This window comes from Kitasatospora sp. NPDC029312 (assembly GCF_055569215.1).
This window is the reverse complement of sequence record NZ_JBVHXY010000006.1, coordinates 36,694-232,755: the sequence shown is the minus strand read 5'-3', so window position 1 is coordinate 232,755 and position 196,062 is coordinate 36,694. Positions and strand designations below refer to the sequence as shown.

159 protein-coding genes, 2 tRNA genes and 7 pseudogenes are annotated in these 196,062 nt (G+C 71.6%); 79 read left to right on the top strand and 89 right to left on the bottom strand.

Going from position 1 to position 196,062, the window contains the following annotated elements; all coding sequences use genetic code 11:
• Positions 1-204: pseudogene (locus ACZ4WV_RS08245) on the top strand (nucleotidyltransferase domain-containing protein); the annotation flags it as partial.
• On the opposite strand, the gene ACZ4WV_RS08240 reads toward ACZ4WV_RS08245, so the two are convergent.
• On the bottom strand, positions 130-873 hold the full coding sequence (locus tag ACZ4WV_RS08240; protein ID WP_228920838.1) for a nucleotidyltransferase domain-containing protein: 744 nt from the start codon (positions 871-873) through the stop codon (positions 130-132). The pseudogene ACZ4WV_RS08245 and the gene ACZ4WV_RS08240 sit on opposite strands and share 75 nt — an antisense overlap.
• 156 nt (positions 874-1,029) lie before the next feature.
• Here ACZ4WV_RS08240 and aroH point away from each other — a divergent pair, with 156 nt between their 5' ends.
• The 4 genes from aroH to der all read left to right on the top strand — a co-directional run bounded on the left by aroH (position 1,030) and on the right by der (position 5,097).
• Entirely contained in the window at positions 1,030-1,392 is a 363-nt protein-coding gene (gene aroH / locus ACZ4WV_RS08235) for a chorismate mutase (RefSeq protein ID WP_465744050.1), read from the top strand.
• On the top strand, positions 1,389-2,474 hold the full coding sequence (locus ACZ4WV_RS08230) for a prephenate dehydrogenase (RefSeq protein ID WP_465744048.1): 1,086 nt from the start codon (positions 1,389-1,391) through the stop codon (positions 2,472-2,474). Before aroH ends, ACZ4WV_RS08230 begins: the two co-directional genes overlap by 4 nt.
• 190 nt (positions 2,475-2,664) lie before the next feature.
• Positions 2,665-3,402 carry a (d)CMP kinase gene (gene cmk / locus ACZ4WV_RS08225; protein WP_465744046.1) on the top strand — a complete coding sequence of 246 codons (738 nt, stop codon included), beginning with the start codon at positions 2,665-2,667 and terminating at the stop codon, positions 3,400-3,402.
• A 240-nt stretch (positions 3,403-3,642) separates the two neighbouring features.
• On the top strand, positions 3,643-5,097 hold the full coding sequence (gene der, locus ACZ4WV_RS08220) for a ribosome biogenesis GTPase Der (RefSeq protein ID WP_465744044.1): 1,455 nt from the start codon (positions 3,643-3,645) through the stop codon (positions 5,095-5,097).
• Between the two features lie 129 nt (positions 5,098-5,226).
• On the opposite strand, the gene ACZ4WV_RS08215 is transcribed toward der, so the two are convergent.
• Positions 5,227-5,871 (bottom strand): hypothetical protein, encoded by a 645-nt coding sequence (locus tag ACZ4WV_RS08215; RefSeq protein WP_465744042.1) that lies wholly within the window; start codon positions 5,869-5,871, stop codon positions 5,227-5,229.
• Between the two features lie 258 nt (positions 5,872-6,129).
• On the bottom strand, positions 6,130-6,987 hold the full coding sequence (locus ACZ4WV_RS08210; protein WP_465744040.1) for a hypothetical protein: 858 nt from the start codon (positions 6,985-6,987) through the stop codon (positions 6,130-6,132).
• A gap of 592 nt (positions 6,988-7,579) precedes the next feature.
• Here ACZ4WV_RS08210 and ACZ4WV_RS08205 point away from each other — a divergent pair.
• The 7 genes from ACZ4WV_RS08205 (at position 7,580) to ACZ4WV_RS08175 (ending at position 13,578) form a co-directional block, all read left to right on the top strand.
• A complete protein-coding gene (locus ACZ4WV_RS08205) occupies positions 7,580-8,350 on the top strand; it encodes a transglycosylase family protein (protein WP_465744038.1) in 771 nt (256 codons plus the stop codon).
• 271 nt (positions 8,351-8,621) lie between these two features.
• The gene (locus ACZ4WV_RS08200; RefSeq protein ID WP_465744036.1) at positions 8,622-9,068 is read left to right on the top strand and encodes a transglycosylase family protein; all 447 of its coding nucleotides are present in this window, start codon (positions 8,622-8,624) and stop codon (positions 9,066-9,068) included.
• The gene (locus tag ACZ4WV_RS08195; protein ID WP_465744068.1) at positions 9,046-9,735 is read left to right on the top strand and encodes an alpha-ketoglutarate-dependent dioxygenase AlkB family protein; all 690 of its coding nucleotides are present in this window, start codon (positions 9,046-9,048) and stop codon (positions 9,733-9,735) included. Before ACZ4WV_RS08200 ends, ACZ4WV_RS08195 begins: the two co-directional genes overlap by 23 nt.
• Positions 9,736-9,980: 245 nt before the next feature.
• Positions 9,981-10,841, top strand: a complete 861-nt coding sequence (gene tesB, locus ACZ4WV_RS08190; protein ID WP_465744034.1) for an acyl-CoA thioesterase II — start codon at positions 9,981-9,983, stop codon at positions 10,839-10,841.
• Positions 10,842-11,044: 203 nt separating this feature from the next.
• Positions 11,045-11,836: a DUF1684 domain-containing protein gene (locus ACZ4WV_RS08185; protein WP_465744032.1), complete on the top strand. Its 792-nt coding sequence runs from the start codon at positions 11,045-11,047 to the stop codon at positions 11,834-11,836.
• Between the two features lie 332 nt (positions 11,837-12,168).
• Positions 12,169-13,365 carry an MFS transporter gene (locus tag ACZ4WV_RS08180; protein ID WP_465744066.1) on the top strand — a complete coding sequence of 399 codons (1,197 nt, stop codon included), beginning with the start codon at positions 12,169-12,171 and terminating at the stop codon, positions 13,363-13,365.
• A 139-nt stretch (positions 13,366-13,504) separates the two neighbouring features.
• Positions 13,505-13,578 (top strand) — tRNA-Pro (locus ACZ4WV_RS08175).
• Between the two features lie 389 nt (positions 13,579-13,967).
• Here the strand turns inward: ACZ4WV_RS08175 and ACZ4WV_RS08170 are convergent.
• Entirely contained in the window at positions 13,968-15,218 is a 1,251-nt protein-coding gene (locus ACZ4WV_RS08170; RefSeq protein WP_465744030.1) for a tyrosine-type recombinase/integrase, read from the bottom strand.
• A 774-nt stretch (positions 15,219-15,992) separates the two neighbouring features.
• A complete protein-coding gene (locus ACZ4WV_RS08165; protein WP_465744028.1) occupies positions 15,993-16,904 on the bottom strand; it encodes a hypothetical protein in 912 nt (303 codons plus the stop codon).
• 544 nt (positions 16,905-17,448) lie between these two features.
• Between ACZ4WV_RS08165 and ACZ4WV_RS08160 the strand changes: the two genes are divergently transcribed.
• On the top strand, positions 17,449-18,306 hold the full coding sequence (locus ACZ4WV_RS08160; protein WP_465744026.1) for a methyltransferase domain-containing protein: 858 nt from the start codon (positions 17,449-17,451) through the stop codon (positions 18,304-18,306).
• Between the two features lie 8 nt (positions 18,307-18,314).
• Here the strand turns inward: ACZ4WV_RS08160 and ACZ4WV_RS08155 are convergent, their stop codons facing one another.
• From ACZ4WV_RS08155 to ACZ4WV_RS08120, 8 genes are read right to left on the bottom strand one after another with little or no spacing between them, the layout of a single operon-like run.
• Positions 18,315-18,848: an adenylyl-sulfate kinase gene (locus tag ACZ4WV_RS08155; protein ID WP_465744024.1), complete on the bottom strand. Its 534-nt coding sequence runs from the start codon at positions 18,846-18,848 to the stop codon at positions 18,315-18,317.
• Positions 18,845-19,579, bottom strand: coding sequence for a sulfotransferase family protein (locus tag ACZ4WV_RS08150; protein ID WP_465744022.1), 735 nt, complete (start codon positions 19,577-19,579; stop codon positions 18,845-18,847). Before ACZ4WV_RS08150 ends, ACZ4WV_RS08155 begins: the two co-directional genes overlap by 4 nt.
• Complete coding sequence (locus ACZ4WV_RS08145; RefSeq protein WP_465744020.1) at positions 19,572-20,369, bottom strand: hypothetical protein; 798 nt, start codon at positions 20,367-20,369, stop codon at positions 19,572-19,574. Before ACZ4WV_RS08145 ends, ACZ4WV_RS08150 begins: the two co-directional genes overlap by 8 nt.
• Before the next feature lie 5 nt (positions 20,370-20,374).
• Positions 20,375-22,027 carry a pyridoxal phosphate-dependent decarboxylase family protein gene (locus ACZ4WV_RS08140; RefSeq protein WP_465744018.1) on the bottom strand — a complete coding sequence of 551 codons (1,653 nt, stop codon included), beginning with the start codon at positions 22,025-22,027 and terminating at the stop codon, positions 20,375-20,377.
• The gene (locus tag ACZ4WV_RS08135) at positions 22,020-23,066 is read right to left on the bottom strand and encodes a radical SAM/SPASM domain-containing protein (protein WP_465744016.1); all 1,047 of its coding nucleotides are present in this window, start codon (positions 23,064-23,066) and stop codon (positions 22,020-22,022) included. Before ACZ4WV_RS08135 ends, ACZ4WV_RS08140 begins: the two co-directional genes overlap by 8 nt.
• Positions 23,063-24,262 (bottom strand): glycosyltransferase, encoded by a 1,200-nt coding sequence (locus tag ACZ4WV_RS08130; RefSeq protein ID WP_465744014.1) that lies wholly within the window; start codon positions 24,260-24,262, stop codon positions 23,063-23,065. The genes ACZ4WV_RS08135 and ACZ4WV_RS08130 overlap by 4 nt, the downstream gene beginning before the upstream one ends.
• 11 nt (positions 24,263-24,273) lie before the next feature.
• Positions 24,274-26,286: a radical SAM protein gene (locus ACZ4WV_RS08125; protein ID WP_465744012.1), complete on the bottom strand. Its 2,013-nt coding sequence runs from the start codon at positions 26,284-26,286 to the stop codon at positions 24,274-24,276.
• Positions 26,287-26,332: 46 nt separating this feature from the next.
• The gene (locus tag ACZ4WV_RS08120) at positions 26,333-28,132 is read right to left on the bottom strand and encodes a hypothetical protein (protein WP_465744010.1); all 1,800 of its coding nucleotides are present in this window, start codon (positions 28,130-28,132) and stop codon (positions 26,333-26,335) included.
• Between the two features lie 340 nt (positions 28,133-28,472).
• On the opposite strand from ACZ4WV_RS08120, the gene argS (ACZ4WV_RS08115) reads away from it, so the two are divergent.
• A complete protein-coding gene (argS, locus tag ACZ4WV_RS08115) occupies positions 28,473-30,233 on the top strand; it encodes an arginine--tRNA ligase (RefSeq protein ID WP_465744008.1) in 1,761 nt (586 codons plus the stop codon).
• A gap of 88 nt (positions 30,234-30,321) precedes the next feature.
• Here the strand turns inward: argS (ACZ4WV_RS08115) and ACZ4WV_RS08110 are convergent, their stop codons facing one another.
• Both ACZ4WV_RS08110 and ACZ4WV_RS08105 read right to left on the bottom strand, forming a co-directional pair.
• Positions 30,322-30,936: an RDD family protein gene (locus ACZ4WV_RS08110; protein WP_465744006.1), complete on the bottom strand. Its 615-nt coding sequence runs from the start codon at positions 30,934-30,936 to the stop codon at positions 30,322-30,324.
• A 98-nt stretch (positions 30,937-31,034) separates the two neighbouring features.
• Positions 31,035-31,346, bottom strand: coding sequence for a hypothetical protein (locus ACZ4WV_RS08105; protein WP_465744004.1), 312 nt, complete (start codon positions 31,344-31,346; stop codon positions 31,035-31,037).
• A gap of 121 nt (positions 31,347-31,467) precedes the next feature.
• On the opposite strand from ACZ4WV_RS08105, the pseudogene argS (ACZ4WV_RS08100) reads away from it, so the two are divergent.
• Positions 31,468-32,009 (top strand): annotated as a pseudogene (gene argS, locus ACZ4WV_RS08100) (arginine--tRNA ligase domain-containing protein); the annotation flags it as partial.
• A 114-nt stretch (positions 32,010-32,123) separates the two neighbouring features.
• Here the strand turns inward: argS (ACZ4WV_RS08100) and ACZ4WV_RS08095 are convergent.
• Complete coding sequence (locus tag ACZ4WV_RS08095; RefSeq protein WP_465744003.1) at positions 32,124-33,146, bottom strand: outer membrane protein assembly factor BamB family protein; 1,023 nt, start codon at positions 33,144-33,146, stop codon at positions 32,124-32,126.
• A gap of 522 nt (positions 33,147-33,668) precedes the next feature.
• On the opposite strand from ACZ4WV_RS08095, the gene pglW reads away from it, so the two are divergent.
• The 10 genes from pglW to ACZ4WV_RS08045 all read left to right on the top strand — a co-directional run bounded on the left by pglW (position 33,669) and on the right by ACZ4WV_RS08045 (position 60,408).
• A complete protein-coding gene (gene pglW, locus ACZ4WV_RS08090; RefSeq protein WP_465744001.1) occupies positions 33,669-38,108 on the top strand; it encodes a BREX system serine/threonine kinase PglW in 4,440 nt (1,479 codons plus the stop codon).
• A gap of 141 nt (positions 38,109-38,249) precedes the next feature.
• Positions 38,250-41,927 (top strand): BREX-2 system adenine-specific DNA-methyltransferase PglX, encoded by a 3,678-nt coding sequence (gene pglX / locus ACZ4WV_RS08085; protein ID WP_465743999.1) that lies wholly within the window; start codon positions 38,250-38,252, stop codon positions 41,925-41,927.
• 63 nt (positions 41,928-41,990) lie between these two features.
• On the top strand, positions 41,991-45,929 hold the full coding sequence (locus ACZ4WV_RS08080; RefSeq protein ID WP_465743997.1) for a DUF6079 family protein: 3,939 nt from the start codon (positions 41,991-41,993) through the stop codon (positions 45,927-45,929).
• Positions 45,929-48,703: a BREX-2 system phosphatase PglZ gene (pglZ, locus tag ACZ4WV_RS08075; protein ID WP_465743996.1), complete on the top strand. Its 2,775-nt coding sequence runs from the start codon at positions 45,929-45,931 to the stop codon at positions 48,701-48,703. Before ACZ4WV_RS08080 ends, pglZ begins: the two co-directional genes overlap by 1 nt.
• Positions 48,703-50,049, top strand: a complete 1,347-nt coding sequence (gene brxD / locus ACZ4WV_RS08070) for a BREX system ATP-binding protein BrxD (RefSeq protein WP_465743995.1) — start codon at positions 48,703-48,705, stop codon at positions 50,047-50,049. The genes pglZ and brxD overlap by 1 nt, the downstream gene beginning before the upstream one ends.
• Positions 50,046-52,214, top strand: coding sequence for a DEAD/DEAH box helicase (locus ACZ4WV_RS08065; protein WP_465743994.1), 2,169 nt, complete (start codon positions 50,046-50,048; stop codon positions 52,212-52,214). Before brxD ends, ACZ4WV_RS08065 begins: the two co-directional genes overlap by 4 nt.
• Before the next feature lie 217 nt (positions 52,215-52,431).
• Entirely contained in the window at positions 52,432-53,976 is a 1,545-nt protein-coding gene (locus tag ACZ4WV_RS08060) for a hypothetical protein (RefSeq protein WP_465743992.1), read from the top strand.
• Positions 53,973-54,785 carry a hypothetical protein gene (locus ACZ4WV_RS08055; RefSeq protein WP_465743990.1) on the top strand — a complete coding sequence of 271 codons (813 nt, stop codon included), beginning with the start codon at positions 53,973-53,975 and terminating at the stop codon, positions 54,783-54,785. Before ACZ4WV_RS08060 ends, ACZ4WV_RS08055 begins: the two co-directional genes overlap by 4 nt.
• A 17-nt stretch (positions 54,786-54,802) precedes the next feature.
• On the top strand, positions 54,803-59,263 hold the full coding sequence (locus ACZ4WV_RS08050) for a coiled-coil domain-containing protein (RefSeq protein ID WP_465743988.1): 4,461 nt from the start codon (positions 54,803-54,805) through the stop codon (positions 59,261-59,263).
• Positions 59,260-60,408, top strand: a complete 1,149-nt coding sequence (locus tag ACZ4WV_RS08045; RefSeq protein ID WP_465743986.1) for a Wadjet anti-phage system protein JetD domain-containing protein — start codon at positions 59,260-59,262, stop codon at positions 60,406-60,408. Before ACZ4WV_RS08050 ends, ACZ4WV_RS08045 begins: the two co-directional genes overlap by 4 nt.
• Here ACZ4WV_RS08045 and ACZ4WV_RS08040 read toward each other — a convergent pair.
• Positions 60,398-60,646, bottom strand: coding sequence for a hypothetical protein (locus ACZ4WV_RS08040; RefSeq protein ID WP_465743984.1), 249 nt, complete (start codon positions 60,644-60,646; stop codon positions 60,398-60,400). The genes ACZ4WV_RS08045 and ACZ4WV_RS08040 overlap by 11 nt on opposite strands.
• 77 nt (positions 60,647-60,723) lie before the next feature.
• Positions 60,724-61,491 (bottom strand): PIN domain-containing protein, encoded by a 768-nt coding sequence (locus ACZ4WV_RS08035; protein WP_465743982.1) that lies wholly within the window; start codon positions 61,489-61,491, stop codon positions 60,724-60,726.
• A 273-nt stretch (positions 61,492-61,764) separates the two neighbouring features.
• On the opposite strand from ACZ4WV_RS08035, the gene ACZ4WV_RS08030 reads away from it, so the two are divergent.
• A complete protein-coding gene (locus tag ACZ4WV_RS08030; protein ID WP_465743980.1) occupies positions 61,765-61,896 on the top strand; it encodes a hypothetical protein in 132 nt (43 codons plus the stop codon).
• 81 nt (positions 61,897-61,977) lie between these two features.
• Here the strand turns inward: ACZ4WV_RS08030 and ACZ4WV_RS08025 are convergent, their stop codons facing one another.
• From ACZ4WV_RS08025 to ACZ4WV_RS08005, 5 genes are all read right to left on the bottom strand, one after another.
• Positions 61,978-63,111, bottom strand: coding sequence for a hypothetical protein (locus ACZ4WV_RS08025; protein ID WP_465743979.1), 1,134 nt, complete (start codon positions 63,109-63,111; stop codon positions 61,978-61,980).
• Positions 63,112-63,375: 264 nt separating this feature from the next.
• A complete protein-coding gene (locus ACZ4WV_RS08020; RefSeq protein WP_465743977.1) occupies positions 63,376-63,612 on the bottom strand; it encodes a hypothetical protein in 237 nt (78 codons plus the stop codon).
• A gap of 186 nt (positions 63,613-63,798) precedes the next feature.
• Positions 63,799-64,170 (bottom strand): hypothetical protein, encoded by a 372-nt coding sequence (locus ACZ4WV_RS08015; protein WP_465743975.1) that lies wholly within the window; start codon positions 64,168-64,170, stop codon positions 63,799-63,801.
• A 369-nt stretch (positions 64,171-64,539) separates the two neighbouring features.
• A complete protein-coding gene (locus ACZ4WV_RS08010) occupies positions 64,540-64,956 on the bottom strand; it encodes a hypothetical protein (protein WP_465743973.1) in 417 nt (138 codons plus the stop codon).
• Positions 64,957-65,212: 256 nt separating this feature from the next.
• Entirely contained in the window at positions 65,213-65,635 is a 423-nt protein-coding gene (locus tag ACZ4WV_RS08005) for a hypothetical protein (RefSeq protein WP_465743971.1), read from the bottom strand.
• A 90-nt stretch (positions 65,636-65,725) separates the two neighbouring features.
• Between ACZ4WV_RS08005 and ACZ4WV_RS08000 the strand changes: the two genes are divergently transcribed.
• The 6 genes from ACZ4WV_RS08000 (at position 65,726) to ACZ4WV_RS07975 (ending at position 72,352) form a co-directional block, all read left to right on the top strand.
• Positions 65,726-66,826, top strand: a complete 1,101-nt coding sequence (locus ACZ4WV_RS08000) for an LLM class flavin-dependent oxidoreductase (RefSeq protein WP_465744064.1) — start codon at positions 65,726-65,728, stop codon at positions 66,824-66,826.
• A gap of 14 nt (positions 66,827-66,840) precedes the next feature.
• The gene (locus ACZ4WV_RS07995; protein ID WP_465743969.1) at positions 66,841-67,497 is read left to right on the top strand and encodes an FMN reductase; all 657 of its coding nucleotides are present in this window, start codon (positions 66,841-66,843) and stop codon (positions 67,495-67,497) included.
• Between the two features lie 494 nt (positions 67,498-67,991).
• The gene (locus ACZ4WV_RS07990) at positions 67,992-69,224 is read left to right on the top strand and encodes a PucR family transcriptional regulator (RefSeq protein ID WP_465743967.1); all 1,233 of its coding nucleotides are present in this window, start codon (positions 67,992-67,994) and stop codon (positions 69,222-69,224) included.
• A gap of 916 nt (positions 69,225-70,140) precedes the next feature.
• A complete protein-coding gene (locus ACZ4WV_RS07985) occupies positions 70,141-71,010 on the top strand; it encodes a helix-turn-helix domain-containing protein (RefSeq protein ID WP_465743965.1) in 870 nt (289 codons plus the stop codon).
• Positions 71,011-71,053: 43 nt separating this feature from the next.
• Entirely contained in the window at positions 71,054-71,776 is a 723-nt protein-coding gene (locus ACZ4WV_RS07980) for an alpha/beta fold hydrolase (RefSeq protein ID WP_465743963.1), read from the top strand.
• 84 nt (positions 71,777-71,860) lie between these two features.
• Entirely contained in the window at positions 71,861-72,352 is a 492-nt protein-coding gene (locus tag ACZ4WV_RS07975; RefSeq protein ID WP_465743961.1) for an SsgA family sporulation/cell division regulator, read from the top strand.
• A gap of 147 nt (positions 72,353-72,499) precedes the next feature.
• Here ACZ4WV_RS07975 and ACZ4WV_RS07970 read toward each other — a convergent pair whose 3' ends face one another.
• Positions 72,500-73,333, bottom strand: coding sequence for a ribosome-inactivating family protein (locus ACZ4WV_RS07970; protein WP_465743960.1), 834 nt, complete (start codon positions 73,331-73,333; stop codon positions 72,500-72,502).
• Between the two features lie 606 nt (positions 73,334-73,939).
• Here ACZ4WV_RS07970 and ACZ4WV_RS07965 point away from each other — a divergent pair.
• Entirely contained in the window at positions 73,940-74,776 is an 837-nt protein-coding gene (locus ACZ4WV_RS07965; RefSeq protein ID WP_465743958.1) for an alpha/beta fold hydrolase, read from the top strand.
• 247 nt (positions 74,777-75,023) lie between these two features.
• On the opposite strand, the gene ACZ4WV_RS07960 is transcribed toward ACZ4WV_RS07965, so the two are convergent.
• Entirely contained in the window at positions 75,024-75,845 is an 822-nt protein-coding gene (locus ACZ4WV_RS07960) for an alpha/beta fold hydrolase (RefSeq protein ID WP_465743956.1), read from the bottom strand.
• Positions 75,846-76,379: 534 nt separating this feature from the next.
• On the opposite strand from ACZ4WV_RS07960, the gene ACZ4WV_RS07955 reads away from it, so the two are divergent.
• Positions 76,380-77,354: an SMP-30/gluconolactonase/LRE family protein gene (locus ACZ4WV_RS07955; protein ID WP_465743954.1), complete on the top strand. Its 975-nt coding sequence runs from the start codon at positions 76,380-76,382 to the stop codon at positions 77,352-77,354.
• Positions 77,355-77,661: 307 nt separating this feature from the next.
• On the opposite strand, the gene ACZ4WV_RS07950 is transcribed toward ACZ4WV_RS07955, so the two are convergent.
• From ACZ4WV_RS07950 to ACZ4WV_RS07920, 7 genes are all read right to left on the bottom strand, one after another.
• On the bottom strand, positions 77,662-77,967 hold the full coding sequence (locus tag ACZ4WV_RS07950; protein ID WP_465743952.1) for a GNAT family N-acetyltransferase: 306 nt from the start codon (positions 77,965-77,967) through the stop codon (positions 77,662-77,664).
• A gap of 48 nt (positions 77,968-78,015) precedes the next feature.
• On the bottom strand, positions 78,016-78,894 hold the full coding sequence (locus ACZ4WV_RS07945) for an alpha/beta fold hydrolase (RefSeq protein WP_465743950.1): 879 nt from the start codon (positions 78,892-78,894) through the stop codon (positions 78,016-78,018).
• A gap of 149 nt (positions 78,895-79,043) precedes the next feature.
• Positions 79,044-80,663: an ATP-binding cassette domain-containing protein gene (locus ACZ4WV_RS07940; RefSeq protein WP_465743948.1), complete on the bottom strand. Its 1,620-nt coding sequence runs from the start codon at positions 80,661-80,663 to the stop codon at positions 79,044-79,046.
• On the bottom strand, positions 80,660-82,426 hold the full coding sequence (locus ACZ4WV_RS07935) for an ATP-binding cassette domain-containing protein (protein ID WP_465743946.1): 1,767 nt from the start codon (positions 82,424-82,426) through the stop codon (positions 80,660-80,662). Before ACZ4WV_RS07935 ends, ACZ4WV_RS07940 begins: the two co-directional genes overlap by 4 nt.
• Entirely contained in the window at positions 82,423-83,730 is a 1,308-nt protein-coding gene (locus ACZ4WV_RS07930) for a cytochrome d ubiquinol oxidase subunit II (protein WP_465743944.1), read from the bottom strand. Before ACZ4WV_RS07930 ends, ACZ4WV_RS07935 begins: the two co-directional genes overlap by 4 nt.
• On the bottom strand, positions 83,723-85,117 hold the full coding sequence (locus ACZ4WV_RS07925; RefSeq protein ID WP_465743942.1) for a cytochrome ubiquinol oxidase subunit I: 1,395 nt from the start codon (positions 85,115-85,117) through the stop codon (positions 83,723-83,725). The genes ACZ4WV_RS07930 and ACZ4WV_RS07925 overlap by 8 nt, the downstream gene beginning before the upstream one ends.
• Before the next feature lie 49 nt (positions 85,118-85,166).
• Entirely contained in the window at positions 85,167-85,751 is a 585-nt protein-coding gene (locus ACZ4WV_RS07920) for a Dps family protein (protein WP_465743941.1), read from the bottom strand.
• A 330-nt stretch (positions 85,752-86,081) separates the two neighbouring features.
• On the opposite strand from ACZ4WV_RS07920, the gene ACZ4WV_RS07915 reads away from it, so the two are divergent.
• The 5 genes from ACZ4WV_RS07915 (at position 86,082) to ACZ4WV_RS07895 (ending at position 90,979) form a co-directional block, all read left to right on the top strand.
• On the top strand, positions 86,082-87,956 hold the full coding sequence (locus ACZ4WV_RS07915; protein ID WP_465744062.1) for an amidohydrolase: 1,875 nt from the start codon (positions 86,082-86,084) through the stop codon (positions 87,954-87,956).
• Between the two features lie 86 nt (positions 87,957-88,042).
• Positions 88,043-88,705 (top strand): hydrolase, encoded by a 663-nt coding sequence (locus ACZ4WV_RS07910; RefSeq protein ID WP_465743939.1) that lies wholly within the window; start codon positions 88,043-88,045, stop codon positions 88,703-88,705.
• 38 nt (positions 88,706-88,743) lie between these two features.
• The gene (locus ACZ4WV_RS07905) at positions 88,744-89,268 is read left to right on the top strand and encodes a DoxX family protein (RefSeq protein ID WP_465744060.1); all 525 of its coding nucleotides are present in this window, start codon (positions 88,744-88,746) and stop codon (positions 89,266-89,268) included.
• A complete protein-coding gene (locus ACZ4WV_RS07900) occupies positions 89,249-89,974 on the top strand; it encodes a YoaK family protein (RefSeq protein ID WP_465743937.1) in 726 nt (241 codons plus the stop codon). Before ACZ4WV_RS07905 ends, ACZ4WV_RS07900 begins: the two co-directional genes overlap by 20 nt.
• An 81-nt stretch (positions 89,975-90,055) precedes the next feature.
• Positions 90,056-90,979: a VOC family protein gene (locus tag ACZ4WV_RS07895; protein ID WP_465743935.1), complete on the top strand. Its 924-nt coding sequence runs from the start codon at positions 90,056-90,058 to the stop codon at positions 90,977-90,979.
• Between the two features lie 106 nt (positions 90,980-91,085).
• Here ACZ4WV_RS07895 and ACZ4WV_RS07890 read toward each other — a convergent pair whose 3' ends face one another.
• The 8 genes and pseudogenes from ACZ4WV_RS07890 to ACZ4WV_RS07855 form a co-directional block, all read right to left on the bottom strand.
• Positions 91,086-92,141: a helix-turn-helix domain-containing protein gene (locus tag ACZ4WV_RS07890; protein ID WP_465743933.1), complete on the bottom strand. Its 1,056-nt coding sequence runs from the start codon at positions 92,139-92,141 to the stop codon at positions 91,086-91,088.
• Between the two features lie 103 nt (positions 92,142-92,244).
• Complete coding sequence (locus tag ACZ4WV_RS07885) at positions 92,245-93,237, bottom strand: alpha/beta hydrolase (protein ID WP_465743931.1); 993 nt, start codon at positions 93,235-93,237, stop codon at positions 92,245-92,247.
• Between the two features lie 199 nt (positions 93,238-93,436).
• The gene (locus tag ACZ4WV_RS07880) at positions 93,437-94,411 is read right to left on the bottom strand and encodes an AraC-like ligand-binding domain-containing protein (RefSeq protein ID WP_465743930.1); all 975 of its coding nucleotides are present in this window, start codon (positions 94,409-94,411) and stop codon (positions 93,437-93,439) included.
• 152 nt (positions 94,412-94,563) lie between these two features.
• A complete protein-coding gene (locus ACZ4WV_RS07875; RefSeq protein WP_465743928.1) occupies positions 94,564-97,290 on the bottom strand; it encodes an AAA family ATPase in 2,727 nt (908 codons plus the stop codon).
• A gap of 562 nt (positions 97,291-97,852) precedes the next feature.
• Positions 97,853-98,106: pseudogene (locus ACZ4WV_RS07870) on the bottom strand (alpha/beta fold hydrolase); the annotation flags it as partial.
• A gap of 271 nt (positions 98,107-98,377) precedes the next feature.
• Positions 98,378-99,112, bottom strand: coding sequence for a site-specific integrase (locus tag ACZ4WV_RS07865; protein ID WP_465743926.1), 735 nt, complete (start codon positions 99,110-99,112; stop codon positions 98,378-98,380).
• Between the two features lie 101 nt (positions 99,113-99,213).
• A pseudogene (locus ACZ4WV_RS07860) lies at positions 99,214-99,627 on the bottom strand (N-terminal phage integrase SAM-like domain-containing protein); the annotation flags it as partial.
• Positions 99,628-100,598: 971 nt separating this feature from the next.
• Positions 100,599-101,003 carry a tyrosine-type recombinase/integrase gene (locus ACZ4WV_RS07855; protein WP_465744058.1) on the bottom strand — a complete coding sequence of 135 codons (405 nt, stop codon included), beginning with the start codon at positions 101,001-101,003 and terminating at the stop codon, positions 100,599-100,601.
• Between ACZ4WV_RS07855 and ACZ4WV_RS07850 the strand changes: the two genes are divergently transcribed.
• Complete coding sequence (locus ACZ4WV_RS07850; RefSeq protein ID WP_465743924.1) at positions 100,980-101,765, top strand: CU044_5270 family protein; 786 nt, start codon at positions 100,980-100,982, stop codon at positions 101,763-101,765. The genes ACZ4WV_RS07855 and ACZ4WV_RS07850 overlap by 24 nt on opposite strands.
• 1,268 nt (positions 101,766-103,033) lie before the next feature.
• On the opposite strand, the gene ACZ4WV_RS07845 is transcribed toward ACZ4WV_RS07850, so the two are convergent.
• Both ACZ4WV_RS07845 and ACZ4WV_RS07840 read right to left on the bottom strand, forming a co-directional pair.
• Complete coding sequence (locus ACZ4WV_RS07845; protein WP_465743922.1) at positions 103,034-103,438, bottom strand: MarR family winged helix-turn-helix transcriptional regulator; 405 nt, start codon at positions 103,436-103,438, stop codon at positions 103,034-103,036.
• 13 nt (positions 103,439-103,451) lie between these two features.
• Positions 103,452-104,297: an SDR family oxidoreductase gene (locus tag ACZ4WV_RS07840; protein ID WP_465743920.1), complete on the bottom strand. Its 846-nt coding sequence runs from the start codon at positions 104,295-104,297 to the stop codon at positions 103,452-103,454.
• 140 nt (positions 104,298-104,437) lie between these two features.
• On the opposite strand from ACZ4WV_RS07840, the gene ACZ4WV_RS07835 reads away from it, so the two are divergent.
• Positions 104,438-104,935: a MarR family winged helix-turn-helix transcriptional regulator gene (locus tag ACZ4WV_RS07835; RefSeq protein WP_465743919.1), complete on the top strand. Its 498-nt coding sequence runs from the start codon at positions 104,438-104,440 to the stop codon at positions 104,933-104,935.
• A gap of 209 nt (positions 104,936-105,144) precedes the next feature.
• Positions 105,145-105,252, top strand: a pseudogene (locus ACZ4WV_RS07830) (MerR family transcriptional regulator); the annotation flags it as partial.
• A 30-nt stretch (positions 105,253-105,282) separates the two neighbouring features.
• Here ACZ4WV_RS07830 and ACZ4WV_RS07825 read toward each other — a convergent pair.
• From ACZ4WV_RS07825 to ACZ4WV_RS07810, 4 genes and pseudogenes are all read right to left on the bottom strand, one after another.
• Complete coding sequence (locus ACZ4WV_RS07825) at positions 105,283-105,447, bottom strand: hypothetical protein (RefSeq protein WP_465743917.1); 165 nt, start codon at positions 105,445-105,447, stop codon at positions 105,283-105,285.
• A complete protein-coding gene (locus ACZ4WV_RS07820) occupies positions 105,444-105,884 on the bottom strand; it encodes a DEAD/DEAH box helicase family protein (RefSeq protein ID WP_465743915.1) in 441 nt (146 codons plus the stop codon). Before ACZ4WV_RS07820 ends, ACZ4WV_RS07825 begins: the two co-directional genes overlap by 4 nt.
• Positions 105,842-106,824: pseudogene (locus ACZ4WV_RS07815) on the bottom strand (glycoside hydrolase family 15 protein); the annotation flags it as partial. The pseudogene ACZ4WV_RS07815 and the gene ACZ4WV_RS07820, both read right to left, overlap by 43 nt.
• A gap of 368 nt (positions 106,825-107,192) precedes the next feature.
• Positions 107,193-108,647 (bottom strand): amidase, encoded by a 1,455-nt coding sequence (locus tag ACZ4WV_RS07810; RefSeq protein WP_465743913.1) that lies wholly within the window; start codon positions 108,645-108,647, stop codon positions 107,193-107,195.
• Between the two features lie 137 nt (positions 108,648-108,784).
• On the opposite strand from ACZ4WV_RS07810, the gene ACZ4WV_RS07805 reads away from it, so the two are divergent.
• The gene (locus tag ACZ4WV_RS07805; RefSeq protein ID WP_465743911.1) at positions 108,785-109,003 is read left to right on the top strand and encodes a hypothetical protein; all 219 of its coding nucleotides are present in this window, start codon (positions 108,785-108,787) and stop codon (positions 109,001-109,003) included.
• Between the two features lie 384 nt (positions 109,004-109,387).
• On the opposite strand, the gene ACZ4WV_RS07800 is transcribed toward ACZ4WV_RS07805, so the two are convergent.
• Entirely contained in the window at positions 109,388-110,236 is an 849-nt protein-coding gene (locus tag ACZ4WV_RS07800) for a helix-turn-helix domain-containing protein (protein WP_465743909.1), read from the bottom strand.
• Between the two features lie 139 nt (positions 110,237-110,375).
• On the opposite strand from ACZ4WV_RS07800, the gene ACZ4WV_RS07795 reads away from it, so the two are divergent.
• The 3 genes from ACZ4WV_RS07795 to ACZ4WV_RS07785 all read left to right on the top strand — a co-directional run bounded on the left by ACZ4WV_RS07795 (position 110,376) and on the right by ACZ4WV_RS07785 (position 112,453).
• Entirely contained in the window at positions 110,376-110,642 is a 267-nt protein-coding gene (locus ACZ4WV_RS07795; protein ID WP_465743907.1) for an Atu4866 domain-containing protein, read from the top strand.
• Positions 110,643-110,750: 108 nt separating this feature from the next.
• The gene (locus ACZ4WV_RS07790; RefSeq protein ID WP_465743905.1) at positions 110,751-111,509 is read left to right on the top strand and encodes an SDR family NAD(P)-dependent oxidoreductase; all 759 of its coding nucleotides are present in this window, start codon (positions 110,751-110,753) and stop codon (positions 111,507-111,509) included.
• Between the two features lie 167 nt (positions 111,510-111,676).
• Positions 111,677-112,453, top strand: a complete 777-nt coding sequence (locus tag ACZ4WV_RS07785) for an SDR family NAD(P)-dependent oxidoreductase (RefSeq protein WP_465743903.1) — start codon at positions 111,677-111,679, stop codon at positions 112,451-112,453.
• Between the two features lie 21 nt (positions 112,454-112,474).
• On the opposite strand, the pseudogene ACZ4WV_RS07780 reads toward ACZ4WV_RS07785, so the two are convergent.
• The 6 genes and pseudogenes from ACZ4WV_RS07780 to ACZ4WV_RS07755 form a co-directional block, all read right to left on the bottom strand.
• Positions 112,475-112,977 (bottom strand): annotated as a pseudogene (locus ACZ4WV_RS07780) (IS5 family transposase); the annotation flags it as partial.
• Between the two features lie 7 nt (positions 112,978-112,984).
• On the bottom strand, positions 112,985-113,416 hold the full coding sequence (locus ACZ4WV_RS07775; RefSeq protein ID WP_465743902.1) for an SDR family oxidoreductase: 432 nt from the start codon (positions 113,414-113,416) through the stop codon (positions 112,985-112,987).
• Positions 113,417-113,760: 344 nt separating this feature from the next.
• A tRNA-Met gene (locus ACZ4WV_RS07770) sits at positions 113,761-113,837 on the bottom strand.
• A 206-nt stretch (positions 113,838-114,043) separates the two neighbouring features.
• Positions 114,044-114,754, bottom strand: coding sequence for a histone deacetylase (locus tag ACZ4WV_RS07765; protein ID WP_465743900.1), 711 nt, complete (start codon positions 114,752-114,754; stop codon positions 114,044-114,046).
• A gap of 189 nt (positions 114,755-114,943) precedes the next feature.
• Positions 114,944-116,320: a UDP-glucose dehydrogenase family protein gene (locus ACZ4WV_RS07760; protein WP_465743898.1), complete on the bottom strand. Its 1,377-nt coding sequence runs from the start codon at positions 116,318-116,320 to the stop codon at positions 114,944-114,946.
• Between the two features lie 400 nt (positions 116,321-116,720).
• The gene (locus ACZ4WV_RS07755) at positions 116,721-117,572 is read right to left on the bottom strand and encodes a ribosome-inactivating family protein (RefSeq protein ID WP_465743896.1); all 852 of its coding nucleotides are present in this window, start codon (positions 117,570-117,572) and stop codon (positions 116,721-116,723) included.
• A 146-nt stretch (positions 117,573-117,718) separates the two neighbouring features.
• Here ACZ4WV_RS07755 and ACZ4WV_RS07750 point away from each other — a divergent pair, with 146 nt between their 5' ends.
• Both ACZ4WV_RS07750 and ACZ4WV_RS07745 read left to right on the top strand, forming a co-directional pair.
• Positions 117,719-117,886 carry a hypothetical protein gene (locus ACZ4WV_RS07750; protein ID WP_465743894.1) on the top strand — a complete coding sequence of 56 codons (168 nt, stop codon included), beginning with the start codon at positions 117,719-117,721 and terminating at the stop codon, positions 117,884-117,886.
• Positions 117,887-118,148: 262 nt separating this feature from the next.
• On the top strand, positions 118,149-118,799 hold the full coding sequence (locus tag ACZ4WV_RS07745) for a DUF4232 domain-containing protein (protein WP_465743892.1): 651 nt from the start codon (positions 118,149-118,151) through the stop codon (positions 118,797-118,799).
• A gap of 62 nt (positions 118,800-118,861) precedes the next feature.
• On the opposite strand, the gene ACZ4WV_RS07740 is transcribed toward ACZ4WV_RS07745, so the two are convergent.
• The 4 genes from ACZ4WV_RS07740 to ACZ4WV_RS07725 form a co-directional block, all read right to left on the bottom strand.
• Entirely contained in the window at positions 118,862-119,248 is a 387-nt protein-coding gene (locus tag ACZ4WV_RS07740) for a DUF397 domain-containing protein (protein ID WP_465744056.1), read from the bottom strand.
• A 419-nt stretch (positions 119,249-119,667) separates the two neighbouring features.
• Positions 119,668-120,048: a CBS domain-containing protein gene (locus tag ACZ4WV_RS07735; RefSeq protein ID WP_465743889.1), complete on the bottom strand. Its 381-nt coding sequence runs from the start codon at positions 120,046-120,048 to the stop codon at positions 119,668-119,670.
• Positions 120,049-120,243: 195 nt separating this feature from the next.
• Positions 120,244-121,797, bottom strand: coding sequence for a DEAD/DEAH box helicase (locus tag ACZ4WV_RS07730; RefSeq protein ID WP_465743887.1), 1,554 nt, complete (start codon positions 121,795-121,797; stop codon positions 120,244-120,246).
• A 340-nt stretch (positions 121,798-122,137) separates the two neighbouring features.
• A complete protein-coding gene (locus ACZ4WV_RS07725; protein WP_030918248.1) occupies positions 122,138-122,341 on the bottom strand; it encodes a cold-shock protein in 204 nt (67 codons plus the stop codon).
• Positions 122,342-122,842: 501 nt separating this feature from the next.
• Here ACZ4WV_RS07725 and ACZ4WV_RS07720 point away from each other — a divergent pair.
• Positions 122,843-123,070, top strand: a complete 228-nt coding sequence (locus tag ACZ4WV_RS07720) for a hypothetical protein (protein WP_465743885.1) — start codon at positions 122,843-122,845, stop codon at positions 123,068-123,070.
• A 62-nt stretch (positions 123,071-123,132) separates the two neighbouring features.
• Here ACZ4WV_RS07720 and ACZ4WV_RS07715 read toward each other — a convergent pair whose 3' ends face one another.
• The 7 genes from ACZ4WV_RS07715 to ACZ4WV_RS07685 all read right to left on the bottom strand — a co-directional run bounded on the left by ACZ4WV_RS07715 (position 123,133) and on the right by ACZ4WV_RS07685 (position 130,210).
• The gene (locus ACZ4WV_RS07715) at positions 123,133-123,423 is read right to left on the bottom strand and encodes a hypothetical protein (protein WP_465743883.1); all 291 of its coding nucleotides are present in this window, start codon (positions 123,421-123,423) and stop codon (positions 123,133-123,135) included.
• A gap of 140 nt (positions 123,424-123,563) precedes the next feature.
• Positions 123,564-124,286, bottom strand: a complete 723-nt coding sequence (locus tag ACZ4WV_RS07710) for a hypothetical protein (RefSeq protein ID WP_465743881.1) — start codon at positions 124,284-124,286, stop codon at positions 123,564-123,566.
• 244 nt (positions 124,287-124,530) lie between these two features.
• Positions 124,531-125,097 (bottom strand): GNAT family N-acetyltransferase, encoded by a 567-nt coding sequence (locus tag ACZ4WV_RS07705; protein ID WP_465743879.1) that lies wholly within the window; start codon positions 125,095-125,097, stop codon positions 124,531-124,533.
• Positions 125,087-127,168 carry a penicillin acylase family protein gene (locus tag ACZ4WV_RS07700; protein WP_465743877.1) on the bottom strand — a complete coding sequence of 694 codons (2,082 nt, stop codon included), beginning with the start codon at positions 127,166-127,168 and terminating at the stop codon, positions 125,087-125,089. The genes ACZ4WV_RS07705 and ACZ4WV_RS07700 overlap by 11 nt, the downstream gene beginning before the upstream one ends.
• A gap of 2 nt (positions 127,169-127,170) precedes the next feature.
• Positions 127,171-128,037, bottom strand: a complete 867-nt coding sequence (locus tag ACZ4WV_RS07695) for an ABC transporter ATP-binding protein (RefSeq protein ID WP_465743875.1) — start codon at positions 128,035-128,037, stop codon at positions 127,171-127,173.
• 38 nt (positions 128,038-128,075) lie between these two features.
• Positions 128,076-129,107, bottom strand: coding sequence for a FecCD family ABC transporter permease (locus ACZ4WV_RS07690; protein WP_465743873.1), 1,032 nt, complete (start codon positions 129,105-129,107; stop codon positions 128,076-128,078).
• Positions 129,104-130,210 (bottom strand): FecCD family ABC transporter permease, encoded by a 1,107-nt coding sequence (locus ACZ4WV_RS07685; protein ID WP_465743871.1) that lies wholly within the window; start codon positions 130,208-130,210, stop codon positions 129,104-129,106. Before ACZ4WV_RS07685 ends, ACZ4WV_RS07690 begins: the two co-directional genes overlap by 4 nt.
• A 175-nt stretch (positions 130,211-130,385) precedes the next feature.
• On the opposite strand from ACZ4WV_RS07685, the gene ACZ4WV_RS07680 reads away from it, so the two are divergent.
• The 7 genes from ACZ4WV_RS07680 to ACZ4WV_RS07650 all read left to right on the top strand — a co-directional run bounded on the left by ACZ4WV_RS07680 (position 130,386) and on the right by ACZ4WV_RS07650 (position 139,469).
• Positions 130,386-131,435 (top strand): ABC transporter substrate-binding protein, encoded by a 1,050-nt coding sequence (locus tag ACZ4WV_RS07680; protein ID WP_465743869.1) that lies wholly within the window; start codon positions 130,386-130,388, stop codon positions 131,433-131,435.
• A 7-nt stretch (positions 131,436-131,442) separates the two neighbouring features.
• Positions 131,443-132,483, top strand: a complete 1,041-nt coding sequence (locus ACZ4WV_RS07675; protein ID WP_465743867.1) for a siderophore-interacting protein — start codon at positions 131,443-131,445, stop codon at positions 132,481-132,483.
• Positions 132,484-132,629: 146 nt separating this feature from the next.
• Positions 132,630-134,204, top strand: a complete 1,575-nt coding sequence (locus tag ACZ4WV_RS07670) for a pyridoxal phosphate-dependent decarboxylase family protein (protein WP_465743865.1) — start codon at positions 132,630-132,632, stop codon at positions 134,202-134,204.
• A 57-nt stretch (positions 134,205-134,261) separates the two neighbouring features.
• Complete coding sequence (locus ACZ4WV_RS07665; protein ID WP_465743863.1) at positions 134,262-135,554, top strand: lysine N(6)-hydroxylase/L-ornithine N(5)-oxygenase family protein; 1,293 nt, start codon at positions 134,262-134,264, stop codon at positions 135,552-135,554.
• Positions 135,551-136,135, top strand: coding sequence for a GNAT family N-acetyltransferase (locus ACZ4WV_RS07660; RefSeq protein ID WP_465743861.1), 585 nt, complete (start codon positions 135,551-135,553; stop codon positions 136,133-136,135). The genes ACZ4WV_RS07665 and ACZ4WV_RS07660 overlap by 4 nt, the downstream gene beginning before the upstream one ends.
• Complete coding sequence (locus ACZ4WV_RS07655; protein WP_465743859.1) at positions 136,132-137,964, top strand: IucA/IucC family protein; 1,833 nt, start codon at positions 136,132-136,134, stop codon at positions 137,962-137,964. Before ACZ4WV_RS07660 ends, ACZ4WV_RS07655 begins: the two co-directional genes overlap by 4 nt.
• On the top strand, positions 137,961-139,469 hold the full coding sequence (locus ACZ4WV_RS07650; protein WP_465744054.1) for an MFS transporter: 1,509 nt from the start codon (positions 137,961-137,963) through the stop codon (positions 139,467-139,469). The genes ACZ4WV_RS07655 and ACZ4WV_RS07650 overlap by 4 nt, the downstream gene beginning before the upstream one ends.
• 53 nt (positions 139,470-139,522) lie before the next feature.
• On the opposite strand, the gene ACZ4WV_RS07645 is transcribed toward ACZ4WV_RS07650, so the two are convergent.
• The gene (locus ACZ4WV_RS07645) at positions 139,523-139,924 is read right to left on the bottom strand and encodes a VOC family protein (protein ID WP_465743857.1); all 402 of its coding nucleotides are present in this window, start codon (positions 139,922-139,924) and stop codon (positions 139,523-139,525) included.
• On the opposite strand from ACZ4WV_RS07645, the gene ACZ4WV_RS07640 reads away from it, so the two are divergent.
• Positions 139,923-140,360, top strand: coding sequence for a DUF6059 family protein (locus tag ACZ4WV_RS07640; protein WP_465744052.1), 438 nt, complete (start codon positions 139,923-139,925; stop codon positions 140,358-140,360). The two genes, ACZ4WV_RS07645 and ACZ4WV_RS07640, sit on opposite strands and share 2 nt — an antisense overlap.
• A gap of 15 nt (positions 140,361-140,375) precedes the next feature.
• Here ACZ4WV_RS07640 and ACZ4WV_RS07635 read toward each other — a convergent pair whose 3' ends face one another.
• Together ACZ4WV_RS07635 and ACZ4WV_RS07630 are read right to left on the bottom strand one after the other, a co-directional pair.
• The gene (locus ACZ4WV_RS07635) at positions 140,376-141,728 is read right to left on the bottom strand and encodes a cation:proton antiporter (RefSeq protein ID WP_465743855.1); all 1,353 of its coding nucleotides are present in this window, start codon (positions 141,726-141,728) and stop codon (positions 140,376-140,378) included.
• A 97-nt stretch (positions 141,729-141,825) separates the two neighbouring features.
• On the bottom strand, positions 141,826-143,070 hold the full coding sequence (locus ACZ4WV_RS07630; protein WP_465743854.1) for an FAD-dependent oxidoreductase: 1,245 nt from the start codon (positions 143,068-143,070) through the stop codon (positions 141,826-141,828).
• Between the two features lie 294 nt (positions 143,071-143,364).
• Here ACZ4WV_RS07630 and ACZ4WV_RS07625 point away from each other — a divergent pair, with 294 nt between their 5' ends.
• From ACZ4WV_RS07625 to asnB, 4 genes are all read left to right on the top strand, one after another.
• The gene (locus ACZ4WV_RS07625; protein WP_465743852.1) at positions 143,365-144,645 is read left to right on the top strand and encodes a beta-ketoacyl-[acyl-carrier-protein] synthase family protein; all 1,281 of its coding nucleotides are present in this window, start codon (positions 143,365-143,367) and stop codon (positions 144,643-144,645) included.
• Positions 144,642-145,847 (top strand): ketosynthase chain-length factor, encoded by a 1,206-nt coding sequence (locus tag ACZ4WV_RS07620; RefSeq protein ID WP_465743850.1) that lies wholly within the window; start codon positions 144,642-144,644, stop codon positions 145,845-145,847. Before ACZ4WV_RS07625 ends, ACZ4WV_RS07620 begins: the two co-directional genes overlap by 4 nt.
• Before the next feature lie 61 nt (positions 145,848-145,908).
• Positions 145,909-146,163 (top strand): acyl carrier protein, encoded by a 255-nt coding sequence (locus ACZ4WV_RS07615; RefSeq protein ID WP_465743848.1) that lies wholly within the window; start codon positions 145,909-145,911, stop codon positions 146,161-146,163.
• Between the two features lie 2 nt (positions 146,164-146,165).
• Positions 146,166-147,995 carry an asparagine synthase (glutamine-hydrolyzing) gene (asnB, locus tag ACZ4WV_RS07610; protein WP_465743846.1) on the top strand — a complete coding sequence of 610 codons (1,830 nt, stop codon included), beginning with the start codon at positions 146,166-146,168 and terminating at the stop codon, positions 147,993-147,995.
• On the opposite strand, the gene ACZ4WV_RS07605 is transcribed toward asnB, so the two are convergent.
• Complete coding sequence (locus tag ACZ4WV_RS07605) at positions 147,979-148,476, bottom strand: MarR family winged helix-turn-helix transcriptional regulator (RefSeq protein WP_465743844.1); 498 nt, start codon at positions 148,474-148,476, stop codon at positions 147,979-147,981. The genes asnB and ACZ4WV_RS07605 overlap by 17 nt on opposite strands.
• 172 nt (positions 148,477-148,648) lie before the next feature.
• Between ACZ4WV_RS07605 and tcr3 the strand changes: the two genes are divergently transcribed.
• Positions 148,649-150,184: a tetracycline efflux MFS transporter Tcr3 gene (tcr3, locus tag ACZ4WV_RS07600; protein ID WP_465743842.1), complete on the top strand. Its 1,536-nt coding sequence runs from the start codon at positions 148,649-148,651 to the stop codon at positions 150,182-150,184.
• A gap of 242 nt (positions 150,185-150,426) precedes the next feature.
• Entirely contained in the window at positions 150,427-151,002 is a 576-nt protein-coding gene (gene ctcQ / locus ACZ4WV_RS07595; RefSeq protein ID WP_465743840.1) for a flavin reductase CtcQ, read from the top strand.
• Positions 151,003-151,083: 81 nt separating this feature from the next.
• Here ctcQ and ACZ4WV_RS07590 read toward each other — a convergent pair whose 3' ends face one another.
• From ACZ4WV_RS07590 to ACZ4WV_RS07580, 3 genes are all read right to left on the bottom strand, one after another.
• The gene (locus tag ACZ4WV_RS07590) at positions 151,084-152,760 is read right to left on the bottom strand and encodes an NAD(P)/FAD-dependent oxidoreductase (protein WP_465743838.1); all 1,677 of its coding nucleotides are present in this window, start codon (positions 152,758-152,760) and stop codon (positions 151,084-151,086) included.
• 17 nt (positions 152,761-152,777) lie between these two features.
• Entirely contained in the window at positions 152,778-153,815 is a 1,038-nt protein-coding gene (locus ACZ4WV_RS07585; RefSeq protein ID WP_465743836.1) for a methyltransferase, read from the bottom strand.
• 106 nt (positions 153,816-153,921) lie between these two features.
• Positions 153,922-155,397: an FAD-dependent monooxygenase gene (locus ACZ4WV_RS07580; protein ID WP_465743834.1), complete on the bottom strand. Its 1,476-nt coding sequence runs from the start codon at positions 155,395-155,397 to the stop codon at positions 153,922-153,924.
• A 161-nt stretch (positions 155,398-155,558) separates the two neighbouring features.
• On the opposite strand from ACZ4WV_RS07580, the gene ACZ4WV_RS07575 reads away from it, so the two are divergent.
• Complete coding sequence (locus ACZ4WV_RS07575; protein WP_465743832.1) at positions 155,559-155,981, top strand: PPOX class F420-dependent oxidoreductase; 423 nt, start codon at positions 155,559-155,561, stop codon at positions 155,979-155,981.
• Positions 155,978-157,069 carry a succinyldiaminopimelate transaminase gene (dapC, locus tag ACZ4WV_RS07570; RefSeq protein WP_465743830.1) on the top strand — a complete coding sequence of 364 codons (1,092 nt, stop codon included), beginning with the start codon at positions 155,978-155,980 and terminating at the stop codon, positions 157,067-157,069. Before ACZ4WV_RS07575 ends, dapC begins: the two co-directional genes overlap by 4 nt.
• 168 nt (positions 157,070-157,237) lie before the next feature.
• On the opposite strand, the gene ACZ4WV_RS07565 is transcribed toward dapC, so the two are convergent.
• The 4 genes from ACZ4WV_RS07565 to ACZ4WV_RS07550 form a co-directional block, all read right to left on the bottom strand.
• The gene (locus ACZ4WV_RS07565) at positions 157,238-158,278 is read right to left on the bottom strand and encodes a methyltransferase (RefSeq protein ID WP_465743828.1); all 1,041 of its coding nucleotides are present in this window, start codon (positions 158,276-158,278) and stop codon (positions 157,238-157,240) included.
• A 25-nt stretch (positions 158,279-158,303) separates the two neighbouring features.
• The gene (locus ACZ4WV_RS07560; protein WP_465743826.1) at positions 158,304-158,594 is read right to left on the bottom strand and encodes an antibiotic biosynthesis monooxygenase family protein; all 291 of its coding nucleotides are present in this window, start codon (positions 158,592-158,594) and stop codon (positions 158,304-158,306) included.
• Positions 158,595-158,740: 146 nt separating this feature from the next.
• Entirely contained in the window at positions 158,741-160,294 is a 1,554-nt protein-coding gene (locus tag ACZ4WV_RS07555; RefSeq protein ID WP_465743825.1) for a class I adenylate-forming enzyme family protein, read from the bottom strand.
• 12 nt (positions 160,295-160,306) lie between these two features.
• A complete protein-coding gene (locus ACZ4WV_RS07550) occupies positions 160,307-160,723 on the bottom strand; it encodes a nuclear transport factor 2 family protein (RefSeq protein WP_465743824.1) in 417 nt (138 codons plus the stop codon).
• A gap of 184 nt (positions 160,724-160,907) precedes the next feature.
• Between ACZ4WV_RS07550 and ACZ4WV_RS07545 the strand changes: the two genes are divergently transcribed.
• Genes ACZ4WV_RS07545 through ACZ4WV_RS07530 form a run of 4 tightly spaced genes read left to right on the top strand, consistent with a single transcriptional unit; the run spans position 160,908 to position 165,054 of the window.
• The gene (locus ACZ4WV_RS07545) at positions 160,908-161,696 is read left to right on the top strand and encodes an SDR family NAD(P)-dependent oxidoreductase (RefSeq protein ID WP_465743822.1); all 789 of its coding nucleotides are present in this window, start codon (positions 160,908-160,910) and stop codon (positions 161,694-161,696) included.
• A gap of 44 nt (positions 161,697-161,740) precedes the next feature.
• On the top strand, positions 161,741-162,679 hold the full coding sequence (locus ACZ4WV_RS07540; protein WP_465743820.1) for an aromatase/cyclase: 939 nt from the start codon (positions 161,741-161,743) through the stop codon (positions 162,677-162,679).
• Entirely contained in the window at positions 162,672-164,297 is a 1,626-nt protein-coding gene (locus tag ACZ4WV_RS07535) for an FAD-dependent oxidoreductase (RefSeq protein WP_465743818.1), read from the top strand. The genes ACZ4WV_RS07540 and ACZ4WV_RS07535 overlap by 8 nt, the downstream gene beginning before the upstream one ends.
• Positions 164,284-165,054 (top strand): cyclase family protein, encoded by a 771-nt coding sequence (locus ACZ4WV_RS07530; RefSeq protein WP_465743816.1) that lies wholly within the window; start codon positions 164,284-164,286, stop codon positions 165,052-165,054. The genes ACZ4WV_RS07535 and ACZ4WV_RS07530 overlap by 14 nt, the downstream gene beginning before the upstream one ends.
• A gap of 158 nt (positions 165,055-165,212) precedes the next feature.
• Here ACZ4WV_RS07530 and ACZ4WV_RS07525 read toward each other — a convergent pair whose 3' ends face one another.
• On the bottom strand, positions 165,213-167,207 hold the full coding sequence (locus ACZ4WV_RS07525; protein WP_465743814.1) for a GTP-binding protein: 1,995 nt from the start codon (positions 167,205-167,207) through the stop codon (positions 165,213-165,215).
• A 336-nt stretch (positions 167,208-167,543) separates the two neighbouring features.
• Here ACZ4WV_RS07525 and ACZ4WV_RS07520 point away from each other — a divergent pair, with 336 nt between their 5' ends.
• Positions 167,544-168,353 carry an AfsR/SARP family transcriptional regulator gene (locus ACZ4WV_RS07520; RefSeq protein WP_465743812.1) on the top strand — a complete coding sequence of 270 codons (810 nt, stop codon included), beginning with the start codon at positions 167,544-167,546 and terminating at the stop codon, positions 168,351-168,353.
• A 90-nt stretch (positions 168,354-168,443) separates the two neighbouring features.
• Here the strand turns inward: ACZ4WV_RS07520 and ACZ4WV_RS07515 are convergent, their stop codons facing one another.
• The 4 genes from ACZ4WV_RS07515 to ACZ4WV_RS07500 form a co-directional block, all read right to left on the bottom strand.
• Positions 168,444-169,103 carry a response regulator transcription factor gene (locus ACZ4WV_RS07515; protein ID WP_465743810.1) on the bottom strand — a complete coding sequence of 220 codons (660 nt, stop codon included), beginning with the start codon at positions 169,101-169,103 and terminating at the stop codon, positions 168,444-168,446.
• A 1,190-nt stretch (positions 169,104-170,293) separates the two neighbouring features.
• A complete protein-coding gene (locus ACZ4WV_RS07510) occupies positions 170,294-171,535 on the bottom strand; it encodes a pyridoxal phosphate-dependent aminotransferase (RefSeq protein WP_465743808.1) in 1,242 nt (413 codons plus the stop codon).
• Positions 171,532-172,323, bottom strand: coding sequence for a class I SAM-dependent methyltransferase (locus ACZ4WV_RS07505; RefSeq protein ID WP_465743806.1), 792 nt, complete (start codon positions 172,321-172,323; stop codon positions 171,532-171,534). Before ACZ4WV_RS07505 ends, ACZ4WV_RS07510 begins: the two co-directional genes overlap by 4 nt.
• Positions 172,324-172,369: 46 nt before the next feature.
• The gene (locus ACZ4WV_RS07500) at positions 172,370-173,629 is read right to left on the bottom strand and encodes an MFS transporter (RefSeq protein WP_465743804.1); all 1,260 of its coding nucleotides are present in this window, start codon (positions 173,627-173,629) and stop codon (positions 172,370-172,372) included.
• Between the two features lie 175 nt (positions 173,630-173,804).
• Between ACZ4WV_RS07500 and ACZ4WV_RS07495 the strand changes: the two genes are divergently transcribed.
• A complete protein-coding gene (locus ACZ4WV_RS07495) occupies positions 173,805-175,061 on the top strand; it encodes an ATP-grasp domain-containing protein (protein WP_465743802.1) in 1,257 nt (418 codons plus the stop codon).
• Between the two features lie 80 nt (positions 175,062-175,141).
• Here the strand turns inward: ACZ4WV_RS07495 and acnA are convergent, their stop codons facing one another.
• The 9 genes from acnA to ACZ4WV_RS07450 form a co-directional block, all read right to left on the bottom strand.
• Positions 175,142-177,898 carry an aconitate hydratase AcnA gene (gene acnA / locus ACZ4WV_RS07490; protein WP_465743800.1) on the bottom strand — a complete coding sequence of 919 codons (2,757 nt, stop codon included), beginning with the start codon at positions 177,896-177,898 and terminating at the stop codon, positions 175,142-175,144.
• A 137-nt stretch (positions 177,899-178,035) separates the two neighbouring features.
• A complete protein-coding gene (locus ACZ4WV_RS07485; protein WP_465743798.1) occupies positions 178,036-179,607 on the bottom strand; it encodes an amino acid adenylation domain-containing protein in 1,572 nt (523 codons plus the stop codon).
• A 44-nt stretch (positions 179,608-179,651) separates the two neighbouring features.
• Positions 179,652-181,385, bottom strand: a complete 1,734-nt coding sequence (locus ACZ4WV_RS07480; RefSeq protein WP_465743796.1) for an asparagine synthetase B family protein — start codon at positions 181,383-181,385, stop codon at positions 179,652-179,654.
• A 21-nt stretch (positions 181,386-181,406) separates the two neighbouring features.
• Positions 181,407-182,201, bottom strand: coding sequence for a methyltransferase domain-containing protein (locus ACZ4WV_RS07475; protein WP_465743794.1), 795 nt, complete (start codon positions 182,199-182,201; stop codon positions 181,407-181,409).
• Positions 182,198-183,580 carry a hypothetical protein gene (locus ACZ4WV_RS07470; RefSeq protein WP_465743792.1) on the bottom strand — a complete coding sequence of 461 codons (1,383 nt, stop codon included), beginning with the start codon at positions 183,578-183,580 and terminating at the stop codon, positions 182,198-182,200. Before ACZ4WV_RS07470 ends, ACZ4WV_RS07475 begins: the two co-directional genes overlap by 4 nt.
• Before the next feature lie 32 nt (positions 183,581-183,612).
• Positions 183,613-184,344, bottom strand: a complete 732-nt coding sequence (locus ACZ4WV_RS07465; RefSeq protein WP_465743790.1) for a phytanoyl-CoA dioxygenase family protein — start codon at positions 184,342-184,344, stop codon at positions 183,613-183,615.
• A 29-nt stretch (positions 184,345-184,373) separates the two neighbouring features.
• Positions 184,374-185,990, bottom strand: coding sequence for a condensation domain-containing protein (locus ACZ4WV_RS07460; protein ID WP_465743788.1), 1,617 nt, complete (start codon positions 185,988-185,990; stop codon positions 184,374-184,376).
• Between the two features lie 2 nt (positions 185,991-185,992).
• A complete protein-coding gene (locus ACZ4WV_RS07455; protein ID WP_465743786.1) occupies positions 185,993-186,757 on the bottom strand; it encodes an alpha/beta fold hydrolase in 765 nt (254 codons plus the stop codon).
• Entirely contained in the window at positions 186,754-187,728 is a 975-nt protein-coding gene (locus ACZ4WV_RS07450; protein WP_465743784.1) for a TauD/TfdA family dioxygenase, read from the bottom strand. Before ACZ4WV_RS07450 ends, ACZ4WV_RS07455 begins: the two co-directional genes overlap by 4 nt.
• Before the next feature lie 587 nt (positions 187,729-188,315).
• Between ACZ4WV_RS07450 and metK the strand changes: the two genes are divergently transcribed.
• The 8 genes from metK to ssuE all read left to right on the top strand — a co-directional run bounded on the left by metK (position 188,316) and on the right by ssuE (position 195,936).
• The gene (gene metK / locus ACZ4WV_RS07445) at positions 188,316-189,509 is read left to right on the top strand and encodes a methionine adenosyltransferase (protein ID WP_465743782.1); all 1,194 of its coding nucleotides are present in this window, start codon (positions 188,316-188,318) and stop codon (positions 189,507-189,509) included.
• Positions 189,506-191,092, top strand: coding sequence for an S-methyl-5-thioribose-1-phosphate isomerase (mtnA, locus tag ACZ4WV_RS07440; protein ID WP_465743780.1), 1,587 nt, complete (start codon positions 189,506-189,508; stop codon positions 191,090-191,092). Before metK ends, mtnA begins: the two co-directional genes overlap by 4 nt.
• The gene (gene mtnB, locus ACZ4WV_RS07435; protein ID WP_465743778.1) at positions 191,089-191,841 is read left to right on the top strand and encodes a methylthioribulose 1-phosphate dehydratase; all 753 of its coding nucleotides are present in this window, start codon (positions 191,089-191,091) and stop codon (positions 191,839-191,841) included. The genes mtnA and mtnB overlap by 4 nt, the downstream gene beginning before the upstream one ends.
• Positions 191,838-192,416, top strand: coding sequence for a 1,2-dihydroxy-3-keto-5-methylthiopentene dioxygenase (locus ACZ4WV_RS07430; RefSeq protein WP_465743776.1), 579 nt, complete (start codon positions 191,838-191,840; stop codon positions 192,414-192,416). Before mtnB ends, ACZ4WV_RS07430 begins: the two co-directional genes overlap by 4 nt.
• Complete coding sequence (gene mtnC / locus ACZ4WV_RS07425; protein WP_465743774.1) at positions 192,413-193,153, top strand: acireductone synthase; 741 nt, start codon at positions 192,413-192,415, stop codon at positions 193,151-193,153. Before ACZ4WV_RS07430 ends, mtnC begins: the two co-directional genes overlap by 4 nt.
• A gap of 27 nt (positions 193,154-193,180) precedes the next feature.
• Positions 193,181-193,996 (top strand): S-methyl-5'-thioadenosine phosphorylase, encoded by an 816-nt coding sequence (locus ACZ4WV_RS07420; protein WP_465743772.1) that lies wholly within the window; start codon positions 193,181-193,183, stop codon positions 193,994-193,996.
• Positions 193,997-194,065: 69 nt separating this feature from the next.
• Positions 194,066-195,319: an MFS transporter gene (locus ACZ4WV_RS07415; RefSeq protein WP_465743770.1), complete on the top strand. Its 1,254-nt coding sequence runs from the start codon at positions 194,066-194,068 to the stop codon at positions 195,317-195,319.
• Positions 195,320-195,372: 53 nt separating this feature from the next.
• Complete coding sequence (ssuE, locus tag ACZ4WV_RS07410) at positions 195,373-195,936, top strand: NADPH-dependent FMN reductase (protein ID WP_465743768.1); 564 nt, start codon at positions 195,373-195,375, stop codon at positions 195,934-195,936.
• The last annotated feature ends 126 nt before the right edge of the window (positions 195,937-196,062 follow it).

Sequence of the window (196,062 nt, the reverse complement as noted above, 5' to 3'; positions counted from 1 at the left end):
CCGGCGTACCTGCCGGAGCTGATCGACGCCAAGGCGGAGCGGGAGCACGGGGGCGCCGACGTCGACCACGACCGGGTGCGGGACGACGTGGAGCGGCTGCACGAGGTGCTGGACGCGGCACAGGCCGCGTCAGGCCTGCCCGACGCGCCCGGGGGACACGACGCCCTGCACGACCTTCTCGTCCGGGTACGGCTGGAGGGCTGACGCGCGACGGGTGCGGACCAGGAAGTCCTCCACGCGGCGCCGGTCGGGCTCCTCCGGGAGCGGGCTGCGCGCCGCCGCCTCCTCGGCCTCCCGTGCCAGGCGGTTCATGCGGGTCTCCACCTCGGCCCACGGCACCTCGCCGCGCTTCACCTCCAGCAGCTCCTCGCGCCGGTCGCCCACGTCGATCGTGAGGGCGCCCGTGCGCAGCAGGTCGCGGGCGGTGATCAGCAGGCGGAGCAGGTGCATGGCGTGCTTCCAGCGCGGGGCGCCGTGGGTGCGGACGTCGGCGTCCAGCTTGCGGCGCTGGCCGTGGGCGTACCGGACGAACGTCTCGTGGACCCTTCTGGAGAGGAACGCATCGCGGAGCACCAGCAGCTCGTGGCCGGTGGCGTCCGCGTACTCGACCAGCGGCGAGTGCAGGCATTCCAGGATGCTGGGATTGCCGCGCAGCGCCAGCGCGCAGAAGCGCTCCAGCTCCCAGCTGAACTGCTCCTCCGCCGGCCCCTCGACGTGCGTCGGCGGCTTCTCGAAGCGCCAGAACAGGGGAGTGGGCGCCAGGAACACGCCCCGGCGGTCGGTGTCGCTGCCCTCCGTGGCGAGACCGAAGGCACGGGAGCCCATGACACAGGCGTAGATCGTGTGGTCCGTGACCAGGCTCTCGGGGCGCATGCCCGGGAGCGTACGCGGCGGCTCACGCCCGGCGAACCGCATTTCCGTCCACCGTCCGGCCGTCTCAGCGGGCGGTCGCCCCGCGCCGGTCCGGCCCTCGGCTGACTACGCTGGACGACCGAACAGCCTTTACGCACGTCAGCAAGGAGCATCGTCGTGGCGGTACGAGCGGTCCGGGGGGCCGTCCAGTTGGAGCGGGACGAGGCCGGACACATGGCGGAGCGGGTAGGAGCCCTGCTCACCGCGGTACTGGAGCGCAACGGACTGCACACCGACGACCTGATCAGCATCTGGTTCACCGCCACCCCCGACCTGCACAGCGACTTCCCGGCCGCCGCCGCCCGCAAGCTGGGCATCGTGGACGTGCCGCTGATCTGCGCCCAGGAACTCGACATCGAGGGCGCCATGCCCCGCGTCGTCCGCCTCCTCGCGCACATCGAGTCCGACCGGCCCCGCTCCGACGTCGCCCACGTCTACCTCGGCGCCGCGGCCGCCCTGCGCAAGGACATCGCCCAGTGAGAACCGCCCTCGTCGTCGGCACCGGACTGATCGGCACCTCCGCCGCCCTGGCCCTGTCCGCGCGCGGGCTGACCGTCCACCTGGAGGACGCCGACCCGGACGCCGCCCGCACCGCCGAGTCGCTCGGCGCGGGCACCATCGAACCGCCCGAGGGCCCGGTGGACCTGGCGATCATCGCCGTCCCGCCCGCGCTGGTCGGCAAGGTGCTCGCGGACTGCCAGCGCCGCAACCTGGCGCACTGGTACACCGACGTGGCCAGCGTGAAGGCCGGCCCGGGCAGCGAGATCGCGGCGCTCGGCTGCGACACCGTCCACTACATCGGCAGCCACCCGATGGCCGGCCGGGAGCGCTCCGGCCCGCTGGCCGCCCGCGCCGACCTGTTCGAGGGCCGGCCCTGGGTGCTCACCCCGACCGCCGACACCGACACCGACACGCTCAACGCCGCGCTGGAGCTGGTGGCGCTCTGCGGCGCGATGCCGATCGTGATGGACGCGGCCCAGCACGACCGGGCCGTCGCCCTGGTCTCGCACGCCCCGCAGCTGGTGTCCTCGCTGGTCGCGGCCCGGCTCGAGCACGCCGACGAGACCGCCATAAGGCTCTCCGGCCAGGGCGTGCGCGACGTGACCAGGATCGCCGCCTCCAACCCGGCGATGTGGGTCGACATCCTGTCCGCCAACGCGGGCGCGGTCGCCGACGTCCTGGCGGAGGTCGCCAACGACCTCGGGGAGACCGTCACCGCGCTGCGCGCGCTCGCGGCGGCCGAGGAGGGCGAGCGCCGGGCCGGTGCCGAGGGCATCGAGGCGGTCATGCGGCGCGGCAACACCGGCCAGGCGCGCATCCCCGGCAAGCACGGCGCGCCGCCCACCCGGTACGAGACGGTCTCGGTGGTACTCGGCGACCAGCCGGGTGAGCTGGGCCGGCTGTTCGGCGAGGTCGGCGACGCCGGGGTGAACATCGAGGACGTCGTCATCGAGCACTCGGACGGGAAGCAGGTCGGCTTCGTACAGCTGGCGGTGGCGCCGGCGGCGGTCAAGCGGCTCACGGCGGCGCTGCGCTCGAGCGGGTGGAGCGTGCGGGACTGACGGGTGCCGGGGTGCCGGGTGCCGGGGTGACGGGCGCCGAGCGCCGAAGCGCCGGGGCTGACGGGTACCGAGGCTTCGGGCGGGGTGCGGAACAAGGGCGAAACAGGGGCGGGTGGGGTGCGGGCGGCGGTCCATTAACCTTGAGGGAGACGAACTCCCCCGGCCGTCCGCCCCGAAGGCGCCGGCTTCCATGCTCAGAGAGAGGTTCGCCCCCGTGGACACTGCCGACCGAGCGCACGCCCCGGTCGTCGTCGCCATCGACGGACCCTCCGGCTCCGGCAAGTCGACCGTCTCGCGGGCGGTCGCCGCCCGGCTGGGCCTGAGCTTCCTGGACACCGGCGCCATGTACCGGGCGATGACCTGGTGGATGCTGGCCAACGACGTCGATGTCGACGACGCAGATGCGGTGGCCGTCGCGTGCGGCAAGCCGGTGATCGTGTCCGGTACGGACGCCGACGGCCCCACCATCACGGTGGACGGCCAGGACGTCTCCGTCCCGATCCGCGGCCCCGAGGTGACGGCCAAGGTCAGCGCCGTGGCCGCGGTGCCGGCGGTGCGGGCCCGGCTGGTCGATCTGCAGCGCGGCTGCGCCGAGGTCGCCGAGCGCGGCATCGTCGCCGAGGGCCGGGACATGGGAACCGTGGTGTTCCCGGCGGCCACCGTCAAGGTCTTCCTGACCGCTTCCGAGCAGGCCAGGGCCGAGCGACGGGCGGCCGAGCTGCGCGCCAAGGGCGTCGACGAGGCGACCATCACCGCGATGGCCGCCGACCTCGCCCGGCGCGACGCCGCCGACTCCTCGCGCGAGACGGCGCCGCTGACCCAGGCCGCCGACGCGGTGCTGGTGGACACCAGCCGGCTCACGCTGGAGCAGGTGATCGACCGGATCGCCGCACTGGTGGAGCAGCGGGCGGGGCTGTCGTCGGTCTGACCGCTGAGAGTCCGATCGCTGAGAGTCCGATCACTGAGAGACTGACCGCTGGAGGTCGGGCCGCTGAAGGCCGGGCTCTTGTGGGTCGGGTCATCCGGCTACCGGTCGGATCATCCGACCACTGAACGATCCGCGGGCCGCCGAGGTGCCGCGGAGGAAACCATCGCGCTGCCCCGAGTGGGGCAGGTACGCACGGCACGCCCCTGGGAAGGGCCGGGCCGGGAAACGGAACAGACGAACATGACCGCAGAGCACTCCGCCACCGGACACGGTGAGCTGGACGCCGCCGACTACGCCGAATTCATGGCCCTCGCCGCCGAGGAGGGCTTCGACATCGACGGCTTCGACGACGTCGACGGCGCCGAGCACGTCCGGCTGCCCGTGCTGGCCGTCGTCGGCCGCCCGAACGTCGGCAAGTCGACCCTGGTGAACCGCATCATCGGCCGCCGCGAGGCCGTCGTCGAGGACAAGCCGGGCGTCACCCGCGACCGGGTCACCTACGAGGCCAGCTGGAACGGCCGCCGCTTCAAGGTCGTCGACACCGGCGGCTGGGAGATCGACGTCCTCGGCATCGACGCCATGGTGGCCGCGCAGGCCGAGCTGGGCATCGAGCAGGCCGACGCGGTGCTGTTCGTCGTGGACGCGACGGTCGGCGCCACCGACACCGACGAAGCCCTGATCAAGCTCATCCGCCGGGCGGGCAAGCCGACCGTCCTGTGCGCCAACAAGGTCGACGGCCCGTCCACCGAGGCCGAGGCCGCCTACCTGTGGTCGCTGGGCCTGGGCGAGCCGTACCCCGTCTCCGCCCTGCACGGCCGCGGCTCCGGTGACCTGCTGGACGCCGTCATGGCCGCACTGCCCGAGGCCCCGCCGCAGACCTTCGGCGACGCCGCCCCCGGCGGCCCGCGCCGCGTCGCGCTGATCGGCCGGCCCAACGTCGGCAAGTCCAGCCTGCTGAACAAGGTCGCCGGCGAGGAGCGCGTCGTCGTCAACGAGCTGGCCGGCACCACCCGCGACCCGGTCGACGAGATGATCGAACTCGGCGGCAAGACCTGGAAGTTCGTGGACACCGCCGGCATCCGCCGCCGGGTCCACCTCACCGCCGGCGCCGATTTCTACGCCTCGCTGCGCACCTCCTCCGCGCTGGAGAAGGCCGAGGTCGCGGTCGTCCTGATCGACGCCAGCGAGACCCTCGCCGAGCAGGACACCCGGATCATCTCGATGGCCGTCGAGGCCGGGCGCGCCGTCGTCATCGCCTACAACAAGTGGGACCAGCTCGACGAGGAGCGCCGCTACTACCTGGAGCGCGAGATCGAGCGCGACCTCGTCCAGGTGCAGTGGGCCCCGCGCGTCAACGTCTCGGCCAAGACCGGCCGGCACATGGAGAAGCTCGTCCCGGCGATCGAGACCGCGCTGGAGGGCTGGGAGACCCGCATCCCGACCGCGCGACTGAACGCCTTCCTCGGCGAGCTGGTGGCCGCCCACCCGCACCCGATCCGGGGTGGCAAGCAGCCGCGCATCCTGTTCGGCACCCAGGCGGGCATCCGTCCGCCGCGCTTCGTGCTGTTCGCCTCGGGCTTCCTGGAGGCGGGCTACCGGCGCTTCATCGAGCGCCGGCTGCGCGAGGAGTTCGGGTTCGTGGGGACGCCGATCTCGATCTCGGTGCGGGTGCGGGAGAAGCGCAAGAGGAAGTAGGGCGTCGTCGACGTGCCGTTGGGGCGCGTCGTGGACCGGAAGGGCTCCGTCACCGTGGTGGCGGGGCCCTTCCGCTTGTCGGGCCGGCGGGGGTGCGGCGGGCGCTGAAGGGGGTGGGGCTGGGCGTCGTCAGTGGTGGTCGCCGACGCGGCCCGGGGGGAGGGAGAGCATGTGGCGGTGGCGGCCGCCGGTGGGAGGGGCGGCGGCGAGGCCGGTGGCCGTACCGAGCGTCGGCGACGGGACCGGCGGCGGTGCGGGCACACCGTGCGGGGCCGGGCCGAGGTAGCCGGCCGCGACCCAGCCCTGGCCGTTCGGGAAGTGGGCGCCGGGCGGTGCCGACTGGGCGGTGTGCGCCGTATGGGCTGCGTGGGCCGTCTGGGCTGCGTGGGCCGTATGGCCCGTGTGGCCGGAGCCGTCGCCGGTGGTCGGCGCGGGGTGGTGGTGGTGTTGCTGCTGGGCCGGCATGAACTGGGGGAGTCCGGACGGCTGGCCCGCGTAGGTGTGGAAGGACTGCTGCTGGGGCGGGTAGGAGCGCTGCTCGCCGAGGAACGGGTAGCCGTCGCGGACCGCGAACCCGGTGAAGGCCATGTCCTCCTCGCCGGAGCGGTCGCCCGGCAGGGCGCGGAACAGCCGTCGGTACTCGGAGTACAGCTCGTCGTAGATCGGGGTCGTCGAGTGGGGGTGCTCCGCGTCGTACGACGGGCGCATGCCCGGGATCGAGCGGGGAGCGGTGGCGGACCGGCCGGCGGGCGCGGAGACGTCGTAGCTGTACACGTAGGGGCCAACGAGTGAGAGGCGGTGGGGATGCGGGGGTGTTCGGCGTACGGGGTGGGTGGTTCCGGGCGATGCGGGGCGGTGCGCGGCGGCTGCGGGTCACGGGGGCGCACGGTAGGGCGCGGGAAGGACCGGGCGGGGGGCGTGAGTGAGCCGAGGCAGGGGTGAGCCGGGGCGTGGGCGCCGGGGTGCCGGAAGACGGCCGCTGCCCGTGGTGGGGCGGCGGCGGCCATCCTTCCGGCACCCCGGCGCGGTCGATCAGGTGCCGGCGAGCGGGAGCGAGGCGGCGACCACCTGGCCCAGCGCCACCGCCCGCTCCAGGGCCTGGCGCAGCAGGTCCTCACGGGGCTGGCGGCCGACCATGCCGGCCGGGACGGCGTACATGGTCACCTCGGCGAGCTGGCTGGCCGCCATCCGCCAGGCGTCGGTGACCTGGAGCGGCTGGTGGGCCTGCCACCAGCCGGTGCTGCCGCCGGCCGCGGCGGGCTGGAGGATCGCGTGCAGCTTGCCCATGGCGACCAGCACGGACCAGCCGGGCAGCTGGTCCGGGGTTTCGTCGAGGTCGCTGATCCGCTGGAACCCGGCGTCCTGGAGGAGGTCGAGGAACTCGTCCTCGCCGGAGGTGCTGCCGGGGCGGCCGACGGGGCCGGTGGGCTCGACCACCAGTGAGGCGTGGCCGACCTTGCCGTGCAGGACGAGCCCGCAGGTGATGCCGAGGATGGCGGCCTGACCGGGAGCGGTCGGCTGGGGCAGGGCGTCGACGGGGGCCGCCGGGCCGGGGACGGCGAAGTCCGGCAGGGTGAGGTTCGGTACGACGAGGTCCGGGGCGGCTGCGGGCTGGGTCTGGCTGATGCTGCGGACCGCGCCGGCCAGTTGCTCCTCGGAGACCGGGACCACCTGGGAGGGGATGCAGCGGGCGTGGGCGAAGGCGAGCACGGCCGTCTCGTCGCCGACGAACAGCACCGTGCTGGTGGGGTCCGCGTGGGTGTCGCCAGGGGTGCGGCAGGAGGTGCATTCGTAACTGTCGGGGGCGCGGTCGCCGCCCAGCAGGCGGTCGGCCTCATCGTCGCCGATCTCGGACCGGACCTCGTCGCTGACGTCGAGCATGCGCGGCACAGGGTCTCCTCGGATGGGTGCGGTGGTGGTGTTGGGGCGGACACGGAGAGGTCGCCATGCCCAACGGACCCTTGTGTCTGGCGTCACGGGTGGCCGTACAGGCTGACGGGAATTGCCCCGGATCCGACCGCATGGCGTGTTCTCCTGGTCGCAATCTGTCGATGTCGGTGCCGGGACTGCCGGAATGGAGCGGTGAGGTGAGTCACGCCGCCTCGGTGTTTGATCTAGGAATCAACGGCTAAAGCAGACATTTCGGACGGAATTGCCAGGTCATTACCGCCGGTAACCCCAGGCTGAGCTGGGCAGACCGGTGGAGTTTTGGTTTCCTCACCGCCCGGCTCGTAGCTTCTTCGACGGCGCAACGAGCGCCACCCGGGTTCACCCCCGACGCACCGCCCCCCGGCTCCGGCAGGGCGCGGCAGGTGCCCGCCGACGCGATCGCTCGAACAGGTCGCCGGTGAGTGGCTGGGTGGCCGGGGCGGCAGCGGCACGTCCGACACGTGCACGGCCGCCCTACGGACGCGGCAAGCGAACGCGGCCCTCTCGAGGGTCTGGTTCCGCATGCCCGCCCGGGGCTGTCGAGAGGAACCCCATGACTTTCCGTCACGAGAACGCCGCTGCCACCCCCTCCACCGCCACCAAGCGCAACCGCGTGCGGATGGCCGTCGTGGCGGGCGCCGCTGTCGCGGCCCTGCCGGTGGCCGGCCTCGTCACGGCCACCTCGGCCTCCGCCGCCTCCGTCTCCACCTGGGACGCCGTCGCCCAGTGCGAGAGCGGTGGCAACTGGGCCATCAACACCGGCAACGGCTTCTACGGCGGTCTGCAGTTCACCTCCAGCACCTGGGCCGCTTACGGCGGCACCGCCTACGCCGCGCAGGCCAACCTCGCCACCAAGGCGCAGCAGATCGCCGTCGCCGAGAAGGTCCTCGCCTCGCAGGGCCCCGGCGCCTGGCCGGTCTGCTCCGTCAAGGCGGGTCTGACCAAGGGCGGCGCCCCGGCCGCCGTCGACACCTCGGCGGGCTCCGCTGCCGCTGCCGCCAAGCCGGCGCAGGCCGCCCCGGCGCCGAAGGCCGCTGCGCCCAAGGCCGCCGCTCCCAAGGCCGCCGCCGCGCCGAAGACCACCGCCCCTAAGGCGGAGGCCGCGCCGAAGGCCGCCGAGCCCAAGAAGGAGGCCGCCAAGTCCTGGACCGGCTCCAACGACGCCAAGCCGGCCAAGGGCAGCTACACCGTCAAGGCCGGTGACACCCTGAGCGCCATCGCCGCTGCGCAGGGCCTGGACTGGCACGACCTGTACAAGAACAACGCCAAGGTCATCGGTGGCAACCCGGACTTGATCTTCCCGGGTCAGACGCTGAGCATCTGAAGTCCCGCTGGGTCACTCCGGGGCTCTCCGAGCCCTTCCGAGTTCCTCTGAGAGTCGTTGAGTCCCTCGGGCTGAGTCCCTCGGGCTGAGTCCTCGGGACGACCGACGTCGTTCGGGCCTCGACGGCCGCTTCTCCGCTGTGCGGGGGAGCGGCCGGCGGCGTTCCCGGTGTGTCGGGCCCGCCGGGGACGCGGGCCGTCTAGGGTCGGCTGCCATGCCGCATTCGTATGACTGGCGTCGTGGGTGGGCCGTAGTGGGAGCGGGGGCCGCCGTGGCGGTGCTGGCGGTGCTGGCGGTGCTGGCGTCGGTGGCGTCGGGTGGTGGGAGGGCTGGTGCGGCGGTGCGGGCCGCAGGGGAGGTACGGGTCGCCGACCTGGTGTGGGACGCGCTCGCCGAGTGCGAGAGCGGCGGCGACTGGCGGGCGGACACCGGCAACGGCTTCTACGGCGGGCTGCAGATCCGCCCGTCCACCTGGGAGGAGGCCGGCGGCCTGCACTTCGCCGACCGGCCGGACCACGCGAGCCGGCGGGAGCAGACGACGGTGGGGGAGGAGATCGTGCGGCGGCAGGGGTGGGAGGCCTGGCCGTCCTGCGCGCGGAAGTTGGGGCTGATCGGCGGGGGTGAAGGGGGCGGGTCGGGCGTGGTGCAGGCTCGGCCTGCGCTCCGGCCGGGCGGTGCGGGAGGATGGTGGGGTGATCCAGGGCGAGCTCTTCGGTGACGTGCCCGGGGGCTCGGCCGCCCGGGAGCGCCGCGAACCCGCGCCCGGGGCCGTACTCCTGCCCGGCTGGCTGGACCCGGACGCCCAGCTGCGTCTGGTCGCCGCCTGCCGGGAGTGGGCGCGCCCGCCGGCCGGGCTCCACACGGTGCGGATGCCGACGGGCGGGGAGATGTCGGTGCGGATGGTCAGCCTCGGCTGGCACTGGTACCCGTACGGGTACGCGCGGACCGCCGAGGACGGCGCGCCGGTCAAGGCGTTCCCGCCGTCGCTCCGGGAGCTGGCCCGGCGGGCGGTGGCCGACGCGTACGGCGAGCGCGCCGGCGAGATCGCGGGCGCGGCCGCGTACGAGCCGGACACCGCGATCGTCAACCACTACCCGCACGGCGCGAAGATGGGCCTCCACCAGGACCGCGACGAGCGGACGGGCGCGCCGGTGGTCTCCCTCTCGCTCGGCGACAGCTGTGTGTTCCGGCTCGGGAACACCGAGACCAGGACCAGGCCGTGGACGGACTTCGAGCTGCACAGCGGGGACCTGCTGGTGTTCGGCGGGCCGGTCCGCTTCGCGTACCACGGGGTGGTGCGGACGCTGCCGGGGACGGCGGACCCGGCGCTGGGGCTGGTCGGGCGGCTGAACATCACGGTGCGGGAGTCGGGGTTGGCGGGGTAGGCGTGGAGGCCTGGGCGGGGGCCTGGGGGCCCCGGGCTCCGGGCTCTGGGCTCCGGGCGCTGGGCGCTGGGCGCTGGGGGAGCCTGGGCGGGGCGGGCTTCCGGGGAGTCCGTCAGCCGTGCGTTCGATCGATTGCTCGTTCGAGTGAATTGGTACGCCCGCCCCGGTGAGCGGGAATGACCCGGGGCGCCGGAGAATTCGATTGAGCTGGAGGACTGATCGAAGTCCAGAGATGGAGCGCGCGCATGGGTACCCCCGTCGACGACCTTGTGGATCTGCTCGACCTGGAGCAGATCGAGCTGAACATCTTCCGCGGGCGCAGCCCCGAGGAGGCGCTTCAGCGCACCTTCGGAGGCCAGGTCGCCGGACAGGCGCTGGTCGCGGCGGGGCGGACGGTGGAGGACGAGCGCCCGGTGCACTCGCTGCACGCGTACTTCCTGCGCCCCGGGGTGCCCGGCGTGCCGATCGTCTACCAGGTCGACCGGATCCGAGACGGCCGCTCCTTCACCACTCGCCGGGTGCTCGCCATCCAGGGGGGCCGGTCGATCTTCGCGCTCACCGCCGATTTCCACCGGCCGGAGGAGGGCGGCATCGAGCACCAGTACCCGATGCCGGAGGTCCCCGCCCCCGAGGAGCTGCCCAGCGCCCTGGAGGAGGTCGGCTCCAGACTCGGCGAACTGCCCCCGTTCATCAGCCGCCGACAGCCCTTCGACATCCGCTACGTCGACCGGCTGCGCTGGAGCAAGGAGGAGCTGGCCGGCGTCGAGGCACGCAGCGGCGTGTGGCTGCGCACCAACGGCCCGCTGCCGGACGATCCGCTGATCCACGTCTGCGCCCTCACCTACGCCAGCGACATGACGCTGCTCGACGCCGTCCGCGCCCCCGTCGAGCCGCTGTGGGGCACTCGGCACTTCGACATGGCCTCACTGGACCACGCTATGTGGTTCCACCAGTCCTTCCGGGCCGACGACTGGCTGCTCTACCAGCAGGAGTCCCCGATAGCCCACGGTGCGCGCGGCCTGGCGCGCGGGCAGATCTTCGACCGGAGCGGGCAACTGGTGGTGTCGGTGGTGCAGGAGGGTCTGTTCCGGCCGCTGAAGGGCTGAGCCGGCCGAGCCGCCCGTGTTGCCACCGCATTGCGGTGTCCTTGCGGTCGCCTGGCGGTCTCCTTGCGGTATCGGCGGCTTGCCGGGATCGGGGAATGATCCGTCCGGGTGGGGGGTGTTGAGGAGGATGGCGTTGTGGAGGATGACCGAGACGGACGGTTCGAACGGCGGCCGTCCGCACACCTGACCGGGAGGGTCGATCGATGACGGAGACGGCTGCGGAGGACTGGAAGCACTGGAGCGACGGGCGGGCGGCATCGGTGAGCGCGCCGCACGGCCAGCTCGCGCTCACCGGCACCCACTGGCTGACGCCAGAGCCGGCCGAGCTCCCCGGGCTGCCCGGGCAGTGGTGGGCCGACGCCGAGGGCGTTCGGGTACGGGCTGCGGCGGCCGACGGCATCACCGTCGCGGGCGCCGCCGGCCCGGTGGACGGCGAGGTACTGCTGCGACCGGACACCGACCCGGCCGCCGACACCGCCGTCCTCGGCGACCTGCTGCTCGTCCCCATCGAGCGGGAAGGCGAACTCGCCCTGCGGGTCTTCGACCCGGCCGCACCCCGCCGGACCGCCTTCGTGGGCATCTCCGCCTACCCGTACGCGCCCGAGTGGGCCGTACCCGCCGTCTTCACGCCCTTCGACAGCGAGGCCCAGTCGTCGGTCGTCGTGCCGAACGCGGACGGCAAGGACCGCCCGCTGGCCGTCACCGGGAAGGTCGAGTTCACGGTGGCCGGCGAGCACCGCACGCTGACCGTCAGCCGCTCCGGCAACCGCCTCAGCGGCGTCATCGCGGACGCGACCAGCGGCATCGACACCTACCGCTTCCGCTTCATCACCCTGCCCGCGCCGGACGACCACGGCCGTACCGTCCTGGACTTCAACCGGGCCTACCTGCCGCCCTGCGCCTTCGCGGACCACTTCATCTGTCCGTTCCCGCCGCCGGGCAACCGGCTGGACTTCGCGGTGGAGGCGGGGGAGAAGCAGGTGCTGACCCGCTAGCCCGGTCCGGTCCGTCTGATGCCGGCCGGGTGTCCGGTGTTCGCCCTGTCCGGTGTTCGCTCTTCCGGTGTGCGCGCTGTCCGCCCCCGGTGCGGAGTGGATGAGGGGCAGGGCGGAGCATGGGGGCTGTGTCGACCAATCATCCTGCCAATCCAGCCGCCGACCCCGCCCCGCCCTCCGACCCCGCCCCGCCCTCCGATCCCGCTCCGCCCTCCGATACCGTCCCCCCCTCCGCGTCCTCCGATGCCGCTCCAGTCGTCGGAGGACCGCTCGCCGAGGTCGTCGCAGCGTCCGCGCCCTGGTACCGCCGGGCCTTCGCCGATCTCAGTCCGCTGCGCGAGAACCCCGACTACCGCCGGGTCTGGTTCGGGCAGGTGGTCTCCTCCATAGGCCAGCAGATGACGGCCGTGGCCGTCTCCGTCCAGATCTACGACATGACCGGGTCCGCCTTCGCGACCGGTCTGGTGGGCCTGTTCTCCTTCTTCCCCCTGGTCGCCTTCGGCCTGTACGGCGGAGCGATCGCCGACACCGTCGACCGGCGCAAGCTGGGCCTGATCGGCTCGGCCGGACTCGCCGTGGTCTCCGCCGTCCTCGCCGCCCAGGCCCTCGCCGGGCTCGGCGTGGTCGCCGTCCTCTACGCCGCGGTCGCTGTCCAGGCCGGGTTCTTCGCCCTCAGCTCACCCGCCCGCTCGGCGATGATCCCCCGGCTGGTCCCCAGCCACCAGCTCCCGGCGGCCAACGCCCTGGCCACCGTCAGCATGAACCTCGGCCTCACCGTCGGCCCGATGCTCGGCGGCGTCCTGATCGGCGCCTACGGCGTCCAGGCCGCCTACCTGGTCGACACTGTCGCCTTCGCCGGCACCCTCTACGCGATGTGGCGCCTGCCCGCCATGCGCCCGCTCGGCGAACGCAAGGGCCGCGCCTCCGTCCTCGACGGACTGCGCTTCCTGCGTGAGCAGCCCAACCTGCGCACCAGCTTCCTCGCCGACCTGGCCGCGATGATCTTCGGCCTGCCGCGCGCCCTCTTCCCGGCGATCGCTGTCACCTTCTACGGCGGCGACGCCCGCACCGTCGGCCTGCTGGTCGCCGCCCCCGCCGTCGGCGCCCTCCTCGGCGCGCTCTTCTCCGGCTGGGTCAACCGGGTCCACCGCCAGGGCGCCGCCGTCCTCGCCGCCGTCTCCGCCTGGGGCCTCGCCATCGCCGCCTTCGGCGCACTCCACAACCTCTGGCTCGGCCTCCTGCTCCTCGCGGTGGCCGGCTGCGCGGACACCATCAGCATGATCTTCCGCAACACCATGATGCAGGTCGCCGCCCCCGACGAGATGCGCGGCCGCCTCCAGGGCATCTTCACCGTCGTCGTCGCCGGCGGCCCCCGCCTCGGCGACTTCGAGTCCGGCGCCGTCGCCGCCCTCACCAACCCCGCCACCTCCGTGATCACCGGCGGCCTCGCCTGCGTCGCCGCCGTCCTCCTCCTCGCCGCCCGCCGCCCCGCCTTCCTCACCTACGACGCCCGCCACCCCACCCCCTGACCCACACCCCACCCCCGAACCCTGCAGCGAGCACCCCCCGACGTGCTGTATTGTTTTCCACGTCGCCGGGACAACCGGAGACAAGGTTGAGAAGCCACCCGGCAGAGCCCCCCAGGCCCCGCCGCACGGCACGAGACCACGGGACGTGGCGCAGCTTGGTAGCGCACTTGACTGGGGGTCAAGGGGTCGCAGGTTCAAATCCTGTCGTCCCGACCGGCATTTTCGCAGGTCGGAGGCCGTTCTTATCGAAATGATAGGAATGGCCTTTTCCTTTGGTGGTCGCAATGTGGTCGTGAACGCTCGTTCACATCGCCTCGCTGGGCACGTTTCCGCAGGCCTGGCCCCTCCGGCCTGGCCGTGACGGGGCATTTGTTCATTCATCTGGGAGTCCGCGTGCCGTCGATCGCGGACTGGTTGCGTCTTCGGCGCGGAAATGGGCCAGGATTCCCGGGAGATAGGCATGCCGACAGAACCCGGCGTCATCTGCTCCGACGGGCCGCACGTTTATCGGGTGTCAGCTATGCGCCAGGGAATCCGGTTGCTTGTCGGCTCTGGTGGCCGGAGTGGCCAGGAGAGCCGAGCCGGCTTCAGCGGTGGGGCCGTCAGGCCGCGTGGCTGAACAGCAGGTTCGGCAAGCCGGCGCCGTGGGCGGGGGCGTCGAGGCCGGACTGGGTGCGGGCTTCGACGAGGTAGGGCCTTGCCTCGATGGTGTTCACGGCGGCCCTGGCTACGTCCCAGGTCAGGTGGCTGTAGATGTTCGCGGTGGTCGACAGGGTGGAGTGCCGCAGGGTTTTGGAGATGACGGCCATGGAGACGTTGCCCTCCAGGGCGAGGGTGGCGGCGAGGTGGCGCAGGTCGTGGATGGTGACGTGGGGCAGTCCGGCCTGTTCGCGCAGCTCGTGGAAGCGCCGGCGGACAGCGGCCGGGTGGAGGGGCTGGCCGTCGGGGCCCTGGAAGACGCGGCCGTTGATGCTGGCGGTGCTCCGGTCCATGGCGCGCTGGAGGGCGGCGGCGACGCGCTCGGACAGGGGCACCCAGTTGCGGCTCTTCCTGGTCTTCGGCGGGGTCAGGACGAGTTCGTGGTTGTCGACCGCGGACAGGGTGTGGCGGATGTACATGACGCGGTCGTCGAGCCGCACGCACGGGCGCTGGAGACCGAGTGCCTCGCCCTTGCGCAGGCCGGTGCCGATGATGACCTCGAACAGGTCGGCGAAGGCGGGGTCGACATTTCGGCAGTGACTCAGGAAGGCGACGGCCTGCTCCGCGGTCCAGGGCACGCGTTCGTCGGGGCGGGGCCGGCGCATGGGCAGGGGCTGGGCGGCGTTGAAGGGCAGGCGGTGGGTGCGCACGGCCGTGCCCAGGGCACTGGAGAGGGTGGCGAGGCAGTGGTAGACGGCCTGGCGTCCGCGGCCGGCTTCGAGCTGCTCGTGCGTGTAGGCGGAGATGTGGTCGTGGGCGAGCTCCTCCAGGCGCAGCTTGCCGAAGACGGGTATCAACTCGCAGAGCACGTAGGTGCGGTAGCGGGCGTAGGTGGTGGGCTTGAGCAGGAATTCCATGCCCTTGAGCCACTTGGTGAGGTAGGCGGCGACCGTCTCGTGCGGGTCGGCGTCGAACCCCAGCTTGCGGCCTTGGAGGAAGCGCCGCAGCGCCGTCTCGGCGTACCACTCGTCCTCGAAGCCGCCGCGACGTATCGTGCGCCGGCGGCCCGTGAGGGAGGGGATGTCGACGGCGAACGTCCATGTACCGTGCCCCTCCTCGGCCAGGCGCGGACACGCTGCGCCGAGCTGGCGCCGGTCGGCGTCTCGGCACCCGCATCGGCGGTAGACCCGGCCTGGCCGTCCTGACTTGCGCACTTCCTGTTCCTCCAGCGGTCATTGGCTCTTGATCGGCTCGCGGAGGCTACCGGCGCAACGGGCCGGAGGGTCGTCTGCGACCACCATGCGATCACCAACGCCGAATCAGACCCCTGACTTGCGGCTCGCGGTGAGGACCCGCACGTGGGCGGGCCAATGAACGGGAGACGGTCTCGCCATTTCGGACGGACGGCGTGAGTACCCGGAAAATAGTACCGTGCGTAACCATCGGCCCTGCCTGGGACCGCTTCAGGCCCGAAGCGGGGGGCGTGCGAGTAGGAGGCCGGGGTGACCTTGCTATTGACGGAGGCCTATGTAGGTGATAAAGGAAGCTCGCTCTCTGGCGCATGTTCGGCCTGAAGGCCGAGCGTCCCGTGGCCTCAGTTTGGTTACAGAATGTCACTGAAATGCGGCTCGGATGGGCGGGTCACCGCTGGCTCCAGACCGAGGTGGGTGGGCGTTCCGATGCCGGGGGCCTCGCGCTGGCCGGCCCGTGTGCGGAGTGTCCTTGGGGATGTAGTGGGCGCGCCCGAGGTGCTACTCGTGCGGTCGAGTCGGACGGTCAGATGAGCCGGTCGCGGTTGGCGGTTGCGGCTCCGCGGACGAGGCGGGCGAATCGGCTGCGGTCGATGCCGGGCTGTCCGGTGTGCTCGTCGCCGAAGCCGTCCTCGTCGTCGGCTTCGTCGTATTCCTTGTGGAGGAGCCAGCAGCCGTGGATGCCGGCGAGGAGGTCTTCGAGGAGGTCGGGGGCGGGGCGTTGGGGGTCGAGCGGGGTCAGGCGCAGGCCGGTGTCCTCAGGGTCGGTGTCCGGGCCGGTGTGCTGGGCGAGGTCGTCGTCGATGTCTTCGAGTTGTTCGCGTAGGCCGGCGGGGTCGGGGAGGAGGCCGTCGGCGATGTGGATGCGTGGCGTACGAGGCCGGTGACCGCGTCGTAGGGGGAGATGCCGTCCTCGATGGGGCCGAGGACGAGGGTGGGGGTTTCGTGGGGGAGAGCTTCGATGTTGTCGGCTTCGAAGAGCAGAGCGGTGGGGGAGTGCCCGGTGGCTTCGGCGGTGACCTTGGCGGCGGCTGCGAGCCAGTGGGCTGCGGCGACGGCGGCGGCGGTGGGATCGATGTCGGTGAACAGTGCCGCGGGGCCGAAGGGATCCTGTTCGAGGAGTCGGTCGGCGGCGGCGACCTGGACGGGGGAGGCGCCTTCGCGGCTGAGGAGAACGGCCTGGCGGGCGCGGCCGGTGAGGTCGCCGAGTTCGGCGTTCTCCACGGCCGCGAGCTCGGTGCCGACCTCGGCGAGGACGGCTTTCGTGAGGTCCGCGTTGCCGAGGACGTGCAGGGCGCGGCCGGCGCGGTGCGCGGATTCGACCAGGGGGCTGTATTCGACGTCGAGCACGCCGTCCTCGGGGAGGTTGGGCCGGGCGATGGCGCCGGAGACCTCGCCGAAGGACTCGCGTTCCTCCGTGCGACGCCAGCCCTCGGAGTTGGGCTCCACGGACGCGGCGGCGCTGGCCGGGTGAGTGTAGGTGCGCCACGCGGCCTCAGACAGGTGGGTGAGGGCGCGGGCCAGCCGCAACAGCGCGGCGGCGTCCGTGCCGGTCGGGAGGGCGGCGATGCGGGTGGCGAGGTCGCCCTCGCCGGTTCCCCAGGTCGCAATCAACTCGTGCCGTTCGGGGTCGATGCTGTAGCGGGTCATGAAGCCGCACCTCCGGTGATCTGCTCGGCAACGCCGCCGGGCGTCGAGCCATTCTGACGCACCGCCAGAGAGCGCCGGACCGTGCAACCGACGGGCACAGACCGCTGCGAGAGAACGAAGCCCCCCTCAGCGGCAGCGGCGCTTGAACCCCAGGTTGCGGGCTCCTCGACGGGTTCGGATGAGACCAGCGGTGCGGGGGAATCACGGAGACTGGCGTGCTCGAGGGATCACCGAATGGGAGGTCCCCGGCCGGGGCAATGGGCAGGCTCGGCCTTCTTGTGCCGGGACTCGTCGGCTACACCTGGCGGCGTTCTCGGTCGGCTCCAGGACGCTGCGGCTGCGAACGGCCGAGCGGCTGGGGGCTGGGTGTTTTCCGCTTGCTGGGACGCGCGGCTGGAGTGGGCGGTGGCTCCACGGGGCGATCCATGAGTGGCCGGCTCCCTTCTCGGGATGAGACATCTCGAAGCATGTCATATGGTGCAAATCTGAACTATTGATGCCGCCATCTCGGGCTCTGGCGCGGACAGGGGAGGAGGGCAGCGCCGTGTCCGACAGTGCTGAGCCGATCCATGCGCGCCTCGCGGAGCTTGCCGACCCCCAGGATCCCGACCAGGTTGTTGTTGATCTTGGCTGTGGTGCGGGACCGACGTTGCAGGCTGTCAGCCGGATAGCGCCGCAGGCTTCGCTCGTAGGGATCGACCGTTCGGCGGAGTCGTTGCGCCAGGTCCACGCGGCTCTGGCAGGCCACAAGGGGGCGACGGCGACGATCGTTGCGGATCTGCGCGACCCTCTTCCATGCTCCGACGACAGCGTGGACGTCGTCCTGTCGTACAACACCATCGAGTGCCTGCCGGACCCGCTGGAGATGCTGGCCGAGGTGGCGCGAGTCCTTCGCCCTGGCGGGCGGGCGGTCATTGCGCACGTCGACTTCGACTCGATGGTGATCGCGGGCGCGGACGCCGATCTCGACCGGCGGGTATGTCACGCGTTTGCGGATGACGCGCAGAGCTGGATGGATCACGCGGACGGCAGGATCGGCCGCAAGCTCGGGCTGCTGCTTGCCCGTAGCCCGCTGGACCTCGTCGGCGTCGAGCCGTTGCTGGCGTGGTCGACCGCGTTCTCGGGGCATGCGAAGGATCGGGTTGACCAGATCCGGAAGGCTTTGCTGTCCGCCGCCAGGCACGGCCGTGGCGCGGTCGCTCCTGAAGAGGTCGAGGCTTGGTACACCTCGGTGTGCGATGCGGACCAGCTGGGCGGCTTCTTCTTTTCCGAGCTCGCGTTCATCGCGGTGGCGGAGAAGGCGAGGAGCGGTCGCAGCGGGCACGGGGCCGGCTCGCACGACGGCCGGCAGGTCGCACCCGTGAGAGCCGGCGCGATGCCGCATCTCCCGACTGCTGCTTGACCCGGCGTCTATGGGGACGCGGCGTTCGCGAGGGCGGTGGCGGCGAAGGTACACAGGGCTTTCACGGTGGTACTGAGCGGCGCCGTAGTGTCCAGCGAGAGCGAGGGCTGTTCGGGAGCGGACCAGGACAGCTCCGGCGCGTCCGGTGCGGGTTTGGTCCGGTAGGCGCGGACGGTGCGGAGGGCGTCGCGGGCGTGGCGCACCGGTTCGGGTGCATGGACGTGGATGAGGTGGAGGCGTTCTCCGAGGAGGTCTGCGGCGAGCTTGCGCTCCGCCTCGGTGGAGGTCACCAGGGTGACGATGCCGACCTGGTGCCGGTTGGCGGCGTGCGCGAGGGCGTGGATCGTGGCGATGCGGTCGGAGGGTGACCAGCCGAGATCTCGCAGGACGCCGGTGGCGCGTTCGACGTCCGCGTCGTAGAGCCCGCATTCGGCGCCGTGCTCGGCGCGGAGGTAGTCGAGGAGGTGGCGGGCGAGGGTGGGCTTGCCGGAGGCCGGCAGGCCGAGGAGCCAGAAGACGGCTGACGATCTCGGCTGGTTCACGGGGCGTAGCCCCACTTCTGGCACCAGGAACTGAGCAGCGGCGGGACGTCTGGGTCAGCGGGCGGCAAGGTGGCGGCCTGGATACGGCCGGACGCGATCTGGGGGGACCAGTCACCGATGCCGTAGACGAACGGGCCGTGGTCGTGACGGCCGTAGTCGAGCATGCTCGGATCCCAGGGGATGCCGATGTGCTCGCACAGGGCCTTGCAGGTGGCTTCCGGATCGGCGGTGAGCTGCTCGTACGTGACGTGGACGGCGCCCGGCAGGTTGGCGGCGGCCTCGTCGAGGGCGGCGGCGAACTTGTCCACGGTCACGGCCGCTTCGGCGAGGTCGTCGGCGTCGCCGGCGCGGCGGATGGAGTCGGCGATGGCGACCGGGTGGCGGCGCAGGACGATGTAGCGGGCCTGGGGCCAGCAGGCTGCGAGGCGCTGCCAGATGAACACATTGCCCGGGGACTTTTCGACGAGCACGCTCTTGCCGGCCTCGGTGAGCCGGCGGTGCAGCAGGCGGTCCCAGAGCAGGTGCTCGAGGTCAGTGTGGTCGAGGCCGAGGGTGCGCATGGACAGGTCGGTGAACTCGTCGTCGACGGCCACGGTGTAGCCGGCGAGGTGGAGTTCGTGCGGTGCGTGGACGTCGGGGTGGGAACCGAGCAGGCAGCGCAGCAGAGTCGATCCGGAGCGGATCGGGGAGAGGAGGAACACGGGCGAGGGGACAAGGCGGTGGTCAGGCACCGAGTTCCTCCTTGACGGCGTGCTCGCGTTCGGCGAAGACATGCAGGCGGGTGGCGATGTCGCGGCGGTAGTGGGCGGTACCGGGGGCGGTCTTCTCATCGCAGTGGAAGACCCGGAGAGGGAGGCGGTGCAGGTAGCCGATGCCGGGGCCGGAGGGCTGGGCGAAGGTGTGGGACAGCCAGTCCTCGTAGTTCATCCAGCGCTGGCCGTCGTCGTGGAACCGGTCGCCGGGGATGCCGCCGGCCGCGGTCATGACGGGGCGGGCCCGCTCGGTGTCGTAGATCAGGAAGTGCGAGGAGACGCGGTTGACGGAGCGGGCCCGGTCGCTCAGCGGCGGGCCGACCTCTTCCAGCTTCCACTGCCAGCAGTCGTGGTCGTCGATGCGCTGGGCGAGCGCGAGCTGCGGGCACTGGTCGAAGGTTTCGGTGATCTCGGCGAGGACATCGGTGGCACTCGGGTCGCGGAAGGCGACGACGTCGCCTTCGATGGTGATCAGGAAGCGGCTCTTGTCGCTGACGAAATGGGTGTGGATGTTGTTCGCCTGGTCACCGGAGGCCCGGTGGCGGGTGCGCCAGCGCAGCCGTACCTCGTCGAACCCCCATGTGCTGTGGGCGAGTTCGAGGATCTCGTCGGCCGGGGCGCTTTCCGCGCCGTCCACGACGAGCACCAGGTCGTACGGGTGGCGGGTGCCGCGGGTCAGGGCGTCCAAGGTGGTGGGGACGGTGCGGCGCAAGAGTTCGACGTCGCTGTGGACGAGGTAGGCGATCGTGAACGTGGGTGGATAGGTCACGGGGGTCACCATCCCGCCGGTCCGGTCACGTCCGGCTCCCGGGGGCTGTCGGCCGGGCTCGCGGACGCCAGTAGGGCGAGGAGGTCTTCCAACATGCGGCCGGCAAGGTCGCGGGCGGCTTCGGTGATGTCTCGCTCGATTCCGTGCTCGACCTGGTCGGGGATGTGCGGGTGGCCCACGCACATCCCCATGACCTGGTACTTGGCGGGGCTGCCGAGTCCGATGCGGTCGGCGAGGTCCTGCAGTGCGAACAGGTCGAAGACGACCGTGCCGGCGCGGTACAGGCGGTCGGCGAAGGCGGCGGTGTAGTGGGAGATGAGGTCGCGCACCGCGGTGTGGTGCGCGGTCGGCAGCTTGGTCTGTTCGAGGGCTTCGGCGACCGGGGTGGGGAGGAAGACGAAGGCGCACCGGTAGAAGTCGGAGGTGCCGAGCATCCGGAAGCAGCCGGTGCGCTCGAGCAGGTCGACCATCTTCTGGAAGGTGGCCTGACGGTTTTCGACGAGCCGGCCGATGCCGTTGACGCCTTGATGCTTCATCAGTGCCCAGAGCTTGAGAGATTCGAAGCCGCGGGAGCCGTAGAACGGGGTGATCAGTCCGAGGTCGATGCAGCCGGGGTCGTCGGCGCGGTCCGGGTAGCGGGCGAAGCGGCCGAGCGCGGCGGGGTCGCGGAAGAGTACGTAGCTGGAGGGGTAGCTGACGAACAGGCCCTTGTGCGGGTCGAGGGCGACGGAGTCGGCGTGCTCGATGCCGGCGAGCTGGACCTTGAGCTTCTCGGAGAACAGCAGGCTGCCGCCGTGGCAGGCGTCCACGTGGAACCACACGCTGTGCTGGGCGCTGAGCTCGGCGAGGGCTTGCAGGTCGTCGATGCCGGTGGTGCGGCAGTTGCCGGCGACGCCGACGACCATGAAGATCCGCTTGCCGGGTGGCGGCGAGGCCAGCAGGCTGGCGACGGAGGCGGGGTCGCTGGTGAAGTCCAGGGTGGCGTCCGCCCATAGCAGTCCTTCGGCGCCGAGGCCGAGGGCTTGGGCGGCGGCGAGGTAGGAGAAGTGCTCGACTCCGCCGGCCAGCAGGATCACCGGCTGCTCGGGCAGGGCGCGCAGGCCGGTGGTGCGGGTCTCGGGGTAGGTGTGGGCGAGGGCGGTGGCGATGGCGATGTGGTTGCTCATGTTGCCGCCGGAGGTCCACATGCCGCCGAGCGAGGCGAGTCCCTGGTAGTCGGCCAGAGGCGTGACGGGGTAGCCGATGAGTTCGCGGAGCCAGGTGATCAGCTGGGCCTCGATCACGCTGGCGGCGGGAGCGCTGCGGTCGTAGGCGATCAGGTTCTGGTTGAGGAAGGACGCGACGATGTCGGCCGCGAGGGCGGCGATGCTGTCGCCGGTGTCGGGGAACGCGAGATAGCGCGGGTCTGCCTGGGAGATCGACCACTGGGAGATCTCGGTCAGGGCCTCCAGTAGCTGCTCGTCGTTCTCGCCGTCCTCGGGTAGCGCGCCGGCGAAGCGGGCGATGAGCTCGCTGACCGTCGCGTGCCGCAGGACCAGGCTGTCGCGCAGGGCTCCGGAAGCGAAGTCGAGGCCGAGGTCGACCGCCCGGTGCAGGAGCCGCCGACTGTCCTCGGCCGGACGGTTGCCCAGGAGGGCGGGCGGATGGGTGTCAGACACGTCCGAACTCCCTTCGGTACACGCAGTCTTCGCATGAGGACCAGGTAGGGCTCTGGAAGAGGAAGGAGTCCCGCAGAGCCCTGTACGGCTTCGAGGTCCAGATCTCGGCCATCGGCGCCTGGTGGATGTTGCCGAGCGCGTTCTGGGGTGAGGACTCCATGTGGATGCAGCACGGCGTGACGTCGCCGTCCTTGGTGATGTAGCTGGCGTCCCACGGCCAAGGGCACACGGCCTTCGCGGCGGCCGGGGAGGCCAGCCGGGAGTAGTCGAAGATCGACAGCTGCAGCCCCAGTTCGTCGGCGCGGGCGAGGCCGGCTTCCAGGTGCGGCACGACCTGCGCGGGTGGGGCGGTGAACAGGGACTCGGTATTGAGGGTCTTGTCCTCGCCCCAGTGGTGCAGGCTCTCCACACTGATTCGTGTGACACCGTGGTCCCCGACGAACTCGACGATCGCGGTAAACTGGTCGAGGTTCGCGGTGGAGAGCGTCACCGCGGCCGACAGCGCGGTGTCGCGCTGTCGCGTCATCTCTGCAGCCTCGCGCAGTGCGGTGGAGAGCTGGGATCGGCGCAGGCCGGAGCGCATCCGCCCGAGCGTGTCATCGTCGGCGCCGTCGACGCTGATGGCGAGCAGGCCCAGTCCGGCGTCGAGGACCGGCTGGAGACGACGGCGCACGAGCAGGCCGTTGGTGTTCGTCGAGGTGAACACGGACCGGTCGGTGCACGCCTGGACGTAGGCGGCGAAGTCGCGGACGATCAGCGCCTCACCGGCGCCGACGAAGGAGACGTGGCCGAGATCGGGCAACTGCTCGAGCAGCGCGACGAAGGCGTCCAGCGGCAGGTGCCCGCCGCTGCTGTCGTGCACCGCCCGCACGCATCCGGCGCAGGCGAGGTTGCACAGGTCGGTGAGTTCCACCTGAAGGTACTGGGGAGTTGGCGTCGGCCGGCCCGGTTCGAGCCCGTAGCGGTCGAAGTCGTCGGTGACGAGGAACTTCCGGAAGCGCTCCGGCACCACGATCGGAGGCACCTGCTGGGGAATCACCTGGTCACCTCCTTCCTGTAGACGGAGACCATCTCGTCGACGAACGCCTCGAACTCGGCTGCCCGGCGGTAGAACGACGGCACCCGCGGCTCCCGGTGTCCGGCCGCTGCATCGATCGCCTGCGTCCACGAAGCCGGGTCGGCGTACTGCTCGACGAGGTGGACGTCTTCGTCGTCCGCGAGGTGGCGCATCGACGGCACCGCCGAGGACCACACCGGCACGGCCAGGGCCCGGGCCTCGTGCGCCACGATGGGATGGTTCTCCCACCACTGGGAGGGCACCAGTAACGCCCGGGCACCGGCCAGCACCGGCCCGACATCGGAGCGGGAGAGCGGAGGAAGCCAGCGCACCCGCCGATCGGCCGCAGCCTTGGCCCGCATCCGCTCCTCGTACGCGGCGTCGTCTGGCACCGTTGCGACCAGCAACGGCAGCTCAACCGGGGTGTCCGCGAAGGCATCGAGAAGGACGTGGAGGCCCTTCTCGGGTGAGCACCGGCCCGCGAACAGCAGGTACTCGCCGACATCACCGCTCTCGGCCAGTGGCCGCCAGGTGGAGGGCAGCCCGTAGCAGGCCCGGTCCCGGACCACCTTGTCGAGCGCGACGCCGGCCTTCGCGAGCTCCACAGCCTGGTGCGGGGTCTGCGTCCACAGCGCCCGCACCCGCCCGTTCAGCCACGCGACGTTGCGCGCCCGCCACGACTCCACATCCCCCACCGCCGCGGCAGGCGCAGCCAGGCATCCCAAGCAGCCGGTCGAGGGCGCGGTACTGGCGCACTGGTCACCGGTGGAGCGCACGAGGAGCTGGTGGTCGGGACAGACGGCGGTGTAGTCGGTCAGCGTCGCGACGACCGGCACGTTCCGCAGTGGCGCGGTGTCGAGGAACGCCAGGCCGATGCGGCTGAAGTGCAGGACGTGGACGAAGTCGACGGCAGGTCGCGAGGCGAGCAACTGCTCGATGCGCGCTGCCTGCTGAGCCTCCTGGATGGGCCAGCCGACCGGGTAGTTGCGTGCGAAGGCCGCGGGCACGCTGAGGTACTCGGCTGCGGTGCGTCGCTGTGGCGACGGCGGGTCGCCGGCCGCCAGCCACGCGACGTCCAAGCCTCGCGCGATCAGGGCCCGGGCGAGATCGTCGGCCAGGATCTCCGTCCCGCCGGCCTCCTCGCCCGCGAACCGGTGGGTGACCAGAAGAATGCGCATCTCGCCTCCCGTCAGCAGGTGTTGCCCTGGAGCCCGGCCCAGCGACCGAGCGGCGTGAGCTCAACGGGCATAGGGCCGTTGACTCCCGCCGAGGCCGGTCGCCCGGGTGCCTCCGGGCCGGACAAGCGAAGCGGACCCTTCGCGTTGAGGTCCAGGGCCGCGAACGGCTCGTGCAGCGTCAAGGCCGTCCACCCGCCGTCCGTGAAGTCCGTGAACACGTTCACACCAAGCCCCTCGCCGGAACCGACCGGTTCGGGAAGCGGTAGCAGGAGCTCCAGGTGATCGGCCTCCCAGGAGAGGCGGACATCGTGGGCGTCCTCCCAGACGGGAGCGGGATGCGGAACACGGCGGAATCGGGCGGTGGGGGCTGCGAGCCACCAGACGCCGTCGCGGGTGCACCGCAGGTACCGCTCGCCGGGCCATTGCCCGGCGGCGAGATCATGCAAGGTGAACACTCCCTCGCCCAACGGCTGCAGGCGGACGCGGACCGCCTGGACGGCGCCGGGCGTATCGCCCAAGTCCAGCCGCACCGCGAGCCCTTCGGCGCGGCGGGCGAGCGTGACGGCGAGTCCCGCAGGGTTGGCCAGTCCGCCTCGCACCCGGCCCAGACCGGCGAGCGGGATGGGCACCCGCTGATCGTCGACCGCGGCATCGAGGCGGGCCGCGGGCAGGTAGGCGGCTTCGGGGGTGGAGGCGAGCGCCTCGGCGGTGAGTCCGTACGGAGAGGGCAGCGCGTCCAGCACCTCGGGGTACTGCTCGCGCAGGGCGACGACGAGGCGGATTGCCAGGTCGGTGATGAACCGGATCAGGTCGCACTTCACGCCGTCGGGCTTGGTGATGTCGCCGTTCGCGAGGACTGCCTGGTAGTAGCAGCCGCCGCCGCACACGTACCGCGACGGGCAGGAAGAGCACTCGTCCCGCTCGTCGACGACCAGGTCGAGGTACTTGCGGCGCTCGGAGTCCTCGACACCAGTGGAGGCATGGCCGATGTGCCAACCGGACTTGCCGATGAAGTGCGCGCACGGGTAGAGGTTGCCGTTGGTGTCCAGGTAGGTGCCGCTCTTGCCGGCCCCGCACCGATAGACCTGCGCCGCGCGGTCCTTCACCCGGTAGAAGAACCGCATGAAGAAGTCCTCGGAGTTCAGCGCGAGCAGCCGGGCGAGGATGCCTTCGGGCGGCTGGGCGAGGATGTGCTCGACGAGGTCGGCGTAACCCTGGCGAAAGGCCGGCAGCGTCTCGGCGTTGAGCGCGTAGTCCTTGTCATGGGTGGCGTTGACCGGCTTCATGTAGATGTTGCGGGCACCGACGTCCTCAAAGAGGTGGCGGAAGATCGCCACGAAGTCGGTGCAGTAGGCGGTGAGGACCGCCGAGACCCCCATGTCGGGGTGGCGGGCCAGCACCTGGTCGAGCACGGAACGCACGTGGTCGTACGTTCCGCCTCGCCCACTGGTGTAGAAGCGCACCCGGTCGTGGACGTCCCTGGGCCCGTCCAGGCTGATGTCCTGGGGCGGGCCGAGCTGGTCGGCGAGCTTGGTCGTCATCGACAGCGTGGCGTTGGTGACCATGGGCCCGGCCCAGACCACCGTGACGGGGGAGTCGGCGAGGTTGTCGGCGACCAGGTCCTGGACCGTGTCGTGCATGTGGCGCACGAGCATGGTCTCGCCGGCCAGGCCGAAGTCGATCCGGGTGTAGCGCGCGTCCTCCTCGACCAGCCGCTCGCGGTGGGTGCGAAGGCCCTGCACCACCGTTTCCAGCGGGATGGTGACGGGCTTGCCGTCGGCGTGCACTCGGTCCCGGAACGAGCAGTACGTGCATCCCATGTTGCAGACGTCGGTCAGCGACAGCTGGGCCTGCGGGTACGCCTCCCGGTAGGAGGTGATCTGGTGGACCGGCTCCAGGCCGCCGCACGGACACGCCTGGCCAGGAGGGGTGATCTGGCCCCCGCGGACATGGAAGGTGTAGCCGTCCGCGAAGGAGACATGCGAAGCATCGCTGGTGGACAGGGGAATCGCGTCGCTGATCACGGTTGACCTCTCGGGTTGAGATGGCGCGGATCGGGGCGGAACGGGATTACAGGGTGCGCGGGCCAGGCACACCGAGACGGCCCCGCAGTACGTCCAGCCGGTCGGCCAGCTGCTCCACCTCGACGTCCAGGCCGGGTGCCGGCGGCGCGGGATCGGCTGCCTCCCGCAGGGCGAACGCCCGGCGCACCAGGGCTTCCACCTTGGCGGCCTCGTCGCCCGAAACGAGCTCGTGCAGGAGTGACAGCTGGGAGACCAGCTTCACCGGAGGCGGCGCCGCTGCGGCACGGCTGAAGACGAGCCGGGCCAGCAGCGCCCGGGCCTCGAACCACAGGTACTTGGCGGTGAGTTCGCGGCCCAGCTGCTCATACTCGCTCGGCCGACCGATGACGGCGGTGGACGGGGCAGCGATGGCGGTGGCGACCCAGCCGGGGCCGTGACGGTCCATGCCGGGCCGGCGCAGTTCGAACCACTCGTGGAGATCGCGGCTCAACATCCCGTCCGCGCTGACGACATCCCGTTCGGTCGGCCGGGCGGCGGAGCCCTCGGCCGCAAGACCCAGGCAGGCGAGCGCCTCGATCACAAGATCCTCGAGCGCCCGATGCCCGTTCGGGTGGTCGGGTGAGCTCAGCTCGAAGTCGACGTCGCTGTCACGTCCGAGGACTCCCTGCGCGCACGAGCCGCGCAAGATGAGCTCCAACTCCTCCAGTCCCAGGACGGCTTGAGCGGTCCGGGCAATGCGGGCGGTGACTTCCTCGGCGACCTCGGCGCGCTCACGCGCCGCGTCCCACCCGCCGAAGCCCCGCAGCTCCTCCAGACGTACGACCAGCTGTTCGAGCGATTGGTGGTCGGTGGCCAACTGGAGCTCGGCCGTGGAGAACAGGGCGAGAACCCACGGCCGGCGTAACCGCTCCAGGCCACGGCCGCTGTTGGCACGGGCGCTTTCGGTGAGGGCATCCAGGCGGTGAAGGAGGTCCGCATAGGCGTCCTCACCCTGGTCTGCTCGCAGCCGTGCAGTCAGCACGGTGTGGAAGACGCCGAGACCGGGCGGCAGGACGTCCTCGGCGAGATGACCCAGGCGGGCGGCACTCGCGGACTTCGGCCTTACGGTGGGCAGTTCGCTCGCGAGCGTCAACTCGATGCCGCGGCGACGCACCTCCCGCGCGGCCAGTCCGGCCGGCAGCCAGGCGGCGAGTACGGCCTCGAACCCGTCCAGCGTCGGCTCTTCGTCGCCCTCCGCCGTGATGCGCTTTCTGAGCCCCAGATCACGTCCGGCCAAGTCGGACCACGCGATGTCCCACTTCATCACGGTCAGCGCACCGGGGGCGGCGGTGCCCGCCGGAACAAGCAACGCGTCCTCCCAGTCGATCAGAACCGTCCGGCCGCTCCGCCGGAACATGTTCCGCGGAATGCACCCGGACGCCTCCACGCCGCACCCCAGCACCGCCAGGAGGAAATCCTCGATCTCCTTTGCCAACAAGCCGGCCAGGCCGTCCGTCGAGGCGGAGAGCGGTCGACCGAGGTAGGGCGACACCAGAGCCGCCGTACCGTCGTCCAGGGGAACCAGGTTGGGCACGCACACCTCGATGCGCCCGAACCCGTCCACCGCGAGCGCCCCCAGACGCCGCGCCGCCTCCGCAGCGAGGGCGCGCTCCGCGTGACCCGCCGCCCACGACCGACGCTTGGCCACAAGGTCTCGGCCGTCATGGCGCAGCCGCCGCACCGCACCGGTGACGTCACCGAACCCCGGATCGTCGAGCGCATGCACTGCGCCGTCGCCGGCGAACACCGCCCGGATCGCCGCAGCGATGCCCAGCGAACCATCCGCACCCCCAGATAGCCTGCTCACCCCACTCCCTCCCGAGTGCCGCACGGCAGGCTTGCCACCGTAGTCGTTCCATCACGATGTGTTCGATCGAATTTGCGGATTCGGCTCAAGGGGATGCGGAGTGCCTGCTTCCTCGCGAGGTGGAGGAACTCGCGGGGATTGCTGATGATCACTCAGGATGATCTATACCCAAGGGCCTTGAGTGGACCGGGTTTGCTCTGCGGCGCCCTTAATCGGGCCGTCGGCTGTGCGGGGCATGGGATACTCGGCAGACGGCGTCGACCGCTCGACGGAGCGGCGCCTTGCGACTCCCGCGGCCCGTCCGCGGATCCGCCCTCTCACAGAAGTGGTCCTTCGATCTATGCCTACGGTCCTCTCCATCGCCGACGCGCTGCGCGAGCGCTTCGCACAGGCGATCTCCACTGCGTTCCCCGACGCCGCGGACAGCGACCCCCAGCTGCGACGAAGCGACCGCGCCGACTTCCAGGCCAACGGCATCATGAGCCTGGCCAAGCCGCTGCGGGCCAACCCCCGCGAGGTGGCCGCGCGCGTTCTCGAGAACCTCGGCTCTGACCAGGTGATCGCGAACCTGGAGGTCTCCGGGCCCGGCTTCATCAACGTCACCGTCACCGACGCCGCCATCCTCGAGCGCCTGGCCGCCCGCGCGGCCGACGCCCGACTCGGTGTCGGCAGCAACGCCGAGGCCGGCGTCACGGTGATCGACTACAGCCAGCCGAACATCGCCAAGGAGATGCACGTCGGCCACCTGCGCTCCACGATCATCGGGGACGCCCTCGTGCGCGCCCTCGAGTTCACCGGCGAGAAGGTCATCCGGCGCAACCACCTCGGGGACTGGGGCACCCAGTTCGGCATGCTCATCCAGTACCTCATCGAGCACCCCGCCGAGCTCGACGAAGGCACCGAGCCGGACGACTCCGGGCCTTCGATGTCCCGGCTCAACCGCCTCTACAAGGCGTCTCGCGCCAAGTTCGACAGCGACGCCGACTTCGCCGACCGGGCCCGCCGGCGCGTCGTCGAGCTGCAGGCCGGCCACGTCGAGACCGTCGCGTCCTGGCAGGGCATGGTCGACGAGTCGAAGGTCTACTTCGAAGCCGTCTACGCCCGCCTCGGCGTCCTCCTCGAAGACGCCGACGCCATCGGCGAGAGCTACTACAACCCCATGCTCGCCGACGTGTGCGCCGACCTCGAAGCCTCCGGCGTCGCCGTCCTCTCTGACGGAGCCCTGTGCGTCTTCTTCGACGACATCAAGGGCCCCAACGGAGAACCGACCCCGCTCATCGTCCAGAAGAGCGACGGCGGCTACGGCTACGCCACCACCGACCTCGCCGCCATCCGCGACCGAGTCGGCATGCTCGGCGCCGACCAGCTCCTCTACGTCGTCGACAGCCGCCAGGCCCTGCACTTCCAGATGGTCTTCGAGACCGCCCGCCGCGCCGGCTGGCTCCCCGACAACGTCCGCGCCCTGCACCTCGGCTTCGGCACCGTCCTCGGCAAGGACGGCAAGCCCTTCAAGACCCGCTCCGGCGAGACCGTCCGCCTCATGGACCTTCTCGACGAAGCCGTGGACCGGGCCCGCACCGTCGTCGCCGAGAAGAGCCCCCAGCTCGCCACCGAGGAACTCGAAGACCGGGCCAAGCAGGTCGGCATCGGCGCAGTGAAGTACGCCGACCTCTCGACCTCCCGCACCCGCGACTACATCTTCGACGCCGACCGCATGGTCTCCCTCAACGGCGACACCGGCACCTACCTCCAGTACGCCTACGCCCGCATCCAGTCCATCCTGCGCAAGGCCCCCGAAGGCGTCACCCCGACCGTCCACCAGGATCTGGCCCTGGATCCGGCCGAACGCGCCCTCGGACTCCTCCTCGACGAATTCGGCGCCACCGTCGACCTCGTCGCCGAGACCTTCGAGCCCCACCGCCTCTGCGCCTACCTGCACAGCCTCGCGGCGGCATACACCACCTTCTACGAGCACTGCCCCGTCCTCAAAGCCCCCAGCCGCGAGGTCATGGAGACCCGCCTGCTGCTCTGCCAACTCACCGGCCAGACCCTCCGCCAAGGCATGGACCTCCTCGGCATCGGAACGCCAGAGCGGCTGTAATTTCATCGCAGTGCCGTGGGCCCGGTTGAAAGCAGCATGTGCGGGCTGGATCGGGCCTGCGGGCTTTCTCATACCCGAGGGATCAGCCTCATTTCGTCTCGTTGGAGAGCGCGATTGAGTTAATGAGATCCATTCGAACCACTACTGTACGACTGATCGTGTCGGCCCAGGTTTGCTTTCGGACATGGATAACCGGTCGGGCATATCCAATGAATCCGGGCAGTATATCTAGCGCGTGCAGTAGTCCCCGCAGAATGCTTCGAGGCGCCCCGACAGGGGCGCCCGTGTCCTCGTCTACCGTGACAATCCCTACTAGGCGCTGCCCGAGCGACTGGCCTGTCTGACCTCGAACGATCCATTGGCCAACAAGCCAGCCAGCGCCAACGAGCCAGTAGATGCTGGTGAAGAGGCCTCGGATGTCGACGCCTGAAAGGAAGGCGACTGCCTGTAATACGGCGAAAGCTGGTTGGGCAACATACAGCAGAGCTGTGTATGCCATCATCAGGCCTCCTGCGATGCCTACCTCCACGGCGGTCGCGGTAGCCCGGGCTGGCCAGTCGGCCAAACCAGGTATTGGCTGCTGACGCGGACGCCTTTGGCGTTGCGGTGGGATAGTAGGTCGTTGATGGTGGAGGCCGGGTTCCCACCAGGCTCCAGAGGAGTGGTCTTGCCAACCCGATTGATCATGGGAGCGAGAATCCATGCGCCCATTATGCGAAGTTCTAGCGGCCCGTGGGGAGATTTGTGGCGTCGGAGCCCTGGGCGGCTTCCGATGTAGTCCTGACCGCGTACCACAATTCGTCACAGGCCGTTGGCGGCCGCGTGGCGCAGCGCGAACCCGGCCGAGGCGAGCGTCTTCCCGCCGCCGGTCGGCACTTGGAGCACGTACATGCCGGGCCCGTTCGGGGCGGCAGCCACCGTCTGCTCATAGCTACGTCGGCGGATGTCGTCGACCGGCGACGGCGGGCGCGCTGCCAAAGCTCGTTGACGGCGTTCCTCAAACAGGTCGGCGAGAGCGGCCATGTCGGCGCCCTCGCAGAGCGCTGGAGGCCGGTCGGCGAAGTGCGCGCTGGTGTCGAGGAAGTCGGCGTCCACCACGCAGCTGAATAGCATCCGCAGGAGCAGGTCCCGCGCGGGCGCGGCGTCCGGGGCGGCTGGGCCCGTGAGCCACCGCGGCAGCGGAACCCGGCCGGCAGGCCTGATCTCCGGAACGACTGCAGCGACGAAAGCGATCGCCTCCGACCGGGCCCGGACCGTCGTTGCCGAGAAGAGCCCCCAGCTCGCCAGCGAGGAACTCGAAGACCGGGCAAAGCAGGTCGGCATCGGCGCGGTCAAGTACGCTGACCTGTCGACCTCCCGCACCCGCGACTACATCTTCGACGCAGACCGCATGGTCTCCCTCAATGGCGACACCGGCACCTACCTCCAGTACGCATACGCCTGCATCCAGTCCATCCTGCGCAAGGCCCCCGACGGCGCCACCCCGACCGCCCACCAGGACTTGGCCCTGGAGCCGGCCGAACGCGCCCTCGGACTCCTCCTCGACGAGTTCGGCGCCACCATCGACCTCGTCGCCGAGACCTTCGAACCCCACCGCCTCTGCGCCTACCTGCACAGCCTCGCGGCGGCGTACACCACCTTCTACGAGCACTGCCCCGTCCTCAAAGCCCCCAGCCGCGAGGTCATGGAGACCGGCTGCTGCTCTGCCAGCTCACCGGCCAGACCCTCCGCCAGGGAATGGACCTCCTCGGCATCGGGACACCCGAGCGGCTGTAGCTGACGAAAGCCTTCGAGTGGGCTGGCCGTGATCGGCTCACTCGAAGGCTCTTCGTCCAGTGGCGGCCGCGGTCCGCTTGCATGGAGTCGGCGGCCTGCTGGGACTGCGTACCGCTACCCCGTGGAGCGCATCAGGCTCATGCTGTGGCCTCGGTCCTCGATGCCGACGTAGGCGTTGACGAGGAAGGGAGCCAGCTTCGGGGTTGCCCGGTCGGCACCGGTGCGGGCGTCGAGGATGACATTTCCGTTGGGCGTCCGGCCGTATACCGCTCCATGCCACACGGCGGTGACCTCCGGCACGAGTCGTCCTCCCGGCGTCTCTGTGATCGACCAGAGCCATTTCATTGACGTCGCGTCCACAGCCGCGATCGAGTGCGTCTGGCCGAACAGCTGGTCGTTGCAGAGGATGACGGACGTTCCGTCGAAGTCACAGTGCCAGGGGTGCACATACGCCCCTGGCCCCGGGTGGGCGCGGACCGCTCCGGTACGGGCGTCAACGATGACGAACCCGTCGGAAGCCGACATCGCGAGCAGGCCGGGGCCGGCGGAGGAGGCGACGGCATGGCTTTCCGTGTGGACCGCCGACCACCGGGGACTGCCGTCTGACGCGCTATAGCCTGCGAGTTGACGCTCGCCGTACGTTGGAGCCTCGGCACCGGCCACGATGCCGTCGACAAGCTGCATCGCGTGGAAATCCGCCCTGGTCCATCGAAGCTGCCCGGATCCCGCGTCGACCACATAGGTCGTCTCGTCGTCGGACACGACCACGCTCTGGTCGTCCACGGCCACCACCTGGGCCGCCCTGATGCCGTCGGCGAGCAGCGAATCGTCGTGACTCAGAGCCTCCTTGTCCAGAGGCGTTATCACGAGATCGACCTGAGCGGTCCAGACGGTCTTGCCCGTCGTGGAGTCGGCGGCCAGTACCTCGATCACGTTTCGGCCCCTGCCGGTACCCGTGCCCGGGATGAAACGGGAGAACGCCACGAGTACGGCGTCAACGCCGTGGAAGTGGGCGGGCAGTGGCGCGGCCCTCTCGGACCCGAAGCCGCTCTCCGTGGCGGGGATGGTGCTGCTCGCGCTCCAGAGCGTGTTCCTGGTGACGGCGTCGACGGCTTTCATGCCGTCCTCGGTGGTCACGAAGGCGGTCGTGTCCTTCAGCGAAATTGCCGGCCGTTGCCGTGTGGGGCTTGATGTCGAGGGCTGGACGCCCTCGTCGAGTGCGTCCCCCGTGCCGTTGCCGTCGCCAAAGTCGAATGACGTCGGCGGGTCGTATGCCTGGAGATGCCGGGCAGCCGGAGGAACCCCATCCGCAGGCAGGGGAGTTGAACCGCTACAGCCCGACACCGGGCCACCCAACGTCACCGCCAGGGCGACAGCACCAGCCCAGCGCCGATGCCGAGAGCGAGCCGCGCAGATCATTATTCCCCCTTTGCTTGATCACCGAAGCAGTGCAGACTGTACCTGACAGTGATCGACCGGTTCCGGAGTGCCGCCCTGGAAGGATCCACGGCACGGCGCAGCGAGAGCCGAGGGACCGGTTGATCACGGGAAGGACTACACGCCTCCACCTGTCGGCCCCGACCGATAGGGTCAAGGCCGTGGAGGAAGGCCGTGGTTCGTCCGCGGCCGAAGGTTGGGGAGGGTGCAGGGGTGTCGGCAGTGGGCAAGGACGGCAACTCGGGGGCGCGCCGGCCGAAGCCTGCACCGCCGCGCGTGCAGCGCTGGTTCCAGGAGCGGCCCTCCCCGTTCCCGCACGAGCAGGAAGCGCTCGACCACGTCAAGGCGTTGATGCCACAGGCGGAGCCCTTCCGGTCCTGGGCGACCTTCTCGTTCACGGCCTCCTCGGGGCGCGTCAACGAGTGCGACCTGTTCATCCTCGTGCCGCGCGGCCTCTTCCTCGTGGAGCTCAAAGCGCACCCTGGGCGACTCGTCAACAACGGGAGCACCTGGAACTTCCACGGCCCCGACCGACTCCGCACGATCGACAACCCGCTACACCTGACCGACCTCAAGTCCAAGGAACTGCGGAGCAAGCTCTCCTGGGCCGCCGGGAAGTTCCACACCGGCGTGCGCATCCCGTTCATCTCCCCGGCGGTGTTCCTGTCCGCCCCGAGCCTGCGATCCGAACTCGACGCCGGCCAGCAGACCAACGTCTACGGCCGTGACGACGGCGCCAGCGGCCTGCTCCGCATCTGGCAGGACTTCCTCGGTCTGCCGCCGCAGCGAGACTCCGAGGCCGCCCGGCGCGAGCGATTCGAGCTGGCGCGGGCCCTGCCCGACCTCATGAAGAGGATCGGCGTCAAGGCATCCACCGCCCACCTGAACTTCGGTGACGGCTGGAACCTCGCCGGGCGTCCCCTAGATGGTGGCCCCACCTGGGAGGACCGCCTTGCCATCCGAGAGCAGCCCATCCGCGAGGAAGGCCGCGTCCGCGTCTACCTGGTGAGCCTCCAAGCGACCGCGGAGACCCGAAACTCGGTCGAACGAGCAGCTCGGCGCGAGTACCAGGTCCTCCAGGGCATCAGCCACCGCGGCATCGCCCAGGCTCGGGAGTTCCGCGACCACCAGGGTGGCCCGGCGATCCTCTTCAACCACCGCGCCGCCGACCTGCGCCTGGACGCCTACCTGGCCACCTACGGCGCTTCGTTGACCCACGAGACCCGGCTGGAGCTGGTACGCCAGATCGCCGACGCGCTGCGCTACGCTCACCAGCGCTCGCTCTATCACCGCGCGCTTGCGGCCCGATCGGTGTACGTGTCCAGCAAGTCCGACGGGTCCAACCCGGTCGTGCGCATCATCGACTGGCAGGTCGCCGCCCGCGACTTCGACAGCACCTCGCACACCTCCCTCGGCACCCCCAGCGCCGGCGGCGACCACGTTGAGAACGCCGCACAGGTCTACCTGGCGCCGGAGTTCGAGATGGAGTTCGCCGACCCGGTCGACCTGGACATCTTCGGCCTCGGCGCCCTCGCGCACCTCATCCTGGTCGGCGAACCGCCGGCCGAGCGGCGCAGCGCCATGATCGAGCGGCTGACGAACGACGGTGGACTGCGTCCGTCCGCCGTGTCGGACGCCGTGTCAGAAGAACTCGACGGCTTGGTGTTCCAGGCGACCCGGGCGGATGTGGCCGAACGGCTCGACTCGGTGGACCGGTTCCTGAACGAGCTCGACCGAATCGAGCAGGCAGCCGCCGCGGAAGTATCGGCACCGGTCGGAGTGGACCCGCTCGCGGCGATGGCAGGGCAGAGTGTCGATGCCGAGTGGACTGTCGAGAAGGTCCTCGGCACTGGCGCCACCGCCAGGGCCTTGCTCGTGCGGCGCGAGGTGGAAGACCTCGGGGGCGCGATCCGGGTCGATCGGCGCGTGCTCAAGGTTGCCTTGGACGAGACCCGCGACGACCGCCTGGAATCCGAGGCGGACGTGCTGGCCAGAGTCGGCGGTGGCGCCGTTGTGCGGCTGCTCGATGGTCCGCGCAAGATCCACAACCGGACGGTGCTGGACCTCGAGTACGCCGGCGAGCGCTCACTCGGTGCCCGACTGCGTGGGGACGGGCGCCTGACCTACCACGAGCTGGAGCGCTTCAGCAGCGACCTCTTCACCGCCCTCGACCAGCTGGCCGGCAAAGGCGTGTGGCACCGCGACCTCAAGCCGGACAACTTCGGTGTGCTCCAGCGGGCCGACCGATCCTGGCAGCTGGTGCTCTTCGACTTCTCCCTAGCGGAGGCACCGGAACGGGACGTGAAGGCCGGCACGCGCGGCTACCTCGACCCGTTCCTCGACACACCGCGCCGGCCGGTCTTCGACAACCACGCCGAGTACTACGCCGCAGCCGTCACCCTGCACGAGATGGCGTCCGGCGAGCGCCCCCGCTGGGGCGACGAGATGACCGATCCCCGCACCACCGACGACGAGTACCCGGTGATCGCGGAGGACGTCTTCGAGCCCGCGCTGAAGGAAGGACTGAAGGCGTTCTTCCGGCGGGCACTCCACCGGGACGCCGACCGCCGCTTCGACACCCTGCGGCAGATGCACGAAGCCTGGCAGGCCGTGTTCTCCAAGGCCGATGCGGTGGCTCCGGACGACGAGGACGACGAGACGGAGGATCTGGAAGCCGCCCGCGACCGAGTCGCCGCGCAGGCCGAAACGGACACCCTGCTCAAGGACGCCGGCCTCTCGCCGCGCGCACAGTCAGTGGCCAACTCGTTCGGTGCGACCACCGTGGGCGAGCTCCTCAACGTGCCGCTGCACCAGATTGCCCGTGCCCGCGGTGCCGGTGCGGTGATCCGCAAGGAACTCAACCGACGGCACAAGCAGTGGACGACGAAGCTCCGAAAGGCCGCCGCGCCCGCCTCGAAGCCGGCAGGGGGCTCGGGGAGCGCGACTGAGGCCCCGCAGGTGGACCTGGCAGAGCTGCCAGCGGACATTGCAGCCCGTGCCAGCATCGACGAGCTCGCTGCTCACCTCGACCCTGGCTCGGCCAGCAAGGGCTCGCGCAAGCGCGACATCATCCGGCTCACGCTCGGCCTGCCCAGCGCAGACGGAGCGCTCTCCCCGTTGCCGGTCTGGTGCTCCCAGACAGATATCGCCAAGGCGCTGCCCACCTCGCAGGCGACCGTCTCGCGGAGCCATGTGGCCGCGATCCAGTCCTGGGCGGCGGATCCTGTGCTGGCGACGCTGCGGGAGGAGATCGTTGCCTTCGTCACCGGAGCGGGACGCGTTGTCACCGCGCAGGAAGCGGCGACCGACCTGCGGATCCGCAAGGGCGTGCGGGAAGAGAACCCGCAGCGTGCGGAGGCGCTCGCGCTCGCCGTGGTCCGCGCGGCTGTCGAGGCGGAAGCCTGGCCGCAGGACAAGGACGACGACCGTCAGCCGCGGCTCGCCGTGCTTCGGCGCAGTGGCCGGGTCTTCATCGCGTGCGAGTCCCTGACGGGGACCAACGACCCCAGCGCGCCTGAGCTCGCCGACTACGCGCGGTCGCTCGGACAGCAGGCCGATCGGCTCGCGCAGACCGAACCGCTGCCGGACCGTGCCGTCGTGATCCGCGACCTGCGATCCGTGCCGGTACCGTCGGGCATGACTCCTCTATCGGACGGGCGCATGGTGGCGCTGGCGTCGGCCGCCGCTCAGGACGCCCTGTACTCCCCGCGCCTGGAGCTCTACCCGAGGGGCCTTGGCCTCGCGCAGGCGATCCGAATCTCGCAGGCCGCCGCCGGCGTCCGGCGCGACCGGGGCGCGACTGCGGAGGAACTCCTCGCCAAGGTGCGGCTGCGCTTTCCTGATCTGGATCTGGGTGAGCCGACTGCGGTCGAGCTGGAAGAGGCTCTGGCCGAAGCGATGAAGCAGGCGCTTCAGCATGCCGGATTCGTCCTCGAATACGACCGGGAGACCAAGCGTTTCCGCGCCCCGGTTCCGGAGGGCGTTCGCTCGATGACCGCCTCGGCGACTGCGACCACACTGTTCCCGAGCGCGGCAGGCGTGGCCGCAGCATCGGCGGCGGCCGGACGAGACCCGAAGGTACTCCTCGGGGCGAAGCTGGAGGACGCCCTGCGCCGCGGAGGCTTTCTCGCTCTGACTCTTCGAGGCAAGCACCTTCCCGGAGCAGCAGACCTCATTGCACAGGCGTATGGCGTGGAGCCGGTCTCGCTGGGCGGGCTGTTCCTTCGGGAGTTCCGTGCCCTTGCGACCCAGTACGGCACCGAGTGGGAACGCGTCCTGACCATCGACACCAAGTTCACCGAGTCCGGCGAACTGCCGCGAGGGCTTGCGTCGTACGTCAAGGGCGCATGGTCCCGAGTGGGTGAGCACCTGCGTGAGCGAGTCGAGACAGCTGGGTCGACGGACGTGCTCTTCCTCCACGATGCGGGTCTGGTTGCCCGATACCAGGACGCCGGCGGGCGGGAACTGCTGGTCACCCTGCAGAACGCGGCCCGCCGGGAGGTCGACGCCCCGCACGGGCTGTGGCTGCTCTGCCCGCAGGAGGCGCCGCACGAGACCCCACAACTGGACGGAATGATCGTCGAGGTGCTCGGCGAGGCCGAGCGGGCCGTGCTGATCAAGGACTTCCTAAACGAGCTCCGAGCGCGGAGTGCCGCCGCCTGAGGATATGCGCCTCTGCGGCTGGCTCGGTGTTCGGAACAGTCGATTGTTCGGATGCGCCGAACTGGCAAAATGGGGAACCGCACGGTCCGCCTGGACCGACGGATGGACGGACAAGGGACGGGCGCTGTGGCGGGTCGGGGAGTGGACCAGAACGAGCTGCTGAAGGACCTGCGCAAGCAGGCGGCAGTTCTGGAGGACGACCTGCGCGAGCGTAGCCAGGACGTACCCGAGTTCGCGGCGACGCTCGACAGCGAGTACCAGCGTGCTCGGGCGGCCGAGCGCACGGCCGCGACGTACGAGAGCTGGCGCGAGGAGCGGATCACCCAGGCTGCCGTCGCCTGGGTGCTCGGCACGGTCTTCGTCCGCTTCTGTGAGGACAACGGGCTCATCGAATGGCCCTGGATCGCTGGCCCCGGCGAACGGCTGGCGATCGCAGAGGAGCGCCACGAGGCGTACTTCCGGGAGAACCCCGAGCAGAACGACCGAGACTGGCTCGTCGCCGCATTCGATCACCTCGCAGCCGCAAACGAGACGGCAGGCGGGCTCTTCGACCGCAACCACAATCCGCTTTGGGGGCTCACACCGAGCTATGAGGCGGCGCGGACCCTGCTGGCGTTCTGGCGGCGCCGCAGAGAGGACGGGGAAGCAGTCCACCTGTTCGAGAGCGAGGACTGGGACACCCGGTTCCTCGGTGACCTGTACCAGAACCTCAGTGAGCACGCGCGGAAGACGTACGCGTTGCTGCAGACGCCCGAGTTCGTGGAGGAGTTCATCCTCGACCTCACGCTGGAGCCAGCAGTGGAGGAATTCGGGCTCTGGCCCGAGCTGACCATTCGTGAGAGCGAGTCGCGTGTTGTTGAGCGGCGGGGGCTACGGACGATCGATCCGGCGTGCGGTAGCGGACACTTCCTGCTGGGAATCTTCCAGCGACTGCTGGTGAGGTACCGGGAAGAGGCGGGGCCAGGCGTCGACGACTGGACGAACGTGCGGGCTGCACTTGAGGCAGTGCACGGGTGCGACAAGAACCCATTCGCAGTGAGCATCGCCCGGTTCCGGTTGTTGGTTGCGGCATTGAAGGAAGCCGGTGTCGGGCGCCTGGACCAGGCACCGAAGTTCCCGATCAACGTCGCGGTCGGCGACTCCCTGCTGCACGGACGGGGTGTCGGCAAGCGCAAGCAGAAGGGCAAGTCAGAGGACGACCTGTTCTCGGCCATGGGAGTGGCTGAGGACGGAGTCGAAGAGACGTCGGAGGGGGCGTTCGCGTACTCGACGGAAGACGTGAACGAGTTCGTACGTAGCTGTGACCTGCTGGGAAAACACTCATACCATGTGGTGGTGGCGAATCCGCCGTATATCACTGTGAAGGATAAGCAGGAGAACGAGAACTATAGGAGCGTATACGATGCCTGCTCGGGCACGTATGCGCTTTCGGTGCCGTTCACGCAGCGGATCTTCGAGCTTGCGACGCGGGAGCAGCAAGGATTTACTGGGCAAATTACCGCTAACTCTTTCATGAAGCGGGAATTCGGGAAGAGGCTCATTGAGGACTTCTTCCGAACGGTGAAGCTGACGCATGTCATCGACACGTCGGGTGCGTTTATTCCTGGGCATGGTACGCCCACGGTGATTCTCGCTGGGCGGAACACCGAGCGAGGCTGGGCTGACCCGATCCGTGCCGTCTTGGGCGTCCGCGGGGAGCCGGGTCAGCCGGAGATCGCAGCAGAGGGGGTCGTCTGGCGCGCAATTGCGGAGCAAGTGGCGAAGCCGAGAAGCGAGTCGGCGTGGGTTTCAGTCGCCGACGTAGCGCGGGGGGAGCTTTCTAAGCATCCGTGGTCGCTTAGCGGGGGAGGGGCGGCTGACCTGTTGGCCCAAGTCGCTAAGAATCGAATGCCGCTCGCTAAGAAGATCGAACTGCCAATAGGGCGCGCAATCCGTGTTGTTGCTGATGAAGCCTTTGCTAGGCCGCTGCGCGCGACTCTCCGAACTCGAGCCAACCAGCGCGCAATCGTTCCGCTAGCAGTTGGCGAGCAGGTCAGGGATTGGGCAGGTGAGTTCACTGAGGGCATCTGGTATCCCTATCATCCGAGCGTTGGCGATGGTGCGGAACTGAGCGATGAATTGTGGCCGTGGCGCACACTGTTGTCGGCGCGCAAGACGTTTCAGGGCGATATGGCGGCGGCTGGCTTGCGGTGGTGGGACTATATGCAGCACACGTCCTCTGCCTATCGAACGCCGCTGTCGATTACATTTGGTGAGGTGGCGACGCATAATCACTTCGCTCTTGACCGTGGGGGAAGCGTATTCAAGCAGACTGCGCCGGTGATCAAGTTGCCGGAAGGGGCCACAGAAGAGGAACACTTGGCGCTGCTTGGGCTGCTGAACTCGTCCATTTCCTGCTTCTGGTTGAAGCAGGTATGCCAAGGGAAGGGTGGCAGCGGTCTGGGCCGCGGGGTGCAGGATGAGGCGTGGGAGGAGCGCTATCAGTTCAATAGCACCAAGCTCCAGCAATTCCCTGTTCCTGCGAGTCTGCCCGTCGCGCTTGGTCGTGCGCTCGATGCCCTGGCGCAGGTGCTCGCCGCAAATGAGCCCGCTGCCGTCTCATCTGCGTCAGCTGTGCCCACCCGCGCTGCCCTCGACGCTGCGCGAGCTGCTCACTCGTCCACTCGTCGTCGGATGATCGCGTTGCAGGAGGAACTGGACTGGCACGTGTATGGGTCATACGGTCTGCTCACCGAAATCGAGGTCGCAGCCCTCATTGCCTCCGATCTCGACTCTGTCCCAGAGATTTCGCTTGGCGAGCGCGCGTTCGAGATCGTTCTTGCGCGGAGGGTGGCTGCCGGTGAGGCGGACACTGTGTGGTTTAGGCGGCACGGCTCAACTCCAATTGAGGAGATCCCGACACACTGGCCTGGTTGGTATCGCGAGGTTGTTCAACGCCGGATCGACAGCATTGAGAAGCGTCGTGACATCGCCCTGATCGAGCGACCGGAGTGCAAGCGCCGTTGGTCTTCTCTCGCGTGGGAGAAGAAGGAGGCTGAGGCTCTTCGCACTTGGCTGTTGGACCGCTGTGAGCGCGCGGACCTGTGGTTTCACACCCGTGATGGCATGCGCCAACCTCGCACCCTTACGCCGGCGCAACTCGCGGACCTCTTCACCCACGACGCTGATGTCCAGGCCGTCGCCGAGCTTTACGCGGCAGATCACCTCGGCAAGCCGGACCTTAGGCTCTCCGACGTGTTGCGCGAGGTCGTCGCCGACGAGCACGTCCCCTACCTCTCCGCTTTGCGCTACAAGGACTCCGGCCTGCGTAAGCGTGAGCAATGGGAGAAGGTGTGGGAACAGCAGCGCAAGGAAGACCGGACGGGGGAGCAACTGGACATTGCCGTGCCGCCGAAGTACTCCGGTGCGGACTTCCAGAAGCAGTCGTACTGGTCGAACCGGGGCAAGCTCGACGTGCCGAAGGAGCGGTTCATCTCGTATCCAGACGCCGGGCCGGAGGCTGACCCCAAGTTGGTTCTCGGATGGGCCGGTTGGGACCACCGCGATCAGGCTCAAGCCATCATCAACCTGGTGGCTGACCGCGTGGAAAGGGACAACTGGCAGGGTGAGCAGCTGACTCCGCTTCTCGCGGGGATGCTGGAGCTGCTGCCCTGGCTGAAGCAGTGGCACGGCGAGTTCGATCACGAGTGGGACGGCAATCCCGCAACCGATTGCCAGGAGTGGTTGGAGGCCCAGCAACGCGAGCACGGCATCACGACAGATGCGCTGCTCTTCTGGCGTCCCTCCGCGCCCAAGCGCGGCAGGGCCGCGGCCAAGTAACGTGCAGCCATTGCACGATCGAACCGACATGAACCTCCACGACGAAGGGAACCGCGACCCGCGATGTCCAGCACCGAGCTCTTCCTCCGGGACGTCCTGGACATCCCCGACGCGGTCCTCGCCGGCAAGTTCAAGGTCGAGCTGTCCGGCGGGTTCGAGAACACCCAGCGTCTGGTCGACGAGTACGTCGTTACCGATCAGCTGAAGAAAGCCTTCGGCAAGGCGCTCACGCTCGTCCGCAGCTCCGTCAGCGACGGTTCGTCGAACGCCGCGTACCTGCACGGATCGTTCGGCTCCGGTAAGAGCCACTTCATGTCCGTGCTCCACGCAGTGCTTAACAATGAGCCGGCCGCCCGATCCAAGCCGCGGCTGCAGGAGGTCATCGCGGAGCACGACGACTGGCTGCGTGACCGCCGATTCCTTATGGTCCCGTACCACCTCGTCGGCGCCGTCGACTTGGACTCCGCACTGCTCGGCGGCTACGTCCGCGCAATCCGCCGCATAGACCCGAACGCGCCGACGCCGCCGGTCTACCGGGCCGACGCGATGCTGGACGACGCCCGCTACAACCGCAGCATCGAGGGCGACGACCTGTTCATCCGCAAGCTCGGGGACCGCGCTGTCAGCGGCAGCACGGCCCACCCCGGCGATGCCGATGAGGACGACCTGGTGCCGCTGGAGGAAGCCGCGGCCCCCTCCACCGGCTGGACCAGCGCGGACCTGGATCGCGCGTTTGCGGCCCCACAGGGCGACCCACTGCGTGAGGCACTGGTCTCCGCGCTGCTCAGTGGTCCGATGAAGTCTTATGCTCGCGGCGCCAGCGGTGACGCGAACGCCTTCATCCCGCTCGAGGACGGCTTGTCCGTCATCAGCCGGCACGCTAAGTCGCTCGGCTACGACGGCATCGTGCTGTTCCTCGACGAGCTGATCCTCTGGCTCCAGGCCAGGATGAGCGACCAGGACTTCGTGAAGACCGAGGTCGGCAAACTCGTCAAGATCATCGAGTCGGGGGTGGCGGACCGGCCGGTACCGATCGTCTCCTTCATCTCTCGGCAGAGGAACCTCTCGCAGCTCGTCGGCGAAGACGTCACGGGCGCCGAGGTCAAGAACCTGGAGTCCCAGGTCGGTTACCTCGCCGAGCGCTTCGACGTGATCAACCTGGAGGACCGGAACCTCCCGGCGATCATCAAGGAGCGCGTGCTCAAGCCCCGCTCCCCGGAGGCCCGGGCCGCCCTGGACACGGCCTTTGCCGACTTCGAGCAGGCGAACGCGCGGGTCAAGGACGCGCTGCTCGACTCGCAGGGCGCGACTCAGGCGGACTGGTCGGACTTCCGCGACGTGTATCCACTGACACCGGCCCTGCTGAATGTCCTGGTTGCGCTGTCGGGTGCGCTCCAGCGTGAGCGGACCGGTCTGAAGCTGCTCCAGGAGTTGCTGTGGCGGCGCCGGGGGGACATGAAGGTCGGCCAGATCATCCCGCTGGGCGACCTGTGGGACGTCCTCTCCGGAGGCATGGGTGACGCGTTCACGGAGAAGCTCCGCAAGGAGGGCGAGCAGGCCAACCGGTTCTACGAGAAGGTCCGCCTCTGGATGGTGGAGCGCTACCAGGGCGAGGAGAGCGCCGATTTCCGGGCCACCGACCGGCTCGTCAAGACACTCCTGCTGGCCTACCTGACCCCCGAGGTCCCGGCTCTGGCCCGGCTGACCGCGCGCCGACTTGCGGACCTCAACCACGGTTCCGTCAAGCGCACCCGGACGATCACCGACGACAAGGTGGCCCTGGCGCGCCTGGAGGAGCTGCAGGGCGAGTTCGGCGGGGAGCTGCGTTCGGACGGCGGCAACGACCCGGTGTTCGCCCTGCACCTGTCCGACCTTGACGTCGAGCCGCTGCTGGACGCCGTCGGCGAGGTCGACCGGGTGAGCGCACGGCGCGTCTGGATCAAGGAGACCCTCTGGAACGCGCTGGACATCAAGGACACCGAGGGGTTCGTCTGCGAGCGCGAGATCGTGTGGCGCGGCACCAAGCGCACCGCCGAGTTCGTCTTCGGCAACGTCCGTGATGCCCAGGAGATCCCGGACGACCACTTCATCCCCTCGGTGGACGGCCGGGTTCGCTTCGTCATCGACTACCCGTTCGACGTCGCCGGCCAGTACCCGAGCAACGACGCCGCGCGGGTCCGTCAGCTGCTGCGGGACGAGCGGCACCACCAGCCCACCGTGGTGTGGCTGCCGGCGCACCTCTCGCGTCAGCGTGCCGGCCAGCTCGGGCGCCTTCTGAAGATCAACTACGTGCTGGAGCGGGAGCGCCTCGACGACCTCGCGGTCAACTACTCCGCCGAGGACCGCATCCGTATGCGCCACCAGCTCCAGGCGCAGCGGGACAACCTCACCTCCCAGCTCACCGTCACGCTGGGCCAGCTGTACGGCATCAGCCGCCTGGACGAGGCCAACGCAGGTGCACCGGTGGGGGAGGACGGTCACCTGCTGTCGATGCTGCCTGGCCACCGGCCCCGGCTGGAGGCCGCCGCCGGCTTCAAGGGCAACATGCTCCGGATCGCCGACGGTGTCTTCCAGGAGCTGTACCCGAAGCACCCTAACTTCGACCCGTCCGGCAACCGCAAGGCGATCACCCCGGCCGAGCTGAAGACTGTGCTCGGCTGGATCACCAAGGCCATGGAGGACGGCTCCGGGCGCGTGGAACTCGACCGCGGGCAGATGGCCGTCGTCAAGAAGATCGTGCACCCGCTGGAGCTCGGGGAGGTCCACGACGGTCCGCTGACCCTGAGCACCGAGTGGCGCCGGCGGATCGACCAGTACGCCGCCCAGCAGCAGGTCACCGGCGACTACAAGGTAGAGGACATCCGCCAGTGGATCGCCAAGCTCGGGTGGACCGGGCTGGACAAGCAGGTCAGCAGTCTGCTGATCGCCACCTACGCGCTGCTGGCCGACCGTTCCTGGGTCTACAACGGTAAGGCCGAGCCGGCGGCGCCGCCCCTGCAGTCGATCGGGGCCGGCCACGTTCTGCGGGCTCAGGAGAAGCCCAGCGAGGCCGAGTTCGCCACCGCGCGGGAGCGTGCGGCGGCGCTGTTCGGCGTCTCGGGAGTGCCGCCGGTGCTGTTCGCCCGCAACGTCGCGAAGCTCGCGGCAGCGGTGCGTGCGAAGGCCGAGGCAGTGGAGCCAGCCGTCGAAGGGGTGCGCAGCTCCCTCGGAAAGCCGCAGCACGCTACCGCGCTGGGCCTTGCCGATTCGCGTGCGCCCCGCCTGCTGGCGGCCCGGCATGCCGTGGACCTCGTCCAGCGGCTGACGCGGCACCAGGACGACACCCCGCTGGTCAAGGAACTCGCCGCAGTCGCGTACGACATCACCGATCAGGAGCTGGGTGCCGCAGTCGGCTCGGCGGAGACCGTCCTCAAGGCGCTCGACCGTACGCAGTGGGATCTGCTGGAGAGCGTGCGCGAGTACACCGGACGGACCGACGGGATCGGCGACCGCGCACAGCGACTGATCGCCGAGGTGGAACATGCCGCTCACGAGGACGAGTTTGCTCGCCAGCTCGCACCCGTCCTGGACAAGATCCAGCCGCAGTCCCTGGCACTGATCAGGGACGCGGCCCGGCTGGCCGCTGTCGCCGCACCGGCGGCACCCCCCGCAGCGCCAGCGTCGTCGCCCACGCAGGGGGAGCCGCCGACCGAGGCCGGCCAGGTCAGCTTGACCTTCCACGGCCAGCCGCCCCTGCCCACCGCACCCACCGAGCCGAGCACGCCTGCCGCTCCCGCTGGAACCACCTCCGGGGCTGGTCCTGCGGCAGCCGGGCCGCGCCGCTCCACCCGCAGGGTGGCAGCCCGCGCCGGGGAGACCGCGTTCGAACGAGCGTTGGCGGACCTGCTCGGCGAGATCCGGGAGTTCGCCGCCACCAACCCCGATACGGAGATCGAGATCGGGTGGAAGCCCGCGGACGAGCCCGGAGCGGGCGGTAGCGTGAGCGAAGGGGCGGCGCAGTGATGTCGGCCCAGCCACCTCTGGTCAACCGCCGGGTCATCGAGGCGCTTCTGCGTCTGGAGCTTCCCAACGAGCCGGACCGCCGACTCGTCCTGGTCCACGGCCGGTACGAGACCGGCGCGGCTGCCGAGTTCACCGCCTCCCTGGCTGAGGACAAGCGCCGGATCGAGGTCGTGGAGCAGCACTCCGTCCTCGGTATCTCCGACGCCTGGCATCGCCACCAAGAAGAAGCCACGGGCCCGGGTTCGGTGCTTGTGGTCACCACCACGGTCGAGGATGAGCAGCTCGGCTGGGACGTGCTCGGCCACGCCCTGCGCCGCCAGGTCCTCAGTGTCGACCGGGCGGAGATCGTCCGGCTGCGATTCGGCGCCACCGGTCTCGACCCGCGTATCCGCGCGGAATCCTGGCTGGTGAACGCCCTCCTCGAAGCAGAGCCCCACGGCGGTTGGCCGCGGCTCGGCTCCGTGCTCACGCTGGATGCGGCGATGCGCGCACTCGTCGAGGCCAGGCTGTCGATCAGCCAGGCATCGCCCGACGCGGCCGGCACCCGCGGAGATGGCCGCCGCGACACCCCGCTGGACGCCGACACCCTGCTGGCCTGGTCCCGCAGCCCCTTCGGGCCCGCCGCCTACGCGGCACTGGCCAAGGACGAGCAGCAGGGTATCCGGGACTGGCTGACCAAGGTCGCCGGCAACGCGGCGTCATTGCTGCTGGACCTGTGCGCCGCCGGCCGAGGCCAGGAAGCCATGGCCCTCGGGGTCGTCGGCTCCGTGGTCGCCGGTCCTGCTCCATCGGCCGAGACCGGCCTCGCGCTCGGTGGGCTGTTCGGCACCATCCGGCCCAAGCCCGCCGACCTGCGTCCCTTCGCCCTCGCGGTCGAGGGAACACTGATCCGCTGGCTGCTACAGGCCGAGCAGGCAGGACCAGAACAGCACGCGGCCCACAACCGGGCCCGGGAAGTCCTCGAGCAGGCGGACCGGCAGGCCCAGGAGGCTGGCCTGACCGAAGCCCTTGCTGGGAATGCGTACCTGCCCTCCGGGTTCCAGGCTCGCCTCAACGCACTCGCGGCTGTCCTCGACCCCTCCGGCCCCCGCACACGCAACGTTGTTGCGGCCGAGGCAGCCCTTGAGGAACTGCGCCGCCACCACCTCGCGGGCTTGCTGCGCCCGCGTGTCCGCACGGCCGAGGCCGCGGTGCGTCTGGCTCGCTGGCTGGCCGGCCCGCAGCCGACCATCGCCTCCGTAGCGGACGCGGTCGAGCAGCACCTCGCCGACTGGGGCTGGGTGGATGCCGCCCTCACCGTCTTGTGGGCCGGCGACGCCGATGCCCAGGAACCGGTCAGTGCCGCTTACCACAGCGTCTACCACGCTGCTCGTGGGCGGCGTGCCGTCATCGACGAGTTCTTCGCCCGGTACTTGCGTGAATGGACACATACCGCGGCCGGCCAAACGCCGGCCGGGGCGCTCCTGGTCGAGAACGTGCTCGACACCATCGCCGTCAAGCTCGCCGGAAAGTCGGGCCGGGCCCCGCTGATCCTGCTGGTCGACGGCATGAGCAGCGAAGTCGCGGTCGGCTTCGGCGAAGAACTCGCTCGCCGCGGCTGGCTGGAGACCGGCCCAGCCCGGGGCCGCCGCACGGCCGCAGTTGCCGCGATCCCCTCACTCACCCGCATCAGCCGGGCCTCGCTCCTCACCGGCAGCCTCACCCAGGGCGGCCAATCGGTGGAGAAGCCCGGCTTCGAGGCGTTCTGGTCCCGGCAGCGCCGTTCGGCCGCCTTGTTCCACAAGGCGGACATAGGAGGTGCAGCCGGCCAGCGGCTCTCCGACACGCTGCAGCGCGAGCTGGCAGGCGAGGCGGTCGTCGGAGTCGTGCTGAACACGGTCGACGACTCACTCGACCACGCGGCCCAGGGCGACCGCACCCGGTGGCGCCTGGCCGACGTGACCTACCTGGAGGAACTCCTCGCCGCCGCACGGCTCTACAGTCGGCCCGTCGTCATCGTCTCTGACCACGGCCACGTCCTTGAACGAGGCGAAGGACTCGACGCCCCGGCAGCCGCCGGGAGCGTGGGTGCCGCGCGCTGGCGCCTCGGCGAACCGGGATCCGGCGAGGTCCTGCTCACCGGGCCGCGCGTGCTCGAAGGCGATGGCCGCATCGTCGCGCCGTGGCGCGAGGACATCCGGTACACGCCCCGCAAGGCGGGCTACCACGGCGGCGCCTCCCTCTCCGAGATGACCGTTCCGGTCCTGACGCTGCTGCCCGTGGACGCTGACCCGCCCAAGGACTGGCACCTCCTCGCACCGGAGGACGTCACCCCGTACTGGTGGAGCGCAGGCAACCCCACCCGCGATGCGGCACGTGCCGCCGAGCAGACCAACACGTCGTCGACCTCGGCCAAGTCCACGGACGGCCAGGAACCTGCGGAGGAGACGCGCGAAGCCGCCGAGACGAGCGCGCCGGCACACGGCCCCTCCTTCGGGACGAAGCTGGTGGCGTCCGAGACCTTCCGTTTCCAGCGGAGGTTTGTCCGCAAGCCGCCCGAGCCCGAGGTCATGGCTGCCGTCGTCGACGCCCTTGTGGCAGCGGACGGCGTCCTGTCCCTGACCGCGGTGGCGGCGGCAGCGGGCAAGGCCGGCCGCAACGCCGACGGCTTCGCCGCAACACTGCAACGACTCATGAACGTAGAGGGCTACCCCGTGCTGGAGTTCAGCGACAACGGAAGCAGGCTGCGGCTCAACGTGCCGCTCGCCCGTGAACAGTTCCAGGTGGACAGCTGATGAGCACTACCCAGCCTTCCTCCGGGGGTCAGGCGGCTTCCGTGAGCGCGGCCCGTCGCCGCGACGTGGTCGATGCTCTGCGTCGCGGCACGGTGCCCCAGTTCGGGCTCGATCTCTTCGCCGTCGGCCTCGAACGCTTCGAGCGCGCCCTCGACGACGACCTGACCGTCGTCACCCGAGGCGGCGCCGCGTTCCATGCCGTCCGCGGTGACTACGGCTCCGGCAAGACCTTCTTCGCCCGCTGGCTGGCCGAGCGGGCCAAGCGCATGGGCCTGGCCACAGCCGAGATCCAGATCTCCGAGACCGAGACCCCGCTCCATCGGCTGGAGACGGTCTACCGGCGCCTGACCGAACGCCTGTCCACCGCGAGCCACGCCCCGAGCGCCCTGCGCGCCATCGTCGATTCCTGGTTCTACACCCTGGAAGAGGAGCTCCTCGACGCCGGAGACGTACCGGAGGACGACACCGAAGCCCTCGGCAAGGCCGTCGACGCGCTCATGGAGTCCCGCCTCGCCGACGTCGCCCGCACCACCCCCGCGTTCGCAGCGGCCCTGCGCGGCTACCGCCACGCCAAGGCCGCAGGCGACGCTGCAACGGCCGAGGCGCTCATCGCCTGGCTCGGAGGCCAGAAGTCCGTGGCAGCCGGCGCCCGCAGGACGGCAGGCGTTCGCGGAGACCTGGACCACTTCGCCGCCCTCGGCTTCCTCCAGGGCCTGCTGACCGTCCTGCGGGACTGCGGACACCCCGGCCTGCTGCTCGTCCTCGACGAGATCGAGACCCTCCAACGCGTGCGAGGCGACGTCCGGGAGAAGGGCCTCAACGCCCTGCGGCAGCTGCTGGACGAGATCGACGCCGGCCGCTTCCCGGGCCTGTTCCTGGTGATCACCGGCACGCCCGCGTTCTACGACGGACAGCAGGGCGTGCAACGGCTTCCCCCGCTGGCTCAGCGCCTGGCCACCGACTTCACGACCGACCCGCGCTTCGACTCACCCCGCGCGGTCCAGCTCCGCCTTGCCGGCTTCGACCTGGAGCGGCTCGGTGAACTCGGCCGCAGCGTCCGGGACCTCTACGCCGGAGCTGCCCGCAACCCGGACCGGGTCGCCGAACTCGTCGACAACGCCTACATCGCCGAACTCGCCACCGCCGTCACCGGAGGACTCGGCGGCCAGGTCGGCATCGCCCCGCGCGTCTTCCTGCGCAAACTCGTCGCCGACGTCCTCGACCGGGTCGACGAGTTCGACGACTTCGACCCGCGTCGGCACTACGCCCTTACCCTCTCCTCGGCCGAGCTGAGCGAAGCCGAACGCAGCGCTGCTTCCGCGGGCGACATCGAGCTCGACCTATGAGCGACTCCCACACACCTTCCGAACCAGGGGCCGGGACGGCCGCGCTGTCCCGGCTCCAGCCCGCTCTCGTCCACCACATCGTCAACTCCCTAGGCTGGCGTGAACTCCGCCCCCTCCAGCAGGAGGCCATCACCCCATTGCTCGACGGCTCGGACGCCGTTCTGCTCGCCCCCACCGCCGGCGGCAAGACCGAAGCCGCGTCGTTCCCCCTGCTGTCCGCCATGGAACAGCAGCGATGGACCGGCCTGTCGGTGCTCTACGTGTGCCCGCTCAAGGCCCTGCTGAACAACCTCCTGCCCCGCCTCGAAACGTACGCCGGATGGCTCGGACGGCGCGCAGCGCTCTGGCACGGCGACATCCCCCCGACCGCACGCCGACGCATCCTCACCGACCCGCCGGACATCCTGCTCACCACGCCCGAGTCGATCGAGGCCATGCTGGTGAGCACCAAGGTCGACCAGCACCGCCTCTTCGCCGACCTGCGGACCATCGTCGTCGACGAGGTCCACGCCTTCGCCGGCGACGACCGCGGCTGGCACCTGCTCGCCGTGCTCGAACGTCTCCAGCACCTGGCCGGACGGCCCATCCAACGCGTCGGCCTGTCCGCCACGGTCGGCAACCCGGGCAACCTCCTCCACTGGCTGCAAGGCTCGGGCCGCGGTCGGCGCCCCGCCCAGGTCGTCGCCCCCGGTGTCGATCTCGCCCCACGGGCCGTCGCCGACGCCACAACGGTGACACCACCAGGAGACATCGAACTCGACTACGTCGGATCAACCGCCAACGCGGCCAAGGTCATCGCCACCCTCCACCGAGGCGAGAAGCGGCTGGTCTTCTGCGACTCCCGGCAGCTCGTCGAAGAACTCGGTGCCGCACTCCGCGCCGCAGGCGTCACCACCTTCCTCTCCCACGCCTCCCTCTCACTGGACGAACGGCGCCGCGCTGAAGCCGCGTTCGCCGAGGCCCGCGACTGCGTCATCGTCTCCACCAGCACCCTCGAACTCGGCATCGACGTCGGCGACTTGGACCGCGTCATCCAGATCGACGCCCCCACCACCGTCGCCTCCTTCCTCCAACGCATCGGCCGCACCGGACGCCGTGCAGGCTCCACCCGCAACTGCCTCTTCCTCGCCCGCAGCCACGAGGCACTGCTGGGCGCCTCGGCCCTCCTCGTCCTGTGGGGCCGCGGTTACATCGAGCCGGTCACTGCCCCACCTGAGCCCCGGCACATCGTCGCCCAGCAACTCCTGGCCCTCAGCCTGCAAGAGCACAAGATCGCCCAAGGACTCTGGAACCAGGGCTGGAACGGCCTGCCGCCGTTCGACCGCAGCGCCGAACCCATCCTGCGGCACCTGGTGAATGACGGCTTCCTCGACCGGGACGGCGAGCTGCTGTTCATCGGCCCGGCCGCCGAGGAGAAGTTCGGCCGCCGCCACTTCATGGGCATCACCGCCGTCTTCACCGCACCACCCGAATTCACCGTCCTCGCCGGCCGCCAGGAGATCGGCCGCACCGACCCCATGCTCCTCACCGAGAAGATCGACGGTCCCCGGGTCCTCCTGCTCGGCGGGCGAAGCTGGAAAGTCACCTGGATCGACTGGACCAGGCGCCGCTGCTACGTCGAACCCTCGGACCTCGCCGGCCGCGCCCGCTGGTTCGGCACCGGCTACAGCGGCACCTCCTACGCCCTCAACCAGGCCGCACGCGACGTCCTGCTTGGCGCCGACCCGCCGGTCAAACTCACCCGCCGAGCCACCCAGCAACTCGCCCACGTCCGCGAGCAGAACGTCGACACAGTCCACCCCGGCGGCACCGTCATCACCCGAGCCGGCGACGACATTCGCTGGTGGACCTGGGCTGGCTACCGCGCCAACGCCACCCTCACCGCCACCCTCGCCGGCCTCACCGACGAACGCCAGCGCTTCTCCGACGAATACCTACGTCTACGCACCGACCTCAGCCCGCAGATGTGGAAGGCCGGTACGGCCGATGCGGTCTCACGCCTGTGCCTGCCCGACATCGACGTGAAAGCCATGCGCGGCCTGAAATTCCACGAGGCACTCCCCGAGCGGCTGGCCATGGCCACACTCGCCACCAGGATGGCGGACCTCGAATCGGCGAAAACCATCCTGTCCGAACCGGTCAGGTTCTCGCTCAAAGCAGAGTGAACCCGGCCGTTCCACCAGCGCCGCGACGTGTAGGGCGCCGACCGGCCCATTCGGATTGTGGGACCGCTCCCGGTCGACTTCTACTGGCTTGGGCACCGACCGGCAGGAGGATTTAGCTTCCGAAAATAATCGCTTGACAGTTCGAACGTGACGTGTTGTCAGACCCTCGCTCTAGCTTGGCCCTCGTGTCGGCCATCTACGGAAGGGGACCCTGCCAGTGTTCTTCGAGGAACCGACTGCGGCCTACGAGAGCCTGACTGCGCGGATGAAGGCACTGGCGGTGGTTCGCCCGATCGTTGGCCTCGACTCCAGCAAGGCAAAGACTGAGAGGGGTTGGCACGGCTACCGGCTCGCAGAACTGGCTTTGGCGGCTGTCGACTTCGTCGCCCTGAGCAGTGACATGGGAACGATGGTTCGCCAGGATGCCGTGGCCAAGGAAGTCGCGGGGTACGCGGCCCTTCAGGTGCCCGAAGGGACAGAGAGCGAGCGCGAGGCCATTGGCACGTGGATCATCGAGCGACTGATCAACGTCGAGGAACGCGACCGTGCGTTCCGACAGCCCGTCGGTACCCTCAACGAAGAAGGCTTCTCCGTAAGGGACTTCCCGTTCCAGATCCTCAGAGAGGTACCCGACGAGGTCGGGCGTGCCGCACTGGTGGTGACCGAGGCCGCGATCAATGTCCTGCTTCACGCGATTGACATCGACGTCGCATCGGCGCAGATCGCGGCCGAGGCCCGACTGACCGCGATGCTGAAGCGGGCCCGCATCGAGGACGCGTTGCAGGCGGCACTGCACGCCCGCCGGCAGAGCTTGCGCTACGCGAAGCAGCTCACCGACTGGAGGGCCGCGATGCAGCGCAGCGTACGCGCCATCAGCTGGACGGACCAGGTCGACGAGGAGGTCGAACTCGCCCTCGACCACGTCAAGGCGCGCTCCGACGCCGAGACTGCCATGCAGCAGCGGGTGGGCGAGCTGCTCGAAATCACCGAGGACGAGCGGAAGCGCCAGCAGCTGCTCGACCTGGGCAATGTGCTCGCCGACTGCCTCAATCGCCACGCGGGGCTCACCGTCTTGCTGATGCAGCTCGGCCCGGAGTTCCGCCGGCAGCAGGACCGGCAGGTGTTCGTCTTGCCCGCGCTGCACACACGGGTCCACCTCGAGGACCAACTTCTGCGGCCAGTCCTGGAGCTGCCGATAGACAGCGCGGACGGGCCGCTGGCGGCCTTCACCCACGCGGCATTCGGCCCTAGACGCCCGCACGTGCTCTACCTACCCGACTTCTTCGCTGCACTGTGCCGGGTCACCGAGAACCAACCGTTGGAGCCAGCTGTCGTCCAAACCGATCACGAATGGGACGAATCCGCCAACGAACCTCTGTTCACCGCAGAACAGGAGCAGGACACGGCGGACATCCTCGCCGGCGTCCCGGCGGCGGGGGTGCGCCTGTCCGCGCTCCTGAACCACGCACGGCTCAACCCGCCAGGCGTGAGCCAGCGGTGGGGAACCGATCATCTGGTCGCGCTACGTGTCCAGGAACTCTTCCGCAACGTCCCCGTGTCCCAGCTGGCCGAAGGGAAGCAAACGATTGTCGCGATCGACGACGGCACGGAGCTGGATGACCCGCGGTTCGGAGGATCCGACTTCCTCGTGCTGAGCGTGCAGGCCGAACCGGTCAACACCACGGGAGGCTCGCCTGCCGCCAGCCCCATCCCGTCGCCCCGCCACCCCGGCGCCCCTGCACTCGCGAAGGAACAGGCATGACGAACGACGACGTGGCGGACGCCACCCGCATGATTGCCATGGCCCTGGGCCGCGGCAGGATGCCAGCACGATCGAGCGAGTACGCAAGACTCGTCCAGCGCTACCACCGAGAGCCTGACTATGCCCACACGGTGCACATGGCAGCGAAGGGCTTCGATCTGACGGTCCTGGGAGTCGACCACCGCTCAGGACTCATCCTGGGCACCGCCACGGAGAGCTCACTGTCCTTGTCGGTCACCGAGCTGGTGCCCGCTCCCCAGGACCGGCCGCTGTACCTGCTCGCCCAACTCGCCATCGCCACTCTCGCGTTCCCCCGACCGCAAGACTTGGACGACGACGAGTTCGTGGGCCGCGTCACCGCCAGCGCCGTCGACGACTACGTGCGCGAACATGCTCTGGCGATCGAGCAGCGCATCACCGCGGCTGGTGAGGACCAGGACCCGCCGACCGGCCAGCCGGGGCTGGAAGCGCTATGGCGTGCGTACCTGCGGCGCAGCGCCACTGGCAGGACCAAGGGCGACAACACGCCGTTCGCAGCCAGCCGCAGGATCGTCGAGCGAGCACTGAAGCACTTGGTCGAGTACGGCTTCATGCACAAGGTGCCAGGCGACGGCGAGGGCACATACGTCACGCACGTGAAATACCGCGTGCAGATCCGCGAGCTCGCGGCCGGCGAGATGCTTGGAGAACTCGCGGCTCTGGGCATCTCCCGCCTGCCGAGCGGAGACCTCGGCCGCACAACCGACGAGCCGGCCCCGCCAACACCCGGCGCCCCCGGCCCCACGCTCACCGCACCTCTCGCCGACTGACCGTAGGGGAGTCCACTGTGTACGAGTTGAACCGCGTCCTGCTGCGAAACTTCGGCCCCCGCGACGCCCGGTATGAGTGGGTCGACCTCGACCTGTCCGGTGTCGGAGAGCCGGTGTCGACCGGCGCTCTGGTTCCCGGCATCGGCCACGTTCCGCGTCGGCCCTCGCCCGCGAGCCTGGTGATGCTGGAGAACGGGGGCGGCAAGGGCGTCCTCCTCACCGCGATCATGTGTACGACCATCCCTTACCGCCACAAGGATCTCGAGGCGCTTCGCAAGTTCGTCGTCTCGCCCGTCCAGCCGTCGCACATCGTGATGGAGTGGGTGGATGCGCGCACCGGCCAGCTCCTGGTCACCGGTCAGGTCCTCGCACCGGCAGCAGACAAGAACCTCAGCAGGCTCTTCTACAGTTTCCACCCCGGAGCGGCCCTCACCGCCGATCGCCTGCCTTTCCACAACGGCGGCATCTGGCTCTCTTACGACGACTTCTGCACCGAGCTGCGGGACATCAGGGCCCGCAATGAAGGACTGGGCCTGCGGGAGGAAGCCGGCCAGAAGGAGTGGGAGGCCCATCAGAGCAGCCTCGGCCTCGAACCGGACCTGTTCAACGTCCAGCGCGCGATGAACGCCACCGAGAGCGGTGCCGCCAACGCGTTCACCACGACCTCGTCCGGTGCCTTCGTGGAGTGGCTCCTCAAGAAGGCATCCGATGCTTCCGATTACGATGCGGTCGGCAAAATGTTCACCGGGTACGCGGGGTCAGTGTCGCAGTACCAGCTCTGGCAGAAGGAGCGCGCGTTCGCCCTCGAGATGCAGCGCCAGTGCCAACAGGTCGCCGACGCGCACACAACACAGCTCGCGCAGGCAGCACAGGCATCACAAGCCTCGAAGAACCTCGTTGTCTTGGCTTCGACACTCCTGGCCAGGGACAGGCAATTGGCATGTGAGGTTGAGCTGTGCGGCGCCGCCTATGAGCAGGCGGACGTCGAGCACCGGAAGAGGATGCGCGCACAGGATGCCGCTGACCGCGCGCTGCGACACGTCGAATGGCACAGCCTTCGGCTGGATCTGGCTGATCTGGAAGCCAAACGGGCGGATGCCGAGGCGAGGAGACTTGAAGTTGAACAAGAACGCGATGGCTGGGCCCATGTACCACTGGCCCTGGACCTGGCGACTGCTCGCCATGCCTTCGACAGCACCCAGCTCGACCTCACCCGGGCCGAAGGGGCCATCGCGCCCTATGCGACAGCCGCCGATGACGCCGCAGCCCGGCTGAGGATCGGCCTGCGGCTGGCAGAAGAGGACGTCCGTAAGAAGATCCACGACTTGCAGGAGGCTACGCGCGCCAGCGGGATTGAGGTCAGCGCGTGGCGCGCCCGCATGGGCGAGCTTCGCAAGCTCGACGGTGTCGCGGAGAGCGAGACGGCGAACCTTAGCTCCTTCGTCGCCCAATTCGACGCTGACCTCCAGCGGTCGCGCGATTCGCGGGACGTGCTGGCCGGAGAGACGGCGGCCGACGCAGCTGCCCGCTCCCGTGCGGCGGAAAGGGACCTTGAGGAACAGGCCGACGATGCGAAAGCAGCCGTCGACGATGCGAGGACGAGCGCTTCCCGTGCCCGGGCGGAGCTCTCCACGGCCGATGCTGCCGCGTCTGCGGCCAGCAATGCCGCAGACAATGCGAGCACTGTGATCGACAGGCTCCGGATCCGGGCGCGGCACATCCAGCACGATCCCCTCAGTTCGGAGCTGCTGGAGACACAACCCGACGCGACCGGCGGTGATGCCTTGACCTGGATCTCCGCCGGCGCAGGGCCGCTGCACGAACTAGCCAGCCGCCGCCACGCAGCTCTGGAAGGAGTGCTTACCGCTCAACGGCGCAGGCTGGACCGAGATCAGGAGTACCTGACTGCCCTGGACACCAGCGCCGGGCTGCTGCCCGCGCGCGCTCACGTCCGCCAGGTCTGCGCCGCCCTGCTTGGGCACGGAGTCGTTGCCCATCCCGGATGGATCTGGATGCGCGACAACCTGCCGACCGACCTCCACGCCCGGGCCGTGTCCGATCACCCTGACCTGGTGGACGGAGTGATCGTCACTGATGATTCTGCCCTGGAGAAGGCGCACCAGGTCCTGGAAGAGCTGCGCCCACTGCCCGCAGCGGCTGTGGCCATCGGAACCGGTAGCCGCTTCGCCAACATGGTCCCCAGCGACCAGGCGGGGCGCACCGTGGTGGAGCCCACACCTGCCATGCACGACGAACTGGCCGCGGCACGCGAGCGGGAGATCGTCGAGACTCGTATCCGGGAGACCTCCGAGGAAATCCAGCGCCAGGAGGCACGTCGAAAGGCCACGGCACGCCTCCTTGCCGCCCTGGACCACTGGCAGGACGAGCTCGGAGACCTTCCCCTCGACGTACGCCTTGAGGAACTGAGGAGCCTTCAGGCTGCCGCCGAGGTCGCCAGGGAAGCAGCCGACGCGGCCTCCGAACGAGCACAAGCATTCGAACTGGCCCTCGGCGAAGCCGAGTCGCAGCGCGAGACCGCCCTCGCCCGGTGGACAGCCCAGCGACGGACGGCAGACGACCTGGAGCGGCTGGCCGGCCGCGAGGCCGAGGCCGGCCATGCTGCTGACCGGATCGCCGAACTCGAACGCCAGACCACGATGCGGCTCGTCGAGTTCGGCGAGCTGGAAGCAGCCTGCTCCGCAGCGGAGGACGAGAGCCTTCGCCGTGCCCGCCTCATCGAGAACCACGAGCAAGAGGCGGCCGGACACAGCCGGGAGCGGGAGATGACCACGGCCACCGACGAGGCCGAACGCCGCCAGGCAGAGGCTGGCCCGCTCGACCCCCTGCCCGTGCTGCGACAGCAGTACAAGCAGGCCGCCTCCGACCTACGCGCCCGTGAGGTCGGTGAGGACCTTCGCGAGCGCGCGCGGACTGCGGAGGCCGACCTCCGGACCTGCCAGGCTCTCTGGAAGAAGGTCCCGCCCCCTGTACAGGATCGAGCACTGGTCCTTGCTCAGGACGCACGTGCTGACGATGCCATCCAGCGAGACGCCCTCGTGCGCAGTCTGACCGAGCAGGGCACGCGGCTGCAGACCGACGAAACCCACATCAATTCTCGGCGCGCCCGCGTCCAAGTACGGCTCGAGCAAGCCCGACCGGCAGAAGGCCAAGCCTGGCTGGAGGAAGGGGCCGCGCAGGAGTGGACCCCGTACGACCGGGCCCAGGCCCAGAAACTGCTGGAGATGGCCGGAGACTTGAAGACCGGCGCGGACCGGGCAGCGCGTACGGCCGGGGAGTCCTTCTCTGCTGCGGGCCGCGCCAAGCAGCAGGCTGAGCGGAGCCGCACCACGCTCGCCCCGGTCCTTGCACTCTTCGAGGCGGCGATCAAAGGCATGTCCATTGATCAGGAGGCCGCGCCCTATCCTGGATCACTCGAAGGCGCCGAGTCCAAAGCCCGAGAGGCTGTGAGCCTCCACACGACGACCCACAAGCAGAAGACCACTGCCGACCGAGCTGTCGAACGAGCCGTAGCCGATTTGAAGGACGCCGTCTCCAACGTCGCGTACCACGACCTCGACATTCCCCTGCGCACACAGATTTCTGCCCTCGACGGACGACAGATCCCTCCCATGGCCGCCGATTGGGTAACCGCTCTCACTGAACGCGCCGCTGTCCTGGCCTCTCAGCTGAACGGAGTCGAGCAAGTGCGCGACACCTTGGTCCTCCAACTGGCAGGTCGTGTCTCCGAAGAGCTCAAGAAGCTCGACCGCGCCAGTACCTTCTCCGTCTTCCCCGACGAAGCCGGCCCGTGGTCAAACCAGCGTTTCCTGACGATCAAGTACCAGCCTCCGGAGCAGCCCCTGCTCCATGGACTGATTCGCGAAGCGGTCCAGACCATGGCCACTGCCCCCAACGCCGTCGGGCTCAAGGGAATCGATGTCGTCATGCGCTGCCTTCACAGCGCCGTCCCACGAGGCTTCACCGCCAAGGTGATCAAACCAACTGCCTCGCGCACCCTCGAGCATGTGCTCGTGGAAGACATGAAAACGATCTTCTCGGGCGGCCAAGAACTCACCGGAGCCATCCTTCTGTACTGCGCGCTGGCCGCCCTGCGAACCTCACCAGGTCCGCGCAGTCGCACTCGGCACGGCGGTCTCCTCATGCTGGACAACCCCATCGGCCGCGCCAACGCCGACTACCTTGTGCAGATCCAGCAGGAGATGGCCACAGCACTCGGCATTCAGCTGCTCTACACCACCGGGCTCAGCGACGACAACGCCACCCTGCGATTCCCCCTGCGCATCCAACTGCGCAACGATGCGGAAGCCCGAAGCGGGCTGTCCCTCGTCCGCGTCGACGAGCACGTGCGCGCATCCCTGATCCCCAGGCCACGGGTCACACCCGACCCCGAGGCCCCCGAGCCCGCTGGCTATCTGAGCACCGCCCGGCTCTACACCAAGACCGAGGCCGGCCAATGAAGACGCCACACGACAACCCGGTGCCACCGTTGTCCCCAGCCGCTACCCGGCTCAATGACACCCTGCATGCCAGGACCCCCGGCGGCGGCACGCTCTCTCGCACAGCCCTGACGGAGGTATTCGCCTCTGCTCTGCCAGGTCTGTCCCACAGCGGCAACAGCCGCCGCAGCCTCGCCACCCTGCTCATCGAGCTTGCCGACGCGCAACTCCTCACCCTGCCCTCCAACCCGGCGAAATGGGACGCCGGGCGCCCCCCGCTACCCGACGCCGTCCGCATCGTCCGCTCCCACCCGATCCCCTCAGCACCCCGAGAAACACGGTCATGGAGACCGGAGCTCAGCTGGGTATCGACTGCGCGCATCACCACTGCACAGACGAACATCCTGACCGCGATCAACCGGTGGTTTCGGGACACGAGTAGCACGGCACAGGCTCGCCGTCCGCTATCCTTGCGCGAACGATCCCACGAGATCTTCAACGATGAGAAGCGCCTTGACAGCCTGATCAGCGGAGCGCTCTTCGGCCCGGGCCGACTCGACCTGGACCAGCTCGCAACCTACCGGGAACCCCCACCGCTCGCCTACCGACACCTCGGAGACGGCGACACCATACTTGTGATCGAGAACAGCGATACCTTCGCCACCCTGCGCCATCTGCTCCAACGCGACCCCGGCCGCATCGGGTACATCGCATTCGGCGCCGGCCGCGCCTTCGAAGCGACCATTGCCAGCATCGCCGAACTCCCCCAGATCCACCGCATCCTCTACTACGGAGATCTCGACGCGGACGGCCTATCCATCCCGGCCAGGGCCTCCATTACCGCAACGCTCTTGGGCCTACCGCCCGTTGAACCAGCGGAAGGCTGCTACCGGCTCCTCCTCACCCGCCCTCGCAACACAGCACTCAAGATCGATCCGAACCGCGCCAGGCTGCTGGTGGAGTGGCTACCGCCTGCCCTACAAGATCAAGCCCTCGTGATGCTCACGGCAGGTGACCGCGTCGCCCAGGAAGCCGCAAACCAGAACCATCACCTCGAAGACACTCATTGGCTCACCATCCGGGAGATGGCACCAAGGACCTCCCGTCCACACTCCGAGCCTTCCCCACAAGACGCGGGCGGCAACAGCGCTTCGATCATGTCCTGAGGCGCCGCACGGTCTCGTCGAGGACGTCCGGCTCGGGGCCGCCCCACTGGCCGAAGGTGGCCTCGACCAGCTCGACGTCGGGCGGATTCCTCAGTCGCACCGCACGGTCTTCCGGCTCGGTCATCGCCTGCTCGTGCTGCTGTACCGTGCCGGCCAGCCGATGCCCATGCTCTGTCAGCTCGATCGGGAACATGCCGTCCGCCCCGGGCGAGTGGCTCACATGGTCGTCGCTGGTCATATCAAGGGCAGTCATCCCTGTGGGCTCTCTCGCCTGGTTGGGCCGCACAGGATGACACAGGCCGCGAGACCGCGTCTCTACGCGTCCTCCGGCGTGCTCAGCTTCTCGACGTCGAGCCCGGCGTGCCTCGCTCGGCTCGACTGGCCGACGTCGTATGTGAACAGCTTCATCCGGCCGCCGACGACCGGGCTCACGGCCAGCGCCCGGTCCACGATCTCGTCGTCGGCGATCGGAAGGCGGGTGTGCGTCGGCGGGTCGAACAGGATCTCAGCGGCCACACCGGGCCCATCGTCGCCCTCGCGGAGGATCGTGTAGTGCCGATCCCCCTTCGGGAAGAGGCCGTCGATCACCTTCAGGGCGCGACGAGCCCGATGGCGCACGTGCTTGTTCGTGGACTCCTTGAGGCGGTCCAGCTCATCGATGACGACGATGGGCACCATGAGGTGAACGGTGCTGAACTCCACACCCACCAGAGCGGCCCAGTCGATGTACTCAAGCTCCTGCGGGTGCTCGATGAACATGCTGGTGTCGAACACCACTGTCAGGGCCGCCTGAGGCCCTCGATTGATGGCCTCTTGAAGCCCGCGTACGGTTTCCTCGAACGCGGTCTGCCGCTGCCGCAACTCCAGCCGGACGAGGCTGTTGGTGAACCTTTCCATGGCGCCCGAGCCGAAGTCGGCAGCTCCGGCGAGCAGATGCTCGTAGCGGCGGGTGAAGACGAGGCGCTCGATCTCCCGCTCGCTCAGCTGGTTGGTCAGCCGCTCGACCGCGTTGTTCGCCCACTCCAGGTACGCCAGTACGAGCTCGCCTGCACCTAGCGGGGAGCCGGTGTAGAGGTTGCTCACCTCCGTCTCCACGTCTCGCAGCGCTTGAAGGACGTTCTCCCGGTTCGCTCCCGGGTGAAGGGCGAGGTACATCCGGCGATCCTTGCAGCACTCGAACCGGATCGCACCCCGTTCCGCGATCGATATGGCAGAGACCTGGCCGTCCCCTGGAGCAGTCGGGGCGGGCGGTTCCTGAGGGGTTCGGTAGCGCCCCGGCGCCAGGTCGCCGACCAGGCTTCTCTCGATCGTGTGTCACCCCTACATCGCTGTTCGCTCGTGGTCAACGAACAACCGATGGCCGTCGTCGTCCAGGCCACGCTGCACCAGGCCCTCGACCCCGCCGCCGAGATCCTCTTCGACAACGAGCCCCGGCTCCTCGCCCACCTGCGCGTACCCAGGCTCCGAACGGCCCTGCTTATCCGGTAGGACACCGCAGTCTGCCTGTCCACCCACCGGAAGGACAGCCGCGGCGCACGCGCACCCCCCGAGGGCGGTTGACCCGGTGCGTCAGTCGGTTGCTTGCTGCCGTCGGAGGAGGACGGTGGTGAGTTCGACCGTGGCGAGGTACCACCAGAAGATCCAGTCGAGGAAGGCCGGGTCGTAGTCCTCCAGTTGGCTGGCGTCGCGGTGGCGGATCTCGAAGCGGTTGGCGATCTGGAACAGGGCGCCGTCGTCGGGCTTGCCGAGCTCGGCGCGGATCAGGTCGCGTCGTTCCTCGAGAATTCCGGCGAGGGCGATGATCGCGGAGCGTTTCTCTTCGATGGCCGCGTTGCGGCCGCGGTAGAGCGCGATGGCGTGCGCGGTGCGCTGCTGGATGTCGGGGTCGGTGACGGTCAATGCCCGGTGGACGAGGTTGGCACGGGCGTCGTCGGTCACGGCGACGAGTCGGCCCTGGTCCTCGCCTTCGTCCGCGAGGCGGTAGTGGATTCCGGCGCCGACCAGGAGCTGGTTCACCCGCCACCGGTAGAAGACCCGGGCGGGGCCGGTGTGAAACTCTCGGTGGTGCCAACCGCACTGATTGAAGCTGTGGTAGTTGCGCTCTCGCGGGCGGGAGACGAGGTCGTGGAGCACCTCGACCAGACCGAAGAACGTGTCCTCGTCCCACTCCGCAGGCTTGAGGGGCCACAGATTCCCGATTCCCAGGTGGAGCTCCAGGACGTCAGAGGGATCGGGCAGCACCTCGTCGGCATCGACACACTCCTCGCCGAAGTGCTCGACCAGGTAGCCCCTGCCCTCTAACTCCGCTACCAGTCGGGCGAAGCCGAGTCGCACCGCGTCCGGGCGCACGGTAGGTACCAAGCCGGAGACCGCTTTGCGCTGTGGCCAGTAGGGGCGCGGCTCGGTGAACTGCCGGATCTCCGCAGCGCGGCTGATCAATTCGCTGAACCAGGCGCGCTGCGTCAGGACCGGCTCCTGACCCAAGGAAGGAGAATCCACTTGGCCCCATGGGTCGTCGCTCCTCGGCGCTACGGCCGGCAGGTCGTCGAAGTCCAAACAGGCGCTCGCCCCCTGGAACGCCTCGGTGAGCAGCCACTGCGCCCTGGAGGTCCAATCCCGCCGTCCGGGCGCCGCGATGTGCTTTCCCTCGGCGATGAAGAGGTCGGCGGGCCATACCAGTTCGTAACTGCTGAGATCTATCACAGGGAACCCTCCGCGCCGAGTCCGCCGGTCAAGCGATCTACGTACCGGCTGCACCGGGAGGATACCGGCGGGCCCGGACAGAGCGGCGGGAATTCCCCGGCTCACGGCTGGCACTTGCCGCCGGGATTGCACCCTAGGCCGGCGGCGATCACGATGCTGACGGCGGTGTGGCGCAGGTCGTGCAGGCCGATCTTGGGGAGGTCGAGTTCGGCGGTGCGTTTGCGGAGCTGGTCGAGGACTCACTGCGGGCGCAGGGGCGTGCTGTCAGGGCGGGCGAAGACCGGTGCGGGCGTCGAGTTCGTCGGGGAAGCCGGCGCGGCGGATGGTGCGACGGTGGCCGTCGACGGGCGGGGTGTCGACGGCGAACGCCCAGAAGCCGTGGCGGGGGTCCGTTGCGAGACGGGGGCATGTGGTGCCGAGCTGGCGGCGGTGGCCGTCGCGGCAGCCGCAGCGCCGGTAGACGCGGCCACGGTCGTATCCCGGATTCGGTGAGCAGCGCATGATGATCGCCTCGAAGGGGTCGGGCGGACGGAGTCTTCTACCTCCTAGCCTGCGCCCGCGAGGCGACCACTTTGCGACCACCAGGCCACGAAAATACGGGCTGACCTGTGGTTCTCCCTTGGCCAGCGGAAAGGGGAAACCACAGGTCACCTGGTTGGGCTGTCTATCGCGCCTTGGGGCGCCCGGTCAGACGAGGCGGTCGCGGTTCGCGGCGGCGGACTGGCGGACGAGCTGGGCGAAGCGTGCACGGCTGCGGCGCGGGTGCTCCTCGGCCTGTTCGTCGTCCCAGTCCTCGGCGTCGCCGAGGTCTTCGTCGGTGTCGAGTTCGTCGTACTCGCTGTGGAGGAGCCAGCAGCCATGGATGCCGGTGAGGAGGTCTTCGAGGAGGTCGCGGGCGGGGCGCCTGGGGTCGAGCGGGGTGAGGCGCAGGGCGATGTCTTCGAGGTCGGGATCGTCGTCGCCGGTGTACCCGGCGATGGTCTCCTCGAGGTCCTCTAGGTCCTCGAGCTGTTCGCGCAGGGCGTCGGGGTCCGGGAGGAGTCCGTCGGCGATGTGCATGGCGTGGCGGACGAGTCCGGTGACGGCGTCGCGCGGGGTGGCGCCGTCGTCGATGAGGCCGAGGACGAGGGTGGGGGTCTCGTGGGGAAGGGCCTCGATGTTGTCGGCCTCCTGGACGACATGGACGGGGTCGTGTCCGGAAGCCTCGGCGGTGACTTCGGCCGCGGCGGCGAGCCAGTGAGCCGCGGCGACGGCGGCCGCGGTGGGGTCGATGGCGGAGAAGAGCTCCGCCGACCCGAAGGGGTTCTGCTGGAGGAGGTGGTCGGCGGCGGCGACCTGGACGGGGGAGGCGTCCTCGCGGCTGAGGAGGACGGCCTGCTGGGCGCGGCCGGTCAGGTCGCCGAGTTCGGCGTTCTCGACGGCGGCGAGCTAGGTGGCGGTCTCAGCGAGCGCAGCCTTCGTGAGTTCGGGGTCGTCGAGGTCGTGGAGGGCGCGTCCGACGCGGTTGGCGGATTCCAGGAGGCGGCTGTAGGAGACGATCATCGAGCCGCCGGTGGGCAGGTTCGGCTTGGTGATCGCGTCTGCGACGTCGCTGAAGTGCTTGCGCTCCTCCTCGCGGCGCCAGCCCTCGGTGTTGGGCTCCAGGGAGCCGGCGGCGCTGGCGGGATGGGTGTAGGTGCGCCAGGCGGCGGCGGAGAGTTGGGTGAGGGCGCGGGCCAGACCCAGAAGGTCGGAGGTGCCGGCCTCGGTGGGGAGGGAGGCGACGCGGGTGGCGAGGTCGCCTTCACCGCATCCCCAGGTGGCGATCAGCTCGTGCCGGTCGGGGTCGACGCTGTAACGGGTCAAGGCGCTCTGCCTCCGTGGTCTCTTTGCGGACCGCTCTGAGCGGTGGGACCAAGTCTGGCGCATCGTCAGGACAGTGGAGACCGCATCGCTGCGCGGAGCGATGCGCAGGAATGCGGGTCCTCAGGTGCGCAGGGCGTCGTGATGGCCTGTCCAGGGTCGCCGGGGGGCGGGTGTGCCGGCAGAGCGTGCGGGGCGGGGCGCACGGCCAGATCGACAGGCAACCTCCGGAAGGTGCCTCTTCCTCACGGAGTGAGCGTCAGGCCGGACACCGCTCGGCGGCGAGCAGTACGGCGCCGGTGACTGCGGTGGTGCGGCCGGGGTCGTTGTCGGCGCCGGCATGGTCGAGGGCGCCCTGGTTGATGGCCAGGTCGGCGTCGAGGGCGTGGCTGAGGAGGTTGAAGTCGGCGTTCGACTGTCGGGGGGCGATGCCGGTGTTGAACGTGACGGCTTCCTTGAGGTGTCCCTGGTCGCGAAGCATGCGGGTCTTGCGGTCGTCGAGCTGGTACTCCAGGAACGCGGTCAGGGCTCGTTTTGCGGCGTCCTGTTCGCCGGGAAGGGATGTTGCGCAGTCCGGTGCCGCGAGGAAGCCGTTGAAGGGGACGGCGCTGTGGTCGGCGCGGTGGGCGTCCAGCCGCGGAGGTCGACCGCGGGGCGGCGAGGGCGCTCCAGGACACGGCATCGTGCGCGCAGCACAAAGCCGGGCCTGCCAAGGCTACCTAGGGTCACCGTAACCAGGTTCCCTGACCCAGGAGTTGAAATGAGTTCAGGCATGCAGTTCGGGATCTTCTCGGTCGGTGATCTCACCCAGGACCCCACCGCCGGCACTGCGCCCACTGAGCACGAGCGCATAAAGGCTATCGTGACCATCGCCCGCCATGCCGAGGAGGCCGGACTCGACGTCTTCGCCACCGGCGAGCACCACAACCCGCCGTTCGTGCCGTCCTCACCCACCACCATGCTCGGCTGGATCGCGGCGAAGACCGAGAAGCTCATCCTGTCCACCGCCACGACCCTCATCACCACCAACGACCCGGTGAAGATCGCCGAGGACTACGCGATGCTCCAGCATCTCGCGGACGGCCGGGTGGACCTGATGATGGGACGGGGCAACACCGGGCCGGTCTACCCGTGGTTCGGGCAGGACATCCGCGACAGCGTCGCCCTCGCTGTGGAGAACTACGCACTGCTGCGCAGGCTCTGGGACGAGGAGGTCGTCGACTGGGAGGGCAAGTTCCGCACTCCGCTGCGGTCCTTCACCGCCACTCCGCGCCCGCTCGACGGGGTCGCACCGTTCGTCTGGCACGGCTCCATCCGCTCGCCCGAGATCGCGGAGCAGGCCGCCTTCTTCGGCGACGGTTTCTTCCACAACCACATCTTCTGGCCCAAGGAGCACACCCGCCGGATGGTGGCCCTCTACCGCAGGCGCTTCGCCCACCACGGGCACGGTACCGAGGAGCAGGCCATCGTCGGACTCGGCGGCCAGGTGTTCATGCGGCGCAACTCCCAGGACGCGGTCCGCGAGTTCCGGCCCTACTTCGACAACGCCCCCGTCTACGGACACGGCCCCTCGCTGGAGGAGTTCACCCGGGAGACCCCGCTCACCGTCGGCTCTCCGCAGCAGGTGATCGAGCGCACCCTGTCCTCCCGCGAGTACGTCGGCGACTACCAGCGCCAGCTCTTCCTGATGGACCACGCCGGTCTGCCGCTGAAGACCGTGCTGGAACAGATCGACCTACTGGGCGAGGAGGTCGTGCCCGTACTGCGCAAGGAGTTCGCCGTCGGCCGGCCCGCGACCGTGCCCGACGCCCCCACCCACGCGACCCTGGTCGCCGCGCGCGACGCCAAGGCCGCCGCCGAACACCGTCCCTGACCGGAGGTCGTCCCATGTCCACCACCACCGCGCCGAACCCGCTGCGCCTGGCCGTCGTCACCGCCGGTCTGAGCCAGCCGTCCTCCACCCGCCTGCTCGCGGACCGGCTGGCCGAGGCCACGAGCCGCCGGACTGCCGACCACGGCCGGTCGGCCGAGCCGTACACCGTCGAACTCCGGGAGGTGGCCGTCGACATCGCCCACAACCTGCTCACCGGCTTCCCTGCCGGAAGGCTGCGCGAGGCCGTCGACGCCGTTACTTCGGCGGACGGCGTCATCGCCGTCACGCCGGTCTTCACCGCGTCCTACAGCGGCCTGTTCAAGTCCTTCTTCGACGTCCTGGACAACCAGGCGCTGAACGGCAAGCCCGTCCTCATCGCGGCCACCGGCGGTACCGCCCGTCACTCGCTGGCCCTGGAGCACGCGGTGCGACCGCTGTTCGCCTATCTGCACGCCGTCGTGGTACCCACCGCGGTCTACGCCGCCTCCGAGGACTGGGGCTCGACCGGATCCCCCGGAACGGCGGACCTGGCCCGCCGCATCGACCGGGCCGGCGCCGAGCTGGCGGCTCTGACGGCCGGGCGCCCGGACAGTCAACGCCCGTCCGACACCGGAGACGAGGAGGGCCTCGCCCCCTTCACCGAACTGCTGGACACGGCACGGCGTCACTGAAGGGAGTGACTTCCGGGCGCCGGCGGTCGGCGGCGCCGGCGGCCGGCCACTCCGCGGGAGCCCGCCGGTGAGTACGCGTCGCCACCGGGAGACGCACAGCCTTGACGGCCATCACCGGCGGGTGCCGTCCCACCCGGCCGCCGGACGGGCCTTTGCCGTCGCCCCGGCGGCCGGGCCGACCGTCTGGTCGAACGTCCATCCGTCGGCACCACCGTGGGTGCCGGACGGGCTGTCGCCCGCGAGGGCACGCGCTTGAGGGGGATGTCGGGCGCAGGTTTCGCCTTCCCGCGCATTGCCGCGGCGGTCCCCATGGGTGGGGTGGTCAGTTCCGGCAGTCAAATGACTTAAGCAGGTCGAGTGCACTCCCAGGCAAGATCATTCTTGATCGGCAGGTCTTGCACGTGCCCGCTGACCCGCCGTCCTACGGCGGTGTTCCGCGCGGGCGCCCGGCCGCGGTCGCGGCACTGTACGGACGGGCAGCGGGGAGTTTCATCGTGGCGGGTTCCATCCAGCGGGCACGCGGTGCCAGTGAAGCTCTGCAGGCGCTCGTCGACGCGCTCGCGGCTGAGCTGGGGCGGTCGGTGGTGCTCGACGACGCCCTGGTCCGGGTGATCTGCACGAGCCGTCACTACGGGGACGAGGACCCGGTGCGCATCCGCACCCTGTTGCAGGGCCTGGCGGACGCCGAGGTCATCCGGTACGTCCTGGGGCAGGGCGTGATGCAGTGGCCCCGGCCCGGATACCTGGCGGGCCGGGACGACCTCGGCCTGCTGCAGCGCTACTGCGTGCCGCTGAGGGAGCGCGGTCACCTTCTGGGCGTCCTCATGGTAGTCACCCCGGACGAGCAGCTGACCGAGGCCGAGACCGCGGCGATCGAGCGGGCCACCCGCGGCGTGGCGGCGCAGTTGTACGACGAGCAGACGTCCGCGGACGAGACCTCGGCGGGCCAGGGCCGGCTACTGGAGGGGCTGCTGGACACCGACGTCGTGGCGCGAAGCACCGCCCGGGGGCTGCTGCTGGACCAGGGTCTCCTCCCCGACCGGGCGCACTGGGTGGTCAGCACCGTTCTGGTGGCAGCGCATTCAACGCCCCCCGGGCAGGTGACGGTGGCGCTGCGGGGCGCCCTGGAGGCGCACGTGCAAACGCGCACCGCGCGCGGCCTGATGGCCACCGGGGGCGACCGGGCCGTCCTGCTCCAGGGCTTCGAGCGCGAGCCGCGTCCGGATGACCTCGCCGCCCAGTCCCGTCGCATCCTCGGGGCACTGGAGACCTTCCTGGGGGAGAAGGTCCGCGCCGCGGTCGGCATCGGCGGGCGCCGGACCGGACTCGCGGACGCATGGGTCTCCGCTGAGCAGTCGCGGGTCGCCGCCCGGGCGGCGAGGCGGCTGCCGCACCTGGAGCGGGTGGGTGACTGGGAGGCCCTGGGCGAGTTCGCCGTCCTGATGCAGCTGCCCGAGCACGCGCTCACCGAGACCCTCGTCCCCCAGCCGCTGCGACGGCTGCTGGACGGTCCCGCCACCCAGCGGCTGGAGGAGACGCTGCTCTGCTTCCTGGAGAACGGTGGGTCGGCACCCAAGACCGCCGAGGCCCTGAACCTGCACCGGACCTCCCTCTACTACCGGCTGCGGCAGATCCAGGAGATCACCGGACTGGACCTGGACAGCGGGGCCAACCGGCTGCTGCTCCACCTGGGCCTGAGGATCCGCGAGCTGGTGGCCGGGTCGTAGCCGCTGCTCACGCCCTGATGCGTACGCTCTGAGCTGCGGCAGTCCCTCCGGATCAAGCTTTGCTACAGAGCGAGGAAGCCGGCCCGCACAATCCCTACGGCGGTCGGTGGTGCCACCGGGGGCGTCGGCGTCAGACTTCTTCCAGTGGCGCACCAGGGCCGCGGGCCGCCTGACACCGTACCCCCGAGGCGGCCCGATCAGAGGAAGAAGGAGCCGTGCACGAGTTGGTCACCGAGGACGGGGCGCGAACGGCGTTCCGCGACAACGGTGGGGAGAGACGCCCCTGGGCGTGCTCCACGGTCGGGGGCGGGACACCGGAGGTGTTCCGCCGGCAGCGGAACGCGACCGGGCCGGCCGCCGGGTGGGTACGGTGGACTTCCGTGGCCGGGACGGACGGGCCCAGGTGCGGCGATCGCGTCGACCGGACGTCCCGCGAGGCGTCCGCTCCGGCCAGCCCCCTGGACCGGATGCCTTCGACGCGCTCGCCCAGTCGGAGATCCCCGTGCCGGTTGAACGTCAGGGCGCCTGGAAGCAAGGTGAGCTGCGGAGCTGACGTTCGTCACCGAGACGACCGGGGCCATGCCCGCCCAGGTCGCGGTACCGCCGCAGTTTGACCACTGCGCGCAGGACCGCCGCGACCTCCTACCGCGGATCGAGGCTCCCTCACCGGTGTTCGGCTGCGACGGAAAGCCATGTCGCGCCCCGGCCCCAGCGGTTCCTCGCCGAGCAGATCCCTGCCGAGGTCGCAGGCCCGCAGTTCCCCTTCCTCCTCCTTGAGAACCTCGCCGCTTCCAACGCTGCCGTGTTCCGCTGCTGAGTCCGCTGAACTCGCAGCCGCACACCTCCATGCCGCCATGCCCCCATGCCCCGCGTTTCCCGGATTGGAATTCCCGTGATCCAGTCGGACACCACAGTCATGTCCGAAACAGCCCCGGCCGCCGCCCGCTCCGACTCCCGGACCGGCGGCGGCCCGGAGCGCATCGACCTTCTCCCGCCGCCCCCAGGGGCCGGGCCCGACGAGTACCTGCACGTAGGCGTGTACCGGCGGGGAGACGCGATCGTCCGGCGCCAGGGCGTCGACATCCCGCTGGAGCCGGGCGACCTGCTCATCAGCAGCGCTCCTCAGCCCCCGAATCTCCTGCACGCCGGGTCCAGTGTCTTCCTCTGGTTCCGCGTGCCCCGCTTCTACCTCGCCCTCACCTCCGGCGAGCACGGCCACGTCCACGGGCTCCTCGCCCGAGGCAGTGCCGGGATCGGCTCGCTGGCCTCCCGGTTCCTGCTGGAGCTCGCCACCGGGGACGGCGACGCCGACCGGCCGCGAGACGCGCTCATGACCTCGCGTCACCAGCTGGCCCGCAACGCGGCGGACCTGCTGTCTCTTCTCGTCACGGATCTCCTGGAAGAGGAGAACGCACCCTTGACCGCCGTCAGCGCCGAGCTGCTGTCCCGGATCCGCCGCCACATCGATGCGAACCTGATGGACCCCGACATGTCACCTGAGAGCATCGCCCGTGCCCACCACATCTCCGTGCGGTACCTGCACAAGCTATTCCAGAAACAGGGCATGACGGTCGGCCACTGGGTGCGCCGGCGGCGGCTGGAGGAGTGCCGCCGGGAGCTCGCCCGTACCCCGAACCGCACCAGCACCGTCGCCGCAGTCGCCCACCGCTGGGGCTTCGTCAGCGCCGCCCACTTCAGCCGGGTGTTCCGGGCCGCCTTCGGCGTCTCGCCGAGCCAGTGGCAGGCCCATGCCTCGGGCCCGAGCACCCGGGACCACACGCCGTGACCGCGGACCGGTCGGACGCCGCCCCACCTGGAAAGGCCCCCTGATGCCCACTGCCCCGAGCGTCGTCCTCGTCCACGGCGGATTCGCCGACACCAGCAGCTGGATAGGCGTCGTCGCCGAACTCCAGCGCCATCGGATCCCGGTCCTCGCCGCCGCGACGCCGCTGCGGGGCCTGGCCCAGGACGCGGCCTACCTCACGGCTCTGCTGGACCGGATCGACGGACCGGTGGTCCTGGTCGGCCACGCCTACGGAGGGGCCGTGATCACCGCGGCCGGGGTGGCGCCCAAGGTCGTCGGCCTGGTCTACGTATCCTCCTACCTCCCCGACGCGGGGGAGAGTCACGCGGACCTCCAGAGCCGCTTCACACCCGCCCCGATCCTCGCCTGCCTCCAACGCTCGACCTGCGACCCCGTCGCCGGAGGCCCGGGTACGGAGCTCACCGTCCGCGCCGACGCCTACCCGGAGGTCTTCGCCGCCGACCTCGCACCGGACCTCGCCGAGGTCCTCGCCGCGATCCAGCGTCCGATCGCCGAGAGCACCCTCACCGACTCCGCCCCGGCGGCAGCCTGGCGCACCAAGCCCGCCTGGGCCCTGGTCACCGGCTCCGACCGGGCACTGCCCCCCGAGATCCAGCGATTCACCGCCCACCGCGCCGGAGCGACCGTGCAGGAGGCCGCGACGGCCTCCCACGCGGTGACCCTCTCCCAGCCGGGCCTCGTGGCCGACCTGATCATCCAGGCCGTCCAGGCCCTGAGCCCCGCGTGACCGTACGGCCGTCCGCCGTCCGCCGTCCGCCGTCCGCCGGCCGCCGGCCCCGGACACCGCCACACCGACCAACGAAGGAATCCGATGTCATCGCGTCCCACAGCCACCAGCCCGTCCAGCTCGTTCAGCTGGTTCGGCTCGCCCGACCGGCGGGCGCAGTCGCGGCCCGACGCCACCGAGCTCGAACTCGGGGGCCGGCTCGTCGTCAGCGCCGACTTCTCGATCCCCCTCAGGGTCCGCTGGCGCTACAGCAGGGCGGATCCCCTCGCCGTCTCGCTGGACGTGGTCACGGGGGTGGGGCCCGATGTGCGGTGGGCCTTCGCACGCGACCTCCTGTGGGACGGCCTGCGCGCCCCCGCCGGCCTCGGTGATGTGCGGATCTGGCCGCCCTGCCCCTGCCACGGCCGGCCTGATCTGCGGATCCTGCTGCGGGGAAAGAACGGCTCCGCGCTCGTGGACGTCCCCGCCAAGCCGGTCCGCACCTGGCTCGGTAAGGAGTGTTTCGCACTGGTACCGCTCGAGACCGAGGCGGAACACATCGACTGGCAAACGGAGATGGGGCACGTGATGAGCTGAGCCGTCCGCGGCCCCGCTGCGCACGGCCCCGGTTGCGGAGCGGGGCCGCGACGCACCAGTACCGTACGGACGGGCGCAGCCGCCAACGGGAGTGCGGCGAACGCCCCCGTACGCGGGGGGCGTTCGCCGGACAGGACCCGAGGGCCGTCAGAACCTCGCCTGGGAGCCGTTGAGTTCGACGAATTGGAGGACGGCCAGCAGCTCGCTGATGGTGCGCACGACGTGGTCCAGGACGGTGATCTGCCGGCTGTCGTGCCGGACGCCCACTGCGTTCGCGAACTCCGAGATCTGGCCCCACTGGTTCTCCAGGTCGGCGTACTGACCGCCCAGGGGAGTGTGGGTCCAGTCGCGGATGTTGCTGCGGATGTTGTCGAAGATCGGGGCGAACCGTGAGGCCTCGGAGAAGACCTGGATCGCGACCAGCAGGGCGCGGCCGACGCCGTCGTTGTACTCGTGCGCCTGACGCAGCGTCTGCATGGCGTTGTAGATCGTCTCGGGTTCGAGGACCAGGTTCTGCCGGTTGTTGCCGCCGGGCAGGGCGGTGTAGTTCCCGGTGTTCGGCATGATGCGGGCGTGCTGGATGCCGAGTGCGTACTGGAACTCCTGCGTGCGGCCGTCGGAGAACACGAAGTGCTCGTTGGCGGTCGGGGAGTAGAAGCCGGCCACGTAGAGGTTGTCCGACCACAGGTAGACGGACGTGAGCTGGTGATCGCCGTCCATCACCCGGACCTCGACCAGGCGCCGCTCGCTGGTGGTCTGCCGCAGCCGCGGGATGTTGGTCTCATGTCCGTAGGTGTTGCGGTGGATGAAATCGATGATGTTCCAGTAGTTCTGGGCGTGCTGCGCACCCCGGCTGGTGATGTTCGAGACGTTCCAGTCGACCCGCCGGTCGTCGGCGGCGTGGGCCGTGCCGCTCAGCGCGGTGGCCAGGCCCGCGGCAAGGGCCAGCGAGAGCAGCGCGGACCAGATCTTCTTCAGCATGTTTCCAGTTCCTGGACGATCGCCAGTTCTTCTCTGGCGGTTGTGTTCCGGACAGTAGGACGCGGTGCGGCGTCCGGCTTCTCCCGCAGCGCACGGCCGATGACCGCTGCGTGCACGGGACGAGGGAAGCACCGGAAGAGCGTGCACGGAGCGGGGCCGTGGCGGGCTCCGGGTGAGGGGACGGGCGCCGGACGGCTGTCATCCGAGGAGTGTTGAGACTTTTGCGTTCACCGTCATCGCGTTGTATGAATTGGCCCGGAGACGGATGATCACGGACGAACGGATGCCGTCCGGCAGCTCCTCCCCCCCCCGAGGTGACGCCCCACCGCGCGGCGCACCCGGAACTGCCGGAACTGCCGGAACTCCCGGAACTGCTGGAACTCCTGGGAACCGGCGTGCTGCCCGACCTCCCCCACACCATGGTGACCATCGTGTCCGCGACCACCTCGAGCGGGGTGCCGGGCCAGGTCGAGATCGCGCTCCGGCCCGTGCGAGTGCACCGGAGCCGCTCCTGCGCGCCGGCACGGGCCGGGGCGCCGCGGTCGCCGTCGACGGGGGGCGGCGCTCCTTCTCCAGACCGACGACCGCGAGGGAAAGAGGAAGACCGTGGAGAGCTTCACCACCGGGGACGGGGTCCGTCTCGCCTACCGCGACAGCGGTGGCGAAGGGACGCCCCTGGTCATGCTGCACGGCTGGGGGCAGACCCAGGAGATGTTCCGCCATCAGTTCGAGGCGCTGTCCGTCGGGCGGCGCGTCGTGACGGTGGACCTGCGCGGCCACGGCCGCTCGGCCAAGCCGCACCACGGGTACCGCATCGCCCGGCTCTCCCGCGACGTCCTCGACCTGGTCGAGCACCTCGGGCTCACCGCCTTCGACGCTCTCGGGTGGTCCATGGGCGCCTCGGTGTGGTGGAGCTTCATCGACCAGTACGGCACCGGCCGGATCCGCCGGCTGGTCATCGTGGACCAGCCGGCGGCGGTGGCCGCGGTGCCCTGGATGACCCAGGCCGAACAGCAGGAGTCCGGCGCGATCTTCGACGTCGCGGGGCTGCTGGACCTCGGTGCCGCCCTCGCCGGGCCCGACGGACGGCAGGCGCGGCGGGACTTCGTGCGCTCGATGTTCACCGGTGCCTCTGATCCCGACCTGCTCGCCTTCGTCGCCGACGAGATCGAGTCCACACCGGCGTACGCGGGCGTTCCGCTGCTCTTCGACCACTGCGCGCAGGACTGGCGCGACGTGCTCCCCCGCATCGACGTACCCGCACTGGTCATCGGCTGCGAGGGCAGTCACGTCGACCCGGCCTCGCAGGGGTTCATCGCCGAGCGGATTCCCGGTGCCGAACTGCACGTCTTCCCACGGGGCACGGCCAGTTCACACTTCCCGTTCCTGGAGAACCCCGGCGAGTTCAACAGCGTCCTGGAGAAGTTCCTGACCCGCACCTGACCCTTCATCCGGGGATGCGGCGGTCCGGGCCCCGAGTCCCGGGCCCTGATCGCGAGCGAGCCCCGGCAGATGGTGTCGAAGGACCCACCTGCCGGGGCTCGCGCTCTCCGGGGTTCGCAGGCCGGATGTCCCCGGGCCGGCGACGCTCACGAAGTCACGTGGTCAGCCGGGTCCTGCTGGCCGGTCTTCTCCCCGTGCGGCCCGGACCACGCGGGTGCGCGGGTGCGGGCCACACCCGGCCACAGCCTCAGGCGCCGAGGAACTCGATCAGGTCCTTGGTGAACGCGGCCTCGTACGCGCCGACCAGGCCGTGCGGGGCGCCGGGGTAGACCTTGAGGATGCCCTGGGAGAGAAGCTCGGCGCTCTTCTCCGCGGACGCGGCGATCGGGACGATCTGGTCGTCGTCGCCGTGGGCGACCAGGACCGGGATGTCGATCTTCTTGAGGTCCTCGGTGAAGTCGGTCTCGGAGAACGCCTCGATGCAGTCGAGGGCGCCCTTGAGGCCGGCTTGCATGCCCTGGAGCCAGAACTCGCGGCGCTTGCCGTCGGAGACCTCGGCGCCGGGCCGGTTGAAGCCGAAGAAGGACTCGCTGAGGTCGTAGTAGAACTGCGACCGGTCGGCCGCGACGCCGGCCCGGATGCCGTCGAAGGCCTCGATCGGGGTGCCCTCGGGGTTGGTCTCGGTCCGGAGCATCAGCGGCGGCACGGCGCCGAGCAGGACGGCCTTGCGCACCCGGTCGCTGCCGTGGCGGCCGAGGTAGCGGGCGACCTCGCCGCCGCCGGTCGAGTGGCCGACCAGGACGGCGTTGGTGAGGTCGAGCTGCTCCAGCAGCTCGGCCAGGTCGTCCGCGTACTGGTCCATGTGGTTGCCGTCCCAGGTCTGCTCGGACCGGCCGTGCCCGCGCCGGTCGTGGGCGATGACCCGGTAGCCGGCGTCGGCGACGGCGACGGCGAGGCTGTCCCACGCGTCGGCGTTCAGTGGCCAGCCGTGCGAGAGGACGACCGGACGGCCGGTGCCCCAGTCCTTGTAGAACTTCTGCGAACCGTCGGTCAGGGTGATGAACGGCATGATGTGCCTTTCCAGTTGCTGGGATCGACCGGCCCGTCGGGCAGGCCGGTGGTGGGTGGAGCGCGGGTGGCGCTCCGGGCAGGGCCGGGGACTCGGGCGGTGTGCGCGGGGTGCCCCGGTCACTGCCGGGGGCCGTCGAGGATCTCGGGGCCGAACCGGACGAGCACGTGGTCGCCGGTCGTCGATCGGGCGGAGGAGCGTCAGCGCATCGGGATTCGCTCAGGAGTCCTGCCGAAGCCCGGGTTGCGCGGCCGCAGCTTCCCCCGACCGCCGAGACCGAAGCTATCCGCATATCCAGTAGGCGACTTGACTCGCGACGAAGGGTCGTTGCCTCAGGGTGTACACCGGCCGCTCGGCGCGGTGGATGCCGCGGCGGCATCGTGGCACCGTGCCCGGGCGCCCGCGGACCAGCGGCAGGGCACGGACGAACAACACGCCGCCGCCGTGGACCGTAGCGTCCCCTCCGGGTCGGCGGTACTTCGCCCGCAGGGAACCGCCGGCGGCTTCCGTCCACGAAAGAAAGAGCGAACCCCCATGCCAAACTTCCTGACAGGTACGCGCACCGGCCTCGCGGTCTCGGTCGTCGCGGCAGCCCTCGCCGTCACCGTGGCCGGCCCCGCGATCACCGCGACGGCCGCCCCGGGACCGGACGTTCGGTTCGTCGCACACCTGGACATCGCCGACGGGCAGCGACCGGAGAACATCACCCTGGAGCCCGGCGGCAGCGCCGTCGTCACCTTCGCCTTCAGCCGCCAGATCGCCCGCATCGGGCAGGACGGCACGGTGCGCGTTCTCGCGACCATGCCCGAGCCCCCGGCCGGCTCCACTACCCCGGCACTGTCGTCACCGTTCCTGGGCGGAGTCGTCCGCGCCCACGACGGGACCCTGTACTTCCTCTACGCCACCGGCAGCAGCGACCTGACCGGCCTCTGGCGCCTGCGGCCCGGCGGCACGCCGCAGCGCATCGCCGCCCTCCCCGCCGACGGCCTGCCCAACGGGCTGACGCTCGACCCGGACGAACACCACCTCTACGTGGCCGACTCGGTCCTCGGCACGGTCTGGCGCGTGCCGAGCGGCGGAGGCACGCCCACCCGCTGGGCCACCGCGCCGGAACTGGCCGCCGTCAAGTTCCTCGGGGCCAACGGCATCAAGGTCCACGGCGGCGCGGTCTGGGTCTCCAACCTGGACCAGGGGACCGTGCTGCGCATCCCGGTCACCCGGCGAGGCACCGCTGGCGCCGTCCAGACCAGGGCCACCGGCCTGGTCGACATCGACGACTTCGCGTTCACCGGCCGCGGCGACACACTGCTGGCCGCGATCAACGCGGACAACGAGGTCGCCCTGGTCAGGCCGGACGGCAGCCACACCATCGTGCTGACCGGCGCCGACGGGCTGGAGAACCCGACGTCGCTCGCCGTACGGGGCACCACCGCCTACATCGCCAGTGGCGCCTACTTCACCAACCACGACCCCAACCTCCTGGCCGTCCGGATCCCCGACGGCAGGTAGGGCCGCCGGTACCGGCCGGTGCCGCTCCTCCGGGAACGGCACCGGACCTCCCGCTGCCGGGCGGCATCGGCGGTCGAGGGGAGACGGGTGGTCGGGGGGAGACGGGTGGTCGCGGAAGTGACCGCGAGCAGGGGGTGGCCGTAGCCGTCGAGGAGGAAGCTCGTCCTCCGCACCCGGAGTTCCGGCCGCGGTCGTCACGATAGTCACGACCGCGGAGCGCACATGGCCTGTCAGCGCACCCCGTGTGGTCCGCCAGTGCGTGGGGACCGCCGGCCGCGATGTCGGCGGCCGGCGGTCGGAGCGGCGGTCAGAAGCCGAAGCGGGTGCGCTGTGCCTCGGGGACCAGGTCGACGTACTCCGGGTGCTTGCCGATCCAGGCGCGGATGAACGGGCAGTAGGGGAGGACCGCGAGCCCCTGCTCCCGGACGGTGTCCAGGGCGGCGCGGGCCAGGGTGCCGGCGAGGCCGCGCCCGGCGAACTCCGGGTCGATCTCGGTGTGGATGAAGGCGATCTCGTTCTCGTACCGGTGGTACTCGGCGAAGCCGGCGAGCGCACCGTCGTCGGTGATCTCGAATCGCGACCGGTCGGGGTTGTTCGCGACGGTGGTCGTCATCGTTCCTCCTGATGGGGCTGCGGGCGGTGGCCCGGCCCGAGATTTAATTTAGCATTCAACTAGATGGTGATCAAGTGCCTCGCGCTCGGGCCGTCGGACGGCGATGAAGGCGAGCAGTTCCTTGTTGACCTCGTCGGCGTGCGTCCAGATGAGGCTGTGCGGGGCGCCCTTCAGCACCACCAGGCGGGCGCCCCCGATGCTCCGGGAGAGAGGGAGCGCGGTCGAGCGCAGCGGCAGCGTGCGGTCGGCGTCGCCGTGGACGACCAGGACGGGGACGTCGATCCGGGCTAGGTCCGCGCGGAGGTCGGTGAGTTGGGCCGGGGGGCGGTCCAGGGGCGCCCCGGCGGAAGCCGAGACGCCGATGTTCCAGCTGTACTGGACCACCTGGTCGCTGACCCGCTCGCCGCCGAGCACGTCCACGTCGTAGAAGTCGGCGAGGAAGCCCGCGACGAAGGCGGGGCGGTCTGCGCGGATGGCGCCCTGGACCTCCCCGAGGACGATGCCGTCCACGCCGTCGGGGTCGGCGTCGGTCCGGATCGGGAACGGTGGCACCGCACCCAGCAGCACGGCCCCGGAGATCCGTTCCGACCCGTAGCCGCCGAGGTAGCGGACGACCTCCCCGGTGCCCATGGAGAAGCCGACCAGGATCACGTTCCGCAGGTCGAGGCGGCTGAGCACGGCGTGCAGGTCGGCCGTGAAGGTGTCGTAGTCGTAGCCGGACGCCGGCTTGTCGGAGGCGCCGAAGCCGCGGCGGTCATAGGTGATCACCCGGTGGCCGGCGGCGAGCAGCGCGGCTTCCTGCTTCTCCCAGGAGGCCCCGTTGAGCGGCCAGCCGTGGACGAGCACCACGGGCCGGCCGGAGCCGTGGTCCTCGTAGTACAGGTCGATGGTGCCGGCATTCTCTTCGCCGACCGTGATGAAGGGCATGCTGACCGTCCTCGTGGTGCAGGCCGAACAGCGGTGGCTGAAAGGCTGGTTGGTCTTGATGTCGGTCAATCCGGTGTACCGCCCGGTCCTCAAGCGCTTGGTCCTCAAGTGCTTGGTCCTCAACTGCTTGGTCCTCAACCGCCCAGTTCTCAACTGCCCAGCGCGAGCACGGTGTCCACGGGGAACGGCAGCAGGTCGTGATGCTGGTCCGGCAGGGCTATGACGAGCGCACAGCGCGGCAGCGCCGCGCGGATCCCGCTCAGCAGCCGCACTGCCGTGGGCCGGTCGAGCCCGGCGACGGGCTCGTCGAGGAGGAGCACCGCAGGGTTGCGCAGCACGGCACGGGCGATGCCGAGTCGGCGCCGCTGCCCTTGCGACAGCGCGCTGCCCAACGGCCCGGTGGGTGTGTCGAGTTCGAGGTCCGCCAAGGCCGCGACGGCGAGCGCCGTACGAAGTGTGGCGTCATCGGCGGTGGGGGCGGCCTGGCGGAGGTTGTCGGCGACGGTGCTGTCCGCCAGCCAGTCCTCGGCTTCGACGAGGGTGAGGGTGGTGGCGACCGCCGCCGCGGGGAGCGCGTGCACGGGGGAGTCGCCGAGGAGTACGACACCGGGGGAGGGGCTGTCGATCCGTCCGGCGAGCATGTTGAGCAGGGTGCTCTTGCCGCTCCCGTTGGGCCCGGTGACCAGGGTGGCGCTGCCCGGTGGGAGGGTGGTCGACCACCGGGCCGCTCCGGGGCCCAGCGGGAGCTCGCGTACGGTCAGCGGCGCGTCCCGGTGGGAGGCGGCGGCCGCTCCGGAGGGCAGTGCGCGGGCGCCCGCGAGCAGGTCGGTCAGCCGCAGCGCGGAGTGCGCGGCCGAGCCGTGGTCGCGCAGGATCTGCGGCAGGGCCTCGACGAGTTCGTAGCCGGCGGCGACCAGCAGCGTCTCGCCGATGGCCGCGGCGACCGGCTGGACCGTCGAGCGGCCGGCGAGCGCGAGCAGCAGGACGGCGACCTGGCCGACCGCGGCGAGCAGCCGGAGCAGCAGTCGGCCGCCGCGCAGGGTGGCGAGTGACGCGGCGTCGGCTCGGTGGGCGAGCTCCACCCGCTGGGCGACCTGGTCGCGGGCCAGGTCCACGACGTCCAGGCAGTGCAGTTCGGCGAGCGCCGCTCGCGCGCTGAGCAGGGCGGATCGGGCGGCGGCCCGTTCGCTGACGGCCTCGGCGCGGTGGGCGAGGGCCCGGCGGTTGGTGCGCACGGCTACGGTGAGGGCCAGTCCGAGCAGCAGCGCCTCCGTAGCCCCGGCCGTCGGATCGGCCACGCAGATCAGTGCCACCACGGCCAGGGCCGTCACGCCGAGACCGGTCAGCGGAGCGAGGGAGCGGGCCGGCAGGGCGCCCACGGCGGCCACGTCGTCGGTGAGCCGGGCCAGCAGCGCCCCGTCCCGCCGGTCCCGCAGCTGCCGGGGCGGGAGCGCGGCGGTGGCGCGCACCATCCGGGTCCGGAGCGCGACGGTGGCGCCGAGCAGGGCGCGGTGGCTGGTGAGCCGTTCGGTGTAGCGCAGCCCGGTCCGGCCGAGGGCCAGCGCCCGGACGGTGCCCGAGGGGTACATCCAGGACCAGGTGGTGTTCGCCTGGAGCGTGACCAGGGCGCAGGAGGTGAGGAACCAACCGGACAGACCGAGCAGCCCGGCGGCGGCCACTTCGGCACCGGCGGCCAGCAGCGCCCCGAGCAGGAGGTCGCGGCGGCCGCGGCGGTCGGCCGAGCTCCACAGCAGGGTGACAGGGTTCATGCGGTCGCTCCGTGGACGCGGCCCCGGTCGACGCGGATGACCTCGTCGGCGATCCGTAGCAGTTCCGGGCTGTGGGTGGCGAGCAGAACGGTCCGGTCACGCGCCAGCGTGCGTACGGCGGCCATGACGCGCCGTTCGGCCTCCGGATCGAGGTGGGCCGTCGGTTCGTCCAGACAGAGCACGGGCGCGGCCCGCAGCAGGGCGCGGACGAAGACCAACTGCTGGATCTGGCCCGAGGAGAGCCCGCTACCGCGCTCGCCGACGACCGTGTCGAGACCGTGGGGCAGTGCCGCCAGCAGCCCGGCGAGGTCGAGCGCAGTGAAGGCCGCCGCGAGGGCGGCGTCGTCCGCGTCCGGACGGGCCAGCAGCAGGTTGTCCCGCACCGTGCCCGGCAGCAGGTAACAGGGCTGGCCGATCCAGGACACGGCGCGGGGGTCGGCGGACCGCGTCGTCCCGTCGGCCTGATGGGTACTCGATCCGGAGTCGGCTGCCAGCAGCCCGGCCGCGACGGCGAGCAGCGTCGACTTTCCCGCGCCGCTGGCACCGGTGACGGCCACCAGCCGGCCCGGGTGCGCGGTCAGCGTGACGTCGTCGAGCGCGGGCCGGTCGCGATCGGCGAAGGTGACGCCGACTCCGCGCAGCCGCACGCCGGTCGGCGCGTCGGCGGGTCCGGGCGGCCGGCTGCCCGGACCGGGCCGCTCGGCTTCGGACGCTTCCAGCAGGCCGTTGACGAGGTCGGCGGCGGCGGACGCCTCGGCCCGCGCGTGGTAGCCGCGCGCCAGTTCCCGTACCGGCGCGAAGTAGGCCGGAGTGAGGGTCAGCACGAAGAGCGCCGTGCCCAGCCCCATGGCCGAGGGCACGCCGGGCACGTGCAGATAGTCGGGCAGCATCAGGCCGCAGTAGGTGGCGACCACGGCGAGGGTTCCGGTGACCAGCAGTTCCACCCAGGCGGTGGAGAGGAACGCCACCCGCAGTACCGCCTGGGTGCGCGCGGCCAGTTCGCGGTCGTCCGCCGCCACGGTGCGGGCGGCCTGCTCGTCGGCGCCCAGGCCGACCAGCGTCGGCAGCCCGCGCAACTGGTCCAGCAGCCGGGCGCTGAGCGCCCGGGCGGCGGTCAGCTGGGACTGGACGGCGGCGCGCGTGCCCATGCCGATGACCTTGAGATTGGCCGGCAGCAGTGGGGTCGCCACCACCAGCAGCATGGCGACCAGCCAGCTGCCGGAGGCGATCGCCGCCAGCACGATGCCGCCGGCGATCAGCATGGTCCGGCGCGCCGGGACGTAGCCGGTCAGCCAGTCGGTGAGACGGTCCACCTCCTCGTCGAGCGCCTGGACGAAGGCGGCGTCGGCGGTCCGCGGCTCCGTGGCGGCCCTCGGCCGCCGCCAGGCGGGCAGGGCGGCGGTCAGCAGTCGGGTGCGCAGCTCGTGCCGGACGGCGGCGGCCGCGTCGTCCGCGGCCCGGTCGCCCGCCGCGAGCAGCAGGGCCCGCAGGACGATTCCGGCCCCGACCAGGCAGGCGGCGGGCAGGACCGACACCGGGGTGACCGCCGCCTGCTGGCCCCGCAGGGCCAGTCGGGCCGCCCAGCCGAGCCCGGCCGCCCACCCGACGGTGCCGAGGACGGCGAGTCCGCGCAGGGTGCCGGCGCGGCGGAAGGCCGGTGCCTGGGCGTACGCCCAGGCACGCAGCCGCTCCAACGCCCGCTGCTGCTCCCGCCGCACCTCGTCGTCGGCCAGCCGCGCCAGCAACGCGGCGGTGTCGCTCATCGCCGCACCGCCGGATCGAGGTCGAACTCGCCCGCCGCGGCGGCCCGCCGGTCGCCGACCAGCCAGGCGGTCAGTGAGACGAGGCCGAACAGGACGAGGGCGACCGGGGCGATCCATTCGCCCTTGCCCCCGAACACGTCCTGCGCCACCGCGGCCGTGCCGACACCGAGCACGGTGAACCCGCCCCGCCGGGCGACCGTGCGCAGGATCCCCTCCGGCGCGCCATCGGTGCTCGGCGCTTCGGTGCTCGGCGCCGCGCGGTGGGTCGCCGAAGCCGTCTCCGGGGGCCGCCGGGGTTCGTCGGAAAGGGCGAGCGCGGCCGGTGACGGCGCCCGGTACTTCCCGCGAAACACCCACCAGGCGTAGATGTTGTAGGCCAGCACGACCGGCATGCAGCCCCCGACGCCGATCAGCAGGAACACCTGGGAACCGGTGGGGCTGGCGGCGTCGTGCACGGTCAGCGCGGGCGGCACCACGACCGGTACGGTCGCGGCCACCAGGGCCAGGAGTCCGGCCACCTGGGCGCCGAGCACCGCGATGAACGGGCGGGCGTCGGGTGCCCGCCCGAAGCCGTACCAGGCGACGGCGCCGCAGCCGGCGGCCGTGGCCACCGCGAGGCCGAACAGGGCGGCGCGCAGCGGCTGTTCGAAGTGGAACTGCTGGGGGTCGGCCACCGTCAGGCCGAAGCCCAGGACCAGGGCGGCGGCGATCGTCGCCGAGAGCAGCGGGCGCCCGAGCCGGGCGGCCCGGCGGCGGACGGCGCCCTCCGTCTTGGCGTGCAGCCAGGCGGCGCCGGCCAGCAGGTACAGCGCGGTCAGGCCGAGTGCGCACAGCACGCTGTAGGGGTTGAGCCAGCGCAGTGCACCGCCGTCGTAGACGCCGTGGTGCTGGGGCAGCCCGGTGAGGACGGTGCCGACCACGAGCCCCTGGCAGATCGTCACCACCAGGGAGGAGATGCCGAACAGTCGCCCCCAGCCGCGCCGGTAGTGCGGTGCGGCGCTCTGCAGCTCCAGCCCCAGCCCGCGCAGCACGAAGCCCAGCAGCATCACGGTCAGCGGGAGGTAGAGCCCGGGCAGCACGGTGGCGTAGACCCCGGGCAGCGCGGCCCACAGGGTGACCGCGGCGAGGATGAGCCAGCTCTCGTTGGCGTCCCAGGCCGTCGCGACCAGTTCGGTGTACTCCTTGCGCCGCCGGTCGTCGCGGTCGAAGAGGCCGAGGATCCCGATCCCGAGGTCGTAGCCGTCCAGGACGACGTACGCGCCGAGCGCGAAGAGGACCAGTGCGTAGGAAGCGTACTCAGCCATGGGCGGCCTCCGGTCGTGCCGGGCGGCCCGGCGCGGGCCGGGACGGGGGGACGGGGGACGGCGCGGACGCGTCGACGGCCTCCGGCCCGGCCTTCACGGTCCGCGCGATGTAGCGGACCCAGACCGCGACCAGCACGGCGTAGACCGCGACGAAGCCGGCCAGGCTGAGGGCCGCCTCGGTGGTGGACAGTTGGGAGACGGCGTCGGAGGTGCGGATCTTGCCGTAGACCACCCACGGCTGCCGTCCTGTTTCCGCGGTGATCCATCCGCCGGTGATCGCGATCAGGCCGGCGGGTGTCATCCACACCATCAGCTTGTGGAACCGCCGGGCGGTGAACAGCCGGCCGCGCAGGCGCAGCACCAGACCGGCGAAGGCCATCGCGAACATCGTGAGCGCGGTGAAGTACATCGCGCGGAACCCGTAGAAGGTGCTCCACATGTTCGGGCGCTGGTCCGGCGGGGTCTGGAGCAGACCGGGCACGTGGGCCTGACCGGTCAGGTCCTTGCCGATCACCGCGCCCAGGTGCGGGATCCCGATCTGCAGGCTGTTCCGGCCCTGGTCGGTGTCGGGGACGACGAGCAGGTTGTAGCCGTCGTTGTCGGTCTTCCAGTTGCCCTCGAAGGCCTCCAGCTTGGCGGGTTGGTGCTGCCCCATGAACGCCGCGGTCTCGTCGCCCGCGTACAGCTGGACGGGCATCAGCACGGCCAGCACCCCGAGCGCAATGGAGAGTGTGCGGCGGGCGAAGGCGAGCGAGCGCCGCCGCACCAGGTACCAGGCGGCGATGCCGCCGACGAACCAGGCGGCACTGATCAGCACCGCGAGCAGCATGTGCGGGAACCGGTAGGTGAACGCCGGGTTGAGCAGCACCTGTTGCCAGTCATGGGCCTGGAACTGGCCGGCCACCTCGGTGTAGCCGGCCGGGTCCTGCATCCAGCTGTTCGCGGAGAGGATCCACGTGGTGGACAGCAGCGTGCCGAGGGCGACCATCCAGGAGGCGAGGGCCATGGTGCGGGGGCGCACCCGTCCCTCGCCGTAGAGCATGATCCCGATGAAGCCTGCCTCCAGGAAGAAGGCCGTGATCACCTCCATCCCGATGGTGACGCCGAGGATCGGGCCCACCGCATGGGCGTAGCTGCCCCAGTTCAGGCCGAACTCGAAGGTCATCACCGTGCCGGCCACCACGCCGAGACCGAAACCGACCGCGAAGATCTTCCGCCAGAAGCGGAACATCTGCAGGTAGAGCGGGTTCCGGGTGCGCAGGTAGGCCGTGTACACGACGGCGAGCAGGATCGACAGCCCGACGGTGAGGGCGGGAAAGGTCATGTGGAAGACGGCGGTGAGGGCGAACTGCCAGCGGGACAGTTCCACCGTCGCGGACGACGCCATGGCGACTCCGGTCATCGCAGCGTGACGGGACGCGGGTGGGCCGGGCGGATCACAGTCGCACCAGCGGGGTGTCCACCAGGTGCTCCGCGAGGAACCACACCTGCGCCTCACCGGTGCGGACGACCTGCGACACCAGCAGGTCGTTCGTACCGTCGTCGCCGAGCGCCGCCACCCGGCCCGCGGCGTCTCGGGCGTCGACGAGGATCCCCTCGTGCGCCGACAGCAGCCGTGACAGCATCGCCGGCACCTCCTCGACGCCGTCCGGCGGGCGCGGGACGGAGGTGAGCTCCGCGACGTGCCGCGGGTCGCCGACGGCCACCCCGCCCAGGCCCTGTATCCGCTCGGCGAGCGCGTCCACCAGCGCCAGCTGCTCGTCCGCGTGCTTGTCCAGCAGCAGGTGGAGTTGGTAGAAGGTCGCGCCGCGCACGAGCCAGTGGTGCTTCTTGTAGAGGGAGTACAGGATCCGGGTGTCCGCGAGCACCTGGTTCAGCCGCTGGCAGGCGTACAGGCGGGTGTCGCGGGTCAGGCCGAGCGGCAGTTGGCTGACGGTGCCGAACTCCTGGATCTCCTTGCCCTTCTGGTGCAGCAGCGGCTGGCTGCTGCCGGTGGTGCGGGGGTGGTCGGACCGGCTCATCGGAGCTCCCGGGTGGGTCGTCTGTGGATGGGTGATCCCCACGCTAGGGGCGCCTCCGGAGCGGGCTTGTTCCGAAGTGCACCGGTTGTTGCCACCGAGCGCCCAGGTGCCCGGGCCGGTGGCGACGACGGCGCCGTCCCGGCAGTGCGCTGACGGACCGGGGGCAGTGCGCTGTGGGCCAACTCCGGTGCGGGCGACGGTCCTAACGTTCTGTCACGTGTTCGAAGCCGATCTCCGGTCAGCCGGCGGGTCCGGCTCGGACGCTCCCCGTCGCCGCCGGCCCTGTGCGGCGATCCGAACGTGTCACAGGAGGCTGGAGAGGTGCCTGCAATGCCTGTCGGCGGGCTGGTCCCGCGCGCTGTCGAGGACGCCGCCGACGTCGTCGTCCGCAACGCGAAGATCCACACCGGGGACGCCCGCCGCCCCCAGGCCGGCGCCCTCGCCATCCGCGACGGCCTGATCACGGCCGTCGGGGACGACGCGGACATCGCCCCGCTCATCGGACCGTCCACCACCGTGGTCGACGCCGTCGGCCGGCGGGTGGTGCCCGGCCTCAACGACGCCCACTTGCACGTGATCCGGGGCGGTCTCAACTACGTCCTGGAGCTGCGCTGGGACGGCGTGACCTCGCTGCGCCAGGCCCTGGCGATGCTGCGGGAGCAGGTCGCCCGCACCCCCAAGGGGCAGTGGGTGCGGGTCGTCGGCGGCTGGTCGGCGGAGCAGTTCGCCGAGCGGCGGCTCCCGACGCCCGCCGAACTGAACGAGGCCGCGCCGGACACCCCGGTGTTCGTCCTGCACCTCTACCAGTCCGCGATCCTCAACCGCGCGGCGCTGAAGGCCGCCGGGTACACCCGGGACACCCCCGACCCGAAGGGCGGCCGGATCGTCCGGGGCCGCGGCGGCGAGCCCAACGGCATGCTGCTGGCCGCGCCCAGCGCGCTGGTCCTCTACTCCACGCTCGCCAAGGCCCCGGGGCTGGACGCCGAGGACCGCCGGACGTCCACCCGGCACTTCCTGCGCGAGCTGAACCGCTTCGGGCTGACCTCCGCGATCGACGCCGCCGGCGGGTTCCAGAACTTCCCCGAGAACTACGCCACGGTGACCGAACTCGCCCGGGACGGCCTGCTGTCCCTGCGTATCGCCTACCACCTGTTCCCGCAGACCGCGGGCCAGGAGCTCGACGACCTCACCCGCTGGATCGAGACGGTCCGCCCCGGGGACGGCGACGAGTGGCTGCGGCTGAACGGCGCCGGCGAGAACCTCACCTGGGCCGCCGCCGACTTCGAGAACTTCGCCGAACCGAGGCCGGAACTCGGCTCCTATGAAGGCGAGTTCGAGAAGGCCGTCCGGCTGCTCATGGAGAACGGCTGGGGCTTCAGGCTCCACGCGACCTACGACGAGACGATCCGGCGCGACCTCGCGGTGTTCGAGAAGCTCGCCGCCGAAGGGCTCTTCCCCGCCGGGAACCGGTGGCTCTTCGACCACGCGGAGACCGTCTCGCCCGACAGCCTCGACCGGATCGCGGCCCTCGGCGGCTCGCTCTCCGTGCAGAACCGGCTCTCCTTCCAGGGCGAGGCGTTCACCCGCCGGTACGGCTTCGGCGCCGCCGCCGAGGCGCCGCCGATCCGCGCGATGCTGGACCGCGGACTGACCGTCGCGGCCGGCACCGACGCCACCCGGGTGTCCTCCTACAACCCGTGGGTCGCCCTGCACTGGCTGGTCTCCGGCCGTACGGTCGGCGGCCTGGCGATCCGGCCGCCGCACAACCGGGTGGACCGGGCGACCGCGCTCGCGATGTACACCACGGCGGGCGCGGCGCTCACCGGCGAGCAGGACGTCAAGGGCGTGCTGCGGCCCGGCTGTTACGGCGACCTCGCGGTCCTGTCCGACGACTACTTCACGGTGCCCGAGCACGAGATCCCGCACATCGAGTCCCTGCTCACCGTGGTCGGCGGCCGGATCGTCCACGCCGCGGCCGAGTACGAGTCCATGGACGAGGAACTCCCGGCGGTCAGCCCGCACTGGAGCCCGGTCGCCCACTTCGGCGGATACCAGCCGCGCCGGGACCGGGGCGGCGCGGGCGCCCGCCAGGCCGAGCTGCTCGGCGAGGTCGTCGCCGAGTCGGAGCTGCACCGCCGCTGGCGCGCCGAGCGCGGCCTGGCGGCGGAGCACGCCCAGCCGTTCGACCCCTGCTTCCTCCTCTGACCCGGCCCACCCGCTCCTTCCCCCCCCCAGATTTCCTCCGCGCACTACCGCGCGAAGGACCCACCGAAACCGAAAGGACCATCGTCATGGTCGACTTCACCCAGGTCAGTGCCACCCCGAGCCCGGACCTGCTCACCCCGGACAACTCCGTGGTGCTGTTCGTGGACCACCAGCCGCAGATGTTCTTCGGCACCGGCAGCGGCGACCGCACCGCGATCATCAACGCCACCGTAGGCCTCGCCAAGGCCGCCCGGGCCTTCGACGTCCCCACCGTGCTGACCACCGTCGCCGCCGAGTCCTTCTCCGGCCCGCTGCTGCCGCAGCTCGCCGCGGTCTTCCCCAAGGCCGAGATCCTCGACCGCACCTCGATGAACGCCTGGGAGGACGAGGCGGTCGTCGAGGCGGTCAAGGCCACCGGCCGCGGCAAGGTCGTCATAGCTGGCCTGTGGACCGAGGTCTGCCTGGTCCTGCCCGTGCTGTCGATGATCGACCAGGGCTACGAGGTCTACGTCGTCACCGACGCCTCCGGCGGCGTCTCCCCGCAGGCCCACGAGCACGCCATCCAGCGGATGGTGCAGGCCGGCGCCGTGCCGGTCACCTGGGTGCAGGTGCTGCTGGAGCTCCAGCGCGACTGGGCCCGGACGGAGACCTACGGCGCCGTCATGGAGATCGTCAAGGAGCACGCCGGCGCGTACGGCCTCGGCGTCGTCTACGCGCAGTCCCTCATCGGCGAGCACGCCGCGGGCTGACGGGACTTCGGGAACACAGGGACCAGGAACAGGACATGATGGATACCGGACTGCTGATCCTCCGGGTGGTGGTGGGCCTGCTCATCGCCGGACACGGGATACAGAAGGTGAGCCACCGCCTGGGCGGCAACGGCCTGACGGGCGGGACGGCGGAGTTCCGACACGACGGGTTCCGCGGCGGGACGCTCACCGCCCTCGCCGCGGGCGCCGGCCAGATCGGTGCGGGCCTGTTCCTGGCCCTGGGCGCCCTCACACCGCTGGCGGCCATGGTCGCCATGGGCGTGATGACGGTGGCGCTCACGGTCAAGCTCCCGCACGGGCTCTGGGTGCAGAACGACGGCTACGAATACCCGCTCGTCCTGATCGTCGTCACCGGCTCGCTCGCCCTCACCGGCCCGGGACGCTGGTCCGCCGACCACGCCGCCGGCCTCACCTCCTGGCCGCTCTTGCTCTCGATCGCGTGCGTCGTGCTCGGCCCGGCCAGCGGACTGCTCACCCGCGCGGTCCTGCACCGACCGTCGGCACCCGGGGAGGCGACGGCCGGTGCGCGCCCTACTGACTGACGCCCTGCGGACCCTCGCCCCGCCGCGCACCGACCGGCACGGCCCGCTGCCGCCCCTGCTGCTCCTGCTGACCGTGGCTACCGGCGTGATCGACGCCGTGAGCTACCTCGGCCTCGGCCACGTGTTCGTGGCGAACATGACCGGCAACGTGGTCTTCCTCGGGTTCGCCCTCGCGGGCGCCCCGGGCCTGTCCGCCACGGCCTCGCTCGTCTCACTGGGCGCGTTCCTGACCGGAGCACTCGCCGGCGGACGGCTCGGCAGCCGGACACCGGCCCACCGAGGACGCCTGCTGGCCCTGGCCACCGGCATCCAGACGGTCCTCACAGCCGCGGCCGCCGTCACCGACGCCGTCACCGACGGCAGTGGCCGCTACGCCCTGATCGTCCTCCTGGGCCTGGGCATGGGCCTGCAGAACGCGGTGGCCCGCCGGCTCGGCGTGCCGGACCTGACCACCACCGTCCTCACCCTCACCCTGACCGGCCTCGCCGCCGACTCCACCGCGGCCGGCGGCACCGCACCCCGCCCCGGGCGCCGGATCCTCTCCGCACTCGCGATGCTGCTCGGCGGCCTCGCAGGCGCGGCGCTGATCCTGCACGGACAGCCCGTCACCGCCCTCGCCCTGGCCGCACTGCTGCTCCTGGCTACCGCGCTGACCGCCCACCGGGTCTCGGTGCCCGACGCCCACTGGGCCCCGCCAGTGGCCTGACACCCACCTCATTTGACGACCCTCACGCGCCCGGCCCCGCCCAGCGGGCGCCGGGCGCGGCGACGACCGGAAGGTCACAGGATGAAACGACACTTCGTCCGACGCGTGGTCCCGCTGGTGGTGGCGATCGCCGCACTGACCGCGATCCCCGCCGCCTCGGCGACCCAGAGCACCCCGGAGCAACAGCGGGGCTCACACGGGCAGTTCGCCGTCGGCCCGCAGTACGACACCACCCACGTTTACGTCGCGCCCGGCACCGAGCAGGCCTTCGCGGCCAGTTGGGTCTCCACCTTCGGCGGAACCACGATCGGGCCGAACGCCACCCAGGTGACCCCGACGCCCAGCCGAACGCTCTCCGAGCTGGTGCTGTCACCGGTCGGCACGCTGTCGGTGTTCGATTACACCACCCCCGTCCCGTACCCCTTCGGCACCGAACGCACCGGTTGGCTGGTGACCGACCTCGACCAGGCGGTCCGGGGCGCCCGGGCCGACGGCGCGGCCGTGACGGTCGCCCCGTTCGCCGACCCGATCGGCCGGGACGCCGTCGTCCAGTTCCCCGGCGGTATCAGCGCCCAGCTCTACGTGCACACCACCCCGCCGTCCTATCCCGACCTGGCGAGCGTGCCGGACAACCGGCTCTACCTGTCGCCGGACGCGGTCGGCAAGTTCCTGCGGAGCTACCTCTCCTTCACCGGGGGCCGCATCGTCTCCGACGACCGGAAGGCCGACGGCGCCGCGATCGGTCTGCCCGGCACGACCTACCGGCTCATGCGTCTCAGCTCCGGGTTCGGCACCACGACGGTCACCGTGACGGACGGCCACCTGCCCCACCCCTTCGGCCGGGAGCTCACCGGATACGGAGTGCCCGACCTCGGCGCCACCCTGGACCGGGCGAAGGCCGCCGGCGCGTCGGTGCTGTGGGGGCCGGTCACGGCGGGCGGCCGGGACAGCGCGCTGGTGCAGTTCCCGGGCGGCTACATCGCGGAGATCCACACCGACCGGTGACCGCGGATTGTCGGTGACTGGCGACTGGTGACTGCTCACCGGTTGCCGGGCGTCATGAGTCCGTGGGGCCGTCGGGCAGTGTGGTGCCCGACGGCCCCGCGACGGGTCACCTCGCGACGCCGAAACCGGACGGCGAGACGACGAGCGGGCCCGGCGTGGCGACCGGCCGCAGCAGCCGCGTGGTGCCCGGTGCCGTGCCCGATGCGGAGCCCGTTCGGACGCCCGCACGCCACTCGCGGGGGGAGACGCCGTACGCGGCCCGGAACGCCCGGCTGAAGTGGCTGGCGCTCACGAATCCCCAGCGGCCCGCGACCGCCGCCATGGTCGCCCGGCCCGCAGCGGGGCGGGCGAGCTCGCGGCGGCACATGTCGAGGCGCTGGCGCTGGATCCAGCGGGCCGCCGTCACCCCCTCGTGGCGGAAGAGCTTGTGCAGGTACCGCACGGACACGTGGTGGGCGGCCGCGATCCCTTCCGGCGAGAGGTCCGGGTCCCCCAGGTGGCGCAGGATGTGGTCCTTCACCCGGGCCAGCATGGCCAGCGCCGTCTCGGGAGCCTCAGGGACGAACCGGCCGCGGCGCTCGTGCGCGAGCACGGCGAGCAGGTCGAGCGCCGTGGTGGCGAGCCAGGACGCCAGCTGCGGCTCCATCGAGTCGGCCGACCGGGAGAGGCACTCCAGGTAGGCGGCCACCAGGCGGGCGGTGCCCCCGGTGGCGTCGAAGGCCGTCGCGGTGAGCACCCGCAGGTCCTCCTCGCGGACGCCCACCGCCGACCGCGGCCAGTGGAAGGCGGTGAAGAGGCCAGGCTCCGGCAGCTCCTTGGCGAACGGCCGCCCGGCGTCGGAGATCGCGAAGGTGCCCGGCCGCAGTGCCACCTGGCGGCCGTCCTGGTCCAGCCGGGCGGTACCGCGGTGCTGGAGCGCCAGCGTGAGGTGGTCCTCCCCGCCGCGGGCGATCAGCGCCGCGCTGCGCTCCACGCGCTGGGGGCCCGCCTGGACGAGGGAGACCTGTACGGCGCCCAGGCGGTGGCTGGTGATCGTCGCGGGGGCGGGCACGCTTTCGAGCAGCGCCACGTCGAGCGGGACGAAGGTGTGGGACAGGGCCTCGTGCCAGAACTCGGCGCGGTCGGCGGACGGCACCGCCGCGGTGTCGAGAACGACGGACATCAGTACTCCTCGGACGGCTTCCGGCCGGACCGGCGGGTCCGGCGCCACGGTGTCGGGCGGGTGGGCGCGGGAGCCCCTCCCGGTGGGACGGCTCCGGCGGGGCTCACCAGGAGCGGCGGTGCAGCGCGACGTGGACGGTGTCGACGGCCTGGATCAGCGCGGCCCGGGCGGTGCCGGTCGGGGCCGTCCCGTCGAGCAGCAGGAAGCCGTGCACGGCGCCCTGGTAACGCATCGCCACCACCGGCACCCCCGCGGCGCGGAGCCTGCCCGCGTAGGCCTCGCCCTCGTCCCGCAGCACGTCGGCCTCGGCGGTGACGACGAGCGCCGGGGGCAGGCCGGTGAGCTGCTCCGGCGAGGCCCGCAGGGGCGAGGCGGTCGCCTCCCTCCGCCGCTGCGGCTCGGGCAGGTAGTCGTCCCAGAAGCGGCGCATGTGCTCGCGGTGCAGGAAGTACCCCGTCGCGAACCGACGGTAGGAGGGGGTGTCGAAGTCCGCGTCGGTCACCGGGTACAGCAGCACCTGGTGCACCAGTCCCACGTCTCCGCGCTCGCGGGCCAGCAGCGTCAGGGCCGCCACCAGGTTGGCCCCCGCGGAGTCGCCCACGGCGGCCATCCGCCGCCCCTCCAGTCCGATCTCGTGGCCGTGCGCGCGGATCCAGCGGGCCACCGCGTAGCACTGCTCGACGGCGACCGGGTAACGAGCCGCAGGCGCCCTGGCGTAGTCGACGTACACCACGGCGGCGTCGGTGCCCAGCGCGAACTCCCGGACCAGTCGGCCGTAGCAGGCGGCGTCGCCCAGCGACCAGCCGAGGCCGGGGACGAAGAGCACGACGGGGCTCGGCTCGGCGGCGTCGACGGGTCTGGTCACCTGGACGCGCACCCGCCCGGTCGGCCCACAGGGCAGGGTGAACCACTGCGCCGTGGTGCCGTACGGGTCGTCCGGGGCGTCGGCCCGTTCTCCCTCCGGCATGTCCTCAGGGCTGAGGAGGGAGAGGTCTGGCAGTTCCGCCGCAGGCCGACCGGCCTGGGCGTCCAGGAACTCCTGGAGCGCCCGGTCGAGCACCGGTCGCCGGTCCGGCAGGGGGTTGATGTCGGGCAAGTCTTCGCTCCTGGCTTCGGTTCGATGGGCGCTGCGGCGCCCGGGTGCGCCCTGACCGGAACCGGTGTGCGTCGGGCCGGACGTCGAGCGCACCTCCCCGTGGTACGCCCACATCACTCGACCGTACTGCCGGGCCGGCGGCCTCGGTGGCCTGACCGCGCACGGAGATCCGTCCGTCGGTCTGCGGTCCGGCGGGCCGTCAGCCGCCGTCGTCGGTGCGCAGCGCGCGCCACTCGCGCGGCGGGACGCCGTACGCGGCTCGGAAGGCCCGGCTGAAGTGGGCCGGGTTGACGAAGCCCCACCGCTGCGCGACGGCCGACACCGTCGGCGCGGTGCGGCCGCGCCGGGCCAGCTCGCGGGCGCAGGCCTCCAGGCGGCGCTGCTGGATGAACCGGCTCACCGTCACTCCTTCGCCCTCGAAGATCCGGTGCAGGTACCGCACGGAGATGTGGTGGGCCTGCGCGATCCGTTCGGGCGTCAGCTCCGGATCGCCGAGGTGGTGGTCGATGTACTCCCGCGCCCGCCGGACCAGGTGCGCGTTCGGGCCCTCGTCCGTCCCATCCGCCGCCCCGGAGCGGGTGAGTTGGGCGACGAGCGCGCTGAGCAGGTCGGCGACGGTGCCGGCCAGCCGATCGCCGACCGGGGCGGAGTAGGAGTGCGCGGAGGCGGCGAGGCCGCCGAGGAACGACTGGAGCACCGGTCCACACCCCTCCCCGGGGCCGACGGCCGTCGCCGACACGTGCCGCAGGTCGCGCTCCGGCACTCCCAGCAGGCGGCGCGGCAGGTGGAACACGTGGGTGCGGAAGCGCTCCGGGTAGTCCACCGCGTACGGGCGCGCCGTGTCGTACAGGACGAGCCCGCCCGGCGGCACCTCCGCCCGGCGCCCGTCCTGTTCCAGTAGGGCCCGGCCCGACACCTGCACGCCCACACCGATCTGCGGCTCGCTGTGCGGCGTGCGCGAGATCAGCGCCGCAGTGCGGGAGAGCCGGGCCGCGTCGGCCTCCAGGGTGGAGATCCGCACGTACCCGAGGCGGTGAGACTCCAGGAGCCCGTCGAACGGCTGCCCGGTGTGCGGGCGCACCTCCACGGGCACCAGCGACCGCGACACCGCTCCGCTCCAGAAGGCCGCCTTGTCACGGTCCGCGACCGACGCCGTCGTCATCCGCAAGCTCATCTGACCGCCCTTCCGCCGGAGTCCTGCGCGCTCTCAGCGTGGCCCGCGGGCGCGGCGGGCCGGTAGGTCATCTGACTGTCGTCCTGGGACGGTGCGCCGGGAAGCCCGGCGGGGTGGCCGGGGCGAGCCGGTCGGGCAGGCGTTTCCCCGGGTCAGCCGCCGTCGAGGGCATGGGCGAGCGAGGCCCGCGTGGTGATGCCGAGTTTGGGGAAGATCTTGTAGAGGTGGGCCCCGACGGTACGGGGCGATAGCTGGAGCTGCCGGCCGATCTCCTTGTTGGTCAGCCCGGTCGCGGCCAGCCGGGCTATGCGCAGCTCCTGGCCGGTCAGCCCGGACGGGCCCGTGGCCGGTCCGTCCTGCGGCAGCGCCACGGAGTCTCCGGCGGCCCGCAGCTCCTCCTCGCACTGCGCCGCCCAGGGGGTGGCCCGCAGCCTGCGGAACACGTGGTGGGCCGCGCGCAACGTCTCCCTGGCCCCGGGCCGGTGGCGGCGGCGCAGCCACGCGCCGTGGGCGAGCCTCAGTCGGGCGAGGTCGAACGCCCACTGCTCGGCGCCCGGCACGGCGTACGCGGCGCGATAGGCGGCGTCGACCTCGTCGTCGTCCGCGGCCAGGGCGGTGGCGGCCGCGTACAGGAAGGCGTGGCGTCCGGAGACCTCGGCGGAGCGGGCCGCGGTTCCGGCTGCGAGGTGGTCCCGGGCCTCCTGGTGCCGTCCGGTGTGCACGGCGGCCGTCACCAGGTCGAGGAGCAGCGTGTGGTGCCAGGGCCGGCCGCCGGTCAGGCGTCCGGGCGGGGTGAGTTCGCAGAAGTGCGCGTACGCCTCCTCGTAGCGCCGGTGGGCGAGCGCGGCCAGGCCGCGCAGGTGGGTCAGGCGGTCCAGGACGTACCGCATCCGGGCGCGGGTGGCGATCGGCCGGATGGTCCGCTCGATCTCCCGCAGGCCGTCCTCGTCGCCCCGGCCGGCCAGGAAGTGGGCGTAGTACTGGCGGAACATCAGGCCGTTGGTGTGGTATCCGAGCTCGTCCGCCATCTCGGCCTCGCGTAGGCAGACGGCCGCCCGGTCCCAGTGGCCTAGCAGGTAGTCCTGGTGGGCCCTGGCCTTCGCGATCGAGCCCTGGGTGGCGTAGGTGTGCAGCCCGGAGAAACGCTGCCAGAGGTCACCGTCGGGGCAGTCGAGCGCCGAGGAGGTCCACAGCAGGAGCCAGGCGGCGCCGGCCTCCTGCTCCTCGGTCATGCCGTCGGCCATCGCCAGCAGGGCGGTGACCAGGTCCGGGCCCGGCTCGGTCCAGGCCCGCAGGCACAGCCGGCCCACCTCGGAGACGTGCTCCCGGTGCCGTTCCAGGGCGCGCCAGGCCCAGGGGTCGTCCGTGTACGTGGCGGCCAGGAGGAGCTTGAACCAGGCCTGTTCGATCAGCCCGCCGAAGGTGTCGGCGCCCGGCGCGGTCAGCGCGTCGAGGGCCGCGGGCAGCAGCGCGGCGGAGGACTCGAAGTCGACGTGGTGGCTCTGGTCGGCGTAGACCACCGCGTACGAGAACAGCGGGGAGATGTCCGTCGGGACGGTGCTGCTCTTCAGCTCCTCCACCAGGGCGGCGGTGTGGCGCAGTTGCCCGCCGTGGGCCGCCATCACCGCGGCCCGGGTGAGCCTGCGGACGCGGTCGCAGGAGCTGGGGCTGAGCACGGCGGCGCGTTCCAGCACAAGCGCGCCCTCCGCCGCGCCGCCTCGGTGGGCGAGGTCGTGGCTGGCCTGCTCGAGGCGGTGTGCGAGGTCCTCGTCGGGCAGCAGCGCGGCGGCGGCCTCGTGGGCCAGCCGCCGGGGGTCGCCGGGTGCGAGGGCGTCGGACAGTGCGCGGTGGGCCTCCCGGCGCGCGGTGTCGGAGGCGGCGGAGACGACGGCGGTGCGGACCAGGGGGTGCCGGAACACGAGCTGCCCGGCCGGGTCGAGCCGGGCCAGGCCGTCCGCCTCGATCCGTTCCAGGATCTCCCGGGCGTTCTCGTCCGCGAGGGCGCGCAGCCACTCGGCACTGCCGGAGTCCGGGCTGGCGGCCAGGGCGCCGAGCAGGAGGAGGCGGCCGACCTCCGGCGCCACCGTCCCCAGCCGTTCGGCGAACATCCGCTCCAGCTTCCGGCCCAGTGGCAGCCGCTCGGGCAGCGGAGCGGCTCCCCGCTGCTGGGCGGCGGCCAGCTGGCGTGGCAGTTCCACCAGCGCCAGCGGGTTCCCGGCGGCCTCGGTCAGCACGCGTTCTCTGGCGGGCGCCGCGAGTTCCGGGTAGTAGGTGCCCAGCAGCCGAGCCGCGTCCTCCCTGGGCAGGGCCGGGACCTCCACGGCCTCGGCCGACCAGGTCTGGGCGGCCGGTCCGTCCGGGCGGCTGGCGCCGACGATCACCGCCGGCAGCTCGGCGCACCGCCGGTGCAGGAAGGCGAAGACGGTCGCGCTGGAAGAGTCCGTCCAGTGCAGGTCGTCCAGGAGCAGCAGCACGGGCGCGGTCCGGACCGCCTCCTCCAGCAGGGCCAGCGCGGCGGCGCCGACCGCGAAGCCGTTCGGTGTCCCGGAGCGGACGCCGAAAGCGCTCTCCAGAGACTCCCGTTGATGGGCGGACAGGGCGGCGGAACGCTGGAGCGGCGACCAGAAGGCCTGGTGGAGGGCGCCGAACGCGAGGTCCGTCTCCGCCTCCGTGCCGACCGCGCGCAGGACGGTGAACCCGCGCTCGCGGGCCATCCGCTCCACCCAGGCCACCAGCGTGCTCTTGCCGACGCCGGCGTCGCCGCGCAGCAGGACGGTGGACCCACTCGCGCCGTCCACGGCCTGGACCAGCGCCGCGGTCAGCAGCTCCGTCTCCCACTGCCGCCCGACCAGGGCCGGAACCCGCCCGTCTTGCACCACTCTTGCCCCCGGGGCCGGTCCGTTCACTCCCAACCGCCCGAGTTTACTGCCCGTCGGATCCTCCCGGCGCGAGGGTGGGAGCGCCCGACAGTCGGTGTACGACGCACCCGGCGCCGGAGCCGGAGCCGGGCGGCGGCCTCCTGCCCGGACCCGGTGACGTTCGAGGAACCCCGCAGAAGGCTGCTCCACACCGCCGAGGCCAGGGCCTCCGTGAGGTCGGCTCAAGCCGCCAGCCACAGTCCGTGCCCGGGAGATCGGACCCAGCGGGCCGAGGCCGCTGGGATGCGGGTTCTGCAGACCGTGGGCGGGCAGTACCGGGCGCAGGCCGGTTACGGCTGGCGAGGCCCGGCCGGCGCCCTGGCCCTGTCGACGGAGACGCCGGGGTCGACGCCAGCAGGTACGAGTTCACCCTCGGCATCACGTGGAACGGCGCCCGTAGCGGGCTGATCCCCGACCACTCGATCGTCGTCAAGGAGATCCGGTAGCAGCCGCGCGGGCGCGGTGCGCCGGGGACGCCACGCGAGCCGTCTCCGCACCGGCTCCGGGCAACGCGACGCCCCGGCTACTTCGCGAGGAAGGCCAGCAGCGCCTGGTTCACCTCCTCGACGGGGCTCACAGCCGGCCGTGCGGCGCGCCCTCGATCTCCGCGTACTCGGCGGAGGGCAGCGCGCGGTGGAACGGCCAGCCGGTGCTATCGACGGGCAGTATGCGGTCACCCGTCCCGTGCAGGATCAGGGCCGGTACGTCGATGCGCGAGATGTCGGCCCGGAAATCGGTGTACCAGGTGGACGGCGCGGCCGCGGCGGCGCAGGAGCCCCTGGATCTGTCCACGAGAACCGGCTCTGGTTCACCATCTGCGGTCGGTCGCGGTGAGTGATCGGGGATCAGCGTCGCGCCTTGTTCCCTGTCACGGAGCGGTCCGGCCGACATCGCCGAGCACATGGGAGGGCAGCCCGGTGCGCAGAAGGTCGAAGGAGTCCAGAACACTGCCGTCGGCGGCCGGGTCGGGCCACCGGCCCGCCCTCCCGGAGACCGCGGTCAGGCGCAGCTGCGCCTGACCGGCGAAGGTCTCGGGTCGTGGCTGCCGCTACGCCGCGAGCGGCAGGTCGTCGTCGCCTCGGGGGACGGCTCGGAGCCGGTCTGTCTGGGCTTGGTCGAGTGCTCGGGCGAGGGCGTTGACGGCCTGGTCGGCGGAGTCCTTGAAGAGGTGGCCGTAGAGGTTGATCGTGGTCGCGAGGGTGGCGTGGCGCAGGGTCTTGGAGACGATTGCGATGGGGATGCCTTCGGCGATCATGATGCTGGCCGCGGTGTGGCGCAGGTCGTGCAGTCCGATCCGGGGGAGTCCGAGTTCGGCGGTGCGTTTGCGGAGCTGGTCGAGGACCCATTGGGGCCGCAGGGGTGATCCGTCCGTGTGGGCGAAGACCAGGCCCTCCAGTCGGCTCTCGGGGTGGGCGGTCATCTGGAGGTCGGCCTGGCGGTGGAGGGCGGTCATGACTCTGGGGGAGAGGCTGATCCAGGCGCGGCTGGCCTCGGTCTTGGGCTGGTTGAAGTGGAGGTCGCCGTTGTCCACGGCGGACAGGGTCCAGCGGACGAACAGCTTGCGGTCCATGAGGTGGACGTCCGACCAGTGCAGGGCGAGGACCTCACCGCGGCGCATGCCGGTGCCGAGCAGGACCTCGAACAGGTCGGCCAGCTGGTCGGCGTATTGCTCGGCGTTGTGCCGCAGAACGCCGCGGCTTCCTTCGGGGTCCAGCAGGTGCGCTCCTCGGCGCGGGGCTTGCGCGGCACGCAGTGCTCGGCCGGGTTGAACTTCAGCCGCCACGACCGCACCGCGTGGTTCAGCGCGTTGCGCAGCGTCGAGACGACCCGGTATAGCGTGACCCGGCCCCGGCCGGCCTTGCGCTGCGCGGCCATCCAGTCCTCGATCTGCTTCGGCCGCAGGTCCAGCAGCCGGCACCGCCCGAACGCAGGGATCAGGTCCCGCTCCACGTAGGCCTTGTAGCCGGCGTAGGTGTTCGCGGTGAGTTCTTCCTTCCGCGTGGCCAGCCACTCCCGCAGGTAGTCCGCCACGGTGGTGCGACGCTCCTCGTACGCCCCGCTCAGCTCACCCTCCAGCACCGCCGTCAGCTCCTGCGCCGCCTCGGCCTCGGCCGCGAACCCGCCACGACGCCGGGTGCGCCGTCTGCCGTCCTGCGGCGCCAGATCGACGCAGTACGTCCACGACCCGTGCTCCGCCTCCTCCAGCAACCGCACACACCACGCACCCAACTGCCGCCCGCCCTCGTCCCGGCACCCACACCGCCGGTACACCCTGCCCCGCTGCGCACGCTGTCCCATGAACTTCCCCTTCTCCCAGACTGGATGGTGAATCTGGGGCAAGAGTGGCTGCTGTGTCGGGTGTGGCGGCAGAGCGCGTTGGGCGGTGCGCGAAGCACTCAGAACCGGATGGCGAGGACACGCACGAGACGACACACCGTCCGGAAGATCACTATCCGTATCCAGTGGGTAGTCGACCCTGATCCGACCGGACCGCCTCGTCTGGCCAGGGGCAATGCACGACGGGCTGCCGCGGTCGGCAGAAGAGTTCTGCTGAGGGGTCGACAGATGGCTGTCACTCGCGGTGACGAAGGCGGGGCCGGGAGCCTGGGGACCATTTGGGGACCAGTTTGGGATCACGCCTGATGGGCGCCCATGAGTGCCCGTGGGCGCTTACGGACATCTATGTACGAACTTGAACCCGGCTGGGCATCGGCCAGGTTCGGGCTCTGTCACCTTGAACTTTCACCGAGCGCCTCAACTTCCCGTTTCTTCAAGTGAGTTGAGCAGAGAAAAAGCCGAGGCCTTGAGGCCTCGGCTGCCGACACTAGTTGAACCCCTGGGGGTCAAGGGGTCGCAGGTTCAAATCCTGTCGTCCCGACCAGCGTTTACGCAGGTCGGAAGCCACTTCTATCAAAACGATAGGAGTGGCTTTTTCCTTTGGTGGTCGCAATGTGGTCGTGAACGCTCGTTCACACCACTTCGCTGAGCGCGTTTCCGCAGGCCTGGCCCCTCCGACCTGGTCGTGACGGGGCATTGATTCATTCATCTGGGAATCCGCGTGCCGTCGATCGCGGGCTGGTCGCCTCTTCGGCGCGGAAATGGGCCAGAATTCGCGGGAAATGGGCATGCCGACAGAACCTGCGGCGTCATCTGTTTCGACGGGCCGCACGGTTATCGGGTGTCAGCTATGAGCCGGGAGTTCCGGTTGCTTGTCGGTCCTGGTGGTCGGAGCGGCCAGGAGCGCCGAGCCGCCTGCAGCGGTGGGGCCGTCAGGCCGCGTGCCCGAACGGCGGGTTCGGCAAGCCGACGTCGTGGGCGGGGGCGTCCGGGTCGTGCCGGGTGCGGGCTTCGACGAGGTGGAGCCTGGCTTCGATGGTGTTCACGGCGGCTCTGGCGACGTCCCGGGTCAGGTGGCTGTAGATGTTCGCGGTGGTCGACAGCGTGGAGTGCCGCAGGGTCTTGGAGTTGACGGCCATGGAGACGTCCTCCAAGGCGAGGGTGGCGGCGAGGTGTCGCAGGTCGTGGATGGTCACGTGGGGCAGCGCGGCCTGTTCGCGCAGCTCGTGGAAGCGCCGGCGGACAGCGGCCGGGTGGAGGGGCTGGCCGTCGGGGCCCTGGAAGACGTGGCTTCGTCGGCGCCACCGTCGTCCATGCCCCTGCCGGAGCCGACCGATCCCGCTGAACGGCTCAGCCGCGCCGCGAAGGCCAGCGCCGGCCGTCCGGCTCCCGGGGCCGGGAACGCGCAGTTCGTGTACTCGCGGGAGATCCTGGACGGCGCCCGCGAGTCCAGGCACGAGCGCTCCTCGTGGTTCTCGGTCGACGGCAAATCCGACGGTCTGATCGTGGACCCGACCATGGGCGACGGACGCACCACCTGGCCCGCCCCGTTGTCGGACCGGCCCGGGGGCCACCTGACGGCCGGCTTCGACGACCCGACCTACGCGTTCGTCTCCCAACTGCCCCCCGACCCGCAGCAGCTCCTCCAGCAGTTGCTCTCCGCCGACCGATCCAAGGCGGTGGCGGGGACGCCGATGACGCCGAAGCTGCGCAACCAGATCGCCTTCGGGGACATCCAGATGATCTTCCAGAACGTCTCCGCGCCGCCCGCCGTCGCGGGCGCGCTCATGCAGGTGGCCGCGAGGATCCCGGGCACCGCTGTGGTCGCGGACGAGGTCGACGCGACCGGCCGGCACGGCGTCGCGGTGGTCGGCACCAACGGCACCATGCGGGTGTCCCTGATCTTCGCCAAGGACACCGGCGAGTTCCTCGGCCTACGCGAAGTCCTGTTCTCGGACCTCCCGCCCGGCGGCCCCGACGGCCTCCCGCCCACCGGCACCCCGTCGCCGGGTTTGGGAGATGGCAAGGGGTATGAGTACGCCACGGCCGTTCTCGCCTCCGGCATCTCCGACCGCCCCGGCGATGAACCCAAGGGCTGACCCTCGCGCCAGTGCCCTGGGGGACGGATCGAAGCGCTCCCCAGGGCAGGGCCAAGGCACCCGGAAGACCTACGGAGCAACCACAGCGGCCGGACCACCACCTGCGAGGAGTGCCACCGGGCTGCTACGGCCACCACCTGCCACCGGCGACGACCCGGCGATCCGGGAGCCCCGGCAACGTGGTGACAACCGGCTCCCACAGCACCCCGCCGACGCCGCCCGGATCCTCACCGACGCCCACCGCCTGCGCACCGCCGGCACCGAAACGGCCGAAGCCCGGGTCAGAGAACACCTGGCCGCCGCCCGCTGGGCTCCCGGCCGCTGGCAGGCCGTCCTCAACAGCACGCGCAGCAGCTCGCCGGCGATGCGCCGCCTGGTCCAGGAGGCCGATGCCCTCCCGCGTCCCGCCCCGAAACCGCGGAAGCCGCAGCCCCCGAACCGGCCCACCCACCACGCAGCCTCCACCTGGCGCCACGTCCCGCAACTCCTGCCCGCATGCTGTCACTCGTGTCGAACACCGAACCCCCCGAAGGTCGCTCGTCCGTCCCGGCCTCGCCCGTCGGCACCGTTCGCGCGCATCCACGTTACGCAGACCCGGCACCCGTCAGCGGCCGGGCGTTGCGCTCGGCCGGGTGCCGGTCAGGTCTCTCATCAGCGGTCACACGGTGCTCCGAGCCCGGTGACACCACCCCCTGGGTCATGCGATCGACAGGGGGCAACAGTCATGCCGGACCCGGAGGCCAGGAGCCCCGTTTCAGGGCCACGAAAAAGGTAACGGGGCAGGCCTCCGGGCCCTACTGGCGGCCAAGACCGCCGTCCGCCCCGCGCCTGAACGGCGTGCCGATCCGCACCTGAGTGGTGCGATCCACACCTGGGGGCGGCGGGCTGGAGCCCCGACAGCATTTCCGCAAGCAAGGCATAGCGCCACGGTCTCTGCGCACAGGGCAGGCTGGTGAGCGTTCCAGTGGGGCGGAGGGCGGGTTCCGGGAGATCTCAGCGAGCCGACTACAGCTGCCAGGCGGCCCCGCATTGAGCCTGCGTACAGGCCCGCTGCCGCCCGGCCTGCGGGAGGAGGCCGTCTTCACGGCCCCTCCTGCTCGGCCGGAGCCGTCGGATGGGACCTTCTCGTCGGCATGTCGTGCCAGCCGCTCGTGGACCTGCCGGTGACGGGTGCCCGCGCCATCCGCCGGGAGCGGTACGGCGCCGGTCGGCGAGGCTCGCGACCATTTCCGGCGCCGGCGCCGGCGCCGGCGGCTTCGGAGTTCGGATCAGTGGGTTTCGAGGTTGACGGTCATCCGTTCGAGGACGCTGACCGCCGCGTGGTACTCCGCGACGGTGATGCCAGTGGTGGACAGCTCACGGAAGGCGCCCACGCGCTCCTCGACAGTGGCGAGGCGCTGTCGGCCGTCGGGTGTGAGGGCGAGCCGGTCGGGTGTCGGGCGGGTCACCCAGCCGTCCGTGAGGACGGTGTCGATGGCGGCGGTCAGTGTGCGGGCGTCGGCGTTGGCCGCGAGGACGGAGTGGATGTCGCTCTCGCCGACGTCCGGGGCGTCGCGGACGACGTTGAGGACCTGCCAGGCGGTGCGGGTGAGGCCGAACTCGGCGAGCAGGCCGTTCATGTACTGCGTGAGGGCTCGGTCGGTGCGGTTGAGCCAGTAGCCGATGGGCTTCATGGTGATGCTCCCTTCAGCGCGCGACGAAGGCGGCGGAGTTCTCGGACGCCCACTGCCTGAAGCTGCGGGAGGGTTGGCCGAGCAGGGTTTCGGTGGTGTGCGCGATGGTGGCGGGACCGGCGGTCGCGGCGGCCCAGAGGGCGAGCAGGGAGCCGACCATCGGAGCCGGCATGAACCGTCCCATCTGCCGCTCGGCTTCCTCGTGGCTGATCGTCTCGACGGGGATGTCGCGGCCGAGGATGTCGGACAGGATGGCGAGCTGCTCGCGGAAGGTGAGCGACTGTGCTCCGGTCAGCGTGACGGCGCGGCCTTTGAGGGAGGTTCCGGTGAGCGCCTCGACCGCGATGTCGGCGATGTCGTCCGGGTGGATGGGCGCGGTGTGCGCGTGCGGGTAGGCGAGTTCGACTGGCAGGTTCCGGCTGATCGGGTGCGCCCAGCCCAGGGCATTGCTGGCGAAGGCGTCCGGGCGCAGGAGGGTGACGCAGGGCGGGCCGGCGGTGGTGAGGGCGCGCTCGACCCGGAGGCTGTGCGAGGCCAGCGGGTCGGTCTCGGCGTCGGTACCCAGGACGGACGCGGAGGAGAGCAGGACGATGTGCTCGACGCCGGCGGTGCGGGCGGTTTCGAGGAAGGCGTCGATGCCCTCGGGCTCGGGGTAGAGGAAGACCTGGTGCACGCCGTCGAGCGCGGCCGGGAAGGTGCCGGGCCGGTCGAGTACCAGCTCGGTGATCTCGACGTTCGCGGGGGCGGTCAGCTCGCCTGGGTTGGCGCTGGCGGCGCGGACCGGCAGGCCTGCGGCGTGCAGGCGGCTGGTGACGGCTCGGCCGACCTTGCCGCGGGCGCCGGTGATGAGGATGCTCATTGGTGTTCCCCCTGGGGTTGATGGGCTGTGAGAGCTGTGCTCATCGAGCCATCGCCGCTCAAGCACATATGCATGCTGTCATGCACATAATTTCATGTCAACACATGTTTTCCCAGTGTCATGGACTTAGACTGGGACACATGACGACGAACGGGCCGCAGACGGCCGAGGACCTGCTGAACGCTGTCGGCCCAGCGTTCTCGAAGCTGCGCCGCACCTCGCTGCTGGAGGTCGCGAACCCCATCTCGGCCAAGGACCTGAGTCGGACACTGGTCCTGAACATCGTTCAGGAGCACACGCGTGACTGCGCATCGGAGATCACCGTAGGCGCGGTGGCCGAGCTACTGGGGGTGGACCCGTCAGTGGCCAGTCGGATGGTCAGCGACAACATCAAGGCCGGTTACCTGATCCGGACCGCCTCGCAGCATGATGGCCGCCGCACGGTCCTGCGGCTCAGTCCGGAGGGCGCCGAACTCATGAGTCGCCTCAGGAGCCACCAACGCGAGGCGTTCGACTACATCACCGCCGACTGGGCCGACCAGGATCGCCTGGAATTCGCCCGCCTCATGCTCAAGTACGTCGACTCGCTGGCCCGGCTCCGAGACCGCCGCCCGGCAGACGACGCAAAGCGCCCCTGAGCCGAGGCGAGACGAGACCTTGCGCGCGAAACGATCACCAGCTGCCGGACAACTCGCTGACTCATCGACACCGTCCCGACCGAGGAACCGCACGCTGAGGTGGACTTGCAGCGGCAGGTAGCGCGCCGAGTCACACGTGACCTTCGAGTCGGGTCGAAGGTCTATGCTCGGCGGCGTGACGAGCTACCGCGTCTCGGGCTCGCCGAACGCTGCGGCCGGTTCCGGCGACGACACTGCGCTTCTACGAGTGCGCCGGACTACTGAAGGCCGAACGGGCGCGGCCGGGTACCGGCTGGCTGTACGGCCAGGAGGCGGTGGAGCGGCTGGAGCGCAGCCCCTCCGCGAAGCTACTGGCTGAGGTCCCTGAGCGTGGCCGTCATGGACACACGGCGCCGGGCCGGGACGAGCCCGTCGTCGTGGATCTGCGCCCAGCTGTTGCCGTCCGCGCGGTGGAGTCCGTCGGTGATGACGAGATCCCAGGTGCTGGCCCTGACACGATGGGCGGCGATCACGGCGTGCAGGCTCTGGTAGGTGCACACAGCGGTGAGCCGTCGCCCTGCTGCCATGCGGTCGGCCAGTTCAACGGGGTCGCTGACGACGCGGGCGCGGACGCCGCTGGTGTCGTGAACCGGTCGACTATGCCTGGTTCGGAGCAGACTGCGAGGACCTCGCCGAGGGCATCGGGGCCGAAGGCCCACAGCCACTGGTCGAGGGTCTGGGCGACCAGATCCAGCGTCGGTACGGCAATCAGCACGCTGCCGGTGCGCGGGTTCACCACCTCCTGGGAGATGGCGCCGGCGGTCACAGTCTTGCCGGAGCCGCAGGCCATCAGGATGACGATCCGTGAGACCTCGGCCAGCTTCTTGCAGGCGTTGTCCACGGCCTCGTCCTGCTCCGGCCACAGCGTCAGACCGGCGAAGGCGTGGCGATTGGCGAGGAGGGAAAACATGGCAGTCCTGCGGTAGGGATTTGGGCGGTGTGGAACGGCCAGGGCAGCGCCGTGCGCCGGGAATGCGGGTAGGTGGCCAGGCGGACGGCCGCGTCCGCCATGCTCCAGTGGGAGAATCCCTGGGGGTAGTTCCCGAGCTGCCGTCCGGCGCGCGGGTCATACTCCTCGGCGAGGAGCCCGAGACTGCTGCTCAGGGTGAGCAGCCGGTCGAACAGCTCGCGGGCTTCGACAGGCCGGCCGATGACGGCAAGACTCTCGGCCAGCCAGAACGAGCAGGCCAGGAAGGTGCCCTCGTGGCCGGCGAGCCCGTCCACGTTGCCGCCGGGGTCTTCGCGGGTGGCGTAGCGCAGCACCGGTCCGTGCTCGGTGAGTTCACGCTGGACGGCTTCGACGGTGCGGATGAGGCGTTTGTCGTCCGGCGGGAGGAAGCCGACGAGCGGCAGGAGCAGCAGGGAGGCGTCAAGGGTCCGGCCGCCGTAGAACTGGGTGAAGGTGCCGCGCTCGGGGTCGAGGCCGTGAGTGCAGACGTCGGTGTGGATCTCCTCGCGCAGGCGGGCGAGGCGGACGAGGACGGCGGGATCGGCGGTGCTCCGGCGTTCCAGCAGCCGCAGTTGTCGACCAGCCATCTGCGCCACTGGCGGGCCTCGTCGAGGAAGCCGAGCCGCACCAGGGCGGGGATGGTCAGTGCGCTGTCGCGGAGCCAGACGTACCGGTAGTCCCAGTTCCATTCGCCGCCGATCTGCTCGGGCAGGGAGGTGGTGGGCGCGGCGACGACGCCGCCGCCGGGGTGGCAGAGCGCCTTGAGGGTGAGGGCGGAGCGCAGCGCGGCCTTGTGGCCCGGGCCGCGGTAGGTGCAGCCGGCCGCCCACTGCTCCCAGAACTCGGTGGTGGCGTCGAGCTCGGCGAAGGCGTCGGGCGGGATGGGAGAGCGGTGGTGGGAGGGCTGGCCGGGCCGTCGTGGAGCCCTCCCCGGACGGCAGCAACCGCCCGGGAACGGAGGTGGCCTCCGCCCCTTCCCAGGCGGAGGCCACCTCCGTTCCCCGACAGCGCTTTCCGTCCTCACCTGCGAGAACACCATCTCCTGGCGCGAGCCGACATCAAAGACCAAACGCCAGATTCCGGGATGAAACACCAGGATAAAACGACCTCTAACCTCGGGCAGGCGGCGTTGCAGGAAGGGTGGGATCACCCCGCTCGACGGTCGCGGTTCCAACTGGCAGCGCTGGCAGGCCGTCGCGGCAACATCGGTGTCCCCGGCCGTTGGCACCCCCGGTCGCCTGCCTGGTCAGGTCTGCGGTCAGCCGCCGGTCAGCGGATGAGTGGCGGGCGTCGGTTGCGGACCGGGCTGACTGATTCGAGGGCGGCGCCGAGGCGTAGCACGGTGCCTTCGTCGTACCAGCGGGAGACGAGTTGGATGCCGATGGGAAGGCCGGTGGAGGTGGCGTTGAAGGGGAGGGAAAGGGCGGGCAGGCCGGTGAGGTTGAACGGGACGGTGGCGCGCATGATGCCGCGCGCGGGAACGGTCACCCCGTCGATCTCGAAGGTGGAGCGGGCGAATGGCGGGGCGGGGATGGGGCAGACCGGGCACAGGAGGGCGTCGTACCGCTCGAAGTAGCCGGCGAAGAGGGAACTGAGCGCGTCGACCTGGTGTTGTGCGTGGATGTAGTCGGCCACCGGCACCTGGGGCGCGCCAAGCGTACGGCGGATCGCCCAGTGCAGTTCGGACTCATGGCCGACGACGATCCGCCGGAGGTAGGGAATGACCTCCGCGGTGAACAACACGGCACTCAACTCCGTCGCGTCGATGGCCTCCAGAGCCGTGAGCGGGGCCGGTTCGACGGTGCAGCCCAGTTCCCGCAGTGCTTCGGCGGCGGCTGTGACGGCGGTTGTCACCTCGCGGTCGACCGGGCCGAACACGGGGTCGCAGGCCCAGCCCACCCGCAGCCCGGCGAGTGACGAAGGGCCGTCGGCGGTGGCGTTCAGCGGTGGTGAATGCCGTACGTGGCCGTCGACGCCGTCCGGTCCGCAGAGCACTTTGAGAGCCGTGGCGATGTCCCGTACGGTGCGGGCCATCGGTCCGACGTGCCAGTAGCGGCTGGGGACTTCGGGCCAGTGGCCGGTGACGGGGATCCGTCCGCGGGTTGCCTTCAGGGCGGCGATCCCGGTGTCGTGGGCGGGGCCGCGCACCGAGATGGCCACGTCGCTGCCCAGGCCCAGGGGCGACATCCCGGCGGCGATCGCCGCCGATTCGCCGCCGCTCGACCCGCCGGGGGTCCGTTCAAGGTGCCAGGGGTTGCGGGTGAGGCCGAAGAGCGCGTTGTCGGTCTCGGTCCAGTAGGAGAACTCCGGGAGGTTGGTCTTGGCCAGCGGTATCCCGCCGGCTGCCCGCAGTCTTGCCACCGATGTGGCGTCAGTTTTGGGAAGACGGTCCCGGAAGAGCGCCGAGCCTCGGGTGGTGATGGCTCCCGCGACGTCCAGTGAGTCCTTGACGGTGAACGGGACGCCATGCAGCGGTCCGACGTGCTCTCCGGCCGCCACGGCGGCGTCCGCGTCCCGGGCCGCCGCGAGCCCCTGCTCGGCGAGTAGAGTCACCACCGCGTTGAGCTTTGGGTCGACCGCCTCGATTCGTTCCAGGTGCGATCGCATGACCTCCACCGCGGACACCCGTCGCGTGCGGACCAGCGCCGCCAGCGCGGTCGCGTCCAGATAGTAGAGCTCGTCCCCGCCCATCGCACACCTCTTCCAACCCTCGTGGAACGCCATCCTGCAACTGTCTCCGCCGCTGCCGGAGGCTGTCACGCGCGGTACCGGACGGTGAGCGCCGCCGACGAGCGGGTACAGGCGTCGAGAGAGGCGCCGACGAGCGTCCGGTGCCCGCCTTCGAGCAGACGAGGTGTCCCATGTCCGAGTCCAAGCACGAGCCGGTGGCGACATTCTGCGGGAACTGCAACTGCGGCTGCCCGCAGTTGTTCGTCGACCATGATGCGCCGCAGGAGCGCCGGATCCGGATCACCGACGACTTCGGCCAGCAGATTCAGATGAGCGCCGAGCAGTTCCGGGACCTGATCGCCCAGGCCAGGTCCGGCTCCCTCGACCAGGCCGCATCCGTCGTGGGCTGACCGCCGCCGCGCCCCACCCGGGACGCAGGCGCGCCGATCACCGCGCCTCGGCGCGGGCTGCGAAGCCAACTCCCTGCTGGGCACTCGTCCGATCGCCGCGCGGCCGGTCGGGGCTGCGGAGCGTCCGTCTTGGGGTTGACGTCAGAACAGGGTGTCCTGCGGCGCGGCCGTCACCTGTGTGGTTCGCACGATGCGCCCCGGGGCGGTGGCGATCTTCTGCTCGTCACGCATCCGGGTGAGGGCAGGTCGGTCAGCTGGTCCGCGTACTGCTCGGCACAGTGGCGCAGGAAGGCGGCTGTCTCGTCGGGGGTCCAACAGGTGCGCTCTGCGGGCGAAGCCGACCGGGGCACCGTCGCCGTCGATCTGCGGTGTTCTGTCGGTTGATCAGCGGTGGGACCGGGGATCGGGCTGACGCCGGGTGGCATGGATGGAACCGAGCAGATTGAGGGACTGGGCGCTGGGGCTGCCTGGTTCCGCGTGGTAGATGACGAGCTGCTGTCCGGGGGCGTCGCGTACGTCGAAAGCCTGGTAGGGGAGGGTGAGGGGGCCGACGTCCGGATGGAGGAATCGTTTGGCGTCCTGGGTTTTGCCGCGCACGATGTGGGCGTTCCACAGGCGGGCGAAGTCCGCGCTGTGCTCAGTGAGGGTGCGGACGAGGTCGCGCAGCCGTGGGTTGTCCGGGTCGAATCCGGTTGCCTCGCGAAGGTTGGCGACGGTGGCCTGTGCTGCCCGGTCCCAGTCCGCGTAGAAGGTGCGGCCCGCGGGGTCGAGGAAAGTCATGCGGGCCAAGTTGTCCGCCAGCTCGAACGGGGCGTAGAGGGCCTCGGCCAGGGCGTTGACGGCGAGGAGGTCCAGCGTCCGGCTCATGACGAACGCCGGAGTGTTCGGGTAGCCGTCCATCAGCTGTCGCAGCGCCGGGCTGACCCGCTCGGCGGCGTGGACGGTGGGCCGGTCGTTCGGCGTGGCCCCGGCCAGTCGGTACAAGTGCGCGCGGGCGTCCACGTCGAGCCGCAGCGCGCGGCTGAGCGCGTCGAGCACCTGGGGTGAGGGGTTGCGCTCGCGGCCTTGTTCCAGGCGGGTGTAGTAGTCGGCGTTCACTCCCGCCAGGACGGCGACCTCCTCGCGGCGCAGTCCGGCGACTCTGCGGGCCCCATAGCTGGCCATGCCGACGTCCTCCGGCCGCAGGCCGGCACGGCGTGTGCGCAGGAAGTCTCCCAGGTGGTTGTCGTCCATGGGTTCAGGCTAGGTGGCGGCCCGGTGCGCTGCCTGGGTGTGCCGCACCCAGGCAGCACACGTCCTGGTTGATGGCCGCCGACCTGCCCAGACTCGGTGGAGCGGGAAGAACCGCGCTGTTCGAGGAGAGGAGTGGGCCATGGCCGGGACCGTTGGGGGCGAGAACGTCGACGTGGTCGGGATGTGGGTGACCGCGGATGGTCACATCCGTCAGGAGCTGCTGCCGGACGGCCGGTACGACGAAGCCCGCGGCTCGCGGGCCAGCGCGTACACCGGCCGGCACACGGTGACCGGCAGCCACCTGGACTACGTCGACGACACCGGCTTCACCGCCACGGGCGACATCCGGGACGGAGTGCTCTACCACGAACACCTCGTGCTCTACCGGGAACAGACGTCGTCGTAGACCAGGCCGGGGCCCGGCCCCCTCACGGGGGGCGAATTCGCCGTCGGCGGACCACGAAGTCCCGACACGGCAGTCAGTCAGCATCACCGAGAATCAAGGATCGTATCGATGACAGGACACCGACTTGACGGCAAGGTCGCACTGATCACGGGCGCGTCCGGCGGCCTCGGAACGGCGACCGCCGAACTCTTCGCCCGCGAAGGTGCCCGGCTGGTGATCACCGATGTCGCCGAAGGCCCCCTACGGGACCTGTCCCAACGGATCGGGGCACGCGGCGCGGAGGTCGTCGCTGCCCGCCTCGATGTCTCCTCCGCGCGGGAGTGGGACGAAGTGATCACCCTCGTACGCGACCGGTTCGGCACGCTGGACGTGCTCGTGAACCTCGCCGGCATCCTGGACTGGCCGGGCATCGAGGACACCCGGGAAGAGACGTGGGACCGCGTCATCGACGTGAACCAGAAAGGCACCTGGCTTGGCATGAAGGCCGCGATGCCGCTGCTGCGTGCCAGCGGCAACGCGTCGGTGATCAACACGTCGTCCGTACTCGGCCTGATAGGAAGCGGTGCAGCTGCGGCCTACCAGGCGTCCAAGGGAGCCGTGCGCCTGCTGACCAAGACCGCCGCGGTGGAGTACGCCCGGCAGGGAGTACGGATCAACTCGGTGCACCCCGGGGTGATCGCCACACCGATGATCCAGGAACTCCTGGACGACCAGGGCGACCAGCAGCCGGACATCCAACGCACCCCCATGCGCCGAGCCGGACGCGCCGACGAGATCGCACCCGCGATCCTCTTCCTGGCCTGCGACGACTCCTCGTTCGTCACCGGCTCGGAGCTGGTGGTCGACGGCGGGCTCACCGCGCACTGAACAGCCCGGCCGGGCGACGTCCACGACGGCCTGCCGTGAACGCAGCGCCCCCCGTGAGCGCCTCAACGGCTCGGCCCGCCCGGCCCGTTCACCGCGCCACCGCACGGCGCTTCAGGTGCCCTGCACCGGCGCCCGCCCTCACACTCACCTTCCCCACGGAGCGCACCATGACACCTGCAACTGCGTCCGCCGAAGTACCCGAATCCGCCGAGTTCGCTGGGAAGAACGCCCTCGTCACCGGGGCCGCGCGCGGGGTGGGCAAAGAGACCGTGGCGCTCCTCCACGCCCGCGGTGCCCGCGTCGTCGCCGTCGACCTACGCCCCGATGTCACGACTCTGGCGGACGAATTTCCCGGGGTACTCGCGATACTCGGCGACATCACGCAGGAAGAGACCGCCGCCCGCGCGGTGCGATCGGCCCTGGACACCTTCGGAGGACTGGACGTCCTGGTGAACAACGCCGGACGCACCCTGAACAAGCCCATCACCGAAACCACCGCCGAGGACTGGGACGCCGTGATGGCGGTCAACGCCCGCGGCGCCTTCTTCTGCGCCCGCGAAGCCTTCCGGGCCATGAAGAGCCGCGGCGGCGGCGCCATCGTCAGTACCGGCTCTTACACCTGCACCGTCGGCCTGCCCGAAGGCGCCGCCTACAGCGCGTCCAAGGGCGCTCTGGCCCAGCTGACCAAGGTGCTCGCCCTTGAGGGCGGGCCACTGGGCATCCGCGCCAACCTCGTTGCCGCAGGGGTCATCGAGACCGACTTCCTCGACACGATCCGGTCCGACAGCCGTGCGTACCTGGCGTCCTTCGCCGACGCGCAGCCCCTGGGCCGAGTCGCCCAGCCCGAGGAGATCGCGGAGGTCCTGTGCTTCCTCGCCTCGCCACGCTCGAGCTTCATCACCGGAGCGGTGGTTGCCGCTGACGGCGGCTTCACCGCGGTCTAAGGCATGTCTGACAAATGACCATCTGGCTGGCTCGCGGAGCCAGAGGATCAGGGAGGCCAGGACGACTCCGGCGCGGTAACGGTCGGCGAGCTCGTCGAATCTGGTCGCGATCGCCCGGAACCGCTCAAGGCGGGGCGAAGCATCGTTCGACCATGTTCCGGTTACGGTAGATCTCCTTGTCGAACGCCGGCGGGCGGCCGCCGAGGCGCCCGCGGCGTCGGCGGTTGCCGGCCTGGTCACGGCGTTCGGGGATCGTGGCCGCGACGCCCTGGCGCCGCAGCAGGTGGTGGATCGCCCTGCTCGAGTATGACCTTATCCGCGTAGGATGTCTTGTCACCCAGCACGCGATCCGGTGTCGTGCGCGGGCGGCCTGTGGCGGAACGCGGGATGCGGATGCCGTCGAGGACCTGGCCGAACGCGGTGGCGTCGTTGACGTTGCCGGGTGTGAGCACGATCGACAGCGGCAGGCTGCGACCGTTGACGGCGAGGTGGGCCTTGGTGGTCAGCCCGCCTCGGTACCTGCCCTCAAGGTCAGGGGGATAGGAGGTCGCGCATGCGGGTCCGTTCGGCCCGGGAAACCGCGGCGGGGCGTCCGGCCGTCATACCACCGTCGACTGCGAGATCCTGCCCGGTGACCAGGCGGCTGGCGTCGCCGGCGAGCCACAGTACTGCCGCGGCGATGTCGTCGGTTCGGACGGTGCCGGGGAGCGGTTGGCTGGAGTCCAGCAGTGGCTTGAACGCTTCGGCCACTGACGTGGCCGTGGCGTCAGCAGCCGATGCCTCGGCTCCGGAACCCTTGGCGAAGATGCCCGTCGGCACGAAACCGGGGGACACGCTGTTCACGCGGACCTCGTGCTCACCCAGGTCCACTGCCGCGCACCGGGTGAGGTGGAGCGCCGCGGCCTTGGCGGTCGAATAGTCCAGGCCGGACCAGCCGGCGATCTTCCCCGCCAGGCTCGCCACGTTGATGATGCGAGGGGTCAACCGAACCGATAAGGCCGGGCTTCGGCGTGTTCACACAGGGCCGATGCGCTGTTTCAGACGCGCGATGGGCTGCTCGGGCCGGTGACGCCCACAGGTGTGTCGGCCGGCCCTGCGCCGGTCATTGGCGGTTCCGAGTCCTGGTCCGCAAGGAACTCGCCTGAATACGCCTGCCCTGCTGACGGGGCCGGTAGAAGCAGCGGTTCGCACCCGCCAGTCGGAGCATCGTCACGGCCGACCTCGGGAGCCGAGCATGGCACAGGGAGCGGCAGTACAGCGGAGAAGCCGAGGGGCGGACGCGCAACGCGTCCGCCCCTCGGCATTCGTGGTAGCGGGGACAGGATTTGAACCTGCGACCTCTGGGTTATGAGCCCAGCGAGCTACCGAGCTGCTCCACCCCGCGTCGGTGAGTGCGACTCTACGGCATCAGCCGTTGATCACAAACTCGGCGTCTGAGTGGCAGTCCGGGGAAGACGCGGGGCGCGCACCGGCCGCGCGCGTGCGGACGGCTTGCCCACACCCGGGGCTGCCGCGCCTTCGGCCGAAAAACCGGCGGAAGGACGCGGAGTCCACGGCGCCGGGCGGTCGATACAGAGGGCGTTGGAGCTGTCACGGCAGTACCGGTGCGGGGTGCAGGGCCTGCAGCACGGTGTCCGCGGTCCAGCGGCCGGTGGCGCCGGGCCGGGTGGCGAGGTAGGCGCAGGCCTGCTCCAGGCTCCAGCCGTGGGCCTCGACCAGGCCGGCGGCGAAGTTGGCGAGGTAGGCCGCGCAGGGCGCGTTGAGATCGGCGTCGGCGAGCGGCCAGGGGGCGGTGAAGGTGAACACCGGGACGCCGTCGATCGCGCCCGGGCACACCAGTGTCTCGTAGCGGCCGGGGCCGAGCCGGTCGTGGCCGAGCGCCAGGGCGCGGGTGAGGTCGAGATCGGTACCTGGGTGCCGGTGCATCTCCTGGGCGGCGATGTCGGCGAACTGGCCGGCGGTGACGAGGTAGGCGCGTGCGGGCATCTCGCCGTCGGCGGCCGGGTCGTAGAAGCCCATGCCGCCAGTCCACACCTTCGACTCCAGGGCGAAGTACAGCACGCCGGGCAGCAGCACCGGCAGCGTCCGTGCGGGCAGCCGGCGGTCGCGGCAGCCCGGATAGGTGCGGGCGCGGCCGGGCGGCCGGCCGCCGACAATGTAGTGAGCAAGCCGGTCGGCGTGCATGTTCGACCCGTACGCCGCGTACCACAGCTTCCTGCCGAGGAGCGGCGTCTCCGACAGCGGCTCCGCACGGCGGGCCTGCAGCACGGAGGGGGCAGCCGCGGTGGTGATCTCCTTCATATCGCGGAAGTCAGCCGCCGTTTGACGCATCGTTGCGTCGATTCGGCGACTGCGGCCGCTCCGGGGCCGCAGGTGAGTCGAACGCTGAAACCCGCCGCCGGGCTGCGCACCGCTGACACCGACGGGCACCCTGCCGTCGGCCACCCCGGCGTCGAGATCCCCGGCCGGCCCCGCCGGGAGACCACGGCCCTACTCAACGCCATGGTCGGGAGGTTCGAGGAGCAGATCGGTGGAGGGACGCGCCGGCGACATCTCGGGGTGGCCAGGACTGGTGGGATGTCTGGTGCCGATGCTTCGGTAGATCAGCGGCAAACCAGTCAATCGTTCGAGCGGGAGGCAGTTCTTCGCGTCGATGACGACCGGGTTGGGGGTGAGCAGGGTAATGAGTTCCGACCAGTCGGCTTCGATGGTCTGGGGCCATTCGGTGAGGACGACGGCAGCCTGAGCACCCTGGAGCGCGGTGCGCAGGTCGGTGCAGGGGCGGGTGCCGGGAAAGAGGTGGCCGAGTTGCTCTTGGCTCATGGCTGGATCCCAGACGCTGACGTCGGCAGTGATCTCCTGTAGTGAAGGGATGACGGTTCGGCTGGGGGCTGCCCGCAGATCGTCGCTCCACGGCTCGTAGCGCACTCCGAGGACGGCGATGCGGCTGTGCGGGAGCATGTCGCCGAGTTCGGCGCGCAGCAGGTCGCTGACGACCCCGATCTGGTCATGGTTGACCTTGATGGCAGCGTTCAACAGGGGGGTGGGCCGGCCGCGGTCGCCGGCCCAGCGGGCCAGGGCGGCGGTGTCCTTGGGCAAGCAGGAGTCACCGAAACCGACTCCGGGCTGCAGGAAGGCGTGCCCGATGCGCGGATCGAGGCCGACGGCCTGCAGTACCCGGTCGATGTCCAGCTCGGCGGTGTCGCACAGGCGGGCGATCTCGTTGGCGAAGCTGATCTTGGTGGCGAGGAAGACGTTGGCTGCGTACTTCGCCATCTCCGCGGTGGCCGGCGTAGTCACCACCCAGGGGCAGTCAAGGCCTGCGAACAGTTCCCGTAGGGCGGGAAGGACGGCGGCCGACCGATGGCCCACCACCAAGCGGGACGGAGCTGCCCAGTCGTCCAGGGCGCTGCCTTGGTTGAGGAACTCGGGGTTGTAGGCGTAGCGGTCGCCCAGGTGCGGATGCGCGCGAAGCAGCCGGTCGCTGGTGCCGGGCAGCACCGTCGACTTCAGCACGATCAGCGGTCCCGGCGCCAACCCCGCCGCTTCCGCGACCGCTGCCTCGACCTGGGAGAGATCAGCGGAGCCGTCGGCCGCAGGCGGGCTGCCCACGGTGATCAGAACAACATCGAAAGGATCCCTACGGTGCGCATCCGCCAGGTGGGAGGCGAAAGCCAGCCGCCGTGTCCGCAGAGCGAGAGACAGCTCGTCCGGCAGCCCGGGCTCATAAACCGGGCTGCGCCCCTCTTCCAGCACCCGCAGGCGCTCCGGATCCTGTTCGATTCCAGTGACCTGATGCCCCTGCCGGGCCAACGCAACCACACCAGTGATGCCGACGTATCCCAGCCCGACGACCGCCACCTTCATACGCGATGCTCCTGCCGCTCGACACTTCTCCCCGGGGGGCGCGGTTGTGTCTTCCAGCCTGGGCGCTTCGAGTCGTTCACGGCCACTGGCCGAAGGCATTAGGGGGACGCTGGGAGGTGGGCGCGGGAACCAGGCCTCTCGCAGACGGCAGCTATCCGGATGGGCGGGAGCGTGTGGACGTGTCGGTTGGTCGGTCCGCGTTGTTGCACCTGGGGTGGGCTCCTTCTTTTCTGGCGTCCGGCGTGGCCGGCGCGTGCCCGCTCAAAGGTGGGCTGGGGGGCGGTTCCATGGTCCACCTCGACAGGCCGGGGTCGGTGACCGTGCAAGGGACGGCGGAGGCCCGGCGCCGTGGTGGTGCCGGGCCTCCGGGAATGTCAGGTCGCCAATTTCCTGCGGGGGATCAGAGTTGGGCGACGGAGCCCATCACCTCGACGAAGGAGAGCCGGGTGCGCAGGTCGTTGAAGTTGCGGACGGTGTTGCCGAAGAGGTTGAGGTAGGAGGAACCGTTGCGGCGGACGTCGTGGGCGAACCGGGAGATCTCGTCCCACTGGTTCTCCAGCCCGGCGAGGTCCCGGCCGAGCGGGGTCTCGTTGTGGTTGTAGATGTTGTTGTAGACCTGGGAGAAGATCGGGCCGAAGCGGGCCGCCTCGGAGAACGCCTGGATCATGAGCAGCAGGGACGCGCCGACGCTGTTGTTGTAGCCGGTGGCGTGGCCGAGCACGTAGGCCGCGTTGTAGAGGGTGGCCGGGGTGATCCGGAGGTTCTCCCGGTTGTTGCCGCCGGGCAGGCTGGTGTAGTTCCCGGTCCGGACCAGGCTGCGGGTGCCGACGCCGAGCGAGGCCCCCATGTCGCGACCGTCGGCGAAGGAGAAGTGGTGCCGGCCGGAGGCGGCGTCGCCGCCGTACGGGGCGTAGAAGCCGGCCAGGTAGAGGTTGTCGGCCCAGAAGTAGAGGGAGACGAGCTCGTTGCCGCCGGTGTCGCGGATGCGGATCTGGACGATCCGGGAGGGGTCGGTCGTGGTCTGCATGACCGCGTTCTCGTGGGTGGCGTTCCCGTAGGAGTTCTGGTGCAGGCCGTCGACCGCGTGGTAGTACCGCGCGGCGTGCTCCTGGCCGCCGTCGGTGACCCGGGAGATGTCCCAGTCGACGATCCGGTAGTTGGTGGCCGACGCGGTACCGCTGAGACCGGTCACCAGCCCGAGGGCCAGGGCGACGCAGATCAGCGCGGAGTGCAGCTTCTTCAGCGGGTTCACAGGATTCAGGGGTTCCCGTCAGGTGGATCGGGGCCTGGTAACGGCCCGTTCGGTGAGGTCGGCTCAGCCTAGGAGCCCGATCCATACCCCCTCGTTCCGATAGCGCACACGTCATCACCTGTGCGCGCACGGCCAGGGCCCCGGCCGTGCGCGTGTTCTACGAGGACACCCCGGACTTCTACCGGTACCTCAGCAGCCGCCTCGCGTATCTGGAGGGCATCCGGGGCTACGAGATCAGTGTCCGGGCCCGCCGCCTCAAGCACGCTGCCTCCCTCATCCACCACGGCCGGCTCGTCCACCCGGCCCTCGCTTGACGCGGACGCATCCCGGGTCAAGATCCGCTCGGTCACGGGTCTGTCCCAGCGGGCGGCGGCCGCGTCGGGGCAGCGGGAGTGCGGCGAGAACCGGTGCCGCCTGGGCTCGGGGCCGTATGGCGGGGATAAGGAGCCCGTCGTACGCGCTCCTTCGTGTAACAGCACTGTCCTGACCGGAGGTTGGGCGAAACGGTTCGCCCGGTGCGGTTGTCCTGCTCACCAGAAACCCGGCCACTGCCACCCCGAACCTGAGGAAGAAACGATGCGCGTTCACAAGCTGACCCTCGCCACCCTGCTCGTTGCCGCCGGTCTCTCCCTCACGGCCTGTCAGAACGACGACCTCGACGGCCCAACGGCGGCGAGCACGCCGACCGCCACCACCGCGCCCACCAAGGCGGCCCCGGGCGGCAACTCGGCCCCGGCCCCGGTGAGCTCGGCTCCCGGCGGGAAGGCCACGACCGGCGGGACCGGTTCCACCGACACCGGCAAGGGCGGCAAGTGCCGGACCGACGACCTCACGATCACGGCCGCCGACCGCACCATCGACGGCGATGCCCAGCGCACGGTGGTGGTCGAGCTGAAGAACCACAGCGGCCACGACTGCTCGATCAGCGGGTACGCCGGTGTCGACCTGAAGACCAACGCGGGCTCGATGTCGGCGGAGCGCTCCGGCGAGCCGGCCGTCCCGGGCGTCCTCAAGAACGGGAAGTCGACCTTCTTCGGCATCAGCTACCCGGCCCACAACACGGGTGGCACCGGCCTGCGTCTCACCGGCCTCGTGGTGACCCCGCCGGACGAGACCAAGTCCGTCACCCTCCAGTGGCCGGGCGCCGGCTCACTGCCCGCCACCGACGCCCCCGGCACCCCGGTGAAGATCGGCCCGATCGGCAGCGCCGGCCAGGGCGGCCAGTGATCGGCGCGTGCCGTGTCAGCTCACCGACCCGCCGCCGGAGGGGCGGTGTCGGGAAGCCCGGGTCAGACCGCGGCGGTGGCGGCGAGCGATACGAATGCCTTCCGCGCGGCGGGCTCGAAGGCCGGCTGGGGGCCGCTCTTGTCCTTGGAGTCACGGACGAGGACGGCGGCGGTCGTCTCGGCGACCTCGACGCAGGCTGTCCCCTCGTTACCGCTGTAGCTGGTCTTTGCCGGGGGCCGGGGCCGTCCTGTACGGGCCCCGGACGGGCCTTCCCCGGCCTGCTGGCCCTTGTCCGACGCCCGGAGACTGCGCCGGTCCTGGCTCGGTCCGGCGGGGGTTCGTCGGTGGCCGGTCGTTGGTGGGCGCCCTGGCCGCCGGTTCCGCTCGCGTCGCTCCGCCTGGGCCGCGCCGTTCTGGTCCGGGCCCGCGCCGGCATCAAGACACCTCAGGGATCCAAGGCGTCAAGCCGATGCGGTGAGCGGCTATGTAGCCTGTCGTCCCGTTCGGACAGATCGGGGGCTGGGAAGTGGACGCCGGACAAGGGCATGCGGGGGTTGAGCTCTCCGAGGGGCCCTGGCGGGACTGGGACGTTGTGGCCTGGGACCGCGGGCAGTTCCGACTCGCTGCGGGACCACGACCTCACCTATCACCACGATCTGGAGGTGGTGTTCGGCGACCCGCTCTTCGTCAGTTGCCCGGCGGCGTTCCGAGATCCTCTTTTCCGCGCACCCACGTGCGAGGAACTGGCGACAGTCACGGATCTCCTTGGTGAAAGGCCGCCCGTACTGGTCGCCTTCGAGGCGGACGCTGGCGGGACGGGTAGCCGGTTCCGGTTCGCACCGCGACGTCCTGGTCCCGGGGCGGGGTCCTAGAAGCTGAGCAGGCCGATGACGTGGCCGTCGTGGTCCACGACAGGCCACGCGTCCAGGCTGCGGGAGCGCATGGCGGCGGCCGCGGTGGCGGCGGGCATGCCGATGGTGGCGAACGGCGCGCGGTCGAAGATGATGTCGCGCACCGGGGTGCGCTCGGTGTACCAGGACCGGGCCTGGAACGGTGCCAGGTGCAGGCGGGTCAGCAGCCCGGTGCAGCGGCCGTCCTCGTCGCGGACCAGCAGGTGGTCGGCGCCGGAGCTCTGCAGGATGTCCATCGCCGTGTCGACCATGACATCGTCGCTGATCTGCAGCTCCGGGTGTCGCATGAGGTCGCCGACCGTGGCGGTGGTCGCGGGGTGTTCGAGGGTGATGGTCATGGGCTGACTCCTTCGTCTCTTCCGCCGGGTGCGGCGGTGATCGGGGCACGGGCGGTGGGACGCGGGTGGGGGTCCGCCGCAGCGGGGCGCGGTGCTGCTGACGGACTGCGGGTGCGGCCGTCGCGGGAAACCGCTGCCGCCGAGGCGGCGAACCGCCCGGGCCCGGCGCGCACCGCGCACAGGGCCCGGCGGGTGCTACGCGGCGAGGGCGACGCGCTGGGGCGCGCGGCGACGGTCGGAGGAGCGCCGGTTGTGGCGGCCGGAGGCGGCCCGGGTGTCGCCGGCGGTGGAGGCGGGGCGGCTGCGGCGGCCGCGGCTGGTGGACGGGCTGCGGCGCGGCCGCTCGACGACGGGGTCGGCGATCACGGTGGGGATGCCGGTGGGCACGCGGGCGCCGGTGATGCGGGCCAGGTCCTCGTCGCCGGCGCTGACCCTGGTGGTGACGGGGGTGATGGCGGCTGTGGTCATCATGCGGGCCATCTCGCGGCGCTGGTTGGGCAGCACGAGGGTGACGACGGTGCCGGACTCGCCGGCCCGGGCGGTGCGCCCACCCCGGTGCAGGTAGTCCTTGTGGTCGCCCGGCGGGTCCAGGTTGACGACCAGGTCCAGACCGTCGACGTGGATGCCCCGGGCGGCGACGTTGGTCGCGATCAACGCGGTGACCTGGCCGGTGCGGAACTGCTCCAGGGTGCGGGTGCGCTGGGGCTGCGACTTGCCGCCGTGCAGCGCCGCGGCCTTCACCCCGTTCGCGAGCAGTTCGTCGACCAGGCGGTCCGCGCCGTGCTTGGTGTCGATGAACATGATCACCCCGCCGTCGCGGGACGCGATGTGGGCGATCGTGGCGCTCTTGTCGAAACTCTGCACGTGCAGCACGTGGTGCTCCATGGTGCTGACCGCTCCCGCGGAGGGGTCGACGGAGTGCGTGACCGGGTCCTTGAGGAAGCGCCGCACCAGGCGGTCGACGTTGCGGTCCAGGGTCGCGGAGAACAGCATCGTCTGGCAGCCTTCGGCGACCTGCTCAAGGAGTTCGGTGACCTGCGGAAGGAAGCCCATGTCGGCCATCTGGTCGGCCTCGTCGAGCACCGTGATGCCGACGCCGTCCAGTTGGCAGTCGCCGCGCTGGATCAGGTCCTTGAGCCGGCCGGGGGTGGCCACCACGACGTCCGCCCCGCGGTTCAGCACCTGAGCCTGGCGACCGATCGACATGCCGCCCACCACGGTCGCCATCCGCAGGCGCACCGCGTGGGCGTAGGGGGTGAGGGCCTCGGTGACCTGCTGCGCGAGCTCACGCGTGGGGACCAGCACCAGCGCCAGCGGGCGGCGCGGCTCGGCCTTCCGCCCGGCGGTGCGGGCCAGGACGGCCAGGCCGAACGCGATGGTCTTGCCGGAGCCGGTGCGGCCTCGTCCGAGGACGTCGCGGCCGGCCAGCGAGTTCGGCAGCGTCGCGGCCTGGATCGGGAACGGCGAGGTGACGCCCTGGCGGGTCAGCACCGACAGCAGTGCCCTCGGCATGTCCAGCTCGTCGAACGCTTCGACGGCCGGCAGTGCCGGGGTGGTGCTCACCGGCATCGCGAACTCCCCCTGCGGGGAGGCCGCCTGACGCGCGCCCCGACCCGCGGATTGCCGACCGCCGGCAGGCCGGCCGCCGTAGAAGGAGCTGCCGCCGGAGCGGGAGGACGCGGAGGAGCGGGAGGATGCCGAGGAGCGAGAGTTGGCGTTTCGGTACGAGGAGCGACTGGAGGGGTTCATGGGCAACCTTCCTGGGGCGGCACGTCGCGCGGCGGCTCCGCGGCGCGGGGCGCCGGCAGGAGATCGCAAGTCAACGGGCCGAAGTGCGGGGAGCGGGGCGTGGACGGTGAAACCGTGCGGCACGTCACCTCAGGCCGGAGATCCTCGAACTGTGGGATGTCACGGCAGGGCGCCGATCCGGACGCGACGCTGTGCGTCTCGCGTGGGGATGGCCGCCGGTGGCGGAGCCAGGGGCCTGAACGGCCGGGGATGTGCGTCGTGGCGCAATGCCGAGGGGCCCGCACCGTGCATGTACGCGGTGCGGGCCCCTCGCTGCTAGGCGGGTGCCTTGACAGATGAACTACAGCGGACGAATGTTCTCGGCCTGCGGGCCCTTCTGGCCCTGCGTGACGTCGAACTCGACCTTCTGGCCCTCGAGCAGCTCACGGAAGCCGTTGGCGTTGATGTTCGAGTAGTGGGCGAAGACGTCGGGGCCGCCACCCTCCTGCTCGATGAAGCCGAAGCCCTTTTCCGCGTTGAACCACTTCACAGTGCCATTAGCCATAAAGAAATCTCCTTCAAGGGGCTGTCCGAAGCACGCACAGCGCGGGCTCCGAGTCGCCGCGATGAGCACCCACCCGGAAAAGAGCCGGGAAACGAAAATGCGCCTGCGGAACATCAGCAGGCGCACACAAAGTTCATGGGAACCACTACTGCAACTAAGGAGACTCTAGCAGACCGCGGCCTGCCGTGGTGGATATTTCGCTCCCGGTTCCGCGGGAGCCTCCCCCAGGGGCGCCGGACCCGAGCCGACAGGGCCCATCAACCGGCCTGGTGGCCAAGCTGGTTGAAGGTACACCGCACCCCATCGGCGCCAAGATCTCCCCGGGAGGGCGTTCTCGCGACCGGGGTGTCTCGGCGGCTTCGACAGCCTCCTCGAACGCGACTTATCAAGCCCACCGCACATTCCAGGGGAGGGCCGGACGGCGTACACGGCACTCCAGCCCCGAAAACGTATGCGCCGGAAAGACCCCGCGCCCGCGTTTTCTGGCGCATACTAGGGGAAATGACGAAATCTGCAGCAGTCCGCCGCCACCTGCCCACCAGCCCCTTCAAGGTCCGAGTGGAGGCGCCGCGCAAGCACTTCAGCGTCGGCGACCGGGTCTGCCACGACAGGTACGGCCTCGGCCGGGCCATCGGCGTCGAGGGTGACAGCGACATCGCGGTCCTCGTCGACTTCGGATCACGGCAGGAACGCATCACCCAGCCGTACACCGCGATGTTCAAGCTCTGAGCGATTCACGGGAAGGCTGTGCGACCTGTGTTCGGGCAGGCGGTCCGGATCGGTCCGACAGGCTAGTCCACGCGTCGCAGCCAGTGGGCCGCGATGTGGCCCAGGAGCAGATAGACAACGGCGGGAATGCCGTAGTTGAGCAGGGTTCGCAGCCATCCCTGGGAGGGGATGAACAGGTCGTGGGCCCACGTAGACAGCCAGTCGGCCGCCGCGTGGACCCAACGCGCCAGGTCGTTCGAAGGATTGGCGTTCAGCACGTACAGGACGATCCACAGTCCCAGGATGCCTGCGACGATGTCGGCGAGCACCACGACCGCGCGGGCCGTGTCCGCCCCTCGGTATCTGACATTCATGCCTGACGTGTAACCGGTATCGGCGCGAGCAAACCGATGGGGACGTCAAGCAGATTGCGCTGCAACGGAGTTGACCGAGGTGTGTCGAAGGGTTGGTGACACGGTCCGGTGCCGACCGGGGCGTCGGCCGGGCTTGGGGCTCAGAAGGCCACGTTGACGCAGGCCAGCTTGGCGCCCGCCTTGCCGGCCGAGCCAGCGGCGGTCTCCGTCTTCATCGCGTGCAGGACGACCGACTTGGGTGCCCGGCCGTCGGAGAAGTCCCAGGGCTGCTTCGTCCAGACCACCGCGTGGCCCTGCGCGTCGGTCTGGAAGTCGAGCCAGATCTCGTTGGTGGGGTTGGCGAACTGCGGGTCGGTCGAGGCGCCCTTCGGGTCGGGGTTGTGTTCGAAGTGCCCGCCGGCCGCGTCGCCGGTGGCGCCGCAGGCGTTGACGTGCGCGTGCGAGCCGTAGACCGTGTTCGGCAGCAGGCCACCGACCTCCATCTTCACCAGCGTGGCCCCACCGGTGGCGAGGACCTGCACGGTGGCCTTCGCCCCCGCCGGGACCTTCGCCGCGTCGTAGGTGGCCGCCGCCGGGCTCGCCGCGAAGTCGCCGAAGGCGGCGACGGTCTTGTGGGCGGCCGTCAGGTCGGCCTTGGTGTCGCCGTCGGTCATCGCACCGTGCAGCGCCATCCCGGGGGCCATCTGGCCGTCGGCGGACATGTCCATGGCCATGCTCGAGTGCGCCGAGGCGGTCGACGGCGAAGCCGGGACGGCAACGCTGGAACCGCCGGCCGCCGGGGAGGCCGAGGGGGAACTGCAGGCGGCGAGCAGCGGCGCGGCCGCGAGAACGGCGGCGGCGAGAACGATGGCACGGCTCTTCACGATCAGGTGACCTCACGTTTCGGTACGGGGAGCGGCGCGCAACGCATCGGCGCTGCCGCCGACCAGGCACACGCACCGCCGACGTCCCGGGTTCACCACCGATTACCGCCCGGACCGTGACCGGCTGCTGCGCCTGCTCGCCGATCGCGCTGGCGCGAGGCTGACAGTCCTGTTACCGGAACAAGGCCGCGCGCCGTGTGGCGTGGGGTTGCGGTGGCGTTGGCCGAGGGGGCGGGGGTGCTGGTCACGGGGTGGTGGGGCGGGGGAGCGTGAGGATGCGGGCGCGCTTCTGGGGGAGGGCGACTTCCGGGCCGAGGTGGAAGCCGCTGCGGAGGAGGCGGGCGATCGACTTGTGGTTGTGGGTGTCCGGTTCGGCGATGATGCGGCGGACCGAGGGGTCGGCCAGGAGGAAGTCGAGGAAGACGCCGACCAGGGTTTGGGTGTAGCCGGGGCGGGGGGCGCCCTGGGCGGGGCCGATCAGGAGGTGGATGCCGAGGTCGCCTTCCTGGACCGGGTAGTGGTCGCCGAGTGGGTCGTGCTGGGGCTGGTAGGTCTGGAGGAGTGCGGCCGGCCGGTCGTCGTGCAGGACCAGGTAGGCGTGGTGGGTGGTCAGGGAGTCGACGAAGGCGTAGACGTCCTCGACCTGGCGGCGAGTGTGGCCGACCATGCCCCAGAACCGGGCGCGGTCCTCGGTCACCCAGCCGTGCACCACCTCGGCGTCGCCGGCCGGGTCCAGCGGGCGGATCCGTACGGTGCCGAAGCCGGGGACCGTCCGTTCGTGGCCGGCGGTGGCGGGCTGGTCAGTCCTCATGGCTCTCCTTCGTGAGCTTGGCCCAGTCGGTGGTGACGGGGGCCAGTTCGCCGCTCAGCCAGAGCGGCAGTTGGTCGCGCCGGTGGCGCCCTGGACGGCCGTCGGCGCCGAGCGGGACGACCCAGCCGCTGTCCTCGCGCCGGGCCAGGTCCCAGACGAAGCGGGCGGCCGAGGCGCGGCTGCTGAGGTCGGAGATGCCGGGGACGCTGGAGGTGGACAGCACGCAGTCGTGGTCGCCCGCGAGTGCGGGCCACGGCTCGGGCTCCTCGGCGGGCAGTGCCTGCCAGGGGGCCAGGCGGTGTCGCTCGCCCCAGGTCTGCGCGGACGGTTCGCCCGCGGCGAGTTCCTCGACCGCGGCGGTGAGCAGCGCCGTGGGGTCGGTCTCGGGCAGGAGGTCGGTGGTGAGCAGGTGCTCGAGGGAGTAGCCGATCCGTGCGGTGAGCGAGAGCCAGGGGGCGAAGATCGCGGGCCGTCCGGAGGGCTCGGCGAGGGCGGCCACTTCGGGCGCGGCGGCGTAGCCGCGGACCAGGGCCGAGCGCAGCGCGGCGAAGCGGGCGGCCGGTACCGAGTCGGCCGCCATCCGCCGGTCCCAGGCGAGCAGTTCGGCGCGCAGCCGGTCGGCGGCGGGGCTGAGGTCGGTCAGGCGGGCCAGCAGGTCGAGCAGTGGTGCGGCGGAAGCCAGGTGGGTGTCCAGGTGGACGGTGGTCTGCTGCGAGCCGGTCCACGCGGTGGAGCCGGCCAGCAGCTCGGCGATCCGGTCGGCCCGGTGCGGGGCGGAGAACTCGATGCCCAGCGGCTCGGCCAGCGCGCGCTGGTTGGCCATCACGGCGTAGCCGACCACCTCGGCCCGGGGCAGCGGGTCGTGCCAGCCCCGCCAGTCGTGCTCGGACTCCCAGGCGGGGACGGGTCCGATCCGGTTCCGCGGGTGGCGCAGCGGGACGGCGCCCGCCACCCGGTGCAGCAGGCCGCCCTCGGTGTCGGCGGCCTGCACCACGTTGACCGGTTCGGCCCAGTGGTCGAAGGCCCGGTCCACGTCGGCCACGGTCCGGGCGCGCAGCAGTGCGGGCAGCGCCTCGAAGCCCAGCTCCTCGCGTACCCGGGGCGGGTAGCGCAGGCTCAGCGCCTCGTCGGGGCCGTCGGGGCCGTCCAGGCTGTACGGGCTGTCCGGGCCGCCGATCACCACCGGGCCGCGGTCGGTCTCCACGATCTCGACGGTGACCGGCGGGCCGCCCGCCACCTCGATGGTCTCGGTGTGCGCGGCGGCCGGGCGCCAGCCGTCCGGGCCGAGCGCCTCGACGCCGTCGCGGGTGCGGCGCAGGCGCTCGCGGTAGAGGTCCTGGTAGTCCGCCATGGCGTTGGTGATCGCCCAGGCCACGCCGCCGGTGTGCCCGAAGTGTCCGATGCCGGGGACGCCGGGGACAGCGAGGCCGACCACGTCGAACTCGGGGCAGGCGAGGTGGATCTGCTGGTAGATCCCCGGGGCCTCGATGAAGCGGTGCGGGTCGCCCGCGATCAGCGCGGCGCCGGTCGCGGTGCGCTCGGGGGCCAGCAGCCAGCCGTTGCTGCCGGAGGAGGTGTGGCCGTCGGTGGAGAAGAGGAGGCCGGCGCGGTCGCCGAGCAGGTCGGCGGCCCGTTCGCGCCACAGCTTGCTCGGGAAGCCGGCGAAGAGGATGTGGTGGGAGAGCCACAGGGTGAGCGGAGTCCAGTCCTCCCACCGGCCGGGGGTCAGTCCGGTGGTGGCGAACTCCGGTGCCAGTGCGGCGCCGTGGGCCAGGCCGTCGTTGACCCCGGCGACGTAGCGGCGGACCCAGGCCGCGGTGTCGCTGTCGAGCCGGGCGAAGCAGCGCCGTGCGGTGTCGGCGAGGCGGACCTGCCGGGCGAAGCGGTCCCAGTCCAGGCTGTCGGTGCCGAGGAAGGCGGCCGAGGTGCCCTGGGCGCGGTGGCGTTCGACCTCCAGTTGCCAAGCCCGGTCGGTGGCGGCGTTGCGTCCCTGGGCGTGGGCGAGCTCGAGCGGGTCGCCGGCCCGCAGGTGCGGGATGCCCCAGTCGTCGCGGAAGACCTCGACGGCCATGGTCAGTTCACCTCGGCGGCGGCGGCGACGGGAGGGACGGGCGGGGCGGTGCGGGCCGCCCGGTCGGGGCCCGGGCGGCGCGGTGCGGCGGGGACCACGAGCGGGGTTCCGGTCTCCGGGTCCTCGATGACGCGGCAGGGCAGCCGGAAGACCTCCCGAACCAGTTCGGCGGTGACGATCTCGCCCGGGGCGCCGGCGGCGACCACCTCGCCGTCGCGCATCGCGATCAGGTGGGTGGCGTAGCGGGCCGCCTGGTTGAGGTCGTGCAGGACGGCGACGAGGGTGCGGCCCTCCTCCTGGTGCAGCCGGGCGCACAGGTCGAGGACCTCGACCTGGTGGGCGATGTCCAGGTAGGTGGTGGGTTCGTCCAGCAGCAGGAGTGGTGTCTCCTGGGCGAGGGCCATCGCGATCCACACCCGCTGGCGCTGGCCGCCGGAGAGTTCGTCGACCATCCGATCGGCGAGTTCGCCGACGCCGGTGGCCACCATGGAATCCCGTACCACCCGCTCGTCCTGCTCCGACCACTGGCGCAGCAGTCCCTGGTGGGGGTAGCGGCCGCGGGCCACCAGCTCGCTGACGGTGATGCCCTCGGGGGCGATCGAGGACTGCGGCAGCAGGCCCAGGGTGCGGGCCACCCGGCGGCCTGGCAGGCCGGCGATGTCCCGGCCGTCCAGCAGCACCCGGCCCGCGGTCGGCTTCAGGGTGCGGGAGAGGGCGCGCAGCAGGGTGGACTTGCCGCAGGCGTTGGGGCCGACGATCACCGTGAAGGAGTTGTCCGGGATCGCCACGGTCAGTCGCTCGGCGATGGTCCGCTTCTCGTAGGCGAGGGTGAGCTCGCGGCCGGCCAGCCGCGGTCCGTCCTGAGTCATGCCTGTCTCTCCGTTCAGCCGCTTCGTGGGGTGTGCGCTCATATCCGGCCCGCCCGGCGCTCGGCGGCCAGCAGCCAGACCAGGTAGCCGCCGCCGAGGACGCCGGTCACCACGCCGACGGGCAGCTGGTGGCCGGCGATCAGCCGCTGCCCCGCCCAGTCGGCGGTGACCAGCAGGGCGGCGCCGGTGAACATCGAGGGCAGCAGGTTCGGGCCGGGGGCGCGGGTCAGCCGCTTGGCCAGCTGCGGCGCGGTCAGCGCCACGAAGGAGACCGGTCCGGCGGCGGCGGACGCCAGCGAGGTCAGCAGGACGGCCGCGGCCAGCAGGCCGAGGCGCAGCGGCTCGACCCGTACGCCCAGTGCGGCGGCGGTGTCGTCGCCGAGTTCCAGGGTCCGCAGGGCCCGGCCGCAGCCAAGCAGCACCAGTGGTGCGAGCACGGCCAGGGCGACCGCCAGCGGCGCGGCTTCCCGCCAGCCCCGCCCGTCCAGACTGCCCGTCAGCCACAGGACGGCGCGGGCGGCGTCCATCAGCTGGGCCCGGGTCAGGAGGTAGCCGTTGACGCCGGTGAGGATCGCGGTGACGCCGATCCCGACCAGCACCAGCCGGCCGCTGTGCAGGCCGTGCCGCCAGGAGAGGGCGCAGACCGCCGCGCCGGTGACCAGGCCGCCGGCGAGCGCTCCTCCGGCCAGTGCCACGCTGCTGCCGCCGGCCACCACCACCAGGAGCGCGCCGGCCGCCGCGCCCTGGGTGAAGCCGAGGACGTCGGGGCTGCCCAGCGGATTGCGCACCAGCGACTGGAAGAGCGCGCCGGCCAGGGCCAGCGCGCTGCCGACCAGCAGGGCGGTGACCACCCGGGGCAGCCGCAGCTGGTTGACGATGAAGTCCTGGGCGGGGGTGCCGCCGCCGGTCAGCGCGCGCAGCACCTCGGCCGGGCTGAGGGGGTAGTCGCCGCTGCCGAGCGCGAGGACCGCGACCAGCAGGGCCAGCAGCGCGCAACCCGCGCCGGCGGCCAGCGCGCGCGGACGGTAGGTCAGCGACCAGCCGCCGCTGCCGAAGCGGATCGTGCTCATGCCCGGGCCACCTTTCCGCGGCGTGCGAAGTAGAGGAAGAACGGTCCGCCGAGTACGGCCGTGACCACGCCGACCAGGAGCTCACCGGGGCGGGCCAGGACCCTGCCGAGCACGTCGGCGCCGAGCAGCAGGACAGGGGCGAGCACCGCGCAGTAGGGGAGGAGCCAGCGCAGGTCCGGTCCGGTCAGCGCGCGCACCAGGTGCGGGACCATCAGCCCGACGAAGACGATCGGGCCGCAGGCCGCGGTGGCCGCGCCGCAGAGCAGGGTGACCGCCAGGATGGCGGCGGCGCGCACGAGTGCGGGCCGGCTGCCGAGGGCCCGGGCCGTGTCGTCGCCGAGCGCGAGGGCGTTCAGCGGTCGGGCCAGCAACAGGGCGAGCACGAGGCCGACGCCGATGAAGGGCAGCACCTTGGCGACCGTCTCGGGCCGGGCGTCGGCGAGCGAGCCGACCGTCCAGAACCGCATGCGTTCCAGTGACTTGGTGTCCAGCAGCATGACGGCGCTGACATAGGAGTAGAGCGTGGCGTTGAGCGCGGCGCCGGCCAGCGCGAGCCGGGCGGGGGTGGCGCCGCGGCCGCCGCCGACCGCGTAGACCAGGACGGAGACGACGGCGGTGCCGGCGAGGGCGAACCAGACGTAGCCGTCGAAGGTGGCCACTCCCAGCAGGGAGCCGGCGGTGACGGCGGCGGCGGACGCGCCGGCGTTGATGCCGAGCAGTCCGGGGTCGGCGAGCGGGTTGCGCGTCACCGCCTGCATCACGCCGCCGGCCAGGCCGAGGGCGGTGCCGACCAGCAGGCCCAGCAGGGTGCGCGGCAGGCGCATCCGGTGGACGACGGCGTAGTCGGGTGAGGTGGGGTCGAGCAGCCCGTGCCAGACCTGTCCGGGCGCCAGCGCCTTGGCGCCGACGCCGATGCTCAGCGCGAGGACGGCGAGCAGGACCAGGAGGGCGGCCAGGAGGCCGCCGGTGCGCAGGGCGGTGCGGGCTGCCGGTCGGCGGCCGGAGTCCGGGGCATGCCGGGGGTCGGCGATCGGGGCGGCGTCGGGACCTGGCCCGGCGCCGGGGACATCTCCCTTGATCTGCGGTGACGTTGGGACGGGCACGGCTGGGCTCCGGGCTCGGCGGTGGAATCCGGGAGCGGACCGGTGGGCCTCTCCGGGACAGGAACTTAGGTTAGGTTAACCTATGTTGCACTCCGGCCCGGTGCCGCCGTCCGCCGGCTCCACGGCCCCGTCACCAGCCCTCACCGGCCCCCTTGTCATCGTGGGAGAGACCGACATGCACTTCAGAACCGCCAGTCAGCTGTCCCGTCGCGGCCTGCTCGCCGCCGGTGGTGCCACCGCCGTCGGTGCCCTGCTGACCGCCTGCGGAAGCGGTGGTTCGAAAACCGGCGCCCCGGACACCGTGCCCGGTGGCGGCTCCCGGAACGGCCCCTGGTCCTTCACCGACGACCAGCCGAAGGCGCTCACCGCCGCGAAGACCCCCCGGCGGATCGTCGCGTTCACCGGCACCGCGGCCGCCCTGGTCGACTTCGGCCTGGACGGGCAGATCGTCGGCGTCTTCGGCGAGACCAAGTCCGCGGACGGCACGGCGGACCCGCAGGCCGGCGACCTGAACGTCGACAAGGTCGAGATCCTGGGCAACGTCTGGGGCGAGTTCAACATCGAGAAGTACGCGGCCCTCCAGCCGGACCTGCTGGTGACCCACATGTACGACCCGGGGGCCTTCTGGTACGTACCGGACGAGAGCAAGGACAAGATCTTCCAGGTCAACCCGACCGTCGCGGCGATCACCGTGGCCCGGGTGCCGATGACCCAGCCGATCGAGCACTACGCCAAGCTCGCCGAATCGCTGGGCGCCGACCTGACGGCCAAGAAGGTCACCGACGCCAAGGCCCGCTTCGAAGCGGCCGCCGAGAGCGTGCGGCAGGCCGCCAAGGCGGCCGGCGGCGTCAACGTGCTGGCCTGCTCCGGCAGCGCCGACCTGTTCTACGTCTCCAACCCGGGGATCAGCGCCGATCTGATGTACTTCGCCCAGCTCGGCGTGGACATCATCGTCCCGGACAAGCCGGACGCGAGCGGCTACTTCGAGAGCCTGAGCTGGGAGACCGCCGGCAAGTACCAGGCCGACCTGCTCCTGCTCGACGACCGCAGCAGCGCCCTCCAGCCCAAGGACCTGGCCGGCAAGCCGGCCTGGGCCCAGCTGGCCGCCGTGAAGGCCGGCCAGATCACGCCGTGGAGCTCGGTGCCGCGCTTCTCCTACGCCGGGGCCGCCCCGCTGCTGGAGCGGCTGGCCAAGGCCATCCAGTCCGCCAAGAAGGTCAGCTGATCGCCTGATGGCCACCGAATCCACCGCCGGTTCCGCCACCGAATCCGCCCTCGGTCCCGTCACCGGTCCTGTCATCGGTCCCGCCGATGCCGTCACCGGTCCCGCCGCCGGCGCTGCGGCGGAGGGCGCCGTCGTGGCCGCGGACGACCCGGGGATCGTGGCCGGGCAGTTCCGGTTCTTCGACGCCCGGGTCGTGCGGACCCGCCGGCTCGGCCCCACGCTGACCCGAATCACCTTCGGCGGCGAGCAGTTGGCCGGCTTCGCCTCCGGTGGGCGGGACCAGAGCTTCTCGCTCTTCCTCCCGCAGCCGGGGCAGCCGGCCCCGCTGCTGCCGGACCGGACCGGCGACGGCTGGTACCGGCGGTGGCGGGCCGTGCCGCCCGAGCGACGGGCGGTGCTGCGCTCCTACACCATCCGTGCCCAGCGCACCGGACCCGTCGAGGTGGACGTGGACTTCGCACTGCACGGGACCGGGCCGGAGGATCCGGCCGGGCCCGCCGGGCCGGCCTCCCGGTGGGCCGCGCAGGCATCGCCGGGCGACCGGGTGGTGCTGCTCGGCCCGGCGGTGGCGGACAACCGCAGCGTGGGCTTCCGGCCGCCACCCGGTACCGACTGGGTGCTGCTGGCGGCGGACGAGACCGCGCTGCCCGCCCTGGGCGGCATCCTGGACTGGCTGCCGGCCGGAACCAGGGCGAGGGCCTGGATCGAGGTCCCGCACGCGCAGGACATCCAGGACCTGGCGAGCGCGGGCGAGGTGGAGATCACCTGGCTGGTCTGCGGCCCGGGCGGTTCGGCGGGCGACGGCGCGCTGACCGAGGCGGTGCGCGCCGCCGAATTGCCCCAGGGGGTGCCCTACGCCTGGATCGCGGGCGAGTCCGGCGTGGTCAAGGCACTGCGTCGGCATCTCGTCAGGGAGCGCCGATTCGACCGCAGAAGGGTCGAGTTCTCCGGCTACTGGCGCCGTGGTACCTCCGAGGAACAGTTGCGCTCCGAGGGCTCGGAAGGCTCCAGCAGCTCCAGCGGCTCCGAGGGCTCGGACGACCGCTGACGCGGAGGGAGCCCGACCATCGGATGAGGCCCGTCCCCAAGCCTGGGGGCGGGCCTTCGTTCTGCCCAAAACTTAGGTTAGGCTAACCTTACTTTCCAGCTTTCCCTGTGCCTCCCCCATCTCCCCGCGACCGCTGAGGACTGACCATGACCTTCCATCGACCCATCGTTGATGCCCCGTCGGCCGGCACCACGACGACGGTGGAAGGCGCCAGAAGGCACCTGTTCAACGACCGGAACCTGGCCGACTACCGCAGCTCGCTGGCCGCCGGCGTGGAGCGGGTGGCCGACCGGATCGCCCGGGCCGACCGCCCCTTCAGCGGAACGACCCCGCAGCGGCTGGCCCCCGAGATAGCCGGCATCGACCTCGACCGCCCGCTGGAGGACCCCGCCGCCGCGCTGGACGAACTGGAGGACGTGTACTTGCGGGACGCCGTCTACTTCCACCACCCGCGCTACCTGGCCCACCTCAACTGCCCCGTGGTCATCCCGGCGCTGCTCGGCGAGGCGGTGCTCAGCGCCGTCAACTCCTCGCTCGACACCTGGGACCAGAGCGCGGGCGGCACCTTGATCGAGCGCCGTCTGATCGACTGGACGGCCGGCCGGATCGGCTTCGGGGTGGACGCCGACGGCGTCTTCACCAGCGGCGGAAGCCAGTCCAACCTCCAGGCCCTGCTGCTGGCCCGCGAGGAGGCCTGCGCCACCGCCGCGCCCGCCACCGCCGCGCCCGCCGCCGACGTGCCTGCCGCCCGCCACGAACTGCTGCCGAAGCTGCGCATCCTCGCCTCCGAGGCCGGCCACTTCAGCGTGCAGAAGTCCGCCGAGCTGCTCGGCCTCGGCATGGACGCGGTGATCACCGTGGCGACCGACCGCAGCCGGCGGATGGAGCCCGCCGCCCTCGCCCGCGAGCTGGAGCGCTGCCGCCGCGAAGGCCTGCTGGTGATGGCCGTGGTCGCCACCGCCGGCACCACCGACTTCGGCACCATCGACCCGCTGCCGGCCGTGGCCGACCTCTGCGAACGGGCCGGTGTCTGGCTCCACGTGGACGCCGCCTACGGCTGCGGCCTGCTGGTGTCGCCGACCCGCCGACGGCTGCTCGACGGCATCGAGCGGGCCCGCTCGGTGACCGTCGACTACCACAAGTCCTTCTTCCAGCCCGTCAGTTCGAGCGCGCTGATCGTCCGGGACAGCGTGCTGCTGCGGCACGCCACGTACCACGCGGACTACCTCAACCCGGCCCGGATGGTCGAGCAGCGGATCCCCAACCAGGTGGACAAGTCGCTCCAGACCACCCGCCGGTTCGACGCCCTCAAGCTCTGGCTGACCCTGCGCATCGCGGGCGCGGACGCCATCGGCGAACTCTTCGACGAGGTGGTGGACCGCGCGGCGGCCGCCCACGACCTGCTCACCGCCGACCCGCGGTTCGAGGTGGTCACCCGCTCGCAGCTGTCCACCGTGGTCTTCCGCTACCTGCCGGCCGACGGCCCCGACCCCGACCCGGCCGACCAGGCCTACCTGGCCGACCAGGCCAACCTGTACGCCCGCGAGGCGCTCGCGGCCTCCGGTGAGGCCGTGGTCGCCGGCACCAAGGTCAACGGCCACCACTACCTCAAGTTCACCCTCCTCAACCCCGAGACCACGCTCGCCGACATCGCGCACGTGCTCGACCTGCTGGCCCGTCACGCGCAGCACCGCCTGCGTGAGCTGACCGCCGCCGCCTGAGACCACCCCGCCCAGGCCACCTCCACCTTCGTTCCACCCCTGCCACGGGAGACGCGCATGTCCGCCCACGACTTCATCGCGATCGGGCTCGGCCCGTACAACCTCGGTCTCGCCTGCCTGACCGCTCCGATCGAGGACCTCGACGGCCTGTTCCTGGAGAGCAAGCCGGACTTCGACTGGCACCCCGGCATGCTGCTGGAGTTCGCCACCCTGCAGACGCCGTTCATGGCCGACCTGGTCACCCTCGCCGACCCGACCTCGCCGTACTCCTTCCTCAACTACCTGAAGGAGAAGGGCAGGCTGTACCCGTTCTACGTCCGCGAGTCGTTCTACCCGGTGCGCAGCGAGTACAACGAGTACTGCCGCTGGGCCGCCGGCAAGCTGCGCACCATCCGCTTCGGCCAGCAGGTCACTCTGGTCGAGTACGACGAGGCGGACGGCCTGTACACGGTCACCGCCATCGCCGACGGCGAGACGGTCCGCCACCGGGCCCGGCACCTGGTGCTCGGCACCGGCACCCCGCCGCACCTGCCCGAGCCGTGCCGGGAGCTGGGCGGCGACCTGGTGCACAACTCCGCCTACCTGGCCGGCAAGGCCGCGCTCCAGGCCAAGGAGAGCATCACGGTCGTCGGCAGCGGCCAGAGCGCCGCCGAGATCTACTACGACCTGCTGGCCGACATCGGGGTGCACGGCTACCGGCTGAACTGGGTCACCCGCTCGCCCCGGTTCTTCCCGCTGGAGTACACCAAGCTCACGCTGGAGATGACCTCACCGGAGTACGTGGACTACTTCCACGCGCTGCCCGAGGAGACCCGCTACCGCCTGGAGGCCGAGCAGAAGAGCCTCTTCAAGGGCATCGACGCCGACCTGATCAACGGCATCTACGACCTGCTGTACCAGAAGAGCGTCCGGGGCCCGGTGCCCACCCGGATGTTCACCAACACCACGCTGCAGGGCGCCGCTTGGGACCAGAGCGCCGGACGGTACACGCTCGACCTCCACCACGCCGAGCAGCAGCGGGACTTCACCCTCACTACCGAGGGCCTGGTGCTCGCCACGGGTTACGCGTACCGCACCCCGGACTTCCTGGCCCCGGTCCGTGACCGGATCCGCTGGGACGGGCGGGGCCGGTTCGACGTGGCCCGCAACTACAGCATCGACACCACTGGGCGCGGGATCTTCCTGCAGAACGGCGGCACCCACACCCACAGCATCACCTCCCCCGACCTCGGCATGGGCCCGTACCGCAACTCGTGGATCGTCCGCGAGCTGACCGGCCGCGAGGTCTACCCGATCGAGAAGGCCATCGCCTTTCAGGACTTCGGTGCCCCCGAGGGCCTCGTCGCATGAGTGAGTACCGCATGAGCACCCTGTTCTCCCACACCGACCCGCGGCTCGGCGAGTTCGCCGTCCGCCCGCTCGACCTGGAGGCCGACGCCGAACTGGTGCACGGCTGGGTCACCCACCCCAAGGCGCCGTTCTGGATGATGCAGGGCCTCTCGGTGTCCGAGGTGGTCGACGAGTACCGCAGGATCGCCGAGAACCCGCACCACGACGCCTTCATCGGCCTCTGGGAGCGCCGCCCGGCGTTCCTGGTCGAGCGCTACGACCCGGCCCGGGTGGAACTGGTCGGCCTGTACGACCCGCTGCCCGGCGACGTCGGCCTGCACTTCCTCTGCGCGCCCACCGACACCCCGGTGCACGGCTTCACCCGGGCCGTGATCACCGCCGTGATGGCGTTCGTGCTCGACGACCCGGCCGCCCGCCGGGTCGTCGTCGAACCCGATCTGCGCAACACCGCGGTGCACGCGCTGAACGCGGCCGTCGGCTTCGTACCGGCGGGGCCGATCAGCAAGCCCGAGAAGGAGGCGCTGCTCAGCTTCTGCACCCGCGGGCAGTTCGCCGACGCCACCCGAGGAGAGAGCGCGTGAACCCCGCGGCCGACGGATTCGTCTCCCACCTGCGCCCGGACACCTGGGCCACCGCCAACCGGCTGCTGGTCCGCAAGGCGCTGGCCGAGTTCGCCCACGAGCGGCTGCTGACCCCCGAGCGGCTCGCCGACGGCCGTTACGCGGTGCGCAGCGACGACGGCCTGGTCGAGTACCGGTTCACCGCCCGGCTGCTCTCGCTCGACCACTGGCAGATCGACGCCGACTCGATCACCCGCCACGCGGGCGGCGAGCAACTGCCGCTGGACGCGGTCGACTTCTGCATCGAGCTGCGGGAGAGCCTGGGCCTGTCCGAGCAGGTCCTGCCGGTCTACCTGGAGGAGATCAGCTCCACCCTGGCCGGCAGCGCCTACAAGCTCGACAGGCCCGAGGTCACCTCGGCCGAACTGGCCAAGGCCGACTTCCAGGCCATCGAGACCGGCATGACCGAGGGCCACCCCGGCTTCGTCGCCAACAACGGCCGGATCGGCTTCGACGGCGAGGAGTTCCACCGCTACGCCCCCGAAGCGGCGCACCCGGTGCACCTGGTGTGGCTGGCCGCCCAGCGCGCCCACTCGACGTTCACCTCCTGCGCCGACATCGACTACGAGGGGCTGATCGACCAGGAACTGAGCCGGGCCGAGCAGGAACGGTTCGCCGCGGTGCTGACCGGGCTCGGCCTGGACCCGGCCGACTACCACCTCCTCCCGGTGCACCCCTGGCAGTGGACCAACAAGCTCGCGGTCACCTTCGCCGGGGAACTCGCCCAGCAGCGCCTGGTCCTCCTCGGCGAGGGCGACGACGCCCATCTCGCCCAGCAGTCCATCCGGACGTTCTTCAACCTCAGCGACCCGTCCAAGCACTACGTCAAGACGGCGATCTCCGTCCTCAACATGGGCTTCATGCGCGGCCTCTCCGCCTCCTACATGGCGGCCACCCCGGCCATCAACGACTGGCTGGCCCGGCTCATCGCCGCGGACGAGGTGCTGCGCGGCACCGGCCTGACGATCATCCGCGAGCACGCGGCGATCGGCTACCACCACCGCCAGTACGAGGCCGCCACCGAACGCCACTCCCCGTACCGGAAGATGCTGGCCGCGCTCTGGCGGGAAAGCCCCGTGCCCTCGCTCGCCCCCGGCGAGCGGCTGGCCACCATGGCCTCGCTGCTGCACACCGACCGGGCGGGCCACTCACTGGCAGCGGCACTGATCGAGCAGTCCGGCTCGGACCCCACGCACTGGCTGCGCCGCTACCTGGACGCCTACCTCACCCCGCTGCTGCACAGCTTCTACGCCTACGACCTGGCCTTCATGCCCCACGGTGAGAACGTCATCCTGGTGCTGGACGCGGCCGGGAACGTCCAGCGGGCGATCTTCAAGGACATCGCCGAGGAGATCGTGGTGATGGACCCGCACGCGCCCCTGTCACCGGAGGTCCAGCGGGTCAGGGCCGACATCCCCGACCACATGAAGCTGCTGTCGATCTTCACGGACGTCTTCGACTGCTTCTTCCGCTACCTGGCCGCCACCCTGGACGAGGCGGGCGCGGTGGCCGAGGAGGACTTCTGGCGGACCGTCGCCGAATGCGTCGCCGACTACCGGGCCCGGGTTCCACACCTGGCCGAGAAGTTCGAGCGGTTCGACCCGTTCGCCGAGCGGTTCCCGCTCTCCTGCCTGAACCGGCTGCAACTGCGCGACAACCGGCAGATGGTCGACCTGGCCGACCCCGCCGCGGCCCTGCAACTGGTCGGCGACCTGACCAACCCGATCGCGGCGTACGCGCCGTGCGGGCCGTACACGTCGCACGCGCCGTACGCGCCGACCAGCTCGTGACGGTCGACACCGCCGAACCGCAGCGGGTCGGGAACGAGCACGGCCCGCTGCGCGCCCGATGGCTGGTCCTCGCCGTGGTCTGCCTGGCCCAGCTCGCCGTGGTGCTCGACAACACCGTGCTGAACGTGGCGATCCCCTCGCTCAGCCGAGCCCTGGACGCGGACACCGCCGACATCCAGTGGGTGGTCACCTCCTACTCGCTCGTCCAGGCCGGACTGCTGCTGGCGGCCGGCGCCGCCGCCGACAGGTACGGGCGTCGCCGGCTGCTGCTCGCCGGGCTCGCGGTCTTCGGCGCCGGCTCGCTGGCGGCCGGACTGGCCCAGTCCACCGCCCAGCTGATCGCCGCCCGGGCCGGTATGGGCGTGGGCGGCGCACTGCTGCTCACCACCACGCTGGCCGTGGTGATGCAGGTCTTCGACGCGGATGAACGGACCAGGGCGATCGCCATCTGGGCCGCCGTCAGCGCGCTCGGCTTCGCCGCCGGGCCGCCGATCGGCGGCCTGCTGCTGGCCCACTTCTGGTGGGGCGCGCTCTTCCTGGTCAACCTGCCGGTGGTGCTGGCCGGACTGGTCGCCGTCCGCATCCTGGTGCCCGAGACCCGGACGCCCGGCCGGGGCCGGCCCGACCTGCCCGGCGCACTGCTCTCCACCGCCGGCATGGCCGCCGCCGTCCACGCGATCACCGCGGGCCCCACCCACGGCTGGGCCTCCGCCCGGGTCCTGCTGCCCGCAGCACTGTCCCTGGCCCTCCTGGCGGGATTCGCCCGCTGGGAGCAGTGCGTCCGGCACCCGATGCTGGACCCGTCGTTCTTCCGCGACCGGAGGTTCGTCGGCGCCGTCACCGGCGTCCTGCTGATCACCTTCGGCAGCGCCGGAGGGCTCTTCCTGCTCACCCAGCAGCTGCAGTTCGTCCGCGGCTACAGCCCGCTGGAGGCCGGGCTGCGGATGGCGCCGTTCGCCCTCACCGTCGTGCTGCTCAACGTCACCGGCCTGGCCGCCCGGCTGCTGACCAGGCTCGGCCGCCCGCTCTCCATCGCCCTCGGCATGGCCACCCTCGCCGCGGGCTTCGGCGCGGTCGCCGTCCGCACCGACGGCGAGTACGCCCTGCCGGCCGGCCTGCTGCTGATGGGCGCGGGCTGCGCGCTGGCCAACCCGGCCATCGTGGAGGCGGTCCTCAGCTCCATCCCGCAGCAGAAGGCCGGGGTGGGCGCCGGGATCGACGGTGCGATGGCCGAGCTCGGCTCCAGCCTCGGCGTCGCCGTCCTGGGAGCCGTACTGAACGCCCGCCTCGCCGCACTGCTGCCGGCCGCCCTGGCCGGCGCGGGCTCGCTGCCGGAGGCGCTAGCCACAGCCCGGACCGCGGCGGACCGGGACGCCGCCGTCGCCGCTTTCGCGCAGGCGGGTGAAAGCGCCCAACTGGCGGGCGCCGGCACGGTGCTGGTCGGCGGACTGGTGGCGGCCCTGCTACTGCGGTGGGCAGACCGGCGGGCCGACCAGCGGGCCTGAGCGCCGGGACGCCGGTGGGCCCGGGCACTGCTGGGGCCCGCCGGTGCCGGCCGTCACTGACCCCAGGCGCGGGAGCAGAGCACCAGGCGGTAGCCGTCCGGGTCGGATATCGTCACGCCGTACTCGTCCCAGTACGGGTTGTGGGGCTTGACCCGGGTGCCGCCGGCCGCTTCCAGCCGGGCGACCAGGGCGTCGTCCACCGGCGCACCGAGGTAGACGACGAACAGGTCGTCCACCGTGGGGGTGGGCTCCAGCGGACGCTCCGGGTCGTGGGTCAGCTCGAAGTGCCAGGAGCCGCCGGGCAGGCCGACCATCAGCAGATCGTGCTCGCCGGACACCCGCTCGGTGGTGCGCCACAGCACCTCGAGGCCGAGGCCGCCGACGTAGAACCTCTCGGCCGCCGCGAGGTCGTGCGAGGGGCGGGCGATCCGGACGTGCATCGTGGAGTCGATCATGCGGCCGACCCTAGCCGATGCCTCTGACACCGGCTCAACGGCCGGGGTCCAAAGGCCTGTGGACGGGCCACGGCCGGTGGGTACCACCCCCACGGGTGCCGGCGGGCGGCTTGAACGGCGCTTCAGGAGTGGGCGCCATGCTCGGGGGATGCGTGATGCGAGCGGATGGTGCCGCCGCCTGCTGGGCCGGCTGCTGTGGGGACTGTCGGTGCTGGGCCAGGCGGCGGGTTATGCGGCGCCGGTGGCGGAGCCGGTGGGGTATCCGGCCGAGGACGGTAACGGTAGGAGGGGGGAAGCGGCGGTGGGCGACGGACCGGCGGCCGGGCATCCGGAGCGCCTGCGCCCTGACGTGCCGCTCAGCCCGGTCGAGCGGGGGCTACGGCGGCAGCTCCGCGGGGTCGCCGATTGGGAGCAGCCACCCCGGGACCGGGGGTGAGGCCCGGGGCGGGCGTCAGGACGGCCTACGGGAGGCCCCCGTGGGTTCCGCCGACGGGGCCGGGAGGACGGCCGATGCCTCAGGGTCCACCGTGGTACGGGCCGCGGTGCGCGTCAGCAGCGGCCCGGTCATCAGGGTGGTGACCAGTGCCATGACCACCATGGCACTGAACATCCGGGTATCGATCACCCCGAGCCGGTGGCCCACGTTCAGGATGACCAGCTCGGTGAGGCCCCGGGCGTTGAGCAGGATGCCGAGTACGGCGGCCTCGCGCCGGGTCGAGCCGGTGAGCCGGGCGGCGGCGACGGCGCCGAGGAACTTGCCGGCGCAGGCCGTCACCAGCACCGCCGCCACGACCACCAGACCGCGCGGGCCGAGGCCGGTGAGGTCGACGGCGACCCCGGTCACGGCGAAGAAGGCCGGCAGCAGCAGGAGGCCCGCCTGCTCGATGCGCTCCGGGACCTCGGGCGCGATCGCCTCGACCCGGTCCCGCGGCACCGCCGCGCCGAACATGAACGCCCCGAAGACGGCGTCCAGCCCGATCCGGCTGGTGACCCAGGCGGTGAGCAGGGTGCCGGCGACCAGGACGGCATGGATCCACGGTTCGTCGAGGGGGCGGCGGCGCCGCGGGGCGAGCAGCCTGACGAGGACCGGGCGGACGACGCCGGCGAGCACCAGCACCACCACCGTCGAGCCGAGCGCCAGCCGCCCGAGCGACCAGAGGCTCTGGGACCGCACCACGGCCACCACCACGGCCAGCGCGCACCAGGCGAGGAAGTCCTGGAACGCGGCGCAGGCCAACGACAGGCGGCCGAGCGGGTCGTGCTCCATCCGCCGCTCGGCGATGATCCGGGCGAGGACGGGGAAGGCGGTGATGGACATCGCCGCGCCGAGGAACAGCGCCGGACCGAGCCGGCCGTCCGAGGCCAGCTGGGCTGTGTCGAACCAGGGGTAGAGGGCCAGCGCCAGCCCGAAGCCGAGCCCGAACGGCAGGGCCACCGAGCTGAGCGACACCGCCGTCACCCGGCGCCCGATCCCGCGCAGGTGGCCGAGGTCGAACCGGAGGCCGACGGTGAACATGAAGAGGACCAGGCCCAGTTGGGACAGCACCCGCAGGTACGACTGGACCTCGGCCGGAAACAGGGCGGCGTCCAGCCGGCCGGGCAGCAGCCCGAGCAGGCTGGGCCCGAGGGCGACCCCGCCGATGATCTCGCCCATGACGGCCGGCTGACGCAGCCGCAGGGCGATCCGTCCGCCGACGAAGGCGGTGCCGAGGATGACGGCGAGGGCGAGAAGCACCCCGCCCGCCGTCGCCGACTCGCCCGTGGAGGCGGTCAACCCGGCGGCGTGATGCGTGGATCCGGTCATCGGTCGCACAGTGCTCGGCCCTTTCGCCGGGCGTGCCCGTGCGCACCCGGTCCAATCGGGTACGGGGAGGGTCCGGTCGGGTACGGGATGCGGCCGGTCACCGCTCGGCCCCGGCGAACAGGTCGGTCCGGAGCCGGACCGGGGCGGTGCCGAAGGCGATCCGGCGCAGCAGGGCGCCGTAGAGCGGGGTCCTGGACATCAGCGCCGCCGCCCGCGGGCGGAGCGTCGAGGAGAACCGGCCGGTGGAGAGCATCATGCGGCTCTGGACCCGCTGGATCCGGGTGATCCGCTCCACCTCGGGCCGGCGCAGCTGTGCGTAGCGGCTCAGCCGGGCGGCGCCCGTATCGCCGGCCCGGACCGCCTCGACCAGGACGGGGTGGGCCGCGACGGCGTCCCGGATCGCCAGGTTGATCCCCTGGGCGCCGATCGGGCTGTGGGTGTGGGCGCTGTCGCCGATCAGCAGCAGGCCGTCGCGCACCCACCGGTCGGCGGTGCCGGAGAAGACGTCCAGCAGGGAAAGATCGGCGAAGCCGGTGATCTCCGCCCGGATCCGCTCCGCGTACTCCGGTGCGGCGCGGCACAGTTGCTCGACGATGTGGCCGATGCCGCGGTCGGCCAGCGGGCGGAACCCGCCGTGCGGGAGGGTCCAGCCGCACTGGAGCGAGTCCGGCACCGAGCGGTAGCTCAGCACCGGGTTGCCGCCGGCCCGGAAGACCCGAACGTCGCACGGCCGCCGGGGGCCCGGGCGGGGCGGTGCGGTCAGCCGGAACCAGAGGACGTCCTGGCTGAACAGCTCCTGGCGCCGGTAGCCGATCCCGGCGAGGGTGCGGACCTTGGAGAACCGGCCGTCCGCGGCGACCACGCAGCTCGCCCGCACCACTTGTGCGGGCGCTCCGGGCGAACCGCCGGCGACGACCCCGCGGACGACGCCGCCCTCCTCGACCAGCGCGGTCGCCTTGACGCCCGCCAGCTGACGGAAGCCGTCGTACCGTTCGCAGGCGGCCAGCAGCTCGGTCAGCAGGTGCCGTTGCGGCAGGCTCAGCAGGCAGTTGTACGGTCCGGGCAGGCGCCGGTAGTCGCCGTCGATGAGGGTCCTTCCGTGCTCCTCCAGCAGGAAGCGGTCGTGCTCGACGGCGCCGCGCTCCCGGGCCGGACCGAGCACGCCCAGTTCGTCCAGCAGGGCCTGGCCGCCGGGCTGGAGGATCTCCCCGCGGTAGGTCCGGTCCATCGAGCGGCTGCGTTCCAGCACGGTGACCCGGATGCCGGAGCGGGCCAGCAGCAGGGCGAGGGTCAGACCGGCCGGGCCGCCGCCGACCACGCAGATGTCGGTATCGGTGTCCATGGGGCCAGACGCTAGGCAGCGCCGCTCAACGCCCGTTCGTGCCGCTCTCCCGCGCGGTGTTCGCCGGGCCGCGGACCAGGCGGGTGGCTTCGACGGGTGGACGGGCGCTCGAAACCTGCGCGAACGCGTGCCAGGACGATCTGATCCGGCTCACGTCCCGGCCAGCGGCAGGGCGCGCGGGCCGGGCGGACCGGGCGGGCCGGACGGACCGGACGGACGGACAGGACAGGACGGGACAGGAGGTCGTCGGCATGTGGGCGGAGACGGACAGGGCGCCGAACAGGGGGAGTGGCGATGGCGGTTGACGACGGAGGGCGGCGCGTGGTGGTGACCGGGATCGGCGTGGTGGCGCCGGGCGAGGTGGGTACCAAGGCGTTCTGGGACCTGCTCACGGCGGGCCGGACCGCGACCCGGACCATCTCGACCTTCGACCCGGCGCCGTTCCGGTCCCGGGTCGCCGCCGAATGCGACTTCGACCCGAAAGCCTGCGGGCTGACGGAGCGGCAGATCCGGCAGTGGGACCGGACCGCGCAGTTCGCGGTGGTCGCGGCGCGCGAGGCGCTGGCCGACTCGGGGGTGCCGGGGGTCAACGACCCGGTCCGCACCGGGGTGATGGCCGGCACGGCGTGCGGGATGACGATCAGCCTGGACCGGGAGTTCGCCGTGGTCAGCGACGAGGGCCGCAAGCGGCTGGTCGACGACGCGCACGGCGTGCCCTACCTCTACGACTACTTCGTGCCGTCCTCCATGGCGACCGAACTGGCCTGGCTGGTGGAGGCCGAGGGCCCGGTGGGCGTGGTCTCGACCGGCTGCACCTCCGGAATCGACGTGATCGCGCACGCCTGCGACCTGATCCGCGACGACGCGGCGGACGTGATGCTGGCCGGTGCCTCCGACGCGGCGATCTCCCCGATCACGGTGGCCTGCTTCGACGCGATCAAGGCCACCACGCCGCGCAACGACGAGCCGGAGAGCGCCTCTCGGCCGTTCGACCTCACCCGCAACGGCTTCGCCCTCGGCGAGGGCGCCGCGATGTTCGTCCTGGAGGAGCGCCAACACGCGCTCCGGCGCGGTGCGCACGTCTACGCCGAGGTCACCGGCTACGCCGGGCGCTGCAACGCGTACAGCATGACCGGTCTGCGGGGGGACGGGAACGAGATGGCCGAGGCGATCCGGGTCGCGCTCGACCGGAGCCGGATGAACCCCGAGGACATCGGCTACGTCAACGCGCACGGCTCGGCGACCAAGCAGAACGACCGGCACGAGACCGCCGCGTTCAAGCAGAGCCTGGGCGACCACGCCTACCGGGTGCCGATCAGCTCGATCAAGTCGATGATCGGGCACTCGCTGGGCGCCGTGTGCGCGCTGGAGTTCGCCGCCAGCGCGCTGGCGATCGAGCACTCGGTGGTGCCGCCCACGGCGAATCTGCACGTGCCCGACCCCGAGTGCGACCTGGACTACGTGCCGTTGACGGCGCGGGAGCAGCGGGTGCCCACGGTGCTCAGCGTGGCCAGCGGCTTCGGCGGGTTCCAGAGCGCGATCGTGCTCGCCGAACCGGAGTGGAGCAGGGCATGACCGACGTGGTGGTGACCGGAATCGGCGTGGTGGCGCCGAACGGCTGGGGCGTGGCCGAGTACTGGGAGGCCACCCTGGCCGGCCGCTCCGGTCTCGGGCCGCTCACCCGCTTCGACTCCGCCGGGTACCGGGCGCACGTGGCCGGGGAGGTGAACTTCACGCCGGAGGACCACCTGCCGGGCCGGCTGCTGCCGCAGACCGACCACATGACCCGGCTGGCCCTGGTGGCCGCGGAGGAGGCGCTGGCCGACGCCGGGGCGGACCCGGCGGCGATGCCGGACTTCTCCGCCGGGGTGGTCACCGCGGCCTCCGCGGGCGGCTTCGAGTTCGGCCAGAAGGAACTGCAGGCGCTGTGGAGCAAGGGCCCGGCCTACGTCAGCGCCTACCAGTCCTTCGCGTGGTTCTACCCGGTCAACACCGGGCAGATCTCGATCCGGCACGGCATGCGCGGGCCCGGTTCGGCCCTGGTGGCCGAGCAGGCGGGCGGCCTGGACGCGCTGGCCAAGGCGCGCCGGCACGTGCGCGAGGGCACCGCGCTGATGCTGGCCGGCGCGGTGGACGGCTCGCTCTGCCCGTGGTCGTGGCTCTGCCTCACCCGCAGCGGCACGGTGAGCCCGCGGCGGGATCCGCGCCGAGCGTTCCTGCCGTTCGACACCGACGCCTCCGGCGGGGTACCGGGCGAGGGCGGCGCGCTGCTCGTCCTGGAGGCCCCGGAGCGGGCGGCCGAGCGCGGGCGCCGCCGCCACTACGGCCGGATCGCGGGCTACGCGGCCACCTTCGACCCGCGGCCGGGCTCCGGCCGTCCGCCCGGGCTGCGGCGGGCGATCGAGACGGCACTCACCGACGCCGGGCTCGGCCCGTCCGACATCGACGTGGTCTTCGCCGACGCGAGCGGGGTGGCCGAGCAGGACCGGGCGGAGGCCGAGGTGCTGAGCGCGGTGTTCGGCCCGCGCCGCGTCCCGGTGACGGCGCCCAAGACGATGACCGGCCGTCTGCTGGCGGGCGGCGCCCCGCTGGACGTGGCGGCGGCGCTGCTGGCCCTGCGGGACGCGGTGATCCCGCCGTCCGTCCACATCGGCCGGCCGGCCCACCCGGACCTCGACCTGGTACGGGACCGGCCGCGACCGGCCCGGCTGGCCAGTGCGCTGGTCCTCGCCCGAGGCCACGGCGGCTTCAACAGCGCGCTGGTGCTCACCGGCTGACGAGCGGCCGCGCGCCGTACACCCGGCCACCCACCCGACCCGACCAACGTGAGGAATCGCCATGACCGAGTTCACCCTCGACGACCTCGTCGCCGTGCTCAAGGAGGCCGCCGGTGCCGACGAGAGCCTCGACCTCGACGACATCCTGGACGTGCCCTTCAGCGACCTGGGCTACGACTCGCTGGCCCTGTTCAACACCGTCAACACCATCGAGCGGGACCGGGGCATCACCCTCTCGGACGAGACCGTGGTCGAGGCGACCACCCCGCGTCTGCTCCTGGACACGATCAACCTCGGCCTCGCCAAGGCTCGTTGACCATGTGCGGAATCGTGGGGGCGGTCGATTTCGACACCTCGCCGGAGCACAGCCGGGACCTGCTCCAGGCGATGACGGACACCATGGCCTGCCGCGGGCCGGACGCCGAGGGCCTGTGGTTCGGGCCGTCGGTCGGCCTCGGCCACCGGCGGCTGGCGGTGATCGACCCGGAGCACGGGCAGCAGCCGATGACGGCCCGGCACCTCGGCCGCAGCGCGGCGATCACGTTCAGCGGGGAGATCTACAACTTCCGCGAGCTGCGCGCCGAACTCACGGCGCACGGGCACCGGTTCCGGACCGCCTGCGACACCGAGGTGGTGCTGCGCGGCTACCTCCAGTGGGGCGCCGCCGTGGTGGAGCGACTGAACGGGATGTTCGCCTTCGGCATCTGGGACGCACAGGCCGAGGAACTGCTGCTGGTCCGGGACCGGATGGGCGTCAAGCCGCTCTACTACTGGCCGACTCGCGGCGGCGTCCGGTTCGGCTCGGAGCCGAAGGCGGTCCTCGCCGACCGCGCGCTGCCCCGCCGGGTCGGCGCGGAGGGGCTGTGCGAGGTACTGGACATGGTGCGGACGCCGGAGGCGGCGGTCTTCTCCGGGCTGTCCGAGGTCCGTCCCGGCCAGCTGGTCCGGGTGGGCCGCGGCGGGGTGCGCCGGCACACCTACTGGCGGCTGGAGGTCCGGGAGCACACCGACGACCTGCCGACGACCATCGGCACCGTCCGCGAGCTGCTGGCCGACACCGTCAGCCGACAGCTGGTCTCGGACGTGCCGCTCGGCACGCTGCTCTCCGGCGGCCTGGACTCCTCGGCGGTGACCGCGCTGGCCGCCCGCAGCGGGCCGGTGCGCTCGTTCTCGGTGGACTTCCGGGGCGCGGCCGACGGCTTCGCCTCCGACGCCGTCCGGCCGGAGGCGGACGCACCGTACGTGCGCGAGCTCGCCCGGCACGTCGGCGCGGAGCACGTCGAGGTGCTGCTGGACAGCCCCGGGCTGACCGATCCCGCGGTGCGGGCCGCGGTGCTGCGGGCCACCGACCTGCCGCCCGCGTACTGGGGTGACATGTGGCCCTCGCTGTACCTGTTCTTCCGCGCCGTACGGGAGCGGGTGACGGTGGCGCTGTCCGGCGAGGCCGCCGACGAACTGTTCGGCGGCTACCGGTGGTTCCGCAATCCGCTGGCGCTGCGCGCCGGGACCTTCCCGTGGCTCACCGCCGGATCGGCGCGCTACTTCGGCGGGCGCTCGCTGCTGCGGCCGGACCTGCTGGACAAGCTCGACCTGGACGGGTACCGGGCCGCCCGGTACGCCGAGGCGCTGGCCGAAGTCCCCGTCCTGCCGGGGGAGTCGGCCCCCGAGCGGCGGATGCGCGAGATCGGCTACCTCAACCTGACCCGGTTCGTGCAGACGCTGCTCGACCGGAAGGACCGGATGAGCATGGCGGTCGGCCTGGAGGTGCGGGTGCCGTTCTGCGACCACCGGCTGGTGGAGTACGTATTCAACGTCCCCTGGGCGATGAAGAGTTTCGACGGCCGGGAGAAGAGTCTGCTGCGCGCGGCGGTGGCCGACCTGCTGCCGCGCTCGGTGGTCGAGCGGGTGAAGACCCCGTACCCGGCCACCCAGGACCCGGGCTACGAGGACGTGCTGCGGGCCGGACTCGCGCGGGTGCTGGGCGATGGCGACGCCCCGGTGCTGCCGCTGCTCGACCTCGACCGGGCGCGGGCCGCGGCCGGCCGTCCGACCGGCCCGGTGAGCCGCCCCTACGACCGGGGCAGCCTGGAGCTGGTGCTGTGGCTCAACTCCTGGCTCGCCGAGTACGAGGTCACGCTGGATCTGTGACCCCGGCGGCGCCCGCGCCGCCGGTCGCCGACGGCGGCGGCCCGTCGGCCAGGACCGCCCGGAGGCCACGCAGCAGCCGCAGCGTGGCCTTCAGGTCGTCCGGGTCCAGTTCGCCGGCGAGGTGCTCCATCCACTGCCGCTCGGCGGGCTCGATCCGGGCGAGCGCGTCAGCCCCCTTGGCGGTCAGGGCGACTAGTGGGGCGCGCCGGTCGGCTGGATTGGGGGAGGTGCTGACCAGGCCCTCCTCGACCAGTTTGACCACGGTCTGCTGGACGGCCTGCCGGCGCAGTCCGCGCTCGCGCGCCAGGCGTGCGGCGCTCTGCGGCCCGTCGTGCAGCAGGCCGAGGATCTGCCACCGCGCGGAGGTGAGCCCGAAGCGGGCGGATAGCGCGTCGCCCGCGCGCAGCAGGGCGCCGTTGACGGCGAACAGTTCCGTGGTGATGTCGCTCAAGGTCTCGGCCGCGGGGGAGAGGTCGGTCATGGAGGGCAGCCTAACCGCAGCCCGACCGGGATTTCGGCAAGAACTTGTCATTCCGCCCGCAGACCCACTACTCTCAACTCGACAAGACCTTGTCAATTCGAGGGTAGCGCCGGATGTGCGCCGCCGGCCGGACCACCCGGCCGGCCGACCGGAACCGCTGGGAGAAACAGGAATGGCAAACGCCGCCTCGCAGACCGACGAGGCCGCCCCGGACCAGGTCGGCGGCCCCGCCGGCTTCACGCACCGCCAGATCATCACGGCGCTGTCCGGCCTGCTGCTGGCCGTGCTGCTCGCCGCGCTCGACCAGACCATCGTCTCCACCGCGCTGCGCACGATCGGCGACCAGCTGCACGGACAGACCGTCCAGGCCTGGGTGATCACCGGCTACCTGGTCAGCTCCACGATCGCGATGCCGTTCTACGGCAAGCTGTCCGACATCTACGGCCGCAAGCCGCTCTACCTCGCGGCGATCGTGGTCTTCATCGTCGGTTCGGCGGCCTGCGCGCTGGCGAACTCGATGGAGACGCTGGCCGTCGCCCGGGTCGTCCAGGGTTTCGGCGGTGCCGGGCTGATGTCGCTGCCCACGGCGGTCATCGCCGACCTCGCCCCGGTGCGCGAGCGCGGCCGCTACTTCTCCTACCTGATGATGGCCTGGGTCGCGGCCAGCGTGCTCGGTCCCCTGGTCGGCGGCCTGTTCGCGGGCGCCGGCGAGATCCTCGGGGTGACCGGCTGGCGCTGGGCGTTCCTGATCAACGTGCCGCTGGGCCTGGTGGCGCTGCTCAGCGTGCGCAAGGCGCTGAACCTGCCGCACCAGCGGGTGGACCACCCGATCGACTACCGGGGCGCGCTGACCCTGGCGCTCTGCCTGGTGCCGCTGCTGATCGTCGCCGAGGAGGGCCTCGACTGGGGCTGGGGATCGGCGCGTTCGCTGGCCCTGTTCGCGGTCGCGGCGCTCGGCCTGGTGCTGTTCGTGCTGGCCGAGCGGGCCCGCGGGCTGGAGGCGATGGTGCCGCTGCGGCTGTTCCGGCGCAGCGGGATCACCGTGGCCACCGCCGTCAACTTCACCATCGGGGTGGGCATCTTCGGTACGGTCTCCACGCTGCCGCTCTTCCTCCAGCTGGTGCAGGGCCGCAGCGCCACCGTCGCCGGGCTGGTGATCATCCCGCTGATGACCGGGGCGATCATCTCCCAGACGGTCTGCGGGAAGATCATCAAGAAGTGGAACCGGTACAAGAAGCCGGCGATCGTCGGCCTCGGGTCGATGGCCGGTGCGCTGCTGGCGCTGTCCGCCACCGGGGCCGGCACCCCGCTGTGGGTGATCGTGCTGATCTCGGCCTGGCTGGGCCTGGGCATCGGGCTCTCCCAGACCGTCATCACCCTGGCCATCCAGAGCTCGGCACCCAAGTCCGAGCTGGGCGTGGCCAACGCCGCCTCCGGCCTGTTCCGCCAGCTCGGCGGCACCACCGGTGCCGCGGTGTTCATGTCCGTGCTGTTCGGCGTCGCCGCCGGCCGGATCGACGGCGCGGCGGACGGCGACGAGGCCGTCCGGCAGGCGCTCTCCGACCCGGACTCCACCGGCGGGCTGACGGCCTCGGCGATCGACGCCTTCGCCTCGGGCTTCAGCACGATGTTCCTGGTCGGCGGTCTGATCCTGGCGGTCGGCTTCGCGCTCACCTTCCCGCTGCGGGAGTTGCGCGACGAGGAGTGACCGCGCAGACCCGCACCCCCCGAAAGCCCGCGTACCCCCGGTCCCCCCGTGCCGGGGGTACGCGTTTTTCCGCCGGCGGTTCCCCGGGCCTGCCCCGACGGCGGCCGGGCGGATTCCCCCGCCGGCGGCCGGGCCGGATTCCCCCGCCGGCGGCCGGGCCGGATCCCCCGATGGCGGCCCGGCGGCGGCTCGAAGGCGTCCCGCGAGCATGGGAGCACCGACCCGACGAGAGTGGAGGACCGATGCCCCCCGTACCCCTGCCCCTGCCGTTGGACCTGGCCCCCGGCCTGGTGGACGGCCCGACCTTCCTGTCCATCATGGGCGCGCTGCCCACCGGGGTGACCGTGGTGACCACCCTGGGACCGGACGGGGAGCCGTACGGGCTGACCTGCTCGGCCGCGTGCAGCGTCTCCAAGACACCGCCGCTGCTGCTGGTCTGCATCCACCGCGAGAGCCGGGTGCTGGAGGCCCTGCTGGAGCGCGGCGAGTTCGCCGTCAACGTGCTGCGCGGCGGTGGTCAGTCCACCTCCGCGCGGTTCGCCGGGCGGGTCGACGACCGCTTCCGGGACGTCCGGTGGGAGCCCGGCAGCGCCGGCGGCGTGCCGGTGATGTCGGCCGACGTGGTCGCGCACGCCGAATGCCGAGTCGCCGCGGCCGTGGAGGCGGGCGACCACACCATCGTGGTCGGCGCCGTGGTGGCCGGTGGCCCCCGGCCCGAAGTGCCCAGCCCGCTGATGTACTGGCGCCGCTCCTACGCCCGTTGGCCGGTCGAGGAGGACCCGGGGACCACCGCCCTGACCCTGGCGGCCGAGGGCTGACCGGGGTCGCTCGCGCGGACGACGGCGAGGGCCGCGTCCGGGGACCAGTTCCCCGGACGCGGCCCTCGCCGCCGTCCGCCGCTACGGCTTGACCCGCATCGCCGCCCTGACCTCCTCGGCACTGGCGGCCAGCAGTTCGCGGATCTCCGGGCGGTGGTGGCCGGTGGCCCACTCGGCGATCCGGACCATCTTGTCGGCCGTCGGGTTGATGTGGTGGGTGTCCGGGTCGTTGAAGCCCAGCGCGGGCAGCATCCAGTCCGACTCGCGGACCCGCTGCTCCAGCACCGCCGCGGCCGCTTCGGCCGTCATCCGCCCCGCGTCGACCGCCTCGCAGAGCTCGGTGAGCTCGTCGAAGGCCTCCTTGTAGAAGTCCAGCGGGCACCACAGCCCGGGGTACGGGTTGTCGTCCAGCGCCTGGCAGTAGGCGTCGTCGCCGGTCTCCTTGGTCTTGGTCAGCGCGTTGAGGATGCGCTTGCCGCCGATCACGCTGGCCGAGGCCCAGATCCGGAACACCGAGTTCCACAGCGGGTAGTGCGAGAAGGAGATGAACGAATTGTTGACCAGCTTGTCGTTCCAGTCCAGCAGGCCCTGCTCCAACCGCTCCACGTAGCCGAACCGCTCCACCGTGAAGTCGTCCTCGCGCAGCGCCGCCATCAGCCGCCAGGACAGCGCGTTGATGATCTCGCAGGTGTTGGACAGCCCGCGGGAGAACAGCGGGTCGATGAAGCCGGCCGCGTGCGACATCAGGCACCAGCGTTCGCCGACCGTCCGGGTCGACGAGTACTGCATCCGGTCCGTCCGGACCCACTCGCGCACGCTGCGGGCACCCTTCAACTGCCGTTGCACGGCCGGGAACCGGTCCACGTGGGACCGGAACTCCTCCTCGGCCGTGAGCTCCGGCCGGGCCGGGTACGTCCGCGGATCGAGCTGGATGCCCACGCTGCACAGCGGGTTGGTGGCCCCCGGGTGATTGTTGAAGGGGATGACCCACATCCAGCCGCGCTCGAAGATGTGGTGCATCGTCCCGTCGTTCCACGGCACCGGCGGGCGCAGCTCGGCCGGCGTGTCCACGTGGTCGTCGATCGCGTCCACCCCGACCATGTGGGTGAAGATCGAGCGGGCGTGGTGTTTGAGCCGGCTGGGCTCCTCCCGCAGCTCCAACTGCCGTGCCAGCGGCGAGCGGAAGCCACTGGCGTCGACCAGGTAGCGGGCCCGGATCGTGCTGCCGTCGGCGCCGGCGACGGTGACTCCGGCGTCGTCGAAGTCGATCCGCTCCACCCGGTAGTACTGCCGCGCGTCGCAGCCGTAGCGCACGGCGGTGTGGAACATGTAGGCGTCGGTGTCCTGGCGGAAGAAGTGGGCCGCGTTGCCGACGATCGCGGGGATGCGGAACTGGCTGGTCTGCTCCGGATCCGGCTCCTCGCCGTCACGGTGGAACATGAAGCCGAAGTTGCTCTTCTGCCCGTGCGCGCTGCTGACGTTGGCCAGCACGTCCTGGAAGCTCGCCAGGTTGGCGATCTCCGGCACGCCGTACCGGTCCGAGATCAGCCGCAGGACCACCAGCGTCTGCCCGATGGTCGACTCGCCGACGGCGAACCGGGGGTGGTGGGAGCCGTCGAGCAGCATGACCCGGAAGCCGTGCTTGGCGAGGATCGAGCCGAGCATGGTGCCCGACAGGCCGGTGCCGATGACGACGACGTCGTACGGCAGGCCCTCCTGTTCGGCCTGTCGGATCGTGCCGGGCTGGTGCGCGGTCATGTCGAACTCCCTTCCGGTCAGGCGGACTTGAGACCGATGGCGAAGTGGTCCCGGGTGATGGTGTCGGAGGCGACGATCCGGTCGACCGTGAAGCCGGCCTCCACCAGGTACTCGCCGGCTTCCCGCAGTGAGTAGGCCCCGGCCTCGTCCCGGATCATGGTGTGGTTGATCCGCTGGAGGAGGACCTCCGGATCGCGCTCGTCCGGGTCGATCATGGCGTCGTACAGGACCACCAGCCCGCCCGGGCGCACCGCCTTGTGGGCGCGGCGCAGCAGCTCCTTGCGGTCGGCGACCGGCCAGTCCGGCAGGACGTGGCCGAAGATCACCACGTCCGCCTCCGGCAGGTCGGTGGCGAAGAAGTCGCCGCCGTGGAAGGAGACCCGGTCGGCCGTGCCGGTCTCGGCCAGCAGCTCGTCGAAGAGGGGGCGCAGCGCCGGCAGGTCGAAGACCGCGCCGCGCAGGTGCGGGTGGGCGGCGGCGATCCGGGCGGCGACGTTGCCGCGCCCGCCGCCGACGTCCACGAAGGAGGTGTACCGGCTCCAGTCGATCTCGCGCGCCAACTCGTCGGCGGTGAAGCCGTTGTGGGCGTCCATGTGCAGCATGATCTGCCGGGCGCGGTCGGGGTCCTCGTACTGCTTGGGATAGGCCAGCTGGCCCTGTGCGGCGACGGCCGACTTGGCCTTGCCGTCGCGCAGCGCGTCGGTGAGCTGCGCCCAGGCGTGGTAGTGCAGCCGGGCGTGCTGGCGGGCCGTCCCGCCAAGGTAGGTGGGGGCGCCCGGGAGCAGGAACTCCCGGGCGAGCGCTGCGGTCCGGTACCGCCCGTCCTGCTCGTCCAGCAGGCCGAGGCCGGTCAGTGCGTCCAGGAAGTCCTTGAACAGCCGGTGCTGGACGCCCAGTTCGGCGCGAATCCGCTCGATGTCGGCGGGCCGGTCGGCGAGCAGCTCGAAGAGGCCCAGCTCGACCGCGCTCTGCAGGGCCTTCGCCTGGAAGTAGGCGGTGTTGAGCCCGACGATCCGGCGCGCTCGGGCGGCGGCGCTGTCGGCGGTGGGTGTCATCGTGGGTCTTCCTTTCCCGGTGAGTCGGTGTGGTGCGGTGCAGTGCGGGCGGTGTGACGCGGTGCGGCGCGGTGTGACGCGGTGCGGCCGGTGTGGCGCGGCGCGGTCAGGTCGCCGCGCCGAACCAGGTGGTCGCCGCGTGGCGGAGTTCGCCGTGGCGGGCGGGGTCGCCGGCCCAGGCCACGTAGCCGTCCGGGCGGATCAGGTAGGCGGTGGCCGGATCCGGCCCGGCCGTCTTGGCGGTCAGGGAGTCCACCCGGTCCGCCCAGGCGGCCAGCGGTGAGCCGGCCGGTGCCGGTTCGGGGAGCAGCAGCAGGCCGTGGCCCCGGGCGAAGCAGTCGCTGATCCGCCGCGGCCCCTCGGCGGTGAGCAGTTCGCTGTCCGGCATCCGCCGGCCGACGAGCGGGTGGTCGCCCGTCCGGTAGGTGACGTCGAAGCCGGAGAGCATGCCCGCGATGTGGCGGTTGGTGTCCGGCAGGGCCATCAGGTCGCGGAAGGTCTGGCGCAGCGCGTCGTACCGGGGGTCCGGGTCGATCAGCACGGCCTGGGTGCGGGTGTTGCGCACCACGCCGTCGGCGACCGGGCGGCGTTCGCTCTGGTAGCTGTCGAGCAGTTCCTCGGTGCCCCAGCCGCGGACCACCGCCGCGAGCTTCCAGCCGAGGTTGACCGCGTCCTGGATGCCGAGGTTGAGCCCCTGGCCGCCGGCCGGCAGGTGGATGTGCGCCGCGTCGCCGGCCAGCAGCACCCGGCCGCGCCGGTAGGCCCCGGCCAGCCGGGAGACGTCGGTGAGCCGGGACAGCCAGGTGACGTCGTGCATCCCGTGGTCGCTGCCGGTGTGCTCGATCAGCGCGGCGCGCATCTCCTCCGCGGTGACCGGCGCGTGGCGGTCGGGGAACGGCTCGCCGAACCAGGCGACCGTCGCCCGGTAGACGCCCGGCTGGTGCTGGAAGGCGCCGAACCAGGACCGCCGTTCGGGGTTGACCAGGCCCACCGGGCGCATCGGCCCCAGGCCCTCGCCGCGCGGCAGGGGGCCGCTGAAGCGCATGTCCCCGATGAGCGCGTACATGTGCGGGTCCTGGCCCGGGAACGCGATCCCCGCCTGCTTGCGGACGGTGCTGGCGCCGCCGTCGCAGCCGACCAGGTAGCGGGCCCGCAGCGGGCCGGTCCCGGTCTCGACGGTCACCCCGTCCTCGTCCTCGCTGAAGCCGGTGACGGCCGCGCCGCGCACGATCCGGACGCCCAGCTCGCGGGCCCGTTCGGCGAGCAGTTCCTCGGTGCGCAGCTGGGGCACCAGCAGCACGTACGGGTGGCGGGTGTCGAACTCCTCGAACCGCATCGGCACGCCCAGGCTGGCGAAGTTGCCCCCCTGGAGCACGCCGGCGCCCTCCTTGAAACGGTCGAGCAGCCCGCGCAGTTCGAGCAGTTCCACGGTGCGGCCCTGCATGCCCATGGCCTTGGAGTGCTCCTCCGGCTCCGCGCGACGCTCGACCACCAGGGTCCGGGCTCCGCCCAGCGCCAGTTCACAGGCGAGCATCAGGCCGGTCGGCCCCGCTCCCGCCACCACCACATCGCAGTCCAACACGACCTCCGGTCTCGGTCCGGTACGACGGGCTCACGCTGTCAGCCCGGATTCGAGTCGGAGTCCAGCGGCGATCGCCGCCCGCGCGGCGGGCACCAAGGCGGCTCGAAGCGGGGTGCCTAGCGTCGGCAGGGCCCTGACCCGACCGGACGAAGAGGACAGTCATGCCATTCACCGCGAACGAGGCCGCCTATCTGGCCTCGCAGCCGCTCGCCCGTCTGGCCACCGTGGACGGCCGCGGGCAGCCGCACGTCGTTCCGCTGGGTTTCCACTACAACGCCGAACTCGGCACCGTCGACGTGACCGGCCGCGGCATGGCCCGCAGCCTCAAGTACCGCCACGTCCGGTCGCACCCGAGGGTCTCGCTGGTGGTGGACGACGTGCTGGACGCGCAGCGCTGGATCGTCCGGGGGATCGAGATCCGGGGCACCGCGCTGGCGCTGCCCAGCGGCGGGAAGGAGATCCTGCCGCACGTCGACGACGAGCTGATCCGGATCACCCCGGAGCGGATCGTCTCCTGGGGCATCGACTCCGACTGCCAGGCGCCGCCGCTGGCCCGCACCGTCGGGAACGGGGTGCGGGCGTGATCGAGCGGCTGCCGAAGTTCCCCTGGGACGTCCTGTTCCCCTACCGCAAGCGTGCGGCCGCGCACCCTGACGGGCTGGTCAACCTGGCGCTCGGCGACCCGGTCGATCCGACCCCGCCCGCCGTCCGCGCGGCCCTCTCCGCCGCCGCCGACGCGCCCGGCTACCCGTCCACCGAGGGCACGCCCGCGCTCCGGGCCGCCGCCGCGGCCTGGCTGCTGCGCCGTGAGGGGGTGACCGTCGAACCGGACGCCGTGATCCCGGCGGTCGGCACCAAGGAGCTGATCGCCTGGCTGCCCACCATGCTGGGACTGGGCCCGGGCGACGTCGTCCTCGTCCCCGAACTCGCCTTCCCCACCTACGAGGTGAGCGCCCGACTGGCCGGCGCCAAGCTGGTCCGGACGGACTCTCCGCTGACCTACGAGGGGCCCGCGCCCCGGCTGCTCTGGCTGAACTCCCCGTCCAACCCGGAGGGTCGGGTGCTGGGCACCGCCGAACTGCGCGCGATCGTCGCCTGGGCGCGGGAGCGCGGCACCCTGGTGGTCAACGACGAGTGCTACCTGGACCACGTCTGGGAGGGCGAGACCCGGTCGGTGCTGCACCCCGAGGTCAGCGGTGGCGGCCACCGAGGCGTGCTGGCCGTGCACTCGCTGTCCAAGCGCTCCAACCTGGCCGGCTACCGGGCGGGATTCGCCGCGGGGGACCCGGACGTCATCGCGACGCTGCTGGAGGTGCGCAAGCACGCCGGCCACATGGTCCCCGCCCCCGTGCAGGCCGCGATGGTGGCCGCGCTCGACGACGACTCCCACCTGGCGCACCAGCGCGAGCACTACGCACGGCGGCGCGCGGTGCTGCGGCAGGCCCTGGTGGACAACGGCTTCCGGATCGACCACTCGGCCGGCGCGCTCTTCCTCTGGGCCACCAGGGACGAACCGTGCTGGGCGACCGTCGGCGCGCTGGCCGACCTCGGCATCTTGGTGGCGCCCGGGGAGTTCTACGGCGCGGCCGGTGCGCGGCACGTCCGGGTGGCCGTCACCGAGACCGACGAGCGGGTCGAGCAGGCGGTGAAGCGGTTCGCCGCGGGCTGCTGACGGCAGACCGTCGCCCCGTCGGCCGGGTGCCGGCGGGGCGTCGTGCTGTCCTCGGCGACGTACTGTCCGGGCGCCGTGCTGTTCCAGTGGGTACGGCGAACGGCCGCTGCCCCCGAACTCGTCGGAGGGCAGCGGCCGTTGCGTCTTGCTGCTCCTGGTGCGGCCCGGTCAGTCGGTCCGCTCCGGCACCACGGCCTCCACCAGGTGCAGGTAGGAGTTGACCGGACGGACCTCGGCCCCGGTCAGGCCGGCCGCCTCGACCAGCGAGACCAGCCCGGCCCTGGTGTGCTTGCGGCCGCCGACGTTGAGCAGCAGCAACAGGTCCATCGCGGTGGTGAACCGCAGCTCCGGACTGCCGTCCACGAGGTTCTCGACCACGATCACCCGGCTGCCCGGCGCGGCCGCCCGCACCACATTGCGCAGGGTCCGCACGGTGCTCTCGTCGTCCCACTCGAGGATGTTCTTCAGCAGGTAGACATCGGCCGCGACCGGGATCTCCCGTCGGCAGTCGCCGGCCAGCAGGGTCGCGCGCTCGGCGAGCGCGCCGCCCGGTCGCAGGCGCGGGTCGGCCCCGGTGACCACCTCGGGCAGGTCCAGCAGGGTGCCGCACAGGTCGGGGTGACGCTCCAGCAGCGTGGCCAGGACGTGGCCCTGGCCGCCGGCGATGTCCACCACGGTGCGGGCCCCGCTCAGGTCCAGCCGGTCGGCCAGCGCGAGCGCGGAGAGCCGGCTGGACTGGGTCATCGCCCGGTCGAAGACCGCCGCCGACTCCGGGGCGTGCTCGTGCAGGTGGTCGAAGAAGTCCATGCCGTGCAGCTCGGGGAAGACCGCCTTGCCGGTGCGCACCGCCTCGTCGAGGTGCCCCCACAGGTCCCAGGTCCACGGTTCGGTGCCCCAGAGCACCATGTCCTTGAGGCTGCGCGGGGTGTCCTCGCGCAGCAGCCGGGAGGCGTCGGTGTGCGCGTACCGGCCGTCCGGCTGCTCGACGAACACGCCGTAGCAGGTCAGCGCGCGCAGCAGCCGCCGCAGGGTGTCCGGGTCCGCGTTCACGGCCCGGGCCAGCTCGGCCGCGTCGGCGGGCTCGTCGCCGAGTGCGTCGGCCAGGCCCAGCCGGGCCGCCGCTCGCACGGCGGCCGCGCCGGCCGCGCTCAGCGCGAGCTCGCGCAGCCGGATCACCGGCTGCGGGATGATGTCGCCGGTCGTCGTCATGGTCCGCTCCTCTCGGGCGCCGAGCTCAGGCGCCGTGCCGCGTGATCAGGTCGAACGGGGCGGGCTCGGCCTGGGCCAGGCCCATCACCTTGCCGACCCGCGAGCGGAACTCCGGGGCGCTGGTCGCCGCCTTGTGCGAGGCCGCGTCGTTCCACTCCGCGGTCTCGACGTACACGCGGTCGTTCGCCGCCGACCGGTACAGCCGGTGGGAACGGAAGCCGGGCTGGTTGCTCATGAATTCGGTGATCTCCCCGACGAGGGCCTCGAACTCCGCGAGGTCCCCGGTGACGGTGAATCGGTTGATGAAGGTGAACACGGTCGTCCTCCGGTAGTGGTGTGGTGCGGGTGGGATCAGTGCTGCGGTCAGCACGGGTCAGCACGGGTCAGCACGGGTCAGCACGGGTCAGCACGGGTCAGCACGGGTCAGCACGGTCAGTGCGGGTGAGCGCGGGTCAGCGCGGGTCAGCGCGGGCCGAACAGCCGGTCGCGCAGCTCGCGCCGCTGGACCTTGCCGGTGGCGGAGCGCGGGATGCTGTCCACCAGCCGGAGCTGCCGCAGGTGCTCGTAGTAGGGGAGCCGGGCGTTGGCGAACTCGGCCAGGGCGGCCGGATCGACCCCGGTGCCACGCGGCACGACGAGTCCGACGGCGACGGCGCCGCTCAGTTCGTCGGGGTGGTCGAAGACCACGCAGTCGGCGACGGCCGGGTGCCGCATCAGCACCCGCTCGATCTCGGTCGGCGACACCAGCCAGTTGTCGCACTTGAAGACGTCCTTGATCCGGTCGACGACGAACAGCCGGCCCGCCTCGTCGATCCGGCCGACGTCACCGGTGCGGAACCAGCCGTCCCGGTCGACGGCGTCGGCGGGCCCGTCGCCCAGGTAGCCCAGCATCAGCTGCGGCCCTCTGACCTGGATCTCGCCGCGTTCGCCCACCGGCAGCACCGCGCCGGTGCGCACGTCCACGATCCGGCAGGCCGTCCCGGCCACCGGCGGCCCGCTGGAGCCGACGGTCGGCCCCTCCGGCAGGTCGAAGTGGGTCGAGGGGGAGGTCTCGGCGAGGCCGTAGCCCTGGACCACCGGGACACCGAAGTGCTCCGACAGGGCCACCGTCGTCCGGGGCGGCAGCGCCGAGCCCCCGGACAGCACCGCCCGCAGCGACGGGATCCGGAAGCCGGGCAGGCGCTCGTCCTCGGCGAGCCGGGACAGCCGCACCGGGAGGCTGTACAGGTGCGAGGCGCGCCAGGTACGGGCCAGCCGCACCAGCGCCTCCCGGTCCTCCTCCGGACAGAGCACGTGGGTCGCGCCGACGGCGAGCGCGGTGTCCAGGTGCATCAGGTGGAACGAGGGCAGGTTGTTGAGCGAGACGGAGTCCGGTGTCAGCCGGTGGGCGTGCGCCGACTGGGCGGCGTTCACCAGCAGGTTGCGGTGGCTCAGCCGCACCGTCTTCGGTGCGCCGGTGGTGCCGCTGGTGAACTGCAGACAGGCGGTCTCCACCACCTCGCCGGCCGGGACGGCGGCCCGCGGCAGGGTTTCCAGGACGGGCGTGCCGTCGCCGGCGTCCGCGGTCACCACGAGCTGCCGCAGCAGTGGCAGGCGGGGGCGCAGCGCCGCGATCCGCCCGTGTGCCCGGGGCGACAGCACGGCCGCCCGGGCGCCGCAGGCGTTGAGGACGTGGACCAGGGTGTCGTCCGGGACGAGCGGGTTGAACATGGCGCTGGTGTTCCCGGACCGGGAGATGGCCAGGAACGTGACCGCGAACTCGACGGTCAGCTCGGCGGCGATCGCGATCACCGTGCCGGGGCCGCCGAAGGCGCCGCGCAGCGCCTCGGCGCAGTCGGTCACCCGGGCTTCCAAGGCGGCGTGGTCGAGCACCACGCCGTCGGCGACCAGGGCGGGGTGACGCGGCGCCCGGCCGGCCGCGCGCCGGAGCAGGTCGTCGATCCGGGGGCCGCCGATCAGCTCCGTCACGCCGTCCAGGGGCGCACCGAAGGTCGTACTGTCCCGTGGGAGCTCCACGGTGGCCTCCTCTCAGGCGGGCAGGTCGTCCCGGTACACCTGGCGGTGCCGGACCTTCAGTTCCCCGGCCACCCGCACCAGGCGGTCCTCGCAGGTGGTGCTCAGGTGCACCGTGGCCGGCCCGCCCTCGGGCGTGGCGATGATCAGGGCGTACGTCCGGGCCAGCACCGTGCCGTCCGGCTGCTCCGCGACCTCCAGCATTCCGAGCCAGTGCCGGTGCCGGACTCCGGCGGCCTCCAGGCGCGCGGCGGCCTCCCGGGCGCCCTGCTCGATCGCGGTCCGCCCCTGCTGCGGGTGCGGACGGGCGTTGGCGGCGAACACGCCGTCCTCGGTGAAGGTCGCGGCCCACTCGGTGACCGCGCCCTCGTCCAGATGGCGCATCTGCCGGCCGTAGAAGTGCTGGACCTCCTCGTAGAGCGATCCGGTCATGCTCCGGGCCTCCTCTGGGCGTCGGGGTTGGGGTAGCGCCGACGCTCCCACCCCCGTTTCGAATCCCGTTGGAGCGGATGGCGGGCCGACCCGCTCGAACCGCAGTCGAAGCCGGCCGGGCAGGGTCGGGCCAGATCCCCGGGTCCGGAGCGGGCCCGGGACCAGCGAGCAGGAGGTCCATGCGATGAGCACGGTGACGACCGGCGACGTCGCCCTGGTGACCGGGGCGACCAGCGGAATCGGACTGGCCAGCACCGAACGGCTGGCCCGGCGCGGGCTGCGGGTCTTCATCTGCGCCCGCACCGCGCAGACCGTCGGCCAGACGGTCGCCCGGCTGCGCGGCGAGGGCCTGGAGGTGGACGGCGTCGCGGCCGACGTCCGCTCCGCGGCGGACGTCGCGAAGGCGGTCCGGGCCGCGGTGGACCGCTACGGCCCGATCGGCGTGCTCGTCAACAACGCCGGACGCAACGGCGGCGGCGTCACGTCCACGATCACCGACGAACTCTGGCAGGACGTGATCGAGACCAACCTGACCAGCGTCTTCCGGGTCACCCGCGAGGTGCTCACCACCGGCGGCATGGAGGCGGCCGGCCACGGGCGGATCATCACCGTGGCCTCCACCGGCGGCAAGCAGGGCGTTCCGCTCGGGGCCCCGTACTCGGCCTCGAAGGCCGGTGTCATCGGCTTCACCAAGGCCCTCGCCAAGGAGCTCGCCGCCACCGGCACCACGGTCAACGCGGTCTGCCCGGGCTACGTCGAGACCCCGATGGCCGTCCGGGTCCGCCAGGCGTACGCCGCCACCTGGGACACCACCGAGGAGGACGTGCTCGCCCGGTTCGAGCAGAAGATCCCGCTCGGCCGCTACTCCACGGCCGAGGAGGTCGCCGGCATGGTCGACTACCTGACCACGCCCGCTGCCGCCTCCGTCACCGCGCAGGCGATCAACGTCTGCGGCGGCCTCGGCATCTACTGAACCGCACCCCACCCGACCTGTAGCCGGAAAGGCTGGTCCGACGCATGGCCTCCACCCAGCACACCACGCACGACATCGACGTCGACGCGCCCGCGGACGTCGTCTACACCGTCATCGCCGACGCCCTGGCCTGGCCGCGGCGCTTCGCGCCCACCCTCCACGTGGAACGCGCGGACCTCGCGCCCGGCGTCGAACGCCTGCGGATCTGGGCCCAGGCCAACGGCGAGGTCAAGCAGTGGACCTCCCGCCGTGACCTCGACGCCGACTCCCGCCGGATCCGGTTCCGCCAGGAGGTCTCCTCGCCCCCCGTCGCCTCGATGGCGGGGGAGTGGCACGTCGTCGAGCGCCCCGGCGGCGCCACCCTCACCCTCACCCACGAGTTCACCGCGCTCGACGACGACCCGCAGGGTCTGCGGTGGATCACCGAGGCGACCGACCGCAACAGCCGCAGTGAACTCGGAAACATCAAGTCCCTCGCCGAGAGCTGGTCCCGACTCGCCGACCTGGAATTCGAGTTCGAGGACTCGGTGCTGGTCGACGCCGACCCGGAGACGGTCTACGACTTCCTCCGGGACGCCGCCGCCTGGCCCGCCCGACTGCCCCACGTCGCGCGGCTCGACCTGCGCGAGGAGGCCGGCGGCATCCAGCACATGGCGATGGACACCCGCACCGCCGACGGCTCCGAACACACCACCGAGTCGGTCCGGATCTGCTTCCCGGGCGCCGGCATCGCCTACAAGCAGCTGCGCACCCCCTCCATGATGGCCGCACACACCGGCCGCTGGACCGTCGAGCCGACCGAGCACGGCGTCCGGGCCACCTCCTGGCACGCCGTCGTCCTCAACCCGGAGGCGATCCCCGCCGTCCTCGGCCCGGACGCCACCACCGCCACCGCCCGCCGGTTCATCCGCGAGGCGGCCGGCGGCAACAGCCGCGCGACCCTCGGGCTCGCCAAGCGGTTCGCCGAGGAACGCCGTGGCTGATCCCGCCCCGGTCGTCCTGATCGCCGGCGCCGGACCGGTCGGCCTCACCGCGGCCCACGAACTCGCCCGGCGCGGCGTACCGGTCCGGCTGGTCGACGCCGCCCCCGGCCCCGCCGCCAGCAGTCGGGCCCTGGCGGTGCACGCCCGGACGCTGGAGGTGCTCGACCAGATGGGCGTCATCGACCGGCTGCTGCCCCTGGGCCGGCGGGTCACCCACTTCACCATGCACCGACGCGGCCGGACCATGATCCGCTTCGACACCAACTACCGCTCCCTGCCCACCCGCTACCCGTTCAGCCTGATGGTGGACCAGGTGGTCACCGAGCGGGTGCTGCGCGAGCGCACCGCCGAACTCGGCGTCCAGGTCGAGTGGGGCGTCGAACTGACCGCCCTGCGCCCCGAGGCCGAGAGCGTACTCGTCACCCTCCGGCACCCCGACGGGCGCACCGAGGAGACCCGGGTGCCCTGGCTGCTCGGCGCGGACGGCGGCCGCAGCACCGTGCGCCGCCGGCTCGGCATGCGCCTGATCGGCGACTCCACGCAGGTCTGGCTCAACGCCGACGTCACCCTCGACACCGACCTGCCGCCGGACAGCAACCACCTGCTCCACACCGACCCCGGCACCCTGCTGCTCGTCCCCTTCCCCGAACCCGGCAAGTGGCGCGTGGTCGACACGGTCGACACCGACGGCGCCGACGACCCGGAGCTGATCCGGCGCCGCCTGGCCGGCAAGATCGGCCGGGCGCTCGGCCGCCCGGTCGAGGTCGGCACCCCCAGCTGGCTCTCGGTCTTCACCGTCCAGCAGCGCCAGATCACCCGGATGCGCGAGGGCCGCTGCTTCCTGGCCGGAGACGCCGCACACGTCCACAGCCCGGCCTCCGGACAGGGCATGAACAGCGGCATCCAGGACGCCTACAACCTCGCCTGGAAACTCGCCGACGTGATCCGCGGCCACGCCGGGCCCCAGCTCCTCGACAGCTACGACGCCGAACGGGTCCCGACCGGAGCCGTGCTGCTCCGCTCCACCCGGACCGCCACCGCGCTGGTCTCGCTGCGCACCGTCCTCGCCCCGGCCCTGCTCACCGTGGGCACCGCCGCGCTGCGCCGGATACCCCCGCTGAGGCGCAAGGTCGAGGGCCGGATGATCCGCGGCTTCTGCGGACTCGCCCTCGCCTACCCCGACAGCCCGCTCACCCGGCCGGACCCCGGACCGGCCCGCCGCACCGCCCCCGGCGACCGGGTGGCCTGTGACGCGCGGACCGCGGCCGGGCACCCCGGCTGGTCCGCGCTCCGCGCCGAACTCGCCGACCCGCGCTGGACCCTGCTCGCCACCCCGGCCGCCGACGGGCACACCGGACACCGGGAAGCACTCGCCCGGGCGGCGCGGCTGCACGGCGCGGCCGTCTCCGTCCGTACGGTGGGCGACCCGGGCCGGCCGGGCGACCTGCCCGACCCGGACGGCTCGCTGCGCCGCGAACTCGGCCTGGACTACGGCGAGTTCCTGCTGATCAGGCCGGACGGACACCTCGCCGCGCGGGATCGCGGGCCGGAGCGCTACCTCGACGTCCTCCGGGCCTGCGCCCTGCTGCCGGAAGGGGCCTCGCATGCGTCTCATTGACCTCTCCTCCACGATCGACGCCGCCGCCTGGGAGGTGGACGGCATCCGGCACGAGGTGCTGACACCGGCCGACGGCGCACGCCACATGGCCGAGGGCATGCTCCGCAACCACGGCATCGCCTTCGACATCGCGGACCTGCCGGAGGGCGAACTGCTCTCGCTGGACACCCTGACCCTGACCACCCACACCGGCACCCACGTCGACGCACCGTCGCACTACGGCAGCAAAGCCGCGTACGGCGTGCCGCGCCACATCGACGAGTTGCCGCTGGAATGGTTCATCGGACCGGGAGTCGTCCTCGACCTGACCGACACCGGGGTCGGGACCATCGGCGCGGACCGGCTGCGGCGGGCCTTCGGCGACATCGGCCACTGCCCGCGCCCCGGGGAGATCGTGCTGCTGCACACCGGCGCCGACCGGCTCGCCGGGACACCGGAGTACTTCACCCGGTTCGCCGGTCTCGACGGTGCGGCGACGAACCTGCTGCTCGACCTCGGGGTGCGGCTCATCGGGACGGACGCCTTCGGCCTCGACGCCCCGTTCACCCACATGCTCGACGAGTTCCGGCGCACGGGGGACCGTTCGGTCCTGTGGCCCGCCCACTTCGCCGGGCGGCAGCGGGAGTACTGCCAGATCGAGCGGCTGGGCAATCTGGGCGCGCTCCCCGCGCCGACCGGATTCACGGTGCAGGCCTTCCCCGTCAAGATCGCCGGAGCCGGGGCGGGTTGGACGCGCGCGGTGGCCCTTCTCGAGTGAGCCCGCCGGGGCGTCCCCCGGAACCCCGGCGCCGATGGAACCCCGGCACCGTACCGGACGGAGGCCGGGAGAACACCCGAGGTCCCGGTCACCGTCCGCGGTGACCGGGACCTCGGGTTCCTGCCGCTCCGACCGGTCCGAACGGCTCTGCCGACCGGTCAGATCCGGCCGAACGCCCGGAGCATGTACTCCTTGCGGTCCACCGGGTTGAGGTCGGTCCGCCGGCGGCTCGGCACCGGCCCGACGGCGGGCTGGTAGCCGTGGAACCGGGTCACCAGCACACCCTCGCCCTGGCTCAGCCCCGGCAGCCGCTGCTCGAACTCCTGCACCGTACGCGCCGGGATGACTCCCTCCACCAGGCAACTGCCGCCCTGCCCTCGGGTCGCCTCCGGGGTCGCGCCGCACTCCACCAGGTTCAGCAGGACGGCGCTGGCGTTCTCGGCCGGGACCTCGACCTCGAACCGGTTGACCGGCTCGAAGACCTGCGTGCCCGCCTGCTTGAGCGCGTTCATCAGCACCAGCGGAGTGAGCTTGCGGAAGTCGCCCGCCGCACTGACCGGGCTCGCGAACCCGGAGTGGGTCAGCGTCACCAGGATGTCCAGCACCTCCCAGCCGTGCAGCCCCTGCTGCAGGGTCGCGCGGACGGCCTCCTCGACGGCCTTGTGGAAGGCGTGCGGCAGCGAGCCGAGCTCCACCGACCGGCGGAACACCACCCCCGAGCCCGGCTCCCCGGGCTCGACCCGCAGCCCGATCGTGGCCCAGAAGAAGGTCTTGCTCCGGTAGTCGATCTCCTCCACCGACTCGCCCACCCCGATCGGGCGCTCGACGCAGATGATGCGGGTGCCCTCGAACACCACGTCCAGCTTGTAGTCGTTGGCGAGGGTCGCCGCGATGACCTCCTTCTGCACCTCGCCGTAGAGCGAGACCGAGATCTCCTGCTCCTGGTCGTCCTTGCGGACGTTGATGAACGGGTCCTGGTCGGCCAACTCGAGCAGGGCGTCGTACAGTTCGGGCATCGCGCCGGGCCGGGCCGGCCGGATCACGGTCTCCAGACTCGGCGGCGCGAACAGGTGTTCCTGGTCCAGCCCCTCGGCGGAGCCGATCCGGTCGCCGATCCGGATGCCCTTGAGCCCCCAGACCTTGGCGATGTCACCCGCCCGGGCCTGCGCCTCCACCACCGCCGAGCCCCGGTCGAACACCTCGACCACGGTGGTCCGGCCGGGCAGTTCGAGCACGGCGCCGTGCTGGTCGCGCCGGAAGACGGACACCTTCGACCGCGGCCCGAGCGTACCCGTCCGCAGCCGTACGAAGGCGACCTTCTCGCCCGCCCAGCCGCGTTCGATCTTGAACACCGTGCCGTGGAGCGTGTCGCCGGCGCCGCCGTGAGCGACCGCGTGATTGACCGGAAACAGGCTGGTGATCCCGTCCACCAGCGCGCCGATGCCGGCATCGGCCACGGCCGAGCCGAAGAGCACCGGGTAGAGCTGCGCCAGACGGGCCTGCCGGGCCAGTTCCTCGGTGTAGTCCCGCGCGGTCAGGGCCGCCTCGTCGTCGAGGTAGCGGGCCAGGAAGTCGTCGCCGTGTTCGGCCAGCACGTCGGCCAGCTCGGCGGCGAACTCCGGGTCGTCCGGCCCGATGGTCCGGGGGATCGCGCGTGCCGCGGGCGTACCGAGCCCTTCGACTCGGGTCAGCGGCACGACGGCGGGGGAGAGTTCGGACCGGATCTCGTCCAGCAGGTCGTCGTACCGGGCGCCCGCGCGGTCGATCTTGTTGACGAAGAGGATCACCGGCATGCGCATCGTGACCAGCGTGCGCATCAGCAGCCGAGTCTGCGCCTGCACCCCCTCCACGGCCGAGATGACCAGGACCACGCCGTCGAGCACGCCGAGGGCCCGCTCCACCTCGGAGATGAAGTCCGGGTGGCCGGGAGTGTCGATGAGGTTGACCTTCACGTCGCCGACGGTGAAGGACACCACCGCGGACCGGATGGTGATGCCGCGCTGGCGTTCGAGTTCGTGCGAGTCGGTCTGGGTGTCACCGCGGTCGACGCTGCCCACGTGGTCGATGACGCCGGCGGTGTGCAGCAGCCGCTCGGTCAGGCTGGTCTTACCGGCGTCGACATGCGCCAGGATTCCGATGTTCACGCTTGTCAAGACGTGCTTCCCCTAGTTCTTCGGTCTTTGTGCGGATAACCGGAGCGACACGGAACTTTCGGGGCACGTCCTTCTCCTTGCGAGTCTGCCGGTGGAGTCGATCTGATGGTCCAACCAGCGGCAGTGTAACAGAACTTGACGAACGGCCAGCCGATCGGCGGGGGTCGATCGGCGGGGGGTGTCCCCTTCGGGGAAGTTCGGCGGACCACTTTGGAAATTCACCGGTGCCACCTTCGAAATGCGCTCCTGCCACCTTGTGCGGATTCCCCTTGAGTCGTGCCGGAACTACGGATACACCTGGGACCGAGGAAATGTCCGGGCGACATCGGAGGCATTGTGAAGTTCAACGTACTGGGCCCGCTGGAAGTCCTCGACGGGGGAGTTCCGTGCACCCCGAGCGCGCTGAAGGTCCGCTGGACGCTGGCGATCCTGCTGATGAACGCGAACCGGATCGTCGACCTCGGCGTCATCATCGAGGAGATCTGGGGAGGCAGCCCGCCGCGGACGGTGGTCACCACCGCGCAGACCTACATCTACCAACTGCGCAAACTCTGCCGTCCACAAGGCCGCGACGTCATCCTCACCAAGGCCCCCGGCTACGTACTGCTGCTGGGCGAGGAGGAGCTCGACGCCCAGGAGTTCGAGCGGCTGCACGGCGAAGGGGACCGCCTGCTGGCCGACGGCCACCCCGAGGCCGCCTCGGAGCGGCTGCGGCAGGCACTCGCCCTGTGGCGGGGCGCCGCGCTGGCGGACATCCCGGTGGGCAGCGTGCTGGCCGGCCACGTCGCCGTCCTGGAGGAATTGCGCCTGCGCGCCCTGGAGCACCGCATCCTGGCCGACCAACAGCTCGGCCGCTACCGGGAACTCATCCCCGAGCTCCGGCTGCTGACGCTGCACCAGCCGCTCAACGAGTGGTATCACGAACAGCTCATGCTCGCCCTGGACGCCGCCGGTCGCCGCAGCGAGGCACTGAACGTCTACCGCACGCTCTACCGCAGGCTCGACGAGGACCTCGGGATCGCCCCGTCGCACCCACTGCGGGACCTGCACAACGACCTGCTCAGCGGCACGGCGCCCGCGCGGCAGCAGTTCCGCGCGGCTGCCGCGCGGGCGGTGGAGCAGGGCATGCGGGCCCGGTCGGCCTAGTCAGGCCCGGGCGGGGTCGGTACGGCCGGGTGCGGGGTCAGTACGCCAGGGTCGGTCAGCACGCCCCGGTGCGTGGTCGGCTTCTTGTGGTCAGGCCCGCCCCATGGGCACCAGCATCGCGGCGGCCCGGGCCTTGTTGACGGCGTCGATCCGGGAGACCGCGTTGAGCTTGACGAAGACGTTCCGGAGATGGCGCTTGACGGTCCCGGGCGCGATGCAGAGCCGCCGGGCGATGGCGGAGTTGCTCAGCCCCTTCGCGACCAGCCCCATGACCTCGCGCTCCCGGCCGGAGAGCAGACCGCCGCGTTGGCCGACCATCCAGCCGATGCCGGAGCGCGAGGCCATGATGTACACCCGTTCCCGCTCCCGGTCGGCGGTCAGACCCCGGATCACCGTGCCCAGGCAGTCGCCGGCGGTGTCCTCGGCCAGGTAGGCGCTCACCCCGGAGTTGAGGTACATCTCCATCTCGCCCGGGTGCTGCTGCCGGCTCAGCACGACCACCCGGGCACCCCGGTCGAGCAGCCGGCCGAGCGCCGGCTCGGAATCGGCCACCGACTCCGACTCACCCGCCCCGTACACCACGACGTCCACCTGCCGGCCCGCCAGGACGTCCAGCGCCTCGTCCACGTCGCCCACGGCGGCGTGGAGGGCGAGGCCGCTCTCGGCGGACAACAGGGCCTGGAGCCCGGTGCGGAGCAGGACGTTGCCCTCGACGACCAGGACCGACGGATGGTTGTTGACGAGTGACACGATTGACCCCCGATGGCGACAGACGCGAATGACCGATGAGTGAAGCGGCCTCGGCCGGCGTTGTACGGCGACGCGGCGGATGTTCCCGCGCAAAGCCGGGCGGCGAAGAACCGATTCTCCGTATGAGGAATCGGAGCGTCTCCGACCGGCGGCGAGCGTCGGGACGAGTGACCCGAAGCCGAGGGGCGGAGCGCTCGACAGCGTGCGAACTCCGCGGAATCCCGGTGGTCGGGCCGGTTTCGGTTTTCGGGTTCCCGGCCGGGGGTGCCCGGTGATCCGGAACCGTGGCCGGCCGCCCGATGAGGCGGAGCCCGGGGCGCCCGGAATCAGGGCGGTCACTCGGGCGACCTGCGCAGTGGTGAGGCCGCCGGCCGTGGAGGCGGCGGTGGCACGGCGCGGCGTGGCCTCGTGCCGGTACGGGCACGAGGCCGGTGGCCGGCCGGGGAAAGCAGCCATTCGTGGTCCTCCGCTGGTGGGGATCGGTGGATGTTCGTGCTCAGGCGGAAGTGGCGCAGCCGGATGGCTTCCGGGCCGCTGTGCGACGGCCGGAGGTGGGATCAATCCCCTGGTCGACCGCGGCCGCAAGCGGTCGACCGAGCCCGCCGCGGTGACTTGAGTGGCCGCGTTCCGGACTGAAGAGAACGTAACCTGATTCTTACTTTCGGCCCAAGGGCGGTTTTGCGCCGCACGAGCGGGGCTAGATCACGGGACGATCTCGCTCTCCGTGCACGGGGCCGCGCGGCCGCCGGGAAATACCGGCCGGCGGTGATTGGCGACTTCGCAACCGGGGAAGGCGGGAACGAATGATCGTCGGGGCGCCCGACACTCTTCGGCCCGGAGCTGTGGCCGTTCCCTCGCCCCGGTCGCGGGAAGCGCCGCCCGGCGGGCCGATCGCCGCCGGTGATGCGGGCCGGCGGCCGGATGCCACCGCATCGGCAACCCGCGGAACGGGGCGCGGTGGAAGGCCTGCGCGGCGCGTCGCGGGTTCCCGCACGCCGCGGTCCTCTGCGGGTAGGGAGTGCGACGATCTGCATCCGGATGCCGGCCGGGGCCTTCAACAGCGACCGGGCTCCGCGACGTTGGCGTCGCGGAGCCCGGCTGAGTTCGGCTGAATTCGGGGAGAGAGCGGTGTCAGGGTCGTGCGGGGCTACCGCCAGCCGCCGTTGACGGTGGCGGCGTACCGGTCGTCGTCAGTCAGCGAGGCGTGGCTCACCGTTCACTTGCCTCGGGTCGGCCGGGGGCGAGGCCCGTAGGCGGGCCAGGCGGGCTACGGCCTGTTCGAGGACGGGGGTCTGCTTGCAGAAGGCGAACCGGACCTGGGTGCGGCCGGCGGTGGGGTGGTCGTGGAAGGCCTGGTTCGGGATGCCCACGACGCCGTGGCGGTGGGCGAGTTCGCGGCAGAAGGTCAGGCCGTCGGTGGCGCCGAGGGGGGCGGCGTCGGTGGTGACGAAGTAGGTGCCCTCGGGGCGGAAGACGTCGAAGCCGGCGGCGGTGAGGCCGTCGCAGAGCAGGTCGCGTCTGCGGCGGTGGTCCTCCCGGAGCGTCGTGTAGTAGTCGTCGGGGAGGGCGAGCGCTTCGGCGACCGCGTACTGGAGGGGGCCGCCGCTGACGAAGGTGAGGTACTGCTTGGCGGTCAGGACGGCGGTGACGAGCTCCGGCGTCGCGGTGACCCAGCCGATCTTCCAGCCGGTGAAGGAGAAGGTCTTGCCGGCCGAGGAGATCGAGACGGTCCGCTCGCGCATGCCGGGGAACGAGGCGAGGGGCAGGTGTTCAGTGTCCAGGGCGAGGTGCTCGTAGACCTCGTCGGTGACGACCAGGAGGTCGCGTTCGACGGCCAGTTCGGCGATGGCGGTGAGTTCCTCCCGGTCGAGCACCATGCCGGTCGGGTTGTGCGGGGAGTTCAGCAGCAGCAGCCGGGTCCGCGGGGTGACGGCGGCGCGCAGGGCCGTGAGGTCCGGGCGGAAGGCCGGTGCGCGGAGCGTCAGCGGGACGCGGACGGCTCCGGCCATGGCGATGCACGCGGCGTAGGAGTCGTAGAAGGGCTCCAGGGTGAGCACTTCGTCGCCGGGTTCCAGCAGGGCGAGCAGGGTGGCCGCGAGGGCCTCGGTCGCGCCGGCGGTGATCAGGACTTCGGTGTCCGGGTCGTGGGAGAGCCCGTAGAAGCGCTTCTGGTGGTCGGCGACCGCCTGCCGCAGTTCCGGGACGCCCCGGCCGGGCGGGTACTGGTTGCCCCGCCCGTCGCGGATCGCCCGGACCGCCGCCTCGGCGATCGAGGCCGGGCCGTCGGTGTCGGGGAAGCCCTGGCCGAGGTTGATCGCGCCGGTGGCGGCGGCCAGGGCGGACATCTCCGCGAAGATCGACGTGCCGGTGCCCCGGAGCCTGCCGCTCAGTAACGGGCGGGCGGCGGGCCGGCCGGTCCGCGAGCCGCTCACGCGTCGGTCTCGCGGTCCGCCCTGGCGCAGACGGCCCAGGTCCGGTGCGGGATCCGGAGCACCTCGCCGGGGAAGGAGTCGCGCAGGATCTCGGTGAGCCGCTCGGTGAACTCCGCGACCTTCTCCGGCGTGAGGCTGGCCCCGACGCCGGCGCTGGCCCGGATCCGGCCGATCCAGTCCTCGGGCGTGTACGGGACGTCCAGGTCGAAGGAGAAGGTCTCGATGCCGGTGAAGCCGGCCGAGGCCAGGTCGGTCAGCCAGCGCGGGTAGAGGCCGGTGCCGCCGCCCATCGTCCAGGCCGGGTTGAAGGCGGTGATGAGGTCCTCGGTGGCGGCCACGACGTTGCCGGGCAGGGGCAGCCAGTCGAAGTGCGCGATGGTGACCAGGCCGCCGGGGCGCAGCAGGCGGCGGATCTCGGCGGTCGCCCTGGGGGCGTCGAACCAGTGCCAGCACTGGCCCGCCGAGACGACGTCGAAGGTGCCGGCCGGCAGACCGGTCGACTCGGCGCTGCCGACGTGGTACTCGATCTCGACGCCGGCCGCCCGGTCGAGTTGCTCGGCCTGCTCCAGGAGCGGCGCGGCGGGGTCGAGGCCGGTGACCTCGGCTCCGGCGAGGGCGAACAGCCGGGCCAGGCTGCCGGTGCCGGTGCCGAGGTCGAGGATCGCCTGGCCGGGCAGTCCGATGCCGTAGGGCTTCAGCCGGGTGACCAGCTCGGGCGGGAAGCCGGCCCGGTGGCGGCTGTAGTCCTGGGCGGTCCGTCCGAAGTCCGGGTTGAACTCACGGGTCATGGTTCTCTCCCTGAGAGGTGTGACGGTGGAACGGGTGCGGGTCGGCTCAGACGGGTTCGGGTTCGGGCGCCGACTCCTCCACCTGCCGGGTGCGTTGCGCCCAGCGGGCCGCCGCGGGGGTGGCGAGGCCGGCGGCGGCGAGCAGGGCGGCCAGGACCGCCCAGCCGAGCCAACCGTGACTGATAATCATAAACGTGGTCACGGCGGGGGTGATCGCCGTCCCGAGCTGCGAGGTCAGGCCGAAGAGGCCCTGGTACTGGCCGTGGGCGTGCTCCGGTGCGAGCTCGTACGACAGCGCCCAGGAGCCCGCGCTGTAGAGGAGTTCGCCGACGGTGTGCGCCACCACGCCGAGGGCGAGGACGACCACGGCGAGCACGGGGGAGCGCCCGGAAGCGAGCGTGAAGACCACGCAGCAGGCGGCGAGCCAGAGCCCGGAACGCCGCATGGCCCGGGCGCCGCCCGGGACGTCCTCGGCGCCCCGGCTGACGGGGATCTGGAAGACCACCACCAGCACCGTGTTGACGAGGAGCAGGGCGGCGAACGCCGAGACCGGGGCCTCGGTACGCTCCGCGATCCAGATCGGAAGCGCCACGTTGAGGATGCCGGTGTTGGTGATCAGGACGGCGTTGAGCAGGCCGATCAGGGCGTACGGACGGTCGCGCAGCACCGGCCAGCGGGAGCCTGTCACCGTCGCGGCGGCCGTAGGCGGGGAGGGGAGGCGGCGCAGGATCAGGCCGGCGGCCACGAACGCGGCGCCGGCGCCGAGGAGTTCGGCGGTGTAGGCGGCCGGTGTGCCGCTGCCCAGGGCGGCGCCGCCGGCCAGCGTGCCGATGGAGAAGCCCACGTTGGTCACCGACCGCAGGTAGGCGCGGGTGCGCACCCGGCCGGGGCCGGAGACGATGCCGGCCACCAGGGCCCCGCGGGCGGCCGTGGACCCGGACTCCGCCACGGCGACCAGTCCGGTCGCGAGCAGGAAGCCGGTGAAGCCGCCGACCAGCGGGTAGCTCCAGAGCGCCACCCCCTGGAGTACGACGTACCAGGTGGAGGCCGTTCGGGCGCCGATCACGTCCGCGAGGCGGCCGGCGGGGATGCTGGCCGCCATGCCCGCCACCGCGGCGACCGTCAGCCCGAAGCCGACCCGGGCGGCCGGGAGGTCGACGGAACGCGTGAAGTAGAGGACAGAGACGGTCACCACGACGCCCTGGCCGATGCTCCTGGCCAGCGTGCTCAGGGCCAGGACGCGGACCGTCCGGGACCACGGCAGCAGCGCCTGGAGAATCCTCGCGGGTTTTCTTCGGACTTCCATGTCCTCCTATTCCTCCCGTTCGCTCGGAAATCGTCCCGCGGTAGGCCGGCGGGGTGGCTGACAAATATCTGGACACTGAATATCGGGGTCGCTACGATCCTGCTTCGCGAGCGGTTCCGGGATTTCCGGCGCGCGCTTACGGGGTAGTTGTGCTGAGTTTTTCGGAGCCGTCCACATGTCACTTTCCCCTCCTGTTCTCCACGTCGGCTGGATGAGCCGCGCGGTGGCGGCGCTGATCCGGGCGCGGGTGCCGGTCACCTGCGCCGTGACGCCCGGCGACGCCGCCGCGGCCCGTGCGGCGGGCACCGTGCCGCTGCTGGTCGCCGATCCGACCAGCACCACCGGAGTCCTCGCCGGGCTGGCCCGGAACGGCCTCGCCGTCGGGGACTTCGCAGCGGTCTGCAGCGGTCTGGAGTTCTGCCTCGAGAACGCGGCGGCCCTCTCCGACCTGGGCGGTGCCGGCGCCCCTTCGATCGGGCGGGTCCTCGGCATGCGGGACAAGTTCGTACAGAAGCAGGCCGTCCGGCGGGCCGACGTGCGGGCCGCGAGGTGCGCCCTGGTGGAGGATCTCGACGAACTTGAGACCGCGGCGCCGGAATTCCCGCAGGTGCTCAAGCCGCTGGCCGGCGGCGGCGCCCGGGACACGTTCCTGATAACCGACCGCGAAATTCTCCGGACGGCCGTCGAGAAGGCGTGCCGGGGCGGCAGCGGGCCGTGGCTGCTCGAGGAATTCATCCCCGGCACCGAATTCCAGGTGGACGGGCTGGTGCGCGCCGGGCGGATCCGCCTGCTGTCGGTGTCCCGCTACGTGCAGAACCTCATCGAGGTGCACCGCGGCGGGATCGTGGCCCACGTCGTCCTGCCCCCGTCCGACCACCCCGGCCTCTACGCGGAGATCCGGGACACGGCGGAGCGGGCGCTGAAGGCGCTCGACCACCACGACGGGGTCTTCCACCTGGAGGTCTTCCAGCACGCGGAAGACGGGGGGATCGTGTTCGGCGAATGCGGGGCACGCGTCGGCGGCGGTAGGACGGACGAGGTGGTCGAGCGTGCCTTCGGGGTGAACCTGCACGACGAGTGGGCGCGCGCGGCGCTCGGCCGGCCCTCCGCCGTCTCGGGCGAGCCCGAGCACACGGTCGGTGCCGTCTTCGGCGGGGTGAACCTGCCGGCCCGCTCCGGGGTGATCCGGACGGTGCCCTCCGTCGAGGAGGTGCTGGGCCGCCCGGGAGTGGAGTACGCGGAGGTCGGTGCGGCGCCGGGAACGGTGGTGCCGGACGCGACCGCGGCATCGTACGTCCGGGCCGGGGTGGCCGTGGTCTCGGGCGCGGACGTGCCGGAGGTGGAACGGCGCATCGGTGCCCTGACCTCGTGGTTCGCCGGTGCGGTCACGATCATCCCGGCGGGGGAGGACGGGCCGAACGCGGGCGGCTGAGCGCCGCGCCCGCCCGTGGTGCCGCGACGCCCGGCGGGGCGTCGCGGCATCGGGGCGCGGGCCCGCCCGGCGGGTCGCGGTCACGACGCGGACGCGGACGCCGATGCGGACACGGACGCCGGCGCGGGCGCCGATGCCGATTCGGGCGCCGATTCGCGGACCAGGCGGTTCATGATGAACGGCAGGACGCCGCCCACCCGCAGGTACTCCACCTCGCGGGCCGTCTCCACCGCGGCGATCGCCTCGAAGACCGTCACCGAGCCGTCCCGGTGGCGCAGCCGGACGGTGACCGGGCCGTGCGGGCGGAGGGCGGCGAGCGGGCCGAGGTCCACCTCCTCGGAGCCGTCGATGCCGTAGGCCTCGCGGCTGCCGCCCTCGGGGAAGCGCAGGGGCAGCACGCCCATGCCGACGAGGTTGCTCCGGTGGATCCGCTCGAAGCCCTCCGCCAGCACGGCCCGGACGCCGAGCAGGGCGGTGCCCTTGGCGGCCCAGTCGCGGGCGCTGCCGCAGCCGTACTCCCGCCCCGCGACGACCACCGTCGGGGTGCCGGCGGCGCGGTACCGCTCGGCCGCCTCGTGGATCGACACCGCTTCCCCGGTGGGGTGGTGGGTGGTCCAGGGGCCTTCGCGGCCGTCCGCCATGGCGTTGCGCAGCCGGGGACTGCCGAAGGTGCCCCGCAGCATCACGTGGTGGTTGCCCCGGCGGGCGCCGAAGCTGTTGAACTCTGCCTCGGGGACGCCTCGTTCGGCCAGGTAGCGGCCCGCCTCGCCGTCGGGCGCGATGGCGCCGACCGGGGAGATGTGGTCGGTCGAGACGCTGTCGCCGAGCACGGCGAGCACCCGGGCGCCGACCACTTCGTCCGCCGGGAGGCCGGCGCCCTGAGGGTCGATGTACGGCGGTTCGAGGATGTAGCCGGAGTCCTGGGGCCAGTCGTAGAGCTCGCCGGTGGGGGCCTCCAGGGCCTGCCAGCGGACGTCCCCCTGGAAGAGGTCCGCGTACACGGACTCGAAGAGCTCGGGGCCCGAGGCCGCCCGCACGACCTCGGCGACCTCCGCCGGCTCCGGCCAGAGGTCGGCCAGGTACACCTCGCGGCCGTCCGGTGCCACGGCGACCGGCTCCCGGGTCAGGTCGCGGTCGACCGTGCCGGCCAGCGCGTAAGCGACCACCAGCCCCGGCGAGGCCAGGTAGGCGGCCCGGACCTGGGGGTGGATGCGGCCCTCGAAGTTCCGGTTGCCGCTCAGCACGGCGACGCCCGTGACGCCCTCCTCGGTGACGGCGCGCACGGCCCGGGCGCTGAGCGGGCCGCTCATCCCGTGGCAGGTGGTGCAGCCGAAGGCGACCACGCCGAAGCCGAGCCGCTCCAGCGGTTCGAGCACCCCGGCGCGGTCGAGGTAGGTCGGGACGGTACGGCTTCCGGGCGCGAGGCTGGTCTTGACCCAGGAGGGCACCGTCAGGCCCAGTTCCACGGCGCGCTTGGCGATCAGGCCCGCGGTGAGCATCGAGCCGGGGTGGGAGGTGTTGGTGCAGCTGGTCAGGGCTGCGATCACCACGGCGCCGTCGGCGGGCCGCGGTTCGCCCCGCTCCGGGGCCGTGGTCCGCGCCCGGTCGGCGGTCCGCGCCCGGTCGGTGGGCCGGCCGACGCCGCGCAGGCTCTCCGGGACGGCGGCCAGTGGCAGCCGCTGGTCGGGCCGGCTCGGTCCGGCCACGCAGGGTTCGGCGGCGGAGAGGTCGATCACCAGCTCCTCGGCGTACCGCACGGCCGCCGCGTCGGCCGCGGTGTGGAACAGCCGCTGGGCGCGGCAGTACCGCTCCACCAGCGCGACCTGCTCCGCGCTGCGCCCGGTGGCCCGCAGGAAGCGCAGCGTCTCCTCGTCCACCGGGAAGAACGCGGTGGTGGCGCCGTAGTCGGGTGCCATGTTGGCCACGGTGGCGCGGTCCGGGACGGACAGGCCGGCCACGCCCTCGCCGGTGAACTCGACGATGGCGCCCACCACGCCGTGAGCGCGCAGCAGTTGGGTGACGGTCAGGACCAGGTCGGTGGCGCTGGTCCCGGGGCGCGGACGGCCGGTCAGCCGGACGCCGACGACCCGGGGCGGGGCCATCAGGACCGGCTCGCCGAGCAGGACGGAGGTCGCCTCGATGCCGCCGACGCCCCAGCCGAACACGCCGACGCCGCCCACCATCGGGGTGTGGGAGTCGGTGCCGAGCACGGTGTCCGGCCGGGCCAGCGGGCGGCCCTCGGGCCCGGGGGTGATCCGGACGACCTCGGAGAGCCGCTCCAGGTTGATCTGGTGGATGATGCCCTTCCCCGGCGGCACGACCCGCAGTTCGGGGAACGCCTGCTCGGCCCAGCGCAGCACCGAGTAGCGCTCGCCGTTGCGGGCGTACTCCAGGTCCGTGTTGACGCGCAGCGCGTCGCGGGTGCCGGCCGCGTCCACCCGGACGGTGTGGTCCACGACGAGGTGCGCCGGCATCACGGGGCTGACCCGGTCGGCGGGCAGGCCGCGCCGGGCCGCCGCGGTGCGCAGCGCCGCGAGGTCGAGCACCACCGGCACGCCGGAGAAGTCCTGGAGGACCACGCGTGCGGGCCGGAACGGCAGGTCGCCGGTCGGGCTCCCGTCGGCGCCCCACCGGGCGACCGCGGCGACCAGCGCCGGGTCGGCCTGCCCGGTGGCGGCCAGGTGGGCGGTGTTCTCCAGCAGGATCCGGGCGGTGTACGGCAGGGCGGCGAGGTCCACGCCGGCCGAGGCCGCGAGTCCGGGCAGGCCGTAGTGGGTCGCGTCGGGTCCGGCACCCGGCAGGGGAGTGGGCGGTGGGCTGGCGGGCGGACGGTTCATGGCTGCGGGCTCACGTCTTCTTTCGCTGACGGGCGTGCGGTGGGCTGGCGGAGCCGTGATCAGGCGGAGCGGTGATCAGGTACCAGGCGCACAAGGGCTTGGAAGGACTGCACGGGGAGGAAGGGGCAGCGGAGGGGTCAGCTACGGGCCGCGGGCTGGTCCGGGGACGGCGGGAGCGAGGCGAGCAGCGCCGCCTGGTCGAGCTTCCCGTTCGCCGTCCGGGGCAGGGCGTCGAGCCGGCGCACGGTGGGCGGCACCAGGTAGTGCGGCAGTACCTCGGCGAGGCCGCGCTGCAGTCCGGCCGGTTCGGGGGCCTGCGGGCCGCCCCGGTAGAACAGCGCCAGCCGGTCCCAGCCGCCGTCCGGGCCGGGGACGGGCACGACCGCGCACTCCCGGACGCCGGGCAGGCCGAGGGCGACCTGCTCGATCTCGGCGGGCTCCACGCGGTAGCCGGAGATCTTGATCTGCCGGTCCGCCCGGCCGAGGTAGTGCAGCACCCCGTCCGCGTCCCGCCGGCCGAGGTCGCCGGTCCGGTAGAGCAGCGTGGCGGCGCCGTCGACGTCCAGGGTGACGAACTTCTCGGCGGTCGCCTCCGGGTTGCCGAGGTAGCCGAGGGCCAGGCCCTCGCCGGCGACGCAGATCTCGCCCGGCGCGCCGTCCGGGGCGGGGGTGTCGCCGTCGAGCAGCAGCACCGAGGTGCCGGGCACCGGACGGCCGATCGGGATGCCGTTCGCCGCCGTCCAGTCGGCCGGGCGCACCGGGCGGGTGGTGACGAACACGCAGCTCTCCACCGGCCCGTAGCCGTTGACCAGGAGGATCTGCGGGTGCCGCTGCTGGAGGGCGCGCACGTGCGGCACGGACAGCCGTTCGCCGCCGGTGAGGACCTGCCGGAGGCCCTCGAAGCAGTCGACGTCCTCGTCGACGAGGAGGTTGAACAGCGAGGCCGTGAGCCACACCGTGTCCACCCCGGACGACTTGACCAGGTCGCGCAGGTCCCCGGAGAAGAGGTAGTCGTCCTCGACGATCACGCTGGTGCCGCCGGTGGTGAGCATGCCCCACAGCTCCAGCGCGAAGGCGTCCCAGGGCACCGGGGCGGCCTGGGCCATCACCCGGCCCCGGCCGAAGTCCGCGAAGGTGCGCCCGTCGAAGAGGCGGGTGGTGGCCCGGTGGGGGGAGAGCACCCCCTTGGGCGTGCCCGTCGTGCCCGAGGTGAAGAACACCATGGCGGTGTCGTCCGGGCCCACCGCGACGGGGGCGGGCACGGTGCCGGACTCCGCCGCGGCGGCCGGCCCGGCCTCCGGCGCCCAGAGCGGGACGTCCACGGACGGCTGGGCGCGGTCGGTGACCAGCAGCGGGGCGTCCAGTGCGCGTACCACGGCGGCGACCCGCTCGGGGGGCCAGCGGTGGTCCAGCGCGGAGTACCCGGCGCCGCACTTGAGCACGGCCAGCAGCACGGCGACCAGCTCCGGCGAGCGCGGCAGCAGCACGGGCACCAGGTGACCGGGCCCCACCCCGCGGGCCTGGAGGGCCGCCGCGTAGGCGTCGGCCGCGGCGTCCAGCTCCGCGTAGCGCAACCGCTGCCCCTTTGAGACCAGGGCGACGGCGTCGGGCCGCTGCCAGGCCTGCCGGGTGACCGCCTGGTGGATCGTCCGCCGGGCCGGGCCGGGACGGGACACGGCGCCGGCGCGGCCGCCGGAGGGATCGGACATGGTGCTCACTTTCGGAGGAGTCGGATCGGTTCGGTGGCCGGGCGTCAGGCGGCCAGCCATTCCAGCCAGGCGCCCAGGGTGAGCAACGGGAAGGCGAGCCCGGTGGCGGCGGCGTCGCCCGCGGCGATGCCGTCCAGCAGGCGGCCGAGGGCGTCCGGCCGCAGGCCCACGGCCTCCAACCGGTCGCGGTGACCGGCCAGATCGGAGCGGACCCGTGCCGCGCGGGGGCCGGACAGCCAGTCGTCGACGGGCGCCCGGAACGGCTTCTTCACCTCGTCCAGGAAGTGCGGCAGCGCCCCGGCGTACGCCTGCCGCAGCGGCACCTTGGTCTGGCCGTCGCGGACCAGCGCGTCGAACGGCAGGGACGCGGCGCGGGCGGGCAGCCCGCCGTGCAGGAAGGGCGTGCGCCCCTCCACGCCCTGGGCCATCAGCAGGTGGTCGGCCCGGCGCAGCAGCGGTTCGAGGCTGTGCTCGTACTCGAACTCCCGCACCACGTCACCGACCGGGCGGCCGGCGGCGGCCGGCAGCGCGGCGACCAGGGCCTCGCGGGCCGCGTCGTACGCCGGTGCGCCGACCAGCTCGCGCAGTGGCCCCGAGCGCGCCGCGGGCAGGTAGAAGTCGGCCGCGCCGGCCGCCCCGGACAGGCCCAGGTAGCTTCGGTACCCGCCGAACACCTCGTCGGCGCCCTCGCCGACCAGCAGGACGACGATCCCGCTCTCCCGGGCCAGCCGGGCCAGCGCCGCGTACATCGGCACGCTGGTGAGTGCGGTCGGCTCGCCCAGCGAGCGGACGGCGTCGGGAACGCCGTCGAGCAGGTCGTCCGGCCCGAACTCGACCGACCGGTGCCGCCAGCTCCGCCAGGACGTGCCGGGCAGCCGCAGCTCGGCCAGGTCCCGGATGCCGTCGCCGTTGCCGCGCGGCAGCACGCTCACCGTGGACAGGTCGCGCACGCCGCGCCGGGCCAGTTCGGTCGCGAGCACGGTCGAGTCCAGCCCGCCGCTCAGTGCGAGGCCGAGCGGCCGGTCGGACACCAGGACGCGGTCCACCGCGCGGGCGACGGCGGCGCGGATCGCCTCCGGCCCGGCCGGCACCTCGGACCGGGCGGGCAGCGGCCCGGCGGCGCCGGCCGACAGCTGCTGCACCCGGCCCTCCTTGAGCAGCAGCCGCGCGCCGGGCGCCACCGGTTCGATGCCCTGGAAGAAGGTGCCGCCGTCCACCACCCGGCCGAACAGCAGGAACTGGGTGACGGCCTCCGGCCGGACCGGGCAGGGGCCGAACAGCTCCAGCAGCGCCGGGATCTCCGAGGCCACGGCGACGCCGTCCCGGTGCCGGCGCAGGTAGAGCGGCTTGATGCCCAGAGGGTCCCGGGTGACCTCGATCGCGCCGTCCTGGGTGCGGCGGAGCAGGGCGTACATCCCGTCCAGGTCGGCGGGCCCGTGCCCGTCCACCCCCTCGGCCTCGTCGAGGCCGCCCACCGGGACGGCCAGGGGGACGGCCACCGGGGCGTCCGGCCCGCCCCCGCCCGCCCAGGCGCCCGGGCCGACCGCGTACACCTCGCCGTTGAAGGCGAACGCGGTCGTGCCCCCGGGCGCGGCGAACGGCACGGTGTCGGCCGGACGGCTGCGCACGCGCAGCCGGCACATGGCGACGGCCGAGCCGGCGTCACCGACGACGCCGTAGCCGTCGGGGCCGCGGTGCAGCAGCTTCTCGACGGCCGCGGTGGCGAGGAGGTCGGCGGGCGGGCGCCCGGCCCCCGCGGCAGCGGGGGCCAGGCACACACCGACGACTCCGCACACCGGTCAGGCGTCCCGTCGTGCGGGGCCGGCCTCGGCGGTGTACATCCGGGTCACCGTTCCCTGGCCGAAGTCGGTCGCGGAGACCAGGCGCAGCGCCCGCTCGCCGACCCGCGCGCTCGCCAGCAGGGCCGTGATGTCCTCGTGCTCGAAGCGCTGCTCCTTGCCGCGGCCGCGGTACCACTGCAGCAGGATCTCGGAGTCGATCTCGCCGTGCGGCAGCAGGGAGTCGGTCAGCACGTCGCCGGCCGCGGAGAAGTCGATGACCTTCTTCTCGGCGTCGTAGAACCGCTCCAGCGTGCCGCGCTCGCGGCCGGTGGCGATCATGCGCTCGTCCATCGGGTAGAGGCCGAGCTTGATCGAGGCGCGGATCTGGCCGCCCTCGGCGAGCAGGTCGAGCATGCCCTCGATGCCCTTGCGGGCCTCGGTCTCGCTGAAGCGGTTCACCAGGCGGTCGTTCAGGACGAAGTCCTGGGTGCCGCGCAGGTGTTCCGGCGCCGGGCGGGTGATGTCGTGCTGCAGCACCTCGCAGGAGCCGGCCGGCAGGGCCGCCCGCAGGTCGGTGCACATGCGCTCGGAGAAGTCGAGCACGGTGACCTCGGCGCCGAGCGCGATCAGGGCCTCGACCAGGTCCTTGGTGGAGGCGCCGACGACGGTACAGCGCGAGCCGGGCCCGACGCCGGTCGTGAAGAGCGAGATCTCCTCGTCGCTGGGCTTGGCCGTGGTGCGGCCGGACTCCCAGAAGAGGGAACCGATCAGGTCCCACGCGGTCGACTTCTCGTTGACGGTCTGGCTGGTCATGCGTTGCTCCCGAGGGGGTCGAGCAGGCTGGAGTTGTAGTCGCCGGCGAGGACGTGGTTGAGGTAGGTCCCGGCGCCGCCGACGACGCGGTAGCCGTGGGACACACCGGAGGGGATGAAGACGGAGGCGGGGCTCTGCACCGCGAACACCTCGTTGCCGAGGGTCACTTCGACGGACAGGCCCTCGTAGCCCTCCTCCTCCCCGAGGAAGATGAACAGGCTGTCGCAGTGGTGGACGTGGGTGTCGACGTGGCCGAGGCCGTAGTCGTCGAGCTTCGGGATGCGCCGGGCGATGCAGTACTGCTCCGCGCCGGGCACGAAGCGGTTGTCGACGAGGACGAAGCGGTCGCCGGGGCCCTTGCGGTGGTAGCGCAGCTCGGTGGCGGAGATGATCTTCGGGTCGACGATCCAGTCGGCCGCCTTGCCCGACACACCCGTGGGCCGGGTGGTGCTGGTGCGCCCGAGCAGGGCGGGCTCCAGCCACTCGTACGATCCGGGCTCGCGCTCGACGGCGGCGACGTGCAGCTTGGCGACGTGGTGGAAGACGTCGCGGCCGACCACGGGCCGGCGGTGGTCGGGCATCGAGCGCGAGTAGGCGCCGACCCGGCGGCTGAGTTCGTTGAGCAGGGTGGCGTCGGCCAGCGGCCGCGTGCCGCGGTACTGCAGGTTGACGGCGAGGGCCGCGTAGTCGGTGATCCCGGCCCGCTCGCCGAGGCCGTTGACCGAGGTGGAGACCCAGGCCGCGCCGGCGTCGACGGCGGCCAGCGCGTTGGCGAGCGCCAGGCCGCGGTCGTCGTGCAGGTGCACCTCGATGTCGGTGCCGGGACAGAGCCGTTGCAGGTTGCCGATCCGCTCGCTGATCTGGTGCGGCTCCATGAGGCCCAGGGTGTCGGCGAAGCAGATCCGCTCGGCCCCGGCCTCGGCGGCGATGAGGTAGGCCTCGACGAGTTCGCCGGAGTCGGTGCGGCTGCTGTCCTCGACCGTGAACCGGACCCGCAGGCCGAGCTTGCGGGCGTGGGAGACGGACTGCTCCACCCGGTCGAAGAGTTCCTTCAGGGTGCGTCCGGGCAGCCGGGAACGCCGGGTCACGTCGTTCACGCCGAGGAAGATGCCCACCCAGGCGGCGCCGGTCTTGGCGACGGCCTCGATGTCGGCCACGTCCGCGCGGGCGTGGGCCAGCACCGGCACGTCACCGGCCGCCTCCACCACCGCGGAGACCCGCAGCAGTTCGTCGGGGCCGATGGCGGGGTGCCCGCACTCGATGGCGTCGACACCGGATCGCACCAGCAGCGAGGCGACTTCGACGCTCTGCTCCAGGGTGAAACGGCCGTGCGCCGACTGCATGCCCTCACGCAGGGTGCTGTCGATGATGTACGTCACAAGGTCTCCTGCAGATCGTCGGTGAGCCCGGGTCAGGCGGTGCCGAGGGCGGCCAGGTCGCTGAGCGGGAAGCTGTCCTTGGCGCGGAACTCCGGGTCCGAGGCGTCTGCGAAGACGACCACCATGCCGCGGCGGTCGTCCGGGGAAGTGTTGGCCGCGCTGCCGTGGGCGAAGTAGCGGTCCCACATGACGGCGTCCCCGGGGGACAGCTCGAACTGGACCGGCTCGCGCAGCCCGTCCTCGGCGGCGTCGAGGCTGGCGTGCCAGCGGTAGTGCGGCCGGTCGCGGTGCGGGATCCGGCCGCCGGCGTGCGACTCGGGACAGCCGAACAGGCCGCCGTTGGCGGGCGAGACCGGGGTCAGCGCGAACCAGACGCTGAACGCCTTCGGGTAGGTGTACGTCCACAGCGCCTGGTCCTGGTGCAGCGCCACCTCGGTGCCGACCAGGGCGGGCTTGAGGAAGGCGGCGTGGAAGACGACGGCGGCCTCGTCGCCGATGACCCGGCGGGCGAGGTCGGTGGCGCCCGCGCGGTTGAGGATCGGACCCCAGACCTTCGGGTCGTTCCAGAGCAGTCGGCGGAGCTTGCGCAGTCGGCGCACGCCGTCCGCCTCGTCGTACTCCGCCTCGTACCCGGGCGCCACGTCCTGCGCGGCGTCGAGGGTGTCGAAGAACTCGACGGCCTGGCGGTGGTCGTCGGTGCCGAGCAGGCCGGGGAGCAGGTGGTAGCCGTCCCGGCGGTAGGCGTCGATGTCGATGGTGGGCATGTCTGGTCAGGTCCTGTCTGCTGGAAGGGTCAGGAGCCGCCGGACCGGAGGACCTCGCGCATGGGCTGGTCCGGTCGGCGTGCGAGTGCCGCGACGGCGCGGAGAAATGCCCTGGCGAACTCGTGGACGTACTCGTCGGAGTACTCGGACCGGTAGTGCAGAGCGGTGAACTGCAGGGTGGGGCCGTCCCGGAGCAGCCACAGGTGCAGTCCGGGGGAGTCGGCGGTCTCCGGCAGGGCCACCGGTTCGACCGTGAGGCCGGCCAGCCGCAGCGACCGGCCCCACAGCTCGTTGAACATGAAGTAGATGCCGGGGTCCTTGCGGAAACCGCTGGGCACCTGGGGCCACATGGCGCGGCGGACGTACCAGGCGGGCAGGTCGCCGTGGGCGGTGGCCGCGAGCGCCGTCTCCGTGACGCGGGCGACGAACCGCTCGAAGGACAGGTCGAGGTCGACGTCGGTGGTCGGGAAGACGCCGTTGGCGAACCAGCCGACGGTGTCCTGGAATTCGGGCTCCAGCCGGTTGGCGGAGCTGGTCAGCAGGGTGACCCGGGAGCGGCCGGTCTGCTGGGCGACGAGGGCCTTCAGCGCGGCGATGGTGACGCAGTACGGCGTCGCCCGGAGCTTGCGGCAGACGTCGTCCAGCGCCTCGCCGACCTCGCCCGGCACCTCCAGGTGGAGGGCGGCCGGGCCGGACAGCCCCTGGTTGGGGCGGTAGCCGGGCAGCCGGACGGCGATCGACGAAGGGTCGCTACCCAGTTGGGACTTCCAGTAATCCGCGACCCGGTCGATGCGGCCGTGCTCGAAGCGGTCCCACTGCCGCGCGGACCAGTCCGCGTAGCCGCCGGACTCGGTGAGCTCGGCGCGGCCGCCCTCGAGCCGGGCCCGGTAGGCGGCGCCGAGGTCCGCGGTGAGGACGTCCAGGGACCAGCCGTCCGCGCCCATGTGGTCGAAGACCAGGGCGAGGTAGGCCTCCTCGGGCGCGGAACGCACCAGGTGTGCCCGGATCAGCGGGCCGGCGTACCGGTCGAAGGGACGGCGGACCTCGGCGTCGAGGATCCGCAGGGCCTCCTCGGCGCGCTCCGCCTCGGGCAGCCGGCGGACGTCCTCCACGAACAGCTCGGGGAGCGCCTCGGGCCGCACATGCTGGCGCACCGTGCCGTCCTGCACCCGGAACACCGTGCGCAGGGAGGGGTGTTGCGCCGTCAGCGCCCGGAGGGCGTCGTGCAGCGCGGCGATGTCGAGCAGGCCGCGCAGCCGGTAGGCGACGTGGAACTGCAGGGCCGGCGCCTCCGGGTCGTTCAGGCTGGACAGCAGGGCCCATTCCTGGGCCATCGAAGCCCGGCCCTGATGGGTGGTCGGGGCGGCGGGGGCGGTGGCGGACGCCTCGCCGGCCGTGCGCGCCTCCTCGACGCGGTCCGCGAGTTCACGGACGGAGGCCGCGGTGAAGACCGATCTGGCGGACACCCGGACGCCGAGTCGTTCGGCGGTCCGTTTGATCACCCGGAAGGCCAGCAGGCTGTTGCCGCCCAGATCGAAGAAGTTGTCGGTGGGGTTGACGTCCTGGGTCTCCAGCACCTCCCGGTGGATCCGGAGCAGGACCTCCAGGGTGGTGTCGACGGCAGTGGAAGGTCGGTGCGCTGTCACGTTCAGGTCTCCAGCTCCGGGCACCCGAGCTCGGCCTGGTGCAAGCCCTGGTAGAAGTCCGTGAGAATTCCGACGGCGGAATCCCGCAGGAATGAGGTGTGGCTGCCCTCGGTCAGCACGCAGGAGAACGTCCCGGTCGTTTCGCGGGAGAGCATCCTGGTGCGTTCGCCGTCCGGGACGACCGGACTGTCGCGGGCGATCACCGAGAGGACGGGAATTCCGAGTGAACTGTTGGCATCGATCAGGTGACTGTAATCATAATGCCATTTGAGAAAACTCGCCTCCGCCCATTCATCCGCCTCGTAACGTTCCATGAACGGCTCGAAGGCCTGGTCGAGCAGGGCGACGCTGGCAATTCTGGAAGGGCCCAGGGAAACGGCGAGAACCGCGGCGACCAATGCGCCGTAGGAATGCCCGACCACGTGCACCGGGTGCGGCAGGGAATCGGCGATCCGCTGGACGTCGGCGGCGAAGTCCAGTGGTGAGTACCCCCAGGCCGGCGCCGGACTCGTGCCGTGGGCGCGCAGCGTCGGGTACACCGCCACCGCGCCCGGCGGGCACAGCGCGTCGCCGATGGGCCGCAGCGCGGACTTGTCGTCCCCGAAGCCGTGCAGCAGCAGCATCGAGCCCGGGGCCCCGCGTCCGGCGGCGGTGCCGGGCACGCGGTCGAAGTCGAGCAGCTGGACGGTCCGGACGGCCGCGAGTTCGGGCGATGCGGCGGTCGGCGGTAAGTCTTCCCCCGGACGCTGTGGCGCGTCCGGGCTCATCCGAGCCGGCAGACGGGTCGGCCGAGGTCGGCGGGGACGGTCCCGGTCGGCCACACGCCGCCCCGGTAGGAGCCGGCCGCCGTCGCGCCGTACAGCGACGCGTACCCCTCGGGCAGCGCGGGGCTGCCGGAGAAGGCGAGCCACAGGCGCAGCAGCAGGCGGTCGCGTCCGCCGCCGTCGGTGAAGGCCGTCCGGGCGTGCAGGGTGGTGAAGTTGTCGATCAGCTGGAGGTCGCCCTCCCGAAGCTCCATGTCGAGGGCGACGCCGGGGCGCTGGAGGATCTCGTCGACGGCGTCCATCGCGGCCAGCTGGCGTTCGGTGAGGCGGGGCGCGCCGTCGTGCCGCTGGGAGCCGGTGATGAAGCGGCGGACGTAGCGCATCGCGAAGTGGCCGTCCGTCCGGCTGAACACCGGGATCGGGGACCACGGCCGCTCACCGGGCTGTTCCTCGCCGCGCCGGTCGTTCGGGAACGGCCGGTACAGCTCGGCGAGCAGCTCGGGCTGCTCGGCCAGGAGCAGGTCGTGCACCGTCTTGGAGGAGGCGATCCGGCTCAGGCCGCCGGAGCGGGCCGGGCGGATGCACAGCAGTCCGATGACGTCGGTGCGGTCGACGTGGAAGGGGAGTTCGGCGGAGCTCTCGTAGCCGCGCTGGACGGGGCTGGAGATGTCGGCGCCGCGGTCCTCGACCCGGCCCAGGAGGTCGCCCTTGCGGCTCTGGGAGACCGGGCGCCCGAGGAGGAGGCCGAGCAGCCAGTAGGCCGTCTCGGCCTCGCGGGGGTCGTCGCCCGTCACCGGGAATCCGGTGACCACCACGCACCCGAGGCCGCTCGCGAGCCGGGCGTGGAGCTCCGCGGCGAAGGCCGCGCTGTGCGGCAGATCGGTCGGGCGCGGCGCGCCCAGGTCGGGCCGGCGGTTCGCGGCTATTTCGGCACGGGCCGCCGCGATCAGTTCGGCCGCCGCTTCGGACGGCATCGGGACCCGCCAGAGTCCCTCGTCCTTTGTGAGGGTTTCCCCCACCCATCCGTCACCTAAGGGAAGGAACTCGTCCACGTGTACCCCATTCACTGATGAAAATTATCGTCGGAGTTGCTTGGTGATTCCGAGAAAAATAATCCACTCAGTTCGTGACTCTGCTGGGGAACGATAGATCGACCCAATCGGCCCGTCCATGTGACGTGCGTCACTCCCCAAGGGCCCCTTCGACGGGCCGTCATCCCAGGTCGATCATGTCTTGACCTCGTCAAGTCCAAGATCTACGGTGGACGGGAAAAGCGCCTCCCGCGACTCGGAGAAGCTCCGGCAGGAGCGTTCACGAGAGTACCGGGGGGTGTTATGCGCTTTGTTTGAGAACCGGGCCGTGGGTGCCCGGCGAACCACTTGCTCTCGATCCGCCCGCCGACCCCCGCCGTATCCCGCCGGCGTCGGTCCGCGCGGGGCTGTGCCGAAACGGCGCCCCTGAGCGGCAGACGACACCTCCACTCCGCGACCGTCCCCGGAGCCGTCGTCATGGACACCGTTCGGCCTCGGCCCGCTCCGTCCGCCGATACCCCAGGAGAAGCATGTCTCGCCGCCTGTTCACCTCGGAGTCCGTGACCGAGGGACACCCCGACAAGATCGCCGACCAGATCAGCGACACCATCCTCGACGCGCTCCTGCGCGAGGACCCGACCTCCCGGGTCGCCGTGGAGACGCTCATCACCACCGGCCAGGTGCACGTGGCCGGCGAGGTGACCACCAAGGCGTACGCGCCGATCGCCCAGCTCGTCCGGGACAAGATCCTGGAGATCGGCTACGACAGCTCCAAGAAGGGCTTCGACGGCGCCTCCTGCGGCGTGTCGGTGTCCATCGGCGCTCAGTCGCCCGACATCGCGCAGGGCGTGGACGGAACCCCGGCCGCCGACGCGGACGCGCTGGACCGGCAGGGCGCCGGCGACCAGGGCCTGATGTTCGGTTACGCCACCGACGAGACGCCGGAGTTGATGCCGCTGCCGATCACCCTGGCGCACCGGCTCTCGCGGCGGCTGTCCGAGGTGCGCAAGGACGGGACCGTCCCCTACCTGCGGCCCGACGGCAAGACCCAGGTGACCATCGAGTACGACGGCGACCGCGCCGTCCGCCTGGACACCGTGGTGGTCTCCTCCCAGCACGCCGCCGACATCGACCTGGAAACGCTGCTCAGCCCGGACATCCGCGAGCACGTCGTGGAGCCGGAGTTGAAGCGCCTGGCCGAGGACGGCCTCGACCTGGAGACCGACGGCTACCGCCTGCTGGTCAACCCGACCGGCCGCTTCGAGATCGGCGGCCCGATGGGCGACGCCGGGCTCACCGGCCGCAAGATCATCATCGACACCTACGGCGGCATGGCCCGCCACGGCGGCGGCGCCTTCTCCGGCAAGGACCCGTCCAAGGTGGACCGCTCGGCCGCCTACGCGATGCGCTGGGTCGCCAAGAACATCGTCGCCGCGGGACTCGCCCGCCGCGCCGAGGTGCAGGTCGCCTACGCCATCGGCAAGGCCGAGCCGGTCGGCCTGTTCGTCGAGACCTTCGGCACCGAGACCGCGCCCCTGCTCAGCATCCAGCAGGCCGTCTCCGAGGTCTTCGACCTGCGCCCGGCCGCCATCATCCGCGACCTGGACCTGCTGCGCCCCATCTACGCCCAGACCGCCGCCTACGGCCACTTCGGCCGTGAGCTGCCGGACTTCACCTGGGAGCGCACCGACCGGGTCGCGGAGCTGAAGGCGGCCGTCGCGTGAACCGGCCGGCGGAGAAGACGGAGAACGCCGAGGGCGCCTTCCAGTCGTCCATCACCTGGGACGACGGCGCCGTCCTCGCCGTGGACCAGCGCGCGCTGCCGCACGAGTACCGGGTGCTGCGACTGGAGACGGTCGACCAGTTGATCGACGCCGTCCGCTCGCTCGCCGTGCGCGGCGCCCCGGCCATCGGCCTGGCCGGGGCACTCGGCGTCGCGCTCTCGGCCCACCTACACCGGACCGGGCCAGGCGGCGCGGTGGACGAGGCGGCGGTGCGCGCCGACAGCGCCCGGATCGCCGCGGCCCGGCCCACCGCCGTCAACCTCGCCTGGGCCGTGGAGCGGGCGCTCGACCGGCTCGCCGACGGGCCCGAGGCCGTACTGGCCCAGGCCGTGTCGATGCTCGCCGAGGACGCCGCCGTGAACCGGGCCGCGGTGCGCAACGCCGCCGACCTGGTCACGAGCCTCACCCCGGACCGGCCACTGCGCATCCTCACCCACTGCAACACCGGCCGGCTGGCCACCGCCGCGGTCGGCACCGCCCTCGGCACGATCCTGGAACTCGCCGCCCGCGGCCGGGTCGCCAACGTCCTGGTGGACGAGACCCGCCCGCTGCTGCAGGGCGCCCGGCTGACCGCGTGGGAACTCGGCGAGGCCGGAGTGCCCTACCAGGTGTGCGTGGACTCGGCCGCGGCCGCCGCGATGTCCCGCGGACTGGTGGACTGCGTGCTGGTGGGCGCGGACCGGATCGCCGCCAACGGCGACACCGCCAACAAGATCGGGACGTACGGCCTGGCCGTCGCGGCCGCCCGCCACGGCATCCCCTTCGTGGTGGTCGCGCCCGAGTCGACCTGGGACCGCCGACTGCCCGCCGGCGGTGGCATCCGGATCGAGGAGCGGGCGGCCGAGGAGGTCACCAGCGTCGCCGGTTCGCCGGTCGCCCCGGCCGACGCGGCCGTCTTCAACCCGGCCTTCGACGTCACCCCGGCCGACCTGATCACCGCCGTCGTCTCGGAACGGCAGGTCTTCCGGCCGACGGCCGCGGCCGGCCCGCCCGAGGACGGACTCGGTGAGCGCATCACCGAGCTGCTCACCAGCTTCGCCGACCACCCCCAGCCGGGGATCCTCTTCCGGGACCTGGCCGGCGTCTACGCCGAACCGGGCCTGCTCGGGCGGATCGCGGACCGGATCGCCGACACCCACGCCGGCCGGTTCGACCGGATCCTCGCCATCGAGTCCCGCGGCTTCGTGCTCGGTGCGGCCCTCGCCGTCCGGACCGGCACGCCGCTCGTCCTGGCCCGCAAGCCCGGCAAGCTCCCCGGCCCCGTCCACCGGGCGTCCTACAGCCTCGAGTACGGCGACGACCTGCTGGAACTGCAGAAGGGCGCGGTGCTGCCCGGCGAGCGGGTGCTCTGCGTCGACGACGTGCTCGCCACCGGCGGCACCCTCGCGGCCGCGGCCGGCCTGGTCGGTGACGCGGGCGCCGAAGTGGCGGGGCTGGCCGCGGTGGTCGAACTGCTCGGCCTCGGCGGGGCGGAGCGGCTGTCCGCCCACCCGCTCTCGACCCTGAGCAAGGTGTCCGGATGAGCGCCGCCCCCACCGGGGCCCAGGCCCCCGCCGGGACCGTGGCTCCCACCGGGACCGAGGCCCCCACCGCGACCGCCGCACCCGCCGCCGCCGACCGCCGGCGAGTCGGCGGCGGCCTCGCCGAGCTCTCCCGCGACCTCTACCGGCGCGGCTGGATGCCGGGCACCTCCGGAAACATCTCCGCCCGGCTCCCCGGCGGCCGCCTCGCCCTCATCACCGCCAGCGGGCGGGACAAGGGCGAACTGACCGCCGAGGACACGGTCGTGGTGGACGCGGACAGCGGACGGGCCCTCACCCCGGGCACACTGCGGCCGTCCGCCGAGACCTCGATCCACGCCGCCGTCTACCGGACCACCGGCGCCGGAGCGGTCATCCACGTCCACGCGCCGTACGCGACGGCGACGGCCAGCACCACCCGGACCGACCGGGTACGCCCGCTGCGGCTCGAGCACTTCGAGCTGCTCAAGGGGCTCGCCCTCGCCGACCCCACCGGGACCGACCTGCCGGTGTTCCCCAACTGGCCGGACGTGGACCGGATCGCCGACGAGGTCGCGAGCCACCTGGAACGCACCCCGCAGGCCCCGCCCGGACTGCTCATCGCCCACCACGGCATCACCACCTGGGGGCGCGACCTCGCCGAGGCCCGCAACCGCCTCGAATGCCTGGAGGCGATCTGCCAGCTCCTGGTCCTCGGTGTCGGGCCGGCCGGCCCGGACACCGCCAACCCCGCCGAGGAGAACAGCCGATGACCCTGCTCCAGATCATGCCGGACCACGCGCCGGACGAGGTGCTGCTGCGCACCGGCGACGAACACGAGATCGCGGCGGCGCTGCGGGACTGCGGCGTCGACTTCCGCCGGTGGAGCCTGCGCGGCGAACTCACCGGGGCGGAGACCGCCGAGGACGTCCTCGCGCGCTACCGCACCGAGGTCGACGACCTGTGCGCCCGGGAGGGGCTGCGGGTCGTGGACGTGGCCCAGCTGCTGCCCGAACCGGGCCCGGCGTGGGAGGAGAAGGCGCGCCAGGCCCGTTCGACCTTCCTGGCCGAACACCGGCACGCCGAGGACGAGGTGCGCTTCTTCATCCACGGCGCGGGCTGCTTCTACCTGCACGTGGACGGCAAGGTGTACGCGGTCGTCTGCACGGCGGGTGACCTGCTGTCGGTGCCGGCGGGCACCCGCCACTGGTTCGACATGGGCAGCCGCCCGCAGTTCGCCGCCATCCGCTTCTTCAAGGAGAAGGACGGCTGGGTGGGGGACTTCACCGGCGACACCATCGCCACCCGGTTCCCGGACCTCGACGCGCTGCTCGCGGCGGACGCGTGATCACGGCGACCGTCCGGGCGGCCGTCCTCGACATCGAGGGCACCACCGGCTCCGCCGCGCACGTGTACGACGTGCTGTTCCCGTACGCCCGCGCCCGGCTGGCGGACTGGTTCGCGGACCACCGCGACGACCCGCTCCACGCCGAACTCCTCAAGGAGACCGGCGAGTCAGCAGGAGGCGCGGTGGACGAGGCGGGGGCCGTCGCGGCGCTCACGGCCTGGGCCGACGCCGACGTCAAGGCCGCCCCGCTCAAGCGCCTCCAAGGGCTGATCTGGGCCGAGGGCTTCGCCGACGGCACCCTCACCGGGCACGTCTACCCCGACGTACCGCCGGCGCTGCGCGCCTGGCACGCGGCCGGCATCGCCTGCTACATCTACTCCTCGGGCTCGGTGACCGCCCAGCGCGACTGGTTCGGCCACAGCAACGAGGGTGACCTGTCCGCCCTGCTGCGCGGCCACTTCGATCTCGGCAACGCCGGCGCCAAGACCGAGCCCGCGTCGTACCGGAGCATCACCCGGGCCATCGGGGTGGAGCCCCACCTCACCGTCTTCCTCAGCGACCGCGTCGGGGAGCTCGACGCGGCCGCCGCCGCGGGCTGGCGCACGGTGGCCGTGCGCCGCCCCGAGGACCCGAGCGCGCCGACGGGCGACCACCCGCTGGTGACCGCCCTGGACCAGGTCGAGCTGACGCCCCACCGGCCGGCCGGACCGGACTCGCCCTCTCCTGAGACGCCCTGATACTTCCCGAGACGAGGACCCCCAACCATGACCACAGCACCTGACCGGGTGGCCGACATCGCGGTGATCGGCGGCAGCGGGTTCTACCGACTGCTCGAAGGCGCCGAGGAGATCACGGTTCCCACGCCGTACGGGGAACCCTCGGAGACCGTCTCCGTCGGCACCGTGGCCGGCCGCACGGTCGCCTTCCTGCCCCGTCACGGCCGCGGCCACGCGCTGCCCCCGCACCGGATCAACTACCGCGCCAACCTGTGGGCGCTGCGCTCGCTCGGGGTCCGCCAGGTGCTCGCCCCCTGCGCCGTCGGCTCGCTGCGGCGCGAGCTGGGCCCGGGCAGCATCGTGGTGCCCGACCAGTTGGTCGACCGCACCTCCGGCCGCGTCCAGACCTACTACGAGGAGGGCGCGGTCCACGTCTCCTTCGCCGACCCGTACTGCGCCGACGGCCGGGCCGCGGTGGTCAAGGCCGCCGCCGCGACGGGGGACGACGTCACGGACGGCGGCACCATGGTGGTGATCGAGGGCCCGCGCTTCTCCACCCGCGCGGAGTCGCAGTGGTACGCCTCGGCCGGCTGGTCGCTGGTCAACATGACCGGCCACCCCGAGGCCGTGCTCGCCCGTGAACTCGGCCTCTGCTACACCTCGGTGGCCCTGGTGACCGACCTCGACGCCGGGATCGACGCCAACGAGAGCGTCGCCCAGGACGAGGTGTTCAAGGTCTTCGCCCGGCACACCGAGCGCCTGCGCGGGCTCGTGCTGGAAGCGGTCGCCGGACTCCCCTCGGAACGCCGGTGCGCCTGCGCCGGGGCCCTCGACGGTGTGACACTGCCGTTCGACCTTCCGTAACCGCTACCGCGGGTACCGGGGGAACCACCACCACGCGTGCCGGGCACGCACGGAACGACAGGGAGACAGATGCCGAACTCCAGGACAGCGGAACTCTGGCGGTCGGTCATACCGGAACCGGGACCGGTCCGCGGGCTGGCCGTCGCCGCACTCACCAGCCGGGTAGGCCGTGGCCTCTTCGCCACCGTGCTGCCGCTCTACCTGACCCGGGCGGTCGGCCTGCCGGCCGGCCAGGTCGGCGTCGGCCTGACGCTCGCCTCACTGGTGGGCCTCGCCGCCGGGATCCCGGCGGGCTACCTGTCCGACGCCTTCGGACCGCGCGGGCTGCGGGCCGCCGCACGGACCGCCGAGGCACTGCTGCTCTGCGGCTACGTGCTGCTCGACAGCTTCCCCGCGTTCCTGGTGGTGGCCTGCCTGGTGACGCTCTTCGAATCCGCGGGGCTCGCCGCCGAGGGCGCGCTGATCGCCGGATCCGCGGCGCCCGAGCAGCGGGTGCACACCCGTGCCTACCTCCGGTCCGTCAACAACGCCGGCTGGACGCTGGGAGCCGTCATCGCGGGTGGCGCCCTGCTGGCCGACACCACCCGGGCCTACCTGGTGGTGGTGCTGATCGCCGCCGGGTGCTACCTCGTCTCCGCGGCGGCGACGATGCGGGTGCCGGCCGTCCCGCCGGTGCCCAGGGCCAAGGACGCCCCCCGCTGGGTCGTCCTGCGGGACCGCCCGTTCGTCCTGCTCACCATGCTCAACGCCGTCCTCGGCATGAACCTCGGCCTGTTCACCATCGCCCTGCCGCTGTTCATCGCCAGCCACACCAAGGTGCCGGTGGCGCTGTACTCGGTGCTGGTGCTGATCAACTCGATCTCGGCCACCGTCTTCCAGGTGCGCGCCAGCAAGGGCTCCGACACCGTGCGCGGCGCCGCCACCGCCCAACTCCGCTCCGGGATCCTGCTCGCCGCGTGCTGCGCCCTGTGGGCTCTGACCGACGGGCAGTCGGTGTGGCTGGCCGCGGCCTTCCTGGTGCTCGGCGCCGGGGTGCACGTGGCGGGCGAGCTGTTTCAGTCGGCCGGCGCCTGGGGCCTGTCCTTCGAACTCGCCCCCGAGCACGCGGTGGGCCAGTACCAGGGGATGTTCGGCGTCGGGCGCGACCTCGGGCAGATCCTCACGCCGGTGGTCGCCACCACCGCCATGGTCAGCTGGGGCTGGGTCGGCTGCCTGCTCCTGGGCGGGATGTTCCTGATCGCGGGAGTCGCGGTTCCGCCCGCCGCCCGCTGGGCCGAGAACCGGACGGTGCGCGTCGCCGGCCCGCAGGAGGCCGCCGTCTGACCCTCGGGGCCCGTTCCCCCGGTGACCGCAACCCTTCGGCGAAGTGAGAGTTGATGGCTGTCGTCCTGTCCGTATCGGGAAGTCCCTCCGTACACTCCCGCACCACCGGCCTGCTGCGCCACGCCGACGCGATGCTGTCCGCCCGGGGGCACACCGTCCTCCCGCTGGACGTCCGGGCCCTGTCCGCGAGCGCGCTGCTCGGCCCGGACCCGGACCATCCCGAACTGGCCCGCGCCGCCGAGCTGTTCGCGCTGGCGGACGGTGTGGTCATCGCCTCGCCGGTCTACAAGGCGGCGTACTCGGGGCTGCTGAAGTGCCTGCTGGACCGGCTCCCGCAGCACGCCCTCGAAGGCAAGACCGTGCTGCCGCTGGCCACCGGGGGATCGACGGCGCACGTCCTCGCCATCGACTACGCGCTGCGCCCGGTGCTGTCCTCGATGGGGGCGTTCCACGTCGTCCAGGGGTGGTTCGTGCTGGACCGCTGCATCACCTTCGACGAGCGGGCCGGCGTGACCGTCGAGCGCACGGCCGAGGCCGGGCTGCGGGAGGTGGTCGAGCGCTTCTCGGCGGCGCTCGACCACCGCCTGCTGCCAGCCGCTGCGGCCGACGTCCGCTGACCGCCGTGGGCCGGGAAGCCCTGCGGGGGGGGGGGGGGGGGGGGGGGGGGGGGGGGGGGGGGGAGGGGGAGGGGAGGGGGGGGGGGGGGGGGGGGGGGGGGGGGGGGGGGGGGGGGGGGGGGGGTG

Bases quoted from the DNA above. Each gene is read 5' to 3' on its own strand.
- ACZ4WV_RS07995 (WP_465743969.1), top strand. From the start codon at position 66,841: ATGTCCACCACCACCGCGCCGAACCCGCTGCGCCTGGCCGTCGTCACC.
- ACZ4WV_RS07505 (WP_465743806.1), bottom strand. From the start codon at position 172,323: ATGACCCGTGAGTTCAACCCGGACTTCGGACGGACCGCCCAGGACTAC.
- ACZ4WV_RS08040 (WP_465743984.1), bottom strand. From the start codon at position 60,646: ATGACCAGCGACGACCATGTGAGCCACTCGCCCGGGGCGGACGGCATG.
- metK (WP_465743782.1), top strand. From the start codon at position 188,316: ATGTCTCGCCGCCTGTTCACCTCGGAGTCCGTGACCGAGGGACACCCC.
- ACZ4WV_RS07630 (WP_465743854.1), bottom strand. From the start codon at position 143,070: ATGGACACCGATACCGACATCTGCGTGGTCGGCGGCGGCCCGGCCGGT.
- ACZ4WV_RS07620 (WP_465743850.1), top strand. From the start codon at position 144,642: ATGACCGACGTGGTGGTGACCGGAATCGGCGTGGTGGCGCCGAACGGC.
- ACZ4WV_RS07845 (WP_465743922.1), bottom strand. From the start codon at position 103,438: ATGAAGCCCATCGGCTACTGGCTCAACCGCACCGACCGAGCCCTCACG.
- ACZ4WV_RS07905 (WP_465744060.1), top strand. From the start codon at position 88,744: ATGGATACCGGACTGCTGATCCTCCGGGTGGTGGTGGGCCTGCTCATC.
- ACZ4WV_RS07975 (WP_465743961.1), top strand. From the start codon at position 71,861: ATGTCATCGCGTCCCACAGCCACCAGCCCGTCCAGCTCGTTCAGCTGG.
- ACZ4WV_RS08065 (WP_465743994.1), top strand. From the start codon at position 50,046: ATGAGCGACTCCCACACACCTTCCGAACCAGGGGCCGGGACGGCCGCG.
- ACZ4WV_RS07465 (WP_465743790.1), bottom strand. From the start codon at position 184,344: ATGCCCACCATCGACATCGACGCCTACCGCCGGGACGGCTACCACCTG.
- ACZ4WV_RS07680 (WP_465743869.1), top strand. From the start codon at position 130,386: ATGCACTTCAGAACCGCCAGTCAGCTGTCCCGTCGCGGCCTGCTCGCC.
- ACZ4WV_RS07590 (WP_465743838.1), bottom strand. From the start codon at position 152,760: ATGACCGCGCACCAGCCCGGCACGATCCGACAGGCCGAACAGGAGGGC.
- ACZ4WV_RS07790 (WP_465743905.1), top strand. From the start codon at position 110,751: ATGACAGGACACCGACTTGACGGCAAGGTCGCACTGATCACGGGCGCG.
- ACZ4WV_RS07665 (WP_465743863.1), top strand. From the start codon at position 134,262: ATGTCCGCCCACGACTTCATCGCGATCGGGCTCGGCCCGTACAACCTC.
- ACZ4WV_RS07660 (WP_465743861.1), top strand. From the start codon at position 135,551: ATGAGTGAGTACCGCATGAGCACCCTGTTCTCCCACACCGACCCGCGG.
- ACZ4WV_RS08240 (WP_228920838.1), bottom strand. From the start codon at position 873: ATGCGCCCCGAGAGCCTGGTCACGGACCACACGATCTACGCCTGTGTC.
- ACZ4WV_RS07585 (WP_465743836.1), bottom strand. From the start codon at position 153,815: ATGACACCCACCGCCGACAGCGCCGCCGCCCGAGCGCGCCGGATCGTC.
- ACZ4WV_RS07880 (WP_465743930.1), bottom strand. From the start codon at position 94,411: ATGAGCTTGCGGATGACGACGGCGTCGGTCGCGGACCGTGACAAGGCG.
- ACZ4WV_RS07915 (WP_465744062.1), top strand. From the start codon at position 86,082: ATGCCTGTCGGCGGGCTGGTCCCGCGCGCTGTCGAGGACGCCGCCGAC.
- ACZ4WV_RS08110 (WP_465744006.1), bottom strand. From the start codon at position 30,936: ATGGATTCTCGCTCCCATGATCAATCGGGTTGGCAAGACCACTCCTCT.
- ACZ4WV_RS07850 (WP_465743924.1), top strand. From the start codon at position 100,980: ATGCCCCTGCCGGAGCCGACCGATCCCGCTGAACGGCTCAGCCGCGCC.
- ACZ4WV_RS07765 (WP_465743900.1), bottom strand. From the start codon at position 114,754: ATGAAGGAGATCACCACCGCGGCTGCCCCCTCCGTGCTGCAGGCCCGC.
- ACZ4WV_RS07745 (WP_465743892.1), top strand. From the start codon at position 118,149: ATGCGCGTTCACAAGCTGACCCTCGCCACCCTGCTCGTTGCCGCCGGT.
- ACZ4WV_RS07670 (WP_465743865.1), top strand. From the start codon at position 132,630: ATGACCTTCCATCGACCCATCGTTGATGCCCCGTCGGCCGGCACCACG.
- tesB (WP_465744034.1), top strand. From the start codon at position 9,981: ATGGGTACCCCCGTCGACGACCTTGTGGATCTGCTCGACCTGGAGCAG.
- tcr3 (WP_465743842.1), top strand. From the start codon at position 148,649: ATGGCAAACGCCGCCTCGCAGACCGACGAGGCCGCCCCGGACCAGGTC.
- acnA (WP_465743800.1), bottom strand. From the start codon at position 177,898: ATGAACCGTCCGCCCGCCAGCCCACCGCCCACTCCCCTGCCGGGTGCC.
- ACZ4WV_RS07890 (WP_465743933.1), bottom strand. From the start codon at position 92,141: ATGTCCGTCGTTCTCGACACCGCGGCGGTGCCGTCCGCCGACCGCGCC.
- brxD (WP_465743995.1), top strand. From the start codon at position 48,703: ATGAGCACTACCCAGCCTTCCTCCGGGGGTCAGGCGGCTTCCGTGAGC.
- ACZ4WV_RS07500 (WP_465743804.1), bottom strand. From the start codon at position 173,629: ATGGAAGTCCGAAGAAAACCCGCGAGGATTCTCCAGGCGCTGCTGCCG.
- ACZ4WV_RS08205 (WP_465744038.1), top strand. From the start codon at position 7,580: ATGACTTTCCGTCACGAGAACGCCGCTGCCACCCCCTCCACCGCCACC.
- ACZ4WV_RS07895 (WP_465743935.1), top strand. From the start codon at position 90,056: ATGAAACGACACTTCGTCCGACGCGTGGTCCCGCTGGTGGTGGCGATC.
- ACZ4WV_RS07475 (WP_465743794.1), bottom strand. From the start codon at position 182,201: ATGACCAGCCAGACCGTCAACGAGAAGTCGACCGCGTGGGACCTGATC.
- ACZ4WV_RS07540 (WP_465743820.1), top strand. From the start codon at position 161,741: ATGGCCTCCACCCAGCACACCACGCACGACATCGACGTCGACGCGCCC.
- argS (WP_465744008.1), top strand. From the start codon at position 28,473: ATGCCTACGGTCCTCTCCATCGCCGACGCGCTGCGCGAGCGCTTCGCA.
- ACZ4WV_RS07640 (WP_465744052.1), top strand. From the start codon at position 139,923: ATGCGGCCGACCCTAGCCGATGCCTCTGACACCGGCTCAACGGCCGGG.
- ACZ4WV_RS07695 (WP_465743875.1), bottom strand. From the start codon at position 128,037: ATGACTCAGGACGGACCGCGGCTGGCCGGCCGCGAGCTCACCCTCGCC.
- ACZ4WV_RS07985 (WP_465743965.1), top strand. From the start codon at position 70,141: ATGTCCGAAACAGCCCCGGCCGCCGCCCGCTCCGACTCCCGGACCGGC.
- ACZ4WV_RS07430 (WP_465743776.1), top strand. From the start codon at position 191,838: ATGACCCTGCTCCAGATCATGCCGGACCACGCGCCGGACGAGGTGCTG.
- ACZ4WV_RS07605 (WP_465743844.1), bottom strand. From the start codon at position 148,476: ATGACCGACCTCTCCCCCGCGGCCGAGACCTTGAGCGACATCACCACG.
- ACZ4WV_RS07575 (WP_465743832.1), top strand. From the start codon at position 155,559: ATGCCATTCACCGCGAACGAGGCCGCCTATCTGGCCTCGCAGCCGCTC.
- ACZ4WV_RS08055 (WP_465743990.1), top strand. From the start codon at position 53,973: ATGACGAACGACGACGTGGCGGACGCCACCCGCATGATTGCCATGGCC.
- ACZ4WV_RS08185 (WP_465744032.1), top strand. From the start codon at position 11,045: ATGACGGAGACGGCTGCGGAGGACTGGAAGCACTGGAGCGACGGGCGG.
- ACZ4WV_RS07615 (WP_465743848.1), top strand. From the start codon at position 145,909: ATGACCGAGTTCACCCTCGACGACCTCGTCGCCGTGCTCAAGGAGGCC.
- ssuE (WP_465743768.1), top strand. From the start codon at position 195,373: ATGGCTGTCGTCCTGTCCGTATCGGGAAGTCCCTCCGTACACTCCCGC.
- ACZ4WV_RS07835 (WP_465743919.1), top strand. From the start codon at position 104,438: ATGACGACGAACGGGCCGCAGACGGCCGAGGACCTGCTGAACGCTGTC.
- ACZ4WV_RS07705 (WP_465743879.1), bottom strand. From the start codon at position 125,097: ATGAGGACTGACCAGCCCGCCACCGCCGGCCACGAACGGACGGTCCCC.
- ACZ4WV_RS08015 (WP_465743975.1), bottom strand. From the start codon at position 64,170: ATGCACATCGCCGACGGACTCCTCCCGGACCCCGACGCCCTGCGCGAA.
- ACZ4WV_RS08005 (WP_465743971.1), bottom strand. From the start codon at position 65,635: ATGCCGTGTCCTGGAGCGCCCTCGCCGCCCCGCGGTCGACCTCCGCGG.
- ACZ4WV_RS08045 (WP_465743986.1), top strand. From the start codon at position 59,260: ATGAAGACGCCACACGACAACCCGGTGCCACCGTTGTCCCCAGCCGCT.
- der (WP_465744044.1), top strand. From the start codon at position 3,643: ATGACCGCAGAGCACTCCGCCACCGGACACGGTGAGCTGGACGCCGCC.
- mtnB (WP_465743778.1), top strand. From the start codon at position 191,089: ATGAGCGCCGCCCCCACCGGGGCCCAGGCCCCCGCCGGGACCGTGGCT.
- ACZ4WV_RS07675 (WP_465743867.1), top strand. From the start codon at position 131,443: ATGGCCACCGAATCCACCGCCGGTTCCGCCACCGAATCCGCCCTCGGT.
- ACZ4WV_RS07810 (WP_465743913.1), bottom strand. From the start codon at position 108,647: ATGGCGTTCCACGAGGGTTGGAAGAGGTGTGCGATGGGCGGGGACGAG.
- ACZ4WV_RS07625 (WP_465743852.1), top strand. From the start codon at position 143,365: ATGGCGGTTGACGACGGAGGGCGGCGCGTGGTGGTGACCGGGATCGGC.
- ACZ4WV_RS08165 (WP_465744028.1), bottom strand. From the start codon at position 16,904: ATGACCCGCTACAGCATCGACCCCGAACGGCACGAGTTGATTGCGACC.
- ACZ4WV_RS08080 (WP_465743997.1), top strand. From the start codon at position 41,991: ATGTCCAGCACCGAGCTCTTCCTCCGGGACGTCCTGGACATCCCCGAC.
- ACZ4WV_RS08105 (WP_465744004.1), bottom strand. From the start codon at position 31,346: ATGCTATTCAGCTGCGTGGTGGACGCCGACTTCCTCGACACCAGCGCG.
- ACZ4WV_RS07545 (WP_465743822.1), top strand. From the start codon at position 160,908: ATGAGCACGGTGACGACCGGCGACGTCGCCCTGGTGACCGGGGCGACC.
- ACZ4WV_RS07805 (WP_465743911.1), top strand. From the start codon at position 108,785: ATGTCCGAGTCCAAGCACGAGCCGGTGGCGACATTCTGCGGGAACTGC.
- ACZ4WV_RS07700 (WP_465743877.1), bottom strand. From the start codon at position 127,168: ATGGCCGTCGAGGTCTTCCGCGACGACTGGGGCATCCCGCACCTGCGG.
- ACZ4WV_RS07840 (WP_465743920.1), bottom strand. From the start codon at position 104,297: ATGAGCATCCTCATCACCGGCGCCCGCGGCAAGGTCGGCCGAGCCGTC.
- ACZ4WV_RS08030 (WP_465743980.1), top strand. From the start codon at position 61,765: ATGGCCGTCGTCGTCCAGGCCACGCTGCACCAGGCCCTCGACCCCGCC.
- ACZ4WV_RS07715 (WP_465743883.1), bottom strand. From the start codon at position 123,423: ATGAATGTCAGATACCGAGGGGCGGACACGGCCCGCGCGGTCGTGGTG.
- ACZ4WV_RS07725 (WP_030918248.1), bottom strand. From the start codon at position 122,341: ATGGCTAATGGCACTGTGAAGTGGTTCAACGCGGAAAAGGGCTTCGGC.
- ACZ4WV_RS08020 (WP_465743977.1), bottom strand. From the start codon at position 63,612: ATGCGCTGCTCACCGAATCCGGGATACGACCGTGGCCGCGTCTACCGG.
- ACZ4WV_RS07455 (WP_465743786.1), bottom strand. From the start codon at position 186,757: ATGAGCCCGGACGCGCCACAGCGTCCGGGGGAAGACTTACCGCCGACC.
- ACZ4WV_RS07820 (WP_465743915.1), bottom strand. From the start codon at position 105,884: ATGTTTTCCCTCCTCGCCAATCGCCACGCCTTCGCCGGTCTGACGCTG.
- ACZ4WV_RS07730 (WP_465743887.1), bottom strand. From the start codon at position 121,797: ATGAACCCCTCCAGTCGCTCCTCGTACCGAAACGCCAACTCTCGCTCC.
- ACZ4WV_RS07925 (WP_465743942.1), bottom strand. From the start codon at position 85,117: ATGGCGTCGTCCGCGACGGTGGAACTGTCCCGCTGGCAGTTCGCCCTC.
- ACZ4WV_RS07635 (WP_465743855.1), bottom strand. From the start codon at position 141,728: ATGACCGGATCCACGCATCACGCCGCCGGGTTGACCGCCTCCACGGGC.
- ACZ4WV_RS07940 (WP_465743948.1), bottom strand. From the start codon at position 80,663: ATGAACCCTGTCACCCTGCTGTGGAGCTCGGCCGACCGCCGCGGCCGC.
- ACZ4WV_RS08000 (WP_465744064.1), top strand. From the start codon at position 65,726: ATGCAGTTCGGGATCTTCTCGGTCGGTGATCTCACCCAGGACCCCACC.
- ACZ4WV_RS07960 (WP_465743956.1), bottom strand. From the start codon at position 75,845: ATGCCGTTCATCACCCTGACCGACGGTTCGCAGAAGTTCTACAAGGAC.
- ACZ4WV_RS07420 (WP_465743772.1), top strand. From the start codon at position 193,181: ATGACCACAGCACCTGACCGGGTGGCCGACATCGCGGTGATCGGCGGC.
- ACZ4WV_RS07760 (WP_465743898.1), bottom strand. From the start codon at position 116,320: ATGAAGGTGGCGGTCGTCGGGCTGGGATACGTCGGCATCACTGGTGTG.
- ACZ4WV_RS07935 (WP_465743946.1), bottom strand. From the start codon at position 82,426: ATGAGCGACACCGCCGCGTTGCTGGCGCGGCTGGCCGACGACGAGGTG.
- ACZ4WV_RS07970 (WP_465743960.1), bottom strand. From the start codon at position 73,333: ATGCTGAAGAAGATCTGGTCCGCGCTGCTCTCGCTGGCCCTTGCCGCG.
- ACZ4WV_RS07720 (WP_465743885.1), top strand. From the start codon at position 122,843: ATGACGAAATCTGCAGCAGTCCGCCGCCACCTGCCCACCAGCCCCTTC.
- ACZ4WV_RS07980 (WP_465743963.1), top strand. From the start codon at position 71,054: ATGCCCACTGCCCCGAGCGTCGTCCTCGTCCACGGCGGATTCGCCGAC.
- ACZ4WV_RS07530 (WP_465743816.1), top strand. From the start codon at position 164,284: ATGCGTCTCATTGACCTCTCCTCCACGATCGACGCCGCCGCCTGGGAG.
- pglZ (WP_465743996.1), top strand. From the start codon at position 45,929: ATGTCGGCCCAGCCACCTCTGGTCAACCGCCGGGTCATCGAGGCGCTT.
- ACZ4WV_RS07800 (WP_465743909.1), bottom strand. From the start codon at position 110,236: ATGGACGACAACCACCTGGGAGACTTCCTGCGCACACGCCGTGCCGGC.
- ACZ4WV_RS07920 (WP_465743941.1), bottom strand. From the start codon at position 85,751: ATGAGCCGGTCCGACCACCCCCGCACCACCGGCAGCAGCCAGCCGCTG.
- ctcQ (WP_465743840.1), top strand. From the start codon at position 150,427: ATGCCCCCCGTACCCCTGCCCCTGCCGTTGGACCTGGCCCCCGGCCTG.
- ACZ4WV_RS07930 (WP_465743944.1), bottom strand. From the start codon at position 83,730: ATGGCTGAGTACGCTTCCTACGCACTGGTCCTCTTCGCGCTCGGCGCG.
- ACZ4WV_RS08130 (WP_465744014.1), bottom strand. From the start codon at position 24,262: ATGCGCATTCTTCTGGTCACCCACCGGTTCGCGGGCGAGGAGGCCGGC.
- ACZ4WV_RS07910 (WP_465743939.1), top strand. From the start codon at position 88,043: ATGGTCGACTTCACCCAGGTCAGTGCCACCCCGAGCCCGGACCTGCTC.
- ACZ4WV_RS07735 (WP_465743889.1), bottom strand. From the start codon at position 120,048: ATGACCATCACCCTCGAACACCCCGCGACCACCGCCACGGTCGGCGAC.
- ACZ4WV_RS07550 (WP_465743824.1), bottom strand. From the start codon at position 160,723: ATGACCGGATCGCTCTACGAGGAGGTCCAGCACTTCTACGGCCGGCAG.
- asnB (WP_465743846.1), top strand. From the start codon at position 146,166: ATGTGCGGAATCGTGGGGGCGGTCGATTTCGACACCTCGCCGGAGCAC.
- ACZ4WV_RS07785 (WP_465743903.1), top strand. From the start codon at position 111,677: ATGACACCTGCAACTGCGTCCGCCGAAGTACCCGAATCCGCCGAGTTC.
- ACZ4WV_RS07795 (WP_465743907.1), top strand. From the start codon at position 110,376: ATGGCCGGGACCGTTGGGGGCGAGAACGTCGACGTGGTCGGGATGTGG.
- ACZ4WV_RS07690 (WP_465743873.1), bottom strand. From the start codon at position 129,107: ATGAGCACGATCCGCTTCGGCAGCGGCGGCTGGTCGCTGACCTACCGT.
- ACZ4WV_RS07415 (WP_465743770.1), top strand. From the start codon at position 194,066: ATGCCGAACTCCAGGACAGCGGAACTCTGGCGGTCGGTCATACCGGAA.
- ACZ4WV_RS07450 (WP_465743784.1), bottom strand. From the start codon at position 187,728: ATGCCGTCCGAAGCGGCGGCCGAACTGATCGCGGCGGCCCGTGCCGAA.
- ACZ4WV_RS07955 (WP_465743954.1), top strand. From the start codon at position 76,380: ATGCCAAACTTCCTGACAGGTACGCGCACCGGCCTCGCGGTCTCGGTC.
- ACZ4WV_RS07645 (WP_465743857.1), bottom strand. From the start codon at position 139,924: ATGATCGACTCCACGATGCACGTCCGGATCGCCCGCCCCTCGCACGAC.
- ACZ4WV_RS07565 (WP_465743828.1), bottom strand. From the start codon at position 158,278: ATGACGACGACCGGCGACATCATCCCGCAGCCGGTGATCCGGCTGCGC.
- ACZ4WV_RS07495 (WP_465743802.1), top strand. From the start codon at position 173,805: ATGTCACTTTCCCCTCCTGTTCTCCACGTCGGCTGGATGAGCCGCGCG.
- ACZ4WV_RS07485 (WP_465743798.1), bottom strand. From the start codon at position 179,607: ATGTCCGATCCCTCCGGCGGCCGCGCCGGCGCCGTGTCCCGTCCCGGC.
- ACZ4WV_RS07950 (WP_465743952.1), bottom strand. From the start codon at position 77,967: ATGACGACCACCGTCGCGAACAACCCCGACCGGTCGCGATTCGAGATC.
- cmk (WP_465744046.1), top strand. From the start codon at position 2,665: ATGCTCAGAGAGAGGTTCGCCCCCGTGGACACTGCCGACCGAGCGCAC.
- ACZ4WV_RS07945 (WP_465743950.1), bottom strand. From the start codon at position 78,894: ATGCCCTTCATCACGGTCGGCGAAGAGAATGCCGGCACCATCGACCTG.